We start from the raw sequence: 166,226 nt of genomic DNA, 5'->3' as shown, positions 1-166,226 counted from the left end.
GCTAGACCGCAAATCCAACCCACACAGCCGAGCCCCTGTGGGAGCTCTCGAGCTTTAGCGAGGCAGCGATAGCGGAGTGTCAGGCGAAAAATGCCAGCAATGCCGCCGCCTTCGCAGCCTCGCCGGGGCTCGACAGCTCCCACAGTTGAGTTGCGGTGCTGCCGAAAATGGCGCCAGTCGCTACATCGCAAATCCAGCGTACACAGCCGTTCCCCTGTGGGAGCTGTCGAGCTTTAGCGAGGCAGCGAAAGCGGAGTGTCAGGCGATGAAAATGCCAGCAATGCCGCCGCCTTCGCAGCCTCGCTGGGGCTCGACAGCTCCCACAGTTGAGTTGCGGTGCTGCCGAAAATGGCGTCAGCCGCTAAACCGCAAATCCCACCCACACAGCCGATCCCCTGTGGGAGCTATCGAGCTTTAGCGAGGCTGCGAAAGCGGTGGGTCAGGCGATGAACATGCCAGCATGTACCGCCGCCTTCACAGCCTCGCTGGGGCTCGACAGCTCCTCATAGGGCAGTGCCGCTCATGCGATCACGCGGCGTGGCTTTCCTTTTTCAAACTGTCCATATCAATCACAAACCGGTACTTCACATCACCCTTGAGCATGCGCTCATACGCTTCGTTGATGCCCTGGATATCGATCATCTCAATATCCGAAACAATCCCGTGTCTGGCACAGAAATCGAGCATGTCCTGGGTCTCCTGGATACCGCCGATCAACGAACCCGCCAGGCTGCGGCGTTTGAAGATCAGGTTGAATACCGTTGGCGACGGGTGCGGGCTGTCGGGTGCGCCGACCAGGGTCATGGTGCCGTCGCGCTTGAGCAGGTTGAGGAAGGCGTCGAGGTCGTGCGGCGCGGCGACGGTGTTGAGGATAAAGTCCAGGCTGTTGGCGACCTTGGCCATTTCGTCCGGGTTCTTCGACACCACCACTTGATCAGCGCCCAGGCGCAGGCCGTCTTCGCGCTTGTTGGGTGAGGTGGTGAACAACGTGACATGGGCGCCCATGGCATGGGCAATTTTCACCGCCATATGGCCGAGACCACCGAGGCCGACCACACCGACTTTCTTGCCGGGGCCCACCTTCCAGTGATGCAGCGGCGAATAGGTGGTGATGCCCGCGCACAGCAGCGGCGCCACGGCGGCCAGGTTGGCGTCGTCGTGGGAGATGCGCAGTACGAACTTCTCCTTGACCACGATGCTGTCGGAGTAGCCGCCGAAGGTGTTTTCACCGCCGAACACCGGACCGTTGTAGGTGCCGGTAAAGCCGTTCTCGCAGTATTGCTCTTCGCCTTCGGCGCAGGACGCACACTGTTGGCAGCTGTCGACCATACAGCCCACGCCGGCCAAATCACCGACCTTGAACTTGCTGACATTGCTGCCTACCGCCGTGACGCGACCGACGATCTCGTGGCCGGGCACGCTGGGATACAGGGTGTTGTTCCACTCGTTACGCGCGGTGTGCAGGTCGGAGTGACAGACGCCGCAATAGAGAATATCGATCTGTACGTCGTCCGCCCCCGGCGCGCGGCGCTCGAAGGTGAAAGGCTTGAGGGAATCCTTGGCGTTCTGGGCGGCGTAGCTGTAAGTCTTGGCCATTTCGTTCACCTGTGAAATCGGATACTGGAAGTCAGATGACCGGCCTGGACGCTGAATCGTTCAATCAAGCACGCCTGTACAATTCGCCCCGCTGGCGCATCCCTAAGCTCACGGCTTTCGATCCTAGGCATAGCGCTGGAGAGTAAGCATGTGTAAACGCGTGATTAAGGTTTCCCTGGCCCTGACCTTGCTGGCCGGGCAGATCATGGGCAGCGCATTCGCCGCAACACCCGCGGTGGCCGTGGCGCCGCAATACGACACCAGCCACGTCTACGTCGCGCCGGCCGATGTCGACCGCTTTGCCCAGAGTTTCCTGGCGACCTTTGGTGGCAAAAGCACCGCCCAAGTGGTGGTGAATGTGCTGCCGGTACCGAGCAGCACCACCTCGCAATTGCTGCAGACCCCGGCCGGCACGGTGTCGCTGTTTGGTTTCAGCACGCCGATCCCACACCCGTTCGGCCAGGAGCGCAATGGCTATCTGGTCAAGGACATGGACGTCGCGCTCAAGGCCGCCCGTGAAAACGGTGCGGCGGTGATCGTCAGCGACTTCCCCGACCCGATCGGGCGTGATGCGGTGGTGCAGTGGCCGGGCGGTGTGAACATGCAGCTTTACTGGCACACCAAGACCCCGGATTACGCCGCGTTCCAGACCGTGCCGGAAAATCGCGTGTACCTCAGCGCAGACCGCGCCGACGCCTTTATCAAAGCCTTTATGGGCTTCTCCCACGGCAAAGTCCTGGCCGATGACAAGCACGCCCCTGGCGTCGACATCGGCCAAGCCGGCGGCAGCTATCGCCGTGTCGACATCGAGTCGCCGTTCGGGCGCATGGCGGTGCTGGTCACCAACGGTCAACTGCCCTACCCGTTCGGCCACGAGACCACCGGTTACCAAGTGGCTGACCTGACGGCCACCCTGGGCAAGGCCACCGGCTCCGGCGCCAAAGTGCTGGTGCCCGCCTTCGACAGCAAAGGCCGGCGCAGCGCGTTGGTCGAGTTCCCGGGCGGCTACGTCGCGGAAATTCATCAGCTCAACGCGGCAAAATGAAGCGTCGCGCAGGCTTGAGCCTGGCCGTGCTGTGGCCGCTGCTCGCCGGCAGCGTTCACGCCGACGAGCAAGCGACACGCCCGGCGATCAAGGCCAACCGTTGGCAGGAAGACTGGTCGGTGCTGCAAAACCCGGCGCTGCGCACGCAACCGTTGGACAACTTGAAATACATCCCGCTGTCGGGTGCCGACCCGTTCAGCTATCTGTCCCTGGGCGCGACGTTGCGCGAGCGCTTCGAGATGAACGATGCCAGTGGTTTCGGCGTACGCGACGTGAAGCGCGATCGCTACCTGATCCAGCGTTTCCAGGTGCATGCCGACCTGCACCTGAACCAGAACTGGCGGGTGTTCACCCAACTCGAAGACGTGCGCGCCTACGACAAAACCACGATTGGCGGCGCCGACCAGAACCGCGTCGACCTGCGCCTGGCCTTTGCCGAGTACGTCAATGCCTTCAGCAGCGGCACGCTGAAGGCACGCGTCGGGCGCCAGGATTTCGCCTTCGACCTGCAGCGCTTCATCTCATCGCGGGACGGCCCGAATGTGCGGCAATCCTTCGATGCGCTGTGGGCCGACTGGGAGACCTCCAACTGGCGCTTCATCGGCATTACCAGCCAGCCGGTGCAGTATCAGGACGAACGGCACTTCGACGACAAGTCCAACAGCGACGCGCGCTTTCACCTGGTGCGGGTCGAGCGCCTGGTGGGCGGCAAGAACGAACTGTCGGCCTACTACGGCGTGTATGAGCGCAGCGCCGCGCACTACCTGGACGCGGACGGCGACGAGACCCGCCACCTGTTCGACGCACGCCTGGGCGGCGCGGCCAGGGGTTTTGACTGGGACATCGAAGCGATGCTGCAAAGGGGTTCGGTGGGCAGCAAGGACATTCGCGCCTGGGCCGGCGGCAGTCGTACCGGCTACACCTTCGACAGCCTGGCCTGGAAACCGCGCGTGGGCCTGCAACTGGACATCGCCTCGGGTGACCGTAAGGCAGGAGATGGCAGCGTCGGCACGTTCAACCCGCTGTTCCCCAACGGCTACTACTTTTCCCTGGCGGGCTACACCGGCTACAGCAACCTGATTCACGTCAAGCCGTCGATCACCGTCAAGCCGATCGATAAGCTCAGCGTGCAAACCGCCATCGGCTTGCTCTGGCGCCAGACCACCGAGGATGCCGTGTACACCCAGCCCAACCTGCCAGTGGCCGCAACGGCGGGCCAGGGTGATCGCTGGACCGGTGCCTACGCGCAACTGCGCACCGACTATGTGTTCAGCCCCAACCTCACCGGCGCTGTCGAAGCCGTGCACTACGACGTCGGCCAGACCCTGCGCGACGCCGGTGGTGGTGACAGCAATTACCTGGGGGTCGAGCTTAAATTCAGTTGGTGACCCCAACCAAGCACACCCATACAAGCCCGGCGTACGCTTTACACCAATAGTGACGCTGAGTTTTTCCCCGCTACCCAAGGAGTTTTCCATGAGCACATTTGTTGCCAAAGACGGTACCCAGATCTACTTCAAGGACTGGGGCAGCGGTAAGCCCGTACTGTTCAGCCACGGCTGGCCGCTGGATGCCGACATGTGGGAATACCAGATGGAATACCTGAGCAGCCGCGGCTTTCGCACCATTGCGTTCGACCGTCGTGGTTTCGGCCGCTCGGACCAGCCGTGGACCGGTAACGATTACGACACCTTCGCCGACGACATCGCGCAGTTGATCGAACACCTGGACCTCAAGGACGTCACCCTGGTGGGCTTCTCCATGGGCGGCGGCGACGTGGCCCGCTACATCGCCCGCCATGGCAGCGCGCGCGTGGCCGGCCTGGTGCTGCTGGGCGCAGTGACGCCGCTGTTCGGGCAGAAACCGGACTACCCGCAAGGCGTGCCGACAGAAGTGTTCGACGGCATCAAGGCCGGGCTGTTGAAGGACCGTGCGCAGTTCATTGCTGACTTCAACACACCGTTCTTCGGCATCAACAAGGGCCAGACAGTCTCCGAAGGCGTGCTGACGCAAACCCTGCAGATCGCGATGCTGGCGTCGCTCAAGTCGACGGTGGATTGCGTCACCGCCTTCTCCGAGACCGACTTCCGCCCGGACATGGCCACAATCGACGTCCCGACCCTGGTCATTCACGGTGACGGCGACCAGATCGTACCGTTCGAGACCACCGGCAAAGCGGCGGCCGCTTCAATCAAGGGCGCCGAGCTGAAAGTCTACAAGGATGCGCCGCATGGCTTCGCCGTGACCCATGCCCAGGCCCTGAATGAAGACCTGCTGGCATTCCTCAACCGCTGAAAACCCTGCACCACCCTCTCCTTATTTCGGCCGGGCTTGCCCGGCCTTTTTTTGTTCAGGAGAAACGCCGACTGAGGACAAGGCGCCCGGGCCCGGCAATTAAGACGCTGGTGAAAATGATCAACAGGAGCCAGCCGAATTGCCCTTCGAGCAACGACCACTGCGGATGCACCACCAGCATGGCGATCAACAACACCGCCAGGATCGGCAAGCATGCCAGTCGCACCAGCACCCCGGCAATGATCAGCAGCGGGCACAGCACTTCGGCGAATATCGCCAGCAACAACGTGACGTGGGCGCCCAGGTGGAACGGGTCCTCGATCAGTTTCAGCTGCTCGCTGTAGTCCAGTAATTTGGGCAATCCATGGACCCACAGCAGGAACAGCGCCCCGCTGCCCCGCAAAAACAACAGCCCCAGGTCCTGACTTCTTGATTCGTTCATAGGTGCTCTCGGTTGGTTGACACACACCCCGATTGTGTCGACAGCGCTCCACGCACGCTTGCAAGCCTGTGCTGACCTCACTCCTGGGTGCAGGCAAACGCTGCGACGATTTCATCGATCACCACCCGCACCCGCGCGGTGTGGCGCAGGTCGGCGTGGGTCACCAGCCACACGTCATACGGCAGCGGCCGGGTGCGTTCCGGCCACAGACGCACCAGCCCGTCGCGTTCACCGGTGTACACCGGGATTTCCCCGACGCCAATGCCGGCGGCGATGGCACGGCGCACCAGCAGGCTGGAACTCAAGGCCGCGACAATGCGCCCGCGGCCCACGGGCTCGCATGCCAGCGCCAGGTCTTTGTGGCTTTGCAGGTAGGGCTGGTAGACCACCAGGTCGTGGCCCTCGAACAGGCTGCCAGGTTCGGGCACGCCGTGACGGTCGATGTAGCGCTGTGCGGCAAACAGCCCCACCGGCCAGCGGGCGATGCGTCGGGCAATCAGGTCGGGGTTGTCCGGACGCTGGTTGCGCACCGCGATGTCGGCCTCGCGCTTGGCCAGGCTGAGGATCTGGGTGGAGGCGTCCAGTTGCACGCGCACGTCAGGGTGCTTGTCGTGCAGGTGGGCAATGGCCGGTATCAGGAAATCGATCGCCAGGGAGTCGGTGGTGCTGACCCGTACGGTGCCGGTCAGGCGGTCGTCCAGGCCCTGGATCTGGCGCTCCAGGTCGAGGGCTGAGCGCTCCATCTTTTCCACCGAGAGCAAGGCGGCTTCGCCTAAGGCGGTGAGCGCGTAGCCCTCGGAAGTGCGCAGGAACAATGTGGCATCCAGGGATTTTTCCAAGGCGTTGATCCGTCGGCCTACCGTGGCCTGATCCACCCCCAGCACCCGCGCGGCGCCACGCAGCGTGGATTCACGGCACACCGCCAGGAACATCCGCGCATCGTCCCAATTCATAAGTTTCCCCAGTGCTGCATATATGCATCATCGTGACGCTAAATCGCAGCATTATTGCATCAACCAACATGGCTATGCTGGGCACCAGAGAAAAATTTCAGGACAGCCCCCATGTTCGACACCCCCGCTCCATCCCGCAGCGCCGTCTGGCTGCCCATCTTCGCCGGCCTGTGCGCCAGTCTGGTCAGCATTGGTCTGGCACGGTTCGCCTACACGCCGTTGATTCCGTCCTTGATCCAGGCCCAGTGGTTTTCGGCCAGTGACGTGGTCTACCTCGGTGCCGCCAACCTGGTGGGTTACCTGATCGGCGCGCTGATCGGACGACCCATTGCCCAGCGCACCTCTAACAGAACCGCGCTGCGCATCATGATGGTGGCGGTGACCCTGGCGTTCTTCGCTTGTGGCTTCCCACTGTCGGTGGTGTGGTTTTTCGCCTGGCGCCTGCTGTCGGGGATTGCCGGGGGCGCGATCATGGTGCTGGTGGCCGCCACCGTGCTGCCCCATGTTCCGGCGGCACGCCGGGGCCTGGCCAGCGGCGCGATCTTCCTCGGCATCGGCCTGGGCATCGCCGGCTCCGGCACGCTGGTGCCGCCACTGTTGAGCCTGGGCTTGCAGCAGACCTGGGTTGGCCTGGGCCTGTTGGCGCTGGTATTGACGGCTGCCAGTTGGTTTGCCTGGCCCGACGGCACACCTCATCAGGCACCGGCACCTGCGCACATTTCAGCGCGCACGCCCTCCGGCGTGTACCTGCTGTTTGCTCAATACGCCTTCATGGCGGCGGGCCTGGTGCCGGCGATGGTATTCCTGGTGGACTACGTGGCCCGTGGCCTGGGCGATGGCGCGCACATCGGCGCAATGATCTGGGTGATGTACGGCCTGGGCGCGATTGTGGGGCCGGTGACCTACGGCTTTCTTGCGGATAGACTCGGCGCCCGCCAGAGTATCCGTTGGGTGCTGATGGTGCAGGCGATAGCGCTCGGCCTGTTGCCGTTCGCCGGCTCGTTTATCGCGTTGGCGGTGCTGGCGGTGATTCTCGGTTCCTTCCCGCCGGGCATCGTGCCCCTGGCGCTGGCGCGGGTGCATGAACTGCTGCCCGACCATCACCAGCAACAGGTGGCGTGGAGCCGCGCCACCGTCTCCTTTGCCACGTTCCAGGCACTGTCCGGGTTCGCCTACTCGGTGCTGTTCAACAACAGCGGCGGCCAGCACGCGTTGCTGTTCATGATCGCGGCAGGCGCCATCGTGGTCGCCCTGGCCCTGGAATGGGGCATGATTGCGCTGAACCGCCGGCCGCTCGACACGGTCCCAACCCATACGCTCATCGCTGCAGGTAATCTGAAATGACGCTTCCACAAGAAATGACCCAGATCGAAATCACCACCCCCGGCGGCCCCGAAGTGCTGCAACCGCGCCGGGCCGACGTGCCGGTGGCGGGCCCCGGCGAAATCCTGATCCGCGTGCATGCCGCCGGGGTCAACCGCCCTGACGCCTTGCAACGCGCCGGCAAGTACCCGATGAAACCCGGCATGAGCCCGCTTCCAGGCCTGGAAGTGGCCGGTGAAGTGGTGGCGCTGGGCGATGGCGTGAGCGAATACGCTATCGGCGACAAAGTCTGCGCCCTGACCAATGGCGGCGGCTACGCGCAATTTTGCAGCGTGCCGGCCGGCCAGGCCCTGCCGATCCCCGAGGGCATGGACTGGATCCAGGCCGCCGCCGTGCCGGAAACCTTCTTCACCGTATGGGCCAACCTGTTCGGCCTCGGCGGTGCGCACACCGGCCAACGCGTATTGATCCACGGCGGCACCAGCGGCATCGGTACGACCGCCTTGATGCTGTGCCGCGAGTTCGGCATCCAGGCCTTCGCCACCGCCGGCAGTGCCGACAAGTGCGCGGCGATTGCCGGGTTGGGTGCCGAGCCGATCAACTACCGTGAGCAGGACTTTGCCGAGGTCATCGCCCAGAAAACCGATGACAAAGGCGTGGATGTGATCTTGGATATCATGGGAGCCTCCTACCTGAACAACAACCTCAAGGCTCTGGGCATGGACGGCCACTTGGTGATGATCGGTTTCCTCGGTGGCGGCAAAGCCAATGATGTGGACCTGCTGAGCATCCTGGGCAAACGTGCCGTGATCACCGGCTCACTGCTGCGCGCGCGCACCAGGGAAGAAAAAGCCTCGATTGCCGACCAACTGCGCGAGTACGTGTGGCCGGTACTGACAGCCGGGCGCTGCCTGCCGATCATCGACAAAGTGTACGAATACACCGACGCCGCCCAGGCCCATGCACGGATGGAGGGTGGCGATCATATCGGCAAGATTGTGTTGCGGGTCAGTTGATCCGAAGGCGATACAAATCAAATGTGGGAGCGGGCTTGCTCGCGAATATGGTGTGTCAGACCCGAATGAGTTGACTGACACGCCGCTTTCGCGAGCAAGCCCGCTCCCACATTGACCGGCTTTGCTTTCAGGATCTGTTTCTACTGCTCGGCGTATCTCGGGTAATCGGTATAGCCCTCTATACCGCCCCCATACATCCCTTCCGTGCGCAGCGGGTTCAACGGCCAACCGTTGAAAATCCGCTGTGGCAGATCCGGGTTGGCAATGAACGGCCGCCCGAACGCGATCAAGTCCGCCAGCCCTGCTTCTACCAGCTGAGCGCCGCGCTCGGCGGTGTAGCGGCCAGCGTAGATGACCCGCCCACTGAAGGTCTCGCGCACCGCGCGGCGAAACGATTCGGGCAGCACCGGGGCGTTATCCCAGTCGGCTTCGGCGATGGACACATAGGCGATGCCGGACGCTTGCAGCACCTTGATCGCTTCGATGTAGGTGTGGTGCGGGTCTTCTTCCACCAGGCCGATGTACACCCGGTCCTGGTCGGTGCCACTGAACAACGGTGAAAACCGCACCCCCAGACGCTCCGGCCCGACGACGGCCGTCACGGCTTCAACGATCTCGCGCAGGAAACGCAGGCGGTTCTCCAGGGAGCCGCCATATTGATCATCGCGCTGGTTGGCGTGGGCCGAGATGAACTGGTTGACCAGATAACCGTTCGCCGAGTGGATTTCTACCCCATCAAACCCCGCATCCAGCGCATTGCGTGCCGCCTGTGCGTAGTGCTCGATCAATTCCTCGATCTCGAGGACGCTCAGTGCACGCGGCACTGGCGGCTGCTTCAGCTCACCCGCACCCGGCGCGGTTTCGATAAAGGCCTTGGCCTGCAGCGCCTGGATCGCAGAGGGTGCAACCGGCGCAGCGCCGTCAGGCTGCAGGGCGTTATGCGACACCCGGCCGACGTGCCACAGTTGGGCAAAGATCACTCCGCCTTCGGCATGCACCGCGTCGGTGACTTTGCGCCAGCCGTCGATCTGTGCCGGGCTGTAGATGCCCGGCGTCCACGCATAACCCTGGCCACGCGGTTCAATCTGCGTGCCCTCACTGACCATGAAACCGGCACTGGCACGCTGGCGGTAATACTCGGCCATCAGGTCGGTGGCGATATCGCCGGGCTGGGCGCTGCGCTGGCGCGTCAACGGCGGCAGCACGATACGGTTGTCGAGTGTGTGGTGACCCAGTTTTACCGGGGTGCTTAAAATAGGGTTTGTCATCTAAGGTTTTCCAAATGGCGGACGCGCTGAAGCATTGGCGACTTATGCAAGTCGCCAATGAATCAAGCGGTTTGATTAACTTACGCGGTGAGTTTCAGCAGGGCTTTAGCCACATCGCTGGAACTGCCAGGGTTTTGCCCGGTGACCAGCAAACCATCGGTTATCACAAAGGATTGCCAGTCAGCCCCCTTCTCATAGTGGCCGCCGAGTTGCTTGAACTCATCTTCAATCAGGAATGGCACCACGTCGGTCAGCTCCACCGCGGCCTCTTCCGAATTGGAGAAACCGGTGACCCGACGGCCCTTGACCAGCGGCTCGCCATTGACCGCCTTGACGTGACGCAGGGCGCCCGGTGCGTGGCAGACAAAGCCGATCGGTTTGCCGGCACGCTCGAAGGACTCGATCAGCGCGATCGAGACGGGCGATTCCGCCAGGTCCCACAGCGGGCCATGGCCGCCTGGGTAGAACACGGTGTCGAAGTCATCGGCGTTGACGCTCTCCAGCTTCAGCGTGGTGGCCAGGGCCTGCTGCGCGGCCGGGTCGGCGGCGAAACGGTGGGTCTGTTCGGTCTGGAAGTCCGGCTGGTCGCTCACCGGGTCCAGCGGCGGCTGGCCGCCGGCCGGGGAAGCCAGCACCACGTCGGCGCCGGCGTCCTTGAACGCGTAATAGGGTGCGGCAAACTCTTCGAGCCAAAAGCCGGTCTTGCGCCCGGTATCGCCGAGCTGGTCGTGAGAGGTCAGTACCATTAATACTTTCATTTTCCAGTGCCTCGATAGGTGGGAGTGTCGGTGTGGTCAGGCTGGCCCAACAACTGTCGGGTCAACCGCAGCGCCTCGTCGAAAGGCGCCGATGTACGGGTGATCTTGCTCATGACGCTGGTCCCCAACCACAACGCATACAGGCGCTGGGCCAGGTTCTCGGGGTGTTGCGCAAGCGTTATCGAGCCGTCTTCGATGCCCGCCTGCAAGGCCTTGGCGAGCAACCCGATGGTGCGTGCGGTGCCGCGCTGCAGGGCCAGGCGCATCGGCTCTGACAGGTCTGACACCTCGGCACCCAGTTTGACGGCAAGGCATTTGCCCGCGTCGGTGCAGCCGGTCTGGTTGTCGATCCAGCAGTCCCAATAGCGCATCAACTTGGCGTGCTGGGTTAAACCAGGCTGGTCGAACAGTTGCTGCATGCCGTGCACATAGCTGTCGAAGTAGTGGTCGAGCAGCACAACGCCGAACGCATCCTTGGAGCTGAAGTAGTGGTAAAACGAACCCTTGGGCACGTCGGCGGCTTGCAGTATTTCGTTCAGGCCCACTGCGGAGAATCCCTTGCGCCCGACAATCAACTGCGCCGTGTCCAGAATGGCCTGCCGTGCACTTTTAGTTTCGCTGTTCATGCTTCACCCCGTCCGATTAGACCAGTCGTCTAGTTCGTTGAGGGGATGTTAGGAGCCGGGCAAAATTCGCACAATGTCAGATGCGCAAGGATTCCGGACATGACGCGAAGGCAGTTGCCGTTTAACCGGTACGCGCCGACAATCGCCTCTCCCGCGCCCCTTGGAGAATGACGATGCACAGCGTTGCGCTGATGGTTTACCCGAACTTCCAATCCCTGAGCCTCAGCCTGGGTTCGGTGTTCGAGTGCGCGAACCTGCTGCGCGGCGAGCCGGCCTATGAGTTTCACCTGGTCTCGGAGAGCGGCGGCGCGGTGATGACCTCCCAGGGATTTTCGGTGAATACCACACCGATCCGGCCCGAGGGTTACGACACACTGATTGTCAGTGGTTACCTGGAATTTCGCCTGCCGGAAGCCAACCTGCTGGAGCTGGTCAAGGCCGCGTCCGCGCAATCGCGACGGGTTGCCTCGCTGTGCATGGGTATTTTCGTGCTGGCCGAGGCCGGCCTGCTGGAAGGCAAGCGCACCACCACCCACTGGATTCACGCACCGGCGTTTCGCAAGCGCTACCCGCACATACGCCTGGAAGAAGACAAGCTGTTCATCGTCGACGGCCAGGTGTGGACCGGCGCCGGCATGAGCGCCGGCGTGGACCTGGCGTTGGCCATGGTGGAAAACGACCTGGGCGGCGACCTCGCCCGGCGCATTGCGCGCAAGCTGGTGATCGCCCAACGCCGCGGCAGTGAACAGTCGCAGTTGTCGGCGCTGCTGGAGCTGGACCCCAAGTCAGACCGCGTGCAACTGGCCCTGGCCTACGCCCGCGAGAACCTGACCCACGATCTCTCGGTGGAGGCCCTGGCCGATGTCGCCCGGCTCAGCCCGCGCCAGTTCAGCCGGGTGTTCCGCGAAGAAACCGGACAAACGCCGGCCAAGGCCATCGAATCCCTGCGGGTGGAGGCCGCCCGGTCGATGATGGAAACCAGTCGCCACCCGGTCGAGGTGGTCGCCCGCGAAACCGGGTTTGGCGACCGCGAGCGCATGCGCCAAGCGTTTCTGCGCGCCTTCGGGCAACCGCCACAGGCGATGCAGCAGGCGTTTAATGCAGCGACACCCGCGTAATCAGGTAACTCACCAGTTGCGGCTCGTCCCCCAGCTCAAGCGTCTGCACCGGGCGCGGCAGGTTATCCAGCACCGTGCGCCAGAATGCCTGGGACACTTCATCCTGGTCATAAAAGCGCACCAGCCAATCGGCCTCGCCGCTGCACAGCACCTGGCTGGCGATGGCACGGCCGATGCCTTTGCGCCGATAACGCTTGAGGATGAACAGGTCCGCCAGTTCCAGCGCGTCGATGCCCGGCAGTTCGCTGCCCTCGATCAGCAGGAAACCGGCGATATAGCCGTCGACCAACAGCAGGTTGGCACTCCATTGCGGGTCCTGCCAATAACGGTCCAGGTGCTCATCATGGATGTAGAAACGGCCGTCCGCCTCGACATCTTCCTGCTCCCAGTCCGAAGACTCATAGGCGTAATACTGGTAGAGATTGCGGATCAGCTCGGCGGCTTCAGGGCCGGTCTGGATCAATTCGACAGTGGTTTCAGGCATGGGACCCTCAGTGGAAAAACGCAGGGCGCCATTGTTCACAAATCGTGGGGACAGTCCAGTACAGCGGTCAACCTTTTGCTGGCTGTAGTGAGCGGGCAATGTCTGGCAGCTTTGCCACACATGCCGAATCAACGTCTGCATCTTCAACGCTTCGGCCCAGCGGTCGCTGATTTCTCGGCCATCCGCGCCGGTGATCGCATAGGGCGGCGGGCCCAGTTCGCAGGTGAACGACAGGCTCTGCGGCGTCTCGGGCCGGGCCAGCCAGTCTTCGATTCCGTAGCGCCACCACTCGGTGAAGCGCTGCACCCAGGCTTGATGCTGCGCAAAGTCCAGCGACACCTGGACCTGTTCGCTGCTGGCCACGCGGCCATGGAAACCCCAGCTGTGGCGCAGGATGGTGCGGATCTGCTCATCGTCTTCAGCCGCGCCAGGCTCCGGCAGTTCGCGGCCGACCACGTAATGGGAGAGGTCGGCCAACAGTTTCAAGTCGGGCATCTGGGCCAGCAGGTCGAGGGTGAACAGCAGGTCGTTGGTGAGCCGGTAGCGATGGGTTTCAAGCAGGACCGGAAAATCCACCTGTTCAGCCAGGCGTTGCCAGCCCTCCACCAGCCGCGCGGCTTCGGCCTGGGTGCGCGGGCGCACGTCGGCTTGCAGCGTGAGGTGGTGGCAGCCATAGCGGCTGATCACTTCCAGCGCGGCCGCCAAGTCATCCACCGATTGCGGAAACAACTGGCCCTCGATCTGCAAGCCCCTGGCCGAGGCGGCGGCATGCAAGCGCGCCACCTCGGCGGGTTGCCAGTAGTGGTCGGTGATGCCATCAAAACCGGCGGCCTTGATACGGTCGAGTTGAGCCTCCAGAGAGCCGGGTTCGGTCTGCATGGCCCACAAGGATTGGAACACTAGAAATTGACGCATATCAGCCTCGCAGCAGGTGTTTGAGGGACAGCTCGGGGTTGGCCAGGCTGGTGGTATCGAGTGGCAGACGCGCGCTGATCAGGCGTTCGCAGAGCTTGATGTCCTTGGCCACGCTGTTGCCCCGCGCCCAACCGCAGGCGCCTTGCAAATGGTGATCGGCATCCAGGTAGAACAGCAACAGGCCGCCGTCGGGCAAGGTGCGGCTGACCGTCAAGGGTGTGATCAAGCCCACGGTCTGCAACCCCCAGTCGTATTGATCGGACCAGAAACCGGGGAGCGCCTCGAACGGTGCTTCACGCCCCAGCAGGCCCAGCGCCGCATGCCGGCCCTGGGCTTCGGCGTTGCGCCAGGTTTCCTGGCGCTGGTAGAGGCCGCCGAGGCGAAACTCGCACACGTCGCCGGCGGCATAAATGTCGGGCGCGCTGGTGCGCAACTGCGCATCCACGCGAATGCCCTGCCCCACGTCCAGCCCGGCCGCCGTGGCCAGCTCGACATTGGGCTGCATGCCGATGCCCACCACCACCCGATCGCAGGGCAGCCGCTGCCCGTCCGCCAGCAGCACAGCGTCGGCCTGGATGGATTCCAACGTCACGTTCAAACGTACGTCGACCCCATGCTGACGATGCAACTCCAACAGCGCCTGGGAGATAACCGGCGGCAATACCCTGCCCGCCAAGCGCGGCCCGGCTTCGAGCACCGTCACATCACAGCCCAGGCCACGTGCGGTGGCGGCCACTTCCAGGCCGATAAAGCCACCGCCCACCACCACCAGCCGCGTGCCGGGTTGCAATGCACTGCGCAACGCCAGCGCTTCATCATGGGTGCGCAGGTAAAGCACGTGGGCCTGCTCCTGGGGCAACCGGCGCGCTCTGCCCCCGGTGGCCAACAACAGGCCGGCGTACGGCAGCCACTGCCCGTCATTGAGTTGCAGGCGATGGTGTTGCGGGTCCAAGTGAGTGACCGGGTTGCCGGCAATGTGCTCGATGCCCAGCTCGGCCAGCCGCACGCTGTCGCACAAGCTGCATCCAGCCAGGTCCGCCGTGCCCTGCAACACGCCTTTGGACAGCGGTGGCCGCTCGTAGGGCAAGTGCGGTTCATCGCCAATCAGGATCAGCCGCCCGGCGTAGCCTTCTTCGCGCAGCGTCAGCGCCGCACGGCCTCCGGCATGCCCGGCGCCGACGATGATCAGGGCGTGGCTTGCAAGTGCTTCGCTCATGATCCGGCCGTGACAGCGAGCAACACCCGCCCCGCTTCGACCCGCACCGGGTAGGTCTTGAGGTTGACGCACACCGGCGCGCCCATGGCCTGGCCGTTGCGGTAATCGAAGCGCCCGTTGTGCTTGGGGCACTCGATGATGTGGTCCATCACCAAGCCGTCGGCCAGGTGGACGTTCTCGTGGGTGCACAGGCCAGCGGTGGCGAAGAACTGGTTGTCCGCCGAGCGATACACCGCATAAGTGTGCGCCCCGTGGTCGAAGCGCAGCACGTCTTCTTCGTCTATTTCGCCCACGGCGCAGACATCGATCCATTGATCGTTCATGGCGTTTTCTCTTGTTATTTTATGGGGTGGGATTCAGCCGGCAGCGGCTTCTGCCCGCACTGCGGTGTTGGCGGCCGATTCAGCGCGCGTGCGGATCGGCCGCTGGATGAAATGGCTGGGGTCGCGGCGCTGTTTCCAGATGGTCGGCAGGATTTCCTTGTACGCCTCGAACAGGTTGGCGTACGGCGGCGGGCAATCGTCGCGGATTTCTTCGTGCAGTTGCGCCAGGGCGTGGTACGGCACCATCGGGTACATGTGGTGTTCGAGGTGGTAGTTCATGTTCATGTAGAGAAAGCGCAGCACCCGGTTCATGTAGATGGTGCGGCAGTTGCTGCGGTGGTCGAGCACGTCTTCGGCCAGGCCGACATGCTGGGTCAGGCCGAACAGGTAACCCAGCCAGGCACCGTAGACGCTCGGCAAGCCGATCAGCATCAGCGGCAGCCAGCTGTGCAGGTACAGGGCGGTGCCGATGACCAGGGCATAGAGGCCGACCCAGACGCGCGCCGCGCGGAACACTTTGGGCCACTCGGATTCGGGGATGAAGTCCGCCTCCTGGGCGCTCATCCGGCCGACAGCATGGCGCGCGACGCCGCTGAACGTCTTCCAGGCCAGGGGCAGGTTGAACAGGCTGAGGAACATCATCAGCAAACTCGGCGGGCGCGGCTCGACGATCTCCGGGTCTCGCCCGACGACGATGGTGTCGGTGTGATGGCGGGCATGGCTCCAGCGCCAGACATGGGGTTCGAAGATGCACATGAAGCTGGCGACCTGATACAGCACGTCGTTCATCCAGCGGGTCTTGAACGCCGTGCCATGGCCGGTTTCGTGCCAGCGCGGGTTGGACGCGGTGCCGTACAACACGCCATAGGCCACGAAGAACGGCACGCAGGCCCAAGTGCCCCAGAACCAGTAGCCGCCAAAACCGCTGGCGAACAGCGCGACGACCCACAGGGCGGTGTCGAGCAAGGCCGGGGCGTCGCGGCGTTGCATCAGTTCTTTCATGCGTTTGCGCGGGATGGGCGACTGGTACCACTGGGCCGAGACCAGGCCTTTATCGAAGGCGCGGGCGGCTTCGGGGCCCGTGAGGCTGTAGTCGCGCCGGGCGGTGTGAGCGGTGTATTTAGACATTGTTATTGTTCTCCGCAAGCGGGGTGATTTCTTGTGCTGTACGAAACAGACGATAGAGAACGGCTTATTCGCCTTCAAGGCCTTGAATCCATTCCCTATCAAGCTATCATCCAGGCCCAGCGGGGCTTGATAGTTTTCTATCAAGACGCTCAAAGGGCTTGTCATGAACAACAAAAAGCGCCCAACCATCGCCACCGTCGCCGCCCATGCCGGGCTCAGTGTGGCCACCGTCGACCGCGTATTGAATGCGCGTGCGCCGGTCAATCCGCAGACCGCCGAACAGGTGGTCCAGGCCGCCGAGGCTGTGGGCTATTTTGCGGCGCGGTTGATCGGCCAGCGCATCCGCGAGCGCCGGCCGACCTATCGCTTCGGCATCCTCTTGCTGGCCACCGCCCAGGCCTTCTACGCCGGCCTGGCGCAGGCGATCAGCGAGGCCGCCGAGCAGCACGCCGGCGCCAACCTGAGCTGCGAGTTCGAATACATCACCGATCGCACCCCCGCCGCCATCGTCGCGCAAATTGAACACCTGGCCGTGAAGTGCGACGGGCTCGCGGTGGTCAGCTTCGCCCATCCACTGATCAACGCCTGCCTGGCACAGATCCGCACGGCCGGCGTGCCGGTGGTGGCCTTGCTCTCGGACATTCACGAACGCGCCGATGAACCCTACGTAGGCCAGGACAACCATGTGGTCGGCCGCACCATGGGCTGGCTGCTCGCACGCACCTGTGGCGCAAGCAAAGGCAGCGTGGGAATCCTGCTCGGCGGCCATCGTTTTCTCGGCCACCATGCGCGGGTCGAAGGCTTGCACGGCTACCTGGCGGAACACGCGCCCGGGCTCAAGCCGCTGGAGCCGTTGATCAACCTGGATAACTGCGACATCACCGAAGAGGCCACCCTCGACCTGATCAGCCGCCACCGCGACCTGCGCGGACTGTGCGTGGTGGGCGGCGGCGGTGACGGCATCATCAGCGCCCTGGCGCAGTTGCCCAAGCGCCCGGCGCTGTGTTGCATCCTGCAGGAGTCGACCGAGCTGTCGCGCCAGGCGTTGAGCCGGGGCCTGGTGGATGTGGTGATCGATTCGCAACCGGTACGCACCGCCACGGCGCTGGTGGCGTTGATGGTGGAGCTGCAGAGCGCCGAAGCATTCGACCCGGCCCGGCATCGGGTGTACATACCGCCGCACATCGTGACTTCGGAGAACCTCTAGCGGGCGCGGCACTCGATCAGCAAGCCGCCCTCTTCGCGCACGTGGCTGTCGATCACCACGGGCAGGAAGCGTTGGATCACGCGCATATTGCTGTGCAGATGCTCACTCATGCGCGACGTGGTGAAACGACCGCCACCGGCCAATGCCATCGGCAACAGCAATTGGTCGGCCAGGTGCTCGCCCACCGCCGTGTCGGCGCCTTGCCACGCCACGGCCTGGTCGATCGCCTGGTCGGCCACGGTTTCGGCGCGCAGGTTGGCCAGGCCGAAGGCGCTGAACACTTCAGTGACATGGGCGTGGACGTATTCCAGCATCAGCACATTGCCAGGACCTTGAAGGGGGTCAATCTCGACCGGCAGGCACTGTGCGGCGTCGAATGGCAAACGCTGGCGCACGCGCTTGAATTGGCGCTCGCTGACCTGGGCCGGCAACCCGGCGTTAAGCGTTATCGCACGGGATTCGAGCAGGTTGCCGCGCTGCACCAGCTGCAACGGCGACAGCACGCTGGGCTGGATAAACGCCTCCAACTCACCGCCACCGGCGGGCACAAAGCCATAACGGTTCAGATTCAATTCGATCCGCGCGCCCATGCCTCGCAACAGCGGCAGCCAGGCGCGCTGCAGGAAATCTACGGGCGGCGCCAGCGGGTTATGGGTGCCACCGCAAATCGTCACGCGACTGGCGGTGGGTGCGCGCAGTAACGCAGGCAGCACGGTCTGCAACACCAGGGTGCAACTGCCGGCCGTACCAATGGCGAAGCGGTAGTCATCGCCTTGAATCGGCCCTGGCGCGAACACCAACGCCTGCGAGCCCAATTGCGCACCGTGCACCTTGGCCCCGCAGACCTGTGCCGCTGCCAGCACGGCGGTCAGGTGCTGGCGCATCAAGCCCGGCCGACTGCGCCTGGCGCGAATATTTTTGATACTCAAGGTCCGGCCGGTCACCATCGACAGGCTCAAGCCGCTGCGCAATACCTGGCCACCGCCGATGGCGCCGTCGAGTTCAATCACGTCCTGTTGCATAGTCATCCTTAAGCGAGTGGCGTTGTTCTTTGTTCATCCTCTGGCCCCTTTTATCCTTTGACGCACACCACTTGACGCAAGGTGTGCAGCACTTGCACAAGCTCGCGCTGGGCGTGCATGACCTGGTCGATGTCCTTGTAGGCCATCGGGATTTCATCGATCACATCGGCGTCCTTGCGGCATTCCACGTGGGCGGTGGCGCGGATCTGATCGGCCACGGTGAAGGTGTTCTTCGCCTTGGTGCGGCTCATGGTGCGGCCGGCGCCGTGGCTGCAGGAGCAGAACGATTCTTCGTTGCCCAGGCCGCGCACGATGAAGCTTTTGGCGCCCATGGAGCCCGGAATAATCCCCAGTTCACCCTTCTTCGCCGACACCGCGCCTTTACGCGTGACCAGGATGTCTTCGCCGAAGTGATGCTCTTTCTGCACATAGTTGTGATGGCAGTTCACCGCTTCCAGCGCCACTTCGAACGGTTTGCCGAGCACCTGGCGCGTGGCCCGGACCACCGCGCGCATCATCAACTCGCGGTTCTGCCGGGCAAAATCCTGGGCCCAACCCACCGCTTGCACGTAGTCATCGAAGTGCTGGCTGCCTTCTTCGAAATACGCCAGGTCGCGGTCCGGCAGGTTCGCCAGGTGCTGGCGCATATCCGCCTGGGCCAACTGTATAAACAGGTTGCCGATGGCGTTGCCCACGCCACGCGAACCGCTGTGCAACATGAACCAGACGCGGTTGGCTTCATCCAGGCACACCTCGACAAAGTGGTTGCCGGTCCCCAGGGTGCCCAGGTGCTGGCGGTGGTTGCTGCGCTCCAGTTGCGGGTACTTGTCGGTGATCGCCTTGAAGCGCGGATGCAGCGCCGCCCATACCTGATCGGCCTGGGCCGGCACATCTTCCCAGGCGCCCTTGTCACGGCCTTTACGGCTGCGCGTGCGGCCATGGGGCACGGCGGCTTCGATGGCGCAACGCAGGGCGTGGAGGTTGTCGGGCAAGTCGCCGGCGGTGAGCGTGGTGCGCGCGGCGATCATCCCGCAGCCGATGTCCACGCCCACCGCCGCCGGGATGATCGCGCCCACGGTGGGGATGACGCTGCCGATGGTCGAGCCCTTGCCCGGGTGCACGTCCGGCATCACCGCCAGGTGCTTGAAGATGAACGGCATCTTAGCGGTGTTCATCAGTTGCTGGCGGGCCTCGGGCTCCACGGGCACGCCCTCGGTCCAGAGCTTGATCGGCTTGCCGTTGGCGACTTCCAGCAGTTGGTAGGTGGTGTCTTGCATGATCTCGATTCTTTTTTGAATGCCGGCACTGCGGCGTTGGTGAGGGTATAGCAGCGGGCGTGCCAGGTTTGCTTCTACTTTGCCGAAATAATTTAACCGACTGTTTTACAAGTAATTTCCAAGAAGATAAGGCGAAATTACTTGAAACCTCATGACAAACCCATCCGGAAATTCCTATCCTTTCATATCGCCTCTTATATTTTGGTCCAGTCATGAAACACAAGCGAACGGTCGCCATCGGGTTTATCGGGTCCAAGCTGGATCGCGTCGGCAAGGCCGCCAACCGCTGGAATCACTGGCGCCCCAGCGTTGGCCTGTGCCAGCAAGACAACCTGCAGATCGATCGCCTGGAACTGATCCACGATATCGACACCCGCGACGTCACCCTAGCCGAGCGGGTGCGCGCCGACATCCAGCAAATCTCGCCGACCACCGAGGTGCGGCTGCACCCGATGCCGCTGAGCAACCCCTGGGATTTCGAAGAGGTCTACGGCGCGCTGCATGACTTCACCAGTGCCTACGCTTTCGACACCGAACGCGAGGACTACCTGGTCCACATCACCACCGGCACCCACGTGGCGCAGATCTGCTGGTTCCTGCTCACCGAGGCGCGCACCCTGCCCGCCCGCCTGATCCAGACCGCGCCCAGCCGCCGCCCCGACGACACCGCGCCGGCCACCGGTACCCACACCCTGATCGACCTTGACCTGTCGCGCTACGACCGCATCGCCTCGCGCTTCGCCCATCAGCGCCTGGAAGGCCTGGCGTTTCTGAAGTCGGGGATCGCCACGCGCAACAGCGCCTTCAATGCCAGCATCGAGCAGATCGAGCGCGTGGCCGTGCGCTCCACGGCGCCGATGCTGCTGATCGGCCCCACCGGCGCGGGTAAATCCTTCCTCGCCCGGCGCATCTACGAACTCAAGCGCAGCCGCCATCAATTGCAAGGCCGCTTCGTGGAAGTCAACTGCGCCACCCTGCGCGGCGATGGCGCGATGTCGGCGCTGTTCGGGCACATCAAGGGCGCCTTCACCGGCGCGCAAAACGCCCGGGACGGGCTGCTGCGCGCGGCGGATGGCGGCATGCTGTTCCTTGATGAAATCGGCGAGCTGGGCGCGGATGAACAGGCGATGCTGCTCAAGGCCATCGAAGAAAAACGCTTCTACCCCATGGGCGCCGACCGCGAAGTGGCCAGCGACTTCCTGATCATCGCCGGCACCCACCGCGACCTGCGCGAGCGAGTGGCCCAGGGGCTGTTTCGCGAAGACCTGTATGCACGGGTCAACCTGTGGACCTTTGAACTGCCGGGCCTGGCGGGCCGGCGCGAAGACATCGAACCCAATATCGATTTCGAGCTGGAGCGCCACGCCCGCGAAAACGGCCGCCGCGTGCGCTTCAACCTGCAGGCGCGGCGCCGTTACCTGGCGTTTGCCTGCTCCAGCGAAGCGGCGTGGCTGGGCAATTTTCGTGAACTGTCCGCCTCCATCACACGCATGGCGACCCTGGCCGACAGCGGGCGTATCGACGAAGCCCAGGTCGACGCCGAGATCCAGCGCCTGCGATATGCCTGGGGGCTGTCGGAACCCGATGCACTGCTGCCCGCCGACCTGGACCTGTTCGACCGCTTGCAACTCAAGGCGGTGCTCGACGTGTGCCGCCAATCGGACAGCCTCTCCGACGCCGGCCGCCGGCTGTTCGGTGTGTCACGCCAGGCCAAGGCGCAGCCCAATGACGCGGATCGGTTGCGCAAATACCTGGCGCGGTTTTCGATTGAGTGGAAGCAGTTGAAGCCCTAGCGAAGACGGCCACCTGAAGGTCAAGCCAATGAGGTACTGAGCTGTTTCGAAATCGGAAATAAATCAGTGGACTTGGTAAAAAGTCACCTCGCGCACAAACACTTGCGCCTGGGCTTTGAGCCACTCGAACAGTCGGGCGATATCGGGCTCTGACTGGCGTCCATTTCGGCAAATGATGTAGTACGCAGCGGGCGACATCATCACAGGAGCGTTCAGCGCCAGCAAGGTGCCGTCTTTCAAAGCGTCATAGACCAATGCCGTCCGGCCCAGCGCGATCCCGCCACCTTTGACCGCAAGACTGATAGCCAGGCCAGAGTCCGGAAAGCGTGGCCCGTGGTGATACGGCGGCGGTGCCAGCCCCTGGAACGCAAACCAGCTTTCCCAGCTTGGACACACGTGATCATCGACCCGATGAATCAGCGGATAACGTGCAATATCCGCCAATGCAATATCGCCATTCACCTTTTGAAAATCCGGCGAGTACACGGGGAACACCGCATCGTGCATCAACAATTCTGCGTAATGATCGGGGTAGTCGCCGTCCCCCATCACGATCGCCACATCGAATTGATGAGCCCCTGGATTGGTTCGACTTATATCTGCACTGGTCAGCACCAGCTCGAGATTGAACGAGGCCTCGGTATGAGACCCATGCATTCTGGGAATCAGCCAGGTGGAACAAAGAGAAGACGTGCATGAAAGATAAAGCGGCCGGGATTTGCTCGGGTTCAGCGAATGCAACACCGCCTCAAGCTCCTGGAAAAAACCATCGACCACCGGGAGCAAAGCCCGCCCTGCAGCCGTGAGTTTAACGCCCCGTGAATGGCGCTCGAATAACTGCACACCCCACCATTCCTCCAGGCCTGCGATTTGATGGCTGATAGCACTGGCGGTAAGGTTCAACTCCGAAGCAGCGCGGGCGAAACTTCCCGTTTGCGCCGCGCTGATGAAGGCCTGAAGCATGGGAGTGGGTGGCGGACGTCGGGCCATCAGGTGCTCACTTTGATCAGGATGATTCCACAAACGATAACGAAGGCTGAAAGCATTCGCCGCCAGCCGAAGCGCTCATGGAAGAACAGCGCAGCGATAATGGCGCCGATAATAACACTGGTTTCCCGCAGTGCTGAGACCTTGGCAACCGCATCCAGAGACAGCGCAAACAACACCAGACCGTAGGAAGCCAAGTAAAAAACGCCGCCCATCACGCCCACGCGCCATTGGCCGTAAACAGCTTGCGCCAGTGCCGGTCGCTGCTTGAAAAAAGCCAGCACGGGAATCGGAATACTCTGGAATATCGTCAAATAAATGATGTATTGCAACACCGTCTCACTGGCTCTGACGCCTATGGCATCCACCACCGTGTAGGACGCGATAAACGCACCCGCACACACCGCCATCAGAATTGGCTTGAACATCTGCGCAGTCATCCTGCGCACAAATGTCAGGCTGATGATGCCAGCACAGATCAGCAGTACTCCCGCCATTGCCTGGGATGACAATTGTTCATGGAGCACAAAGCAGGAAACTAGCGCGACCAATACCGGCGGCACACCGCGCATCACCGGGTAGACCTGACCGAAATCGCCGGTCTCGTAGGCTTTGATCAAAAACAATCGGTAGATCGTATTGAGTACGACGGACACCAGCACATAGCCCCACACCTGCGGTCTCGGCACATTGACAAGTGGCAACGCCGCCAGGCAGATGAGTAACGCAGTGCCATCGACCATAGCCAACGTGATGAAGCGGCTGCTGCCAGCGCGGACAACAGCATTCCAGGTGGCGTGCATGAAGGCGGAGATCAAGACAAGGGTGATTGCGATGTCGGAGTTGTCCATGGGGCTCGGCTTTTAGGTGTTAGAGGTCGCTGGTTATATGCGGCAGGCCATCATTTTTTGCGCAGCCACATTCGCAGCATGTATCGATTCAGATCATTCAAAGGCGTCGCATCATTGATCTCTGCATGCGGGGTATTTATATCGATGAAGTGTGTCCGGGTATGGAGAAACTTGTTATCCGCTGAAATAAGAACCTGCCCAGGCTCAAGCAATACTCGATGCTGCACCGATGATTGATCAAGGACCGTATCTAAAAAATCCAATGCTTGAGTTTGCGCCAACGTCAACGGCACACGTGCTTTAAGGTGAGCCGATTCAATGTAGACCCGAAAGTACCTGATTAAAGGAACGCCTTCGTCGGAAAAGCTCAGGATGGGCGCTTTAAACAGCTGTTCTTCTTCTGACATACCTCGATTTTCAAAATAGAAATCGCATTTAAGTTCTTCCAATACTTCTGGAAACGCCATCAGCTCTGCGTATACAGCGCTCGCATCAATCAGAATGCTCTCGCCCCCCAATCGAGCCTTCTGCCCACATGCCAGGATTAGATAGTCGATAGGAAGCGGGTCGCTCACCCCATCGTTGTGTGCGTAAGCACCCTGACGGGTTTGATGGTATCTCGCCCCCTCCTCAATGCTCATACCCCCTCGGTCATACACTTCAATCACTTTATGGCCAAGATGATTCTGCACCATCGGCGCACCCAGCAAGGAGCCAAATGTCCATACCAGTGATTTGAAACCTGCAAGGTCATCCGTCTTGAACCCTTCAAGGATCAGTACATAGCTTTCATGATCTATCGTGTTCCGTATATGACGTAGTTCCGAACTGAGAGCCTGCGAGTGAAGTGGATCAATGTAGGCAGATGTTGCATCGAATCGATGAGTTTGTGCATCCAACTCAAACTTGGCCTTAGCGCTCTGCAGCTCATTGAACGCTGCTTTTGATAGCCTGACTTTAGATACTTCCTGGCGAAAATGACTGACGTTAATGCTCATCGCTATCTCATGATAAAGGTGGTTGAAGCCAATATTTAACTAACCTCACACACCCTGAAAAAGCGAAACATCCTCAGTGCTACCATCAAAATCCGTCATGGCAGACCGCTCCTACAGATAGATCCTCTTATATGTTCATTAGTGGCATCTGGACATGGTTTGTAAAAGGCCAGCAAGGCGTGTCGCTTTTAATTGCAGGACGTTTCCTAGACAATCCTCGCCGCCTTGTGCCTGCTGGAATCGGTGGCTAGTCTGCGGTCCGTCACTGCTCATCAGTGATCGGGTTTAGTCGCCCGGATTCTGAACAGGCGCATGCTCCCATGAAGCTCTATGGTGGCTGTGCGCAGGGCGCCCTCGGGCGCGCCGGGTTCCTGTTCTGACCGGTCGACTAACCTGCGTACAGCCGCCACCTTCGTTTAGTCGCGAAAAGTGTCGTCTCCTTGATATTCAGACAGGAACTGCACCATGAACAAAGTCCTACCCGACCCACCCCGCGATCCCGCCAAAGACCGCGCCGCCTTCAACCGCGCCATCGATCACTACCTGCCCACCCAAGGCTTTCATTCAGTCAACGAAGACCTGAGCTTCGAAGATGCCCTGCTCTACACCGCCAGCTTGCTCGACAGTGCTTCGGCGACCGCGCTGGATTGCGGCGAGGCGCTGGACAATCCCCAGCGGGCGAAAATTCTGGCGGTGTGGCATTTGCTGGAGATTGCCAGGACCACGGTGGATCGCTCCATCGAGTGCCTGAAGCCCATGAAAGCAACTACCTAAACGCGGTCAACGGTGGGAGCTGGCTTGCCTGCGATAGCGCAGGGTCAGCCAACTGATCGAGCACAGATACATCGCAATCGCAGCATAGGTATCTACACAACGTTCAAAGGCTGAAAAATCACCTTGTAGTGAGCGGGCTCGTCCCGCGCTGGGTGCCGAAGCCGCCCCAATAAAGGCATCGCCGAACTAGAGGTAGAACCCGCCCGCCTGGTTTGGGGCCGCTTCGCAGCCCAGCGCGGGACAAGCCCGCTCACTACAAAATTGTGTAGATACCTATGGCTATCGCAGGCAAGCCAGCTCCCACATCTAAATCTCGCCCGTTGCGAAAATTCGCGACAGCCAAGCCAAACCGACTCAGGTCGCCAGCGGCCAACCGATACGCGCTGCACGGCGCAGGCTGGCCTTGACGACCAAGCGGTGAAAGGGCGCTATGACGAACAGGTAGGCCCGACCCAGGCGGTTGTGGCACTGGACCACGGTTGAAAAAACCAGTTGGCGACTGCCTTCTGGCTCGGCCTCTTCAGAACAGAGGACCGATATGCGGAAGTCGAGGTGCGCGTCGTCCTCGCCCAGCACGATTTCATCGCGGTCCGTGCTGTAGACCTGGAAGGCGCCAACCCGATCAGCAAGGGATGCCAAATGTTTGGCTGTCTTCAGACCAAAACAGACAACGACAGTGTCTCGCACCGTCAAGAGCCACCCGATCCAGGCGGGCTGGTGGGACAGGATGAACCGAGCCAGCAAGTCCGGATCAACGGATGTGCCCGCAGGAAGCCTAATCGCAAAAGCGTCCGCCAGGTTCATTGGCGTGTAAAGGTGGGTAATGCCGGACCTTGGGGGCACTGGGACGGACAGAACGCGCTCATATTCTCGGGGCATTGGGGGTCTCTCCTGAGTGCTGACTATCAATTAGACAACCTGCCCACGCCATCCCAGAATTAAGCTGCAGCGCAAATGGAGCCGATTCGCTGGCGTTGGAACGATTTTCGTAAGCGAACGCCATGAAAAGTGCTGGTGTGCAAAACGCAACGACCCTCCATGCTGGTGTATGCAGCGTATCAAGGGTTCGACAGGCAGAGCTGCGGCATAATGCCGCGCGCCTGAAGCCCACCTCCCCCACTGCCTGGACACGGTCAAAAATGTGGGAGCAGGCTTGCTCGCGAAAGCGCCCTGTCAGCCACCTATGTACTGGCTGATACGCCGCCTTCGCGAGCAAGCCCGCTCCCACATTGGGTCCGGGTTTTGCCAACGCTATCGTGGTCGTCTGCAAGGCCTTCCCGGGCCCCGCCCCCTCGCCACAGACGAGCCCACATTGAATCTCAGCCGCGACGAAAATCCCCGGCACTCAAGCCAAACCGGCTCATCTTGTTGTACAGCCCACCCCGCGACACGTTCAACTGTTGAGCGGCCAGGCGGATATTGCCGCCGGTGTTTTTGAGCGCGGCGACGATGGCGTGCATTTCGTGACTGCTCAGGTCTTGCGTGGGTTGCGATTCATAGGCGCGGGCCGGTAAGCGAGGCTTGGTGTCCAGCGGCAAATCGCCGGGCTCGATCAACTCGCTCATGGCCAGGTTGGTTGCCCGTTCGATGGCGTTTTCCAGCTCGCGCACATTGCCCGGCCAACCATGGGCCGAGAGCAAGGCCAACGCCTGCGGCGAGAACCCCTGCACCGATTTACGCAACGAGCGCGCGCAACGCGTGAGGAAGTGCCGCGCCAGCAGCGGGATGTCGTCGCGGCGCATGCGCAGGGGCGGTACGGTCAGGTTCAGCACATTGAGGCGGTAGTAGAGGTCTTCGCGAAACGCCCCCTCGGCCACTGCCTGGCTGAGATTGCGGTGCGTGGCGGCGATGATGCGCACGTCCACCTGCCGTGCGCTTTTCGCCCCGACCCTCGAGATCTCGCCTTCCTGCAGCACTCGCAACAGGCTGACCTGGGCGTCGAAGGACATGTCGCCAATCTCATCCAGGAAAATCGTCCCGCCATCGGCCAGTTCGAACTTGCCCGCCGCTCCACCCCGGGCCGAGCCGGTAAACGCGCCCTCCACATGGCCGAACAACTCGCTCTGCACCAGGTCCCGTGGAATCGCGCCGCAGTTGACCGCCACAAACGGGCCGTTACTACGCTCGCTGGCGTTGTGGATGGCCTGGGCGAAGAGCTCCTTGCCGGTGCCGCTTTCCCCCAGAATCAGCGTGGTGGAATCACTGCGGCTGGCGATGCGCGCCAAGTGCAACGCATCCTGGATCGCCCGCGACGTGCCCTGGATGGTGTCGAAGGTATAACGCGCCTGGGTGCCGACAATGCGCCGCGTAATTTCGCGAATGCGGCGGTTTTCGCGCAGCGACACAATCACCCCGCCCTGCTCCAGCGGGCACACCGAGACCAGGCAGGCCAGCTGACTGCGGTCCTGCAGGTGGAACGTGCAATCACGGTCACGGACCGGCTCGCCGATCACTTCGCCCAGTTCGCTGCGGCCCAGTTGCTGGAACGGGCGACCGATCAGCTCCAGGCCCACGCCGAACAGTTGCCGGGCATAGCGGTTGATCGCCTTGATGCAGCCGCGTTCGTCCAGCACCACCAGGCCTTCGTTGAGCACTTCGAGCACGGTTTGCTGCTCTTCCAGCAACACTTGCAGGGCCATCTGCCGCGAGACGGCGTCGGCGGCGGCTTGCACCGTGCCGAGGGTATGGAAGTGAAACCAGCCGGGTTCGGCGGTGAGGGTCAGCATGGCCAGCGTCTGGCCCTGGGCATTCTTGATCGGCGCGGCGGCGCAATGCATGCGGCGCTGGCGCAGGCCGACGGCGAAATTTTCCTCGGCCAGCACATACACCAGGCGGTCCTCCGCCAAGGCCAGGCCGGTGCAGTTGGTGCCTTGCACGGACTCCAGCAGGCGGCTGCCCACCGGGGTGATATCCAGCCCGCAGAAATACAGCGTGGTGCCGTCGGCATCGGTGAGGTTGATATGGCCGCGCGGGTTGTAGGCCAGCAAGCCGTGCATGACTTGCGCCGCGGCCGCGATCAGCACGCGGTGGGTGGCCAGCGTAAGCGCCAGCGCTGCCGGGGCGACGAAGCGGTAGGCGTCGTCTGCCGGTTCGATAGCGGCTTCGATGCTGCGCCGCCACGATTCCCAGATCACCTGGCGGACTTCGACCGGGCGCTCGGCCTGACCGGCCAGGCACGCACGCCACGCCTGCTCCAGGGCGGCAATCGGGCCATCATTCAACGCCAACGGCCCCAGGTTCGTCAGGTAATCAAGGTCTTGCACGCTGAGCGCCAAGGTCATCCGGAGATTCCATGTTCATGTTTTTGACATGTCAGTATAGACATGTCATCAAAATGAACACTTTTTATTTATAGATATTTATTAATTGTTGAATATCAATGGTTTGGAAATTGGCACAGCCCTTGCTCCTGCTCCCTTGCCTGTCAGGACGTTCCTGAGGCCAATAACAACAAGGGGTCCCCTCATGAGTACACAGAACATTCGCCTGGGCTTGATCGGTGCGGGTCGCATGGGCAGCTTTCACGGCCTGACAGCCGCACGCCACATTCCCGGGGCCAGCCTGGCGGCGATTGCCGACCCCACACCCGGCCAGGCCGCTCGCCTCGCCGCAGAACTGGGCGTGGCCAAGGTCTACACCGACCCTCAGCAATTGCTCGACGACCCGGATATCGACGGTGTGCTCATCGCCGCCCCCGCCCGCAGCCACGCCGAACTGGTGATCAGCGCTGCCCGCGCCGGCAAAGGCATCTTCTGCGAAAAACCCATGGCCATCACCTTGGAGGAAGCCGACCGCGCCATCGCCGCCGCTGCCGATGCGCGCGTGCCCTTGCAGGTCGGTTTCAACCGGCGCTTCGCCAAGAACTTCCGTACCGCGCACCTTGACGTCGCCGCCGGCCGCATCGGCACCCCGCAATTGCTGCGCTCGCTGACCCGCGACCCGGCGCTGAATAACCCGGCCGCGTCGCCGCAATGGGTGATCTTCCTGGAAACCCTGATTCACGACTTCGACACCCTGCGCTACCTCAACCCCGGCGCCGAAGCGGTGCAGGTGTTTGTAATGGCCGACGCACTGATCGCCCCGGCCTACAAGCGCCAGGGTTTCCTCGACACCGCCGTGGTCACGATCCGCTTCGACAACGGTGCGATTGCCACTGCCGAGGCCAATTTCCAGGCAGTGTATGGCTACGACGTACGCGGCGAAGTGTTCGGCAGCGCGGGCATGTTGAGCATGGGCAGCCTCAACGATTGCGACCTGGTGCGCTACCTGGCCCAAGGCATCCAGGCCGATACCCAGCGCATGGACACCGACCTGCTGCGCGACGCCTACATCGCCGAGCTCAACCACTTTGTCGATTGCCTGCGCAGCGGCGCCAAGCCCCTGGCCAGCGGCGAAGACGCCCGCGCCGCCCTGGCGATCGCCCGCGCCTGCATCGAGTCGTTCGAAACCGGCAAGGCGGTTGCCGTCGCGGGAGCCCAGCGATGAGTGCATTCAAACTGGCGGTGAGCGCCGAAATGGTCTTCCTCGAGCTGCCCTTTATCGAACGCGTGAGGCGTATTCACGCGTTGGGGTTCAGCGTCGAAATCTGGAACTGGACCGACAAAGACATCGGCGCCCTGGCCGCCACCGGTGCCGACTTTACCTCGATGACCGGCTACATCAGCGGCACGCTTACCGACCCTGATGGCATCCGCCATTTGCTCGACAGCGCCCGCGAATCCCTTGCCATTGCCGAGCAACTCAACTGCCCCAGCCTCAACCTGCACGGCACCGGCCTGGGTGACGGCGGCTTGCCGGTTCACCCCGTCAGCCAGACCACCGGGCGCATGTGGCTGAGCGCCTGCAAGACCCTGGAAAAAATCGCGCGCTTGGGCGAAGACGCCGGCCGGGTGTTTCTGCTGGAGAACCTCAACACCGAGGTTGATCACCCCGGTACGCCCTTCGCCCGCGCCGACGACACCCTGGCACTGATTGAAGCCGTGGGAAGCCCGCACCTGAAGCTGAACCTGGACCTGTACCACGCGCAGATCGGCGAAGGGAACCTGATCGAGCTGATCCAGCGCGCGGGTGCTTCCATCGGCGAAATTCAGGTGGCCGACGTGCCGGGGCGCAAGGAGCCCGGTACCGGTGAAATCCACTACCCGGCCATCGCCAGGGCGTTGCATGCCATGGGCTACCGCGGCGTGATCGGCCTGGAAGGCTGGGCCAGCGGCGACAGCACCCTGGCGCTGGAGCGTTTCCGCCAAGCATTCACCCTATAACAATAAAAGGAACACCCTTATGAACCGCTATTCATTGTTTGTTGCCACGCTGCTGCTGTTGTTCAGCCAATGGACCTTTGCCGCGTATCGAATCGGCGTGAGCATTGCCCGGGTTGACGACAATTTCATGACCTACGTGCGCACCGGGCTGGAAGCCGCCGCCAAGCAGCAGGACGTGCAGATTCAGTTCGAAGATGCCCAGGGCGACGTGGTGCGCCAGCTCAACCAGGTCGAAGGGTTTCTCAACCAGAAAGTCGACGCGGTGATCGTGCTGCCGGTCGACACCGGCGCCACCGCCAACATCACCCGCGCCGCCGTGGCGGCCAAGACGCCACTGGTGTACGTCAACCGCCACCCGGATGAGCGCACCCTGCCCAAGGGTGTGGTCACCGTGGCGTCCAACGACATCGAGGCCGGGCAATTGCAGATGCGCTACCTCGCGGAAAAACTCGGAGGCAAAGGCAACGTGGCGATCATCATGGGCGACCTCGCGCAGAACGCCACCCATGACCGCACCGAAGGCGCCAAACAGGTGCTCAAGGACTTTCCCGGGATCAAGGTGGTCGAGCAGCAAAGCGCCGAATGGCAACGCAGCAAAGGCATGGACCTGACCAGCAACTGGCTGCTGGCGGGCACGCAGTTCGATGCCATCGTGGCCAACAACGACGAGATGGCGATTGGCGCGGCCATGGCGCTGCAGCAGGCGGGTAAAGCCAAGGGCGACGTGGCGATCGTGGGTATCGATGGCTTGCCCGATGGGCTGGCGGCGATCAAGCGTGGTCTGCTGACGGCGTCAGTATTTCAAGACCCCAAGGCCCAGGCGACCCAGGCGGTACAGGCGGCGGTGCGGATGATCAAGGGCGAGCCGATTGAAGCCGAGGTGTGGGTGCCGTTCGAATTGATCAAGCCTGAGCAGGTAAGCGTATTCGAGCAACGCTACAAATAGCTCGACCCGCGCAGAGATCCAAATGTGGGAGCTGGCTTGTCGGGTCGACGCATCGCTGCGATAGCGGTGGATCAGCCAACTTATTTGGCACAGATTCACCGAGATCGCAGCGATGCGGCGACCCGACAAGCCAGCTCCCAAAGTTTCAGTCCAGGTCGCTTGCAGAATGTCGCTCTGGCAGCTGTTCCGCAGGCTCGCCGGAAACCCGATTCACCCTACGCCCACGCTGCACCGCCGGGCGTGCCTCGATGGAATCAGCCCAACGCACCACATGGGTGTACTCATGCACCGCCAGAAACTGCGCCGCGCCGTACAAGCGGCCTTTGACCAGCCCGCCATACCACGGCCAGATCGCAATATCAGCAATGGTGTACTCATCACCGGCAATGTACTCGCTCACGGCCAGACGCTGGTTCAGCACGTCCAACTGACGCTTGGTCTCCATGGCGAACCGGTTGATCGGGTATTCCATCTTGCTCGGCGCATACGCATAGAAATGCCCAAAACCGCCGCCCAGGTAGGGCGCGCTGCCCATCTGCCAGAACAACCACGACAGGCACTCCGCGCGGGCTGCAGGCTCAGTGGGGAAGAACGCGCCGAATTTTTCCGCCAGGTACTGCAAGATCGCGCCGGACTCGAACACCCGAATCGGCGTGGCGCCGCTGCGGTCCAGCAGCGCCGGGATCTTGGAGTTCGGGTTGACCCCGACAAAGCCGCTGCCGAACTGGTCGCCGTCGCCGATCTTGATCAGCCAGGCGTCATATTCGGCACCACTATGCCCAAGGGCCAGCAGTTCTTCGAGCAGGATGGTGACCTTCTGCCCATTGGGCGTGGCCAGGGAATACAGTTGCAGGGGGTGCTGACCCACCGGCAGTTCCTTGTCATGGGTCGGGCCGGCAATCGGACGGTTGATGCTGGCGAACGTGCCGCCGCTTTCGGCGTCCCAGGTCCAGACCTTGGGGGGTACGTACTCGGTCATGCTCACTGCTCCAGAAGCGATCAACGAAGCGTTCCAGACTAAACCAAAGGTTGGCGTTGCGGGAACCCATTCGCCATTGCGCCCGCCGATCAAGCGGACGTAAGCTCCGAGCCAGGCACCTTGAGAGCAATGGAGGCTTCATGAAACTGATCGGCATGCTGGACTCGCCTTACGTACGCCGCGTGGCCATTTCCCTCGACCTCTACGGGGTGGATTTTGTGCATGAACCGCTGTCGGTTTTTCGCACCTTCAGCGAGTTTTCCGAGATCAACCCAGTGGTCAAGGCCCCGACCCTGGTGCTGGACGATGGCACGGTGTTGATGGACTCCAGCCTGATCCTGGACTACCTGGAAAGCCTGGCACCGGCAGACAAAAAACTGCTCCCCCAGCAACCCGCCACACGCGCCCGCGACCTGCAGTTGCTTGGGCTGGCCCTGGCGGCCTGCGAGAAGAGCGTGCAGATCGTCTATGAACACAACCTGCGTCCGGCCGAGAAGCTGCATGAGCCCTGGCTTGAGCGTGTAAGCGGGCAATTGCTCGCGGCCTATTCATCGCTGGAAAAGCAGTTGACTGACAATGAACCGCTGAGCCAGGCGTCCCTCACCGCGGCGGTCGCCTGGTCGTTCAGCCAGTTCACCGTGGCGTCGGTGGTCAAGGCGGATGCGTTTCCCAACTTGAAACGTCACGCCGAGCGCCTCGAAGAGCATCCGGCGTTCAAGCGCTACCCCATCGAATAATCACCGCAGTTCAAATGTGGGAGCGGGCTTGCTCGCGAAAGCGGTGTGTCAGTCAAAGATTTTCCAACTGAACCACCGCATTCGCGAGCAAGCCCGCTCCCACATTTAGGGCTTTCATTGTCTGGGCGATTGCGCCGGGTTCAGACCCAACCACCATCCACAATGAAGTTCTGCGCCGAGCACATCGCCGACGCATCGGAGGCGAGAAACAGCGCCATATTGGCAATATGTTCCGGCAGTACGCTGCCCGGTAAGCATTGGCTGCGGCTGATCAGTTCCTTGGCGGCATCGTCGACCCACATCGCCAGTTGTTTTTCGGTCATCACCCAACCGGGCACCAGCGTGTTGACGCGGATGCGGCTCGGCCCCAATTCCCGGGCCAGGGCGCGGGTCATGCCGTGGGCGGCGGCCTTGCTGGCGGCGTACACCGGGTAGCCGGCGGAGGCCATCATCCAGCCCACCGACCCCAGGTTGATGATCGCCCCGCCACCTGCGTTTTTCATCATCGGCACTACGGCCTTGGCGGCGAAGAAGGCGTGCTTGAGGTTGACCGAGATCAGCCTGTCGAACATTTCCGAGTCGACTTCTTCGAGCGTGTGGCGCACGTCATTGGCGGCGTTGTTCACCAGCACGGTGATCGGCCCCAATGAATGTTCGAAGCGGCCGATGGCGGCTTTGTAGCCGATCTCGTCAGTGATGTCGCAATTGACGAACTCCACGGTGTGCCCGCGCGAACTCAACAGCGCCGCCAGGCGTTCGCCCTGGCTTTGCGCACGGTCCACAAACCCCACCTTGGCGCCCTGGGCGGCGAAGGCCCGGACCATGAATTCGCCGATACCCGAAGCACCGCCGGAGATCAGCACGGTCTTGCCTTCGAGGTCGGGATAAACCGCGTGTTGAGTCGTCATGAAAGGTTGCCTCGCTCAATTAGTCTTATTTTATTTTGCAAATACGGCGTTTAAGGCTATAAATTCGCTGTCCAACCGACAAAATATCGCTATTAGTAGAACTATTCCACTCAAAACAACAAAAGGAAGTTCGACCATGAAGCACCCTCGTTATCTGTTGTCCGGTCTCGCCATGTCCATGCTGATCGTCAGCGGCGGCGCCCAGGCCGCAGGACTCACCAGCGAACACAAACCTTTCGGTAAAACCAACGACGGCACCGCCGTCGAGCAGTACATCCTGCGCAACAGCCACGGCATGCAAGCCACGGTGATCACCTACGGCGGCGTGCTGCAGTCGCTGAAAGTGCCGGACAAAAACGGCAAGGTCGACGACGTGGTGCTGGGCTTCGACGACGTGCAGGGCTACCAGGCCGGCACGGCGTTTTTCGGCGCGACCATCGGCCGCTTCGGCAATCGCCTGGCCGGCGGTGCCTTTGAGTTGGACGGCAAACGCTACCAGGTCCCGCTCAACGATGGCCCCAACTCCTTGCATGGCGGCGCGCAAGGCTTCGACAAGCAGGTGTGGAAGGCCGCCGAGGTCAAGGGCAAGGACTCGGTGGGCGTCACCCTCACCTACCTGTCCAAGGACGGTGAAATGGGCTTTCCCGGTAACCTGAAAACCGAAGTCACTTACAGCCTCAACGATAAAAACGAACTGCACATCGCCTACAAAGCCACCACCGACAAACCGACGGTGCTCAACCTCACCAACCACAGCTACTTCAACCTGGCCGGCGCGGGCAATGGCGACATTCTCAAGCAAGTGGCTACCTTGCACGCCAGCCATTACACGCCGGTGAATGCCACCCTGATTCCGACCGGCGAAGTGGCGCCGGTGAAAGGCACGCCGATGGACTTCCTGAAACCGACGCCGATCGGCCAGCACATCAAGGCCGATCATCCGCAGCTCAAGTTTGCCGAGCCTAAACAAGGCGGGTTCGACTTCAACTGGGCGCTGGACACCCAGGGTGACGTGAAGAAACTGGCGGCCGAGGTGCATGATCCTGAGTCGGGGCGCAGATTGCAGCTCTACACCACCGAGCCGGGCGTGCAGTTCTATACCAGCAACTTCCTTGATGGTTCGGTAAAGGGCAAAGGCGGCAAGACTTACCTGCACTGGAGTGGTTTCACGCTGGAGACCCAGCACTATCCAGATGCACCTAACCAGCCCAAGTTTGCCTCGACCCGTTTGAATCCGGGTCAGACCTACACCCAGAACACCGTCTTCAAATTCTCCGCCGATTAAACCTGTGGGAGCGGGCTTGCTCGCGAAGGCGGCGTGTCAGTCAACAGATTCGGAGCTGACACACCGCATTCGCGAGCAAGCCCGCTCCCACATTGAGTCCTCATAGGCCCTGACTCAGCGTTGTTTCATACGGTCGATGACCACGGCCAGCAGCAGGATCGAGCCGCGGATCACGTACTGGTAGAACGTATCGATGTTCTTCAGGTTCATCGCATTCTCGATGATCGCCAAAATTAACACCCCGGCGATCACATGCCGGATCATGCCGATCCCGCCGCTCAATGACACCCCGCCCAACACACAGGCCGAGATCACCGTCAGCTCGAAGCCCTGGCCGATCATCGGCTGGCCGGAGGTCATGCGCGAGGCCAGGATCACCCCGGCCAGTGCGCCGATCACGCCGTGCACGGCAAAGATCAGGATTTTGGTGCGGTCCACGTTGACGCCCGCCAGCAACGCCGCTTCCGGGTTGCCACCGATGGCCATGGTGTTGCGCCCGTACGTGGTGTAGTTGAGCAGCCAGCCGAAAAACATGAAGCAGACGATGGTGATCAGGATCGGCACCGGCACGCCCAGTAATTGGCCGTTGCCGAACACGAAGAACTGGTCCTGGGACACGCCCACCGCCTTGCCGTCGGCGAAGATATACGCCAGCCCGCGCACGATCTGCATGGTCGCCAGCGTGGTGATCAGCGCGTTGACCCGCAGTTTGGCGATCACGATGCCGTTGATCAGCCCGACGATCAAACCCATCCCCAGCGCGGCGCCGATGCCGAGCATGACGCTGTCGGTGTCGCGCATCACAATCGCCGCCACCACCCCGGCGCAGGCGATCACCGAGCCCACCGACAGGTCGAAGTGCCCCGACGCCAGGCAGAACAGCATGGTGCAGGCGGCGATGCCCACGGTGGAAATCGCCAGGCCCAGCCCGCGCATGTTCAGCGGCGAGAGGAAGTTATCGATCAGCAAGGCACAGAGTACAAAGATGCCCACGGCAGCCAGCAGCATCGCCCAGTTGTCGAGCAGTGCGCGCATATCCAGGGGTTTGCGTGCCGAGGGCAACGCGTTGTCTTGGGTTGTCATAGTCGTCTCTCAGTTCGCCACGCTGCGTGGCAAGGCCAGTTGCAGCAAGTTGGATTCAGTCGCCTGTTCGCGGGTTTGCTCACCCCGCAGTGCGCCTTCGCAGAGCACCAGGATGCGGTCGGAAATGCCCATCACTTCCATCAGGTCGCTGGACACCACGATCACCGCGATGCCCTGGGCCGCGAGGTTATGGATGATCTGGTAGATCTCGGCCTTGGCGCCGATATCGATGCCACGGGTCGGCTCGTCCAGCAGCAAGACTTTCATCGGCATCGACAGCCAGCGGCCGAGAATGGCCTTTTGCTGATTGCCGCCCGAGAGGTACATGATCTTCTGCCCCGCATTCGGCGTCTTGACCTTCATCGCCTTGATCTGCTGATCGGCGTTGCGCTTCTCCCAGCCGTCACGCAGCAGCCAACCGAACGAGGAATGCGCGCCACGCGCGCTGATGTTGATGTTTTCGGCGACGCTGGACAGCGGAATGATGCCCTCTTTCTTGCGGTCTTCCGGGCACAACAACACGCCGGCGGCGATGGCGTCGCGGGGTGACTGCAAGCGCAGTGGCGCGCCACACAGTTCCAGTTGCCCGGCGCTGGAACGCTCCAGGCCGCTGAGCAGACGGAACAGCTCGGTACGCCCTGCCCCGACCAGGCCAAACAGGCCGAGAATCTCGCCCTTGCGCACATTGAAACTGATCGGCTCGCGCAAGCCGGGACCCAGCAGGCCATCGACCTTGAGCGCGACGTCACCGTGCGCTCGCGGACGATAGTCGTAGATGTCCTGGATATCGCGACCGACCATGCACGTCACCAGTTGATCATGGGTCAGCGCGCTCATGTCCTCGAACGTGCGCACATAGCGCCCGTCCTTGAACACCGTAACGGCGTTGCAGATGCGGAACACTTCTTCCATGCGGTGCGACACATACAGCACCACTTTGCCCTCGTCACGCAGGCGGGTGATGATCGCCATCAAGCGGTCGATCTCGCGCGCCGACAGGCTGCTGGTGGGTTCGTCGAAGGCGATCACATGGGCGCCACGGGACAGCGCCTTGGCGATTTCCACCAACTGGCGCTGGCCCAGGGACAGCCGACCGAGCTTTTCCTCGGGATTGATTTCATCCGCCAGACCCTTGAGGCAGGCCAGTGCCTGCTTGCGCAACTGGCTGCGGTTGACCACGCCGAAGCGCGACGGCAAGTGCCCGAGAAACAGGTTTTCGGCCACGGTCATTTCCGGCACCAGGTGCAGCTCCTGGTGGATCACCGCCACGCCGCTGGCAATGCTGTCAGCGGCGTTTTTGAAGGCCATGGTCTGTTCGCCGATCTGCAGCGTGCCGCTGTTAGGGATGTACGCGCCGCCGAGGATTTTCAGCAGCGTCGACTTGCCCGCGCCGTTCTCGCCCATCAAGGCGTGCACCTGGCCCGGGTGGGCGATGAAGCTGATGCCATCCAGCGCCTTGACCCCGGGAAAGGTTTTGCCGATGCCGTCGAATCGCAAGGCGGCAGCGGTCATTTCCACAGCCCGATTTTGGTCAGTTCTTCCTGGAAGTTGGCGCGGGTGATCAGGGTTACTTCGTCCATCGCCGTATACTTCGGTGGCTCAGTGCCTTTGGTGACCCACTCGTACATCATCAGGGCGGTGTTGTAGCCTTCGATGTGCGGGCTGGGCAGCATTGAGCCGAAGAAGCCGCTGTCTTTCTTCTTGAGTTCGCCAATGGCGTCGGTGCCATTGATGCCGATGCCGATCACGTTGGCGGCCTTGAAGCCGGCGCTTTCGGTGGCGCGTACGCCGCCAAGCACGGTGTTGTCGTTCATGCCGCCGATGATCAGGTTCTTCGCGCCGCTGGGCAGCTTGACCAGGGCCGAGTTGGTGGCGTCCATGCTGCCGGGCACGTCGAGGGTTTTAAGCGCGGCGGTGAGAATGTGGTCCTTGGGAATGCCGGCTTCCTCCAGGGATTTGATCGAGCCGTCGGTGCGCTTCTTGCCGGTGTCGAGTTCGTTGAAGGTGTTGATCACCGCGTAGGTGTCTTTCCAGTCCCAACCGCGTTTTTTCGCTTCGGCGGCCATTGCGGCGCCCTGCTTCTGGCCCACTTCAAACGCGGCCATGCCCAGGTACGGCACGTCTTCCATAAAGGCGCCTTTGGCGTCGACAAAACGGTCATCCACGGCGATCACTTTGAGGCCATTTGCCTTGGCCTTGGCGACGATGGCCGGGCCGAGGGACACGTCCGGCGGGCAGATCACAAAGCCCTTGGCGCCGTTGGCGGCCAGGCTGTCGATGGCCGAAAGGGTTTTTTCGCCATCCGGCACGGCGATCTTGATCACGGTGAAGCCATGTTCCTTGCCGGCTTTTTCGGCAAAGGCCCATTCGGTCTGGAACCACGGCTCTTCGGCCTGCTTGACCAGAAAACCGATCTTCACTTCTTCAGCGGCCAGCAACAGCCCGCTCAAGCTCATGGCCGAGACCGCCACAGCGGCGCAGCACAGGGAACGCAAACCACGACGACGATTCATACGGGTGACTCCTTGTTGTTGTTTTTCAAAGTCTTGGGTTTAACCGGCAAAGCGGTGACAGGGCTTGCCTGGCACGTCGACCTCGATGGCCAGCACCGCACCATCCAGGGGGTGATCCAATGGGCTGGCGGCGCTGGTGATATACAGGGTGGTGAGGTTGGGGCCACCGAACACGCAGCTGGTGGGGCGGCTGACCGGCAGTTCGATGATGCGGTCCACCTGACCATCAGGCGTCAGGCGCAGCAGGCAACTGCCGTCCCAGCGCGCGTTCCAGATGTAACCCTCCACGTCCATGGCCGAGCCGTCCGGCCCACCGCGTTCGTGCGGGCCGAACCAGACGTGCGCCGGATGCAGCTGGCCGTCCGGCGCAATCCCGTGCCGGTACAGCGTGCCGTCCAGGCTGTCGCCGAAATGCACCTGCGTGCCGTCATCGCTCCATAGCAGGGTGTTGGGAATGCCCAGCCCGCTGAGCAACGGCGTAACCTGCGCATCGGCATCGATGCGAAACAGGCCGCCGGAGCGTCGGGTGATGGGCAGGTCTTCACCCTGCTCGCCGAGGTTGTTCTGCATGGTGCCCAGCCACAGGCGACCTTGCGCATCACAGCGCGCTTCATTGCCCCGGTTGCCCGGTTGCGGGTCGGCCACGCACAGCAGCGTCAGGGCTTCGGTGACCAGGTCGAGGCGATACACGCCGCTGCTCAAGGTCACCAGCGCATCGCCGCTTTCACAGGGGATGAACGCCGAGACATGTTCGGGCAACTGCCACACCTGCAAGTGCCCGTCCATCAGGCGCAGCGCCTGTTTGCCGGCGATATTGACCCAGTACAGCGCCTGGGTGGGCGCGTCCCAGAACGGGCCCTCCCCCAGTTGCGCGCGATGCGTGGTGACAGCGTGAAACGACATGGTGCCTCCTGGATGGTTGTTGTTCTCAGGCGTGCGTTACAGCGATTCGCGCGATGGCGTGCCGTCCACCAGCCGTTGGATCCGCAACGGATTGGCATTTTTCAGCGCATCGGGCAGCAAGCTGTCGGGGTAGTTCTGGAAGCACACCGGACGCAGGAAACGGTCGATGGCCAAGGTGCCGACCGAGGTGCCACGGGCATCGGATGTCGCGGGGTACGGCCCGCCGTGCACCATCGAATCGCAGACTTCCACGCCGGTCGGATAGCCGTTGAGCAGGATGCGCCCGACTTTCTGTTCCAGCAGCGGCGTGAGTTCGGCGAACTGCTGAAAGTCAGCCGACTCGCCAATGATCGTAGCGGTCAATTGCCCGTGCAGGCCGTGCAAGGCCGCACTGAGCTGCGCCTGGTCGGCGACTTCGACAAACACCGTAGTGGGGCCGAAGACTTCTTCCTGCAGCACTTCGTCGCCGTCAATCAACAGGCGCACATCGGCCTTGAACAGTTGCGGCTGCGCCTGGTTGCCTGCCTGGGCATTGCCCGCCAGGTGCTGGATACCGGCGTGCGCCAGGAGTTTTTCCAGGCCCTTGCCGTAGCTGCCAAGCGTGCCGGCGTTGAGCATGGTTTGCGCCGGTTGCTCGCCGATCAGTTGAGCCACTTGTTGAGTGAACGCGGTAAATTCAGGCGACGCGATACCGATCACCAGGCCAGGATTGGTACAGAACTGGCCGCACCCCTGCACCACCGAAGCGGTCAGGTCGCGGGCCACGCTTTCGGCCCGCGCCTTGAGGGCCTGGGGCAATACGATCACCGGGTTGATGCTCGACATCTCGGCAAACACCGGGATCGGTTGCGGACGCGCCGCGGCCATGTCGCACAAGGCACGACCGCCCTTGAGCGAACCGGTGAAGCCCACGGCCTGGATGGCCGGGTGCTTGACCAGCGCTTCGCCGACGCCGCCGCCAAAGATCATGTTGAACACGCCGGCCGGCATTTCGGTGGCTTCGGCCGCGCGAATAATTGCACTGGCAACCTGTTCAGCCGTGGCCATATGCCCGCTATGAGCCTTGAACACCACCGGGCAGCCTGCCGCCAATGCCGCTGCGGTATCACCGCCCGCCGTAGAGAACGCCAGGGGGAAGTTGCTCGCGCCGAACACCGCCACCGGGCCGAGGCCGATGCGGTACTGACGCAGGTCCGGGCGTGGCAGTGGCTGGCGATCCGGCAGGGCCTTGTCGATGCGCGCGCCGTAGAAATCACCGCGGCGCAGCACGGTCGCGAACAAGCGCATCTGGCCGCTGGTGCGCCCGCGCTCGCCCTTGATGCGCGCTGCCGGCAGTGCGGTTTCGCGGCACACCAACCCAATGAAGTTATCGCTCAGGGCATCCAGTTCGTCAGCGATCGCATCCAGGAACTGTGCGCGGCGCGCGGCACTCAAGGCGCGGTACGCCGGGTAAGCCTGCGCGGCGGCCTTGGCGGCGGCGTCGACCTCCTCCGGGGTGGCCTGGTAGAAATCCTGGGGCAAGGCTTCGCCAGTGGTCGCGTCGACGCTTTGCAGCTTGACGCTGCCCTTGGCGCTGCGCTGGCCGCCGATGTAGTTGTGGCCGAGATACTGGGTCATGGGGCTCTCCTTTAAAGGGTGATGACGTTGCCGGGTTCGAATGCCGCTTCGCTGCTGCCGACACGGTTGACCAGCGGCGCGCCGAACTCAGCCTGGCTGATCTCGAACACATCGCCGGCCTGGGTACGTATACCGTCGGCGAATGACAGCGTGGCGGTGCCGAAGAAGTGAATATGCACATCGCCGGGCTTGAGGAACTGGCGGTATTTGAAGTGATGGTATTCGAGGTTTTCCAGGCTGTGGCACATATTGGCCTCGCCGCTGAGGAATTCGTTCCGCCAGATTTCCTCGCCGTTACGCAGGATACGGCTGGTGCCCGCCAGGTGCTGGGGCAATTCGCCCACGCGTACCTCGGGGCCATAGCTGCAACTGCGCAGTTTGGAATGGGCCAGGTACAGGTAGTTCTTGCGCTCCATGATGTGGTCGGAGAACTCGTTGCCCACCGCATAGCCCACACGGTAAGGCTTGCTGTCCGGGCCGATCACGTAAAGGCCACCGATTTCCGGCTCTTCACCGGCATCTTCGGCAAACGGCGGCACCGGGAAGGCGGCGCCCGGGCGCACGACGGTGCTGCCGTCGCCCTTGTAGAACCACTCCGGTTGCACGCCCGCCTGGCCGGCCGCCGGTTTGCCGCCCTCCACGCCCCATTTGAAGATGCGCATGGTGTCGGTCAAGGCGGTTTCGTCGCCGGCCTGGTGCATCTTGTCGCGCGCCGAGGCGCTGCCCAGATGGGTCAGGCCGGTGCCGCTGATCAGCATATGCGCTGGGTCCGGGTGATCCAACGGCGGCAGGATCTTCAGGTCGGCCAGCAGGCTTGCATAGTCGTGGCTGTCGCCCAGGCCGAGGCTGTTAACCTGCTGTTCCAGGCCCACGCCCGCTTCGATGGCGGCCAACGCCAACTCGCGCACGCTGCGCGCCGTCTGGACTTCGCGCAGGCTATTGCCCTCTACAACGCCGACGCGGCGTTCGCCGTTGCTTGTCTCGAACTGAACTAAACGCATGGATTTTCTCCCAGATTAAGGTCGTGTGGCGCCACGGGCGCTGGCGGCGAATTGGTCGGCGGGCAGCACGTGCTTGCGCTCCAGCAGGCGATAGACCACGCCGGTCAGGACCAGCCCGAACACCATCACCGCCGACAGGAAATACAAGCCCGACGCCAGGTTGCCGGTGTGTTCCTTGAGCGCGCCGATCACGAACGGGCCGATATAGCCGCCGAGGTTGCCCACCGAATTGATCAGGGCAATGCCCGCCGCCGCGCTGACGCCGGCGAAGAACCTCCCCGGCAAGGTCCAGAACACCGCCGTGCAGGAAAACAGCGCGAAGGCCGCCAGGCACAGCGCGGCCATTTGCAGCACTGGCGCACTGAGCCAGGCACTGAAGAACAGGCCGATGGCACCCAGCACATAGAGCACCGCCAAGTGGCCGTAGCGATCATTCAAACGGTCGGAACTGCGCGGAATGATCAGCAGGCCGATGATGCCGAAAATATACGGCACGGCGGAGATGAAACCGGTGGTGAGGTCGCTGCCGCCGAACTGCTTGATCAGGGTCGGCAGCCACAGGCCCAGGCCGTAGATGCTCAGGGTCACCGGCAGGTAGAACAGCGCCAGCAACAACACACGTTTGTCTTTCAACGCATGCAGCGGGTTGCCGTGGCGGGTCTGGCCGTAGGCTTGCAGGTCCTTGGCCAGTTCGCCGGTGAGCCAGGCTTTTTCCTCGTCGTTCATCCACTTGACCTGCTTCGGGCCATCCGGCAGGTAGCGCAGCACTGGCCAGGTCAGCAGGATGGCCGGGGTGCCGATCACGATGAACAGCCACTGCCAGCCGTGCAGGCCGAGGATACCGTCCATGCCCAGCAGGCCGCCGGACACAGGGCCGGTGATCATCATGGCGATGGGTTGCGAGAGAATGAACAGCCCGAGGATCTTGCCGCGGTGGCGCACCGGGAACCATTGGGTGATGTAGTACAGGACGCCCGGAAAGAAGCCCGCTTCGGCCGCGCCGAGCAGAAAGCGCATCACATAGAAGCTGTGCGGCCCTTGCACAAAGGCCATGCCGATGGTGATGGCGCCCCAGGTGAGCATGATCCGCGCAAACCAGCGCCGTGCGCCGAAGCGGTCGAGCATCAGGTTGCTGGGGATCTCGAACAGGAAGTAGCCAATGAAGAACAACCCCGCGCCCAGGCCATAGGCGGCATCGCCAATGCCGACGTCGGCGCCCATGTGCAACTTGGCGAAGCCCACGGCGGAACGGTCCACGTAGGCGATCAGGTACAGCAGGATCAGGAAGGGAATCAGTTTCAGCGTGATGCGCCGAATAAGCCGCAGCTCCTGGCTCATGGGGTCGATCTCCGATTGTTGTTCTTATAGAAGCTCGGGGGACGCCTCTCGCGAAAATCCGCCAGGGTCATACCTCAGTTGAGGCTGACTATATAGTAGGACTATTTGCAAAACAACTCTTCCAAAGCATCGATTTTGCGCTTATGTTTAGGCACGCATAGAACATATAGTCATACAATAAGAGAATCGATCATGTCTGATAAAAAGCCCGGCCTACGCTCCGCCCAGTGGTTCGGCACCGCCGACAAGAACGGCTTCATGTACCGCAGCTGGATGAAGAACCAGGGCATTGCCGACCATCAGTTCCATGGCAAGCCGATCATCGGCATCTGTAACACCTGGTCGGAGCTGACCCCGTGCAACGCGCATTTCCGCCAGATCGCCGAGCACGTCAAACGCGGCGTGATCGAGGCCGGCGGCTTCCCGGTGGAATTCCCGGTGTTTTCCAACGGCGAATCGAACCTGCGCCCTACCGCCATGCTCACCCGCAACCTGGCGAGCATGGACGTGGAAGAAGCGATTCGCGGCAACCCGATTGACGGCGTGGTACTGCTGACCGGCTGCGACAAGACCACCCCGGCCCTGCTAATGGGCGCCGCCAGTTGCGACGTGCCGGCGATCGTGGTGACCGGCGGGCCGATGCTCAACGGCAAGCACAAGGGCCAGGACATCGGCTCGGGCACCGTGGTATGGCAGCTCAGCGAACAGGTGAAAGCCGGCACCATTACCCTGGATGATTTCCTCGCGGCCGAGGGCGGCATGTCGCGTTCGGCGGGCACCTGCAACACCATGGGCACGGCCTCGACCATGGCCTGCATGGCCGAAGCACTGGGCACCTCCCTGCCCCACAACGCGGCGATCCCGGCGGTGGATGCGCGGCGCTATGTGCTGGCGCATATGTCGGGCATGCGCGCGGTAGAGATGGTGCGCGAAGATTTGAAGCTGTCGAAGATCCTCACCAAAGAGGCGTTCGAAAACGCGATTCGCGTGAACGCGGCCATCGGCGGTTCGACCAACGCCGTGATCCACCTCAAGGCCATCGCCGGGCGCATCGGCGTGGAGCTGGACCTGGATGACTGGACCCGCATCGGCCGTGGCATGCCGACCATTGTCGACCTGCAGCCGTCGGGGCGTTTCCTGATGGAAGAGTTCTACTACGCCGGCGGGCTGCCCGCCGTGCTGCGCCGCCTCGGTGAAGCCAACCTGATTCCGCACCCGAATGCCCTGACCGTGAATGGCAAATCCCTGGGCGAAAACACCAAGGATTCGCCGATCTACGGCCAGGATGAAGTGATCCGCACCCTCGACAACCCGATCCGCGCCGACGGCGGCATCTGCGTGCTGCGTGGCAACCTGGCGCCGCTGGGCGCGGTGCTCAAGCCCTCAGCGGCCAGCGCGGAGCTGATGCAGCACCGCGGCCGCGCGGTGGTGTTCGAGAACTTCGACATGTACAAGGCACGCATCAACGACCCGGAGCTGGACGTGGACGCCAACTCGATCCTGGTCATGAAAAACTGCGGGCCCAAGGGTTACCCAGGCATGGCCGAAGTCGGCAACATGGGCCTGCCGGCCAAGCTGCTGGCCCAGGGCGTGACGGATATGGTGCGTATTTCCGATGCGCGCATGAGCGGCACGGCGTACGGCACGGTGGTGTTGCATGTGGCACCGGAAGCCGCAGCGGGCGGGCCGTTGGCCGCGGTGAAGGAAGGCGATTGGATCGAACTGGACTGCGCCAATGGCCGCCTGCACCTGGACATCCCCGACGCAGAGCTGGCAGAACGCATGGCGAACCTGGCGCCCACCGAAAAGCTCATCGTCGGTGGCTATCGCCAGCTGTACATCGACCATGTACTGCAGGCCGACCAGGGTTGCGACTTCGATTTCCTGGTGGGTTGCCGCGGGGCGGAAGTCCCACGGCATTCCCACTAATTGGGATGCTATGATGCCGCGAATCTAAGTCAGAGCCTCCCCGTCGTTATGGATCACCAGCCGCCCAAGCCGCGCAAGAGCCAGCATGCCCAGATCGTTCAGGACTTGGGCATGCACATCGTTTCCGGCCGCTTCAAGCCCGAAGAACGGCTGCCCATGGAGGCCACGCTCTGCGAGGAGTACAAGGTCAGCCGCTCGGTGTTGCGTGAGGCGACGCGGGTGCTCAGCGCCAAGGGCCTGGTGTACTCCAAGCCTCGGGTGGGCGCGGTGGTGCGGCCCCGCTTGAAATGGCACCTGCTCGACCCGGACGTGCTGTCCTGGTTGATGCAGTCCACGCCCCACAGCGAGTTTTTCAACACGCTGGCCGGTGTGCGGCGCATTCTCGAACCGGAAATCGCGGCCATGGCGGCGACCACGGCCACCGACGAAGACATCGCCATCATCGAGAAGGCTTACGGCGGCATGGAAACCGCGAAGACCCACGAAGACCTGCTGCAGGCCGACCTGGACTTCCACCGCGCCATTGCCGACGCCACCCGCAACGACCTGCTCGCCTATATGTGCAACATGCTGTCGTTGCCGTTGCGCGAGTCGATCAACATCACCAACCGCCGCCCGGATATCCAGGGCCTGAGCCTGCCCCGGCACAAGGCGATCCTGACCGCGATCAAAAACCGCGACGCACTGGGCGCGCGGCATGCGTCGCTGGTGCAGTTGGATGACACGCGGGTGGCGTTGGATACGGTGATGAACGTGCTCACTCCGCTCTGAAGCCAGGTGAAACCCAAGCTGTGTGACAAGGGAGCTTGCTCCCGGACTGTCTCACAGCCGACAGGCACCGAGCTGGCGAAACACGGGCCAAATGTGGGAGCGGGCTTGCTCGCGAAGGCGGTGGACCAGTCAATTAATTCGGCGACTGACACACTGCTTTCGCGAGCAAGCCCGCTCCCACATTTTTTTTGCTCTGCGTTTACCGTTACAGGGTGTAGGAGATGCCCACCTGTATCGTGCGCGGCGCGCCTGGGTAGGCGTAGATATTGCCGAACGCGCCTTCCTCATACTCACGGTTGAACAGGTTTTTCACGTCCAGATTGACGCGTACCTGTTCATTGATCTTGTAGTAGCTGAGTAAGTCCACCACCGTGTAGGCGTCCATCGAGAACGCCGTATTGGCGGTCTGGCCGGCGCGCTGGTCGACGTACTTGCCGCCGACACCCAGGCCCAGGCCCTTAAGGGCGCCGTCCTGGAACTCATACACGTTGAGCAGGCTGAAGCTGTTGCGTGGGATGTTCAACAAGCGCGTGCCGGAGCGAATGCTGTTGTCTTTGGTGACTTCGGCATCCACATAGGCATAGCCGCCGATCATGCGCCACTCCGGCGTGAGGTTGCCCGCGACGTTGAGGTCAAACCCTCGGCTGCGCACTTCACCCGCCGCGACGCTGAACGTGTTGACCACCGGGTCGGTGGTCAATACGTTTTTCTTCTCGATCTGATAGATCGACGCGTCAACGCTCAACTGGCGGTCCAGGGCTTCCCACTTGATCCCCATCTCGTAGGATTTGCCCTTTTCCGGATCGAAGCCGCCGCCTTCGCGGGCAGCACCAGTGTTCGGCTTGAACGAGCGTGCGGCGTCGGCATACACCGCGACCGTATCGGTGAGGTCGTAGATCACACCCACACGTGGGGTGACGGCGTTCTCTGCGGTCTGAAAGGGACTCACGCCCGTCACATAACTTTCGTAGTCGTGTTCAAAACGTTCGAAACGCGCGCCGGCCAGGACCTTCAAGCGTTCGGTCAGGGCCACCTGGTCCTGCACGAAGGCTGCGTAGGTCTTGAGGTTTTCCTTGTCGTGGGTCGGCGTGCGTGTCAGCGGCGGACGCGCCTGGCCGTAGACCGGGTTGAAGATATCGATCGGGTAAGTGCCCGCAACGTCGCTGGAGCGCTGGATGATCGACTTGTAGTCGTAGTCTTCGTACTCGATGCCGGTCAGCAAGGTGTGCTCGAAACCACCGGTGGAGAAATGCCCGGTCAGGTTGAGCTGGTAGTCCTTGTCGGTCCATTCCAGCTTGCGGTAATTGAAGTTGCGCTGCAGGGTGCGACCATCGGCGCCCAGGCTTCGCGGGTTGTTGGCCTCAATGGCGTTGCCTGCCAGCGATCCATCCAACCACTGAAACCCACCGCCCAAGGTCCAGTTGTCATTGAGCATATGCTCGAAACGCAACTGCGCCATGTTGTTGTCGTTATGCAACTTGCCCGCGTCCTTGTCACCCCAGAACGTATCGCGGGAAGGCGTGCCACGCTGGTTGGGGAAACGCGTTAGCCCACGATCGAGCGGGTGATTGTTGCGCATGAAATCGCCTTCGAAAGTCACCTTGGTCGCATCGGTGGCTTGCCAGGTGATTACGGGCGCCACGCCGTAGCGTTCGGTCTCGACATGGTCACGGAAGGTGTCGCCACCCTCGCCCACCACGTTCAGGCGATAGGCCAGGCGCCCTTCGTCGTCCAACGGGCCGGAGGCATCCAGGGTGCCGCGTTTCATGCCCTGGTCGTTCAACTGGCTGCCAAGGGTCACGGTACGCTCGGCCAGTGGCTGCTTGGACACCACGTTGAAGGTACCGCCGGGATCGCCACGGCCGTAGAGCATGGTCGCCGGGCCGCGCAGCACTTCCAGGCGTTCGATGGTGTTGGCGTCCGGCATGTTCGGGTAGCCGCGGTTGATCGGGAACCCGTTGCGATAGAACTCACCGGTGGTGAAGCCGCGCACGGTAAAGGTGGTAAGACCCTGCCCACCAAAGTTGTTCGCCCGGCCCACGCCACCCGCGTAATCCAGGGCATCCTGCAGTCGGGTCGCGCCGATGTCCTCGACCACGTCTTTGGACACTACGGTGATGGACTGCGGTGTCTCATGAATCGAGGTGTCGGTGCGCGTCGCACTGGCCGAACGTGTGGCGTGGTAACCCTTGACCGGCCCTTGCGCCGTTTCGAAATCCGCTGTGCCGGTTACGCTGGTCGTTTGCAACTCCAGGCTGGCTTTCTCGGAGGGGGCAACGTCTGCCCAACTGAAGGGGGAAAACGCCTGCAGCACACAGATGGAAATCAGGGTACGACGCATGGAAGTTGGACCTAGTGAATGAGCCAGATGGGGCGGCAAACCTGCCAAGAATTCGGCGGGCATGGTATACCAATCAATTCTCGTTTGACATACATTCTCATTCGTTATTTTTTTGGTACCTGGCTTGTATCAAAATCTGGCCGAAAAAAAGCCACTCAAACGAGTGGCTCATTTACCGCGCGGCTCGCCTCAGCGATAGCGTTCCAGCCAATGCGCATACGGCGCCGGCAAGGTCCACGAGGACTTCTCGACACCCAGTTCCTTGGCCGCGAAATACGCCCAATGCGGGTCAGCCAGGTGTGCACGGCCTACCGAAACCAGGTCAAGGTGCCCGGCCTGCAACGCGCCTTCGGCCAGTTGCGGCGTACCAAAGCCCCAGGCCGAAGTCACCGGGATACCGGCTTCGCGGCGCACGCGTTCGGCGATCGGGCCCATGAACGCCGGGCCCCACGGAATGTTGGTGTCAGGGATGGTGAAGCCCACGCTGACGCTCAACAGGTCCAGGCCGCCGGCCTTGAAGTTACGGGCCAGTTCGATGGATTCGGTGAGGGTCTGCTCGTCGCGGCCGTCGTATTCGATCACGCCGAAACGCGCGGTCAGCGGCAGGTTTTCCGGCCACACTTCGCGCACGTCGGCCAGGGTTTCCAGGAGGAAACGGCTGCGGTTGTCGAAGCTGCCACCATAGGCGTCGGTGCGCTGGTTGGAGTGTTCGCTGAAGAAGCTCTGGCCCAGGTAGCCGTGGGCGAAGTGCAGCTCGATCCATTCAAAGCCGGCGTCACGGGCACGACGGGCGGCGTCGACGAAATCCTGTTTGACCCGGGCGATGTCGTCCAGGGTCATGGCGCGCGGCACGTTCGGCAGGTTGGCACCAAAGGCAATGGCCGACGGCGCGATGGTTTCCCAGCTGCGCGCGTCAGAGGCCGGCATGTGGTCGTCGCCTTCCCATGGACGGTTGGCGCTGGCTTTGCGCCCGGCGTGGGCAATCTGGATGCCCGGCACCGAGCCTGCGGCCTTGATCGCCTGGACCATCGGCACGAACGCCTCGGCGTGGGCATCGCTCCAGATACCGGCGCAGCCCGGCGTGATGCGGCCTTCAGGGGACACGGCGGTGGCTTCTACCACCAGCAGCCCGGCGCCGCCACGGGCCATGCCGGCCAGGTGCACATGGTGCCAATCGTTGACCATGCCATCTTCGGCCATGTACTGGCACATCGGTGGAATGGCGATACGGTTACGCAGGGTGACGTCTTTGAGGGTGAAGGGTTCGAACAATGCCGACATGGGGGACTCCAGCAACAGATGAGTGATTCGATAGTTCGATGGTAATCGAACTATGGTATTCAGCGATACCCCCCTGTTATCATCCGCGCCATGCGAGCCTTCAAACACCCCACCCCTCAAGACCTGACCCTCGAACGCGTGCTCTACGCCTTGAGTGATCCAGTGCGCCTGGACATCGTGCGTTGCCTGGCCGGCGTGCCGGAGGCGACTTGCGGCGAACTGGACGGTGGGCGGCCAAAATCCAGCATGTCCCATCACTTCCGGGTTTTACGCGATGCCGGCCTGGTGCACACCCGCAGCGTGGGCACCACCCACATGAACTCGCTGCGCGGCGATGAGCTGGAGAGCCGTTTTCCAGGGTTGCTGGCCAGCGTTCTCGCCCAGCGGTAATCCTGGTATCAGTCCAGCAGCGCGATCAGCCGCGGCTCGATGCGCTTTGCCTGCACGTCCAGCACCGCCAGCGTCACCGGCAGCTTGAAGCGCCGCCGCCCCGCGCTGCCGGGGTTCACATACAGCGTCTCGGCCCGCCACTCGATCAGCGGTTTATGCGAGTGGCCGGTGATCACCAGGCGCGTATCACGCTCGAGCAATGCCGGTACGTCGGCAATGTCATGCACGACCAAGGTCTGCCAACCGTTCACATCGATCATCAGATGGTCAGGCACCTGCTGCGCCCACGCCGCGCCCTGATCGTTATTGCCGCGTACAACGTGCAACGGCGCGATGCGCGCCAATTGCTCGAGAATCTCGGGGCCGCCGATATCGCCGGCATGGATGATCTGCTCGCAGCCCTCCAGCGCCGCCACGGCTTCAGGCCGTAATAGGCCGTGGGTGTCGGAAATCACACCGATTTTCATGAAACCTCCAGAATTTTGGATCCAACAGCAGACAACCGACGAGCAGCTTAAACGATTCAGGACCACGGCGAACCTTCCCTATTCACTGGCGTCCGAGCTAAGGCACTGTTGCTTACCGCTCGCGCGAGGTCGTCGTTTGAAAGCCGCCATCATCAAAAAATACCGTTTGATCATCAAGACCATGGGCTACGTGGGCTGGGCGCTGTTCTGGCTGTTGCTGTGGGACGTGGCCGTCACCGTGGATTTCATGCTGTTTCTCACCGCCAAGATAAACTTGCCATTAATGCCCCTGACCCTGCTGGGCTCGGCGCTGGTGGTGCTGATCAGTTTTCGCAACAGCAGCGCCTACAACCGCTGGTGGGAAGCCCGCACCCTGTGGGGCGCGATGGTGAATAACTCGCGCAGCTTTGCGCGCCAGGTCCTGACCCTGCTGGACGACCCCGACGGCGAGGTGAACCCGGTCAAGGCCACCCTGTTGCGCCGCCATGTCGCCTATGTGAACTGCCTGGCCGCGCACCTCAAGGGCGAGCCGTGTCCTGAGGAAGTGCGTGCGTTTATCCCCGCCGAAGAATTTGCCCGCAATGGCGCGACCAATAACTTTGCCAACGATATTCTCACCGGCTCCGCCGCCTTGCTGGCCAAGGAATACAAAACCGGTCACTTGGACAGCATCCGCCTGGCGCGGCTGGAGTCGACCCTGGTGGACTTGTCCAACGCTCAGGGCGGCATGGAGCGCATCGCCAACACGCCCCTGCCCTACCCCTACGTGTATTTCCCGCGCCTGTTTATCTCGCTGTTCTGCCTGATCGTGCCGGTGGGCCTGGTGGAATCCCTGGGCTGGTTCACCCCATTGGCCTCGACGGTGGTGGGCTTCATGCTGCTGGCCATCGAACGCATCGGCACCGACCTGCAAAGCCCGTTCAGCTCCAGTGAGCACCAGATCCAGATGGAAACCATCTGCGAAACCATCGAGAAAAACCTGCAGTCGATGCAGCGCGACGCGCTGGGTGGCGAACGCATCGGTTAAATACCCCCTGCGGTCCTCAAGTGCGTGCCCGTGCAGTCGATATAAAGGGTACGCATGGGCCACCCCCCCTCAAAACAACACATGCGACGCTCGACGCTACTGTTTTCCCCTTGCCAAAATTATAAATACCCGCGGGTGAAGTCATGAATATCAAGCAAAAGCTGACCTGGGCATTTGCCGCCATCGCGTGCGTGCCAGTCATTCTGGTGGCCGTGCTGGTCGTGTTGAATCTGCGCGAGGGGGCCCAGGCCAGTTTCCTCGACAGCAGCGGCCGCGAGATCCGCCAGATCGACAATGGCATGCAACAATTCTTCGCCGGTATCAGCCAGAACGTCGACTTCGTGGCCAGGGACCCGCGCGTTGTCGCGGCCAAGGACCTCAAGAGCTACGCCGGTGCCGACGCGGCGCAAATCCCGCTGACCCCGACCAACAAAGAGCTATTGGCGATTTTCGACCAGTTCGCCAAAAGCCATCCGAGCACCGCTTACCTGTCCCTGGGTCTCGCCGACGGCGGCTACGCCAGCTGGCCTGACGACACCAAACTGAACAACTACGACCCCCGCGTGCGCCCTTGGTACAAGGCCGCCATCGCCGCGCCGGGCACCACCGTGCGCACCGGCGCCTATTACTGGGCGCCCGACGATGTGGTGCTGATCGGCACCGTGCACACCGTCGCCGACGCCACCGGCAACATTCTCGGCGTGGTCGGCCTGGACGTGTCGCTCAAGCAGCTCACCGAACTGGTGCGCAACATCAAGCTCGGCGACAGCGGCTACTTGATGCTGGTGGAAGGCAACGGCAACGTGCTGGTGGACCCCAGCGATGCCAAGCACAACTTCAAGCCCCTGGCCGACCTGGGCCCGAACTACGCTGCACTGGCCAAGGGCGGTGACGGCGTAACGCAGATCGACATCGACGGCGTCGCCTACATGGCCAACGTGGTCAGCTCCAAAGACCTGGGCTGGCGCTTTATCGGGCTGATCAAGCGCGATGAAGTGATGGCCGGCGCCACCAGCCTGACCTGGTTGATCGCTGCCATCGCCGCGGCATTGGCCGTGGTGTTCGCCATTGTCGGCGCCAGTTTCGCCAGCATGATCGTGCGCCCGATTCGCGGCGTGGCCGACGGCCTGCAAGAGATCGCCGAAGGTGAAGGCGACCTGACCCGCCAGCTCCAGGTGCAAGGCAAGGACGAAACCGCCAGCCTGGCCGGCTGGTTCAACCAGTTCCTGGGCATGATCGCCCAACTGGTGCAGCGCATCGGCAACGCCTCTTCCGACTTGCAGACCGCCGCTGCCGACACCAGCGAGGTGGCTCACAACATGAACCAGGCCGCCGGCCGTCAACGCGAAGCCGTGGAGCTGGTGAGCACCGCGTTCAATGAAATGGTGGCCACCGCCAACGAAGTCGCGCGTTCCTGCAGCGCCGCCGCCGTCAGTGCCGACGAAGGCTACCGCGACGTGCACGACGGCCAGCAGCATATCGGCGAAGCCACCGGCAGCGTGCTCAAGCTCAGCGAAGACCTGCAGAAGTCGACCCAGACAATGCAACTGCTGGAGCAAGACAGCAAAAACATCAACACCATCCTCGACACCATCCGTTCGATTGCCGAACAGACCAACCTGCTGGCGCTCAACGCTGCCATCGAAGCCGCACGCGCCGGTGACCAGGGCCGTGGCTTCGCGGTGGTCGCCGACGAAGTCCGCGCCCTGGCCCGCCGTACCGCCGACTCCACGGGCGAAATCGACAGCCTGCTCGGCAACCTCGCCCGTCGCACCCAGGAAGTCACCCAGCAAATGCAAGGCAGCCTGCTGGTGTCGCACACCAGCGTGGAACGCATCCAGCAGGCCCGCGACAGCTTCGACAAGATCCGCGGCTCGGTGGACTCGATCCGCGACCAGAACACCCAGATCGCCACGGCCGCCGAAGAACAGCACCAGGTGGCCGAAGAGATCAACCGGCACATCGCGCAGATCCATGCCGATGCGCAACTGGTCGAAGAGTTTGCCCACACGGCGCAGACCGGCTCAGGTCGGTTGACGGATATTTCCGGCCAACTCAAAGGCCTGGTGGGCCGCTTCAAGTACTGACTCTCCCCTCCCACCAGGCGGTGAGCCTTTCACCGCCTGATCGCTACGCACCTTGACCTCTCACCCAGTCATCATTTGAACAGCTCGACCCCCAACTGGAACGCGACCCACAGCGCCAGTCCCGTGGCGAAGAGCAACGCAATGTTCTCGAACAGGTTATTGCGATACTCCTTGCCGAGCAGCGACTTCTGGTTGGACATGATCAGCAAGCCGAGGGAAATCACCGGCAGGCCAATGATGTTCAACGCGCTGACGCCGATGGTCAGGGTGACGAAGTCCGGCATGCCCGGCAGCGACCAGATCAGGGGTGTCACCAGGATGAACAGCATGAACCACTTGTGCATCGGGTCATGGTGGAACTCTTTGCCGTAGCGCTCCCGGCGTCCGGGGCGCACGTGCTGGAACGCATCGGTGATCAGCATCGGGAAGGCCGTGGTCTTGCCCGAGATGCTGGCAAACAGCGTCGCGAACACACCGATAAAGAAGATGTACCAGCCGATCGGGCCGAAGAAGATTTCCAGCGCCTTGCCCAGGTCGCCCAAGGTCTTCACTTCGATGCCGTTGGGCCGCAGGATCTCGGCGCCGACAATCCAGATCGCCAGGTTGATCACGATGCCGACGAACACGGCAAACAGCAGGTCGTTACGCTGGATACGCTTGTGCTGCGGGCCGACCCAGCCTTTCTGGCGCATCACGTAGGGGTGCACGAAGTTGGCGATCGAACCCGCCACCGCGCCGATCACCGACACCGCCACCAGCAACGCGCCATGTACGCCCTCATCCGGCGGAATGCTGAAACCGATCGTGCCTCGGACAATGCCCGCCATATCCGGCCCGGACATCACCGCCAGGGCAATGAACGCCAGGGTCATGATCGCCAGCAGGCCTTTCATCACGCCTTCGATCATCGAATAGATATTGCGCCCTACCAGCAGCCATACCGCCAGCACCACGGCGACCGAGCACAGCAGCGCATAGTCGGTCTTGAACAGCATGGCCAGCGCTTCACCCGCGCCCTTGATCATGTAGGCATTCATCAAATGCCCCATCAGCAGCGCGTACACCAGCAGGAACCAGGCGAAAAACGGATTCAGCTGGGCATAGCCCTGAAGGATCGTCATGCCTTGGTTATTGCACAGCTGGAAGCGCGCAATGATGTTGACGATCAGGTACCTGAGCAGTAGCGATACCGCGAGCACCCACATCATGGCGTAGCCGTAGTTGGCGCCGGCAACGGAGGAGGTAATCAGATCGCCTGCGCCCAGCCAGGACAGTACGGCGATGACGCCTGGGCCAAGCAGCTTCAGAAGTCGTACAACATGGCCGGGCGCAGGCGCCACAGCCTTGCCTTCGACGGAAGGAAAACCGGTCATAGTGGGAAGTCTCCGTTATTTTTTTTGTGAGAGCCCAGCTAGTCGAACACAGTTGATACGACGTCGTACAACTGTAGAGAAGAGATAAGTATTAATAAATGTTTCGCGGTACCTCAAGGGCCCACAGCTCGCCGTGGCATGGGGGTTTGCACAGGCGTTGTGCCGACGCTGAGTCGCCAGTAGTTGCTGTGGCGAGGGAGCTTGCTCCCTCGCCACAGGTACAGTGTTCGATTAAGGCATACCCCAGAGGCAGGTTTTGGGGCTGCTCCGCAGCCCAACGCGGGGCGAGCCCGCTCGCCACAGGAGGCGCGCTTCACGCGCCCTCCTTGCCCCTTGGCAACGCCCTGTCAGCCTGCTCGAGCGCCGTGATGCGCTCGACTTTCGCCCCGGAGCGCTCCGCTTCGAATTCCGATGCCAGGAACACCTTGACGATGCTCTTGGCCAGCTCGGTTCCGATCACCCGTGCACCGATGGACAGGATCTGTGCGTCGTTGCTTTTGCGCGCGCGCTCGGCCGAATAGGTGTCATGGGCCTGGGCCGCGCGTACGCCGTTGATCTTGTTGGCTGAAATCGCCATGCCGATGCCTGTGCCGCAAATCAGCACGCCCAGGCGCTGCTCGCCGGCCTCCACCGCCGTCGCAACCGCCACCGCGATATCCGGATAGAGCACGGGGCTGAGTGAGTGACAGCCAAAGTCCTGAACCGCGTAACCCAAGGTTTCAATATAGCGCTTGAGCAATTCCTTGAGTTCGAAGCCTGCCTCATCGCAACCGACGGCTACCGAAAACCTAGTGTGTGCACCCATGACTGCTTCTCCGACACGATCAAATGATCACATACTGAAATATTGCACAATCATTAGCGGACGGCAAACCCTTCGCTGTCAAGGCTTATTTAGCAGGGGATACGGGTAAAAATATCAAAAACCCAGGAAGACACGGCGCAACCCATTGACAAAATACGCACAAGCGGTTTAAACATATGATCACTATCCGATCATATGATCACGCTGTTGGATACGCATAACTAATAAGAAAATCAGCAAGAGGACACACCGATGGCCACGCCATTACTGCTCCAGGCTGAACAAGTTTGCAAAGCCTACGCAGGGGTCCCGGCCCTGCGCGACGGGCGGCTCTCCCTGCGTGCCGGCAGCGTGCACGCCCTGTGCGGTGGCAATGGCGCCGGTAAATCGACCTTCCTCAGTATCTTGATGGGCATCACCCAGCGTGACGCCGGCAGCATCCTGCTCAACGGCCAGCCGGTGCAGTTCGACCGCCCCGGCGCGGCGCTCGCCGCCGGCGTGGCGATGATCACTCAGGAGCTGGAACCCATCCCCTACATGACCGTGGCCGAAAACATCTGGCTGGGCCGCGAACCGCGCCGCGCCGGTTGCATTGTCGACAGCAAGGCCCTTAACCGGCGCACCCGCGAGCTGCTGCAAAGCCTGGAATTCGAGGTGGACGCCACCAGCCCGATGCACCGCCTGAGCGTGGCGCAAATTCAGTTGGTTGAAATCGCCAAGGCCTTCAGCCACGACTGCCAGGTGATGATCATGGACGAACCCACCTCGGCCATCGGCGAGCGCGAAACAGAAACGCTGTTCAAGGCCATCCGCCGCCTGACCGCGCGCGGCGCCGGCATCATTTACGTGTCGCACCGCCTCAGCGAACTGGCGCAGATCGCCGATGACTACAGCATCTTTCGCGATGGCGCCTTTGTGGAAAGCGGGCGCATGGCCGATATCGACCGCGCCCACCTGGTGCGCGGCATCGTTGGCCAGGAGCTGCAGCGCATCGACCATAAGGTCGGTCGCGCATGCACGGCCGCCACCTGCCTGGAGGTCAGCGGCCTGAGCCGCGACGGCGAGTTCCAGGACATCAGCCTGCAACTGCGCCAGGGCGAAATCCTCGGTATTTATGGACTGATGGGCTCGGGCCGCAGCGAATTCCTCAACTGCCTGTATGGCCTCACCGTGCCTGATGCGGGCACGGCCACCCTGCAAGGCCAGCCCTTGCCCACCGGTACGCCGTCGGCGACGATTCGCGCCGGCATGTCGCTGGTGACCGAAGACCGCAAAGACAGCGGCCTGGTGCTCAGCGCCAGCATCCTTTCGAACATTGCGCTGTCGGCCTATAAGCAGCTGTCGCGCTGGTCGGTGATCAACCCAAGCAAGGAACAGGCCCTGGCACAGAGCCTGGTCAAGCGCCTGCAGATCAAGGTTTCATCGCTCGACCTGCCGGTGGAGTCCATGAGCGGCGGCAACCAGCAAAAGGTCGTGCTCGCCAAATGCCTGTCGACCCAGCCGATCTGCCTGCTGTGCGACGAGCCCACGCGCGGCATCGACGAGGGCGCCAAGCAAGAGATCTATCACTTGCTGGACGCGTTCGTGCGTGCCGGTGGCGCGGCCATCGTGGTTTCGTCCGAAGCGCCGGAACTGCTGCACCTGAGTGATCGCATCGCCGTGTTCAAGGGCGGTCGCCTGGTGACCGTCAGCACCGACACCGCCCTTTCCCAGGAAGCCTTGTTGAGTCTTGCCTCATGAATAGCAAAGTCCTCGCCGCCCCCGTCACCGCCGCGCCGCGCAATCGCCTGCGCCTGTCCCTCGACCGCTTCGGCTTGCCGCTGGTATTTATCCTGCTGTGCCTGGTCATGGCATTTTCCAGCGAATACTTCATGACCTGGCGCAACTGGATGGACATCCTGCGCCAGACCTCGATCAACGGCATCCTCGCCGTGGGCATGACCTACGTGATCCTGACCAAGGGCATCGACCTGTCGGTGGGCTCGATCCTGGCGTTCGCCGGTTTGTGCAGCGCGCTGGTCGCCACCCAGGGTTATGGCCTGCTCGCGGCGGTGAGCGCGGGGATGTTCGCCGGCGCCATGCTCGGCGTGGTCAACGGCTTCATGGTCGCCAACCTGTCGATCCCGCCCTTTGTCGCCACCCTCGGCATGCTCAGCGTGGCGCGGGGCATGACCTTTATCCTCAACGACGGCAGCCCGGTCACTGACCTGCCGGACAGCTTCCTGGCCATGGGCATCGGCAAGCTGGGCCCCATCGGCGTGCCGATTATTATCTTTGCGGTGGTCGCGCTGATCTTCTGGATGGTACTGCGCTATACCACCTACGGCCGCTACGTGTACGCGGTGGGTGGCAATGAGAAAAGCGCGCGCACCTCCGGCATCGGCGTGCGCAAGGTGACGTTCTCGGTGTATGTGATTTCCGGGCTGCTCGCGGGATTGGCTGGCGTGGTACTCGCCGCGCGCACCACCTCGGCCCTGCCCCAGGCGGGCGTTTCCTATGAACTGGATGCGATTGCCGCCGTGGTGATCGGCGGTACCAGCTTGTCGGGCGGCACCGGCAGCATCGTCGGCACGCTGTTCGGTGCACTGCTGATCGGCGTGATCAACAACGGCTTGAACCTGCTAGGGGTGTCCTCCTATTACCAACAAGTGGCCAAGGGATTGATCATCGTGCTCGCGGTGTTGATCGATGTCTGGCGCAAGAAAAAACGCTAAGCGGAGTGTGTGCAATGTCCAATTTCTGGAACCAGGCGTTCGACCTCACCGGCCGTTGCGCCGTGATCACCGGGGGCGCCGCCGGTATCGGCCGGGCCTGTGCCGAACTGTTGGCGGAGCGTGGCGCGACTGTGGTGTTGCTGGATCGCGACCCGGCCGTGGTTGACGTCGCCACAGGGCTAGGTACCGGCCACCTGGGCCTGAGGGTCGACCTGCGCCAGACCGACGCGATACAGGCGGCGGTCGACCAGGCGGCCATCCATCTGGGGCGTATCGATTACCTGGTCAACAGCGCCGGCGTGGCCCTGTTGGACAAGGCGCTGGAGGTCAGCGAAAACGCCTGGGACACCACGTTGGATATCAACCTCAAGGCCAGCTTCTTCGTGGCCCAGGCCTGTGCCCGGCACATGCTCGAACGTGGCGGCGGGCGTATCGTCAACCTCGCGTCCCAGGCCGCCGTCATCGGCCTGGACCGCCACGTCGCCTACTGCGCCAGCAAGGCCGCCGTGGTCGGCATGACCAAGGTCCTGGCCATGGAATGGGCGTCCCATGGCATCAACGTCAACGCCGTGTCACCGACCATTGTCGAAACCGCCCTGGGCAAGCAGGCCTGGGCCGGCGAGCTGGGAGAACGGGCCAAATTGCAGATCCCGGTGGGGCGTTTCGCCCAGCCTGAGGAAATCGCCGGCCTGGTGCTCTACCTGGTCAGCGACGCGGCCAAGATGATCACCGGCGAAAACGTGATGATCGACGGCGGCTACAGCATCCAGTAACCCGGCTTCTCTCTATAAGAACAAAAGGAACACGGCATGAATCGAGTCATTAACGACCCAGACCTGGTGGTCGAGGACATGCTTGCGGGCATCCTTGTGGCGCACCCGGAACTGGCGCAGTACGAGAGCAATCCACGGGTGATCCGCAAGCGTATCGCTTCACCGGCCGGCCAGGTGGGCATCGTCACGGGCGGCGGCTCGGGCCATGAGCCGGCGTTTCTCGGCTATGTCGGCCCAGGCCTGGTGGATGCGGTGGCGGTCGGCGAAATCTTCTCGTCGCCCACCGCCAAGAGCTTCTTCGATGCGTTCCGCGCCGCCGACCAGGGCGCGGGCGTGGCCTGCCTGTACGGCAACTATGCCGGCGACAACATGAACGTGAAGCTGGCGATGAAAATGGCCGCCAGCAAAGACATGAACATCCGCACCGTGGTCGCCAACGACGACGTGGCCTCGGCCCCTGTGGCGGAGATCGCCAAGCGGCGCGGCGTGGCCGGTGAGATTTTCATGTGGAAGATCGGCGGTGCCGCCGCCGCCCAAGGCTACGACCTCGACGGCGTGATCCGCGTGGCGCAGAAGGCCGTGGACCAGTGCCGCTCCATCGGCGTGGGCCTCACGCCCTGCACGATCCCGGCCGTGGGCAAAGCCAACTTCCAGATCGCCGATGGCCTGATGGAACTGGGCATTGGCCACCACGGCGAACCCGGCATCGAAGTGGTGCCGGTGGAATCCGCAGCCGCCATGGCCGAGCGCATGCTCGCGCCGATCCTGGCCGACCGCGACTTCACCCAGGACCAGAGCGTAGTGGTGCTGGTCTCCGGGCTCGGCGCCACGCCGGTCATGGAACTGTACATTTTCTACGCCGAGGTCGAGCGCCTGCTGCGCGCCAAGGGCCTGCGCATTCACCGCTGCTATGTGGGCAATTATTTCACGTCCCTGGAAATGATGGGCGTGACCCTGACCCTGCTCGGGCTGGACGCCGAACTGAGCAGCCTGATCGACAGACCGTGCCGCTCCATCGGCATGACCCAAGCGGAGTGAAGCATGAACGAGCATTTCCCCAGCAACACAGGTAGCGCCATCGTCATCAATCTGGTGTCGATCATCGTGGCCAACCGTGAGTACCTCAGCGAAGTGGACGGCGCCATTGGCGACGGCGACCACGGCATCAACATGGCCAAGGGTTTCTCGCGCTGCGGCAAGACCCTGGAGGGACGCGAAGTGTCCCTGGCCGAAGCACTGGACGAGCTGACCCTGGCGTTGATGGAAGGCATCGGCGGCTCCATGGGCCCGCTGTATGGCAGCCTGTTCATCGGCATGGCCGACGAAGTGCGCGGCCGCGACAGTATCGATGCAGCGAGCTTCGCCAGGCTGCTGCGCGGCGGCTTGACGTCACTGCAAGACATCAGCGACGCAGGCGTGGGCGACAAGTGCCTGATGGACACCTTGATCCCGGCGGTCGAAGCGTTTGAGCAGGCCCAGGCCAGCGGCGCGTCGTTCAGCGAAGCGTTGCGGCGGATGAAAAGCGCGGCGTCCCAGGGCCGCGATTCCACCCGGGATCTGGTGGCGAAAATCGGCCGCGCCAGCCGCCTGGGCGAACGCTCCCTGGGCGTGCTGGATGCGGGCGCGGTGTCCTGCTGCCTGATCCTGACCAATCTCGCCGAATCAGTCGAGGCCCGCCTTCACGCCTGACGGCGCGTGGCGTCATCCAGGGCGAGGATCGTGTAGGCATTCGACACGGTCGTCGCCAGGGTGTTGATCACCCCGGAGCGCAACGCGCCGAGGGTGGCGGCGGCCTTGGTGTTCTCGCTGGCGATCGCCACCACGTCGGGAATGCGCGCCAGCTCCTGCACCGAAAGGCCGATCACCCTGCCCTGCATGGCGTTGACCGCCGGCTGGCCATGGATGTCGATAAAGTCGTAGCCCATCATGTCGCCCACCGTACCGGACACGCGTGCCTGGGCGATTTCCTGGGGCGAGAACCAGCCCATGCGCACCATGTTGCTGTTCTCGCTCATGTCGCCAATGCCGATCAACGCGATATCAGCGCGGCGCGCGCGGTCGAGGGTGGAGCGCACGGTGTCGTTGTTGATCAGCACGCTGCGCAGTTCCGGGTTGGCCACCAGGGCCGGGGCGTAGAGGGTCTCGCTCTCGGCGCCGAAACGCAGGGCCAGGCGCCGGCAGATATGGTCGGGGTTCATGTATTCGCCGGCCTTGAGCGAGCCACCGATCGCGCACACGAAGGTGCAATTGCGCGTCACTGGCAGGAACACATTATCGGCCACCGCGCCCACGTTGCGGCCCATGCCGACGGCGATAATCATGCCGTCGCTGAGGGTCTTGTTCAGGTAATTGGCGACCAGGCTGGCGACCGCCGAGCGCTGGGTGTCGGGATCGCCATGGTCGACCGCGATCAAGGCGCGGTCCAGTTGGAAACGCTCGACCACGGCCTGTTCAAGCTCAGTGTTCAGGGCCGGGTGCTGCAATACCCGCACTTCCACCACCCCTTCATCACGGGCGCGCTTGAGCAAGCGGCTGACCTTGACCCGAGACAGGTCGAAGCGCTTGGCAATGGCTTCCTGGGTGATGTTGTCGAGGTAATAAAGCATCGCCACTTCGGTCATCAGGTCGATGTCGCTGGCGGCACGCTGGGCACTGTCGGTCATGGGAGCTTCCATTTACGCCACAAAAAACCATTCTCCCTAGTCTGTGCGGTGCAAGTCCAGCGGCGAATGGCCTCGGGCCGCAAAGTTTGCCGGGACGTGCTGATACTCCCGTGGCGTGCAGCCAAACTCCCGGCGAAACACGGTGTGCAGGTACTGCGCCGAGGTGAAGCCGCACTGCTGTGCGATGTCGGCAATCGCCAGGGTGCTGCTGCGCAAGCCTTTGGCGGCGCTGGCGAGTTTGAAGCGCAGGATCTCGTCATGCACGCTGCAGCCGCGCACCTTGCGAAAGTGCGCTTCCAGCGATGAACGCGACACGCCGACATAGGCCGCCACCTGCGCAGTCTTGATGCCCTGGCAGGCGTATTGGCGAATGAACAGCAGCGCCTGCATGACGTACGGATTGCCCAAGGGTTGGTGCAGGCTGGACGCCTGCACGTTGATTGCATCCGGCGGTACCAGCACCTGCGTGCCCGTGCACGGCTTGCCATGCAGCATCTGGTGCAACAGCGCGGCGGCGGTGCGGCCCATGGTTTCGGTGCCCTGGATCACCGAACTCAACGGCACGCGCGTGAGGGTGCGGGTCAGCGGGTCGTTGTCGATGCCGATCAGCGCCACTTCCTCCGGCACGGCAATGCCCGCGGTGAGGCAGGCCTGCAACAATTGCCGGGCGCGGGCGTCGGTGACCGCGATGATGCCGATGGGCTTGGGCAGGCTTTGCAGCCAGGCGATCTGCTGTTCCACCGCGCTGTCCCACAGCGGCGCACTGGTGCCCAGGCCACGATAGATCTGCACCGGCAACCCGTCCCGCTGCACCAGGCGTTTAAAGGCTTTCTCTCGCTCCTGGGCCCAGCGATTGGCCTGGGCTTCAGGCAAGCTGAAGCAGGCAAACCGCGTCAGGCCGGCCTCGATCAAGTGCTCGTAGGCCATCTTCATCAACGCATCGTTGTCCGTCGCCACATAAGGAATGCCCTTGGGGTAGGCGCGCGCATCCTCATAGGAGCCGCCCACCGCCACCACCGGCACCTTGCTCCCGGCCAGCGCCTCGCCGATCAGCGGGTCGTCGAAGTCGGCGATGATCCCATCGCCCTGCCAGCGTTCGATGCCCTTGAGGCGGCACAGGAAATCCTCCTCCAGGAACAGATCCCAGGACGCACGGGTACTGCTCAAGTAATTGCCGATGCCGGCGATGATGCCACGGTCGTAGATTTTGCTGCCGTTGAAAAGCAAGGCGATGCGGTGCACGGGCGGTAGGGTTTTCATTGTTTTTGTCCTGGGGCCGGTGGGTGCAGATTAGACCCTGCCACTCAAAATCGCACCATGGCTTGGTGATTTTCATAATCGGCAGCCCCACCGCCGTTGCTAGTATCGAACCATCGCCAAGAACAATAAGGAAAACGCCATGCCGTACTTCCCCGGTGTCGAGAAGGTTCGCTTCGAAGGCCCCAGCAGCGACGCCCCCCTCGCCTTTCGCCATTACGACGCCAACAAGCTCATCCTCGGCAAGCCCATGCGCGAGCACCTGCGCATGGCGGCCTGTTATTGGCACACCTTTGTATGGCCGGGGGCGGATATGTTTGGCGTCGGCACGTTCAAGCGGCCGTGGCAGCGCAGCGGCGACCCGATGGAACTGGCCATCGGCAAGGCAGACGCCGCCTTTGAGTTTTTTTCCAAGTTGGGCATCGACTACTACAGCTTTCACGACACCGACGTCGCTCCCGAAGGCAGTTCGCTCAAGGAGTATCGCGAGCACTTCGCGCAGATGGTCGACCATCTGGAGCGCCATCAGGAACAGACCGGGATCAAGCTGTTGTGGGGCACCGCCAATTGTTTCAGCAACCCGCGCTTTGCCGCCGGCGCCGCGAGCAACCCGGACCCGGAGGTGTTCGCTTACGCCGCCGCCCAGGTGTTCAGCGCGATGAATGCAACGCTGCGGCTCAAGGGTTCCAACTACGTGCTGTGGGGCGGTCGCGAAGGCTACGAAACCCTGCTCAACACCGACCTGAAACGCGAGCGCGAACAGCTCGGGCGCTTTATGCGCATGGTGGTGGAGCATAAGCACAAGATCGGCTTCAAGGGCGATTTGCTGATCGAGCCCAAGCCCCAGGAGCCGACCAAGCACCAATACGATTACGACAGCGCCACGGTGTTCGGCTTCCTGCATGAGTACGGCCTGGAGCATGAGATCAAGGTGAATATCGAGGCCAACCACGCGACGCTGGCCGGGCACAGTTTCCATCATGAGATTGCCACGGCGGTCTCGCTGGGGATCTTCGGCAGCATCGACGCCAACCGTGGCGACCCGCAGAACGGCTGGGACACCGACCAGTTCCCCAACAGCGTCGAGGAAATGACCCTGGCCACCTATGAAATCCTCAAGGCCGGCGGCTTCAAGAATGGCGGCTACAATTTCGACTCCAAGGTGCGCCGCCAGAGCCTGGATGACGTGGACCTGTTCCACGGCCATGTCGCGGCCATGGATGTACTGGCCCTGGCCCTGGAACGCGCGGCCGCCATGCTGCAGAACGACCAGTTGCAACAGTTCAAGGACCAGCGTTATGCCGGCTGGCAGCAGCCGCTGGGTAAAGCGGTGCTGGCGGGCGAGTTCAGCCTTGAGTCCCTGGCCGAGCATGCGTTTGCCAACGAGCTGAACCCGCAGGCCGTGAGTGGGCGCCAGGAGATGCTTGAGGGGGTAGTCAATCGGTTTATCTATCGGTGACATTTGCACGACAAAACTATGCCCGGAGCGTCGAGGGACGCTCTACAGTTCTATCCGCACCACGCTGTGTCTTTCCAACAACAATAAAAGGACGCACCACCATGAAGTCATTCAAACGTACCCTGCTCGCCGCCACCCTGGCCCTGCTCGCACTGCCGGTCATGGCCGACCCTGCCCACCCGAAGATCGGTTTCTCCATCGATGACCTGCGCCTGGAGCGCTGGTCCCGAGACCGGGATTATTTCGTGGCGGCGGCGGAAAAACTCGATGCCAAGGTCTTCGTGCAATCGGCCGATGCCAATGAGCAAAAGCAGATTTCCCAGATCGAGAACCTGATCTCCCGTGGCGTCGATGTGATCGTGATCGTGCCGTTCAACGCCACCGTGCTCACCAACGCCGTCGCCGAAGCCAAGAAAGCCGGGATCAAGGTAGTGTCCTATGATCGCCTGATCCTCAATGCCGACATCGACGCCTACATCTCCTTCGATAACGAAAAAGTCGGCGAGATGCAGGCCAGCGGCGTGCTGCAAGCCGCGCCCAAGGGCAACTACTTCCTGCTCGGCGGCGCGCCCACCGACAATAACGCCAAGGTGCTGCGCGAAGGCCAGATGAAAGTGCTGCAACCGGCCATCGACAAGGGCGACATCAAAATTGTCGGCCAGCAATGGGTGAAAGAGTGGAACCCCACCGAAGCCCTGAGCATCGTCGAAAACGCCCTGACCCGGAACAACAACAAGATCGACGCCATCGTCGCCTCCAACGACGCCACCGCCGGTGGTGCGATCCAGGCCCTGGCCGCGCAGAAACTGGCGGGCAAGGTACCGATCTCCGGCCAGGACGCCGACCTCGCCGCGATCAAGCGCGTGATCGACGGCACCCAGACCATGACCGTATACAAGCCGCTCAAGCTGATCGCCACCGAAGCCGCCAAGCTTTCGGTGCAACTGGCGCGCAATGAGAAACCGACGTACAGCTCGCAGTACGACAACGGCAGCAAAAAGGTCGATACCATCCTGCTGACCCCGACGCCGCTGACCAAGGCCAATGTCGACCTGTTGGTAAAGGACGGCTTCTATACCAAAGAGCAGATCGGCGGGCAGTGATCGCCATGGCCGACTACCTGCTGCAAATGAACGGCATCGTCAAATCCTTTGGCGGTGTCAACGCGTTGAACGGCATCGATATCAAGGTGCGGCCGGGGGAATGCGTCGGCCTGTGCGGCGAGAATGGTGCCGGTAAATCCACCCTGATGAAGGTGCTGTCGGCGGTCTATCCGTACGGCACCTGGGACGGCGAAATCCTCTGGGACGGGCAGCCGCTCAGGGCCCAGTCGATCAGCGAAACCGAAGCGGCCGGCATCGTGATCATCCACCAGGAACTGACCCTGGTGCCGGACCTGTCGGTGGCCGAAAACATCTTCATGGGCCACGAGCTGACCTTGCCGGGTGGGCGCATGAACTACCCGGCGATGATCCACCGTGCCGAAGCCTTGATGCGCGAGCTCAAGGTGCCGGACATGAACGTGGCGCTGCCGGTGTCGCAGTACGGCGGCGGCTACCAGCAACTGGTGGAAATCGCCAAGGCCCTGAACAAGCAGGCGCGCCTGCTGATCCTGGACGAGCCCTCCTCGGCCCTGACCCGCTCGGAAATCGAAGTGCTGCTGGACATCATCCGCGGTCTCAAGGCCAAGGGCGTGGCCTGCGTGTACATCTCCCACAAGCTCGATGAAGTGGCGGCGGTGTGCGACACCATTGCGGTGATCCGCGATGGCAAGCACATCGCGACCACGGCGATGGCCGACATGGACATCGCGCAGATCATCACGCAGATGGTCGGCCGCGAGATGAGCAACCTCTACCCCACCGAGCCCCACGAGGTGGGCGAGGTGATTTTCGAAGCGCGCAACGTCACCTGCTATGACGTCGACAACCCCAAGCGCAAACGCGTCGACGATATTTCGTTCGTGCTCAGGCGCGGCGAAATCCTCGGCATCGCAGGTCTTGTGGGTGCCGGGCGCACCGAGCTGGTGTCAGCGCTGTTCGGCGCCTACCCCGGCCGCTACAGCGCCGAGGTGTGGCTGGACGGCCAGGTGATCGACACGCGCACGCCGCTCAAGTCGATCCGCGCCGGGCTGTGCATGGTGCCCGAAGACCGCAAGCGCCAAGGCATCATTCCGGACCTAGGCGTGGGCCAGAACATCACCCTGGCGGTGCTCGACACCTACGCCCACCTGACCCGCATCGACGCCGAGGCCGAACTGGGCAGCATCGACCAGCAGATCGCGCGCATGCACCTCAAGACCTCCAGCCCGTTCCTGCCGATTACCAGCCTGTCCGGCGGCAATCAGCAAAAGGCGGTGCTGGCGAAAATGCTGATGGCCAGGCCCAAGGTGCTGATCCTGGATGAACCCACGCGCGGGGTGGACGTGGGCGCCAAGTACGAGATCTACAAGCTGATGGGCGCGCTGGCGGCCGAAGGCGTGGCGATCATCATGGTCTCCTCGGAACTGGCCGAAGTGCTCGGCGTGTCCAACCGCGTGCTGGTGATCGGCGACGGCCAGCTGCGTGGCGACTTCATCAACGAGGGCCTCACCCAGGAACAGGTGCTCGCCGCTGCGCTCAGCCAACACAATAACAATCGGAAGACCGCGTAGATGAATCAGGTCAAACACCTCTTTACCCGCTACAAAATGCTCGCCCTGGTGATCGCCGTGGCGGTGATCTGGCTGTTTTTCAGTTGGCAGACGGAGGGTGGCTTTCTCACGCCGCGTAACCTGTCGAACCTGCTGCGGCAGATGTCGATCACCGGGATCCTGGCGTGCGGCATGGTGCTGGTGATCATCAGCGGCGAGATCGATTTGTCGGTAGGTTCACTGCTTGGATTGCTGGGCGGGCTCGCGGCGATCCTGGATGTGGTTTATCACGTGCCATTATTGGCCAATCTGAGCCTGGTCGCCTTGTGCGGCTTGATGATCGGGCTGGCCAACGGGTACATGACGGCCTATCTGCGCATCCCGTCGTTTATCGTCGGGCTGGGCGGGATGCTGGCGTTTCGCGGAATTCTGCTGGGGATCACCGGCGGTACGACCATTGCGCCAGTGTCGCCGTCGTTGGTGTACGTGGGCCAGGGGTATTTGCCGCACACGGTGGGCATCGGCCTGGGGGTATTGCTGTTTGCGTTGACCCTGTTCCTCACCTGGAAGCAACGACGCAACCGCGCGTTGCATGGCCTGGCGGCGCATTCACGGGTGCGTGACGCGGTGCGCGTGGCGCTGATCGGCGCCGTGCTGGCAGGGTTCGTCACCACCCTCAACAGCTACGACGGCATCCCCGTGCCGGTGCTGCTGTTGCTGGTGCTGCTCGGCGTGTTCAGCTACGTCACCAGCCAGACCGTGTTCGGCCGCCGCGTATATGCGGTGGGCAGCAACATGGAAGCCACGCGCCTGTCAGGCATCAACGTACAGGCGGTGAAACTGTGGATCTTCGGCATCATGGGCGTGATGTGCGCCCTCGCCGGCCTGGTCAACACCGCCCGCCTCGCAGCCGGCTCGCCATCGGCGGGCAACATGGGCGAGCTGGACGCCATCGCCGCGTGCTTTATCGGCGGGACGTCGATGCGCGGCGGTTCGGGCACGGTGTATGGCGCGTTGCTCGGGGCGCTGGTGATTACCAGCCTGGATAACGGCATGTCGATGCTGGACGTCGACAGTTACTGGCAGATGATCGTGAAGGGCAGCATTCTGGTGCTGGCGGTTTGGGTGGATGTGAGTACGCGGGCCGGCCGGCGGTAAGTCATTCGCAAGAACACCACCTATCACCTGTGGGAGCGGGCTTGCTCGCGAATGCGGTGGGACAGTCAATAAATGTATTGGCTGTTACACCGCATGCGCGAGCAAGCCCGCTCCCACATTTGGCTGCATTTCAAGGTTGGATCGCAGTGGTGGGTCTGCCCTATCGCTATTCAAACTGCTGGCGATTTTCCGGTGTGATCAACTTGAATGGCACCCACACCACCGTCGACTCCAGCACCTCGCCACGCACCAGGCGCAACGCGGTGTCCACGGCGCCGCTGGCCTGGCCCGCGGCGTCCTGGAATACGCTGACGGCCATCTTGCCCTCGGCCATCAATTTCAAACCGTCCGGCGTGCCGTCGATGCCGCCGACCCAATAGTCCTTGGCCTGCTTGCCGGCCTTTTCCAGCCCCATGATCGCGCCAATCGCCATCTCGTCGTTGTTGGCGGCGATGATCGAGAAATCGACACCCTGCTTGACCCAATCCATGACAATGGTGGCGGCCTGGCTACGCTCCCAGTTGCCGACTTTTTTCCGCACGACTTTCATGTCCGGGTATTTGGCCACGACCTTTTCCACGTCCTCGGTGCGCATCAACGAGGACGCGTTGGCCGGGTCGCCCACCAGAATCACCACGTTGCCTTTGTAACCGGCGCGGCGCGCCAGTTCTTCCATCTGCAAGGTGCCCGACTCCAGCTCGTTGGAGCCGACGAACGCGGTCTGTGCCGGCCACTTTTCCGGGTTCGGATTACGGTTGACGAACACCAGCGGAATCTTCGCGTCCGAGGCCAGCTGCATCATCTGCGCCGCGCTTTTGCCGTCCACCATTGCGATGATGATCGCATCCACCTTGGAATTGATCAGGTTGCGCAATTGACGCATCTGCAAATCGACGCTGTCCTTGCCATTCTCCATAAAGATGTCGACGTTCATGACGCCGGCCTGTTGCTGCACGCCGTTACGCAGCAGGGTCTGGAAGTTATCGTCGTATTTTGCCATGCCTACACCCAGCAAGGGCGTGGCGGCCTGGGCCGGGCCCGGAATGAACAGCGTCGCACCCAGGGCGAGCATTAACCATGCTTTCATGTTCTGACTCCTGCGGCTCAAACGCTGAAATGATGGAGCAGCTCACGCTGCACTTTGGCCATGTTCGACAGCGCTTGGCTGCTGATGGCGGACTGCTCGGCACCGCTTGCCGTCTGCTGGGCCGAATCGTTGATCTGGATGACCATGCGACTGGTTTCCTGCACCGTGGCGCTCTGCTGCTCGGTGGCGGCGGCAATCTGGATGTTCATGTCGCGAATGCTGTCGACCGCGTCGCTCATCGACAGCAGCAAATCACCAGCGCCCGAGGCCAGGGACACGCACTGGCTGGACTGCGCCTGGCTTTCGTTCATCACGTGCACCACCGAGTGAATTTTTTGCTGCATGAGCCCGATCATGTCCTGAATCTCGCTGGTCGAGGTCTGGGTACGGCTGGCCAGGGAACGCACTTCATCGGCCACGACCGCAAAACCGCGCCCCTGCTCGCCGGCACGCGCCGCTTCGATTGCTGCGTTAAGGGCAAGCAGGTTGGTCTGCTCGGCAATGGTGCGAATCGCAACCACAATGCCCTCAATGTTCTGCCCGTACTTCTGCAGCTCATCGGTCACCTGCGTGGCTTTGTTCACCTGGTCGGCCTGCTGGCGGATATTGACAATGGTCTCGGCCACGCGCTCCTGCACCTTGTGCGTGAGCTCACTGGTGTCGTCCACGGCCTGGCGGGTGTCCTGCGCACGCCGGGCGACTTCTTCGACCGTGCTTTCCATCTGCGTCATGGCCGAGGCGGCCGATTGCAGGCGGTCCTTCTGCTCGTCCACCACACGGGTGGTCTGTTCGCTGTTCAAGGCGTTGTTGCCAGCAGTCACGGCCAGGGCATCGGCCGAGCTGATCAATTCACGAAAGGTTTTTTGCAGCGCCTTGGTCAGCTCGTTCAGGTAACCGCCCAACTCACCGAATTCATCTTTGCGGCTGACATCGAAACTCACCCGCATGTCGCCGGCGGTGAGCGTCTTGAGGACTTCGCGAAACGCCGCCAGCGGGCGTCGCAGGCTGAAGGCGACCCAGGTACCAATCGCCACGGCCGCCAGCACCGCCAGCACACAGGCGATCAACAGCACGCTGCGGCTGGTGCCGATGGTGGCATTGGCCGAGTGGCTGGCCTGGTTGGCGACCTCCAGGGACTGGCTGCCGAACTCGCCGATGCGGTCGAGGGTGGTTTTGAGTGCCGCCTCAACCGCATTGCGTTGCTGCTGCACCTGCGCGGCGAGCTTCGCCTCGGCTTGATAGGCCTGGAACAGGCCGTCAGCGGCGGTCAGGTCCGTCAGCAGGCGATTGACCATGACGCTGGCAATCCGCCCGACTCGCGGGTCAATCGCCGTCAGCGCCTGGGCCCGGGTGCTGATCACTTCGTCCTGCAGGTTCAGCACACGCTGCAGTTTATCGATGGCGGGCGTGACGGTATGGGCCGCGAAACCATCGTAGGATTTGTTGACTTCCAGCAGCAGTTTCTCTGCTGCGGCCACCTGTTGCGGTTCGTTGACGCTGCGCGCATGCGCGATGTAATCACGCAGGTAGCTGGTCAGCTGCATCGCCTGCGCACTGCTGTAGCCTTGCAATTTGCGTGTCAGCGCCAACTGCTGCACATGCTGCAAGTGGGAGGTCATCAAGGCCTGCGCCTGTTCCGCGTAGGCAGTGACGTGTTGGCGCTGCTGCGCCAGGTTCGCCCGCAGCGCCTCATGCTCGCCGGTGTAGGCAGCAGTGCTGTCGAGCAACTGCGTGAACTGGGCGATGCTCTCGGTAAACGGCCGTTTGCCGTCCTCGATCTGCTTGGGGTCGGTGCTGATCTGAATGGCCAACAACGCCTGGTTGGCGCGCAGGATGTGCACGTAGAGCTCACTGGCGGCCCGGCTCAACGGCGCCGACTTGCCGGTGATGATGGCCAAGCGACTGCCGATGGACTGCGTGTTCTGATAGCTGATCCCGGCCATGATCAGCAGCAACAGCACCAACACCGCAAATCCGCCGATCACGCGCTGCAATATGGTCATGGCTACCCCTTTATGATTTTTATTCGTTGACCTGGGACGACCAGGCGTACACCTCCGAGTTCGGGAACGCTCGGGGTGCTAGTGGCTGTATCGGCCCGGTGGGCGGGGACTTGATCAACGCGGTCAAAAAAAGTGGGAGAGCGCTTGCTCCCGATGGCGGTAGGTCAGTCAATGTAAATGTCGACTGATCCACCGCTATCGAGGGCAAGCCCCCTCCCACATTTGCAGCATTTTATCTGCTGATAAATGGCCGCCAGACGGTTACTGGTTCAACACGACATCACGCATTGCGGGGATGTACCCGTAGTCATAAGCCTCCTGCACAAACGAGCGGTCACCCTTCAATACAATCCTGACGGTGGGCGCTTCGGTGCCGCCGATGCGGTAGTCATCGCCGTGGGTGGGCACGCTGTCGATAAACGACGTCACCAGGCCGTTGGGCATCACGCAGTGCGAATACGTCTGGAATGGCTGCGAGGGCGGGTTGCCGAGCACCAACCCGGAGGCGTTCATGGGTGTGTAAGGGCCGAACAGATGATCGCCGACAAACCCATAGACGCCGTCCGGCCCCGTCACGCCGTCGGCGTAGGTGAATTTATGACTGATGGTGAACAGGTAATACTTGCCGTCCTGGAACACATAGTGCGGCCGCTCGGTCTGGTCGTTCACGCCGACGGCGGTCACCAGCGGCGGCAGGATTTCCCATTCGTCACCGTTGAGGTCCTTGGCGACGGCAATGCCGATGCAGCCGACCTGATAGCGCGCCCCGCCCACGTCCTCGTGCCCCGGCGGCACCAGCCCCAGCTCATTGGGGCCCACTTCATGTGTCCCGCGCTCGCCGGCGACGTTGCCTTCAAACACCATGTACAACTTGCCATCCACAGGGTCGATAAACGGGCTGGGATCGCGGAAGTTCCAGGTCGCGTTCTGCGCTTCGGTTTGGTAATAGGTGCCGTCGGCGTCGAACAGCGATTTGACCTGGCTAAAGCCTTGCAGCTCCACACCGCTGTCGGAGGTGACCACCCGGCCACGCACCTTGGCAATCGTCGCCCCCGGGGTGACGCAGGTGTAATACAGGTCAATGTCACCGGCATTATTGAGCAGGATCGGTGTACCGGCCCATTCACGGGTGGTCGGCGAAACCCCTTCGGCCATGACACGGCCGCCGAAAATCCAGTCCTTGCCGGTGCGCGAGTACCAGTAGCAGATACGCGCATGGCCATGGCGGTCTTCCCAATCGCGCTTGATGTCGTAGCGGCCATCGGCGTTGATGAACCGTGGATCGTGCGGACGGCGGTCGGCGGTGAGTGTGAAGATCACCGACCAGCCATTGACGGATACCACGGTGCCATCAAGTTCACGCAATGGCATAGTGTCCCAGATAAATACCGTGTCACTCATGACAGGAAAGTCAGGACGCACTAACGGCTGCGTGGTCGTCGGGTCATTCTCATTAACTTTCAGCGCATCGGCCCGAGTCCAACGAGTGGGTGTGTGATTCGCGTGTTTCATGATGATGTCCTTTTACTGACGCTTAAGTGACAAGCGAAGATTGAATAACACATGAACAGCCAGCAACTTGCTGCTGGCTGAAAAGAGCAAGCCAGCGTTGGCCTTAACGTGCGGGGCAAGGTTTAACATGGAAGCCTGGCTGTCGCAACGTGAAGAATTATTTAAGTTAAAAAGGCCATCACTGTATTTATGTCCTTGATATAAATACAGTGGCACTTACAATCAACGACAAGTAACTAGAAAGCTAGCTACTCAATTACCAGGCAGCAGGGCTGCGGGCCGGAGCCGTTATTCTTCTGCGCTTAACGATATTGCGCGCCAAATTAAACCGAGCGCTTAGTTATCAGATTAGTTGCTATCGATATGAAAGCAATCGCAGCAGATCAAGTCTACGACCCACACTTACCCAGTAGGTATCTACACACTGTTGTAGTGAGCGGGCTTGTCCCGCGCTGGGTGGCGAAGCGGCCCCAATAAATACACCGCGCAGTTTCAGACAAACCCAATTCGCCTGGTTTGGGGCGGCTTCGCCACCCAGCGCGGGACAAGCCCGCTCACTACAAGGGGATATGCCAGCCTTTGAAAGTTGTGTAGATACCCAGGGCTATCGCAGGCAAGCCAGCTCCCATCTTGTCCGCACTCCACTGTTGGATCGGCGGGGTTAGTGGCATTTGGTCATGGTTTGTAAAGGGCCAGCAAGGCACATCCCTTTTAATTGCAGGACGTTTCCTAGACAATCCCTGCCGCCTTGTGCCTGCTGGAATCGGTGGCTAGTCTTCGCTCCGTCGCTGGGTTTCAGCGATCGGGTTTAGCAGCCTGGCTTCAATAGGCACACGGTTCACGTCCACTTTTATGGTGGCTGTGCGTGGGGCACCTTCGGGTGCGCTGGTTTTCCTATTGACCGGTCTGCTAACCCGCGTACAGCTGCCACCTTCGTTTAGCAGCGTTGGCGGTAGCTCTCATGCTCAATAGGAGTTACACCATGAACAAAGTCCTACCCGACCCACCCCGCGACCCCGCCAAAGACCGCGCCGCCTTCAACCACGCCATCGACCATTACCTGCCCACCCAAGGCTTTCACACCGTCAACGAAGACCTCAGCTTCGAAGATGCCCTGCTCTACACCGCCAGTCTGCTGGACAGTGCTTCGGCGACTGCGCTGGATTGCGGGGAACAGTTGGAAAGCCCTGAGCGGGCAAAGATTCTGGCGGTGTGGCATTTGTTGGAGATAGCCAGGACGACGGTGGACCGCTCCATCGAGTGCCTGAAGCCTGCAAAAGCAATTGCCTGAATGCGCTGAAAAAAGCGGGAGGGGCTGCCCCCTCTCGCACCGAAGCCGGCTAGAAGATGTAGCAACTGCCGCGATCTTCCGTCTCGTAACGCCACGATTGGACGATACCCTCACCTGAGACCAGCACCGAATATCGGCAGTCTCTGATCCAGGTAATAAAGTAGCGCTGGCTGTCGCCTTCCTTCACAACCCGATCATAGACCTTGTCACGATTGACCGGTGACCAATAGGAATCGCCACAGCCGCGGCTGCAATCCTGATAGATATGGTCATGAAAACGGGTGCCGACAAATCCGTTCATGCTGCCCGTCCATGCCGAGTAAGACGGCGCACAGCCTGACAGCAGCGTTCCCAACAATGGGATCAGTGTGATTCCTTTCAAATCCGTCTCCAAGCGAGTACCTGGAGCAAACGATAACGCATCTGACCAGTGAGTACTTGAACCCCGTACAGACCAAAGACTGTGGGAGCGGGCTTGCTCGCGAATGCGGCATGTCAGCCAGCACATCTGGCGACTGACACCCTGCATTCGCGAGCAAGCCCGCTCCCACACAAGCCCGCTCCCACAGGGGTTCTGCTGTGCTGCTGGGTTATTTGGACACAGGCATCGCAAACTCCGCGCCCTGCTCGATGCTCTCCGACCAGCGTTGCATGATCGATTTCTGCTTGGTGTAGAAGCGCACACCCTCGGTGCCATACGCGTGCATGTCGCCAAACAGGCTCTTCTTCCAGCCACCAAAACCATGCCACGCCATCGGCACCGGGATGGGTACGTTGATGCCGACCATGCCCACTTCGATGCGCCGTGCAAATTCGCGGGCGATGTTGCCGTCGCGGGTAAAGCAGCTGACGCCGTTGCCGAATTCGTGGTCGTTGACCAGTTTCACCGCTTCGGCGAAGTCGTTCACGCGGACACACGCCAGCACCGGGCCGAAGATTTCTTCGCGGTAGATGCTCATTTCACGGGTGACATGATCGAACAGGGTCGCGCCGAGCCAGAAGCCGTTTTCCAGGCCCGCTTCGGTGGGCACGTAGTCGCGCCCGTCGAGCAGCAGTTGCGCGCCGGCTTGTACGCCTTGTTCGATGTAGCCACTGATGCGTTCCAGCGCGGCGCGGGACACGATCGGCCCCATCTCGGCCTTCAAGTCGCGGCCGTCGGTGATGCGCAGTTGCTTGGCTCGTTCGGTCAAGGCGGCGATGACTTTGTCACCCACATCGCCCACCAGCACGGCCACCGAGATAGCCATGCAGCGTTCGCCGGCACTGCCGTAGGCCGCGCCCATCAGTGCGTCCACGGTTTTTTCGATATCGGCGTCGGGCATCACCACCATGTGGTTTTTCGCGCCGCCCAGGCCTTGCACGCGCTTGCCGTTGCGCGCGCCGGTTTCGTAGATGTACTGGGCAATCGGCGTGGAGCCGACGAAGCTCACCGCCTTGACGTCCGGGTGTTCGATCAGCGCGTCTACCGATTCCTTGTCGCCCTGCACCACGTTGAACACACCTTTGGGCAGGCCGGCTTCACGCAGCAGCTCGGCCATGAACAGCGAGGCGCTCGGGTCGGTCGGGCTTGGCTTGAGGATGAAGGTGTTGCCCGCCGCGATGGCGATCGGGTACATCCACATCGGCACCATCACCGGGAAGTTGAACGGCGTGACGCCGGCCACAACCCCCAGCGGCTGGCGCAGGGTCCAGTTGTCCATGCCACGGGAAACCTGGTCGGAATATTCACCCTTGAGCAGGTTGGGAATGCCGCAGGCGAATTCGAGGATGTCGATGCCACGGTCGACTTCGCCCTGAGCGTCGGTGAATACCTTGCCGTGCTCGGCGACGATGATGCGCGCCAGGTCGTCCTTGCGCGCGCGGAGCAGGTGCAGGTATTCGAACAGCACGCGGGCGCGGCGGATTGGCGGCGTGTCGGCCCAACCGGCGAAGGCGGCCTGGGCCGCGGCGACGGCTTCGGCCACGGTCTGGCGGCTGGCCAGGGCGACGCGGCCGGTCTTTTCGCCGGTGGCCGGGTTGTAGACGTCCTGATAGCGATCATCGCGGGACACGCGCTGGTCGTTGATGTAGTGCTCGATGGTAGTGGTCATGGCAGTCGATCCAGGTGAGTAGCGTTGGAACACACCTTAGGCTTTCGCTTTGTTCCAAACCAGAGCAGAATCCAGAACTTATTGTCCACATTAGCGAACAATCATCCAATGGAAAAGACTGAGATCGAAGGGCTGTGGACCCACATCCACTGGCTGTCGGTGCTGGAGGAACACGGCACCTACACCGCCGCTGCCGCGCGCCTGGGCGTGAGCAAGTCCGCCGTCAGCCAGCGTATTTCCGACCTGGAAAAGGCCACCGGCACACGCCTGGTCACGCGCACCACGCGCAGCGTGCGGCTGACCGAGGCGGGGCTGTCCTTGACCCGTGAGGTGCGCAGCGCCTACGAACAGATCGCGCGCAGCTTCTCGTCGGTGCGCGACTCGGTCGGCGAGATCCGCGGGCTGGTACGCCTCACCGCACCGGTGGCATTTGCGCGCCAGCAACTGGTGCCGCACCTGTCGGCATTCTTGCAGCAGTACCCGCAAGTGCGTATCCAGCTGGATGTGTCGGACGCCCTGAGTTCACTGGCCGCCGAGGGCTACGACCTGGCGGTGCGGCATGGCTTCCAGGTGCCGGAAACCCACGTGGCGTGGAAACTGTGCGATACCGGCTCGGTGCTGGTCGCCACCCGGGATTACCTGCAACGTCACGGCGAACCGCGTGAACCCGGGGACCTGTCCTCGCACAATTGCCTGTTCTATCCACGCGGCACCGACCAGCCCGCCTGGACCTTCGAGCGCGGCAGCAAACACGTCGAACGCCTCACCGTGCCCATCGCCGGCAGCTTTGCCACCAATAACAGCGAAGCCTTGCGCGACGCGGCGCTCAGTCACCTGGGCATCGCCCTGCTCCCGGACTTCAGCGCGCACGCCGCCCTGGCCAGCGGCACGCTGGTGCAGGTGCTCAAGGGCTGGACGCTCAAGGGCGCGTTTGCCGATGAGATCTACTTGATAAGGCCGTATTCGCCGCATGTGCCGAAGTCGGTCAGTGCGTTGGTCAGCTATTTGAAGGGCAAATTGTCGGGTGGGTTTCGGTTCGTACCTTGAACCCATGCTCAATCGGCCTACCGCTCGATCAACACCCACGAGTTTTTTGCATAACGCTCCGGTGTTTTTGAGCGTTCTGCTCTGATTTATGCGTGCCTATACTCGGTCCAGCCTCTCGGTTGCAGCCGAGGGCCAGTCCCCACAACAATAATCAAGGACAGCCACCATGACCCAGCCCTTCCTGGCCGCTCGGGATTTTCTGCTCGCTCACCGCACCGACTACGCCACCGCCGTACGGGATTTTCGCTGGCCGCAATTGGACGAATTCAACTGGGCCCTGGACTATTTCGATGCCATGGCCGAAGGCAATGTGGCCAATGCGCTGTGGATCGTCGAAGAAGACGGCAGCGAGCAGCGCTACAGCTTCCAGCAATTGGCCGCGCGTTCCAACCAGGTGGCCAACCATCTGCGCGCCCTCGGGGTGCGTCGCGGTGACCGTGTGCTGTTGATGCTCGGCAACGATGTCGCGCTGTGGGAAACCATGCTCGCGGCGTTCAAGCTCGGCGCCGTGGTGATCCCCGCCACGGCCTTGCTGAATGCCGACGACCTGGGCGACCGCATCGAGCGCGGGCAGGTTCGCCACTTGGTGGTGGGCGAGGCGCATGTACATAAATTCGCCGGGCTGGCCCACGGTTGCAGCCGTATCTGCGTGGGCTCGGCGCCTGCCGGCTGGGTCGCGCACAGTGCCGCCTATGAACACAACGAGCAGTTCGAGGCCGAAGGCCGCACCCTGGCCACCGACCCGATGCTGCTGTATTTCACCTCCGGCACCACGTCCAAGCCAAAAATGGTGCTGCACAGCCACCAGAGCTACCCGGTGGGCCACCTGTCGACGATGTACTGGATCGGCCTGCAACCGGGCGACCTGCACCTGAATATCTCGTCACCGGGCTGGGCCAAGCATGCGTGGAGTTGCCTGTTCGCGCCGTGGAATGCCGGCGCGTGCATCTTTATTCATAACATCGCGCGGTTCAGCGCCCCGGCCTTGCTCAGTACCTTGGAACGCTACGGCGTGACCAGCCTGTGCGCGCCGCCCACGGTGTGGCGGATGCTGATCCAGGAGGACCTGGCCAGCTACAAACCGCGCCTGAGCCTGCGCGAACTGGTCGGTGCCGGCGAGCCGCTGAACCCGGAAATTATTGAGCAGATCCAACTCGCCTGGGGCTTGCCGCTGCGCGATGGCTTCGGCCAATCGGAAACCACCGCCCTGGTGGGCAACACCCCGGGCCAGGTGCTCAAGCCAGGTTCCATGGGCCGCCCGCTGCCGGGTTACCAGGTCGCGCTGCTCGATGCCGATGGCATTCCCGGCACCGAAGGCGAAGTCGCCCTGCCCCTGGACGTGCGCCCGCTGGGCCTGATGCTGGGCTACGAAGACAGCCCGGAAAAAACCGCCGAAGTCATGCGTGACGGCTACTACCGTACCGGCGACACCGCGCAGATCGACGCCGACGGCTATATCACGTTCGTGGGCCGCGCCGACGATGTGTTCAAGGCGTCCGATTACCGCATCAGCCCGTTCGAGCTGGAAAGTGCCTTGATCGAACACCCGGCGGTGATGGAGGTGGCCGTGGTGCCCAGCCCCGATCCTGTGCGGCTGGCCGTGCCCAAGGCGTTTCTGATCCTGGCCCATGACGCAGCGGGCAGCGCCGAGCTGGCCCGGCATATCCTGGCCTTTGCCCGCGAACACCTGGCGCCCTACCAGCGGGTGCGACGTATCGAGTTCGTCAGCGAGCTGCCCAAGACCATTTCCGGCAAGATCCGCCGCGTGGAGCTGCGCCAGATGGAGATGCTGCGCCGTCAGAGCGATACACGCGGCGAGCAGGAACACTTCGAGGAAGATTTCGCCTAAAAAAGCCCGGTGACACACGCGGATGTGTCACCGGGCAAAGCGAAGCGACCAAGCTTCAGAAACGCGGTTTGACGGTCTTCCAGCTCGGCTGGTAGCGCTGCATCTGTTTCACGTCGTCGCGCTGGCGGATGCCGCAACTGAGGTACTGGTCATGCAGCTTGCCCAGTTGATCAGGGTCAAGCTCCAGGCCCAGGCCCGGCGCGCGGGTGATGGTCACGCAGCCGTCGACGATGGGCAACTTGCCGCCCTTGATCACTTCCTCGTCCGGCTCCTGCCAGGGGTAATGGGTGTCGCAGGCGTAATCGAGGTTGGGCACCGACGCGGCCACATGGGCCATCGCCATCAGGCTGATGCCCAGATGTGAGTTGGAGTGCATCGACACGCCCAGGCCGAAGGTATGGCACATCTTCGCCAAGACCTGGGTGTCGCGCAGGCCGCCCCAGTAATGGTGGTCGGCAAGCACGATCTGCACGCTGTTCAGCGCTACGCTGCGGCGGAACTCGTCGAAATCGGTGACCACCATGTTGGTCGCCAGGGGCAAGCCGGTGCGTTTGTGCAACTCGGCCATGCCGTCCAGGCCGGGGGTCGGGTCTTCGTAATATTGCAGGTCGTCGCCGAGCAGTTCGGCCATGCGAATCGAGGTTTCCAAGGACCAGTTGCCGTTTGGGTCAATGCGCAGCGGCACGCCGGGGAAGGCTTTTTTCAGCGCCTTGATGCAGCGCACTTCATGTTCCGGTTCCAGGGCGCCGGCCTTGAGCTTGATGCTTTTGAAGCCGTAGGTGTCGATCATGCGCCGGGCCTGGGCGACGATCTGCTGTTCGTTGAGCGCTTCGCCCCAACTGTCGGCTTTGTAGGGCGAATCGATGTGTTCGGCGTACTTGAAGAACAGGTAGGCGCTGAACGGGATCCGGTCGCGGATCGCGCCGCCGAGCAGGTCCACCAGCGGTACATTCAGTGAGTGCGCCTGCAGGTCGAGCAGCGCCACTTCGAACGCCGAGTAGGCGTTGCTCACGGCCTTGCTGGCATGGGAGCCCGGCGCCAGTTCCGCGCCACTGAGGCTCGCGGGTTTATGCGCGGCCACCGTGGCCTGCACGATCGCGCGCAGCCCGTTCAGGTTGAAGGGGTCGAGGCCGATCAGTTGCGGCTGCACCTGTTGCTGGATCGCCAGCGCCGGGGCATCGCCGTAGCTTTCGCCAAGGCCGATGTAGCCGGTGTCGCTCTCGACCTCGATGATCGAGCGCAATGCAAAAGCTTCATGGATCCCGCTGGCGTTGAGCAGCGGCGGGTCGCGAAAGGCAATGGGCGTGACGGTAACGCGGATGATTTTCAAGAGGCGGCTCCTTGTGGGCCTGGACGCAGGGCGTGTGGGTGAGCAGTCGGTGTGGACGTGGGCGGCACGCTGCCCCGTGGCGAGGTGCGCGCAAAAAACACCACCACCGCCGCCAGCAGCGATGTGGCGGCCAGGCCGTATAACCCGCCTTCGATGGAGCCAGTGGTCTGCTCCAGCAAGCCGAAGGTGGTGGGCGCGACGAAGCCTCCCAGGTTGCCGACCGAATTGATCAAGGCAATCACCGCCGCAGCAATGCGCGCATCCAGGTAACCCTGGGGGATCGGCCAGAACAGTGCGGAAGCGGCCTTGAAGCCAATCGCCGCGAAACAGATAGCGACAAAGGCAAACACCGGCCCGCCGGTGGTGGACATGAACATGCCGAAGGCGGCAATCACCAGCATCAGCGCCACCCACGCCTGCTGGTGTTTCCATTTGCTGGCCAGGGCGGCAAAAACGTACATGGCAACGATGGAAATCAGCCAGGGAATCGAGTTGAACAGGCCGACCTGGAAGTCGCCCAGGTTGCCCATTTTCTTGATCATGCTGGGCAGCCAGAAGGTGGCGCCGTAGATGGTCAGGGCGATGGAAAAGTAGATAAAGCAGAACAGTGCGATCTGCCTGTCGGCGAGCAACTTGAACATCGACGGCCGCACGGTCTGGGCCGCTTCACGCGCTTGTTGCTCCGCCTCGATAGCACTGACCAGCGCGTGTTTTTCCTCGGCGCTGAGCCACTTCGCCTGATGCGGATGGGATTGCAGCCAGAACCACACAAAGCCGCAGAGCACGATCGAAGCAAAGCCCTCGATCAGGAACATCCACTGCCAGCCATGCAGGCTCAAGCCGTTGATGTGCAGCAACGCCCCCGACACCGGCCCGGAGATGACCGAGGCAATCGCCGAACCGCTGAGGAAAATCGCCATCGCCTTGCCGCGCTCGGAGGCCGGCAGCCACTGGGTGAAGTAATAGATGACACCTGGGAAAAACCCGGCTTCGGCGGCGCCGAGGACAAAACGCAGGATATAAAAGCTGGTTTCACCCTTGACGAAGGCCATGGCCATCGCGGCCGCGCCCCAGGTGAACATGATGCGCGTCAGCCAGGCCCGTGCGCCGTAGCGTTGCAGCAGCAGGTTGGACGGCACTTCGAAGATCGCATAGCCAATGAAGAACAACCCGGCGCCCAAGCCATAGGCCGCCGCGCCAATGCCCAGGTCGATTTCCAAATGGCTGCGCACAAAGCCGATGTTGACCCGGTCGATGTAGTTGACGATGAACATCACCACAAACAGCGGCAGTACATGACGCTTGACCTTGGCGGCGGCGCGGGCCAGCACGTTCGGGTCGGGCGGATTCTGGAGGGTATCCAAGGGGTGACTCCCATTCATTGTTTTTTTAGGGGCGAGTCGATGATGGACGCGGAGGATTGTTCCCGTCTAATCTAACTTGGCATTCGATTGATACCTGGATTAGATCAATGTTCGAACTGACCCAACTGCGCTGCTTCACCACCGTAGCCACCGAGCTGAATTTTCGGCGCGCGGCCGAACGGCTGAACATGACCCAGCCGCCCCTGAGCCGGCAGATCCAGCTGCTTGAACATCACCTGGGTGTCGAGCTGTTTACCCGCACCACCCGCAGCGTCGCGCTCACCGCCGCCGGCCGTGCGTTTTTTATCGAGGCGCAGAACCTGCTGGAGCGCGCCCAGCAAGCGGCGGTGACCGCGCGACGCTTCGCCGAGGGCGACATCGGCACGGTGAATATCAGCTTCGTCGGCAGCGCGGTGTATGAGTTTTTGCCCAGGGTGATCGCCGAGGCGCGGCTTAACCAGCCCCACGTCAAGATCGACCTGTCGGAGATGAACACCTACCAGCAGTACGAAGCCCTGCGTGCCCGCCGCATTGACTTGGGCATCGTCCGCGCACCGTTGCTGGAGCCGGGTTATGCCACCGAATGCCTGGTGCGCGAACCCTTTGTGCTGGCCGTACCGAGCAGCCATCGACTGGCCCGGGCCGATACAGTCAGCGTGCAGGACCTGGACGCCCAGCCGTTCCTGATGTACGCGCACTCGGCCTACCCGCCATTCAACGAACTGCTCACCGGCCTGCTGCGCTCGGCCCGCGTCGCGCCGGAGTATGTGCAGTGGCTGGGCTCATCCCTGACCATCCTGGCGCTGGTCAACGCCGGCATGGGTTTGGCGCTGGTACCGCGTTGCGCCAGCAGCGTAGTGTTCAAGAACGTGGTGTTTCGCGATATCGACCTGGGCGACGGGGCGCAGAGCGAGCTGCATTTGATCTGGCGCGAGAACAACGACAACCCTGCATTTGCGATGTTGCTGGAGGGGATTCGCAGTGCGGTGCGCGATGGTTGGGCCGTATAGGGCTGCTGGCATTTGAGAGCCGGCGAAACGCGGACCAACTGTGGGAGCCCGCGCTTATCAAACATGAAATAACTTACTCATTTTCAAGAGTTAAAATTTCACCCTCAATTTTTGTATTTCACAGCAGCTATTTCAGGCGATCAGGTCTTTGTGGCGAGCGGGCTTGCCCCGCGTTGGGGTGCGAAGCGCCCCCATCAAAGCAAATTCGGCGAGTCAGGCACTCTTGCGCGTCTGGTTTTGGGGCTGCTGCGCAGCCCAACGCGGGGCAAGCCCGCTCGCCACAGGGGTAGCGTGCCTCTCCCACAGTTGAATCGCGATTAGCCCGTTAAATACTTCTTAACGATCGTTCCCACGCCAGCGTGGGAATGCAGCCCGTGACGCTCCGCGTCACCTGTAAGTTGCGCAAGCAGGCGGGACGCGGAGCGTCCCAGGCGGCGTTACCACGCAGAGGGTAAACAACGACAACCCGGCGTTTGCGATGTTGCTGGAGGGGATTCGCAGTGCGGTGCGTGACGGCTGGGCCTCATAGGGTTGCTGGCATTTCGTCATGCTTTGTAAAGGGCCAGCAAGGCGCATCCCTTTTAATTGCAGGACGTTTCCTAGACAATCCCTGCCGCCTTGTGCCTGCTGGAATCGGTGGCTAGTCTGCGGTCCGTCACTGCTAATTCAGTGATCGGGTTTAGTCGCCCGACCTTCCAACGCGTGCATGGTCCTCCATGAAGTTTTATGGTGGCTGTGCGCAGGGCACCTCCGGGTGCGCCGGAATTTTCGCGTTGGAGCCGGTCGACTAACCTGCGTACAGCCGCCACCCTCGTTTAGTCGCGAAGAGTGTCGGCCCCTAAACCAACGCGAAGGTCTACACCATGAACAAAGTCCTACCCGATCCACCCCACGATCCCGCCAAAGACCGCGCCGCTTTCAATCGCGCCATTGACCATTACCTGCCCACCCAAGGCTTCCACGCCATCAACGAAGACTTGAGCTTCGAAGACGCCCTGCTCTACACCGCCAGCTTGCTCGACAGTGCTTCTGCCACCGCGCTCGATTGCGGTGAACAATTGGCGAGCGCCGAACGGGCGAAAATTCTGGCGGTGTGGCATTTGCTGGAGATTGCCAAGACTACGGTGGATCGCTCTATCGAGTGTCTGAAGCCTGTGGCGGGCTCATAACCGAAAGGTAGAGAGCTGGCGAAACGCGGGCCAAATGTGGGAGCGGGCTTGCTCGCGAAGGCGGCGTGTCAGTCACCAGACGTATTGACTGATCTGGCGCCTTCGCGAGCAAGCCCGCTCCCACAGTTAAATCGCACTAAGCCAGTTAAATACTTTCGCCTGTGCCATACGCGCGTCCAATCGCCCGGCCATAACTCAATCCTCTTGAATACTTGCCTGATCCTGCGACTTATCGGATTTCAGATAGATAGCCCTTGCGCGCTGGTCTAGAGTTCGACAATGCGCGGCCGCCGCAACCTCAATACTAAAAATGGCCGCCTCGACCGATGATGAGCAGGTGAGCCATGGAATTACGCATCAATCAGAAAACCTATGAGGTCGACGCCGACGCCGACACGCCGCTGCTGTGGGTGATCCGCGACGACCTGGGGCTGACCGGCACCAAGTTCGGTTGCGGCCTGGCGCAGTGCGGTGCCTGTTCGGTGCTGGTGGACGGTCATGTGGTGCGCTCGTGTGTCACGCCGGTCGCAGGCGTAATCGGGCGTGAGGTCACCACCATCGAGGCCATCGAAGGCGATGCCGTGGGCAAGCGCGTGGTCGCGGCCTGGGTCGAGCGCCAGGTGGCGCAATGCGGGTACTGCCAGTCCGGGCAGGTGATGGCGGCCACTGCCCTGCTCAAGCACACCCCCGCGCCGACCGATGCGCAGATCGAAGCGGCGATGATCAACCTGTGCCGTTGCGGCACTTATAACGCCATTCGCACGGCCGTCCATGACCTGGCCAAGCAGGAGAGCGTCTGATGAACATGCGCCCCGAACTGCCCGACCTGTTATCCGGTGAACCCATAAACCTGTCGCGCCGCCGCTTCCTGGCGAGTACCGCCGTGGGTGCGCTGGTGATCGGCTTCGGCCTGCCGCTCGGCTCCGCCAGGGTGCAGGCCGCCGCCAGCGCAGAACGCGGTACCCAGGTGCCGGCCTTCCTGGAGATTCGTCCGGACGGTAGCGTGCGTCTGCTCAGCCCCTTCATGGAAGGTGGCCAAGGCACCCACACCGCCATGGCGCAGATCGTCGGCGAAGAACTGGATGCTGACCCCGCCACGTTCATCGTCGAAGCCGCCCCGCCCGGCGAAGCCTATGTGGTGATGGAAAACGGCATGCGCATCACCGGCGGCAGCATGTCGGTGCGCATGAGCTACCCGACCATGCGTCGCCTCGGCGCCCTCGCCCGCGCCATGTTGCTGCAGGCCGGCGCCGAGCAGTTGGGTGTGCCGGTCGCCGAATTGACCACCCAGCCTGGCCGGGTGGTGCACGCGGCGTCCGGCCGCTCGCTGGGCTACGGCGAATTGGCCGGGCGCGCCCTGGACATGCCGGTGCCCGACCCGGCCAGCATCACGCTGCGCGATCCGAGCCAGTTCCGCTGGATCGGCAAACCGGTCAAGCGTCTGGACGCCTATGACAAATCCACCGGCAAGGCGCAATACAGCATCGACCTGAAGGTCGACGGCATGCTCCACGCCGCGGTACAGCATGCGCCACGCCTGGGCATGACCGTGGGCGGCCTGCGCAACCAGTCACAGGTCGAAGGCATGAAGGGCGTGCATTCGGTGCACCTACTGCCCGGTGCCGTGGCGGTAGTGGCTGAACGCTGGTGGCACGCCAAGCGTGCGGTGGAAGCGGTCCAGGTGGACTGGCAGGAAGCGGCGGCCGACTCGAGCGTACGCGTGATGCCGGCGGACTTTTCCAGCGACAAGTACCGCGACTTCCTCGCCGCCCAGCAAGGCCCGGCCCGCGACGAGGAGAATGAAGGTGACGTCGCCGGCGCGCTGGCAGGCGCCAAGACGCGCATCGAAGCCACCTACCACAACCAGTACGTCAACCATGCCCAGCTGGAGCCGCCGTCGGCCCTGGCCCGCTACAACGCCGACGGTACGCTGGACATCTGGCTGCCCAACCAGGCGCCGGATATGTTCCGCGCCGATATCGCCAAACGCACCGGCCTGGAGGTGGCGAAGATCAACCTGCATTCGCCTTTGCTGGGTGGGTTTTTCGGCCGGCATTTCCTGTATGACTCGGCCAACCCCTACCCGCAGGCCATCGCGTTAGCCAAGGCGGTGGGTCGGCCGGTCAAGGTGATCTGGACCCGCGAGGAAGAGTTCCTGCGCGACGTATTGCGCCCGGTGGCCGTGGTCAAGTTTCGCGCCGCGCTGGACGACAAAGGCCTGCCGCTGGCGATCGAAGCCGTCAGCGCCACCGAAGGCCCGAGCGAGGCCATCGCCGGTAAACAGGGCGATAAAATCGACCCCACGGCCCTTGAAGGGTTGTCGGGCAAAGCCTACGCCATCCCCAACAAACGCATCGCGCAGATCTACGTCAAAGGCCCGGCGATGCTCGGCTATTGGCGTTCGGTGGGCAATTCGCTCAACGACTTTTTCTACGAAGCGTTCCTGGATGAGCTGGCCGACAAAGGCGGCCAGGATCCCTATGAATTGCGCCTGCATCTGTTGCGCGACAATTCACGGCTGACCACCCTGCTGCACGCGGTGGGCGAGTTATCCGGCGGCTGGAAGCGTGGCCCGTTCACGGCCGAAGACGGCAGCCGACGCGCGCGCGGCGTGGCCATGGCTTCGCCGTTCGGCTCCCACGCGGCGGTGATCGCGGAGGTGTCCATCGAGAACGGCCAGGTCAAAGTCCACGATATCTGGCAAGCCATCGACCCGGGCAGCATCGTCAACCCGGCGATTGTCGAAGCTCAGGTCAATGGTGCCGTGGCGTTGGGCTTATCCCAGACGTTGCTGGAAGAAGCCGTGTACGTGGACGGCATGCCACGGGCGCGCAACTACGACCTGTATCCAATCCTGGCGGCCGCGCAGATGGCGCGGGTGCATGTGCGGATTGTCGAAAGTGGCGAGAAGATGGGCGGCATCGGTGAACCGCCGCTGCCCGCCGTCGCGCCGGCCGTGGCCAACGCCGTGGCGCAACTGACCGGCCAGCGTATTCGCAGCCTGCCCTTGAGCCGACACACCTTCATCTGACCTTCAGGAAACGCCCATGAACAACCGTCGATTCGCAAGAACCGCAGGCTGGCTGGCGCTGCCCTGCCTGGTCGCGGCAGGCCTGCTGGCCTGGTACGTCACCCGTGAGCCCGCGACACCGTTCGCACAGGAACCCGCCGCCGCCACTTTTGAACCCGCACTGGTCAGCCGCGGCGAGTACGTAGCCCGCCTGAGCGACTGCGTGGCCTGCCACAGCCTGCCGGGCAAGGCGCCGTTCGCCGGTGGCCTGGAAATGGCCACGCCGCTGGGTGCGATTCACGCCACCAACATCACGCCGGACAAGACCACCGGGATCGGCGCCTATAGCCTGGCCGACTTCGACCGGGCGGTGCGCCAGGGCGTGGCGCCGGGTGGCCGCCGGTTGTACCCGGCCATGCCCTACCCTTCCTACGTCAAACTGAGCGATGAAGACGTGCGCGCGTTGTATGCGTTCTTCATGCAGGGCGTGCAACCGACCAACCAGGCGAATATCCCCAGCGATGTCCCATGGCCCCTGAACATGCGCTGGCCCATCGCACTGTGGAACGGCGTATTCGCGCCCACCGCGACCTATGTCGCCAAGGCTGATCAGGACGCCCTGTGGAACCGTGGCGCCTACATCGTCCAGGGCCCCGGCCACTGTGGCAGTTGCCACACGCCGCGCGGCCTGGCCTTCAACGAAAAAGCCCTGGACGAGTCCGGTGCGCCCTACCTCGCCGGCGCCCTGCTCGACGGCTGGTACGCACCGAGCCTGCGCCAAGACCCCAACACCGGGCTGGGACGCTGGAGCGAGGCGCAGATCGTGCAGTTCCTCAAGACCGGGCGCAACGCCCATGCCGTGGTCTACGGCTCGATGACCGAAGCCTTCAACAACTCGACGCAGTTCATGCGGGACGACGACCTGGCGGCCATCGCCCGTTACCTCAAGGCACTGCCCGGCGACCCGCAGCGCGACGGCACGCCCTGGCAGTATCAAGCGGTGACCGCGAGCCAGGACGTCCCCGGCGCCCACACTTATGCAACCCGCTGCGCCTCCTGCCATGGCCTGGACGGCAAGGGCCAGCCCGAATGGATGCCACCCCTGGCCGGCGCCACGTCGGCGTTGGCCAAGGAAAGCGCCTCCGCGATCAACATCACCCTCAACGGCTCGCAACGCGTGGTGACCGCCGGCGTACCGGACGCCTACCGCATGCCGGCGTTCCGTGAGCAATTGTCCGACCAGCAGATCGCCGAAGTGCTCAGTTACGTGCGCGGGACCTGGGGCAACCACGGTGGCGCGGTGGACGCGAAGGCAGTGGGCAAGCTGCGTGGGCAGACCGACCCGGCCAGCAGCAGCCCGATCATCCTGCAGATGCGCTGAGTTCAGGGCTTCAGGTTTTTTACACTGGCAAATGTCGCCTCGCCCCGTGCCTGCTCCATGACGTTCATCGGCATGGGCGCAGGCGACGCACGGATAACCGGCTTGAGCACGATGGAACGTTCGCTGTCCATCACCGAGCGTTCGTCGCTGGGCGGCACGCCGAAGTACTCCCGATAGCATTTGGAGAAATGCGGGGTGGACACAAAGCCGCAGAGCACCGCCAATTCCACGATTGAGATCGGCGTCTGCTTGAGCAACTGCCGCGCGCGAATCAACCGTAGCCGCAGGTAGTAGCGCGAGGGTGAGCAGTGCAGGTATTTCTGGAACATGCGCTCAAGCTGTCGACGCGACAACGCCACGTAGGCGGCCAGTTCATCCAGGTCGATCGGCTCTTCCAGGTTGGCCTCCATCAACGCCACGATGTCCTGCAGCTTGGGTTGCTGGGTGCCCAACATGTGCTTCAAGGGCACACGTTGATGGTCCTGCTCGTTGCGGATTCGCTCGTACACAAACATGTCGGAAATGGCCGCCGCCAATTCGTGCCCGTGATCCCGTCCGATCAGGTGCAGCATCATGTCCAAGGGGGCCGTACCGCCTGAACTGGTGAGACGGTCCCGGTCAAGGGTGAACAGGCTGGTACTGAGCGTCACCCGAGGAAACGCCTCCTGCATCGCCGCCAGCCATTCCCAATGCACGCTGCATTCGTAGCCATCGAGCAAGCCGGCCCGCGCCAGCACCCAACTGCCGGTACAAATACCGCCCAGGCGCTTAGAGTAACGTGCCTGGCTGCGCAACCATTTGACCAGTTCGCCCGTCACGGTGCCCTGGATACCAATGCCGCCGCAGACGATCACGATATCGGCCGACGGCGCGTTGAGTATCGAACCGTCCGGTGTGATGGGCACGCCGTCACTGGCCCACACCGGGTTACCGTCGGAACTCGCTGTGTGCCATCGGTACAATTCATGGCCCGACAACTGGTTGGCCATGCGCAAGGGCTCGACCGCCGAGGCCAGTGACATCAGGGTGAACTGGTCCAGCAGCAGGAAAACGACGCTGCCTGCAGGTCGATCGGTCATGGCGATGAGGCTGCGGCCGCGGTTTTTGCCATGCGTTCGGGCTGCCGCGCGGTGAGCAATCCGATCAACGAAATGATCAAGGCCAGGCCGATGGTCGAGGACACTTCAAACCGGTGCTCGGGCGTGACCAGCATGACCGTCAAGGCGGCACAGATAAACACGATGACCAGCCAGGTCAGCCAGGGAAACAGCCACATCTTGAAGGTCAGCGTCACGTTGCGCTGCCGCAGGATCTTGCGCATCCGCAGCTGGGATACCGCGATCACCAGGTAGACCAGCAAGGCGATGGCGCCTGAACTGGCCAACAGGAACTGAAACAGCCCGGCCGGCATGAAGTAGCTGAACAGGGTCACGCCCGCGCCCAGGATCGTGCTGGCAATCACTGCCGCCCGGGGCACGCTCGCGGCCGAAGTCTTCTTCATCAGCCTGGGCGCATCGCCGCGCTTGCCCAGGGAAAACAGCATGCGCGAGGCAATGTAGATGGAAGAGTTCATGCAACTGGCCACGGCGATCAGCACCACCACGTCCACCAGCAGCTTGGCGTGGGGGATATTCATCAGCTCCAGCGCCCGCTGATACGACCCGACCGACGCCAGCAGCGGGTCATTCCAAGGCACCACGGAGATCACCACGAAAATCGACAATACGTAGAAAACACCGATGCGCCACATCACTGAGCGCGTGGCGCGGGCAATGTTCTGCGCCGGGTTGCTGGATTCGGCCGCGGCAATGGTGACCGCCTCGGTGCCGATAAAACTGAACATGATGGTGATGAAGGCCCCGACCACCGCCGACAGCCCGTTGGGCGCGAAACCGCCATGGTCGCGCATCAACTGGCCGAGCCCACTGGCTTCGCGCTCGGGAACCCAGCCCATCAGCACCGCGAAGCCCAAGCCGATGAAGGCAATGATCGCGATGACCTTGGCCATGGCGAACCAGAATTCGAACTCGCCATATTTGGACACGCTGAACAGGTTGGTGACCACCAACAAAAAGATCGACAGCAAGGCAAACAGCCAAGCGTCGATCTGCGGGAACCACTGGTTGAGAATATGCCCGGCGGCCAGGGCTTCGATGGGGATCACCAGCACCCAGAACCACCAGTACAGCCAGCCGATGGTAAAGCCGGCCCAACGGCCGATGGCCTGGTCGGCATAGGTCGAGAATGAGCCGGTATCCGGATTGGCCACCGCCATCTCCCCCAGCATGCGCATGACCAGCACCACCAGCAGGCCGGAAAACAGATAGGCCAGCAGCACAGCAGGACCTGCCGCCGCAATCGCATGCCCGGAACCGACAAACAGCCCCGCGCCGATGATGCCCGCAATCGAAAGCATGGTGACGTGACGCGGCTTGAAACCTTGCGCCAACTGGCCGTTTGAATCGTTGGAAGGGAGGCTATTCATTGTTTTTTTGTTCTCGGTGATCGACGTCAAGGCGTACTGACTGAAGCGTCAGGCGATCATCATTTTTTAATGATGGGTCACCTTACGCGGCCTGACTTCAGCAAAAATAGCCTGAAAGCGTCACAGGTTGGCCTGATATCGACATTCGGCTTGGCTGACATCGGAAGAACTCGCAGGTGCAACCCAACTCCCTGACACAGCCCCTGGGGGAGCTCTCGAGCTCCAGCGAGGCTGCGATAGCGGTGTATCAGGCGAAGTAAATGCCAGCCATGCCGCCGTCTTCGCAGCCTCGCCAGGGCTCGACAGCTCCCACATTTGATCTGTGTCGTTGTCCAGATTGTGCTCGCGGGTCTCGCGGGTAAAGCCCATTCCACCTGACACAGCCATTCCCCTGTGGGAGCTCTCGAGCTTTAGCGAGGCTGCGATAGCGGTGTGTCAGGCGAAGTAAATGCCAGCCATGCCGCTGCGCCGAGGACGCTCGATGGGCGGGAATTGTTCATAGGTGATTTGGCGGGGGGCATCCATTGAACTGCTCCTTATGGAGGTGCTGAGAGCACGACAAAAACATAGCGTTTTGGATGGGTTTTAGTCGGCGCTCATCTGCGACGCGCTGCGTCAACCCGGCGCCACGTTGCGCCTTGAAGCACGCGTGGGGAGGTCAGTACATGTTCCAGTTGCGGTTCATCCACGGCCATGTGCGCAGTCATCTGCATCGCTTGCTCCCACTGCAGGTCCGGCTCCAACCATCCGAGTGCATTCTCTGCGTTGAACGCCAGAAGACGCTGTTGGGCGCTGGCGGGGTCGCCGCAGGTCATCAAGACCAGCCCATCGCAGCCGCACGGCTTTTCACTGATCTGGGCGAGAGCGGCAAGGAACATCGGCGACGACTGCCGGGAGGTCGTGTAGCTCAAGGATGGGTTCTGGTTCGAGGGCGTGGCTGCCGGAATATCGTACCAGCCGTCCACCGCGACCAGCACCCGCCCTTCGCGGCGGATGCGGTCGAAAACCCGCGAGCGCATCACCAGGTGCAAGGGCAAGTGAGTGCGTGGCGGCATCGTTCCCATCGTCCAGACGGGTGACCATCCCCAGCGCGCCTTCACGCATTCGAGCTGGCCGTCACGCAGGCGGATTGCGCTGACGGTCATGCTCGGCTTGATGATGTTCTTGGCCTCAGCCACACCCGGGACGGTGTCTGGACGCGAGCTTGGGCAAAAAACACTGCCGGCGCCATTGACACGCTCGCTTTCGCTGCCGGTCAGCAGTTCCAGAAGTTCTGGGGAAGAAGCGGGTTGAACGATAAATTCACACATTGCCTGAACTCCAGCAGTCACTCAAAGGTACTGATACAGGTCGTCGCCCCGTCATCTGCGATGATCAGGTTGAGGTGCGAAGACGTTATAAGTACGAGCGGATGCCTCGGAGCTTGGTTCGAAAATCCCGGACATTGGCGGATAAGCGGAAAACTGGAGAAAATTCAAAAATTTATGTGACCTTTTATCGCCTGGAAGAGAACCTGTTTTCAGGGATCGGCCATCAACTCGAAGAAAGGTTGATGAAGAATAAAACCCGACCATGGCCGGGTTTTATTCGCACTTAACTGACCTTGATCACCACCTTGCCGAATGGACCGCGAGCCAGGTGCTCGTATGCCTCACGCGCTTGTTCGAACGGGTACACGTGGTCGATTACCGGACGGATTTGGTGAGTGTTGAGGAACGCGTTCATCCGGTCAAAGGACGAACGTGGCGCAACGGCGATACCGCGAATCGTGGTTTGGCGGAAGATCATCGGCATTAAGTTCAACGCGGTGGTCTGGCCAGTCAGGAAACCGATTTGAGCAATACGACCGCCCACCTTGGTTGCTTGAATAGAAGCGTTGACACCGTCGCCGCCCGCCACTTCCAGCAACAGGTCAACGCCCTTGCCGTCGGTAAGTTTCAGGACTTCTGCCGCCCAGTCCGGCGTCTTGCGGTAGTTCACCCCAGCGACCGCGCCCAGTTTGATGACCGCTTCAAGGTTCTCGTCGCGACTTGACGTAATGATGACCTTCGCGCCCAGCGCCATGGCGATCTGGGCGGCAAAGATCGATACACCGCCCGTGCCCTGCACCAGTACAGTCTGGCCTGCTTCGACCTGGCCGAAGTCCACCAGCGAATACCAGGCAGTCAATGCTGCGATTGGCAGGGTCGACGCTTCTTCGTCACTCATATCGTCGGGCGCGCGAACGGCGCTGTCTTCATGAATAATCATGAACTCAGCCAGACCACCAGGCAGGGGGGAGCCGACGCAGTAATCGGGTTCGTCGTGCGACGGCATGCCATCGAGCCAGCGCGAGTACAGGTGGGAGTTGACGCGGTCACCCACCGCAAAACGGCTCACGCCCTCGCCCACCGCCACCACGGTACCGGCTGCGTCGCTGACCGGAATCAGCGGCTTGGGGACCTTATGCGGCTCGTAGATACCGTCAACAATCGCTTTATCCCGAAAGTTGAGAGACACGGCGCCGACCTTGACCAGCAGTTCACCGGCCTTGGGTGTTGGGGTTTGGGCCTCGCCCAGCTGCAGGTTGTCCAGGCCAAAATCTTTCAGAAGCCAAGCTTTCATTTTTTCTTCTCCATTCCAAGTGCATGCCAGGCGGTCGGTTCGGCAGCCTGTTGATGCCGCGCATTGTTTCGCTTCAGGCGCTTGGAATAAATGTTCAACGACACACAAGATTGTTACCCTGCCAGGTAACAAAACCCGCCCACTGTCAGAATTGGAGGCATGGATGGAACTCTTGCAATCAATGCGCGTGTTCGTTCGGCTCGCTGAATCCGGCAGCTTTACCAAGGTGGCGGAGGCGGCACAGACGGGGCGCCCGTATATCACTCGATCGATCCAGGAGTTGGAAGCTTCCCTGGGTGTACGCTTGTTCCACCGCACCACCCGCAAGGTCAATCTGACGGCCGAAGGGGAGCGATTCTACGAGCGGGTCAAATGCATCCTGGCGGACATCTCGAACACCACGTCAATGTTCGATGCCAGCGGAGCCATGTTGCAGGGCCGGCTGCGTGTTGATATTCCCAGCGCGTTTTCCCAGCGAAGCTTTATCGAGAGCCTGAAAACATTTACCGCAACGTTCCCTGACATCGAACTCATCGTGGGTGTTACTGACAGGACAGTCGACCTGGTTGCAGAAGGTGTCGACTGCGTATTGCGCATTGGCGAGCTGCCTGACTCAAGCATGGTGGCCCGTCACATTGGAGCGGTCGAAATGGTCACCTGCGCAGCGCCGGGCTATCTTAAGGAGCGGGGGGAACCCAAGACACTGGACGAGTTGGTCGACCACAAAGGCGTCAACTTCCTCTCAGGGCAAAGCAACAGACCGCTTCCCTGGTATTTTCGAGGTAAAGGAGCGGATCAGCCTTTCACCTGTCGCGGCGCCATCACCGTCAACGAATCGAATGCTTACGTCCACTGCGCCGTGGCTGGCTTCGGCATCATTCAAGCACCGGGCATCATCGTTGACGCGGCGCTGTCCAGTGGCGAGCTGGTGGAGGTGCTGCAGCCTTACCGCCCCGCACGACGCAAGGTTTCGGTGCTGTATCCCAGCAGGACCCACCTCGCCCCACAGGTGCAGGCATTTGCGGATTGGCTGCGCGAGCACTTTCCAGCGCTTCATCCAACGTGGTTCAAGGCTGAGTGATCTCGGCTTTCGTTCGAACAAGACCTCGGTCTGGAAACAACCGAGGATTACATTTGGAACGGTGGAAATCAGGCACATCGCAAGCGTCTTCCGCGCCCAGCTGTTTGAGCGTGACTATCATTTGAATGAGCTACTCGGTCATTACGCCCGTTACTTCACGGCCGCTGAGAAAACCGGCCAAGAGTGAAAGACCGAGAAACCAGAGCGTAGTAATAGCAGACGGATTGGCGGCAATCTAAGGTTTTGTTTTCTTGCCGAAGCAGGAAAAGACTTAATTCTGGACTTGTTTTTGGATCGCGGGTGCGCTCCAGCACCGGTTGTTCGACCGCGACCCTCGCAACAATGTATTGCGCCGCCTGTTGTGAATGGATAACCCCATAGGTGGTTGCAGGGATGCGCCACCGTAGATGGCGCCCCGGTAGCTGTCGTGTCGACCGGGCTCGCAACAGGGATGCGCATGCATCAATGCTCGGCGCGACGCTCCGCGTCGCCTATACGCATTGAACTATCCGGCGCGGTCCAACTTCCTCCTCATGCATCTGTAGGATAGCAATCGGACACCGCAATGCCGATACTTGGCCCAGGCCCTGCCACGGCGATTACACGTACCGGCCTTTAAACCCTGTGACTAGAACAATAAAAAGTCGCACAGAGGATTGCTTATGAGCCGTTTCGATCCCAACGCCCTGTTGCATGCGTTCAGTACGCTGACCTTGGACTTGCATCGCCTTGCACAAGATCAGGATATTGCAAATTTTCATGATCATGCACTCGAGCGCATCAGCCGGTTGCTGCCTTTCGACAGCGCCTGGTGGGGGCGCGCTGCCGTGATCGATGGGTTGCCGGAAGAGCACAGCACTTATCTCTATAACCTGCCGTCCCCCTATCTGGCGGATTGGCAGTCGATGCGCCATGCGGACGTTGCGGTCGCGCTCACTCAAAAAATGCCCGGCCAGGCCTTTATCGTCGACATGCGCGATCCAGCCAATGGCGCCGCCCTGAACTGGCTGGGTGAACGGCATGATATCGGCGAGTTGTTGTGCATTGCGCATGTCGATCCACAAACCTGCCTCAGCGACCATTTGAGCCTGTACCGCAAACCCGGCGCCCTCGGGTTCGACGAACAGGACTGCCATCTGCTGAACAACCTGATGCTGCACCTGGTGGCCTCCGTTTCGGCCAATCAGATCCGCGCGCTGGTCGCCATGCGCGAGACGCTGACCAGCCCGCGCAAACTGGCCCTTGCGGTCTGTGATCGGCGCGGAGTATTGCAGTGCTCCGAACGCGGTTTTGTCGACTTGTTGCTCAGTGAGTGGCCGCAATGGACCGGCCCCTGGCTGCCCGTGAAACTCGATGAGCACGGGTACGAGGGCCGGCTGGTGCATATCGAAGCTTCCGCGGTGGGCGATCAGATTCTATTGGCGGCACGTATCAACCGCGCCCTGCCCCAGCTCAGCCCTCGGGAAAACGACGTCGCGCAGGGCTTTGGCGAAGGCAAGACCTACAAGGAAGTGGCCCGCGATCTCGGCTTATCGCCCAATACCGTGCGTCATCACATCCGCGCCATCTATAGCAAGCTCGGGGTCAAGGACAAGGCGCGTATTGCGCACTTGCTCCACGCACCTCCCGACTGACCCCCTCCCCCCTGACCCAGTGTTTCCTTACGCCGTCGTTTTGACGGCCACGGGCACCTTTTTGCCCGTTTTCCTGCCAATGCTGACCAGTACGGCGATGCACTCGCCGCAATAACAATCATAAAAGAGACGTCTTGCCATGAATCAAACCTTATTGCGTAACTCTGTTATATGCCTGGGCGGCATGCTGCTGAGCTGGCAAAGCCAGGCGGCCGACCTCAGTGCGCGAGATTTTTTCGGCGCGCCCTCCGGCACTACGCTCGGGGCGCTGTACCTTGCTGGCACTCGCGCTGATGACTTTCATGGCCCGGCTGATCGTGACGGTAAAGCCGACCTGAAGGCCAATGTGGTCCTGTACCGCCAGGTGTTCTTCACCGACGTCTGCGGCACCTTGTGTACGCCGCAATTCCTCGTGCCCTTTGTCGACCTCAACGCTCGACTGCCAGGCGCGAACCACCACACCGGTGAGAGCGGATTCGGCGACCCACTGATCGGTGGCACGCTGTTTTTTATCAACGACCCCGCCTCACGTACCTACAGCGGTTTGCTGACTATGATCACCTTGCCCATAGGTGAATACCACAGCCAAAACCCGGACGTGTCACCCGGCGCCAATCGATGGGGCACGAACTTCGTTTACAACTATACCCAGGGCATAGGCGAAAAGTGGGTGCTGGAAGCCAACCTGGAAGCTCAACTGTACGGCAAGAACGACAACTACTACGGCAGCGAACTCAAGCAAGACCCGTTGTATCGACTGCAAGCCTTTGCCTCCTATGACTTCACGCCCTCGACCTATGGCGGGCTGCGCCTGGTTCAGGCTGATGGCGGTGCTCTGCGCATCAACGACCGGCGGATCGACAACACCCACAAGCGCTACACCCAGGTTGGCTTTGAAGTCGGGCATTGGCTGGATCGACAAAACCAAGTGATGTTCAGCCTTTCGCAGAATGTCGTGGCCTCCAATGGCTATGCCGGCGCCGACGCGCTGTTGCGCCTGGTTCATGTGTTTTGAATGTGTCTTCCCGGAGTTTGCTCATGAACACTCGCGTTGCAATCGATGGCCTGCCGTTACCTTCATCCACCTGGAGCTTGCTGGCCGCAATCATTCTGTTCGCCGCCATCGCGCCGACCATTTTGATGACTGCGCCGGCAGTGGCGGCGCAATTGGCCAGCCAATGGCACCTGAGCCCGTCACAGATTGGTGACCTGTTTTCTGTGGAGCTGGGCGCAATGAGCTTGGCGTCCCTGCCAGCCTTCTGGTGGTTGAAACGCATCAGTTGGCGCCTTGCAGCGTTCACCGCCGCCGTGGTGTTCATTGCAGCCAACCTGCTGTCAATGCTGGCCGATACGTACAACCTGCTCCTGGCCTTGCGTTTCATCAGTGCGATTGCGGGCGGTTCACTGATGATTATCTGCCTGGCCAGCGCCGCCGCGACAGCCAACCCCGGCCGGATTTACGGGTTGTGGGTCATGGGACAATTGGTGGTCGGGGCCTTGGGCCTGGCGTTTTTGCCCACGTTGTTCGAGCGCTACGGGCTGGGCGCCTGCTACCTGATCCTCGCGGGGTTGATGGCCCTGTTGCTGCCCTTGACGCGTTGTTTCACTGCCGGCAAACCGGCAGCGCGGCAAACCAGCGCCGCCGCCCTGCCCGGTTCACGGTTGAAGACCACGCTCGGCATTCTCGGGCTCCTGACCTTCTATATCAGCCTCGGCGGTGTCTGGACCTTTATCGGTGCAATCGCCGCGCATGCGGGAATTTCAGCGCAAAACAGCGGCGAAATTCTGGCCTTCGCCACCGTGATCGGGATTGCCGGCGCCGGTTGCGCCTCATTGGTTGGCACGCGCCTTGTGCTGCTGCCCGTGGGCTATGGCGTCATGGCGGTTGCCGTGCTGTTGCTGCTCGATGAGCCCGGTCTGTGGCGCTTTGCCGTGGCGGCGTTTGTGTTCAAGTTCACCTGGACCTTTGTGCTGCCCCTCATCCTTGCCTGCCTGGCCAAACTCGACCACAGCGGCAAATTGATGAATGCCTCGAACCTGATGATTGGCACCGGCCTGGCCATCGGGCCCGCTATTGCCGGCCGCCTGATCGAGACCACCAGCGGGTTCACGGCGCTGCTGTTGGGCGGAGCCGCCATCACCTTGTTATCCCTGGTGCTGATGCACAGCAGCCGCGCACCGGCGTAAAAGCACTTTTATCCGTGATACTGGAGAGTCAGATGAACCGAACCACCGCATTTTTCTTCGATGAACTGTGCCTGTGGCATAGCGCCAGTTCCCATGTTCTGGTGTTGCCGGTCGGCGGCTGGGTACAACCGCCTGCGGGGGCCGGCCATGCCGAATCGCCTGAAACCAAGCGCCGTCTTAAAAACCTGATGGATGTGTCCGGGCTGAGCAGTCATTTGCAGCAGCACAGCGCGATCCCGGCCAGTGAAGAGGCGTTGCTGCGGGTTCACACTGCCGACTATCTGCAGCGCTTCAAACGCCTGAGTGATGCCGGAGGTGGTGAGTTGGCCCCATCCGCGCCTATCGGTCCCGGCAGCTACGAAATCGCCAAGCTCTCCGCCGGGCTGGCCATCGGCGCCGTGGACGCCGTGCTGAGCGGTCAGGTCAGCAACGCTTATTCCCTGTCGCGCCCACCTGGGCATCACTGCCTGGCCGACAACGCCATGGGATTTTGCCTGTTGTCCAATATCGCCATCGCCATCGAGGCGGCCAAGGCGCGGCATGGGCTGGGCAAAGTCGCGGTGGTCGATTGGGACGTTCACCACGGCAATGGCACCCAGTCCATATTCGAGGCTCGGGGCGATGTGTTGACCCTCTCCCTGCATCAGGAAGGGTGTTTTCCACCGGGTTACAGCGGCGCGCATGATCGTGGCCAAGGCGACGGGCTGGGCGCCAACATTAACATTCCCTTGCCGCCCGGCAGCGGTCACGAGGCGTATCTGCATGCCATGCAGCAGATCGTGATTCCCGCATTGGAGCGTTTCGAGCCCGAGTTGATCATTGTCGCCTGCGGCTATGACGCCAACGCCGTCGACCCGCTGGCGCGCATGCTGTTGCACAGTGACTCGTTCCGCATGATGACGCGGATGGTGCGTCAAACGGCGGAGCGTGTGTGCCAGGGCCGTTTGGTGTTGGTGCATGAGGGCGGATACAGCGAAGCCTATGTGCCGTTTTGCGGGTTGGCGGCATTGGAGGAATTGTCGGGTGTGAGAACGGCAGTAAACGATCCCATGCTGGAGCTTATTCAACTGCAGCAGCCCAGCGAGGCGCTCCTGAATTTTCAGCGGGCATGGATCGACTGGCTGGCGGAGGGCGTTGAGGCTTGAACCATCGGGGTTTCTCAGCCCTTCTTTGCGTTTCGCCAAGGCTTGACCCATTTCGCAAAACGCCGCATATCCTTGAGCCAGTTCTCCAGTTGGTGCGCGGTTTCGGGTTTTGCCGTGAGCGTCACCAGCAAGCCAACGTTGCGTGGAGAGGAGCGCAGGATCACTGGGGCCGATGCGCGTTGCGGTGCAGAAGGAAAAGATGAACTATTCGCATATCAGCGCTTCTCGGAAAAAATATGCACGGACACCCTGTTGCCGTACATCCAGGGAAAACCTGCAATGCGCGCACCAAGTCAACGCATAACGACAGTATTCCGCTGCCTTCAGCCGCCCCTTAACAGGGCTCGCGCACCATGTAAGTGCTGTGATTATTGGGCACACCTGCACTCTCTTTTTATCACTTGTTGCCCTCGGCGCTGCTGCCCACCATGGCCTGAATTCCAGCCATTTCTTCGCCAGGACAGCCCTCATGAAGGTCACCAGATTCCTGCATAACCCCCTATTCGTATTCATTCTTTTGTACCTGGGTTACATGATTTCCTACGTCGACCGAGCGGCCATTTCCTTGGCTCTGGCCCATATCGGCAAAGACTTCAACGTCGGCCCCGCGCAATTGGGGGTGGTACTCAGCGCCTTCTACCTGGGCTACGCCGCCATGCAGATTCCCGGTGGCTGGCTGGCCGACAAGTTCGGCAGCAAACGCGTGGTGGTGGTTTCCATCGCACTGTGGTCGCTGTTCACTGTGCTCACCGGGCTGGCCTGGTCGCTGAGCGCGCTGCTGGTGATCCGCTTCCTGTTCGGCCTGGGCGAAGGCGGTTATCCGTCGTCGGCGATGAAGGGCGTGGCTGAGATCTACCCCCGCGAACAACGGCCGAAAATGGTCGGGCTGATGATCTCGTCCAACTACACCGGCAGCTTCGTCGCCCCGTTGATCATCGCCCCGCTGATTCTCTGGCTCGGCTGGCGCGATGTGTTCCTCGTCATCGGCCTGGCAGGCATCGTCTTCGCCGTGTTCTACGCCCTTACCGTGCGCCGCAATGTCGCTGTGATCGAGGACGCCGCCCTGCCCCGTGCGACTACCAAGGTCAGCGTCAAGGAGCTGCTGCGCATGCCGCTGATCTGGAAGATCGTGGTGGTGTGGTTCTGCCTGAGCCTGCTCAACAAGGGCCTGGACGCCTGGATGCCGATGTACCTGCTGACCGTACGCGGCCTGGACATCAAGACCGTCGGCATGCTGGTGCCACTGCCGTTCATTTCGGCCAGTATCGCCACCGCCATGGGCGGCTGGCTGATGACACGCTACTTCGACGGCAAGGAAAAATTCCTGATGATGGGCAGCTGCGTGCTCACCGGGGTGTTCGTGTACGGCATGTACCAGGCGCAGACCACCACCCAGGTAATCGTGTTCCAGACCGTGGCCTACTTCTTCAAGTCATTCGTGTTCGCCACCGCCTTCGCCCTGCCCACCAAGATCCTCTCGCAACGGTTGGTGGGCACCGGCATCGGCATGGTCAACTTCGGCGGGCAATTAGCGGGCTTCGTCTCGCCCATGGTCATCGGCTTTCTGGTGGAATACACCGGCAGCTACAATTCGGCCTTCCTGTTCCTGCTCGGTGCTGTAGTGGTAGCGGCGCTGGTCAGCACCAGCATCAGCGCGCAAAAGATCCGCGAAGTGCAGCTAGCCAACGCCCACGAGGCCTGAACCATGGCCTTGCCGCTGAAAGCCGCGTTGGGTAGGGAGCCTGGGCTAAAATGTCGCCTCCCTACTCCGGAGAACCAGTTCCCCATGAGCGCCCGAATTCTCAGCGAAACTGCCGTGCGTTATTTTCTGCAAGTGGTCAACAGCGGCTCCATCAGCGAAGCGGCCCTGCGCCTGCACGTGGTGCCTTCGGCCATCAGCCGGCAGATCAGCCGCCTGGAAAGTGAACTGGAAGCGCCATTATTCGAGCGCCAGTCGCGGGGCGTGAGCCTGACCAGCGCCGGCGAGCTGCTGGCCGCCTATGCGCGCCGTACCCTGTTGGACGCCGAGTTGGTGAGCAATGAGATCAAGGCGCTGCGCCAGCAAGCGGAATCCATGATCAAGATAGCCTGTACCGAAGGCTTCGCGCCGCACTTCCTGCCCGATGCCATCGCGCAGTTTCGCCTGGCCGGGCAGCAGAGCAGCTACCAGATCAAGGTGGCTTCGGCCCAGGAAGTGACGCGCCTGGTGCGCGAAGGCCAAGTCGACATCGGCCTGTGCTTCAGCCTCGGCGCGGCCAAAGGTATTCACGTCGCGTACCGCCAGCCGGCGCCGGTACTGGCGCTGGTCGCGCCCAGCCATCCGCTGGCAGCTCAGACGGGCGTGACGCTCAAAGACATCGTCAGCTACCCCCTGGCGCTGCCCGGCCCCAACACCACGCTGCGCCAGTTGCTGGACATCTACTGCAGCCGCGAAGGCCTGATCTATAAAAGCATCATGGACACCGACAGCCTGGAAACCCTGGTGAAGTTCGCCATGTCCGGCAGCGCGGTGACCTTCACCGGCGAGCTGTTCGTGCGCCACCGCCTCAAGAGCCAGCAGCTCAAGGCCCTGGACGTACCGGAAATGGCTGACGGCGCGCGCTTCATCGAAATCCAGACCCTGGCGCGGCGGCAACTGTCGGCGCCCATGGAAAGCTTTATCGAGCACATCAAGCACGTGCTCCAGTGCGCGGCCTGAGCTTTCTGCAAACAGCATGGCAGCCTTCGAATTAAGTTGGTTGTGGCTGCCTGGCGGTGTTTTTATTCTCTTGTTTTATTTGCGCAGGATCGACCCCATGCACAACCCGAACGAATTGGCCGACAAAGGCGCGGTGGAACTCAAGGCCCTGATCGATTCGCGTCAGGTGTCGCCGGTCGAAGTGCTTGAGGCCTGCATCGCCCGTATCGAAGAATACAATCCGAAGATTAACGCCTTCTGCGCGACCTCCTTCGAGCGCGCCCGCAAAGAAGCCCGCGCCACCGAACAGGCGATCAACCGCTGCGAACCACGCGGTCTGCTTAGCGGCCTGCCGATCGGCATCAAGGATCTGGAAGAAACCGAAGGTCTGTTGACTACCTACGGCTCGCCGCTGTTTCGCGCCAACTTGCCGACCCAAGACAACCAGTTGGTACGCCGCCTGCGCGCCGCCGGGGCCATAGTGGTAGGCAAGACCAACGTGCCGGAAATGGGCGCTGGCGCCAACACCCGCAATCCGGTGTGGGGCGCCACGGGCAACCCGTTCAACCCGCGCCTGAACGCCGGAGGCTCGTCCGGTGGCGCCGCCGCCGCGCTGGCTGCCAATATGGTGCCGCTGTGCAGCGGCTCCGACACTGGTGGCTCCCTGCGCATCCCCGCAGCCAAGTGCGGCATCGTGGGCCTGCGCACTTCCCCCGGCCTGGTGCCGAGCGAACGCAAGCTGCTGGGCTGGACGCCGATTTCCGTGGTCGGCCCCATGGGCCGCGACGTCGCCGACACCTGGCTGCAACTGGCGGCCACCGCCGGCATCGCCCCGAACGACCCGCTCAGCTATGACTTCAGCATGCCAGCGGCCATGGAGGGCACGGTCGACCTTTCACGCCTGCGCGTGGGCTACACCGAAGACTTCGGCGTGTGCGACGTCGACGACGACATCCGCCGCGTGTTCCGCGCCAAGGTCGCCAGCCTCAAGGGCCTGTTCGCCAGTTGCGAAGAAATCGAAGTGGACATGCAGCACGCCCACCGCTGCTTCGACGTGGTCCGCGCCGAAGCCTTCGTCGGCAGCCTGCAGGCCGCTTATGAGAAAGACCCGGGCTCCCTCGGCCCTAACCCGCGCGCCAACTACGAGATGGGTGCACGCATGTCGCTCAAGGACTGCGTGTGGGCCAACGCCGAGCAAACGCGCATATTTCGCCGCTTCCAGCAGCTGTTCAGCCAGTACGACCTGATTCTCTCGCCCACTACGCCAGTATCGGCTTTCCCTTGGGAGCAGCCGTACCTGGAAAGCGTGAACGGCGTGGCGCTGGAAAACTACTACCGCTGGCTGGCGCTGACTTACGTGGTCACCCTGGCCACCAACCCGGCGCTATCGATGCCCATGGGCGTCGACCACCTCGACATGCCCTTCGGCATGCAGGTGATCGGTAAATTCCGCGGTGACCTGGAGCTGCTGATGGCCGCCCGTGCCCTCGAAGCCCATTGCGAAACGACCCAGGATTTGCGCCGCCCGCGCCCGAACATGGCCGCCCTGGCCCTCAGCGAAGTGGACCTGTGGACGCCCGTCACCCACCCGCCGCTGGCCCCGGACCAGTACGCCACCGCGACCGATGGGCGCCCGGCCGTTTGACCCCGTTAATCAAGTGGCGCCACAGCGCGCCGCCGTTGGAGCCCCTGCTGTGATCACATCCGTATATGGCAAAAGCCTCGCCGACTGGACTACCGAATTTCCTCTGTTGAAACCCATACTGGCCGGCGAAGAAGTCAGCTGGTTCAACCCGCAGATCGCGCCCCTGGCCGATGCGTTGAACGATATTGCCCTGACCGCCACCGATGTGCGGCATGCCAGCGAGCGCCTCCAGCGCTTTGCGCCATTCCTGGCCCAAGCCTTCCCGGAAGTTGCTGCAAGCCAGGGCATCATCGAATCGGAACTGGTTGGCGTACCGGCTTTCGCCCGCGCCCTTTGCGAGCGTTACGGCGTCGAAGGGCCTATCCGGCTGCTGCTGAAGAAGGACAGCCACCTGCCCATCTCCGGCTCGGTGAAAGCCCGCGGCGGTATCTACGAAGTGCTGTTCCACGCCGAGCAACTCGCCATTCGCCATGGCCTGCTGAGCGAAGCGGACGACTATCGGCGCCTGACCGAAGCGCCATGCCAGGCGCTGTTTCGCGCTCATAAGATCGCGGTCGGCAGCACCGGCAACCTCGGCCTGTCGATCGGCATCGCCGGCGCGCGCCTGGGCTTCGCCACGACCGTGCACATGTCGGCCGATGCCCGGCAATGGAAGAAAGACAAGCTTCGCGCCCATGGCGTGACCGTGGTCGAGTACGCCGGCGACTACGGCCAGGCCGTCGAAAAAGGCCGCGAGCAGGCGCAGGCGGACCCTACCTGCCACTTCATCGACGACGAGAACTCGCAGACCCTGTTCCTCGGTTACGCAGTCGCCGGCGAGCGGCTGAAGGCGCAGTTCGCCGAGCAGCAGGTGGTGGTTGATGCCCAACATCCGTTATTCGTCTACCTGCCCTGCGGCGTCGGCGGCGGCCCTGGCGGCATCGCTTTCGGCCTGAAATTGGCGTTTGGTGATCACGTGCACTGCATCTTCGCCGAGCCGACCGAGTCGCCATGCATGCTGATGGGGGTATACACCGGGCTGCACGATGGCCTGACGGTGCAGGACTTCGGGATTTCCAACCATACGGCCGCGGATGGCTTGGCGGTCGGGCGACCTTCGGGATTCGTGGGGCGGTCGATGCAGCGGATGCTGGATGGGTTTTATACGGTGACCGATGCCGAGTTGTTCAGTTTGCTGCAATTGCTCGATCGCACCGAGCAACTGCGTCTGGAGCCCTCGGCGTTGGCCGGAGCTCCAGGTTTCGCGCGGGTGCTGCACGAGCGCCAAGGGTATGGGCGTCGTTTGGGGTTGCCGGACGGTATACCCGCAGGCGCGACCCATTTGATCTGGGCCACAGGAGGCGGGATGGTCCCTGCGGCCGAGATGGCGGCGTACTTGAACAGACGCTAAGCGCAACAGTGCTTCATACCGTTGTTAACGGTTAACACCGCATCGTAAAAGTCAATCATGGTAGCAAGGTCACGGGCACCAATCTGAATGTGACTGAACATGGACTCTCCGAGAATATGTGTAAGTTATATGTGTAAAGCGACATGCGCTTATGCATAGCAAACCGGTAATCTCATTTACCCGCCGTGACCTTGCCACGGAACACCCAAAAGCCCCATGTGTTGTAAACAAGCGTCACAGGTACCAGTACCGCAAAGCCCGCGAGCATGAAGGCCTGGCTTGAGGCCGGGGAAGACGCCTGGCCGATCGTCAATGAGGGAGGAAGGATCAAAGGATACAGGGCAATGATTGCGGCAACGAACGCCACGCCGAACCATCCCAGCACCGCAAATAAGGGCAGAAACTCGAGGCGGCTGGAGAACGCCCAATAAAAGCCTGCCACTAATGCACCCTGGAGCACCAAAAGCGGCAGGCTCAGGCTGGAGCCCAGAAGATGATCTCGATAGGTCGGGTTGGACAGGCTGGTCCATAGCAGGATCGCTGTCATCCCGAGCAGGGTCAGCCAGCCGAGTGTCCGGGCCTGGCCTTTCGCGGCGGTTTGCAATCGCCCGTCGGTGCGCCACACCAGCCAGCAGTTGCCCAGCAACGCATAACCGATGATCAGCACCATGCCGCAGGTCAGCGGAAAGGCGCCGAGCCACTCCCAGCCGTGGCCGCTGAACCTGCCCTCCTCGTGCTCGACCCCCTGCACGACGCACCCCATGATGAGTCCCTGGCACAGCGTCGCGATCAGCGAGCCGGCCACGAGGCTGATGTCGAGCCATGGCTTCATCTGCGCCGACGCGTCAGCCCGGAACTCAAGCGCAACCGCCCTGGCGATCAGTGCCAGCAGCATCGTAATGACGGGTATATAAAGTGCGGAAAACAACACGCTGTACACCACCGGAAACAACGCCAGCAACCCACCGCCACCCAGCACCAGCCAGGTTTCGTTGCCATCCCAGATGGGTAGGATGGAATGGACCATTAACTTTTTTTCATCAGGATCGTGACGCGTCGCCAGCAGCATGCCGACCCCCAGATCGGTCCCATCCAGAATCACATAGAGGATGATTGTAAAGGCGATTGCGGCCGCCGCCAGATCGGGTAACAGCGTTTCAGACATGAACATTACGATTCCCCCCGCGCTGCCGATTCTTCATCGGCATCCACAGTTTTTGCCGGCAGTTGCCTGACCGCTCGCACCAGGTATAAAAGACCCAACCCGAAAACCAGCCCATACATGACCATGATGGCGAGCGTACTACCCGCAACGAATGAAAGGGGTTGCTGCGAATGGCTGTGGACGGTGCGCATTAACCCATAGACCGTGAATGGCTGGCGGCCGACTTCGGTGACGATCCATCCGCACAGCATCGCCACGAACCCGGCGGGAGCCATGAGGACTGAACAGCGCAGCAGCCATCGACATTCAAAAAGACCACCGCGCCAGCGCAGCAAAAGACTGGCAGTGCCCAAGGCCACAATCAGCAAGCCAATGCCGACCATGATGCGAAACGCATAGAAGACCACGGCCACCGGCGGGATGTCTTGTGCAGGGAACTCATCAAGACTCTGGATGGTGCCGGTCCAGTCATGGCGCAGGTACAGCGAGCCAAGATGAGGGATTGCCAGTTCGAAGTCATTTCTGCGCAGCGTCTGGTCGGGTATCGCAAACAGCCTGAGTGGCTCTCCCTTCCCCGCTTCCGGACGCTGCCATGAACCCTCGATGGCGGCCAGCTTCTGCGGTTGATAGTCCCGGGTATTTTCACCGTGCAGGTCCCCGGCCACGATCTGAAGAGGGCCGACCAGCGCCGCCATCCACAGGGCCATGGAAAACATCACCCGCGCGGATGCGTGACGGCTGTTGCGCAATAAATGCCAGGCGGCCGCACCGCCCACCAGCATGGCCGTGCCGAGGAAGGCTGCAAGGCTCATGTGGACCATGCGATAGGGAAACGAGGGGTTGAAGATGATCTGAAGCCAGTCTTGCGCTACGAACCGGCCATCTTCGGTCATGCTGAAACCGACCGGCGTGTGCATCCATGAATTGGCCGACAATATCCAGAATGCACTGAATAACGAGCCAACGGCCACGGCACAGGTCGACAGAAAATGCAGGCGCGGGCCGACTTTATTCATGCCGAACAGCATGACCCCGATGAAGCCGGCTTCCAGAAAAAACGCGACCATGACTTCATAGAACATCAGCGGCCCGAGAATAGCTCCCGCTCGATGGGCCAGTGCGCCCCAGTTGGTTCCGAACTGAAACTCCATGACGAGCCCGGACGCAGTGCCCACAGCAACCGTCCAGGCAAAGATTTTCAGCCAGAACGTGTAGAGGTCCCTGTAAACCTGGCGTTTGCGCCACAACCACAGGGCTTCCAGTACCATCAGATAATTGGCCAGGCCTATGGAAAACGCAGCGAGCACGATATGAAAGCTGATGGTGAACGCAAACTGATAGCGCGCCAGCATCAACGCGGGATCCAAAGCTTCCATGTGCAGGCTCCGATCAGGCGTCGCTGGGCTTGCCCGTGAACTGGCTGACAGGTTTGTCGAGCGGCTTTTTCATCCCCTCGCCCATGGCCTTCAACCCTTCCATAAGCGGTGTGATCGCACGCCAAAGCGATTCGTCATGCAGCAAACGGTAGGTGCCTTTGACACCCGGTGCGAGGTCGTCATTATCCGGCGCGCGCCATTGGCTGACGGCGGCGCCCGCGTCTTTCAGCGCAAACACCAGTCGGTAGAATTCATCGGGCTGAACCCGTGAAAGCGCCATCGCCAAAATTGACAGATTCTGAATCACATTGAGCGTGCCTTCTTTATTGAGGCCGTCCACCAGCACGTTGGCAATCGCCGTGTTGGCGCACACCAAATCATTGGCCATGCGCAGGAAGCCGTGTTGATGAAGGCTCTGAAGCAGGCGGTCCAGTTCGTCCTTCGCATCAGGCTCGGTGTTGGTCGGTTTGACGTCGTAATCGATAGGCTCAGCCATTAAAACCTCTCCGGATGGGGCGCCGGGATATCGATCGGCGCGTAATCGTCTCTGGCCCATTTCACTGCCACGTCCACGCCATTGTTTGGCGTCCTGTGGCCATGTCGGAAATTCCCGGGCGGCAACGGGGCGCGGTGGCGTGGCGCCTTGAGGACCTCCATCTTCACGGCGGTTTCCTTATAGGCAGGCGTATTGACGTCCGGGTCGTGGTGCTCGCCAGTGAGTTCATTGATGCCGGGTTTGCCTTGGTGAATCGGCATGAACAGCAGCTTTTCGCTCACACGGTCGGTGATCACCACCGGCGCCGAGACCGAGCCACGCCGTGAGGTGATGCGCACCATAGTGCCCTCCTGAAGGCCGCGCTCGGCGGCAAGCTCGGGACTGACTTCGACAAACCAGTCAGGTGACAACGAGTCGATCCGGTCTCCACGTCCCGTCTGATTGTTGCCCTGGAAGTGCTCAAGCATGCGCCCGTTGTCCAGCATCAGGTCGAATTCGCTGTCGGGCGCTTCCGCCGGGCTTTTCCACTCCAGCGGATACAGCACGGCCTTGCCATCGTCGGTATGGAACCGCTCGGTATAGAGCAATGGCGTGTCAGTGCCATCTGGCTTCACCGGCCAGAGCAGGGAGTTCCAGCCTTCCAGACGCTCATAAGAGGCACCGGCAAACAGGGTGGAAATACTCGCCACTTCCTGCAGTATTTGCGAGGGATGCTCATACCCCCAGTCATGCCCCATGCGCTTGGCCAGATCCATCAGGATGCGCCAGTCCGGCAGGCTGTTGCCCAGCGGTGGGAAGACTTCATAAAAACGCTGGATCCGCCGCTCGGTGTTGACGAAAGTCCCCTCCTTTTCAACGCTCGGGCAGCCTGGCAACACGACATCGGCAAATTGGGCGGTGCGACTGAAAAAAATATCCTGGACCACCATGAAGTCCAGGTGTTTGAAGGCCTCATGCACGTTTTCCGTGTCGGCATCGGAGAACGCCGTCTCTTCACCGATGATGTACATGGCTTTGATCTTGCGTTGCGCGGCATGCTCGACCATCAGGAAATTGTCTTCGCCGACTGTGTTGGACAACTGCTCGGGGGGCACACCCCAGGCTTTCGCCCATTTGGCTCTCACCGCTTCGTCGGTAACCTTCTCGTAGCCGGGATAAACATTCTTGAGGCAACCGAAATCGCTGGCCCCCTGGACATTGTTGTGGCCGCGCATCGGGTAGCCACCCGTGCCTGGGCGCCCGTAGTTACCGCTGACCAGCAACAGGTTGGAGAGCGCCGTGCTGGTGTCCGCACCATGACTGTGCTGCGTGATGCCCATCGCCCATAGCAGGCACACGCTTTTCGCCTCTGCGATCATGGTCGCGGCGCTGACCAGTTCCGACTGAGACAGTCCTGTGATGTGCGAGGCGAATTCCAGCGTAAACGGATCAAGCGAGCGCCGGTATTCGTCCACTTTATTCACACGTTTTTCCAGAAAGTCCTTGTCCGCCAAGTCATGGTCGAATAGATAACGTGACATCGCACTGGCCCAGACGATGTCTGTGCTGGATTTGATCTGCAGAAAGAGATCGGCGCGCTCGGCCATCTCATGCTTGCGCGGATCGACCACCAGCAGCTTTTGCCCCTTGTGCTTGCGTGCGGCCTTGATCTTCGAGGCGATGACGGGATGGTTTTCTGCCAGGTTGCTGCCCACCAGGACGATCAGATCCGCCTGCTCCAGGTCGCCAATCGTGCCGGCGTCGCCGCCATACCCCACCGTGCGGAACAGTCCCTGGGTAGCCGGGTTCTGGCAGTAGCGCGACGAGTTGTCGACACTGTTGGTACCGATGACCAAGCGCGCGATTTTTTGCGTCAGGTAAGCCTCTTCGTTGCTGGCCTTGCTTGAACCGATGAAACCGATGGCGTCGGCGCCGTGCTCGCGCTTGATCGTCAAGAGGCGTTCGGCGACCAACGTCAGCGCTTCGTCCCAGCTTGCCTCACGAAATCGACCGTTGTCGCGGATAAGCGGTGTGGTCAGGCGTTTTTCGCTGTTCACGAAATCCCAGCCGAACTTGCCTTTGATACAGGTTGATATGCCGTTGGCCGGCGCATCTATTACAGGCTGCACTTTCAACAAGTGACGGTCTCGCGTCCACATTTCGAACGAGCAACCCACCCCGCAGTACGTGCATACGGTTTTGGTACGTTTGATTTCGGGTTGGCGCCAATGCATGTCTATGACGGAAACGGCAGTGATGGGCGGTGCGCCTAGGGTGTTCTCAAGGGTTTTCACCGCATCGATAAGCGGACGCTTGATGCGCTCGGGCATCGATGTAAAAGGCCCGGCATCCGGCTGCATGGTTTTTTCCAGCAACGCGTTGCACGGGCAAACGGTGACGCAGTGGCCGCAGCTCACGCAGCTGGATCCCTCAATCGTGGTGCCGCCATCCCACAACACCCGTGGATGATCCAGGGTGAAGTCGATACTCAAGGTCTCGTTGACCTCGACGTTCTGACACGCCTCGACGCAGCGTCCACAGAGGATGCATTGGTCGGGATCGTAGGTGTAAAAAGGGTTGGAGTGATCCTTGCTGTAAGGCTTGCGCTGGTACTTGTAACGCTGGATCGCAGGGTTGATGTCGGCGACGGTATTGTGCAGCGTGCAGTCTCCGGTGTTGTGCTCGCAGACGCTGCAATACAACTCATGCTTGGCAAGGATCCGGTCCAGGCCTTCTTCCTGGGCGGCCCTTATGTGAGGCGCTTCACTTACCAGCTTCATGCCGTTGGCCGTACGCAACGTACAGCAGCGAACCATTTCGCCGTTGTGCTCGATCCAGCACACATCGCAGGTCTGAATCGGCCCAAGGGCCCGGTGATAGCAAACGTGGGGCAAATCGATACCCTGCTCTGCGAGGAAATCGATCAGCGGCTGGTCAGTTTTTCCGTGAAGGATGCGACCGTTGTATTCGACGCTGCACTGGATATCGTCACTCATGAAAACTCGCCCCGTTCGCCGATTTATTTGCCGTTGCATTGGCTCCGGGATACGCCGGAGGATGCGCAAGCAGAAATATTCAGTTACAGGGTCGATATTCAAGAGCCCAAAAACGTTCAGAACTTTTTCTGGCTGACGTCGTGAACGGTCATTCCCGCCTTGAGTTGGTTTCGTCGGGCAGACGCCAGCGATCCGCGATAGACCGTTCATCGAAAGTTTCAAAATTTCTCAAAGCATTTTCAAAAGCTTCGTTATCGCAATAGATATCCACCGCGTGGATGTTAGAACTTGCAGCCTGCTGCGAATGCATGAGGGGGCTTGCTCACTTCCAGGCGGCTTAACTCACCCCTCATCGACCCTGCGAGGTGCAAAATGAAGGCTATTGTGTTCCACGGTGTCGGCGATATCCGGCTGGATGAAGTTGCCGAGCCCACGCTGCAAGCGCCCAACGACGCGATCATCCGCATAACCGCCTCGGCCATTTGCGGCACCGACCTTCACTTTATCCGCGGCAGTGCACCGGATATGCAACCTGGCACGATTCTAGGTCATGAAGCGGTCGGTATCGTGGAGGCCTTGGGTGAGGATGTACGCAATTTAAGGATCGGCGACCGTGTGCTCGTCCCTTCGACCATCGCATGCGGCAATTGCGCTTACTGCCGCGCGGGTTATTTTGCCCAGTGCGACGTTGCCAACCCCAACGGCAAAACTGCCGGCACGTCCTTTTTTGGCGGTCCCAGGGCCACAGGCCCTTTTAACGGGCTGCAAGCCGAAAAAGCCCGAATCCCCTTCGCCAATATCGGTTTGATCAAGCTGCCCGACGCAATTACTGACGACCAGGCGATTGCAATGTCGGATATTTTCCCAACCGCCTGGTTCGGCGCCAAAATGGCGGAAATCAAGGACGGTGACACCGTTGCGGTTTTTGGCTGCGGGCCGGTAGGTCTGTTTGCGATCGTAAGCGCCAAGCTGCTGGGCGCCGGTCGTATCTTTGCCATCGATGGCCTGGACGACAGGCTGGATCGCGCGCGAGACCTTGGCGCTGAATGCATCAATTTCGAAAAGGAAGACCCTGTCGAGACGCTGCATCGCCTGACCAATGATATTGGCGTGGACCGGGCGATTGATGCCGTAGGCATTGATGCCAACCACACTCACCACGGCCAGGCCCCCGGCAGCGCACAATGGCAACCGGGCGATGAGCCATCTCAAGCCCTGGAATGGGCCGTTCAAGGATTGGCCAAGGCTGGCACCTTATCGATAATAGGTGTCTACCCTGCCGGGTTCGACCGCTTCCCCATCGGCGCGGCGATGAATAAAAACCTGCGCATGAACATGGGCAACTGCCATCATCGTAAGTACATCCCCAAGCTCATCGAAATGACGTTGGCGGGTCGTGTGGACCCGTCCAAAGTGCTGACACAGCATGAGCCCATGGCGGATGCCATCAGCGCCTTCCAGAAGTTTGATCAGCATTCCCCTGGCTGGATCAAAGTCAAGCTGGAGACTAGCGCCCAACCTGGCGCAACCGGCCTTGGTTGAGCAAGCCGGCAACTTGAATGACGCCTATTCAAGGAGGGACCATGTCCGTTACGCAGAATTCGACATGGTGGAAAAACGTCGTGATTTATCAGGTGTACCCACGTTCGTTCGCCGATGGCAACGGCGATGGTGTCGGCGATCTGCCGGGTCTGATTGCACGGCTGGATTACCTTAAGGCGCTGGGCGTCGGCGCGTTGTGGTTGTCGCCGGTGTACCCGTCGCCCATGTACGATGCCGGTTACGACATCTGCGACTACACGGATATCGACCCATTATTCGGCCGTCTGGCCGACCTCGATCAACTGATATCCGAAGCCCACAAACGGGGCCTGAAGCTGTTGATGGACTTCGTGCCCAACCACACCTCGGATCAACACCCCTGGTTCATCGAGTCTCGGTCCAGTCGCGACAACCCCAAACGCGACTGGTATATCTGGCGCGACCAGCCGAACAACTGGCGCGCATCGATCGATGGCGGCAGCGCCTGGACCTGGGATGAAGTCAGCCAGCAATACTATCTGCACTTCTTTCTGCCTCAGCAGCCCGACTTGAACTGGCATAACCCGCAGGTCGTCGAGGCCATGCACGATGTGCTGCGATTCTGGCTGGACCGTGGCGTCGACGGTTTCAGGATCGATGTGGTGCATTGTGTGGGCAAGGATCCGACCTTTGCCGATGACCCGCGCTGCATGGCTGGCGAGACCATGGTGCAGATCAATGATCAGCCGTACAGCCACGAAGTGCTGCGCGGGCTGCGTCGACTGGTTGATCGTTATCCCGGCGACCGGGTGCTGATCGGCGAAGTCAATATCCGCTCGACCGCTCGGGTTGCGGCGTACTACGGCGCCAGTGATGAACTGCACATGTCGTTCAACTTCCCGCCGCTCGATGCGCCATGGGACCCGGTAGTGTTCCGTTTGTGCATCCGTGAAGTCGAAAGTTGCCTCGGTCAACAGTCGGCCTGGCCGACCTGGGCCTTGTCCAATCATGACAACAGTCGGCTCCGCAGCCGTTACGGCGGCTCGCTGGCCCGCGCGAATGCGGCAGCGGTAATGTTGTTGAGCCTGCGTGGTACGCCCTTCATTTTTCAGGGCGACGAACTGGCGCTGGAAGATACCCAAGTCACCGCACAAACCCGCGTCGACCCAGGCGGACGCGACGGCAGCCGGGCACCGTTACCGTGGCTGTCGCAAGCGCCGCACGGCTGGTCGGGCAAGGCGCCGTGGCTGCCCTTCCCGCCGGACGCCGAGGCACTGGCCGTGCAAACCCAGGAAACGGCGAGCCACTCCACGCTCAGGCTTTATCGGCGCCTGCTGCATTGCCGTCGGCACAGCGCGGCCTTGCGTCTCGGCGAATGGGAGGAGCTGCCTTCGCATCCGAAGTTATTGGCTTACCGCCGCTACTGCTTTGATGACGAGCGCATCGTATGCATCAATTTTGACGAGGCCCAGCACACTTTCGCCCTGGCTGGCGACTGGATCATCGAAGTCGCCAGTGACAGGCAGGGCGAGAATCAGCTCTTTGACGGAACCCTCGGCGCGCAGAAAGCGGTCATAGTGTGCCGCAAAGGAACTGAGCATGAGTGCTGAATGGCCGCATGACACGGTGATCTATCAAGTCGACCCGTCGCAGTTTTTCGACAGCAATGACGACGGCTGCGGCGATCTTACGGGCATCGTTGAACGCCTCGATCACTTAAGCGCGCTGGGAATCGGCGCGCTTTGGCTATTGCCGATTTATGCCTCCCCGTTTCGCGATTGTGGCTATGACGTCAGCGATCATCAGAGGGTAGAGCCACGCTTTGGCAGCGAAGAAGATTTGCGTCGGCTGATCGACGCAGCCAAGCAACGCGGCATGCGTGTCATCATGGAACTGGTGTTGCAACACACCAGCGAAAAACACCCCTGGTTCGAACAGGCACGCCAGGATCGCGGCAGTCGTTATCGCGATTACTACATCTGGTCCGACGCGCCGGTAGACGATGGCAACCAACCGATCTTTCCCAGCGTGGAAGACAGTATCTGGCAATGGGACGAGCAGGCCGGGCAATTCTATCGACACCTGTTTTATCGACACGAACCGGACCTCAACCTGAAAAACCTTGCGGTGATTGCAGAGATCGAACAGATCATCAGCCATTGGCTGCGCCTGGGCGTAGCCGGGTTTCGTCTGGACGCGGCGTCCCATGCAGTCGAACAAGCCGGCGGCGGTGAGGAAGAGCGAGGCGTGTGGTTGCTGGAGCGGCTGGCGGCGCATGCGCGCTCGATCAACCCGGACTGTTTGCTGATGGGCGAAGTCGATGTCGAACCGAAGCGTTTCGAACACTACTTTGGCAACGGCAATCGCTTGCAGTTGGCGCTGGATTTTTGGCTTAACAATCACCTGTTCCTGGCGCTGGCTCGCGAGCGTGCGGAACCGCTGTTACGTGCGTTGCAACAACGGCCGCAAGCGCCGGATGGCGCGGGTTATGCCGTGTGGCTGCGCAATCATGATGAACTCGACCTGGAACGTCTGAACGTGCGCGAGCGCGCCGAAGTCATGCAGGTGTTTGCTCCCCAGGCGCACATGCGCGTTTATGGCCGTGGCATCCGTCGACGGCTTGCGCCGATGCTTAACGGCGATGTACGTCATCAGGCAATGGCGCATGCGCTGTTGGCGTCGTTGCCGGGCACACCCATCATCCGCTATGGCGAGGAAATCGGCATGGGCGATGATCTGCAACGGCGTGAACGCCTGGCGGTGCGAACGCCGATGCAGTGGAGCGCCGACACCAACGGCGGTTTTTCCCGAGCGGAGCACACGAAGCTGCCAGCGCCGCTGATCGATGACGGGCCGTTCAGCTACAAAGCGGTGAATGTCGCGGCGCAGCAAGACGATCCTGACTCCCTCCTCGCTCATTGCCAGGCGATTTTCAAACTACGCGCCAGGCTCAGTGAAATCGGTAAAGGCACCGCCCAACCCCTTTCGCATGCTCATCCGGCGGTATTTGCCATGCGGCATATCGGCGAATCGACGACCATCGTCCTGGTCAATCTCAGCAGGCAACCTGTCACGCTGGAGTTGACCATGACTCAGCAATTGCAGGGTTTCGAGCAGATCCTGGCCGACAGCTATTATCCTTCGCTAATCAGCGAAAACACCGCACTGACGCTCAACGGCTTTGGCTATCGCTGGTTTCGACGCAACCTTTCAGAACCATAGCAGAACCATCGCACAGACAAGCGCCAACACCGCCGATACCGCCGATACCTGGGTGGACGTCAGCGCCAGAGCGCTTGCGCGGGAGCGGCCGACAAAACGCCCGCGCGTCCGGTGCAATTCAGCGCCCAGAGGCTGGTACAAGTTGTCGCCATGGCCGCCGTTGTCATCTTCCTTGCTCATTTGGCCCGGATAGCACTGACGCGCGAGCATTCGATCGAGCAGTCCCGGGATCAGGCAACTGCCGACAATCGCCTTGATGCTCGCCATGCCCAGCCACAATTCCCGTGGCGGACGTTGGATCACACTGAAGATCGCTCGGGCGGCAACGTCCGGATCGTGAATCGGCGGCACTGGTTGCGGGCGTTTGTCGAGCTTGTTTCGCGCCCAGTCGAATTGCGGGGTGTTGATCGCCGGCAACTGCACCATGCATACACGAATTCGACTGCGCTCGTGCAGCAGTTCACAACGCAACGCATCGGTAAACCCGCGGACGGCGAACTTGGCGCCGCAATACGCCGATTGCAAAGGAATTGCGCGATAAGCCAGCGCCGAGCCTACCTGGATGATCAAACCCTTATTGCGCGGCCGCAGCAATTTCAGGGCAGCCAAGGTCCCGTTGACGGTGCCCAGGTAAGTGACTTCGGTCACGCGCCGGATTTCCTGCGCAGTGAGTTTTTCGATCGGCGAGAACACGGTGACCATCGCTGAATTTATCCAGATCTGCAGCGGTCCCAATTCCTCATCAAGCGCAATGGCCGCCGCTTCAAGTGCCTGTGCATCGGCCACATCGACACTAATCGCCGTCGTCGCCTGGCCATATTGCGCCAGTTCCTCCCGTGTCGCCGCCAGACCGGCTTCATCGCGCGCCAGCAAACCGATGCGGTAACCGGCGGCGGCGAAACGATGCGCCGTGGCCCGCCCTACGCCCGCACTCGCACCGCAGATCACCACCAAACCATTTTTCTGCTGAGCCATCACCATCCCCTCCGGTAAACGCTTTGTGACGTCGCCTTGCCTTCAACAAAATGGACGGCGGGCGAACGCCGACAGTTCGAAATTTTTGGAGTCAATGGCCCAGTACTAAAGATCAATCAATGGACTAAACATCGGCATATCGCCCGCGCCTTGCCTCCGGTCGATACTGAGGCACCAGTGCGCTCACTCCTCAAAGACTTACTTCTCGGGAATTGAAGTGAATTCTCGAATCAGGATGCTCCCTGGACGAGCTGACAGCGGCACGATAAGGCGGTACATTTTGGGTCTGCTTACCTGGCTTGCACATCGCTAGCTGGAGTTGTTTCACCACTTCCGCCGGTATGACCCATAAGCGCTTCTCCAGAGCGAACTGGTCGGGTGTCGCCAACCGCAATTCACCCGTGCGGACACCGGTCAGCAACAACAATCGAAGGCCAAGGCGGGTTTGGTTTGCGCCACCATAATTTCGAAGCGCGGCCATCAACCCCGGAAGCTCGTCCATGCGGAGAAATGGATTGTGCGTAACCGGAGGTTTGGGAAGTGCGACCACATCTAGGTCTGAAGCAGGGTTGTGTTCCAGCCCCTCGATTTTCACCAGCGCATAGCGGAACAATTGGTTGAACCAGGTCCGGCATGAGTCAGAGCCAGTTGCTCGTCTCGCTATCCAAGCTGCTCCAGCAAAAAACCGATTCAGTGCGCGTCCAAATTCAAGATCCTCATTCGGGACTTAAATCGGGACTTAAAAGCACTGGATGGAGCTGGATTTCAGTGGTTCCCGCCGGAACGAAAAAAGGGCCTAAAGGCCCTGATTTCAAACGCTTACAGAATTTAGTGGAACTCTGTAGCGCAATATTTGGAGCGGGAAACGAGACTCGTATCTGGTATCCGACTCATTGAAATCTAAGGGGTTTATTTTCTTTCCGAAGTAAGAAAGGACTCAATTCTGGACTTGTTTTTAGAGTATTTCAAGATCGAAAAAAGGTGTAACTCTACGCAAGGATATTGGCCTCTACCCACAGCCAATGGAGAACATTGCTGATTGCCGATAGCGCACATTGTGAGTCTCCTGAGGGTGAGCTTGGACTACCGAAAATAAAGTGTCCCCCTGCGACAGTTACGACCCATGTTCAGCTCAGGGCGTAACTGTTGCCCGTTCAGTCGTCAGTCGCTCCAACCGACCACGCCCTTGATTTCCAGAAAGTCGTGAATGCCCCATCCCGCATACTCGCGGCCATTGCCGGATTGTTTGTAGCCGCCAAACGGTGCGAGCGTGTCCCAGATCGGGTAATTCAGGTACACCGAGCCGACACGCATCTGTTTGGCGACGGCGCGGGCATGCTCGATATTACCGGACTGTATGTAGGCGGCCAGGCCGTAGACGGTGTCGTTGGCCATTTCGATGGCCTGCGCTTCGCTGTCATAGGCAATGATCGACAGCACGGGGCCGAAGATTTCTTCGCGGGCAATGGTCATCTGCGCGGTCACGTCGCCGAACACGGTGGGTCGCACATAATAGCCCTTGTCCAGGCCCTCAGGACGGCCCAGACCGCCCGTCACCAAGGTGGCGCCCTCCTCGATGCCGATGGCGATCAGGCCCTGAATCTTGGCGAACTGTGCGTCGCTGATGACCGGACCGAGATTCGTGCTGGCCTCCTGCGGGTTGCCGGTAACCAGCTGCTCGGCGGTTACTTTGGCAATCTGCAGGGCACGGGCATGCTGCGCGCGTGGTACCAGCATGCGGGTCGGCGCATTGCAGGATTGCCCGGAGTTGGAAAAGCAGCCCTTAACCCCCTTGGCCACCGCCACATCAAAGTCTGCGTCTTCCAGCAGGATATTGGCCGATTTACCGCCCAGCTCCTGAGCCACGCGCTTAACCGTATCGGCCGCTGCCTTGGCGACAAGAATGCCTGCGCGGGTGGAACCGGTGAACGAGACCATATCGACTTTCGGGTGGCTGGCCATGTAATGGCCCACATCCGGCCCGGTGCCGTTAAGCAGGTTGAACACCCCGGCCGGCACGCCCGCCTCATGCATGATTTCGGCGAAGATGATGCCGGTCAGCGGCGCGATCTCACTGGGTTTGAGCACCACGGTGCAACCGGCGGCAATGGCGGGCGCGACCTTGCAGACGATCTGGTTCAGCGGCCAGTTCCAGGGCGTGATCAGGGCGCAGACGCCGATGGCTTCACGTATCACCTGAGTGATGCCGTGCACTTCGTTGAACTGGAATGTCTCCAGGGCACTGATGGTCGACTCCAGGTGCGCGCGACCACTCCAGACTTGCGAGTCACGGGCAAAATGCAGCGGCGCACCCATCTCCTGGCTGACGGCCTTGACCAAGTCTTCGTAGCGCAGGTTGTAGACCCGCAGGATGTTTTTGAGCAGTGCCAGGCGTTCGCTGACGGGGGTTACAGAGAACGCGGGAAAGGCCTTGGCAGCGGCGTTTACCGCGCTGTCCACGTCCGCCGCGTTGCCCACCGCGATGCTGATGAAGGCTTGCTCGGTGGAAGGGTCGATCACCTCCAGGGTGTTGCCCGACTGGGTGTCGACCCACTGGCCATCGATGTAGAACTTGAGCGCATGGTTCATGATTTATCTCTGGATAACTCGGAAATAGGTGCCTTCAGCGGTCCGTTTCAAGACACGCTGACGGGGCCACATTCAGGCGTGAGTGAGGTACCAGCGCCAGTCCTGCTCGCCGACCTCGGCATTGAAGGTACGGAACTCGCGCCACTTGATCGCCAGGTACACCTTGAGGAATTCAGCGCCCAGCGCCTCGCGTGCCCAGGTAGAGCGTTCCAGTGCCTGCAACGCGGTCAGCCAGTCGGTGGGTAGAAAATCGGTCGCCTGTTCATAGCCGTTGCCCACAATCGCCGCACCGGGATCGCTCTGATGCGTGATGCCGTGGTGAATGCCCGCCAGCAACGCCGCAGCAGCGAGATAGGGGTTGGCATCGGCACCGCAAATGCGGTGTTCAATGTGCCGGCTGATCGCAGGGCCACCGGGCACGCGGAACGACACCGTACGATTGTTGACGCCCCAGCTTTTGGCCAGCGGCGCGTAACTGCCGGTCTGAAACCTGCGATAGGAGTTGGCATGGGGGCAAAAGATCGCCAGCGAGTCGAACAAGGTTGCCATCATTCCACCGATGGAGTGACGTAACAGCGGCGTGCCCTGTGGGTCCTCGCTCGCATACAGGTTGTTGCCCTCCTCGTCGGCCAGGCTGACGTGCAGGTGCAGACCGCTGCCGGCCTGATCGCTGAATGGCTTGGCCATGAAGCACGCTTGCAGCCCGTGTTTGTTGGCCACACCCTTGACCAGGCGTTTGTAACGTACGCCTTCATCGATGGCCTGGAGTGCGTCGAAACGATGCTCCAGCGTCAACTCGAGCTGGCCCGGCGCATACTCGGAGATCGCCGTACGCACCGGTAACCCCTGCAGCGCGCACGCTGCGTAGAGGTCATCAAGAAACGGTTGAACCTGTTCGAGTTCGTATACGCCATACACCTGCGGAGCCACCGGACGTACGCCGTTGGTTTGCTGCGCCGGCTGCGGTCGACCGTTGACGTCGCGCTGTTGGTCCAGCAGGTAAAACTCCAGCTCCACGGCCATTACCGGATGGAAGCCATCGGCTTTGAGCCGCTCGATGGTGTTCACCAGTACATGGCGCGGGTCGACGGGCGCGGCGGGAAGCCCCTGGGTCGGGTGCATGCTCACCTGCACTTGACCGGTTGGCTGGGTGCGCCAGGGTTGCAGGGTCAGGCTCCCCGGCAAGGGGTAGGTCCAGCAATCAGCGTCAGCCACATCCCAGACCAGGCCAGTCTCGTCCACGTCTTCACCCTGCACGGTCAGGGCAAGAATGGAACTTGGCAGTGGCCGACCGTTTTCGTAGATCGCCAGCAGCTCGTTACGATGCAACAGTTTTCCCCGTGGCACGCCATTCGCGTCGATCAGGAACAACTCGATGCTCAGCACTTCAGGGTGTGCGGCGAGATAATCCTCGGCCTCTTTTCTATCAGCAAATCGCATGTCAAACCTCTTGGCGCTCATTCAAGCGCCTTGGCAGTATTTGAGAAAAACCGGGGCGTCACCGTCCACTTATTAGGAGGTGGCCCGGGCTCCCGGCAGGGCAAGCAGCGTGGTCAGCGCGTTATCCAGCTCGCCGAGCAGTCTGTCGATATCCGCCTCACTTGTTTGCGGACAGCACAGGGTCATATTGTGAAAAGGCGTGATCAGGATGCCGCGATTGATCAGGTAGAGGTGCAGCGCCATTTGAAGGCTGTCATGAAAAGCCGCCTCGGCTTGCGCACCGGTTCTGGGCGACGTGGCACAGAATTGAAACTCACAACGAGCGCCCAACTCGGTGACAGACCAGTTCAGTTGGTGGCGCTTGAACAACGCGCGAAATCCCTGCGCCAGTCGTGAGGCTACAGACAGCATGTGCTGGTAGGCTGCGTCGGTCATGACCTCTTCAAGACTGGCGCGCATGCAGCGCATCGCCAGCGAGTTGGCGGACAGCGTCGTTCCCATGCCACTGTGCCCATGGCCGCCGCCCTCTGCGCTCATCTGCACGTCGCGCATGGCCTGAGCAACTTCCTCGGTCACGCCAAACACAGCGCAAGGCATGCCCCCTGCGATGGGTTTACCCACCACGAAAAAGTCGGGTTCCAACGCCCATTGGCGCGTGCATCCACCCAGGCCCGTGGAAATCGTGTGAGTCTCATCAATGACCAGCAGGCTGCCATATTGACGGGTCAGCTCGCGGCACTTTTGCATGAACCCAGGATCGGGCAGGACCATGCCGATGTTCGTCATCGCCGGCTCGCACATCAGCGCGCACACATCGCCCTGAGCCAAGGCAGCCTCCAGTGCGGCGACATCGTTGAAGGGGATGGATCGACTGTACTGACTCAAGTCGTAGGCCTGGCCCACAAGCCCAGGACGGTGCACTGTCTTGCCGTCGCGGTAGCGCACCATCACGTCATCCACAGTGCCGTGATAGCAGCCGTCGAACACCAGCAGGACATTGCGTTGGGTGATGGCGCGCGCCCAGCGCAGCACATAACGGTTGGCGTCAGTGGCATTCGCGGTCACTTGCCAGTAAGGCAGCCCAAATTGCTGAGCCAGCAACTCGCCGCACACCACCGCGTCCTCGCCGGGCAGCATCGTGGTCAAGCCATTGTTCGCCTGCTCGGCGATGGCGCGGGCAACAGGATCAGGTGAATGGCCGAACATCGTGCCGGTGTCGCCCAGGCAAAAGTCAATGTATTCATGGTCATCAACATCGGTGAAGCGTGCACCTTTGGCGCGCTGCACGAACAGCGGCGAAGGCATCGACCAGTCGCTCATCCAGTGCATGGGCACACCGTTGAACAGATTCGCCCTGGCACGCTTGGCCAGCGCCATCGACGTTGGGTTGCTTTCTATGAAACGCTCACGCTCGGAGGCGGTAAACGTAGCAATCGCTGATTCACTAATTCCACTTTTCGACATGATCAACACCCCGTGTTAATGACAAAAATCAGTTAAACGTCGTCGTTCAGACAGGAACACTCCACCGCCCCCATCTTTAAGTTCAGGCCCGAGGGGCTTTGTTCTCGATCAAACAGTTCCCGCCATCCACCACAATGACTTCACCGGTGATGTAACTGGATTCAGGCGACGCCAGAAATGCAACCGCCGCAGCCACTTCGCGAGGGCTGCCTGCCCGGCCCATCGGGGTGAAGCGTCCCGCCTCGGCTTCAACGGGTGAGGTTGACCCTGTGGTAATCCAGCCCGGCGCGACGCTGTTGACGGTGACCCCTTGCCTGGCGACTTCAAGCGCAAGCCCCATGCTCATGCCTACCATCGCGGCCTTGGCGGCGCTATAAGCCGCCTCGCCCGGGTTGCTGCACCGAGTGCCTGTGGTGGAGCTGATATTGATGATGCGCCCGTAATTTCGCGCCCTCATACCGGGCAGAACGGCTCGCGTCAGAAGAAAGGCTGTGGTCACGTTTCTGCCCAGTGAAAGATTCCACTCCTGCAGTTCCATCGTTGCCAATTCCGAGAACACCTCAGGGCTTCCTTGCATGGCCATGCCGGCATTGTTCACCAGAATATCCACCCGTCCCCAGACGGACTCTGCCCACAGGCTCAATTCACGCACCTGACATTCATCAGTGAGGTCAGCTGGCCGGCCTTCCACTTCGAACCCTTCAGCGCGCAGCTCTTCTATCCGCTGCGAAATACGCTGACTGCTCGCCGTAATGATCAACTTCACTCCGGATGCCGCCAGCCTGCGAGCGATGGCCATGCCGATCCCGGCTTCACTTCCGGCACCGCTGACCAGTGCAACGTGCCCGCCCAACTCACTATTGAACACAGTGCTCTCCCGCTTACTCGATGGGTAAAAGGATGGCAATCAGGCAACCGTTACCACGCCGCGATATGCGAATCCGCCCGTGGCTCAGTGCCGCCGCACAACACGCCGGTGACCGGGTCGCGCAGGATGATCTGCCCACGCCCGTAGTCGGTCAGGTCGCTGTCGGTCTGTACCTTGTGCCCGCGCCGCGCCAGCGCATTGACCATGTCGCGTGAAGCACCGTGTTCGATGCCGACCTTCATGTCGCCCAGCCATTGCCAGCGCGGCGCATCCAATGCCGCCTGGGGGTTGAGGCCGAAGTCCACCAGGTTCATCACCATCTGCACGTGGCCCTGGGGCTGCATATAGCCGCCCATCACGCCAAACGGTCCAAGGGCCTTGCCGTCCTTGCTGAGGAAGCCCGGGATGATGGTGTGGAAGGTTTTCTTGCCCGGTGCCAGGCAGTTGGCATGCGCCTCATCAAGGCTGAATTCCTGCCCGCGATTCTGCAGGGCGATGCCGCTGTCGGGCAGCACCACGCCGGAGCCGAAGCCGTGGTAATTGCTCTGGATGAACGAGACCATATTGCCTTCGGCATCCGCCGTGGCCAGGTACACCGTGCCGCTGGCATGGGGGTCGCCGGGTTTGGGCGGCTGGGCCTGCTCGCCGATCTGGTCACGGCGGCGGGTGCTGTAGTCATCGCAGAGCAGGTCGGCCACCGCCACGCGCATGTGCGCCGGGTCAGTGATGTAGTGCAGGCCGTCGCTGTAGGCGAGCTTCATCGCCTCCAGTTGGCGGTGCCAGGTCTGCTGGCTGTCGCGGTGATCGAAGTTGAAGCCTTCGAGGATCTTCAGCGCCATCAACGCCACCAGGCCCTGGCCGCTCGGCGGGATTTCCCAAACGTCGACGCCACGGTAATTGATGTGGATCGGCTCCACCCACTGCGCGCGGTAATCCTTGAGGTCGCTGGCGCGCAGGTAGCCGCCGCTGGCGCGCGAATGCGCATCCAGGCGCTCGGCCAGAGCGCCGCGATACAGGCTTTCGCAGCCGGTGGCGGCGAGTTCTTCCAGGGTGCGGGCCTGGGCCGGGTTGCGGAAAATTTCGCCCGCTTGGGGTGCGTGCCCGTCGACGAGGAACGTATCGAACCAAGCTTGCAGCACGTCATCGCGGTGCGGGCCGAATTCGTTCAAGGAGATCTGCCATTGGTGGGCAACCACCGGCGACAGCGGAAAACCGTCGCGTGCCAGGCTGATCGCTGGTTGCAGCAAATCGGCAAACGGCAACTTACCGAAGCGTTTCGACAACTCGGCCCACGCCGACGGGCAACCCGGCACCGTAACCGGGGTCCAGCCGTACAGCGGCATCTGTGTGTGCCCCGCCGCCTTGACCGCTTCGATACTCAAGGCGGCCGGCGCGTGTCCATTGCCATTGAGGCCATGCAACTGGCCCCTGCACCACACCAGGGCAAATGCATCGCCGCCCAGGCCGCAGCCGGTGGGTTCAACCACAGTGAGGGCCGCCGCCGTGGCAATCGCGGCATCGATGGCATTGCCACCCTTCTGCATGATCTGGATACCGGCCTGTGCCGCCAGAGGCTGCGACGCCGCGACCATGCCGCGACGGGCGAAAACGCTTTGGCGTTGCGACGGATAGGGATACTCGTGAGCGGAGAATTTCAACATGGCAAAGGCTCTTCAAAAAAGGTCATAACACACGGCTGAGAAACGCCCGGGTACGTGGATGGCTGGGGTGGCTGAAAATCTGTTCCGGCGGCCCTTGTTCGATCAGCTCGCCCTGATCGAGCACCACCACGCGGTCGGCCACTTCGCGGGCAAAACCCATTTCATGGGTGACCACCACCATGGTCATGCCCTCCTCGGCCAGCTCCTTCATCACCTGCAGGACCTCGCCGACGGTTTCCGGGTCGAGAGCGCTGGTGGGTTCGTCAAACAGCATGGCCTGGGGCTTCATCGCCAAAGCACGGGCAATCGCCACCCGTTGCTGCTGGCCGCCGGAGAGCATCGACGGGTAGTGGCTGGCCTTGTCCGCCAGGCCGACCCGCGCCAGCAAGCCGCGCGCCTGTTCCAGCGCCGCCGCACGCGGCACGCCGAGCACCTGGATCGGCGCTTCGATGATGTTCTCCAGCGCGGTCATGTGCGGGAACAGGTTGAAGCGCTGGAACACCATGCCGATGTCGCGACGCTGGCGGGCGATGTTGCGCTCCGAATCGCGTACCAGGCTGCCGTCGCTGCGTTCGCGATAGCCCATGGCGCGGCCGTTGACGCGGATGCGCCCGCCCTGGATGTCTTCCAGCAAATTGATGCAGCGGATAAAGGTGGTCTTGCCGGAGCCGGAGGCGCCGATCAGCACCACCACTTCGCCGCGCCGTACTTGCAGGGAGATGCCCTTGAGGATCTGCAACTCGCCGAACGACTTCTGGATATCCTGTGCGTCAATGATCAGCTCTTCACTTTGGTGCGCCATGGTTAACGTCCCCTCAGCAGTTTCAGGGTGCTGCGACCGAACATGCGGCTGGCGGCCGGAGGTGGCGCCGAAGGCCGATCGGACTGGCCGAAGCGGTGTTCGAGCCAGCGTTGGAAAAAGCCCCACAGGGTGGTCAAGGTCAGGAAGTAAATGGCGACGACCAAGTACAACTCGAATACGCGAAACGTCGCCGAGGTCACCATCTGCGTGCTGAGCAACAGCTCCTGCACGCCGATCACACTCACCAGCGTGGTGTTCTTGAGCATCACATTGAACTCATTGCCCAGCGGCGGCACGATCACCCGGAACGCCTGGGGCAGCACAATGCGCCGCATCAACTTGCCGAACCCCATGCCCAGGGAACGTCCGGCCTCGTACTGGCCCTTGTCCACCGCGCCGATGCCGGCGCGGATGATTTCGGCCATGTACGCGCCTTCATTCAGACCCAGGGCGATGATCGCCGCCTGGATGTTGCCGGGGATGATCAGCCCGAACAGCTCGATGTCCTCGAAGCGGAAGATCCCGCCCGCTGCCAGTGCGGTGTACAGAAACACGATCTGCACCAGCAACGGCGTGCCGCGCATCAACCACACGTAAAAGCGCACCGGCAGATGCAGCAGCGGGTTCTTCGACAGGCGCAACAGCGCCGCCGCCAGGCCCAGCGCACAGCCGAGCAGCATCGCCAGCACGCTGATCAGGCAAGTCAGCCACAGCCCGGTGAGGTAGACCCCACTGGGCTGCAGCAGGTATTGCCAGAACACATCCCAATTGAAATTCATCGTTGTAGAACCTCAGTCGAGTGTGTCGCTGCTGACATGCCATTTGTTGAGCAATTGCACATAGCTGCCGTCGCTGCGCATGTCGCTGATGATCTGCTGCACGGCAACGGTCAGTTGCGGGTCGTCCTTGCGCATGCCCAGGCCGGTGAGGATGCGGCTGAACGCGGGCACGCCTTCCTGGAACAGCTCCGGGGCCATCGCGGCGTAGTAGCCAGCGGTTTCCACGGTGGTGCCATAGGCGTCGACCTGGCTGATGCGCAGGGCCTGGAAGGCATCGGTGTCGGTGTTGTACACCACCAGTTTCATCGGGGGCTTGCCGGCCTTGGCGAGGCTCTCGTTCTGGGTGTCGAGCAGGGTCTTGATGGTGGAGCCGTTGAGCACGGCGACCTTGTGCGTGGACAGGTCATCCAGGGTCTTGATGCCCTTGGGGTTGCCCTTGGGTACCACCACCGCCTGACTGGAGTACATGTAGTTGACGATGTCGATCACTTGGCGGCGCTCGGGCTTGTCGAACAGCTGGTCGACGATCATGTCGCACTGCTGGGCGAGCAGCGCCGGCACCAGGCCGGAAAACGGAATGACCCGCCATTGCACGGTTTTATTGCCCAGGCGCTTGGCGATTTCCAGGCCCAGGTCGACGGTGAGCCCACGCGGTTTCTGGGATTCGTCGAAGGACACCAGGGGCGGCGAATCCATTCCCGAGCAGTAGGTGAGTTTATCGACCTTTTGCAGGCGCTCCGGCACCTGGGGCGCGGCAAACGCCCATTGTGTACAGAAACCCAGGGTTACAGCCACCAGCAAGGCGCGGTGTTGTTTATGCATGACCAGACACTCCACTTCGTTGAATAACGGGGGCAGGACTAAAGTCAAAACACGGACGGGTTAGGCCCCGCCTCTCTTATTTTTCCAGTTGCAGAAATCGAATCAGTAGCGGCACGGTGCTTTCGATGTGTTCGCGCACCACGGCTTCGGCGCGGGCGGCGTCCCCGGCGCGAATTGCGTCGAGGATCACCGCGTGTTCCTCGCGCGCGCTGAGGGGTTTTTCGCTGTGCTGCAGCCACAAACGCATGGGGGCTTCCACCAGCGAATACAACGCTGAAATTTGCTTCATCAAGCGTGGCCGGCCGCTTAGCCCGCACAGATATTCGTGAAAGGCGCGGTGGCGACGGACCCACGCGGCGCTCTCGTCGCGGTAGTCATCCATCTCGTCCAGCAACCGCTCCAGCGCCGCCAACTGGCGCTCACCGATGCGGCTGACCGCGACGCGCACCGCCAAGCCTTCAAGCGCGCTACGCATCTCGAACACCTCGTACAGATCATCGAGATCCAGACCGCTGACGATGGCACCGCGATTGGGCCGCAGCGTTACCAGGCCTTGGGCATCCAGGCGGCGGAATGCCTCGCGCACCGGCATGCGGCTCATGCCGATTTCGCCGGCGATATCCTCGGCAATCAGGCGATCGCCCTTGCGGAAACGGCCGCCGCAGATGGCATCGAGGAGGAAGTTGTAGGCCTCCTCTTCCGCAGTGAGAGGCTGGCGGTCAACGTAAGCGGGGGCAAATTGCATAGGGTCAGCCTCTTTGTATTTTTGTATCCAATTATCCACGAATACAATAAAGCACGGTGCGTGCCAATAATGCTCATGACAGGTTAACTGGCTGATTCAAATGCAATCCTTGGTTCTTACGCAGGAGAGCGGTCGCAGGAAAATCGCGCTACGTGCTACCAATTGGCACATTGACGGCCTGGTTCTGTGCAGGACAGTAGCGGTGTCCATCGACAGGTTCTTTGGGGGAAACCCGATTGAATATGACGCTCACTGGCAATAGGGTGTATAGCCATACCGAACATTTTGATAGAGCCACTCCAATGCGCGCTGTCCTCTTGACTGACTTGCTTTTAAAAAACCTTGATAAGCAGTCATCGATTCCGATGCAAAAGCAGATGTATGACACTATTCGGTTTGCAGTGCTGGATCACACGTTGATCTCGGGGCAGAAGCTTCCCTCATCCCGCGCATTGGCCGCTGACCTTGAGGTCTCTCGGATCACCGTATCCCTGGCTTACGACCGACTGATCGCGGAGAACTATCTGGTTACCCGTGCCGGAAACGGGACATACGTGGCCCCTACCCTGAAGCAGCCACTGAGTGCTGCGCCCGGAAACGTACATACGCAGCACTCCATGCAGCTTTCCAGGCGCGGTTCTCAATTGACCTCATTGCCGGGGGGTATGGGAAATACCACTGGAGCATTTGTGCCTGGGGTTGCCGATTCGCAAGCCTTCCCGTTTCATATCTGGAAGCGGCTCGTTGCCAGATATCTTTCGAAAGGCAATCTGGCGCTCTCTGGCTATGCGGACCATGGCGGATTACGCCAACTTCGGGAGGCGATAGCGGGCTATCTGAAAATCTCACGATCCGTCAATTGTGATCCTGGCCAGATCATTATCACGACCGGTACACACCAGGCCGTTGACCTCTGTGCGAGATTGCTTGCAGATGCAGGCGATACTGCGATCGTCGAGAATCCTTGCCACTGGGCCTTTCCTACCGTCTTTTCAGCTTCCGGGCTGAACGTGGCAGGGGGTGAGGTTAACGAACAGGGTTTGGACCTCGCGAACAGTGACGTCCCGCCACGGACAAAGATCGTCGTCGTGAGCCCGTCGCATCAATATCCGACGGGCGTGGTGATGCCGTTGTCCAGGCGCCTGGAGTTGCTTCAAAGCGCCCGAGCACAAAATCTATGGGTCCTGGAAGACGACTACGACAGCGAGTTCAGATACGACGGCGCCCCGCTGCCTTCGCTCCAGGGTTTGGACACTGATGGACGCGTTATCTACATCGGCACCTTCAGCAAGGCGATGTTCGCAGGGATACGCATGGGCTTTCTGGTGGTACCGAATCACCTTTCAGAAGCCTTTGCCAAGGCCAGCACGAAGCTTTTCAGACCCGGGGCTTTGCACCTCCAGGCAGCGCTGGCTGACTTCATTCATGAGGGGCATTTTGCCCAGCATATTCGCAGAATGCGTACCGAGTATTCATCCCGGCAAGATCTATTGAGATCCTCTCTTGAAAAGTCGCTGGGTGACATGGTGAGCCTTTCCAGCGCGCGGGCGGGCCTTCATATTTTTGCCGAGTGTTCTTCACTGGTGAATTATCAGAGCATGATTAATGAATCCAAACGCGAAGGGATTTTCCTTGGAACGCCCTGTTTTGTAAAAAATATCCCCAGCCTGGAAAACAGGTGCTTCGTCCTTGGTTTCGGCGCAGTACCGCTGGAAAGGATCGAGGCCGGCGTGCATTCTTTATCGACGGCCATGAGTCGTAGCCTCTACTGATTCAAAGATTCTCCAGCGCACCCGATGCGGCCATCAACAGCTGTTGCGCGTGAGCCTCATTGAACGTAAGCATTGGGCGAATCTTCAGCACATTTCCCCGTGGGCCGGTTGCGCTGATCAATACGCCACGCTGGCGCATACCGTTCACGATCTGGTCGGCCACCCCTTTGGCGGGAGCCTTGGTCTTGCGATCGACTACAAGCTCCACGCCAATAAATAGTCCATCGCCTCTGACATCGCCAATCAGCTCGAATTTTTCGGCAAGCTCCCGAAAGCCAGCATGAATAAGCGCACCAATGCGCGCCGCGTTGTCCTGCAGCCTATCGTTCTGGATCACTTGAAGTGTCGCCATCGCGGCGGCGCAGGAAACGGGGTTGCCGCCAAACGTATTGAAGTAGCGGGCTTGATCTCCAAACGCTTGAAGCACCTCGGGCCTGGCAACCAGGCCCGCGATGGGATGACCATTGCCCATGGGCTTGCCGATCGTCACGATATCGGGGATGAGTCCATGCCGCTGAAAGCCCCACATGGCCGACCCGGTTCGCGCAAAGCCGGATTGCACCTCATCGGCAATATAGAGGCCTCCTTCGGCGCGTATCAAATCCACAGCTTCCTTCAGAAAGCCCTCCGGGTCGCAAAACACGCCGTCGCTGGAAAAAATGGAATCGACGATTAACGCAGCGGGTTTGATGCCGTGTCGCTTGAGATCAGCAATGGCCTCTCCAACAGCTTTCGCAAAGCGTGCGCCTATATCTTCGCCGCTGAAGAGATACGTATCCGGCGCTTCCACCGCCCGCACATGCTGACCCAGTGGAACGCCGCCGCCAAGCGAAGGGGAAATCTCTGCAACAGAAGCCGTCACACCGTGATACGCGAGTTGAGTCACGATGACGCCGGTGCCGCCTGTAAAGTGCTTGGCGGTGCGCAATGCCAGGTCGTTTGCCTCGCTGCCGGTGCAGGTAAACATGACCTGTGACAGCTCAGCCGGAAACGTACCGACCAACCGCTCTGCATAATCAATAACCAGATCGTGGAGGTACCGGGTATGGGTATTCAGCATTGAAGCCTGGCGGGTAATGGCTTCAACCACTTCCGGGCGGCTGTGGCCAATAGACGCTACGTTGTTATAGGCATCAAGATAGGGTCGTCCGTCCTGATCAAACAAGTGAACGCCTTCTCCTCGGATAATATGGAGTGGCTCCTCATAAAACAGACGGTAAGCCGGACCAAGCACCTTGTTGCGCCGTTTGATCATGTCGGCTTGTTGTAAAGGCAAGTGCCCCAAGCGCGCGGCGTCAAACGAATTGAGCATGTTGGCATCTTTTTTCATACGACCATCCCCGCTTCCTGGATTTTTTCTAAGATATAGATCTGTGCCTGACCCGGCCCAAATGCCTCAAGGCGCCGCAGCCCAGCCCATGCGGACGGATTGTTGCGGAGTATGTATTCGCTGTTTTCAGGATGGTCCCTGGCTCGCCACTCGGTGATCAGCACCGTGGCCAGCAAGCGGGCTTCGATCAAGTTGGGGAGCAGATGGAGTTCCGATTGCGTGAGTGGGCTGACAGCGTGGTAAGCCTTTATGCACTCCACGGCATGACTCAGCACGTTATCCCCCTCTGCCAGCTGATAGGCACAGAGCACTGCCAGGTCCTGCACTCTTGGGGCCGAAACCATATCACCAAGGTCCAGGATCGCGGTGAGCCTGGTCCCACTCTCACCATCAACCATGATGTTGTACGGATTCATGTCGTTATGAATGACTTGCTTTGGCAAAAGCTTGAGTGCGGGTTCAGTTTCGATCCCATAACGCTTCAAGCCTTCGAGAACTCGCTCACGTTTTTCGTCGTCGTCGATGTAACTCGTCAGTGCGCTCAACTCTTTCAGGTGCTGGATGTCCCACAACAGTTTGTGATTCATCTGGGGATGATTAAAACCTTTCAGCGCAATATCCAGATGTGCCATTGCCACACCTAGTGATTCAAGTAGCCTGGCGCTGCGCTGCACCTTGTAGAGTGGCGAGCCTTGTATGAAATCGATGACTCTGATGGCTTGGCTCTGTTCGGACCCGGGAATATTGCGGCGATGTACATACTCACCGTCAAGCGTCGGCCTCAACCTTGGCACCGGAACCTCTGGCCCCTTGTTCATGATGTGTAATTGAGCCTGGGTCTGGAAGTCGGTCACGCCAGGATCTTCTGATGGGTGGGTCGCCTTCAACACAAAATCACGCCCCTGGTCGGTCGAGATTTTAAAGTTCTGATCACGCTCACTTGTCAGTATCGACGCCTGGCCGTCAATGCCGAACACCGAACGGGCCAGGTACTGAGCTTGAATGGCAGACAAACCTGAGAAATGTGTGCTGAACAGATCGTTAGTCGTCACTTCGTCTTCACGCGCCGACCCGCTGGAGCGCTCTTGCTGTTCGTGCTGAGCGTGTGGATTGTGCATGAGATACCCCTGATATCTACCAGGGGAAAACGTAGACGGTATCGGCCCTACCTGAAATATCCAATCTGAAGAATCTCATAAGGCCACTGCGGCAGGACCGATTAATGTGACGTCAAGCAGTCATGCCGGCGAAGAAGCGCGAGGCATTTTCATCCAGCGTGGCGATGTCATAACCGCCCTCCTGCACCACCACGCAAGGAATCCCCAGGGCCTTGATCCGCTGCCCCAGCAAACGGAAGCCCTCATGGCTGACGGATACTTTGGACTGGGGATCGTTCTCGTAAATATCGAAGCCCAGCGAGAGTACCAACACATCCGGGCCGAACGTGCGCAATGCAGACGCGGCCTGATCCATGCAATTGAAAAAATCCGCCTCGCTGGCGCCGTGGGCCATCGGCAGGTTCAGGTTGAAGCCCTCACCGGCACCGGTTCCGGTTTCGTCGTCAAAACCGGCGACCACCGGGTAGAAGTTGGTCGGATCACCATGGATCGACACATACAACACGTCATCCCTGTCGTAAAAAATTTCCTGTATGCCCTGGCCGTGGTGCATGTCGGTATCGAGCACCGCGACTTTGGAAAACCTGCCCCTCAGCACCTGAGCGGCAATTGCCGCATTGTTGAGAAAGCAGAAGCCGCCTGCGGCCTCGGCACGGGCGTGGTGCCCCGGTGGACGGCAAAGCGCGTAAGCCGACGGGTCTCCCTCGATAACCGCGTGCGCGGCAGCCACGGCGCTCTGTGCCGACCAATAGGCGGACTGCCAGGTGTGCTCGCCGATCGGGCAACTGCCGTCAGCCAGATAGCGGGCGGTCTTGCCCAGAATCCCGCGCAGAGGGTTGCCTTCGCGAATATAGATATTGGACATGACTTCATCGCCCCAGTCTTCCGGCACTTCGTGCCACTGCTGGTAAGCGCTGCTCAGGTAGTCCAGATAGGCCTGGGTATGTACGGCGGCCAGCGGTGCCTGGCCATAATCGTCGGGCGCCAACAGCGGGTAACCCAGTTTTTCGACCATCGCCAGCAGCGGGTCGATACGCGCAGGCAACTCCTGTGGCTGACGCATCTGGCCGCGCGACAGGTAGGAACGAGGGTGGTGAAGGCGCTGTGCCGGGTGGAAAAATGTTTTCATTGTGGACCTCTCTCAAAACCCATGCGGTCAATAGCCCAGTTCAGGATTGACCCGATTGTTCAGTGCAAGCCCTTGGGCCATTCGCGACACGTTGTCGGCGACTTGCCGGGCGATGCACAGGTCGGACGCGGCAGACGCCATGTGCGGCGTCACCCAGACCCCCGGCGTGTGCCACAACAGCGAGTCGGCGGGCAAAGGCTCCTGCTCGAAGACATCCAGCAAGGCACCGCGCAGTTGCCCGCCCGCCAGTGCCTGCCGTAGGTCATCGAGGTTGAGATGCTGGCCGCGGCCGCAATTGATCAATGCGCTGCCTTTGGCCATGCACTGGAATACCTCATCGCACAACACGCCATGGGTCGCGGGGGTGAGTGGCAGCAGGTTGATCAGTACATCCAGTGCGTCGAGAAACTCACGTCGAGAGTCAGGACCGCTGAAGGTTGTCACGCCGTCGATCTCACGCGCCGTGCGGGCCCAGCCGCGCACGTCGTAGCCCGCCGCAGCAAGGCGGAGCGCCACCGGCGTGCCAATCGCGCCCAGGCCCATCACACCGACCCTGAAATCTTCAGCCTTTCGCTGCACCGGACGCTGCCAATGTTGCGCAGGATGGCCGACGATCACCTGGTCGAAGCCTCGATGGAAGTGCAGCACGCCCCAGTGCACGTACTCGCTCATGCCCAGGCTGTGGTCAGGGTCGACCACGCGGCAGACCGGCACCGCCGCATCGCGAGAGTCGTCCTGGGCCAGATGGTCGATACCCGAGCCGATCGAATGCACCAGGCGCAGGCGCGGCAAGCGCCCCAGGCTGCCGGGCGGTGGGAACCAGCACACCGCGACCTCGGCGAGCGGCGCCTGCACATCGTCTGGCCGCAGTACGTTCAAGTGCGGCGCATGGACGGCGAAAAGCGTGGCCAGCCAATCGGTCAACGCGGGGTTCTGGCAGAGCAAAACGATGCGGGCCATGGTCAGCTGCACCAGTCGGTGCGCTGCTCGTCGATCAGACTGAGCGCGGCCTGCCAGGCCAGGTCGATAATGCCATCGATGCCGTCACGGCCAAACTGCGCCGCCGTGTGTTGGCATACGGCCTCACTGGGAATGTTCAGCGCGACACCAGCTGACATCGCCTGGATCTGCGCCTGGCAGGCCCGCTCCAGAAAATAAATCTCGTGGAACGCCGCTGCTACACCCACACCGGCCGCCAGCAAACCGTGGTTACGCAGGATCATCGCCTTGTGCGACCCCAGATCGGCGACCAGGCGCGCGCGCTCCTCCAGCGAGAGCGCGATGCCTTCATAGGTGTGATACGCCAGGTTGCCGTAGAACTTCAGCGCATGCTGGGTCAGCGGCAGCAACCCGTCGCGCTGGGCCGCCACCGCCATACCGCTGGCAGTGTGGGTGTGGATGATGCAGTGCAGGTCCGGGCGCGCCTCATGGATGGCCGAGTGGATGACGAACCCGGCGGCGTTGACCTTGCCACCGTTGCAGTTGCCACCGACCACGTTGCCTTGCAGGTCGATCAGGATCAGATCGCTGGCGCGCATTCTTTCGAACGCCACACCATAGCGGTTGATCAGAAAGTGCTGCGCAGGTCCCGGTACACGCAGGGTAATGTGGGTATCGATCAGGTCGGTCATGCGGTAGTAGGCGATCAAGCGGTACAGCGCCGCCAGCTCACAGCGCGCTTGCCATTCGACCTCTGTCATGGCGAGAGGCTTGCTCATCATGCGACTCCTTGGGCAGTGGACAGAGCAGTCGGCCTGGCGTTGACGCAGCGTAGATGCGCCAGCCCCAGCACGCCGGTCAGCGACATCAGGGCCAGCACGCTGAAGAACAGCGCCAGTGGCACCCATTGCCCCGCGAATTGAGCGGCGATGAAGGTGCCGATCATGGGGGTCAGGCCTCCGGTCAAGCCGCTACCGAGTTGATAGGCAATCGAAATGCCCGAATACCGCACCCGCGCCGGGAAGGCTTCAGCCATGTAGCCGGCAATCACTGCATAGAGTGCGGCCAGCAGGATCACCGCCAGGGCAATACCGGCGGTCATGTAGAACAGGTTGCCGGTCTGTACCAGCAGGAACATCGGATATGGCACCACGATACACAGTGACGCCACCCACTTGAGGAAGCGCCCTTCACCCAAGCGTTCGGCCAGCAGTGCCGAACAGGGTTGCGAAAGGAACTGCAGGATGGTGACCACAAACAGGCAATCCAGGATCGTGGTCTTGGCGATGCCCTGATACTGAGTGACGTAGGTGATCATGAAGGTGTTGGTGAAGAAGAAGCCGCCCGAACCAATGGTGACGGCCAGCGCAGCGAACAGAATGTTCTTCCAGCCCGTGCGCAGCACCTCCATCACCGGGTTGTCAGAGGTTTGCTCGCTCTCCTTGACCTCGGCGAACTCTGGCGATTCCGGCACACCGAAGCGAATCGCCAGGCCGACGATCATCAGCACGCCGCTCATCAGGAACGGAATGCGCCAGCCCCAACTCATCAGGGCTTCCTGTTCCATTTCACTGATCAAACGAAATGCGATCAGCGCCAGCAACAGGCCGGCCGGGCTGCCCCATTGGGCGAACGAGGCAAAAAACACCTTGCGTCCCTTGGGGGCGTGCTCGCTGGCCATCAGTACCGCGCCGCCCCATTCGCCGCCGACAGAAATGCCTTGCAGCAACCGTAGCAACACCAGACCGATGGGCGCCCAGATACCTGCCTGGGCGTAAGTGGGCAACAAGCCTATACCGGTCGTCGCAACGCCCATCAGCACGATGGTCACCAGCAGCATTTTCTTGCGGCCCAGGCGATCACCCAGATGACCGAATACCATCCCGGCGAACGGCCGGGCGATGAAGCCTACAGCGAAGCTACCAAACGCGGCCATGGTGCTGAGGGCCGGGTTTTCACTGGGAAAGAACAGCTGTCCCAACACCAATGCCGCAGCGAAGGCATAGATGTAGTAGTCATAGAATTCGATGGTGGTGCCGATAAATGCGGCGGCTGCGGCACGCCGCGGCGTGGAGGTTTTGCTGGTCATCTGTGGCTCCCGGAAATCATTGTTATAGGCAGGAGATAGGTCATGCATCAGCATGAAGGTCGCACTCTCGCGGTGCATTGCTGGATGGTGCGCCACGCCCTATGCTAGGAAAAGCTTCTAATCTAAATACTCAAGTATAAGCCTGGGCAATAATGACTCTCTCATCGTCTGGTTTTCAGCGCGACCCCGAAGCCAAGCGTTTTCTCAATGATCGCCTGGACTGGAATCTGTTGCGCACCTTCCTGGTTATCGGGCAAGAGGGCAGCATTAGCCGGGCCGCCGCCCGCCTGCACTTGAGCCAACCGGCCATCAGCCAGGCGCTCAAAAGACTGGAAGAGCAACTTGCCAGTGAACTGGTGGTGCGTCGCGGGCCGCGTATCACCCTGTCCAAGGCCGGCGAGGAGGTCATGCAGATCGCTGCAGAGATTTACGCAACGGTCTCCCGCCTGGGCCCCGCGCTGGACGCACCCGCAGAGACGGTGACGGGTAAAATCAGGCTACTGTCCATCAGCCGTATCCAGTCTCGCAGCTACGATGAATTCCTGGCGCAATTCCACAATGAGTTTCCTCAAGTGGAACTGGAAGTTGATGTACTGCGCAGCTCGGATGTGATCAGTGCGCTGCTGCAAAAGACCGCGTCTTTCGGCTTGAGCCTGTGCCGTACACCGCAGCCCCGCCTCGAACAGCGGGTGATGCTTGAACAGCGGTATGCGTTTTTCTGTGGGAAGCGCCATCGGCTGTTTGGACGCAAGAACCTGACCTTGTCAGACCTGCAAAGCGAAAATTTCGTGAGCTTCACCAGTGACCAGATCGGCGGCAATTTATCGCCGCTCACGGTATTCAGGGATCAACAAGGCTTCACTGGACGCATTGTCGCCTCTTCACCCAGCCTGGATGAGATCTTGCGCCTGGTTGCCGCAGGATATGGCATTGGCTGCCTGCCAGAACACATTGTCGCTGCCGATGTGCAGGCCGATGAAATCTGGCGCCTGCCGCCCTGGGAGGGCGTCAGCGATGTGAACGTCTATTTGCTTTGGAACCGCGACCAAAAGATGACCCGCGCCGAGTCGGTCTTCCTGGAGCGTTTCGAGCAGATGCTTATGACGACGGACGTGGCGGGAAGGTTTTAAAGATTTATTCAGCCCAGAGGGACTGACATTCAATCCTTGCTCAATTTGGGTATGGCAATACGGCTACCCGCTTTGATTTCGCGCAAAGCCAGACTCGACTGAATAGACGCTATACCCACCTGGCGCCTCAGCACTTGCTCGATAAAGTCGCTATAGCTATCAAGGTCCTCCGCCAGCACTTGAAGCACGTAGTCGGCGTCGCCGGTGATCTTGTGGCAGGCCAATACCTGTGGCAACTGAGCAATCACGGCCTCGAAGGCGTCCGGCGCGTGATCGGCGTGGGTAGAAAAGCGGATGTGCACGAAGGCCATGATATCCAGCCCCAGCATTCTTCGATCAAGTGTCGCCTGATACCCCTTGATCACCCCCGCCTCTTCCATTCTCTTGCGCCGTCGCCAGCAAGGCGTGAGGCTCAACGAAAGCCGCTCACTGAGTTCGGCGTTGGAAATGCTCGCATCGTCCTGCAATAACTCAAGAATGGCCAGATCGGTCTCGTCGAGGCTGATGCGCCTGGATATATTTTTCTTCATTACGCCATTCCTGAGTTAAATCGTCCGATAAATATAGAGATTAACGCAAACAAAGCAAAGAAATCGCGTCCTGACCAGAACAGAATATTTGCACTGGCTCACATTAACGGATGCGCAGAATGTTTACAGTTTTCAGTGATTCCCACCGTCTGCACCATGGCACCGAGTTGAAGGATGGCGTGCTCAAGCCGTCATTCGAGCAGCCCAGTCGGGCCGACACCGTTCACAACCGTGTCAAGCAGGTAGGCCTTGGCCAGATAGTCGAACCGCGCGTGTTTGACCGCTCGTGTTATGTCAACGCGCACAGCGAGCGCTACGTGAGCTTTCTGGAAAGCGCCTGGTCAGAATGGTGCGCAACAGGACGCACTCATGATGCCTTGCCACTGGTATGGCCTGTACGCGATTTGGCCAACGATCAGGTGCCAACGTTTATTGACGGCAAACTCGGCTTCTATGCAATGGATGCCGGTTCACCCATCACCGCCACCACCTGGCAGGCAGTCAAGACCAGTGCCGATATCGCCCTGACAGGCCTGGCACTTATCGATGAGGGCCACGACAGTGCCTTTGCCCTTTGCCGTCCGCCGGGCCATCACGCGGCACGTGAATACATGGGGGGTTACTGCTACCTCAACAATGCGGCCATTGCTGCACAGCAGGCGATCACCCAAGGCGCCAAACGTGTCGCGGTGCTCGACGTCGATTTTCACCATGGCAACGGTACCCAGAACATTTTTTACCAGCGCAATGACGTCATGTTCGTATCGCTGCACGGCGAGCCGGTCGTGTCCTATCCCTACTATTCGGGGTTCAGCGGTGAAGTCGGCGCCGGCCATGGCGAAGGGTTCAACCTCAACTACCCGTTACCGAAAAACACCGCGTGGGAAACCTATCGCGACGCGCTGCTCCATGCCTGCAAAAAACTTCAGCAATTCGCGCCAGAAGTATTGGTGATCTCACTGGGCGTCGACACTTTCAAAGACGACCCGATCAGCCACTTCCTGTTGGAAAGCCAGGATTTCATCGGAATTGGCGAGCTGATAGCGAGCGTTGGTTGCCCCACCCTCTTCGTGATGGAAGGCGGCTACATGGTCGATGAAATCGGGATCAATGCGGTGAACGTACTGCATGGTTTCGAGAGCAAACGCGCTTAAGCACCCCGCTCTACAACGTTTAACTGGATGGATTGGAGAATAAGAAAATGACGCTATTCATAGATGTCGATGATGCCGCACGCCTGTTCGCCAAGGTCGGCATCCGCCGGGCAATCCGTGAGATGGCCACCTACATCGAAGCCGACTATTTACGCTGGGCGCAGTTTGACAAGTCGCCGCGCACGGCCAATCACTCCCCGGACGGTGTGATCGAGTTGATGCCGACCGATGATGGCAAGCAGTATTCTTTCAAGTACGTGAACGGCCATCCGGACAATGGTCAGCAGAACCTGCTGACGGTAATGGCATTCGGTCTGCTGGCCGATGTCCACAGTGGCTATCCAACGTTGCTCAGCGAGCTGACACTCACCACCGCCGTTCGCACCGCGGCAACCTCGGCATTGGTGGCGCGTGCGCTTGCCCGTCCAGGGGCCACCTCGATGGCTCTGATTGGCAATGGCGCGCAGAGCGAGTTTCAGGCGCTTGCCTTCCATGAAATGCTGGGCATCAACGAAATTCGCATCTTCGATATTGATCGCGATGCCTCACTCAAGCTGCTGCGCAATCTGGCGGCTTTCCCGACGATCAAAGTGATTCACGCCGCCTCCGTACAGGAAGCGGTCAAGGGCGCGCATATTGTCACCACCGTTACGGCCGACAAGGCCTACGCAACGATCCTGACGCCCGAGATGATCGAGCCCGGCATGCATATCAATGCCGTCGGCGGCGACTGCCCGGGCAAGACCGAACTGCACGCCGACATCCTGCGCAACGCCCGGGTCATCGTGGAGTTTGAACCACAAACACGCATTGAAGGTGACATCCAGCAACTGGAGGCTGACTCGCCCGTCGTCGAGTTTTTCCGGATTGTTCAAGGCGACGTCCTGGGACGCGAGAGCGATGAACAGGTCACGGTATTCGATTCCGTGGGCTTTGCCCTCGAGGATTTCTCGTCCCTTCGCTACCTGCAGGCGATGGCGCAAGAACACCAGGTCGGCCGGTACATCCACCTGGTGCCAACGCCTGAAAATATAAAAAACCTGTTCCAGATGCTTGATCAGCAACCGACCAAAGCCGCCCATCTGCGCACGGCCAGTTGACCTCGCGGTGACGCTCCAAGGCCTGTGCAGCGAGCCGTCACTGTCCAAATAAAACAACACCGTGACCCGCCATTGCGTCCTGACAATGGCGCTGGACAACCACTTTTCTGCCAAAACTCAAAAACATAAGATCAAGAGGTTTTGAAATGAAATCGAATTTATCAGAGCAGGTTGAACAGCCTGCGCTGCAGCGCACGCTCAACAATCGTCACATCCAATTAATGGCCATGGGAGGCGCCATTGGCACGGGTTTGTTCATGGGCTCCGGAAAGATCATCGCCCTCTCCGGCACCTCGATCATCCTCATCTACATGATCATTGGCCTGTTCGTTTACTTCGTCATGCGTGCCATGGGCGAAATGCTGCTTTCCAATTTGAATTTCAAGACCTTTGCGGATTTTGCCGGCGCCTACCTGGGGCCTCGCGCCGCATTTTTCCTCGGCTGGTCGTATTGGCTGAGCTGGAGCGTTGCAGTGATCGGCGATGCCGTCGTCGTCGGAGGGTTTTTCCAGTACTGGTTCCCCCATCTGCCTGCCTGGATACCGGCGATCGGGATGCTGGCGACACTGTTCGCCCTGAACGTGCTGACGGTCAGGCTTTTCGGTGAAGTCGAATTCTGGTTCGCGATCATCAAGATCATCGCCGTGGTGACGCTTATTGGCGTGAGCATCGTGCTGATTGCCAGCTCGTTCGTTTCCCCCAGCGGCGTTACCGCGTCCCTGGGCCACCTGGTGGATAAGCAGGCTGCATTCCCTAATGGCCTGCTTGGTTTCTTCGCCGGTTTTCAGATGGCCATCTTCTCATTTGCCGGCACTGAGCTGATCGGCACCGCGGCGGCAGAAACCCGGTCTCCGGAGCGGACCCTACCCAAAGCGATCAACTCGATTCCGCTGCGAATCATCCTGTTCTACGTGTTGGCATTGGGCTGCATTATTGCCGTGACGTCCTGGCAACAGGTGTCACCGGTTAAAAGCCCTTTTGTCGAACTTTTCCTCGTCGCAGGCTTTCCCGCAGCAGCCGGCATCGTTAACTTCGTGGTCCTGACCTCTGCCGCCTCATCGGCCAACAGTGGCGTATTCTCCTCCAGCCGCATGCTGTTCGGGCTGGCGAATCAGGACAACGCTCCGGGTATTTTTCGGCGACTGTCGGGCAACAGCGTACCCCTGCTGAGCCTGGCCTTCACGACAGTGTTGATGCTGCTGGGTGTGCTCGTGCTGTTCATCGTTCCGGAAGTCATGACAGCATTCACTATCGTGTCCACCGTGTCAGCGATTCTGGTGATCTTCACGTGGTCGACCATCCTCGCGTCCTACATTGCCTATCGCAAAAAGCGTCCTGAGCTTCACGCAAAATCGGCCTACAAGATGCCCGGCGGCGTCCCAATGGCATGGTTCTCACTGGCGTTTATGGGCTTCGTTCTGTGCCTGCTGGCCTTGAGGCCTGACACCCGCGTTGCCTTGATGGTCATGCCGGGATGGTTCATATGGCTGGCCATTGCTTATCATCTGACACGTAGCTGGAAGCCAAAAACCGCGGTTGAATCGGCAAGTCAATTCGGTTGAGCGGCTCTAACGAGGCGTCTGCGCCAATCCTGGGCAGCACCCCGCTGACCTGGCAATGCAGCTAAAGCCTGCTTGCTCGCCGTTGCGGTGTGTCGGTCAATAGATAGACTGACCGACACAGCGCAATCTCGAATATCCCTTTCCGTACATGTCTAGCGAAGTCATGACTGCTCCTTGTCTCGAAGATAGATATTCAACGGGACCAACGAAACTCACTGCTGCCGCCGATCCGTCTTGGCCAGCAAAATAGAGTTTAGCCGCAGTTATGGAAGCGACAATTTAATGCGCGGTCGCTTGCCCAACAGTCAGAACGGCCCTTGATTCCGCCAATCCGAAGCCGCTGATACTGACCGTATCCGGCAACGATCACATTAATTGTACGCCCTGTCTCGCGGGACTTTGGTCGCCCGAACGCCCTCATGGGTCGGCCAAAGGCCCATGGCATATGGCATATGGCATATGGCATATGGTGTTTTATCGCGTTGTAAACGTCGGCATGATTGAGGTCGTGCGACTTCTTCATGCCGCCATGGGAATGCAGCTGCACACCAACCGTTGCTGACTGCTTTTAGGGAGGCGCGGCAAAAAACCAAAAAAAAACTTTTCTTGGGACGAAAAAAAATGGACCTCTTTTCAGAGATCCATTTTTTAATATTTGGAGCGGGAAACGAGACTCGAACTCGCGACCCCGACCTTGGCAAGGTCGTGCTCTACCAACTGAGCTATTCCCGCGTCTTGGTGGTGCGCATTCTATAGAATTATCAGAACCCGTCAACACCTTGATTCAAAAAAGTTTTATTTCTTTTCGACCGTAGTGCGCAGGTGGGGCCAGGCGGCGCGCAGATATTGCAGCATGGACCACAGGGTCAGGCCCGCGGCGATCAGCAGCAAGGCGTAACCGGTGAGTACCCAGAACGAGAAGTCCGATGGGTTGGCCAGCAAGATGACCAGTGCGAGCATTTGCGCGGCGGTTTTCCATTTGCCCATGTTCGACACGGCGACATGGGCGCGGGCGCCGATTTCGGCCATCCACTCGCGCAGCGCCGAGACGACGATCTCGCGGCCGATGATCACCGCGGCCGGCAGGGTCAGCCACAGGTTGCCGTGTTCCTGCACCAGCAGCACCAGGGCGACCGCGACCATAAGCTTGTCGGCCACCGGGTCCAGGAATGCACCGAATGGCGTGCTCTGTTCCAGGCGGCGCGCCAGGTAGCCGTCGAGCCAGTCGGTGGCGGCCGCGAAGGCGAACACGGAACTGGAGGCCACGTAGCTCCATTCGTACGGCAAATAGAACAACAGAATGAAAATGGGAATAAGCAGAACGCGTAGAACGGTGATCAGATTAGGGATATTCATCGGCACAACTGGCTACGAGGTGGAAAGGCATTCTATTCGCTATGCAGATTCGCATAAATCAACTCAGCGAGCTTTTTACTGATACCGGGTGCTTTGGCTATTTCGTCAATGCTGGCACGGGAGAGCTCTTGCAAGCCACCAAAATGTTTGAGCAAATCGCGACGTCGCGTCGGGCCAACCCCCGCCACCCCTTCCAGGGTTGAGGTTCGCCGGGTCTTGCCACGTCGGGCGCGGTGGCCGGTGATGGCGAAACGGTGGGCTTCATCGCGGATCTGTTGGATCAGATGCAGCGCTGGCGAGTCGCCCTTCAAGGTGAACTCATGGGCGGCATCATTCAAGTACAACGTCTCGAAACCGGCCTTGCGCGTGGTGCCCTTGGCCACGCCGAGCAGGATCAGGTCGGGCACGGCCAGTTCGTTGAGCACGTCGCGGGCCATGGACAGCTGGCCTTTGCCGCCGTCCACCAGCAGGATATCCGGCAGTTTGCCCTCGCCGTCCTTCAACTTGCTGAAGCGGCGCGTCAGCGCCTGGTGCATGGCGGCGTAGTCATCGCCGGCAGTGATGCCTTCGATATTGTAGCGCCGATAATCGGACTTGATCGGACCTTCAGGCCCGAACACCACGCAGGATGCCACCGTGGCTTCGCCGCTGGAGTGGCTGATGTCGTAGCACTCAAGACGTTGCGGCGGCTCGTCCAGGTTGAGGACTTGGGCCAGGGCGTCGAAGCGTGCGGCGACGTGCTGTCGATTGGCCAGGCGCGCGCTCAGGGCCTGTTCGGCATTGGTCACGGCCATTTGCTGCCAGCGTGCACGGGTACCGCGTACGCGGTGGCTGATGTCCAGCTCGCGGCCGCGAAGTTCGTGGATCGCCTCGATCAGCGTGGGGAAGTCTTCATGCACCACGTTGACGATCAACTCCGATGGCAGGTCGCGTTCAGGGCTGCTGACGTAATACTGCCCGAGGAAGGCCGACATAACTTCGGCCACCTCCTCGTCGATGCCCGTCTGCGGGAAGAAGTTCTTGCTGCCCAACACCCGTCCGCCACGCACGCTGATCAAGTGCACACAGGCACCGCCCGGGTTGACGAAGGCGGCGATCACGTCCACGTCACCGGTGCCGCCTTCCATGCTCTGCTGATCCTGCACGCGGCGCAGCAGGGAAATCTGGTCGCGCAGTTCGGCGGCCTTTTCGAAATCCAGGCTACCAGCGGCTTGTTCCATGGCGCTGGAGAGCTCATCGGTAAGCGCATTGCTGCGGCCTTCGAGGAACATCAACGAATGGCGTACATCCTCGGCGTACTCGGCCGGTTCAACCAGGCCGACACAGGGCGCCTTGCAGCGTTTGATCTGGTACTGCAGGCACGGACGGGTGCGGTTCTTGTAGAAGCTGTCTTCGCACTGGCGCACAAAAAAGGTTTTTTGCAGCAGGCTCAGGCTTTCGCGGACCGCCCCGGCGCTGGGATAGGGCCCGAAATACTTGCCCTTTTGCTTCTTCGCGCCCCGGTGAATGCTCAGGCGCGGGAAGTGGCCATCGGACAAAAACACGTAGGGGTAGGATTTGTCATCGCGCAGCAGGATGTTGTAGGGCGGCCGCCATTCCTTGATCAGCGTCTGCTCAAGCAGCAGCGCTTCGGTTTCGTTGGCGGTGATGGTGGTTTCAACCTGGGCGATACGCGCCACCAGCGCAGCGGTCTTGGGCGCGAGACCGCTCTTGCGAAAATAGCTCGCCAGGCGATTTTTCAGGTTCTTGGCCTTGCCGACATAAAGCAGGCGCGCCTCGCTGTCGAACATGCGGTACACGCCGGGGCGGCCACTGCAGGTAGAGAGAAAGGCACTTGGATCAAACGGTGTGGTCATGTCAGGCGCTGGCGTCCACCATGCCGTGGCGCACCGCGAGCAGGGTCAATTCAACATCACTGCTGATGGCGAGCTTCTCGAAAATGCGATAACGGTAGGTGTTGACGGTCTTGGGCGACAGGCACAGCTTGTCGGAGATCGTCTGCACCTTCTGGCAACCGACGATCATCAAGGCGATCTGGATTTCCCGCTCCGACAGCGCATCAAACGGCGAATCACTGACGGGCTGGAAGGATTTAATGGCCAATTGCTGGGCGATCTGCGGGCTGATGTAACGTTGGCCGGCAAACACCAGGCGAATGGCCTGGACCATTTCGGCCAAACCTGCGCCCTTGGTCAGGTAACCGGCCGCGCCGGCCTGCAACAAGCGCGTCGGGAACGGGTCTTCTTCGCAGACGGTTACCACCACCACTTTGATGTCCGGATGACTGCGCAACAATTTGGTCGTGGCACCAAGACCGCCGATACCGGGCATCTTGACATCCATCAGCACCACATCGGGTTTCAACTCCCGGGCCTTGATCAGGGACTCTTCCCCGGACTCAGCCTGGCCGACTACTTGCAGGCCATCGATGTCAGCCAGCATTCGTGTAATGCCTGTACGAACGAGATCATGGTCATCGACTACTAGCCCCCTAATCAAGCAGACACCTCGCGATATGGTCTTATAGGTTGCTGAACACCTTAGCAAAAAACCAAGGCGCAGACCTAGCTGCAAGCGTCATATATATAGTGTTTGAACACCCAGCAACCGCGCGCCAGGCGGCAGACGGCTCTATTTGCTGGGCGAAAGGTCAGGAATTCTGGGGCCTGAGCTTGTTTTTTCCATTCTGCGCGGCTGAATGCTCGGCCAGGGTTGACGTCAATCGACGGATTGCAGCCTGGTCTTCCTTGAACATGGCGCGGTAATCGCCCAGAACCTTCTCTTCGATCTGACTGAGGTTTTCCAACTGAATCGGTGTCGCATAGCCCGTCAACACGTACAACACATCTACGCCTCTTTCAGCGACTCGTGACAAGTAGTCCGCCTTGGGGGCTCGCTCTCCACTTTCGTATTTGCCTTGTGCGTTTGCCTCAACGCCTCCTATTTCGCCAAAAACTTTTTGCGACAGGCCAAGTCGCTCTCTTTCTTGCCTCAAACGCGAACCGATTCCACTCATTTGGATGTATGATCCTATCTGGCACACCCCAAGAGGTGACACACTCACTTCTCAGTTAAACAAACTTGAACGGTTTTGAACTATGCCCGGAATCCGTACCGCTGTACAAGCCAAGGCTTGGCTGGAACATCAAGGAAAGTCAGTGCAAGCGTTCGCCCGTGAGCACGGCGTAGATCCGGCCACCACCTATCAAGTGCTCGCTGGGCGTAAAAAGGGACGGCGTGGGGAAGCCCATAAGGTAGCGGTCCTGCTGGGCATGAAAGAAGGGATCATCCTTGCTGAGGCTGATGGCCAGAGCAACGATCAGGAAATCGTCTCCTGAGTCCAGTATGCACTTATTGCTAAACGTTGCATGTTTAGCTTGAACCGCAAACACGCTCCATACGCCAGAAACAGTCTTCTTCACCGACGATACTGAGCCCCCTGCGCTGATAGAGCCTGCGCGCGGGGTTGGTCTTGAATACCGTCAAACGCAACAGGCCCAACGCCTGCGCCTTGAGCGCCATCTGCTCCAATACCCAACTGCCCGCACCGCGCCCACGAAACGCCTCGAGCAAGTGCAACTCGCGAATATAGAGCGCCCGGCTGTCGCGGCTGAGGCTGACAAACCCCATCACGGCGTCGCCGTCGCAGATCAGCCAGTTCTCCCGGCCAGCCCAGGCGACGTCGAAGCCAGCGCTGGACCACACCAAATCGTATTGCCGGTAGTAGCGACTCATCGACTCGAAGGTCAGGGTTCGTGCAAATGGGAGGTCCTGGTCGGTGGCCGCGCGCAAGTGAAACGTCATTTAGACAACCACTACCTGGCCAGCCCACACGCCGTCATCGCGATGAGCAATCACCAATGCATCACCTACCCCAGGCGCAGCGGCGAGCAAGTTGCCATCAGCGGCCCAGATAGCGCTACGCCCCGCGCAAACATAGCCACCGGATGGGCCACCATGGTTGGCCATCAACACCAGCAGGCCGTGCTCGGCTGCATAGCCCTGGAGCAGCGCGCTGTCCGTTGGGTAGCCGCCTTCGCTGATCAGCGCGCCGACGGCATAGACAGTGGCGCCCGCCTTTACCGCCAGGCGCGGATGGCTGGCGTGGGAAAAATCCGCGCACACGGCCAATGCAATGGTGTCACCGGCCCACTCAAGAGGCGCGCCGCCCTGCCCCGGGACAAACGCAACCTCTTCGCCTGGATGTAGATGTTGCTTGGTGTAGACCGCCAGGGAGCCATCCGCCCCCAGTACCAATGCGCCAATCGACACGCCGGCCTCGGGTGCCTGGCGGATCGGCATGCCTACCACCGCCGTCAGCCCCAGCTCCCTGACCGTTTCACGCAGGGGGGCCAGGACAGGGTCATCCGGCGCAATCGCCAAACCGGCAGCCAATGACGGCTCATACCCCGTCAGCGACAGCTCCGGGAACACCAGCAATTGCACACCGTGCTCGGCTGCCGCCTGCATAAAAATCAGATGCCGCTCAATATTGGCGGGCAAGTCGCCCGCGATGGAGATGGATTGAGCAGCAGCAAGGGTCAAAGTCGTCATGGTCGCGTCCAAGCAATCATCATCAAGGGTTGCAAGCATATCTCGCCCCATAGCGCTGAGTACCCGTGTGCAATAGAAATTAATGATTGAGTCCGCCCGCATGCCTCTAGTAAGCTCCCCCCATCTTTCGGAGACATGCCATGTTGCAACTCACCCACACTCAGGTTTGCCCTGCTGCCAGCGCCCCGCGCTCGGTATCGGCTAGCCGCGTGAACGGTTCGAGCGCAGCTGCCAGCTTTTATTTTGGGTATTGGTTTAGCCACTGGCGCGCCTGATACCTGAAATCGGCGCCCACTGTTCAAGGGGTCGCCTGCCAGAGAAATCTAACCCCCGGTCGGCTCCCCGACCCGGGGGTTTTGTTTTTTAAGGCCCTCATCTTTTTGCAAGACCACTTAAAGGACATACGACATGAATTACGCCACCTATTACCGCTACGACATGTGCACCGCATGGCGATTTAGCCAGCTCCGCTCGGGACAGCCTGCCGCCTCCGATCGGTCACCTATTGGTGGCAAGCCAACACACGTAGCCAACCCGGCCAATTGTCGAACACCCCAGTAGGGCCAGGCGCGCGGGACCGAACCGCCGCTTGCCCAGGAAGCCTTGAATATGAACTCCGCCACCGCCGCTCTGCCGATCCGCACCCTGACCAGCGCCAATGAAGCCCTGACCCAGCGCCTGCCCAGTGCCCTTGAGCTCAAGCATCAGTTGCCCCTCAGCCCGTTCCTCAACGAACAAGTCCATGCCCATCGCCAAGCCGTGCGTGCCATCCTCAATGGCGAAGATTCGCGTTTGCTGGTGATCGTCGGACCGTGCTCGATCCACGACCCGGAATCGGCCATGGAATACGCGCGCAACCTGAAGAAGCTCGCGCTTGAAGTCAGCGACCAGATGCTCCTGGTGATCCGTGCCTATGTCGAAAAACCGCGCACCACCATCGGCTGGAAAGGCCTGGCCTACGACCCGCGACTGGATGGCAGCGACGACATGGCTGCCGGCCTCACCCTGTCCCGTGAGCTGATGCGCGAAATGCTGCGCCTGGGCCTGCCGGTCGCCACTGAGCTGCTGCAACCCATGGCCGCCGGCTACTTCGATGACTTGCTCAGCTGGGTTGCGATTGGTGCGCGCACTACCGAATCGCAAATCCACCGCGAAATGGCCAGCGGCCTGGGCGTGCCCGTGGGCTTCAAGAACGGCACCGATGGCGGCGTGGCCATTGCCTGTGACGCGATGCGTTCGGCCGCCCACCCGCATCGCCACTTCGGCGTCGACAGCCAGGGCCACCCGGCGATCATCCAGACCCCGGGCAACCCGGACACCCATCTGGTGCTGCGCGGCGGTCACCGTGGGCCGAACTATGACGCGCAACAGGTGGCGCAGGTCAGGCACGACCTGGCCAAGTCCAAGGTAGCAGCGCGCATCATGGTTGATTGCAGCCATGCCAACAGTGGCAAAGACCCGCTGCGTCAACCGGCGGTTTTCAACGAGGTATTGGAGCAACGGCTACAGGGTGACGTGGCGCTGATAGGCATGATGCTCGAAAGTCATCTGTTCGAAGGCTGCCAACCGTTGAGCGCATCCATGAAGTACGGCGTGTCGGTGACCGATGGTTGCCTGGGTTGGAACGCCACCGAACAAGTGTTGCGCAGTGCGGCCGAGCGCTTGCGGGAACAGCACAAACCAACTGACTGATGAAGATCAAAATGTGGGAGCGGGCTTGCTCGCGAAAGCGGTGTATCAGTGACGGATGTACTGGCTGACCCACCGCTTTCGCGAGCCAGCCCGCTCCCACATTTGAACGGTGTGCGATTCAGTACAAAACTTCTGCACCCGAAGATTCGTGACCTGCGGTAAAGAGTCCTTTTCGGATTCGACGGTTTTTCCGAAGGAACGACGGGCGGATACTCGACTCCATTGCTCACACCCCTTCAGGAGTTACTGATGTCTATCCCAACGCAAAACGTTCCGGCCTTCGGCCTTGGCACCTTCCGCCTGCAAGGCCAGGTGGTGATCGATTCCGTCAGCACCGGCCTGGAACTGGGCTATCGCGCCATCGATACCGCGCAGATCTACGAGAACGAAGCCGAGGTGGGCCAAGCGATTGCAGACAGCGGCATCCCGCGCGATGAGCTATTTATCACCAGCAAGATCTGGATCGCCCATTTCGCCGAAGGCCAGTTGATTCCCAGCCTGCGCGAAAGCTTGCGCAAACTGAAAACCGACTATCTGGACCTGACCTTGATCCACTGGCCATCGCCGGAAGGCCAGGTGCCTGTCGCCGAATTCATGGGCCAACTGCTGGAAGCCAAGCGCCTGGGCCTGACCCGCCAGATCGGCATTTCCAATTTCACCGTCGACCTGATGAAGCAAGCGATCACTGCCGTTGGGGCCGAGAACATCGCCACCAACCAGATCGAACTGCACCCCTACCTGCAAAATCGCACGGTAGTGGAGTTCGCCACCGCCAACGGTATCCAGATCACTTCCTACATGACATTGGCCTACGGCGAGGTGCTCAAAGACCCGGTAATCCAGCAGATCGCCGCGGGCCATCAGGCGACCCCGGCACAAGTGGCCCTGGCGTGGGCCATGCAGCTAGGTTATGCGGTCATCCCGTCGTCGACTAAACGCGCCAACCTGGAAAGCAACCTCAAGGCGCTGCAACTGACCTTGAGCGCTGCCGACATGCAGCAGCTTGCCGAGCTGGATCGCGGCCATCGCCTGACCAGTCCAAAGGGTATCGCACCGAAGTGGGATTAAACCCCTGGCATGGGCGTGCGTGATAATTCCCGCAGCCAAGGCAGCACCCGCAGGCCGGTAGTGGCTGCGGGTGGGTCGATGATGTCCATGAAGTGTTCAAGGTTGACGTTGTCCGGCACGCCGGGCAGGCGCACCCGAACCCCCGGCATTGCGTCGGCGTGCGTGTCAGGATTCGGGCTCAGTTCCCGGTGGTCGTAGATCAGCACATGATGCGCCTGGGGCTGCGGCCCGCAGGTGTGAACCGCAAGCGCCGCATTAATGATCAGCACGTCAAAAGGCTGTGCCGGGATGGCGGTGAGCAGTTGCACCTCTTCGAAGGTTTGCACCGGAACGATCCGGTAGTACCCCAGCTGGTTGAGCATTTTTTCGATGTGCAGACGTTGCAGGTGCTGTTCATCGGCAATCAGGATGGTCAGTGCTTTGTTTGGCATGGCGAATCCCTGGGCAGGCATTACTCGTCGGTGAGCGCGGCCCATTTTCCAGACATACCCCGAAGACAAAATCAGGCTTGTTCCCGATCCATGTAGGAGTTCTCCCAAATCCGCTGAATGGCTACCCACATGGGCATAGGTATCTACACAACTTTGGCTCGCAGCTGAAACCCAGTGAACAGGGGCTTCTGTGGCGAGCGGGCTTGCCCCGCGTTGGGCTGCGAAGCAGCCCCAATGAAGACGAACGCGGAGTATCAGACTGTCCTCTGCGCCTGGTTTTGGGGCTGCTGCGCAGCCCAACGCGGGGCAAGCCCGCTCGCCACAGGGAAATTCGCCAGCCTTTGAAAGTTGTGTAGATACCCATGCACATAGGTCAAGCCAGCTTGCTGTACTGGCTCAGGCTATGGCGCAAATCGTCGATCGCTGTGCATAGCGCCTCAACCGCAACCGCCACTGCATCGCGGTCAGCGTTTTCACACACGCTTTCCAAGGCTTCGCAGCAGTTCATCAGCGCCTGGGCCTTGACCATGCGAGCCCCGCCTTTAACGCGATGAGCCAAGTCATGCAACGTGGCGAAATCCGCGTGTTGTCGCAGCGCCAGCAGCCGCGAGCGATCCTCTGCGAGACTACTGAGCAGAGGCATCAACAGCTCGTTGAGGGCGCTCGTGTCGCCGCCTGTCAACGAGGTCAGCGTGCTTAAATCACACACCGGTTCGCGCTCATCCCTTACGATTGCTGAGGTGCGCGATGCCAACGCCGCGCGCAAATCATCAAGCCCGGTCGGCTTGAACAGACAACCGTCCATGCCCGCCTGCCGGCAGCGCTCGGTCTCCTCCGGCTGGGCGTTGGCGGTGAACCCCAAGATCAGGCACGGTGCCAGGCCACGCTGGCGCTCCTGGGCTCGGATATTACGTGCCAATGTGTAGCCATCCATGACCGGCATGTTACTGTCGGTGATCACGCCATCAAATTTCCCATCCAGCCACAGTGCATAGCCCTCAGCGCCATCTTCAGCAGTAACGATGTGGTGCTCCAGGAAGCCCAGCTGTCGAGAAAGCAGCAAGCGGTTTGCCGGGTAGTCATCCACCACCAGCAGGTTCAATGCCTGCGTCGTCGGGACAGGTTCGCCGGCTAAGGACGCCGATGCTGCTGGCGTAGTCAACGCCAGCGCCAAGGTCACGTCCACCCGCGTCCCCTTGCCCAGCACACTGCTCAAGTGCAGACGACCCCCCATCATTTCGCACAGGTTGCGGCTGATCACCAATCCGAGGCCGGACCCAGTGCGCGCCGACTGGTCGTTATTGCTGCCCTGGATAAAAGGGTTGAACAAACGCTGCTGGTCTTCGGCACTGATGCCAACCCCCGTGTCCTCCACATACAGCTGCAGGTTCAAATGATCGTCGGCCATGGCCGGCCGGCACTGGGCACCCAAGCGCACCTGGCCGCTCGCGGTAAACTTGATGGCATTGCCCAGCAAATTGGAAACCACTTGCTTGAAGCGCAAAGGGTCTATGAGCACCTGTCGGTCAGTCGTCGGGGCGAGCTCGACTTGCAATTGCAAACCCTTGTCCCGCGCCAACCCCTCAAACACGCGCGCTACGGAGGCCAACAATTCGTGAAGGTTGGCCGGCGCCAGGGTCAAGGACAAGTGGCCGGATTCTATCCGTGCGATGTCCAGAATATCGCCAATCAGCTCCAACAGGCTTCGGGACGCCATCGAGGCCACCTCCAGCGCGTCCTGATCAACCCGGCCCTGCTCGGCGTTTTTCTGGGCCAGTTCGATCATGCCAATCACCGCATTCATGGGCGTGCGGATTTCATGGCTCATCGTGGCCAGGAACGTGGTCTTGGCACGGTTGGCGGCGTCGGCCTCCTCCTTGGCCTCCTGTAGCTGGCCCAGCAGGCGCTGGCGTTCGCTGACATCCACCCAGCCGGCAATCATGCCCACGACTTTTCCGTGACTGTCGCGGTGTGGCAGCATCCATTGGTAGATGGTCAACACACCACCGCCGGGAACCTTGAGTACCCGATCCCGGATCTGCGGCTCGCCCAGCTCCATCACATTCAAGTAATCAGCATGGTACGACTGCGCCTGGGGCGGGTTGCCGGTGTCGGTTTGGACCACCGTCTTGCCAATCACGTCCTCCAGCTTGAAACCAAACACGTCAAGGTAAGCGTTGTTGCAAGCCATTAACCTGCCCTGGCGATCACGCACGTAAATCGGGTGCGGCGTGCCGTCGATCAGCTCGCTCATAAACCGCATCTGGTCGCTCAAGGCGCGTTCTGCCTGCGCGCGCCTGCGAATCAGGTTGCGCAGGTAAAGCACCCAGCCCAGGGTAATCAGCAGCAGCAACGCGGCCAGGCCAAATCCCTGGATGATCACGCTGCGATGACTGATCCAGTAGCTGTCTTCGATAATTATCTCACTGCGCCAACGGTTGGTCAGTTCGTCCATTTCTTCAGGCGTGATACTTAACAGCGCCTTTTCGAGGATCGAATACAGCTCCAGCTGGCTGCGGTTGACGCCAAAAGCAATCCGCGCCGGTTCCGTACCGACCGTGCTGGTGATACGCAAGCGATCTCTGAAATGGCGCGCAATCATGTAGCGTGCACTGATCAGCGAAATAACGGTTGCATCGGCACCGCCCTTGGCGACCAGATCCAGGGCCTGCTCCGGGTTCTCGACGTTAAAACAGTCAATGCCTGGATAGTCCCGGGCAATTTGCGCGGCGAGGCTGTTGCCGCCGATAAATGCCAGGCGTTTGCCGGGCATGTCCTCCAGTGTCACCAGGCTTTCGTCACCGGCGCGCGCCACCAGCACATAGGGATTGGACAGGTAGGGCCGAGTAAAACGCAGCTTTTCAGAGCGTTCAACGCTGGGCGTGATCACTGCCAGTATGTCCACTGCTCCGTTGCTGACTTCGTCAATCTGCCGAGGCAACGAACTGCCTTGCAGCACTTCGAATTTCAAGCCCGTGCGCAGGCTGACCCGCGACAGGACCTCCTCGCTCAACCCCACGAACTGCCCCTGCTCGTTGAAAAATGACAGGGGCACGAACTTGTCGAGCGCCGCCACTTTCACCAGGGGATGTTTCTCCAGCCAGCGCCGCTCATTCTCACTCAGACGCAACCGGTCGGCGGCCAGGAAACCGCTGTCGCCGGCACTCCAGCGGCGCAGGATCTCCATCTGCTGGCCGGCCGGGATAACGGCCAGCGCGGCATTGATGATCTTCAGCAGGCGAATATTGTCCTCGGTGAAGGCAAACCCGAACGGGTTGACTTCCAGCGCGGAAAAGTCTGCCATGCGGACATTATTGAGATGATTCTTGTTGATCAGGTAGCGGGCACTGATGGCATCACCCAGATACACATCGGCTTGGCCGAACGCCACGGAGCCAATGGCCTGGTGGGTCGAGCCATATAGCAGCAGTTGCGCCTTCGGATAAAAGGCCTGGACCGCATCCGGCTGCATATAGTGATAGAGCATCGCAACCCGCTTGCCGGCCAGGTCGGCGCTCAATGAATGGCTATCACCCGCGCGGGTCACCAACACCGGTTGATCGTTGGCATAGGAGCGCGACAGTACCAGGTCCTTATCGGCCGCCTCATAGCCATTGGCCGAGCCGACCAGATCTACCTCGCCCCGCTTGAGTGCTTCGATCACTTCATCGCGGGTGTCGTAGCGTCGAACCTCGATAGGGATGTTTAAGATAAGGCTGATCAGCCACGCATAGTCAGCGGTGATCCCTTCAAAATCGTTGTCGTTGCTCAGGTCGAAAGGCGCGTAGTCCGGCGCCGACACGCCCATCAGCAATACGCGTCGCTCGCGCAGCCAGCGCCAGTCACTTTCATCAAGCTCCAGGCGCGGGTTTTCAAGGGTGGAGTGGCCGAAGAGCCGCAGGGGATGTGGCTCATCCAGGGCCATCGCTGCACCGGACAGCAGCCCCGTCAGCAGGATGACCGTGGATATCAACAGCCGCATGGTGTTCATTTCAGATCAGGTGATTGCGCTGAGCGAACTTGGACAGGTGCACCACCGAGGACATACGCAATTTCTCTTTGAGTCGTGTCTTGTAGGTGCTGATGGTCTTGTGGCTCAGCAACATATCTTCGGCGATTTCCTTGTTGCCCAGGCCCAGCGCCAGCTTCTGCAGCACCGTCAATTCGCGGTCGGACAGCGCGTCCACCAGTTCCTGTTCGGTCGTCTGCAAATCGTCACGGCGTACTGAACTGGTGGCCACACTGGGGAAGCAACTGTAGCCCGACCTGATCGCCCTGATCGCCTTTTGCAGTTCATCGAGCTCACCTGTCTTGTTGACAAAGCCCATGGCCCCCGCACGCATGCAGCGCGTGGAGAAGAACACCGCCAGGTACGAAGTCAGCACCAGGATCTTGCAAGGCAGTTCCAGCGCCTTGATCCGGCTGATCACTTCAAGCCCGCCGAGCTTGGGCATTGCCAGATCCAGGATGACCAGATCCGGACGCTCCTCTCGCGCAAGTTGCATGGCGTCGGCGCCGTTGCCCGCTTCAAGAATTTCATTGAAGCCTTCCTGCTTGAGCAGGTACTTCACGGTGGCGCGTATAAAAGGGTGATCGTCAACAATTAACGCTTTGCTCATAAGACTCCCCCGAGGGATCAGTACGCTTACATATCACACGGGACCTATCTACCTGTGAGAAGTAACAGTTCCGATAAACGGTGCTGATTACTCTGCATGGCACTTCAGGCAGTACAGACCCCTCCTTTTGATAAAGCACGGTAAACACGTAGAGCTACGCCCTTGTTCCTGAGGCGCAAGCGCGAAACCTTAACAATGGTTTGCCTTATTAAATGAAGGGATAGTCTCGATTGCTTGTAGGACTTTTCCTCGTAAAAGCATAGTCGGCTTTGCGTCGACGAAAGCCCGACAGCCTAGACTGGCGGGCCCCCGGTTATTGCCAGCCAAACTTACGGATGTAGTAACCCTTCACCGCCTGGGTCAAGCCCATATAGGCCAGCAGGATCACCGGCAGGAACACGAAGTACAGCGATGGCAGCGCCTGCAACTTGAAGTAGTGCGCCAGCGGCCCCATCGGCAGGAAAATCCCCACCGCCATAATCACTCCGGTCATCACCATCAACGGCATTGCCGCACGGCTTTGCAGGAAGGGGATTTTCGGCGTGCGGATCATGTGCACGATCAGCGTCTGGGTCAGCAGCCCCACCACGAACCAGCCGGACTGGAACAAGGTCTGGTGGTCGGGCGTGTTGGCATCGAAGACGAACCACATGAGCAAAAACGTGGTGATGTCGAAGATCGAACTGATCGGCCCGAAAAACAGCATGAAACGTCCTACATCCCCCGGTTGCCAGCGTTGGGGCTTGCTGAGCATTTCGGCATCGACGTTATCGAACGGGATCGCAATCTGTGAAATGTCGTACAGCAGGTTCTGCACCAGCAGATGCATCGGCAGCATCGGCAGGAACGGGATAAACGCACTGGCCACCAGTACCGAGAACACATTGCCGAAGTTGGAGCTGGCGGTCATCTTGATGTACTTGAGCATATTGGCGAAGGTACGTCGGCCTTCCAGCACGCCCTCCTCCAGGATCATCAGGCTCTTTTCCAAGAGGATGATGTCAGCGGCCTCCTTGGCGATATCCACCGCACTGTCCACCGAAATGCCGATATCCGCCGTACGCAGCGCCGGCGCGTCGTTGATGCCATCACCCATAAAGCCCACCACGTGCCCGTTGGCCTTGAGCAGCCGCACGATGCGTTCCTTGTGGGACGGCGTCAGCCTGGCGAACACATTGGTGGTCTCCACGGCCTTGGCCAGCTCGGCGTCGGTCATGTCTTCTATATCGTTGCCCATCAGCAGGCCCTGTTGCTCGAGGCCCACTTCACGGCAGATCTTTGCGGTGACCAGTTCGTTGTCGCCGGTCAGCACTTTTACCGCGACACCGTGGGCTTTGAGGGCCTTGAGGGCCGGCGCGGTGCTTTCCTTCGGCGGGTCGAGGAAGGCCACGTAGCCGATCAACGTGAGGTTTTTCTCATCCGCCAGGCTGTAGGTGTCGCGCCCCGGTGCCATCGGTTGCGCGGCCACGGCGACTACACGCAAGCCTTCTTCGTTGAAGGCGGCGGTGACCTGGCGAATACGCGCCAACAGGTCGTCGCTCAGCGCTTCATTGACGTCGCCATGACGCACGTTGTTGCACACCGCCAGGACTTCCTCCACGGCCCCCTTGCAGATCAGCAGGTGCGGCTGCCCCTGCTCGGCCACCACCACCGACATGCGGCGGCGATTGAAGTCGAACGGGATCTCATCGACCTTGTGAAACGCCGTGCCGACCTTCAGCTCGCGATGCACCTCCACGTGCTCCAGCACCGCCACATCCAGCAAGTTTTTCAGGCCGGTCTGGTAGTAACTGTTGAGGTAGGCCATTTCCAGCACATCGTCGGACTCTGCGCCCCACACGTCCACATGGCGTGCCAGGAAAATCCGGTCCTGGGTCAGCGTGCCGGTCTTGTCGGTGCAGAGCACGTCCATGGCGCCGAAGTTCTGGATCGCATCCAGGCGCTTGACGATGACTTTTTTGCGCGAGAGAAACACGGCGCCCTTGGCCAGGGTGGACGTGACGATCATCGGCAGCATTTCCGGGGTCAGGCCCACGGCAATCGACAGCGCGAACAGCAGGGCCTCGGTCCAGTCGCCCTTGGTGAAACCGTTGATAAACAGCACCAACGGCGCCATCACGAACATGAAGCGGATCAGCAACCAACTGACCTTGTTGACGCCCTGCTGGAACGAGGTGGTCGCGCGGTCGGTAGCCGTGACGCGTTGTGCCAACGCGCCGAAGTAGGTGCTATTACCGGTGGTCAGGATCACCGCCGTCGCCGCGCCGGACACCACGTTGGTGCCCATGAACAGGATGTTTTCCAGGTCCAGCGGGTTGCGGGTGTTGGCGTCCTGTTGCTCGGCGAACTTCTCCACGGGCATCGATTCCCCGGTCATCGCCGCCTGGCTCACGAACAGGTCCTTGGCACTGAGCACGCGGCAATCAGCGGGGATCATATCCCCAGCCGACAGCACGATGAGGTCGCCCGGCACCAGTTGCTTGATCGGCAATTCGGCGCGTTTGGCTTCGTCCCGGCGCAGCACCGTGGCGGTATTGCTCACCATTGCCTTGAGGGCATCGGCGGCCTTGTTGGACTTGGCCTCCTGCCAGAAACGCAGCAACGTCGACAGCACCACCATGGAGAAAATCACCGTGGCGGCCTTCATGTCTTCGGTCAGCCAGGAGATCACCGCCAGCAGCGTCAGCAGCAGGTTGAACGGGTTTTTGTAGCAATGCCAGAGGTGCACCCACCAGGGCAGCGCCTGCTCATGCTCGACTTCGTTCAGACCGTACTGCACGCGCAGTGCGTCGGCTTCCTGGGTGTTCAGACCCTCGCCATGGCTGCCCAGCGTGCCGAGCAATTGCACGGCACTGGTGTTGGCCGCAGCGACCAGGGTCTGCGCCAGGGTCGGCGGGACTTCGCGGCTGACGCTGGCGTCGGTCACGGTTTCAAGCATCGCCAGGCGGCGGAAATGCCGGGCGATGTGCCGGGTCCGCAGGAAGCCGGCAAAGAACTCTTTCAGGACAGTGAGGTTCATGGTGTTACTCCTGCGCGAGGAAAACCGTCGTGCAGGTACGGCCGTCTGCACCGCGCCCGTTTCATAGGCACAGTCAGCTTGGCCCGCCTGCTGCAAAAGGCAGGCGCGTCCGTAGCATCCCGAGGTCAGTCAGGTGCTGGTCAGCGTCGATGAGAGGGATTCGGGGCAACGGCCAGGACTGGTCGCTGCCGGGATGCCGCTTCTCGCTTTTTATTGGCGAGACAACGGCATCGAAAGCATGCTCGTTACCTTGCCAAGTACGTGCCGGTTACCAGAACCGGCCGACTACTGTCACTCGAACAAGTACCCACTGAGGGTCTCCGCAATTGATGAAAACGCGCGAAGCTTACGCCCCGACCAAACCGTAGGAAAGTGCTCGCGTGGGGAATAAGAGGATTCTTCAGGATGGGTTCAGGAAGCGCTTATTGGAACCCTTGTGGGAGCTGGCTTGCCTGCGATGGTCATGGATACCTCCACAGCTTTCAACGGCTAACAGATCTCTCTGTGGCGAGCGAGCTTGTCCCGCGTTGGGCTGCGAAGCAGCCCAACGCGGGACAAGCCCGCTCGCCACAACGGCCCATTCACTGGAGTTTCAGGGTCGAGCCAAAATTGTGTAGATACCTGTGCTGCGATGGCATCAACTCGGTATGCCTGATGTACCGAGCTGTCTGCATCGCAGGCAAGCCAGCTCCCACAGGGGACGATGTACATTCGTGACTATGCGGTTGCAGGTCGATCACGCCCAACCAACGCCAGGTACTCATCAACCCGGCCACCCGCCAGCGCCTTCACCTGAATCGACACCCTGTTCACCTGCCGCCCCATCGCAATGCCCTCACGAATGCGCACCTGCACATACCCAATCCTGGGCCAAAAGCGTTCGGCCCTGGTATTGCCGATGACCACCGTCAACCGAAACCATTGAGCGCCATTGCGCACAGCCCACACCTCAAGGCCCGCATGCAGCCGTTGCGCCAGCCCTGAGCCATGCAGACACGCATCCACCAGCAACAGCCCGATATGCCAGACGCCGACAGCCAACAAATCCGCCGCAATGTTCACCAACGCGACCAACCGCTCTTCAGCATCGCGGTAACCCAGCCAATACTTCCGGCGGCAGGTCCACCCGTCGGGCAATGGCTCGTGCAATTCTTCGTGCGCTTGCGTCGGCGTGGCCGGCTCACCATTGACCGCGATGAAATAATCCGGCGCCCGCTCAAAAAACCGCTGCAGCTCGGCCTCATCACTGGAGGCCAACTCAACCACCTGAATGCCCGCCACGGAGCACCCCGGCAACATGTGTGAATCAACGTCCATGTCTACCTGCCTTCAATCGTCCCGCGTCAGCACTTCCAGCAACTCAATCTCGAAGCGCAAATTGCTGTTGGGCTTGATATGCGCGCCCATCGACCGCTCTCCATAGGCCAGGTGCGCCGGCACGAACAGGCTGCGCACCCCGCCGACCTGCATGCCCATCAGGCCTTGGTCCCAGCCTTTGATCACCCGGCCGGTGCCAATCACGCACTGAAACGGCTTGCCGCGTTCCCAGGAAGAATCGAACACCGTGCCGTCTTCCAGGGTGCCGGTGTATTGGGTGGTGATCAGCGCACCCTTGACCACGGTTTTGCCGGTGCCGGGACGGATGTCGGTTATTTGGAGTTCGTTGTTGCTCATTGGATTCTCATTGAATGCTTGGGTATATACACATCTTTTTCAGGTCGCACGCGCAACATGTAGTGAGCGGGCTTGCCCCGCGCTGGGTCACGAAGCGACCCCAATAAAGACATCGCCGAATCGCAGGATAAACCCATGTGGCCTGGTTTGGGGCCGCTTCGCGACCCAGCGCGGGGCAAGCCCGCTCACTACAATAATGTTGTATAGATACCTATGTGTTGGATGCACAAAGCCTTGAAGGCTTCCCGGAATCAGGTGCGTTTGACAAGTGCCGACGCTGTCGAATCACTGACATTTCGCTTTAACTTGCAGGACGTTTCCGAGAGAATCCCAACCGCTTGCGCCGCTCGAATCGCGTGGCTAGTCTTCGTCGGTCACTGCCAATTCAGTGACCGGGTTTAGCAGCCCGCCGATGTGACTAGGCGCAAAGCGCCACCTTTTGCAGGGCGCTTTTTTTCGGCCCGCGCTTCATGGTGGCCGTGCGCAGGGCACCCTCGGGTGCACCGGGTTCCTAGTCACCGGTCTGCTAACCTGCGCGTGGCCGCCACCCTTCATCGTTTAGCAGCGATCGTGACGGCTCCTTCCTGACTAGAGGAGCTTCAAGATGGACAACCTTGTCCCCGCACCACCCGCCTCAGAGCCGCACTTTTTCACCACCACCCCAGACCTCAGCTTCGAAGACGCCCTGGCCCACGCCAGCAGCGTGTTGCGTTGCGCGGCCGTTGCCGCACAGACCGCGGGGGATCAATTGGACGGTACTTCACGCACGCTGGTGCTTTCGGTCATGCATCTGGTGGCCATGGCCAGTGTGATGGTGGACCGGTCGCTGGAGTGCATGCAGCCGAGCTGAGCAAGTCGCGGCAAGAGGCCTGGGCTTCTTGCCGCGAATAAATGTAGCCGATTGAAGTGAATGCCTGCACTGCACCTACGACAGAACACGACTTTCCTCTATCAAAAATCACCCCCAGCTTATTTCACCCTGAATGTAAGCGCGCGCAACCTACCAGGAGCCCATTAAATCTGAACAAGGAATATCAGAATGACCATCGGTTCCGGCTTCAATTACCCCGCAGACATCGTTCAACGTCCGCATCGAGAAAAGCGCTCTACCAAGAATAAATGGCGAGCGAGGTTCCCCAACCCGCCCGATTTATGCTTTGACTACCGCGCCTTGGTTGAACAACTTAACGGCGTTGCCCGAGCCACCGAAACGGACCATAAAATATGTATTATCGGTGCGGGCATAACAGGACTGACAGCGGCACGTGAACTTTACAGGTGTGGTTTCACGAATATCACGCTACTTGAAAAATCCAAACGCATTGGCGGCAGGCACTTAACTGCTCTCGGAACGAGCAATACCCACTCTGTCGGCAGACCGCCTTTCGAGATGGGTGCAATGAGGATGCCGTTCTTCAATAAATCCACCGAACATCCTGAGGATGGGCGATCGCTCATGGCCTATTACGCCAGCATCTTCGAATTACGCCATTCAGACTTCCCAAATCCGGGCAGCGCTGCTGTGCGCTCAACCGGCATATACCTACGAGAGGGGAGCATCGATGACAGCGCAGAACCGACCATGCTCATCTGGAAAAACACCGATGGAAAAACACCGCCGCCGGGTCGAACACTGGGTAATGTTTTTGCCAAATGGAAGACGTTCGCCGAACGCATGACCCTGAGCATATCCGAACATTACGGTTCTGAGCACTGGGAGGAGATGTGGGCAGCCATCGTTAGAAAATATGAAGGCATTTCATTTCGCGACTTGGTAAAAATGCCAAGCATTGATAACTGGCGTTCAAGTGACCCAGGAAACTTTGGGGGCATGGGCATGACTGCGCAAGAGTCGGCTGTTTTCTACTCCATTGGAATCGGTGATGGCAGCTGGGGAGCATTTTATGATGTTTGCTCACTGTACCCGCTCAGAACTGCGATATTTGGATTCAGCAGCCATTTGCAGTTGATTCACGGACGTGTCGACGCAGAGGGTACGCCTATGCCAGCGCCTTACTTGAATGCTGAAGAAACGGTGGATTCCAGAGGACTTAAATTCAATAAACCCACCTACATTGGCCTTGGTTCTTTGGCTGAGTCACTTCTATTCATAAAGCCAGACGAAACGCAACACTCTTTATATGACCACCTTATCAAAAGCCGCTCGGGCTTTCTGACCAGCAGCGCAGTGACAAAAATGAAAAAGCTGCGTAATGGAAAAACGCGAATTTACTATGACTGGAACACCACATCTAAAGAGGCGAGAAAAGTAGAGTCTATCGATTGCGACTCTGTAGTAATGACAGTTCCTTCATGGCTGATCGAGACACAAATATCAATTGAAGAATTTAACCAAGACATGCTCCCATTCGAGATTATAGAAGCCTATAAATCAGCCCATTGGGAAACCAGCTGCAAAGTATACGCACCGCTTAAAAAATCGTTCCTCGAACAAAACAAAAAAATACCCCAGACTATCGTCACAGATAGCTTGGTTCATGACGTATACGCTTACCGCTACAACAGCAGCAACGCCTACGACTGCATCCTACTCAGTTACACATGGGAAGATGACGCTACAAAATTATCTGTATTTAATGACGAGGACCTGGTCGATAAATGCATACACGAGCTTGACAGAATACTTTTAAAGTCCGGAAATATAAAAGAAAAGATCTCTCCTTATATCGCACGAAAGCAGGCGGTCGTTCAACGCTGGATGAATGATAAAAACTCCCTTGGCTGCGCAAAGCTCTATCGTGCGGGCACGTATTACGACGCCATGAAACTGTTGAAATACAACAGGGACTTCTCTTATAAGTCCGGACTGTACCTCTGCGGCGAATCTTTTTCCGTCGATGCCGGCTGGACTGAACCCTGCTTCAGAGGTGCAATTGATACCGTTATAAACATTTGCAACAAAACCAACGCGATTTTCAACGGCGGCTTCACTGTCCAAGACTATCCCGAATACAAAGCAGAACCTTAACAGAAACAGACTACAACATTGGGGGAACCGTCCGACTTTTATTTAAACATCTTGTCGCTTCTTATAAACATCCAACCGAATCCCGGTTGTATAACAATAAGAGGTCACCTCCATGAGCGAACCAGTAAGCCCAGCACGCGTAGCGGTCATCCAACTTGATCCACAGGTTGGCATGGCTAACCGAGCCAATAACCTGCGTCAAAGTCTTGCACTGGCGACCGAAGCCGTAAACGGCGGAGCGAACCTGATCGTGCTGCCCGAACTGACCAACAGCGGGTATTTTTTCAGCAGTCGCCAGGATGCCTTTGATCACGCGGAGTCTGTCCCGGACGGGGGGTCTGTCCAGGCGTGGATAGAGTTTGCCTGCAAGCACCAGGTGTATCTGGTGGCAGGTCTGTGTGAAATCGATGGTATGCAGCTGTTCAACACGGCCGTGCTGCTAGGTCCCGGCGGATTTATCGGCAAATATCGCAAAGCGCATTTGTGGAACCTGGAAAAGCTTTGGTTCACGCCTGGAGATACCGGCTTCCCGGTGTTTGAAACGCCAATCGGCCGTATTGGTTTGCTGATTTGTTGGGACATCTGGTTTCCGGAGGTACCGCGCATTCTCAGCCAGCAAGGCGCAGACATTATTTGCAGCCTGAATAACTGGGTGTGGACCCCGCCGCCGCTCTTCGATGAGGCGGGCAAATGCATGGCGTCCTACCTGACGATGACCGCTGCCCACGTCAATAACATATTTATCGCGGCGGCCAGTCGCATTGGCGAGGAACGAGACGCCCGTTATCTCGGATGCTCATTGATTGCCGGCACCAATGGGTGGCCAATCGGCAATGTGGCTTCGGCCAATCGTCAGGAAATCCTGTTTGCCGACATCGATATCACCAGCGCTCGCAGTGCACCGATCTGGAACAGCCTCAATGATCTGCAACGCGATCGGCGCAATGATCTTTACGATCAAATGCTCGGTTACTCCCATCACCCTGCCCTGCCTCGTTGACCGGAGGGCAAACCATGAAAACACTCTTTACCGAAACAAGACCCCGTCGTTCATGGACGGACTTCAGCGTTCTCGTAGCAGGGGTAATCAGCGTATTGCTGGTGCTTTGGGTCGCACTCAACCATGAAGGTTCCTGGCCGGGCTATGGCGAGATGGTTGCGAGCCTGCCCCACCCTGTTGCCTGGCTGCGGTGGATACTCGGGGATATCAGTGAGGTCGCTTTCTATAAGCATGAACTCGCATCACTTGGATTGCTGAGCGGCGCCTATCTGGGCTGGTGGGCGAGCAGGCGCGGTAAAGCCTGGCAGGGTTTTTCCATTTCCTACGGTACCGGACTGTGGCCTTGGCTGGTGACCAGTTCACTGCTGGGGCTACTGCTGAGTAATCTGCTCTGGGGCTGGAGCGTCACGGCGCAGACGTGGCAACCCACGTTTGCGGCGTTCGTTTCATTACCGGCAGCCATGGTGCTGATGTTCGGCGGCGGCTGGAAAGTTGCGTTAAACGGTGCAGTCTTGGGCGCATTGCTAGTGACGCCTCTGTGCTTGTTGATTGTTAACTTTGTGTGCATACCATTGGGCCTTCCAGCGGTGATCGGCAACGTCGTGGGTATGGCCGTGGGTAGCGTCCTGGCGTTTGAACTGTGTCGTCGAGTGCCCTCGTTGATACGTTCGGACTACAGCGCGCCCATCAGACCGATGCCCACCAAACCGCCCACTTACGGTATAGCCTGGAGCCTGCGCCGGGTTCTGGCTGATTTTTCCGAAGCGCCGTTTTTTGGAAACGAACTGGCCAGTCTCGGCTTGCTGGCGGGCGTGTTGCTCGCGTATGCCCTGAACCCGATCAGTCCGGCGTATGGATCAGGCTTGGTCCTGCCGCTGATAGGCGCGCAGGCGCTGACATCAGCCCTGGGCGTGGTGATCTGGCGAAAACAGTGGATCAAGCGAGGATGGTACCCGACCTATGTTCC

At 60.8% G+C, this 166,226-nt stretch carries 137 protein-coding genes, 1 tRNA gene and 2 pseudogenes (1 of these 140 only partly in view); 60 read left to right on the top strand and 80 right to left on the bottom strand.

Annotation, left to right across the window (positions count from 1 at the left end):
• Positions 1-528: 528 nt before the first annotated feature.
• Positions 529-1,596 carry an NAD(P)-dependent alcohol dehydrogenase gene (locus H0Z09_RS10955; protein WP_186690429.1) on the bottom strand — a complete coding sequence of 356 codons (1,068 nt, stop codon included), beginning with the start codon at positions 1,594-1,596 and terminating at the stop codon, positions 529-531.
• Between the two features lie 148 nt (positions 1,597-1,744).
• Here H0Z09_RS10955 and H0Z09_RS10950 point away from each other — a divergent pair, with 148 nt between their 5' ends.
• The 3 genes from H0Z09_RS10950 to H0Z09_RS10940 all read left to right on the top strand — a co-directional run bounded on the left by H0Z09_RS10950 (position 1,745) and on the right by H0Z09_RS10940 (position 4,936).
• Complete coding sequence (locus tag H0Z09_RS10950) at positions 1,745-2,641, top strand: glyoxalase (protein ID WP_186690427.1); 897 nt, start codon at positions 1,745-1,747, stop codon at positions 2,639-2,641.
• Entirely contained in the window at positions 2,638-4,029 is a 1,392-nt protein-coding gene (locus H0Z09_RS10945) for an alginate export family protein (RefSeq protein WP_186690425.1), read from the top strand. The genes H0Z09_RS10950 and H0Z09_RS10945 overlap by 4 nt, the downstream gene beginning before the upstream one ends.
• An 88-nt stretch (positions 4,030-4,117) precedes the next feature.
• Complete coding sequence (locus H0Z09_RS10940) at positions 4,118-4,936, top strand: alpha/beta hydrolase (RefSeq protein ID WP_186690423.1); 819 nt, start codon at positions 4,118-4,120, stop codon at positions 4,934-4,936.
• 55 nt (positions 4,937-4,991) lie between these two features.
• Here H0Z09_RS10940 and H0Z09_RS10935 read toward each other — a convergent pair whose 3' ends face one another.
• Both H0Z09_RS10935 and H0Z09_RS10930 read right to left on the bottom strand, forming a co-directional pair.
• Positions 4,992-5,378, bottom strand: coding sequence for a DoxX family protein (locus tag H0Z09_RS10935; protein WP_186690421.1), 387 nt, complete (start codon positions 5,376-5,378; stop codon positions 4,992-4,994).
• Positions 5,379-5,455: 77 nt separating this feature from the next.
• On the bottom strand, positions 5,456-6,331 hold the full coding sequence (locus H0Z09_RS10930) for a LysR family transcriptional regulator (protein WP_186690419.1): 876 nt from the start codon (positions 6,329-6,331) through the stop codon (positions 5,456-5,458).
• A 111-nt stretch (positions 6,332-6,442) separates the two neighbouring features.
• On the opposite strand from H0Z09_RS10930, the gene H0Z09_RS10925 reads away from it, so the two are divergent.
• Together H0Z09_RS10925 and H0Z09_RS10920 are read left to right on the top strand one after the other, a co-directional pair.
• Positions 6,443-7,675, top strand: a complete 1,233-nt coding sequence (locus H0Z09_RS10925) for a YbfB/YjiJ family MFS transporter (protein WP_186690417.1) — start codon at positions 6,443-6,445, stop codon at positions 7,673-7,675.
• Entirely contained in the window at positions 7,672-8,670 is a 999-nt protein-coding gene (locus tag H0Z09_RS10920; protein ID WP_186690415.1) for an NAD(P)H-quinone oxidoreductase, read from the top strand. The genes H0Z09_RS10925 and H0Z09_RS10920 overlap by 4 nt, the downstream gene beginning before the upstream one ends.
• A gap of 140 nt (positions 8,671-8,810) precedes the next feature.
• Here H0Z09_RS10920 and H0Z09_RS10915 read toward each other — a convergent pair whose 3' ends face one another.
• The 3 genes from H0Z09_RS10915 to H0Z09_RS10905 all read right to left on the bottom strand — a co-directional run bounded on the left by H0Z09_RS10915 (position 8,811) and on the right by H0Z09_RS10905 (position 11,322).
• On the bottom strand, positions 8,811-9,938 hold the full coding sequence (locus H0Z09_RS10915) for an alkene reductase (RefSeq protein WP_186690413.1): 1,128 nt from the start codon (positions 9,936-9,938) through the stop codon (positions 8,811-8,813).
• Between the two features lie 80 nt (positions 9,939-10,018).
• The gene (locus tag H0Z09_RS10910) at positions 10,019-10,696 is read right to left on the bottom strand and encodes a type 1 glutamine amidotransferase domain-containing protein (protein ID WP_186690411.1); all 678 of its coding nucleotides are present in this window, start codon (positions 10,694-10,696) and stop codon (positions 10,019-10,021) included.
• On the bottom strand, positions 10,693-11,322 hold the full coding sequence (locus H0Z09_RS10905; protein WP_186690409.1) for a TetR/AcrR family transcriptional regulator: 630 nt from the start codon (positions 11,320-11,322) through the stop codon (positions 10,693-10,695). The genes H0Z09_RS10910 and H0Z09_RS10905 overlap by 4 nt, the downstream gene beginning before the upstream one ends.
• Before the next feature lie 173 nt (positions 11,323-11,495).
• Between H0Z09_RS10905 and H0Z09_RS10900 the strand changes: the two genes are divergently transcribed.
• Positions 11,496-12,440 (top strand): GlxA family transcriptional regulator, encoded by a 945-nt coding sequence (locus tag H0Z09_RS10900; protein WP_186690407.1) that lies wholly within the window; start codon positions 11,496-11,498, stop codon positions 12,438-12,440.
• Here the strand turns inward: H0Z09_RS10900 and H0Z09_RS10895 are convergent.
• From H0Z09_RS10895 to H0Z09_RS10875, 5 genes and pseudogenes are all read right to left on the bottom strand, one after another.
• The gene (locus tag H0Z09_RS10895; RefSeq protein WP_076954314.1) at positions 12,418-12,924 is read right to left on the bottom strand and encodes a GNAT family N-acetyltransferase; all 507 of its coding nucleotides are present in this window, start codon (positions 12,922-12,924) and stop codon (positions 12,418-12,420) included. The genes H0Z09_RS10900 and H0Z09_RS10895 overlap by 23 nt on opposite strands.
• Before the next feature lie 102 nt (positions 12,925-13,026).
• Positions 13,027-13,839 (bottom strand): annotated as a pseudogene (locus tag H0Z09_RS10890) (sugar phosphate isomerase/epimerase); the annotation flags it as partial.
• Between the two features lies 1 nt (position 13,840).
• A complete protein-coding gene (locus tag H0Z09_RS10885; protein ID WP_186690405.1) occupies positions 13,841-15,055 on the bottom strand; it encodes an FAD-dependent oxidoreductase in 1,215 nt (404 codons plus the stop codon).
• Entirely contained in the window at positions 15,052-15,378 is a 327-nt protein-coding gene (locus H0Z09_RS10880) for a MocE family 2Fe-2S type ferredoxin (RefSeq protein WP_076954317.1), read from the bottom strand. Before H0Z09_RS10880 ends, H0Z09_RS10885 begins: the two co-directional genes overlap by 4 nt.
• A gap of 33 nt (positions 15,379-15,411) precedes the next feature.
• The gene (locus H0Z09_RS10875) at positions 15,412-16,506 is read right to left on the bottom strand and encodes a fatty acid desaturase family protein (protein ID WP_186690403.1); all 1,095 of its coding nucleotides are present in this window, start codon (positions 16,504-16,506) and stop codon (positions 15,412-15,414) included.
• A 163-nt stretch (positions 16,507-16,669) separates the two neighbouring features.
• Here H0Z09_RS10875 and H0Z09_RS10870 point away from each other — a divergent pair, with 163 nt between their 5' ends.
• Positions 16,670-17,713, top strand: coding sequence for a LacI family DNA-binding transcriptional regulator (locus H0Z09_RS10870; protein WP_186690401.1), 1,044 nt, complete (start codon positions 16,670-16,672; stop codon positions 17,711-17,713).
• Here the strand turns inward: H0Z09_RS10870 and rtcA are convergent.
• Positions 17,710-18,735 carry an RNA 3'-terminal phosphate cyclase gene (rtcA, locus tag H0Z09_RS10865; RefSeq protein WP_186690394.1) on the bottom strand — a complete coding sequence of 342 codons (1,026 nt, stop codon included), beginning with the start codon at positions 18,733-18,735 and terminating at the stop codon, positions 17,710-17,712. The two genes, H0Z09_RS10870 and rtcA, sit on opposite strands and share 4 nt — an antisense overlap.
• Positions 18,736-18,785: 50 nt before the next feature.
• A complete protein-coding gene (locus H0Z09_RS10860) occupies positions 18,786-20,012 on the bottom strand; it encodes an RtcB family protein (protein ID WP_186690392.1) in 1,227 nt (408 codons plus the stop codon).
• Between the two features lie 212 nt (positions 20,013-20,224).
• On the opposite strand from H0Z09_RS10860, the gene rtcR reads away from it, so the two are divergent.
• Entirely contained in the window at positions 20,225-21,805 is a 1,581-nt protein-coding gene (rtcR, locus tag H0Z09_RS10855; RefSeq protein WP_186690390.1) for an RNA repair transcriptional activator RtcR, read from the top strand.
• Positions 21,806-21,868: 63 nt separating this feature from the next.
• Here rtcR and H0Z09_RS10850 read toward each other — a convergent pair whose 3' ends face one another.
• The 3 genes from H0Z09_RS10850 to H0Z09_RS10840 are packed head-to-tail and all read right to left on the bottom strand — an operon-like array spanning position 21,869 to position 24,641.
• On the bottom strand, positions 21,869-22,795 hold the full coding sequence (locus H0Z09_RS10850) for a LysR family transcriptional regulator (protein ID WP_186690388.1): 927 nt from the start codon (positions 22,793-22,795) through the stop codon (positions 21,869-21,871).
• Entirely contained in the window at positions 22,795-23,643 is an 849-nt protein-coding gene (locus H0Z09_RS10845; RefSeq protein WP_186690386.1) for an EamA family transporter, read from the bottom strand. The genes H0Z09_RS10850 and H0Z09_RS10845 overlap by 1 nt, the downstream gene beginning before the upstream one ends.
• A gap of 50 nt (positions 23,644-23,693) precedes the next feature.
• Positions 23,694-24,641 (bottom strand): TauD/TfdA family dioxygenase, encoded by a 948-nt coding sequence (locus tag H0Z09_RS10840; protein ID WP_186690383.1) that lies wholly within the window; start codon positions 24,639-24,641, stop codon positions 23,694-23,696.
• 465 nt (positions 24,642-25,106) lie between these two features.
• On the opposite strand from H0Z09_RS10840, the gene H0Z09_RS10835 reads away from it, so the two are divergent.
• Positions 25,107-25,415 carry a hypothetical protein gene (locus H0Z09_RS10835; RefSeq protein WP_186690375.1) on the top strand — a complete coding sequence of 103 codons (309 nt, stop codon included), beginning with the start codon at positions 25,107-25,109 and terminating at the stop codon, positions 25,413-25,415.
• A 354-nt stretch (positions 25,416-25,769) separates the two neighbouring features.
• Here H0Z09_RS10835 and H0Z09_RS10830 read toward each other — a convergent pair whose 3' ends face one another.
• Positions 25,770-26,294 (bottom strand): DUF2867 domain-containing protein, encoded by a 525-nt coding sequence (locus H0Z09_RS10830; RefSeq protein ID WP_186690373.1) that lies wholly within the window; start codon positions 26,292-26,294, stop codon positions 25,770-25,772.
• 440 nt (positions 26,295-26,734) lie between these two features.
• Positions 26,735-28,696: a sigma 54-interacting transcriptional regulator gene (locus tag H0Z09_RS10825; protein ID WP_186690371.1), complete on the bottom strand. Its 1,962-nt coding sequence runs from the start codon at positions 28,694-28,696 to the stop codon at positions 26,735-26,737.
• Between the two features lie 184 nt (positions 28,697-28,880).
• Here H0Z09_RS10825 and H0Z09_RS10820 point away from each other — a divergent pair, with 184 nt between their 5' ends.
• The 3 genes from H0Z09_RS10820 to H0Z09_RS10810 are packed head-to-tail and all read left to right on the top strand — an operon-like array spanning position 28,881 to position 31,622.
• Entirely contained in the window at positions 28,881-29,900 is a 1,020-nt protein-coding gene (locus H0Z09_RS10820; RefSeq protein WP_186690369.1) for a Gfo/Idh/MocA family oxidoreductase, read from the top strand.
• Positions 29,897-30,676: a TIM barrel protein gene (locus tag H0Z09_RS10815; protein ID WP_186690367.1), complete on the top strand. Its 780-nt coding sequence runs from the start codon at positions 29,897-29,899 to the stop codon at positions 30,674-30,676. Before H0Z09_RS10820 ends, H0Z09_RS10815 begins: the two co-directional genes overlap by 4 nt.
• A gap of 19 nt (positions 30,677-30,695) precedes the next feature.
• Positions 30,696-31,622 carry a sugar ABC transporter substrate-binding protein gene (locus H0Z09_RS10810; protein WP_076954329.1) on the top strand — a complete coding sequence of 309 codons (927 nt, stop codon included), beginning with the start codon at positions 30,696-30,698 and terminating at the stop codon, positions 31,620-31,622.
• Positions 31,623-31,767: 145 nt separating this feature from the next.
• On the opposite strand, the gene yghU is transcribed toward H0Z09_RS10810, so the two are convergent.
• Positions 31,768-32,601, bottom strand: a complete 834-nt coding sequence (gene yghU, locus H0Z09_RS10805) for a glutathione-dependent disulfide-bond oxidoreductase (RefSeq protein WP_186690365.1) — start codon at positions 32,599-32,601, stop codon at positions 31,768-31,770.
• A gap of 140 nt (positions 32,602-32,741) precedes the next feature.
• Between yghU and H0Z09_RS10800 the strand changes: the two genes are divergently transcribed.
• Positions 32,742-33,338: a glutathione S-transferase family protein gene (locus tag H0Z09_RS10800; protein ID WP_186690363.1), complete on the top strand. Its 597-nt coding sequence runs from the start codon at positions 32,742-32,744 to the stop codon at positions 33,336-33,338.
• Between the two features lie 140 nt (positions 33,339-33,478).
• On the opposite strand, the gene H0Z09_RS10795 is transcribed toward H0Z09_RS10800, so the two are convergent.
• A complete protein-coding gene (locus H0Z09_RS10795) occupies positions 33,479-34,246 on the bottom strand; it encodes an SDR family oxidoreductase (protein ID WP_076954331.1) in 768 nt (255 codons plus the stop codon).
• A 136-nt stretch (positions 34,247-34,382) separates the two neighbouring features.
• Here H0Z09_RS10795 and H0Z09_RS10790 point away from each other — a divergent pair, with 136 nt between their 5' ends.
• Positions 34,383-35,531, top strand: coding sequence for an aldose epimerase family protein (locus H0Z09_RS10790; protein WP_186690361.1), 1,149 nt, complete (start codon positions 34,383-34,385; stop codon positions 35,529-35,531).
• Positions 35,532-35,645: 114 nt separating this feature from the next.
• Here H0Z09_RS10790 and araH read toward each other — a convergent pair whose 3' ends face one another.
• From araH to H0Z09_RS10755, 7 genes are read right to left on the bottom strand one after another with little or no spacing between them, the layout of a single operon-like run.
• Positions 35,646-36,614, bottom strand: coding sequence for an L-arabinose ABC transporter permease AraH (gene araH, locus H0Z09_RS10785; RefSeq protein ID WP_076954333.1), 969 nt, complete (start codon positions 36,612-36,614; stop codon positions 35,646-35,648).
• 9 nt (positions 36,615-36,623) lie between these two features.
• Positions 36,624-38,126, bottom strand: coding sequence for an L-arabinose ABC transporter ATP-binding protein AraG (gene araG / locus H0Z09_RS10780; RefSeq protein ID WP_186690359.1), 1,503 nt, complete (start codon positions 38,124-38,126; stop codon positions 36,624-36,626).
• The gene (locus H0Z09_RS10775) at positions 38,123-39,127 is read right to left on the bottom strand and encodes a substrate-binding domain-containing protein (RefSeq protein WP_057721983.1); all 1,005 of its coding nucleotides are present in this window, start codon (positions 39,125-39,127) and stop codon (positions 38,123-38,125) included. Before H0Z09_RS10775 ends, araG begins: the two co-directional genes overlap by 4 nt.
• A 39-nt stretch (positions 39,128-39,166) precedes the next feature.
• Positions 39,167-40,030, bottom strand: a complete 864-nt coding sequence (locus tag H0Z09_RS10770; RefSeq protein WP_186690357.1) for an SMP-30/gluconolactonase/LRE family protein — start codon at positions 40,028-40,030, stop codon at positions 39,167-39,169.
• Between the two features lie 36 nt (positions 40,031-40,066).
• Positions 40,067-41,647, bottom strand: coding sequence for an aldehyde dehydrogenase (NADP(+)) (locus tag H0Z09_RS10765; protein ID WP_186690355.1), 1,581 nt, complete (start codon positions 41,645-41,647; stop codon positions 40,067-40,069).
• An 11-nt stretch (positions 41,648-41,658) separates the two neighbouring features.
• Positions 41,659-42,648, bottom strand: a complete 990-nt coding sequence (gene araD1 / locus H0Z09_RS10760; RefSeq protein ID WP_186690353.1) for an AraD1 family protein — start codon at positions 42,646-42,648, stop codon at positions 41,659-41,661.
• Between the two features lie 15 nt (positions 42,649-42,663).
• Positions 42,664-43,986, bottom strand: a complete 1,323-nt coding sequence (locus H0Z09_RS10755; protein ID WP_186690351.1) for an MFS transporter — start codon at positions 43,984-43,986, stop codon at positions 42,664-42,666.
• A gap of 192 nt (positions 43,987-44,178) precedes the next feature.
• Between H0Z09_RS10755 and H0Z09_RS10750 the strand changes: the two genes are divergently transcribed.
• Both H0Z09_RS10750 and H0Z09_RS10745 read left to right on the top strand, forming a co-directional pair.
• The gene (locus tag H0Z09_RS10750) at positions 44,179-45,915 is read left to right on the top strand and encodes an IlvD/Edd family dehydratase (protein ID WP_076954339.1); all 1,737 of its coding nucleotides are present in this window, start codon (positions 44,179-44,181) and stop codon (positions 45,913-45,915) included.
• 48 nt (positions 45,916-45,963) lie between these two features.
• Complete coding sequence (locus H0Z09_RS10745; RefSeq protein WP_076954340.1) at positions 45,964-46,686, top strand: FadR/GntR family transcriptional regulator; 723 nt, start codon at positions 45,964-45,966, stop codon at positions 46,684-46,686.
• Positions 46,687-46,891: 205 nt separating this feature from the next.
• On the opposite strand, the gene H0Z09_RS10740 is transcribed toward H0Z09_RS10745, so the two are convergent.
• Entirely contained in the window at positions 46,892-49,027 is a 2,136-nt protein-coding gene (locus tag H0Z09_RS10740) for a TonB-dependent receptor (protein WP_186690349.1), read from the bottom strand.
• Between the two features lie 189 nt (positions 49,028-49,216).
• On the bottom strand, positions 49,217-50,308 hold the full coding sequence (locus H0Z09_RS10735; RefSeq protein WP_186690347.1) for an NADH:flavin oxidoreductase/NADH oxidase: 1,092 nt from the start codon (positions 50,306-50,308) through the stop codon (positions 49,217-49,219).
• Between the two features lie 90 nt (positions 50,309-50,398).
• On the opposite strand from H0Z09_RS10735, the gene H0Z09_RS10730 reads away from it, so the two are divergent.
• The gene (locus H0Z09_RS10730) at positions 50,399-50,698 is read left to right on the top strand and encodes a helix-turn-helix domain-containing protein (protein ID WP_186690345.1); all 300 of its coding nucleotides are present in this window, start codon (positions 50,399-50,401) and stop codon (positions 50,696-50,698) included.
• Between the two features lie 8 nt (positions 50,699-50,706).
• On the opposite strand, the gene H0Z09_RS10725 is transcribed toward H0Z09_RS10730, so the two are convergent.
• A complete protein-coding gene (locus H0Z09_RS10725) occupies positions 50,707-51,165 on the bottom strand; it encodes a metallophosphoesterase family protein (protein WP_186690343.1) in 459 nt (152 codons plus the stop codon).
• 136 nt (positions 51,166-51,301) lie between these two features.
• Here H0Z09_RS10725 and H0Z09_RS10720 point away from each other — a divergent pair, with 136 nt between their 5' ends.
• Positions 51,302-52,192 carry a bestrophin family ion channel gene (locus H0Z09_RS10720; RefSeq protein ID WP_076954347.1) on the top strand — a complete coding sequence of 297 codons (891 nt, stop codon included), beginning with the start codon at positions 51,302-51,304 and terminating at the stop codon, positions 52,190-52,192.
• Between the two features lie 143 nt (positions 52,193-52,335).
• On the top strand, positions 52,336-54,279 hold the full coding sequence (locus tag H0Z09_RS10715; RefSeq protein WP_186690341.1) for a methyl-accepting chemotaxis protein: 1,944 nt from the start codon (positions 52,336-52,338) through the stop codon (positions 54,277-54,279).
• Between the two features lie 71 nt (positions 54,280-54,350).
• On the opposite strand, the gene H0Z09_RS10710 is transcribed toward H0Z09_RS10715, so the two are convergent.
• Both H0Z09_RS10710 and rpiB read right to left on the bottom strand, forming a co-directional pair.
• Complete coding sequence (locus H0Z09_RS10710; protein WP_186690338.1) at positions 54,351-55,652, bottom strand: Nramp family divalent metal transporter; 1,302 nt, start codon at positions 55,650-55,652, stop codon at positions 54,351-54,353.
• 313 nt (positions 55,653-55,965) lie between these two features.
• Positions 55,966-56,457, bottom strand: coding sequence for a ribose 5-phosphate isomerase B (gene rpiB / locus H0Z09_RS10705; protein WP_076954375.1), 492 nt, complete (start codon positions 56,455-56,457; stop codon positions 55,966-55,968).
• Positions 56,458-56,709: 252 nt separating this feature from the next.
• Here rpiB and H0Z09_RS10700 point away from each other — a divergent pair, with 252 nt between their 5' ends.
• The 5 genes from H0Z09_RS10700 to dhaL are packed head-to-tail and all read left to right on the top strand — an operon-like array spanning position 56,710 to position 61,633.
• Positions 56,710-58,197: a sugar ABC transporter ATP-binding protein gene (locus tag H0Z09_RS10700; RefSeq protein WP_186690336.1), complete on the top strand. Its 1,488-nt coding sequence runs from the start codon at positions 56,710-56,712 to the stop codon at positions 58,195-58,197.
• Positions 58,194-59,171, top strand: coding sequence for an ABC transporter permease (locus tag H0Z09_RS10695; protein WP_076954377.1), 978 nt, complete (start codon positions 58,194-58,196; stop codon positions 59,169-59,171). The genes H0Z09_RS10700 and H0Z09_RS10695 overlap by 4 nt, the downstream gene beginning before the upstream one ends.
• A gap of 14 nt (positions 59,172-59,185) precedes the next feature.
• Positions 59,186-59,944, top strand: a complete 759-nt coding sequence (locus tag H0Z09_RS10690) for an SDR family oxidoreductase (RefSeq protein WP_186690334.1) — start codon at positions 59,186-59,188, stop codon at positions 59,942-59,944.
• A 36-nt stretch (positions 59,945-59,980) separates the two neighbouring features.
• Positions 59,981-60,982, top strand: a complete 1,002-nt coding sequence (locus tag H0Z09_RS10685) for a dihydroxyacetone kinase subunit DhaK (RefSeq protein WP_186690332.1) — start codon at positions 59,981-59,983, stop codon at positions 60,980-60,982.
• A 3-nt stretch (positions 60,983-60,985) separates the two neighbouring features.
• A complete protein-coding gene (dhaL, locus tag H0Z09_RS10680) occupies positions 60,986-61,633 on the top strand; it encodes a dihydroxyacetone kinase subunit DhaL (RefSeq protein ID WP_186690330.1) in 648 nt (215 codons plus the stop codon).
• Here dhaL and H0Z09_RS10675 read toward each other — a convergent pair.
• Together H0Z09_RS10675 and H0Z09_RS10670 are read right to left on the bottom strand one after the other, a co-directional pair.
• Entirely contained in the window at positions 61,624-62,607 is a 984-nt protein-coding gene (locus tag H0Z09_RS10675; protein WP_186690329.1) for a sugar-binding transcriptional regulator, read from the bottom strand. The two genes, dhaL and H0Z09_RS10675, sit on opposite strands and share 10 nt — an antisense overlap.
• A gap of 36 nt (positions 62,608-62,643) precedes the next feature.
• Positions 62,644-63,867 carry a XylR family transcriptional regulator gene (locus tag H0Z09_RS10670; protein ID WP_186690327.1) on the bottom strand — a complete coding sequence of 408 codons (1,224 nt, stop codon included), beginning with the start codon at positions 63,865-63,867 and terminating at the stop codon, positions 62,644-62,646.
• Between the two features lie 139 nt (positions 63,868-64,006).
• Here H0Z09_RS10670 and xylA point away from each other — a divergent pair, with 139 nt between their 5' ends.
• The 4 genes from xylA to H0Z09_RS10650 all read left to right on the top strand — a co-directional run bounded on the left by xylA (position 64,007) and on the right by H0Z09_RS10650 (position 69,113).
• A complete protein-coding gene (xylA, locus tag H0Z09_RS10665) occupies positions 64,007-65,323 on the top strand; it encodes a xylose isomerase (RefSeq protein ID WP_186690325.1) in 1,317 nt (438 codons plus the stop codon).
• Between the two features lie 101 nt (positions 65,324-65,424).
• Positions 65,425-66,426: a D-xylose ABC transporter substrate-binding protein gene (xylF, locus tag H0Z09_RS10660; RefSeq protein ID WP_186690323.1), complete on the top strand. Its 1,002-nt coding sequence runs from the start codon at positions 65,425-65,427 to the stop codon at positions 66,424-66,426.
• A gap of 5 nt (positions 66,427-66,431) precedes the next feature.
• On the top strand, positions 66,432-67,976 hold the full coding sequence (gene xylG, locus H0Z09_RS10655; RefSeq protein WP_186690321.1) for a D-xylose ABC transporter ATP-binding protein: 1,545 nt from the start codon (positions 66,432-66,434) through the stop codon (positions 67,974-67,976).
• Positions 67,977-69,113 carry a sugar ABC transporter permease gene (locus tag H0Z09_RS10650; RefSeq protein ID WP_186690318.1) on the top strand — a complete coding sequence of 379 codons (1,137 nt, stop codon included), beginning with the start codon at positions 67,977-67,979 and terminating at the stop codon, positions 69,111-69,113.
• Positions 69,114-69,279: 166 nt separating this feature from the next.
• Here H0Z09_RS10650 and H0Z09_RS10645 read toward each other — a convergent pair whose 3' ends face one another.
• The 3 genes from H0Z09_RS10645 to H0Z09_RS10635 form a co-directional block, all read right to left on the bottom strand.
• Positions 69,280-70,200 carry a substrate-binding domain-containing protein gene (locus H0Z09_RS10645; RefSeq protein ID WP_186690316.1) on the bottom strand — a complete coding sequence of 307 codons (921 nt, stop codon included), beginning with the start codon at positions 70,198-70,200 and terminating at the stop codon, positions 69,280-69,282.
• 17 nt (positions 70,201-70,217) lie between these two features.
• Complete coding sequence (locus H0Z09_RS10640; RefSeq protein ID WP_186690314.1) at positions 70,218-72,203, bottom strand: methyl-accepting chemotaxis protein; 1,986 nt, start codon at positions 72,201-72,203, stop codon at positions 70,218-70,220.
• A 261-nt stretch (positions 72,204-72,464) separates the two neighbouring features.
• Positions 72,465-73,715, bottom strand: a complete 1,251-nt coding sequence (locus H0Z09_RS10635; protein WP_186690312.1) for a glycoside hydrolase family 68 protein — start codon at positions 73,713-73,715, stop codon at positions 72,465-72,467.
• Positions 73,716-74,697: 982 nt separating this feature from the next.
• Between H0Z09_RS10635 and H0Z09_RS10630 the strand changes: the two genes are divergently transcribed.
• A complete protein-coding gene (locus H0Z09_RS10630; protein WP_186690311.1) occupies positions 74,698-75,006 on the top strand; it encodes a hypothetical protein in 309 nt (102 codons plus the stop codon).
• Positions 75,007-75,055: 49 nt separating this feature from the next.
• Here H0Z09_RS10630 and H0Z09_RS10625 read toward each other — a convergent pair whose 3' ends face one another.
• The gene (locus H0Z09_RS10625; protein ID WP_238340221.1) at positions 75,056-75,307 is read right to left on the bottom strand and encodes a hypothetical protein; all 252 of its coding nucleotides are present in this window, start codon (positions 75,305-75,307) and stop codon (positions 75,056-75,058) included.
• A 289-nt stretch (positions 75,308-75,596) separates the two neighbouring features.
• Entirely contained in the window at positions 75,597-77,096 is a 1,500-nt protein-coding gene (locus tag H0Z09_RS10620; protein WP_186690307.1) for a CoA-acylating methylmalonate-semialdehyde dehydrogenase, read from the bottom strand.
• 108 nt (positions 77,097-77,204) lie between these two features.
• On the opposite strand from H0Z09_RS10620, the gene H0Z09_RS10615 reads away from it, so the two are divergent.
• Both H0Z09_RS10615 and H0Z09_RS10610 read left to right on the top strand, forming a co-directional pair.
• Positions 77,205-78,143: a LysR family transcriptional regulator gene (locus tag H0Z09_RS10615; protein WP_186690305.1), complete on the top strand. Its 939-nt coding sequence runs from the start codon at positions 77,205-77,207 to the stop codon at positions 78,141-78,143.
• Positions 78,144-78,309: 166 nt separating this feature from the next.
• Positions 78,310-79,992, top strand: a complete 1,683-nt coding sequence (locus H0Z09_RS10610) for an AMP-binding protein (RefSeq protein WP_186690303.1) — start codon at positions 78,310-78,312, stop codon at positions 79,990-79,992.
• Between the two features lie 55 nt (positions 79,993-80,047).
• On the opposite strand, the gene H0Z09_RS10605 is transcribed toward H0Z09_RS10610, so the two are convergent.
• Positions 80,048-81,322 (bottom strand): glucarate dehydratase family protein, encoded by a 1,275-nt coding sequence (locus H0Z09_RS10605; protein WP_186690301.1) that lies wholly within the window; start codon positions 81,320-81,322, stop codon positions 80,048-80,050.
• Positions 81,319-82,686: an MFS transporter gene (locus tag H0Z09_RS10600; protein WP_186690299.1), complete on the bottom strand. Its 1,368-nt coding sequence runs from the start codon at positions 82,684-82,686 to the stop codon at positions 81,319-81,321. Before H0Z09_RS10600 ends, H0Z09_RS10605 begins: the two co-directional genes overlap by 4 nt.
• Before the next feature lie 107 nt (positions 82,687-82,793).
• Here H0Z09_RS10600 and H0Z09_RS10595 point away from each other — a divergent pair, with 107 nt between their 5' ends.
• From H0Z09_RS10595 to H0Z09_RS10575, 5 genes are all read left to right on the top strand, one after another.
• Positions 82,794-83,696 (top strand): LysR family transcriptional regulator, encoded by a 903-nt coding sequence (locus H0Z09_RS10595; RefSeq protein ID WP_186690297.1) that lies wholly within the window; start codon positions 82,794-82,796, stop codon positions 83,694-83,696.
• An 863-nt stretch (positions 83,697-84,559) separates the two neighbouring features.
• Positions 84,560-84,865 carry a hypothetical protein gene (locus H0Z09_RS10590; protein WP_186690295.1) on the top strand — a complete coding sequence of 102 codons (306 nt, stop codon included), beginning with the start codon at positions 84,560-84,562 and terminating at the stop codon, positions 84,863-84,865.
• Positions 84,866-85,209: 344 nt separating this feature from the next.
• Positions 85,210-85,665 (top strand): (2Fe-2S)-binding protein, encoded by a 456-nt coding sequence (locus H0Z09_RS10585; protein WP_186690293.1) that lies wholly within the window; start codon positions 85,210-85,212, stop codon positions 85,663-85,665.
• Positions 85,665-87,896, top strand: a complete 2,232-nt coding sequence (locus H0Z09_RS10580) for a xanthine dehydrogenase family protein molybdopterin-binding subunit (RefSeq protein ID WP_186690292.1) — start codon at positions 85,665-85,667, stop codon at positions 87,894-87,896. The genes H0Z09_RS10585 and H0Z09_RS10580 overlap by 1 nt, the downstream gene beginning before the upstream one ends.
• Before the next feature lie 16 nt (positions 87,897-87,912).
• Positions 87,913-89,256, top strand: a complete 1,344-nt coding sequence (locus tag H0Z09_RS10575) for a cytochrome c (RefSeq protein ID WP_186690290.1) — start codon at positions 87,913-87,915, stop codon at positions 89,254-89,256.
• 2 nt (positions 89,257-89,258) lie between these two features.
• Here the strand turns inward: H0Z09_RS10575 and H0Z09_RS10570 are convergent, their stop codons facing one another.
• From H0Z09_RS10570 to H0Z09_RS10555, 4 genes are all read right to left on the bottom strand, one after another.
• Positions 89,259-90,335 carry a GlxA family transcriptional regulator gene (locus H0Z09_RS10570; RefSeq protein ID WP_186690288.1) on the bottom strand — a complete coding sequence of 359 codons (1,077 nt, stop codon included), beginning with the start codon at positions 90,333-90,335 and terminating at the stop codon, positions 89,259-89,261.
• Positions 90,332-91,741: a GABA permease gene (gene gabP / locus H0Z09_RS10565; protein ID WP_186690286.1), complete on the bottom strand. Its 1,410-nt coding sequence runs from the start codon at positions 91,739-91,741 to the stop codon at positions 90,332-90,334. The genes H0Z09_RS10570 and gabP overlap by 4 nt, the downstream gene beginning before the upstream one ends.
• Positions 91,742-92,337: 596 nt before the next feature.
• On the bottom strand, positions 92,338-93,051 hold the full coding sequence (locus tag H0Z09_RS10560) for an SOS response-associated peptidase family protein (RefSeq protein WP_186690284.1): 714 nt from the start codon (positions 93,049-93,051) through the stop codon (positions 92,338-92,340).
• Positions 93,052-93,334: 283 nt separating this feature from the next.
• Complete coding sequence (locus tag H0Z09_RS10555; protein ID WP_186690282.1) at positions 93,335-94,345, bottom strand: NAD(P)-dependent alcohol dehydrogenase; 1,011 nt, start codon at positions 94,343-94,345, stop codon at positions 93,335-93,337.
• 181 nt (positions 94,346-94,526) lie between these two features.
• Here H0Z09_RS10555 and H0Z09_RS10550 point away from each other — a divergent pair, with 181 nt between their 5' ends.
• From H0Z09_RS10550 to dsdA, 9 genes are all read left to right on the top strand, one after another.
• On the top strand, positions 94,527-95,426 hold the full coding sequence (locus H0Z09_RS10550; RefSeq protein WP_186690439.1) for a LysR family transcriptional regulator: 900 nt from the start codon (positions 94,527-94,529) through the stop codon (positions 95,424-95,426).
• A gap of 662 nt (positions 95,427-96,088) precedes the next feature.
• Complete coding sequence (locus H0Z09_RS10545; RefSeq protein ID WP_076954406.1) at positions 96,089-97,060, top strand: helix-turn-helix transcriptional regulator; 972 nt, start codon at positions 96,089-96,091, stop codon at positions 97,058-97,060.
• A gap of 139 nt (positions 97,061-97,199) precedes the next feature.
• Positions 97,200-98,075: a transporter gene (locus tag H0Z09_RS10540; RefSeq protein ID WP_186690280.1), complete on the top strand. Its 876-nt coding sequence runs from the start codon at positions 97,200-97,202 to the stop codon at positions 98,073-98,075.
• A gap of 23 nt (positions 98,076-98,098) precedes the next feature.
• A complete protein-coding gene (locus tag H0Z09_RS10535) occupies positions 98,099-99,247 on the top strand; it encodes an MFS transporter (protein WP_186690278.1) in 1,149 nt (382 codons plus the stop codon).
• Positions 99,248-99,279: 32 nt separating this feature from the next.
• A complete protein-coding gene (locus tag H0Z09_RS10530; RefSeq protein WP_076954409.1) occupies positions 99,280-100,392 on the top strand; it encodes a class II histone deacetylase in 1,113 nt (370 codons plus the stop codon).
• Between the two features lie 469 nt (positions 100,393-100,861).
• Complete coding sequence (locus H0Z09_RS10525; RefSeq protein WP_186690276.1) at positions 100,862-102,094, top strand: MFS transporter; 1,233 nt, start codon at positions 100,862-100,864, stop codon at positions 102,092-102,094.
• Between the two features lie 84 nt (positions 102,095-102,178).
• Positions 102,179-103,090 carry a LysR family transcriptional regulator gene (locus tag H0Z09_RS10520; protein WP_186690274.1) on the top strand — a complete coding sequence of 304 codons (912 nt, stop codon included), beginning with the start codon at positions 102,179-102,181 and terminating at the stop codon, positions 103,088-103,090.
• Positions 103,091-103,187: 97 nt separating this feature from the next.
• Positions 103,188-104,714, top strand: coding sequence for an amidase (locus tag H0Z09_RS10515; RefSeq protein WP_076954412.1), 1,527 nt, complete (start codon positions 103,188-103,190; stop codon positions 104,712-104,714).
• 52 nt (positions 104,715-104,766) lie between these two features.
• On the top strand, positions 104,767-106,104 hold the full coding sequence (dsdA, locus tag H0Z09_RS10510) for a D-serine ammonia-lyase (protein WP_346656789.1): 1,338 nt from the start codon (positions 104,767-104,769) through the stop codon (positions 106,102-106,104).
• Positions 106,105-106,276: 172 nt separating this feature from the next.
• On the opposite strand, the gene cydB is transcribed toward dsdA, so the two are convergent.
• From cydB to fdhF, 4 genes are read right to left on the bottom strand one after another with little or no spacing between them, the layout of a single operon-like run.
• Positions 106,277-107,275, bottom strand: coding sequence for a cytochrome d ubiquinol oxidase subunit II (gene cydB / locus H0Z09_RS10505; protein WP_186690270.1), 999 nt, complete (start codon positions 107,273-107,275; stop codon positions 106,277-106,279).
• Entirely contained in the window at positions 107,275-108,645 is a 1,371-nt protein-coding gene (locus tag H0Z09_RS10500) for a cytochrome ubiquinol oxidase subunit I (protein ID WP_186690268.1), read from the bottom strand. The genes cydB and H0Z09_RS10500 overlap by 1 nt, the downstream gene beginning before the upstream one ends.
• A 13-nt stretch (positions 108,646-108,658) precedes the next feature.
• Positions 108,659-109,141 carry a DUF1641 domain-containing protein gene (locus H0Z09_RS10495; protein ID WP_186690266.1) on the bottom strand — a complete coding sequence of 161 codons (483 nt, stop codon included), beginning with the start codon at positions 109,139-109,141 and terminating at the stop codon, positions 108,659-108,661.
• A complete protein-coding gene (gene fdhF, locus H0Z09_RS10490; RefSeq protein ID WP_186690264.1) occupies positions 109,141-112,116 on the bottom strand; it encodes a formate dehydrogenase subunit alpha in 2,976 nt (991 codons plus the stop codon). The genes H0Z09_RS10495 and fdhF overlap by 1 nt, the downstream gene beginning before the upstream one ends.
• Positions 112,117-112,488: 372 nt before the next feature.
• Here fdhF and H0Z09_RS10485 point away from each other — a divergent pair, with 372 nt between their 5' ends.
• Genes H0Z09_RS10485 through H0Z09_RS10475 form a run of 3 tightly spaced genes read left to right on the top strand, consistent with a single transcriptional unit; the run spans position 112,489 to position 116,859 of the window.
• A complete protein-coding gene (locus H0Z09_RS10485; RefSeq protein ID WP_186690437.1) occupies positions 112,489-113,658 on the top strand; it encodes a zinc-dependent alcohol dehydrogenase in 1,170 nt (389 codons plus the stop codon).
• 41 nt (positions 113,659-113,699) lie between these two features.
• Positions 113,700-115,247, top strand: a complete 1,548-nt coding sequence (locus tag H0Z09_RS10480) for an alpha-amylase family glycosyl hydrolase (RefSeq protein ID WP_186690262.1) — start codon at positions 113,700-113,702, stop codon at positions 115,245-115,247.
• On the top strand, positions 115,237-116,859 hold the full coding sequence (locus tag H0Z09_RS10475) for an alpha-amylase family protein (protein ID WP_186690260.1): 1,623 nt from the start codon (positions 115,237-115,239) through the stop codon (positions 116,857-116,859). The genes H0Z09_RS10480 and H0Z09_RS10475 overlap by 11 nt, the downstream gene beginning before the upstream one ends.
• Here H0Z09_RS10475 and H0Z09_RS10470 read toward each other — a convergent pair.
• The 11 genes and pseudogenes from H0Z09_RS10470 to H0Z09_RS10420 form a co-directional block, all read right to left on the bottom strand.
• Positions 116,848-117,834 carry an SDR family oxidoreductase gene (locus H0Z09_RS10470; RefSeq protein ID WP_186690258.1) on the bottom strand — a complete coding sequence of 329 codons (987 nt, stop codon included), beginning with the start codon at positions 117,832-117,834 and terminating at the stop codon, positions 116,848-116,850. The genes H0Z09_RS10475 and H0Z09_RS10470 overlap by 12 nt on opposite strands.
• Positions 117,835-118,099: 265 nt before the next feature.
• A pseudogene (locus H0Z09_RS10465) lies at positions 118,100-118,477 on the bottom strand (integrase); the annotation flags it as partial.
• Between the two features lie 518 nt (positions 118,478-118,995).
• The gene (locus tag H0Z09_RS10460; protein ID WP_186690256.1) at positions 118,996-120,423 is read right to left on the bottom strand and encodes an aldehyde dehydrogenase family protein; all 1,428 of its coding nucleotides are present in this window, start codon (positions 120,421-120,423) and stop codon (positions 118,996-118,998) included.
• 72 nt (positions 120,424-120,495) lie between these two features.
• Positions 120,496-121,863, bottom strand: a complete 1,368-nt coding sequence (locus H0Z09_RS10455) for a glutamine synthetase family protein (protein ID WP_186690254.1) — start codon at positions 121,861-121,863, stop codon at positions 120,496-120,498.
• Positions 121,864-121,935: 72 nt separating this feature from the next.
• A complete protein-coding gene (locus H0Z09_RS10450; RefSeq protein ID WP_186690435.1) occupies positions 121,936-123,327 on the bottom strand; it encodes an aspartate aminotransferase family protein in 1,392 nt (463 codons plus the stop codon).
• Between the two features lie 82 nt (positions 123,328-123,409).
• Complete coding sequence (locus H0Z09_RS10445; RefSeq protein WP_186690252.1) at positions 123,410-124,195, bottom strand: SDR family oxidoreductase; 786 nt, start codon at positions 124,193-124,195, stop codon at positions 123,410-123,412.
• 50 nt (positions 124,196-124,245) lie between these two features.
• Positions 124,246-125,856, bottom strand: coding sequence for a gamma-glutamyltransferase family protein (locus H0Z09_RS10440; RefSeq protein WP_186690251.1), 1,611 nt, complete (start codon positions 125,854-125,856; stop codon positions 124,246-124,248).
• 22 nt (positions 125,857-125,878) lie between these two features.
• Positions 125,879-126,658 carry an amino acid ABC transporter ATP-binding protein gene (locus tag H0Z09_RS10435; RefSeq protein WP_186642349.1) on the bottom strand — a complete coding sequence of 260 codons (780 nt, stop codon included), beginning with the start codon at positions 126,656-126,658 and terminating at the stop codon, positions 125,879-125,881.
• A 2-nt stretch (positions 126,659-126,660) separates the two neighbouring features.
• Complete coding sequence (locus H0Z09_RS10430) at positions 126,661-127,437, bottom strand: amino acid ABC transporter permease (RefSeq protein WP_186642348.1); 777 nt, start codon at positions 127,435-127,437, stop codon at positions 126,661-126,663.
• Between the two features lie 12 nt (positions 127,438-127,449).
• On the bottom strand, positions 127,450-128,259 hold the full coding sequence (locus tag H0Z09_RS10425) for an ABC transporter substrate-binding protein (protein WP_186642347.1): 810 nt from the start codon (positions 128,257-128,259) through the stop codon (positions 127,450-127,452).
• A 76-nt stretch (positions 128,260-128,335) separates the two neighbouring features.
• A complete protein-coding gene (locus tag H0Z09_RS10420) occupies positions 128,336-129,004 on the bottom strand; it encodes a GntR family transcriptional regulator (protein WP_186642346.1) in 669 nt (222 codons plus the stop codon).
• 302 nt (positions 129,005-129,306) lie between these two features.
• Here H0Z09_RS10420 and H0Z09_RS10415 point away from each other — a divergent pair, with 302 nt between their 5' ends.
• Positions 129,307-130,776, top strand: a complete 1,470-nt coding sequence (locus H0Z09_RS10415; RefSeq protein ID WP_186690249.1) for a PLP-dependent aminotransferase family protein — start codon at positions 129,307-129,309, stop codon at positions 130,774-130,776.
• Position 130,777: 1 nt separating this feature from the next.
• Here H0Z09_RS10415 and H0Z09_RS10410 read toward each other — a convergent pair whose 3' ends face one another.
• From H0Z09_RS10410 to H0Z09_RS10385, 6 genes are all read right to left on the bottom strand, one after another.
• A complete protein-coding gene (locus H0Z09_RS10410; RefSeq protein WP_202888833.1) occupies positions 130,778-132,088 on the bottom strand; it encodes an aminotransferase class III-fold pyridoxal phosphate-dependent enzyme in 1,311 nt (436 codons plus the stop codon).
• A 14-nt stretch (positions 132,089-132,102) separates the two neighbouring features.
• Entirely contained in the window at positions 132,103-133,224 is a 1,122-nt protein-coding gene (locus tag H0Z09_RS10405; RefSeq protein ID WP_186690245.1) for a phosphotransferase, read from the bottom strand.
• A gap of 112 nt (positions 133,225-133,336) precedes the next feature.
• On the bottom strand, positions 133,337-134,353 hold the full coding sequence (locus H0Z09_RS10400) for a histone deacetylase family protein (RefSeq protein WP_186642342.1): 1,017 nt from the start codon (positions 134,351-134,353) through the stop codon (positions 133,337-133,339).
• 27 nt (positions 134,354-134,380) lie between these two features.
• On the bottom strand, positions 134,381-135,313 hold the full coding sequence (locus tag H0Z09_RS10395) for a glyoxylate/hydroxypyruvate reductase A (protein WP_186690243.1): 933 nt from the start codon (positions 135,311-135,313) through the stop codon (positions 134,381-134,383).
• A 2-nt stretch (positions 135,314-135,315) separates the two neighbouring features.
• On the bottom strand, positions 135,316-136,071 hold the full coding sequence (locus H0Z09_RS10390; RefSeq protein ID WP_186690241.1) for a class II aldolase/adducin family protein: 756 nt from the start codon (positions 136,069-136,071) through the stop codon (positions 135,316-135,318).
• A complete protein-coding gene (locus H0Z09_RS10385) occupies positions 136,071-137,381 on the bottom strand; it encodes an MFS transporter (RefSeq protein WP_186690239.1) in 1,311 nt (436 codons plus the stop codon). Before H0Z09_RS10385 ends, H0Z09_RS10390 begins: the two co-directional genes overlap by 1 nt.
• 152 nt (positions 137,382-137,533) lie before the next feature.
• Here H0Z09_RS10385 and H0Z09_RS10380 point away from each other — a divergent pair, with 152 nt between their 5' ends.
• The gene (locus tag H0Z09_RS10380; protein ID WP_186690237.1) at positions 137,534-138,511 is read left to right on the top strand and encodes a LysR family transcriptional regulator; all 978 of its coding nucleotides are present in this window, start codon (positions 137,534-137,536) and stop codon (positions 138,509-138,511) included.
• A gap of 29 nt (positions 138,512-138,540) precedes the next feature.
• Here the strand turns inward: H0Z09_RS10380 and H0Z09_RS10375 are convergent, their stop codons facing one another.
• Positions 138,541-139,041, bottom strand: coding sequence for an Lrp/AsnC family transcriptional regulator (locus H0Z09_RS10375; protein ID WP_039589627.1), 501 nt, complete (start codon positions 139,039-139,041; stop codon positions 138,541-138,543).
• Between the two features lie 119 nt (positions 139,042-139,160).
• Between H0Z09_RS10375 and H0Z09_RS10370 the strand changes: the two genes are divergently transcribed.
• From H0Z09_RS10370 to H0Z09_RS10360, 3 genes are all read left to right on the top strand, one after another.
• Positions 139,161-140,195 (top strand): histone deacetylase family protein, encoded by a 1,035-nt coding sequence (locus H0Z09_RS10370; protein ID WP_186690235.1) that lies wholly within the window; start codon positions 139,161-139,163, stop codon positions 140,193-140,195.
• A 47-nt stretch (positions 140,196-140,242) separates the two neighbouring features.
• A complete protein-coding gene (locus H0Z09_RS10365; RefSeq protein ID WP_186690232.1) occupies positions 140,243-141,295 on the top strand; it encodes an ornithine cyclodeaminase in 1,053 nt (350 codons plus the stop codon).
• 146 nt (positions 141,296-141,441) lie between these two features.
• Positions 141,442-142,857: an amino acid permease gene (locus tag H0Z09_RS10360; protein WP_186690230.1), complete on the top strand. Its 1,416-nt coding sequence runs from the start codon at positions 141,442-141,444 to the stop codon at positions 142,855-142,857.
• Between the two features lie 656 nt (positions 142,858-143,513).
• Here the strand turns inward: H0Z09_RS10360 and H0Z09_RS10355 are convergent.
• The 5 genes from H0Z09_RS10355 to H0Z09_RS10335 form a co-directional block, all read right to left on the bottom strand.
• Positions 143,514-143,589, bottom strand: a tRNA-Gly gene (locus tag H0Z09_RS10355).
• A gap of 63 nt (positions 143,590-143,652) precedes the next feature.
• Positions 143,653-144,213 carry a CDP-diacylglycerol--glycerol-3-phosphate 3-phosphatidyltransferase gene (gene pgsA, locus H0Z09_RS10350; protein ID WP_034119069.1) on the bottom strand — a complete coding sequence of 187 codons (561 nt, stop codon included), beginning with the start codon at positions 144,211-144,213 and terminating at the stop codon, positions 143,653-143,655.
• A 32-nt stretch (positions 144,214-144,245) separates the two neighbouring features.
• On the bottom strand, positions 144,246-146,069 hold the full coding sequence (gene uvrC / locus H0Z09_RS10345; protein WP_186690228.1) for an excinuclease ABC subunit UvrC: 1,824 nt from the start codon (positions 146,067-146,069) through the stop codon (positions 144,246-144,248).
• Position 146,070: 1 nt separating this feature from the next.
• Complete coding sequence (gene uvrY, locus H0Z09_RS10340) at positions 146,071-146,712, bottom strand: UvrY/SirA/GacA family response regulator transcription factor (protein WP_186690226.1); 642 nt, start codon at positions 146,710-146,712, stop codon at positions 146,071-146,073.
• A 151-nt stretch (positions 146,713-146,863) separates the two neighbouring features.
• A complete protein-coding gene (locus H0Z09_RS10335; protein WP_186690224.1) occupies positions 146,864-147,229 on the bottom strand; it encodes a helix-turn-helix transcriptional regulator in 366 nt (121 codons plus the stop codon).
• Positions 147,230-147,311: 82 nt separating this feature from the next.
• Between H0Z09_RS10335 and H0Z09_RS10330 the strand changes: the two genes are divergently transcribed.
• A complete protein-coding gene (locus H0Z09_RS10330) occupies positions 147,312-147,551 on the top strand; it encodes a DNA-binding protein (protein WP_186690222.1) in 240 nt (79 codons plus the stop codon).
• A gap of 34 nt (positions 147,552-147,585) precedes the next feature.
• Here H0Z09_RS10330 and H0Z09_RS10325 read toward each other — a convergent pair whose 3' ends face one another.
• Both H0Z09_RS10325 and H0Z09_RS10320 read right to left on the bottom strand, forming a co-directional pair.
• Positions 147,586-148,017: a GNAT family N-acetyltransferase gene (locus H0Z09_RS10325; protein WP_186690220.1), complete on the bottom strand. Its 432-nt coding sequence runs from the start codon at positions 148,015-148,017 to the stop codon at positions 147,586-147,588.
• Positions 148,018-148,767: a carbon-nitrogen hydrolase family protein gene (locus H0Z09_RS10320; protein ID WP_186690218.1), complete on the bottom strand. Its 750-nt coding sequence runs from the start codon at positions 148,765-148,767 to the stop codon at positions 148,018-148,020. It abuts the gene before it with no gap.
• 609 nt (positions 148,768-149,376) lie between these two features.
• Here H0Z09_RS10320 and H0Z09_RS10315 point away from each other — a divergent pair.
• Both H0Z09_RS10315 and dkgB read left to right on the top strand, forming a co-directional pair.
• A complete protein-coding gene (locus H0Z09_RS10315; RefSeq protein ID WP_186690216.1) occupies positions 149,377-150,459 on the top strand; it encodes a 3-deoxy-7-phosphoheptulonate synthase in 1,083 nt (360 codons plus the stop codon).
• Between the two features lie 249 nt (positions 150,460-150,708).
• The gene (gene dkgB / locus H0Z09_RS10310) at positions 150,709-151,527 is read left to right on the top strand and encodes a 2,5-didehydrogluconate reductase DkgB (protein ID WP_186690214.1); all 819 of its coding nucleotides are present in this window, start codon (positions 150,709-150,711) and stop codon (positions 151,525-151,527) included.
• Here dkgB and H0Z09_RS10305 read toward each other — a convergent pair.
• The 6 genes from H0Z09_RS10305 to H0Z09_RS10280 form a co-directional block, all read right to left on the bottom strand.
• Complete coding sequence (locus H0Z09_RS10305; RefSeq protein WP_186690212.1) at positions 151,524-151,958, bottom strand: chemotaxis protein CheY; 435 nt, start codon at positions 151,956-151,958, stop codon at positions 151,524-151,526. The two genes, dkgB and H0Z09_RS10305, sit on opposite strands and share 4 nt — an antisense overlap.
• A gap of 373 nt (positions 151,959-152,331) precedes the next feature.
• Positions 152,332-155,949, bottom strand: coding sequence for a transporter substrate-binding domain-containing protein (locus H0Z09_RS10300; RefSeq protein ID WP_186690210.1), 3,618 nt, complete (start codon positions 155,947-155,949; stop codon positions 152,332-152,334).
• Position 155,950: 1 nt separating this feature from the next.
• Positions 155,951-156,577, bottom strand: a complete 627-nt coding sequence (locus tag H0Z09_RS10295; protein ID WP_186690208.1) for a response regulator transcription factor — start codon at positions 156,575-156,577, stop codon at positions 155,951-155,953.
• A gap of 313 nt (positions 156,578-156,890) precedes the next feature.
• Positions 156,891-159,596, bottom strand: coding sequence for a magnesium-translocating P-type ATPase (gene mgtA, locus H0Z09_RS10290; RefSeq protein ID WP_186690206.1), 2,706 nt, complete (start codon positions 159,594-159,596; stop codon positions 156,891-156,893).
• A 717-nt stretch (positions 159,597-160,313) separates the two neighbouring features.
• The gene (locus H0Z09_RS10285) at positions 160,314-160,913 is read right to left on the bottom strand and encodes a GNAT family N-acetyltransferase (RefSeq protein ID WP_186690204.1); all 600 of its coding nucleotides are present in this window, start codon (positions 160,911-160,913) and stop codon (positions 160,314-160,316) included.
• Between the two features lie 12 nt (positions 160,914-160,925).
• Entirely contained in the window at positions 160,926-161,270 is a 345-nt protein-coding gene (locus H0Z09_RS10280) for an FKBP-type peptidyl-prolyl cis-trans isomerase (RefSeq protein ID WP_169374372.1), read from the bottom strand.
• Between the two features lie 604 nt (positions 161,271-161,874).
• Between H0Z09_RS10280 and H0Z09_RS10275 the strand changes: the two genes are divergently transcribed.
• The 4 genes from H0Z09_RS10275 to H0Z09_RS10260 all read left to right on the top strand — a co-directional run.
• The gene (locus H0Z09_RS10275; protein ID WP_186690202.1) at positions 161,875-162,120 is read left to right on the top strand and encodes a DUF3077 domain-containing protein; all 246 of its coding nucleotides are present in this window, start codon (positions 161,875-161,877) and stop codon (positions 162,118-162,120) included.
• Between the two features lie 189 nt (positions 162,121-162,309).
• Positions 162,310-164,259 (top strand): FAD-dependent oxidoreductase, encoded by a 1,950-nt coding sequence (locus tag H0Z09_RS10270; protein ID WP_186690200.1) that lies wholly within the window; start codon positions 162,310-162,312, stop codon positions 164,257-164,259.
• A gap of 112 nt (positions 164,260-164,371) precedes the next feature.
• Entirely contained in the window at positions 164,372-165,259 is an 888-nt protein-coding gene (locus H0Z09_RS10265) for a nitrilase family protein (protein WP_186690198.1), read from the top strand.
• A gap of 14 nt (positions 165,260-165,273) precedes the next feature.
• Positions 165,274-166,226, top strand: the 5' portion of a protein-coding gene (locus H0Z09_RS10260) for a hypothetical protein (RefSeq protein WP_186690196.1). The gene runs 220 nt beyond the window's last position; 953 of the gene's 1,173 nt are visible here — the first part of the coding sequence; its start codon is at positions 165,274-165,276; the stop codon falls past the right edge of the window.

The sequence above is a fragment of the Pseudomonas sp. SWRI18 genome, from assembly GCF_014268345.1.
In the GTDB taxonomy this organism is placed as follows: domain Bacteria; phylum Pseudomonadota; class Gammaproteobacteria; order Pseudomonadales; family Pseudomonadaceae; genus Aquipseudomonas; species Aquipseudomonas cedrina.
Note: the sequence above shows the minus strand (reverse complement) of the source record. Positions and strands in the feature narration are given on the sequence as shown.

Bases quoted from the DNA above. Each gene is read 5' to 3' on its own strand.
- araH (WP_076954333.1), bottom strand. From the start codon at position 36,614: ATGACAACCCAAGACAACGCGTTGCCCTCGGCACGCAAACCCCTGGAT.
- H0Z09_RS10585 (WP_186690293.1), top strand. From the start codon at position 85,210: ATGGAATTACGCATCAATCAGAAAACCTATGAGGTCGACGCCGACGCC.
- H0Z09_RS10325 (WP_186690220.1), bottom strand. From the start codon at position 148,017: ATGACGTTTCACTTGCGCGCGGCCACCGACCAGGACCTCCCATTTGCA.
- H0Z09_RS10695 (WP_076954377.1), top strand. From the start codon at position 58,194: ATGAATAGCAAAGTCCTCGCCGCCCCCGTCACCGCCGCGCCGCGCAAT.
- H0Z09_RS10480 (WP_186690262.1), top strand. From the start codon at position 113,700: ATGTCCGTTACGCAGAATTCGACATGGTGGAAAAACGTCGTGATTTAT.
- H0Z09_RS10770 (WP_186690357.1), bottom strand. From the start codon at position 40,030: ATGTCGTTTCACGCTGTCACCACGCATCGCGCGCAACTGGGGGAGGGC.
- H0Z09_RS10895 (WP_076954314.1), bottom strand. From the start codon at position 12,924: ATGCCTGAAACCACTGTCGAATTGATCCAGACCGGCCCTGAAGCCGCC.
- H0Z09_RS10815 (WP_186690367.1), top strand. From the start codon at position 29,897: ATGAGTGCATTCAAACTGGCGGTGAGCGCCGAAATGGTCTTCCTCGAG.
- H0Z09_RS10575 (WP_186690290.1), top strand. From the start codon at position 87,913: ATGAACAACCGTCGATTCGCAAGAACCGCAGGCTGGCTGGCGCTGCCC.
- H0Z09_RS10685 (WP_186690332.1), top strand. From the start codon at position 59,981: ATGAATCGAGTCATTAACGACCCAGACCTGGTGGTCGAGGACATGCTT.
- H0Z09_RS10875 (WP_186690403.1), bottom strand. From the start codon at position 16,506: ATGTCTAAATACACCGCTCACACCGCCCGGCGCGACTACAGCCTCACG.
- H0Z09_RS10710 (WP_186690338.1), bottom strand. From the start codon at position 55,652: ATGACCGGTTTTCCTTCCGTCGAAGGCAAGGCTGTGGCGCCTGCGCCC.
- H0Z09_RS10560 (WP_186690284.1), bottom strand. From the start codon at position 93,051: ATGTGTGAATTTATCGTTCAACCCGCTTCTTCCCCAGAACTTCTGGAA.
- H0Z09_RS10595 (WP_186690297.1), top strand. From the start codon at position 82,794: ATGTTCGAACTGACCCAACTGCGCTGCTTCACCACCGTAGCCACCGAG.
- mgtA (WP_186690206.1), bottom strand. From the start codon at position 159,596: ATGAACCTCACTGTCCTGAAAGAGTTCTTTGCCGGCTTCCTGCGGACC.
- H0Z09_RS10910 (WP_186690411.1), bottom strand. From the start codon at position 10,696: ATGAAAGTATTAATGGTACTGACCTCTCACGACCAGCTCGGCGATACC.
- H0Z09_RS10320 (WP_186690218.1), bottom strand. From the start codon at position 148,767: ATGACGACTTTGACCCTTGCTGCTGCTCAATCCATCTCCATCGCGGGC.
- H0Z09_RS10850 (WP_186690388.1), bottom strand. From the start codon at position 22,795: ATGGCCCGACGTCCGCCACCCACTCCCATGCTTCAGGCCTTCATCAGC.
- H0Z09_RS10580 (WP_186690292.1), top strand. From the start codon at position 85,665: ATGAACATGCGCCCCGAACTGCCCGACCTGTTATCCGGTGAACCCATA.
- H0Z09_RS10370 (WP_186690235.1), top strand. From the start codon at position 139,161: ATGTTTACAGTTTTCAGTGATTCCCACCGTCTGCACCATGGCACCGAG.
- rtcA (WP_186690394.1), bottom strand. From the start codon at position 18,735: ATGCAACAGGACGTGATTGAACTCGACGGCGCCATCGGCGGTGGCCAG.
- H0Z09_RS10455 (WP_186690254.1), bottom strand. From the start codon at position 121,863: ATGCGATTTGCTGATAGAAAAGAGGCCGAGGATTATCTCGCCGCACAC.
- H0Z09_RS10330 (WP_186690222.1), top strand. From the start codon at position 147,312: ATGCCCGGAATCCGTACCGCTGTACAAGCCAAGGCTTGGCTGGAACAT.
- H0Z09_RS10885 (WP_186690405.1), bottom strand. From the start codon at position 15,055: ATGAGCGAAGCACTTGCAAGCCACGCCCTGATCATCGTCGGCGCCGGG.
- H0Z09_RS10765 (WP_186690355.1), bottom strand. From the start codon at position 41,647: ATGACCCAGTATCTCGGCCACAACTACATCGGCGGCCAGCGCAGCGCC.
- H0Z09_RS10730 (WP_186690345.1), top strand. From the start codon at position 50,399: ATGCGAGCCTTCAAACACCCCACCCCTCAAGACCTGACCCTCGAACGC.
- H0Z09_RS10950 (WP_186690427.1), top strand. From the start codon at position 1,745: ATGTGTAAACGCGTGATTAAGGTTTCCCTGGCCCTGACCTTGCTGGCC.
- H0Z09_RS10800 (WP_186690363.1), top strand. From the start codon at position 32,742: ATGAAACTGATCGGCATGCTGGACTCGCCTTACGTACGCCGCGTGGCC.
- H0Z09_RS10745 (WP_076954340.1), top strand. From the start codon at position 45,964: ATGGATCACCAGCCGCCCAAGCCGCGCAAGAGCCAGCATGCCCAGATC.
- H0Z09_RS10420 (WP_186642346.1), bottom strand. From the start codon at position 129,004: ATGCAATTTGCCCCCGCTTACGTTGACCGCCAGCCTCTCACTGCGGAA.
- fdhF (WP_186690264.1), bottom strand. From the start codon at position 112,116: ATGAGTGACGATATCCAGTGCAGCGTCGAATACAACGGTCGCATCCTT.
- H0Z09_RS10905 (WP_186690409.1), bottom strand. From the start codon at position 11,322: ATGAACAGCGAAACTAAAAGTGCACGGCAGGCCATTCTGGACACGGCG.
- rpiB (WP_076954375.1), bottom strand. From the start codon at position 56,457: ATGGGTGCACACACTAGGTTTTCGGTAGCCGTCGGTTGCGATGAGGCA.
- H0Z09_RS10380 (WP_186690237.1), top strand. From the start codon at position 137,534: ATGACTCTCTCATCGTCTGGTTTTCAGCGCGACCCCGAAGCCAAGCGT.
- H0Z09_RS10430 (WP_186642348.1), bottom strand. From the start codon at position 127,437: ATGAATTTCAATTGGGATGTGTTCTGGCAATACCTGCTGCAGCCCAGT.
- H0Z09_RS10900 (WP_186690407.1), top strand. From the start codon at position 11,496: ATGCACAGCGTTGCGCTGATGGTTTACCCGAACTTCCAATCCCTGAGC.
- H0Z09_RS10840 (WP_186690383.1), bottom strand. From the start codon at position 24,641: ATGAGCATTAACGTCAGTCATTTTCGCCAGGAAGTATCTAAAGTCAGG.
- H0Z09_RS10485 (WP_186690437.1), top strand. From the start codon at position 112,489: ATGAAGGCTATTGTGTTCCACGGTGTCGGCGATATCCGGCTGGATGAA.
- H0Z09_RS10415 (WP_186690249.1), top strand. From the start codon at position 129,307: ATGCGCGCTGTCCTCTTGACTGACTTGCTTTTAAAAAACCTTGATAAG.
- H0Z09_RS10500 (WP_186690268.1), bottom strand. From the start codon at position 108,645: ATGGAAGCTTTGGATCCCGCGTTGATGCTGGCGCGCTATCAGTTTGCG.
- H0Z09_RS10790 (WP_186690361.1), top strand. From the start codon at position 34,383: ATGAAGCACCCTCGTTATCTGTTGTCCGGTCTCGCCATGTCCATGCTG.
- H0Z09_RS10440 (WP_186690251.1), bottom strand. From the start codon at position 125,856: ATGTTGAAATTCTCCGCTCACGAGTATCCCTATCCGTCGCAACGCCAA.
- H0Z09_RS10795 (WP_076954331.1), bottom strand. From the start codon at position 34,246: ATGACGACTCAACACGCGGTTTATCCCGACCTCGAAGGCAAGACCGTG.
- H0Z09_RS10300 (WP_186690210.1), bottom strand. From the start codon at position 155,949: ATGAACACCATGCGGCTGTTGATATCCACGGTCATCCTGCTGACGGGG.
- uvrC (WP_186690228.1), bottom strand. From the start codon at position 146,069: ATGACCACACCGTTTGATCCAAGTGCCTTTCTCTCTACCTGCAGTGGC.
- H0Z09_RS10550 (WP_186690439.1), top strand. From the start codon at position 94,527: ATGCGCGTGTTCGTTCGGCTCGCTGAATCCGGCAGCTTTACCAAGGTG.
- H0Z09_RS10545 (WP_076954406.1), top strand. From the start codon at position 96,089: ATGAGCCGTTTCGATCCCAACGCCCTGTTGCATGCGTTCAGTACGCTG.
- H0Z09_RS10755 (WP_186690351.1), bottom strand. From the start codon at position 43,986: ATGAGCCAGGAGCTGCGGCTTATTCGGCGCATCACGCTGAAACTGATT.
- H0Z09_RS10270 (WP_186690200.1), top strand. From the start codon at position 162,310: ATGACCATCGGTTCCGGCTTCAATTACCCCGCAGACATCGTTCAACGT.
- pgsA (WP_034119069.1), bottom strand. From the start codon at position 144,213: ATGAATATCCCTAATCTGATCACCGTTCTACGCGTTCTGCTTATTCCC.
- H0Z09_RS10860 (WP_186690392.1), bottom strand. From the start codon at position 20,012: ATGCAAGACACCACCTACCAACTGCTGGAAGTCGCCAACGGCAAGCCG.
- H0Z09_RS10535 (WP_186690278.1), top strand. From the start codon at position 98,099: ATGAACACTCGCGTTGCAATCGATGGCCTGCCGTTACCTTCATCCACC.
- H0Z09_RS10610 (WP_186690303.1), top strand. From the start codon at position 78,310: ATGACCCAGCCCTTCCTGGCCGCTCGGGATTTTCTGCTCGCTCACCGC.
- H0Z09_RS10570 (WP_186690288.1), bottom strand. From the start codon at position 90,335: ATGACCGATCGACCTGCAGGCAGCGTCGTTTTCCTGCTGCTGGACCAG.
- H0Z09_RS10475 (WP_186690260.1), top strand. From the start codon at position 115,237: ATGAGTGCTGAATGGCCGCATGACACGGTGATCTATCAAGTCGACCCG.
- H0Z09_RS10540 (WP_186690280.1), top strand. From the start codon at position 97,200: ATGAATCAAACCTTATTGCGTAACTCTGTTATATGCCTGGGCGGCATG.
- H0Z09_RS10670 (WP_186690327.1), bottom strand. From the start codon at position 63,867: ATGAAAACCCTACCGCCCGTGCACCGCATCGCCTTGCTTTTCAACGGC.
- H0Z09_RS10735 (WP_186690347.1), bottom strand. From the start codon at position 50,308: ATGTCGGCATTGTTCGAACCCTTCACCCTCAAAGACGTCACCCTGCGT.
- H0Z09_RS10830 (WP_186690373.1), bottom strand. From the start codon at position 26,294: ATGCCCCGAGAATATGAGCGCGTTCTGTCCGTCCCAGTGCCCCCAAGG.
- H0Z09_RS10385 (WP_186690239.1), bottom strand. From the start codon at position 137,381: ATGACCAGCAAAACCTCCACGCCGCGGCGTGCCGCAGCCGCCGCATTT.
- H0Z09_RS10470 (WP_186690258.1), bottom strand. From the start codon at position 117,834: ATGGCTCAGCAGAAAAATGGTTTGGTGGTGATCTGCGGTGCGAGTGCG.
- H0Z09_RS10920 (WP_186690415.1), top strand. From the start codon at position 7,672: ATGACGCTTCCACAAGAAATGACCCAGATCGAAATCACCACCCCCGGC.
- H0Z09_RS10285 (WP_186690204.1), bottom strand. From the start codon at position 160,913: ATGGACGTTGATTCACACATGTTGCCGGGGTGCTCCGTGGCGGGCATT.
- H0Z09_RS10715 (WP_186690341.1), top strand. From the start codon at position 52,336: ATGAATATCAAGCAAAAGCTGACCTGGGCATTTGCCGCCATCGCGTGC.
- H0Z09_RS10820 (WP_186690369.1), top strand. From the start codon at position 28,881: ATGAGTACACAGAACATTCGCCTGGGCTTGATCGGTGCGGGTCGCATG.
- cydB (WP_186690270.1), bottom strand. From the start codon at position 107,275: ATGTTCATGTCTGAAACGCTGTTACCCGATCTGGCGGCGGCCGCAATC.
- H0Z09_RS10315 (WP_186690216.1), top strand. From the start codon at position 149,377: ATGAACTCCGCCACCGCCGCTCTGCCGATCCGCACCCTGACCAGCGCC.
- H0Z09_RS10265 (WP_186690198.1), top strand. From the start codon at position 164,372: ATGAGCGAACCAGTAAGCCCAGCACGCGTAGCGGTCATCCAACTTGAT.
- H0Z09_RS10650 (WP_186690318.1), top strand. From the start codon at position 67,977: ATGAATCAGGTCAAACACCTCTTTACCCGCTACAAAATGCTCGCCCTG.
- H0Z09_RS10870 (WP_186690401.1), top strand. From the start codon at position 16,670: ATGAACAACAAAAAGCGCCCAACCATCGCCACCGTCGCCGCCCATGCC.
- H0Z09_RS10515 (WP_076954412.1), top strand. From the start codon at position 103,188: ATGCACAACCCGAACGAATTGGCCGACAAAGGCGCGGTGGAACTCAAG.
- H0Z09_RS10335 (WP_186690224.1), bottom strand. From the start codon at position 147,229: ATGAGTGGAATCGGTTCGCGTTTGAGGCAAGAAAGAGAGCGACTTGGC.
- H0Z09_RS10700 (WP_186690336.1), top strand. From the start codon at position 56,710: ATGGCCACGCCATTACTGCTCCAGGCTGAACAAGTTTGCAAAGCCTAC.
- xylG (WP_186690321.1), top strand. From the start codon at position 66,432: ATGGCCGACTACCTGCTGCAAATGAACGGCATCGTCAAATCCTTTGGC.
- H0Z09_RS10280 (WP_169374372.1), bottom strand. From the start codon at position 161,270: ATGAGCAACAACGAACTCCAAATAACCGACATCCGTCCCGGCACCGGC.
- H0Z09_RS10775 (WP_057721983.1), bottom strand. From the start codon at position 39,127: ATGAATCGTCGTCGTGGTTTGCGTTCCCTGTGCTGCGCCGCTGTGGCG.
- dhaL (WP_186690330.1), top strand. From the start codon at position 60,986: ATGAACGAGCATTTCCCCAGCAACACAGGTAGCGCCATCGTCATCAAT.
- xylF (WP_186690323.1), top strand. From the start codon at position 65,425: ATGAAGTCATTCAAACGTACCCTGCTCGCCGCCACCCTGGCCCTGCTC.
- H0Z09_RS10375 (WP_039589627.1), bottom strand. From the start codon at position 139,041: ATGAAGAAAAATATATCCAGGCGCATCAGCCTCGACGAGACCGATCTG.
- H0Z09_RS10275 (WP_186690202.1), top strand. From the start codon at position 161,875: ATGGACAACCTTGTCCCCGCACCACCCGCCTCAGAGCCGCACTTTTTC.
- H0Z09_RS10845 (WP_186690386.1), bottom strand. From the start codon at position 23,643: ATGGACAACTCCGACATCGCAATCACCCTTGTCTTGATCTCCGCCTTC.
- yghU (WP_186690365.1), bottom strand. From the start codon at position 32,601: ATGACCGAGTACGTACCCCCCAAGGTCTGGACCTGGGACGCCGAAAGC.
- rtcR (WP_186690390.1), top strand. From the start codon at position 20,225: ATGAAACACAAGCGAACGGTCGCCATCGGGTTTATCGGGTCCAAGCTG.
- H0Z09_RS10295 (WP_186690208.1), bottom strand. From the start codon at position 156,577: ATGAGCAAAGCGTTAATTGTTGACGATCACCCTTTTATACGCGCCACC.
- H0Z09_RS10615 (WP_186690305.1), top strand. From the start codon at position 77,205: ATGGAAAAGACTGAGATCGAAGGGCTGTGGACCCACATCCACTGGCTG.
- H0Z09_RS10365 (WP_186690232.1), top strand. From the start codon at position 140,243: ATGACGCTATTCATAGATGTCGATGATGCCGCACGCCTGTTCGCCAAG.
- H0Z09_RS10880 (WP_076954317.1), bottom strand. From the start codon at position 15,378: ATGAACGATCAATGGATCGATGTCTGCGCCGTGGGCGAAATAGACGAA.
- H0Z09_RS10825 (WP_186690371.1), bottom strand. From the start codon at position 28,696: ATGACCTTGGCGCTCAGCGTGCAAGACCTTGATTACCTGACGAACCTG.
- H0Z09_RS10935 (WP_186690421.1), bottom strand. From the start codon at position 5,378: ATGAACGAATCAAGAAGTCAGGACCTGGGGCTGTTGTTTTTGCGGGGC.
- H0Z09_RS10460 (WP_186690256.1), bottom strand. From the start codon at position 120,423: ATGAACCATGCGCTCAAGTTCTACATCGATGGCCAGTGGGTCGACACC.
- H0Z09_RS10525 (WP_186690276.1), top strand. From the start codon at position 100,862: ATGAAGGTCACCAGATTCCTGCATAACCCCCTATTCGTATTCATTCTT.
- xylA (WP_186690325.1), top strand. From the start codon at position 64,007: ATGCCGTACTTCCCCGGTGTCGAGAAGGTTCGCTTCGAAGGCCCCAGC.
- araD1 (WP_186690353.1), bottom strand. From the start codon at position 42,648: ATGCGTTTAGTTCAGTTCGAGACAAGCAACGGCGAACGCCGCGTCGGC.
- H0Z09_RS10435 (WP_186642349.1), bottom strand. From the start codon at position 126,658: ATGGCGCACCAAAGTGAAGAGCTGATCATTGACGCACAGGATATCCAG.
- H0Z09_RS10555 (WP_186690282.1), bottom strand. From the start codon at position 94,345: ATGAAAGCTTGGCTTCTGAAAGATTTTGGCCTGGACAACCTGCAGCTG.
- H0Z09_RS10530 (WP_076954409.1), top strand. From the start codon at position 99,280: ATGAACCGAACCACCGCATTTTTCTTCGATGAACTGTGCCTGTGGCAT.
- H0Z09_RS10750 (WP_076954339.1), top strand. From the start codon at position 44,179: ATGTCTGATAAAAAGCCCGGCCTACGCTCCGCCCAGTGGTTCGGCACC.
- H0Z09_RS10620 (WP_186690307.1), bottom strand. From the start codon at position 77,096: ATGACCACTACCATCGAGCACTACATCAACGACCAGCGCGTGTCCCGC.
- H0Z09_RS10945 (WP_186690425.1), top strand. From the start codon at position 2,638: ATGAAGCGTCGCGCAGGCTTGAGCCTGGCCGTGCTGTGGCCGCTGCTC.
- H0Z09_RS10520 (WP_186690274.1), top strand. From the start codon at position 102,179: ATGAGCGCCCGAATTCTCAGCGAAACTGCCGTGCGTTATTTTCTGCAA.
- H0Z09_RS10360 (WP_186690230.1), top strand. From the start codon at position 141,442: ATGAAATCGAATTTATCAGAGCAGGTTGAACAGCCTGCGCTGCAGCGC.
- H0Z09_RS10690 (WP_186690334.1), top strand. From the start codon at position 59,186: ATGTCCAATTTCTGGAACCAGGCGTTCGACCTCACCGGCCGTTGCGCC.
- H0Z09_RS10400 (WP_186642342.1), bottom strand. From the start codon at position 134,353: ATGAAAACATTTTTCCACCCGGCACAGCGCCTTCACCACCCTCGTTCC.
- H0Z09_RS10835 (WP_186690375.1), top strand. From the start codon at position 25,107: ATGAACAAAGTCCTACCCGACCCACCCCGCGATCCCGCCAAAGACCGC.
- H0Z09_RS10925 (WP_186690417.1), top strand. From the start codon at position 6,443: ATGTTCGACACCCCCGCTCCATCCCGCAGCGCCGTCTGGCTGCCCATC.
- H0Z09_RS10405 (WP_186690245.1), bottom strand. From the start codon at position 133,224: ATGCACAATCCACACGCTCAGCACGAACAGCAAGAGCGCTCCAGCGGG.
- H0Z09_RS10630 (WP_186690311.1), top strand. From the start codon at position 74,698: ATGAACAAAGTCCTACCCGACCCACCCCGCGACCCCGCCAAAGACCGC.
- H0Z09_RS10425 (WP_186642347.1), bottom strand. From the start codon at position 128,259: ATGCATAAACAACACCGCGCCTTGCTGGTGGCTGTAACCCTGGGTTTC.
- araG (WP_186690359.1), bottom strand. From the start codon at position 38,126: ATGACCGCTGCCGCCTTGCGATTCGACGGCATCGGCAAAACCTTTCCC.
- H0Z09_RS10955 (WP_186690429.1), bottom strand. From the start codon at position 1,596: ATGGCCAAGACTTACAGCTACGCCGCCCAGAACGCCAAGGATTCCCTC.
- H0Z09_RS10725 (WP_186690343.1), bottom strand. From the start codon at position 51,165: ATGAAAATCGGTGTGATTTCCGACACCCACGGCCTATTACGGCCTGAA.
- H0Z09_RS10625 (WP_238340221.1), bottom strand. From the start codon at position 75,307: ATGAACGGATTTGTCGGCACCCGTTTTCATGACCATATCTATCAGGAT.
- H0Z09_RS10915 (WP_186690413.1), bottom strand. From the start codon at position 9,938: ATGACAAACCCTATTTTAAGCACCCCGGTAAAACTGGGTCACCACACA.
- H0Z09_RS10410 (WP_202888833.1), bottom strand. From the start codon at position 132,088: ATGCTCAATTCGTTTGACGCCGCGCGCTTGGGGCACTTGCCTTTACAA.
- H0Z09_RS10930 (WP_186690419.1), bottom strand. From the start codon at position 6,331: ATGAATTGGGACGATGCGCGGATGTTCCTGGCGGTGTGCCGTGAATCC.
- H0Z09_RS10810 (WP_076954329.1), top strand. From the start codon at position 30,696: ATGAACCGCTATTCATTGTTTGTTGCCACGCTGCTGCTGTTGTTCAGC.
- dkgB (WP_186690214.1), top strand. From the start codon at position 150,709: ATGTCTATCCCAACGCAAAACGTTCCGGCCTTCGGCCTTGGCACCTTC.
- H0Z09_RS10635 (WP_186690312.1), bottom strand. From the start codon at position 73,715: ATGAAACACGCGAATCACACACCCACTCGTTGGACTCGGGCCGATGCG.
- H0Z09_RS10395 (WP_186690243.1), bottom strand. From the start codon at position 135,313: ATGGCCCGCATCGTTTTGCTCTGCCAGAACCCCGCGTTGACCGATTGG.
- H0Z09_RS10640 (WP_186690314.1), bottom strand. From the start codon at position 72,203: ATGACCATATTGCAGCGCGTGATCGGCGGATTTGCGGTGTTGGTGCTG.
- H0Z09_RS10390 (WP_186690241.1), bottom strand. From the start codon at position 136,071: ATGAGCAAGCCTCTCGCCATGACAGAGGTCGAATGGCAAGCGCGCTGT.
- H0Z09_RS10305 (WP_186690212.1), bottom strand. From the start codon at position 151,958: ATGCCAAACAAAGCACTGACCATCCTGATTGCCGATGAACAGCACCTG.
- H0Z09_RS10740 (WP_186690349.1), bottom strand. From the start codon at position 49,027: ATGCGTCGTACCCTGATTTCCATCTGTGTGCTGCAGGCGTTTTCCCCC.
- H0Z09_RS10675 (WP_186690329.1), bottom strand. From the start codon at position 62,607: ATGACCGACAGTGCCCAGCGTGCCGCCAGCGACATCGACCTGATGACC.
- H0Z09_RS10645 (WP_186690316.1), bottom strand. From the start codon at position 70,200: ATGAAAGCATGGTTAATGCTCGCCCTGGGTGCGACGCTGTTCATTCCG.
- H0Z09_RS10590 (WP_186690295.1), top strand. From the start codon at position 84,560: ATGAACAAAGTCCTACCCGATCCACCCCACGATCCCGCCAAAGACCGC.
- gabP (WP_186690286.1), bottom strand. From the start codon at position 91,741: ATGAATAGCCTCCCTTCCAACGATTCAAACGGCCAGTTGGCGCAAGGT.
- H0Z09_RS10940 (WP_186690423.1), top strand. From the start codon at position 4,118: ATGAGCACATTTGTTGCCAAAGACGGTACCCAGATCTACTTCAAGGAC.
- H0Z09_RS10450 (WP_186690435.1), bottom strand. From the start codon at position 123,327: ATGTCGAAAAGTGGAATTAGTGAATCAGCGATTGCTACGTTTACCGCC.
- H0Z09_RS10495 (WP_186690266.1), bottom strand. From the start codon at position 109,141: ATGGCTGAGCCTATCGATTACGACGTCAAACCGACCAACACCGAGCCT.